Genomic DNA, 230,686 nt, shown 5'->3' on the forward strand with positions numbered 1-230,686 from the left:
AAGCTGCGTGGCGGCCTCAAGATCGCTGCCGTCAAGGCTCCTGGCTTCGGCGACCGCCGCAAGGCCATGCTGGAAGACATCGCCATCCTGACCGGCGGTACCGTCATTTCCGAAGACCTCGGCATCAAGCTCGAAAACGTTACGCTCGACATGCTCGGCAAGTCGAAGAAGGTTTCGATCTCCAAGGAAAACACCACGATCGTTGACGGCGCCGGCCAGAAGTCCGACATCGAAGGTCGTGTTGCCCAGATCAAGGCCCAGATCGAAGAAACCACCTCCGACTACGACCGCGAAAAGCTGCAGGAACGCCTTGCCAAGCTCGCTGGCGGCGTTGCCGTTATCCGCGTTGGCGGTTCGACGGAAGTCGAAGTGAAGGAAAAGAAGGACCGCATCGACGACGCTCTCAACGCGACGCGCGCTGCCGTTCAGGAAGGCATCGTGCCTGGTGGTGGCGTGGCTCTGCTGCGTTCGTCCACGAAGATCGCCGTCAAGGGCGAAAACGACGACCAGGAAGCTGGTATCAACATCATCCGCCGCGCCCTGCAGGCTCTGGTTCGCCAGATTGCAGACAACGCTGGTGACGAAGCTTCCATCGTTGTTGGCAAGATCCTCGAGAAGAACGAAGACAACTACGGCTACAACGCCCAGACCGGCGAATATGGCGACCTGATCCAGCTCGGCATCGTCGACCCGGTCAAGGTTGTCCGCACGGCTCTGCAGAACGCAGCTTCGGTTGCTTCGCTGCTGATCACCACCGAAGCCATGATCGCCGAGCTTCCGAAGAAGGACGCTCCGATGCCGGCAATGCCGGGCGGCGGCATGGGCGGCATGGACTTCTAATCAGTCCTGTCACCGGAATAATGAAAGGGCGGTATTCGGATCGCCCTTTTTCGTTGGCCGCCCATGCCCCTTGAGTGGTCCGGTGTCACCAACGCGCCGGACGGGCGGCATGGACTTCTAACCAGTTCTGTCATCGGAATAATGAATGGGCGGTCTTCGGATCGCCCTTTTTCTTTGGCCGCCCATGCCCCTTGAGTGGTCCAGCGTCGCCAGCGCGCCAGACGGGGCGGCATGGACTTCTAATCAGTCCTGTCATCGGGATAAGGAACGGCACTCGGCGGATCGGCCTTGTTTCCCGGTCGAAGAAAAAGGGGCGCGTCTATGAAGCTCGACGCCAGACTGAGCAGAACGTCGGCACTTCCCAGAGAGATGCCTCGTAAAATCAACCGGTTGCACAATTTCGAAGGCCCACGCGGAAGGGCTCAAATATTGTCCCGTTTTGGAACAGCGCCGCATTTATCCCGCCGTTTTTTTGCGGCTCATGGAATATTGCGGTGGCGCTGCTGCGAATCATCATCACCACGGGACCCGATATCGGCGCCAAGTGACCTGTAAGTACGCTATTTAGTTGTGGCTTTTCACAAGTCTCGCGGTTTTGAAGAAGAAATACATATTATTTTTATATTTCTCACTGACTGGTTGTTGTAGGTAGAAGAAAATAAACTATAAGCAGCCCCCGTAAGGGTGCCGCGACGGGACGCAAGCATTGAAGGGGTTTCGATGCCTGGCAGATACGTCCGACTGCGGATGGCGGTGGAAGTTCGACCCGGCGATAACGCTTCAAAAGCGGCGCCGGCGCGATGTTCATACGGGGGCGCGAATTGTTCGAAATATCAAGACGCAACGATGCTTTGCCCGCAACGGCTCCCACCACACCGGATCCACGGACTTTGGCGCGTTTCTTCATTTCGGAAGAATGGAGCAGTGAGCTTTCGAGCGGTGTCATCCGGCTCGGCGAACACGCATCTTTCATGCATGGCCTGCCGCCGGGTGAATGCGGCCTGCTCAGCCTTGTCCGCTGTTACGACCGCGCTGACCACGCCCGGGTGCTGGAACTATTCGAACAGGCTTCTTCCGCCCCCTCGCGTTTCTGCTTTTCAACCGGCATCTCGATGTTGCCGGCCCTGCGGCAACCGGTCATCTGCATGGGTGAATCCTTCAATTTTGAAGATGGCCAGCCCGGTCGTATCACGGGACTGTTCCTGTTTCCCCGTTTCGAAGACATGCGCTTCGCCGCCTGATATCCTGTTTCCGGTTTCACCATCGTTCACAAAATAAAGACAATTCGTCTTCTGTTGTTCATCTTTATGGGCGAATGATTTTCAGTCATTGATATCTCCAGACATTGCCCCAACCGGCGAAACGCCGATCATTTACCGGAGATTTCCATGTCCAGCAGCCAGAACGTTCTCGTTCTTATTGCCCGCATTCTGCTTTCCTTCATCTTTATCTATGCCGGCTTCGGCAAGCTGACCGATCCGGCCGGTACGGCCGGCATGATCGCCGGTGCCGGCATGCCTGCCGCAACCGCGCTTGCATATCTCGCAGGCCTCTTCGAACTCGTGACCGGCCTTGCCATTCTCGTCGGTTTCCAGACGAAAATCGCCGCCTGGGCGCTTGCCGTCTTCTGCGTCTTCACCGGCCTCGTTTTCCACAGCGGCACCGTTGCCGTTCCCGGCTGGCCTGACCCGGCGCTTGGCTGGATCAATGCGCTGAACGGCATCATGCTGATGAAAAACATCACCCTGGCCGGCGCTTACATCCTGCTCGCCGCCTTCGGTCCCGGCGCTTATTCCGTCGATGCAAAGCGCGGCGTCGCTCTGGCTCACGCTTAATTCAGGCGTCCCGCCAACGAAAAAGCCGCTGGAGCGATCCAGCGGCTTTTGTGTTTTGATGCTCAGACCGCCGCCCTGATGCGCGACGCGATCTCCTCAATCCTTCCATCGCCGTCATGTTCCGGTTTGCGGGCGCGGACAAAGCAGGCTTCCGAACGCACGATGATACCGTCGGAGAGAATTTTCAGATGGTTGGCTTTCAGCGTCGAACCCGTGGAGGTGATATCAACGATGATATCCGCCTGCCCCGCCGCCGGCGCGCCTTCGGTGGCACCGAGGCTTTCGACGATGCGGTAAAGCTGGATGCCGTGCTGGCGTGAAAAGAACTGCTGCGTCAGCCGCCAGTATTTGGTGGCGATGGCGAGCCTTCGACCATGGCGGGCGCGGAACTCCGAAGCGACATCACCCAGATCTGCCATGCTGTCCACATCCAGCCAGATTTCCGGCACGGCGACCACGACGTCGGCATGCCCAAAACCGAGACGGGCGCAGAATTCCACCTGCGCATCGGCATTGGTCAGCCCTTCACGCACAAGGTCCTCCCCGGTCACGCCGAAATCCACCGTGCCGGCGCCGATCTCGCGGGCGATTTCTGACGCCGACAGATAGGCGATCTCGATATCGTCGCGCCCTTCGACGCGGCCGCGATAGGAACGATCATTGCCGACGGCAGCGACTTTCAGCCCGGCGCGTTCCAGAACGGCGGAGGAGTCTTCCTTCATCCGGCCCTTGGAGGGCAATGCGATGGTGATCATGGCTTACTCCCGCGCACCGTTTCGATGCGATCCAGCCAGAGCGAGAAGCCCACGGCCGGTATTTTTTCCTGTGCGCCGAGCAGCGTCAGCAGCCGGTCGAAACGGCCGCCACCGGCGAGAACACTATCTCCACCCGCTTCCACCACCTCGAAAACAAGGCCGGTATAATAGTCGAGCGGACGACCGAACGCCGCGCCATAGGTGACGGTTTCGAGGTCAACGCCCGCGTTAGAAAGAGCTGCGACACGTTTGTCGAAAGCGGAAAGCGCTCCGTCCAGTTTCAGCTTCGCCTTCGCAGCAAAATCGGCCAGAACCTGCGAGGCCTGCGGCAGAGGCGCCTTCAAAGCGAGGAACTGCTTCAGCAGCGCAAAACTGTCATCCGGTAGACGTGTGGCCGCAAGGGCCAGTTTTTCCCTCAGGCGGCGGGCGATTTCCTGTGGTGAACGGCTTGCATTGGTGGAGTAGCCGGTTTCCTGCATCACCGTATCGAGATAATCGACCAGCACCGCCTCATCCCCGGTCGCCAATAGCCCGGCAACGCGGGCGTCCAGCCCGGTCATCGGCTTGGGATGCATGAGGCTTTCCAGCAGCGCGTCAAGCTGCGCCATGTCACCGAAGGCCTGTACCAGCCGCTTCTGCCAGCCGAGCGGCAGACCAAGGGCGGCAACAACCGCCTCGAACACCTGTTGATCGCCCAGGGTGACGGCAAGCGCCCGGCCCGGCAGCAGACGCTGCAGAATCCCGGTGGCATCGATGACGGCACGCGCATCGGCGGCAGCAATATCGGTATCGCCGAGATCCTCGATGCCGGCCTGATAAAATTCGTTCGCACCTTCGCGGCGCTGGCGGAAGACTTCACCGAGATAGGAATAACGTTTGGGTGTGCCGGTCGCCGTCTCGATATGGCGCAGGCAGACGGGAATGGTGAATTCGGGCCGCAGGCACAGGCTCTCACCCGTCTCGCTTTCCGTCATGAAGATACGGCGGCGCAAATCCTCGCCAGCCATATCCAGAAACGGTTCCGCAGGCTGGATGACGGGCGTGTTCACGCGACTCGTGCGGCGCGCGGCGAATTCTTCCAGTAGCTCTCCGGAAAACTCCGGCATGTCGATCAGGGGCATGGAACGGTACTTTTCGTCACGGTTCGAGCGGCTGCATCATTTCGATGCGGTTTCCGAAGGGATCATGGACATAAAACCGGTGATATCCCTCAAGCGGTTCATCCTCAACCACATGGCAGCCCGCTGTTTCAAGTGTTTTTCGCAAGTCTGCCAAGTCATCGACCAGAAACGCCGGATGGGCTTTTTTCGCCGGTCGGAAATCCTGCTCGATGCCCAGGTGCAGTTTTATCGAACCCCGGCTGAACCAACAGCCGCCGCGGGCAACCAGATTGGCCGGTTTTGCATGTTCCGCAAAGCCGAGCAGGCTCCCGTAAAAAGCCCGCGCCTCTTTTTCACGGCCAGCCGGCATCGCCAGTTGAACATGGTCGAGCGCAAAGATCCCCATGGCTTCAGCGCCCTTCGGCGGCGCGGCGAACGTCCTCTGCCTGATGCTCCAGAATCTCGCGGACCTTTGCCACCAGCTCGGCCTCCGGCACGCTGACCTGGGCCACACGCGCCTCGCGCCAGCTGGCATTGTCCTCGATCTCGCCGGAGAGGCGCTTGCCTTCGATCAGATCCTTGATCTGCACCACGCCTTCGGCGCGCTCGTCACCGCCCTGAATGATGGCAATGGGGGAACCGAGGCGGTCGGCGTATTTCAGCTGGTTGCCGAATTTCTTCCAGTTGCCCTGATACATTTCAGCGCGGATGCCTTCGGCCCGCAGCGCCTGGGTGAAGCGCTGATAACGGCTCATACTCTCCACATCACCATCCATGACGGTGATGAGAACAGGCGCGAGCGGCTTCACCTGACCGAGCTTTCCGAGGTTCTTCAGCGCCGTCATCAGACGCGAAACGCCGATGGAGAAGCCCGTGGCGGGAACCGGCTGGCCCATGAAGCGGGAGACGAGGCCGTCATAACGGCCGCCGCCGCCGACGGAGCCGAACACGACCTTTTCGCCCTTTTCGTTGGTGACGTCGAAGGTGAGCTCGGCCTCATAGACCGGGCCTGTATAATATTCGAGGCCGCGAACGACCGAGGGGTCGATCTTGATGCGATCCGCATCGTAACCGGCACTGGAGACCAGAGCGCCGATGATGTTTAGTTCATCAACGCCCTCCTCGCCTTTCGAGGTGCCCGCGACCAGTTTCGCCAGATCATCGGCGCTCGCCGCATAATCCTTGATGCCGACGAAAAACAGGACCTTTTCGATCTGCTCGTCACCGAGACCGGCACCCTTAGTAAAGTCACCGGACTCGTCCTTGCGGCCGGGGCCGAGCAGCAGCTTCACACCCTCAGGGCCGAACTTGTCGAGCTTATCAATAGCGCGCAGCACGTTCAAACGACGACCGGCATTTTCCTCGCCACCGAGACCGATGGCTTCCATGACGCCATCGAGCACCTTGCGGTTGTTGACTCGGATAACGTAATCTCCGCGCTTGATGCCGAGTGCTTCCAGCGTATCCGCCATCATCATGCACATTTCGGCATCCGCCTGCACGCCGGCAGCACCCACCGTATCGGCATCGAACTGCATGAACTGCCGGAAACGGCCGGGGCCGGGCTTTTCATTGCGGAAGACATAACCGGCGCGATAGGTGCGGTATGGCAGCTGGATTTCGTTGAAGTTTTCAGCCACATGGCGTGCGAGCGGCGCCGTCAGATCGTAGCGCAGGCTCATCCACTGGTCGTCGTCATCCTGCAACGAAAACACGCCCTCGTTCGGACGATCGCTGTCCGGCAGGAACTTGCCGAGCGCATCGGTATATTCGAACTGCGGCGTTTCGATCGGGTCGAAACCGTAAAGCTCATAAACCCTGCGGATCTTGTCGATCATCTCGTTGGTGGCATGGATATCGGCAGCCGAGCGGTCCACGAAGCCGCGCGGCAGGCGGGCTTTCAGTTTCTGAGGCTTTTTTGCTTTTTCGCTCATGATGCCGATCCGATATTTTCCTGAAATTATGCCGGTGTTGAAGCGCGCCGCGCTTTAAATTCTGTTTTTACGCATGTCTTTATCCCAAAACCGCTGCGCACTTTTGGGAGACATGCTTTAGAGGATGAAGCCCTGTGCGGCAAGCCGCAAAGGCTCCGGTTTTACTGGCCGCGAAGGACAAGTGATGCTATATGGGATGCATGTATCCCATTTTAGTCGGAAAGGACGCAAGCGATGAGCAAACAGACGGCCATCCGCCTCCCGGATGAGACCTATGAGCGGCTGAAAGCGCTTTCCGAGCGCACCGGACGCACATCTGCCTATTACATTCGCGAGGCGATCGAGAAGCATATCGAAGATATGGAAGATCTTTATCTCGCCGAAGAGGCGACGCGGCGACGGATCGCAAACAATGAGCGCACCTATACTCTGGAAGAAGTGATGCGCAATCTTGACCTGGAAAATTGAGTTTCAGCACCGCGCCGTCAAGCAGCTTGAAAAGCTGGCGAAGCAAGATGCGAACCGCATCGTTTCGTTTCTGGCAGACAGGGTGGTGCAAAATGAAAATCCCCGCCAGACTGGTGCCGCCTTGCAAGGCTCCGAACTCGGCAATTATTGGCGCTACCGGGTGGGCGATTATCGCATCATCTGCGATATACAGGATCACAAGCTAATCGTGCTGGTGGTCGAATCGGCCATCGCCGCGAAATTTACCGTTAGGCATTCATGATCCTCGAAGCCCTGCAATATGCCGCGACACGCGCGGTCACGCCGAAAGAATTCCGGCCGCATATCCGCTATTCCGTCAATCTCTGGGCACGCGCCAATCGTTGCGCCAAAGCCTGGGCGGAGCATGAAAACAACAGCCGGCAATTCGTGCTGCAATCGGCGAGAAAGCTGAAGCAGAGACGGACCGCCGTGGTGCTGGGGTCCGGCCTGTTGCGGGATGTGCCCCATGAGGCGCTGGTGGCGATGTTCGATACCGTCGTTCTGGTCGATCTGGTACATCTCGCCAGCGTGCAGGCGAAGTTGCGGCTCAATGCCAAAAAGAACGTCCGCATCGCCAATCGCGATCTTTCCGGCTTCGATGATCTCATGGCCGGCCGACCGGCGGAACCGCTCGATTTCCTGCGGCGGGTGCCCTATCTCGATTTTGTCGTCTCGGCCAACCTGCTGTCGCAGATCGGTACGGGTGCACAGCATCGGCTGGAACGGCAGAAAATAGCGGCTACGCCTGATGATCTCCTGCCGAAACTCATTCATACGCATCTCGATGCGCTGGCCGGTCTGCCCTGCAAGGTGTGCCTCGTGACGGACACCGCCTTTGACGTCATCGGCAAGGATGGAAGCCTGCACCAGCACGAAGACCTGCTGCACGGCATTGAGCTTCCCGCGCCCGCCGCTGCATGGGAGTGGCCGCTCGCGCCGCTTGGCGAGGAAAGCAGGGATTATCGCATCGTGCACCACGTCATTGCACGCGAACTGACCTGATCGTCATGCTTATTCCATAATTTCAGCGGTAACTTCACATCATGCCCCATGTGGTCCGCACATTGATGTTCCTTGCCTGCCTGCTTTACGGCGCGATGCCGGCGCAGATGGCGATGAGCATGCCGACAGGCATGGTTGTTTCCTCGCAATTGCCGATGAAACATCAAGATACCCAATCACACCCGCAAGATCACGGTTCTCAAACGCCTGCGGAGAATGCCGCTCATGACGCGGGAACGGGCGGTTGCTGCCCCCACGGCAACGATGCTTCACATCCGGATTCCTGCGCCGCCTGCCTGATCGTGGTCCCACGAATGATCTTTGCCGATGCCGGGCGGATGGCATTCGCCTATCCGAAGCCGCAACGCGGCACTGTGTTTGACGGCAAGGCTTTCGCGCCGCCGCTACCGCCTCCCCGCGCCTGACTGCAGATTTTTCAGACCGACTTTCGAAAAATCCGTCAGACACAGGAAGGATAATCCATGTCTATCAAGACCATTACGCTCGCCGCCGCTTTTGCGGCCTCTCTCGCCATGCCCGCTTTTGCACAGGACGCGGGCGGCCATGCCGGACACGACATGTCAAAAGGCAGCATGAGCGACAGCGCTTCCACCCAGGCCTTCATGGAAGCCAGCAAAAAGATGCATGGCAATATGGCCATCGATTATAGTGGTGATGCCGACGTCGATTTCGTGCGCGGCATGATCCCGCATCATCAGGGGGCGATCGATATGGCCAAGGTCCAACTGCAATACGGCAAGGACCCGGAAATCCGCAAGCTGGCCGAAGAAGTGATCAAGGCGCAGGAAGGCGAAATCGCCATGATGAAGGCCTGGCTGAAGTCCAGGGGCAAGTGATTGCTACTGTTGAAGGGGAGCGCCGGCTATGGCGCTCCTCCGGCAACTTTGCGGCATATTTCTTCCCCCGGCGGGGAGAAGAAACTTGCGACAGCTTTCCCATACGACGGCGAACGCGCGAACGCCGCCTGCCACCCCGCGCTTTACTATAACCCCGCAAGACCGGCCTTGTAATCCTCCGATGCCGCGCGGCTGAGGCGTTCCAGCTCCATGGCTGCCCGGCTGGTGTGGCGTTCCTTGTGGCGCAACAAAGCGAAGTTGCGGGCGGGCAGATCAATACCAGCGCGAACGAGCAGGCCTTGCCGCAGGAAGAGGGATGCCACTGAGGCTGAAACCGCCGTCGCAGCCCCGCCGGAGCGTGCCGCCATCACCACCGCCTCGTTGGACGGCAGTTCAAGCATGACCGAGAGTTCACCCGGATCCACGCCCATCTGCCGCACCGCCGCCTCGAAGGCGGAGCGGGTGCCGGAGCCCTGCTCGCGCAGAACCCATGAAGTGCCGTAGAGGATATCCAGCGCGGTGAGATAACGGCCATCGGCAAAGGGATGGGCGGAGCCCGTGACGACCAGAAGCTTGTCAGACACCACCGGCTGCACCATCAGAGCCGGCTCATCGATCCTGCCTTCAATGAAACCCACCTCCGCAAGACCGTCCAGCACCGCCTGCGTCACGGTCTTGGTATTGCCGATATCCAGCCGCACGGTGACACCGGGATAGAGCTTCTTAAACTGCATCAGGATCGGCGGCAGCCAGTAGCTCGCAATGGTCTGGCTGGCGCAGACGGTGATTTCGCCGCGCGTCAGCCCGCCCATTTCGGAGAGAATTAGCTCCGCATTGCGCACACGCGCCAATGTCGCCTTTGCTTCACCCAGAAACACCCGGCCGCTTTCAGTCAACTCAATGTTGCGTCCGACGCGGTGGAACAGTTCGACATTATAAAAGGCTTCGAGATTTTTGATGGCGGAGCTGACGGCGGAGGCGGTCAGACCGATGGCTTCCGCAGCCCTTGTCAGGTGCTCGCGTTCGGCTACGGCTATGAAAATACGGAGCTGCTCAAAGGTCATGGTTTTTCATTCGATTTTATCGAATAATATATGCCATATTATTTGATAGAATAAAACAGGCTGCTGCGGCATGGTCTGGTCATGGCCCAACATCGCACCCTTGCTCATCCCTTCCAGTTTTCGCTCCGCTGGCTCGCCCCGCTTCTTCCGGGCATTCTCCTCTGTGCGGCCGTCAGCTGCGCCGCCATTCTGGCGGAGCGCTTTCAGGTGCGGCTTGCGGGCCATGCCTGGCTTGGCGATCTCGTTCTCGCCATTCTGATCGGGACCATGCTGCGTTCGCTGGTGGCTCTGCCCGCAGCCGCTTCCGCCGGCATAAAGTTCAGCGCCAAGACCCTGCTTGAAATCGCCGTGGCGCTTCTCGGTGCATCACTCAGCCTGTCCATCCTCAAGGGCGCGGGCGGTCTGCTGATAGGCGGCATTGCGCTGATCGTCGCGCTGTCACTGGTCGTCAGCTATGCCGCCGGGCGGATGCTCGGCCTCCCGCCCAAGCTCGCGACGTTGATTGCCTGCGGCAATTCCATCTGCGGCAATTCCGCCATTGCCGCTGCGGCCCCCGCCATCGGCGCCAAGCCGGAAGATGTCGCCGCCTCGATTGCCTTTACCGCGGTTCTCGGTGTCGCCGCCGTGCTTTTGATGCCATTCCTGCCGCAGCTTCTCGGGCTCGACGCCACCCAATACGGCATCTTCGCCGGGCTTACGGTCTATGCCGTGCCGCAGGTTCTGGCCGCCACCGCCCCGTTTGGCGCGATTGCCGTGCAAACCGGCACCATCGTGAAGCTCATCCGCGTGCTGATGCTGGGACCTGTCATCGCCACCCTCTCCGTCGTCCACGGCCGGTCGGACAAGGGACGCCTCAGATTGCAGCAGATGGTTCCGTGGTTCATCATCGGCTTCGTGCTGATGATCATGGCCCGGTCATTCGGTCTCATACCTGAAGTCCTGCTTGCCCCCGTCGCCTCTCTCTCAAACATCCTCACCATCATGTCGATGGCGGCGTTGGGCCTTTCGGTCGATATCCGCAGCCTTCGCCACGCCGGCGGCAAGGTCATCCTCGCTGCCAGCCTGTCTCTCTTGCTGCTGGGTATCCTGAGCTTTGGCCTGATCGTATTGACCCAGACGGCCTGAGCCAGCTTCCGGCTTTATTCGCCGGCGCTGACAGTAAGTGTATAATGCGCACCGAGCCCGCGGCGCGGCGAACCGAGAATGAGCGTCGGGCGAATCAACCACTCGGTATCTGCCTTTGGTGTCAGCGTCGCCACCTTGCCCTGGGAATCGCTGAAGAAAATCGCATCTTCATCCGGGGTCGAAAAATCGAAGATCGCCATCAATACGAATTCGCTCGAGGCGGCAAGCTCGACCTTCACCGTCTGCCCTGCCTTCACCTTCAGACGATAAACATCGCCGCGCCCGCGGCGCGTCCAGCCCTCGAGCTTCAGCGGACCGGCCGGTGGCAACGCCACCTCCTTCAGCCTTTCGCCGTCATCCAGCCAGATACCGTCAACGTTGCGGCCTTCCGCAAAGGAGGGGTGCGGCACGGCGGCCATGGCCATGGCAAGCGCCAGGAGAAGGGGGGTTACCTTCATGGACGTACAAACTCCCGCCGCATGACCTCTATCGGCTGGCGGCAATGACAGCCTTCGATATGATCGTTGACCATACCCATGGCCTGCATGAATGCATAGACGGTCGTCGGGCCGACAAAGGTCCAGCCCCGCTTCTTCAGATCCTTGGAAAGGCGGATGGAGGCGGCGCTGGTCGGGTTGGCCCTTAAAGTCGCATAGTCCAGCCTTTGCGGCCTTTCTGCGGCAGCCGGTTCGAAACCCCAGAAATATCGGGCGAGCGACCCGAACTCGTCCCGCAGAGCCACGGCGCGGCGGGCGTTGTTGATGGTGGAAACAATCTTGCCGCGATGGCGGATAATGCCCTTGTCGGCAAGGCAGCGCTCGATATCGGCCTCGCCGAACTCGGCCACTTTTTCGAACTCGAAATTGGCGAATGCAAGACGGAAAGCCTCGCGCTTGCGCAGCACCGTCAGCCAGGAGAGGCCGGACTGAAAGCCCTCCAGGCAAATTTTCTCAAACAGGCGGCGATCATCGGTGACGGGATAACCCCATTCCTCGTCGTGATATCGGCTGTAATCCGCAAGCCCCTGCTGCCAGAAGCACCGAACAAGGCCATCCGCGCCCGTTTCAAGTCCCGCCTCGATCATTTCCGTGACCACCTTTTCCACTCCGCCTGCGACCACTTAAAGACTGCACTTACCACTCATTCACCACGTTTCAAAACGGGGTGCTAACCCTAAAATCAGCTTTCCTTAATCAAGCGCTTTTTAATGAACAGCCATTTACGATTCGCTGGCGTCAAGGTGCGAACGTGTTCGGCAAAGCGGGAGAATGATCCCGCAAATCCATAGTTGCGACGTCCCGCAGAGAGAGTCCACCCGATGACGATGAAGTCCGTTTTCCTGGCGCTGAGCCTCGTTTCCACCCTCGCCGTCCCTGCCGCCATGGCCAATGAACGTTATCGCGAGCGTCCGCCCGTCGTCGTCAGCCCGGATCTTTCTGCGCCATGGGTAACCCAGCTCGGCGGCCGCGGCAACGTGCGCCCCGTTGTCTATCCGCGCGCACCTGCCGCACGCCAGCCGTTCTTCCAGCAGCGCCAGGCCGCGATGCCGCAGCGCCCCAGCTCCGGCGTCACATCGCAGCGCCCGGCACGGGTGCAGAATGCAGCCGTACGCCCCAATGCGCCGGTGCGTACCCAGATCGCGCCGCAATTCCTGCCGCAGATCGTCACCTATCCGACCAATGAAAAACCCGGCACTATCGTCATCGATACGCCGAACCGTTTCCTCTATCTCGTGCTTGCTGATGGCAAGGCCCGGCGTTATGGCGTCGGCGTCGGCAAGCCCGGTTTCGAATGGGCTGGAACTCACAAGGTAACCCGTAAGGCGGAATGGCCGAGCTGGACCCCGCCGAAGGAAATGATCACCCGAGAGGCGGCAAAAGGACATTACCTGCCGGCCTTCATGGAAGGCGGCCCCGCCAACCCGATGGGCGCGCGCGCCATGTATCTCGGCTCGACGCTTTACCGGATCCACGGCACCAACCAGCCCTGGACGATCGGCAGCAACAATTCCTCCGGCTGCATCCGCATGCGCAACGAGGATGTCACCGATCTCTATGAGCGCGTCAACGTCGGAACCAAGGTCATTGTGATATGACGGCAACGGTTCAGCCTTTCCGGCCGCTTCGGAACGGGCGTATCGGCTTATCCGCTTGAATTACCGCCCTGCGGCGGTACAATCCGGCTCACTTCAGCGGAATGAGACTTGGCGGGGGACGCCAGGCGCCGAACCTCTCTCAGGGGGATGACGGAACGGCCTTAAAGCGGGTGGTCAATCGACCGCCCGTTTTTCGTTTCTGTCATTCAAATGTTATCAAAAAACGGTTTGGTGAATTACTGATATCAATCTGGATTCACTTCATGCCGCGCCATACTTCATTTGTTTGCGCCCTGCTCTTCAGCGGCGTTTCCTTCTCTGCCGCAATCGCGGGCGAATTCGAAATTTCCGGTTACGGCGGCTGGCAAAGCGCACCGCACAGCGATGTGAAAGTTTCCGACGGTCCGGATTTCCGCGCCGGATGGGAAGGCAAGTCCTTTTCCAACCCGCCCTACTGGGGCGTGCGCGGCACCTACTGGTTCGATGAGGGTCAGCTCCGGAATTTCGGTATCTCGCTCGATTTCACCCATGACAAGGTCTATGCCGATGACCAGACGCTTGCCCGCTCAGGCTGGTCGCATTTCGAATTCACCGACGGCCTGAACCTACTGACGCTGAACGCGCTCTACCGCTTTCCGCTGGAATCCCTGCCGATCACCCCTTACGTCGGCGCCGGCGTCGGCATCAACGTGCCGCATGTGGAAGTGTACCGCCCCTCCGGCAAGACTTTCGAATACCAGTTCGGCGGCGCAACGCTGCAGGCGCAGGCCGGCCTCAGCTACCGCATCACCGACAGCTGGTCGACCTTCGTGGAATATAAGGGCACCTATTCCTTCGTCGATGTCGATATTGACAACGGCGGCTCGTTGAAGACCGACATCATCACCAATGCGGTGAATTTCGGTGTGGCGTATAAGTTCTAGTGGTGGCTTGGGAAGCGGGGCGCATCCTCGCAGCCGGTGGGCATCCCCTCACCCTCACTCCCTGTGCTTGTCACAGGAATCTGGACGATGCGCGTCCGCGTGACGGAAAGAATCTTCTCGGCCCAAGGACTGGCTGGATCCCCGTGACAAGCACAGGGATGAGGAAACGAGAGCGACGACGCTCAGGCGAATCTTTTCTCATGCACGACGGGCTTTACTGGTGCGCGGCGTTCTAAACCGAGAGTCTAGCCGGCTTCGGCCCGCCATAAGCCCAGTCCAAAAGCTCGACAGTGTGCAGGATCGGCATGTCCGTGCCGGTTCCGATCTGCGTGATGCAGCCGATATTTCCTGTCGCGATGACATCTGCCCGCGTGGCCTCGATGTTCTTCACCTTGCGCGCCTTGAGCTTGCCGGAAATTTCCGGTTGCAGGATGTTGTAGGTTCCGGCCGAGCCGCAGCAGAGATGCCCTTCCGCCGGATCACGCACGGCAAAACCCGCCGCCTTCAGCAGTTGTTTCGGCGCAAGCGTGATCTTCTGACCGTGCTGCATGGAGCAGGCGGAGTGATAGGCGACCGTCAGCCCCTGGCTTTGCTGTTGCGGCAGATCGAGCGTGGCGAGGTATTCGGTGATGTCCTTTGCCAGAGCCGAGACCCGCGCGGCTTTTTCGGCATAGGCCGGATCAAGCCGAAGCATATGGCCGTAATCCTTGATGGTGGTGCCGCAGCCGGACGCGGTGATGATGATGGCGTCGAGACCGCCATTCTCCATCTCGCGCGTCCAGACATCGACATTCCGCCGAGCAGAAGCCAGCGCCTCTTCCTTCCGCCCCATATGATGCACCAGCGAACCGCAGCAGCCCTCCCCTTTCGGCACAACGACCTCGATACCGAGCCGCGTAAGCAGCCGCAGCGTCGCCTCATTGATACCGGGATCAAGCACCGGCTGGGCGCAGCCGGTGAGAATGGCGACGCGCCCCCGCTTTTCACCTTCGGCCGGTCGCGCGCCCGGGCGGCTTGACGCCGACGCTGGAGGGACCGCGGCCGGTGCGAGAGCAAGCATGGACTGCAGCGGTTTCAGCGCGGGAGCCTTTGCAAAAAGACCGGCGAAAGGCCGTGCCAGACGGGCCAGATGCAGGGCCAGCCGGAAACGGGCAGGATGGGGTAATATGCCGACCAGAAGATTGCGGATCAGCCGATCCATGAAGGGGCGCTTGTACGTCTGCTCGATATGGGCGCGGGCATGATCGACCAGATGCATGTAATCCACGCCGGAGGGACAGGTGGTGGTGCAGGCAAGACAGGAAAGACAGCGGTCGATATGGGTGACCACCTCGCGGTCGGCCGGACGGCTGTTTTCCAGCATGTCCTTGATGAGGTAGATGCGGCCGCGCGGGCTATCCAGCTCGTTGCCAAGCGTGACATAGGTGGGACAGGTGGCGGTGCAGAAGCCGCAATGCACACATTTGCGCAGGATTTTTTCGGATTCCGCCACATGTGGATCGGCCAGCTGCTCAGGCGTGAAGGATGTTTGCATGGTTCAGACGGCCCTTTCCATCGTTACGGCCATCTTGCCGGGATTGAAGATGCCCACGGGATCGAGCTTCTCCCTGATACGCGCGGAAAGCAGTGCTTCCGCCGCCGGGCGCGGTTCGAAGGCCGCGACTTTGGCGCGCACAGCATCGCTCGCCCTTACCAGCGTGGCATGGCCACCGCCGAGCGCACGGATTGCGCCGCGCAGCAGATGGGCTTCGGGGTCCGCCTCCATCTGCATCCAGACCAGGCCGCCCTGCCAGTCATAGAAGGCGTCGATGCCTGCCTCCATGCGCAGCGCCGCAACAAGCTGGTGGCCCATCGAAGGCGCTACCGAGACTTTCCAGAGCGGCTTGGCGGATTGGCCGACATAGGGCGCGACATCCCGGACCTGCCGCCACAAAAGACTGCTTTCCTCGCCCTCCAGCAGCGCCCAGGGTCCGACGCGATCCATGACCGACAGGAGTTTAGCCGTGCGGGCCTCCACCGAGGCCGCAAGGCCTTCCAGACGCAGAATGGTGGCCGGTCCTTCCGGCAAGCCGCCATCGATAAAGCTGGAACGCACGCTTTCAGGCAGATGCGCCGCGCCGGAGACCTCGACGCTCATCGCCATCGCCGCCGCCATGATGCGTGTCGCCGCCTCGTCATCAAGGCCGGACACGACAACGGTTTTTTCGACGGGCGGTTTCGGCAGCACGCGGAATGTGACTTCGGTGAGGAACCCAAGCGTGCCGAAAGAACCAGCGAGAAACTTCGACAGATCGAGACCGGTGACATTCTTCATCACCCGGCCGCCGGCTTTGATGATCTCGCCACTGCCATTAACGAAACGGATGCCCAGCAGGCTGTCGCGCGCCGCACCCGCCACATAGCGGCGCGGACCGGAAACATTGGCGGCAAAGACGCCGCCAATGGTCGGTTCGCCATGGGTGCCCATGATGGGGCGATGGTCCATCGGTTCGAAGGCCATCATCTGGCGATTTTCTGCCAGCGCCGCTTCGACAGTTGCGAGCGGCGTGCCAGCCTTGGCAGTCATGACCATTTCGGCGGGGACGTAGGAAACGATACCGTTCATCGCACGGGAGGTCAGCACGGTCTCCGCCGTCACCGCATTGCCGAAACCGGAGCGAGTGTTGCCGCCGAAGATTTTCAGCGGGGTTTTGCGCGTGGCATGATCGCGGATGATGTCGGCGACCTGGGTTTCCGCGTAGGGCGTCAGCATGCGATTGTTGCCTTCGAGCAAGTGATACCCCCCTCTGCCCTGCCGGGCATCTCCCCCTCAAGGGGGGAGATCGATATACCGCACTCACCCGTTCCATGGGCAGGGTGTTCTCCCCTTGCCGATCTCCCCCCTTGAGGGGGAGATGCCCGGCAGGGCAGAGGGGGGTAAGCCACACCCTGCAACATCATAAATCCAGCGCCCATCAACCCCTCCCCTCCAGCGGAAACACCTTGGAAGGGTTCATCAACCAGCCCTCGTCAAAGGCTGCTCGCACCGCCATCTGCTGGGCGAGATCGGCCTCGCCATATTGGTGGCGCATCAGGTCACGCTTTTCGATGCCCACACCATGTTCACCGGTCAAACAGCCGCCGGCATCTACGCAGAGCTTCAAAATTTCGTTGCCCGCTTCTTCCGCACGGGCCGCATCGTCAGGGTCATTGGCGTTGAACAGGATCAGCGGGTGCATGTTGCCATCACCGGCATGGAAGACATTGGCGACGCGCAGGCCGAGGCGATCGGTGATTTCGCTCGTCTTTTTCAGCACATGGGAAAGCTGGGAGAGCGGCACCGTGCCGTCCATGCAGATATAATCCGCGATACGACCCGTTGCGCCAAAGGCGGATTTGCGGCCTTTCCAGATCGCGGCCGCCTCCATTGCCGACTGACATTCCTTCACCGTCTTCACGCCATGTCGTCGGGCAATGGCCACGATATCGGCCAGCATGGCGTCCATTTCCGCCTCGGAGCCTTCGACCTCCACGATCAGAAGCGCACCGACGTCAAGCGGATATCCCGCTTTGGCGAAGGCCTCGCAGATTTCGATGGCCGGTTTGTCCATGAACTCGATGGCAACAGGGATGATGCCCGCGCCAATGATATCCGCGACGCAGGAGCCCGCTTCTTCGGAGGTTTCGAAACCGAACAGCACCGGGCGCGCGCCCTCCGGCTTGGCGATGAGGCGCACCGTTGCCTCCGTCACGATACCGAGCTGGCCTTCGGAGCCGCAGACAAGCGCGAGCAGGTCGTAACCTGCAGCATCCAGATGCTTGCCGCCCAGCTCGAGCACCGTGCCATCGACCAGCACCATCTTGACGCCAAGCAGATTATTGGTGGTGACGCCATATTTCAGACAGTGCGCGCCGCCGGAATTCATACCGATATTGCCGCCGATGGTGCAGGCAAGCTGCGAGCTGGGGTCGGGTGCATAAAAGAAACCCTCCGCGCCTGCGGCATCGGAGATGGAGAGATTGGTGACGCCCGCCTGTACCCGCGCCGTGCGATTGTAAAAATCAAGCTCAAGGATCGCACTCATCTTCGACAGGCCGATCACCACGGCGTCTTCCTGCGGGATGGCGCCGCCTGAAAGCGAGGTGCCGGCCCCGCGCGGCACGACCGGAATGCCGGAGCGATGGCAATATGTCATGACAGCCGCCACCTCCTCCGTCGTTCTCGGCAAAGCGACGGCGAGCGGCAGACGGCGATAGGAAACGAAAGCATCGGTCTCGAAAGGCACGAGTTCGCGGGGCTCGTGCACAAGACAGTCATCAGGCAGGACGGTCTTGAGGTCGGCGATAATTCGTTCGCGATCCGCCAAGACCTGAGCGCGCGGCTCCAGAAACTTTATAGGCTGCGTCACCGCCGCTCCTCCGTGCCGATAACTGGTATTGTTTCTTTACCACTTTGAAGCTGCGCAATCAAATGTTATGGATTTTTTCTATTCTGGAAACAATCGAGGGCAACTATGACAAATCTGGGTGATCTCGAAGTCTTTGCCAGCGTTGCCGCCTCCGGCAGCATGTCGCTTGCTGCCAAGGAGCTTGGTTATTCGCCCGCCGTCATTTCCAAGCGCATCAAGCGATTGGAAGAAAAGCTCGGTGCCCGGCTGTTCCAGCGCACCACGCGACAAATCTCTTTGACCGAAGCGGGGCAAGGCTTTTACGAACGGGTGCTGGCTGTTCTCGAAGGGCTGGAAGAGGCGGAGGATTTCGTCTCCGGCCGGGCCAATACCGTCAACGGCACGCTGAAGGTTTCCGCACCCACCTCTTTCGGGCGCATGCATATCGCGCCACATCTGAAGACATTCATGGAGCGGCATCCGGACCTGTCGGTCAATCTGGTGCTGAGCGATGAGTTCATCGATATTATCGAGGGCGGTTACGATCTGGCGATCCGTATCGCCGATCTCAACTCCTCCAGCCTCGTGGCCCGCAGGCTGGCACCGGTGCGGCGCGTGCTTTGCGCCTCGGCCGACTACGTAGCCGCGCATGGCATGCCGGATACGATCGAGGATCTGAAGAAACATCGCTGCCTGCCGGCGCACAATAATGACATCTGGCGGCTGGAGGGACCGGGCGGCGCGCTCAGCATTCGGCCTGAAGGCATGCTGGTCACCAATTCGAGCGAGGTGATCCGTGAGGCGGTGATATCAGGGCTTGGTGTTGCGCTGCGTTCGACATGGGATATCGGCCATGAATTGCGAAGCGGGAAGTTGGTGCAGGTGCTGCCCGGTTATGAAGGGTCGCGCAACGTCACACTCTCGGCGGTTTATCCCAGCCGACAGTTCCTGCCCGCCAAAGTGCGCTTGTTCATCGATTATCTCGCCGCGCTTTATGGGCCGTCGCCCTATTGGGAGCAGGGCTGACACTCAGTGCCCGCCCTCCGCATGGGAGCGGCGGATGCGGCGCACTACCCACCAGACGCCAAGCACGGCGAAGGGCACGGAAACGCCGGTGACCACGGCCGGGTCGACCGGCAGCACATCATGGCTGATTGCCTTGGTGAGATAACCGATAAGCCCGACGACATAATAGGAGATGGCGGCGACAGACAGGCCTTCCACCGTCTGCTGCAGGCGAAGCTGCATGGCGGCGCGCTTGTTCATGGTATTGAGTAGCACGGTGTTCTGCCGTTCCAGCTCCACATCAATCCAGCTTCGAACCAGAGCCGTGGCGCGATAGAGCTTGCGCGACAGGTTCGCCTGCCGCTCTTCCACCGACTGGCAGGTGCGCATGGCCGGCGCCATGCGCCGCTCCAGAAAACTGCCCATCGTCTCATGGCCATGAACAGGCGTTTCCGCGAGCGCCCGTATGCGTTCGCGCACGATGCCGTCATAGGCGCGGCTGGCACCGAAACGATAGAGGCTGAGGGCGGCATTGGCTTCGAGTTCCGCAGCAAGCCGGGTCATTTCGGCCAGCAGCGCATCCGCCTCGTCACGCGCGCCGTTTTTCATGCGTTGGGTGATGCCCGTCAAGCCATCCTCGATGCGGCGGATTTCCGGCGAGAGCGTCTGCGCCATCGGCAGGCCGAGCATGGCAAGCGTGCGATAGGTTTCAATATCCAGCAGCCGCTGCACCAGCGCGCCGCGGCTGTAATCGCTGAGGCCCCGGTCGATCACCAATATCTGCGTCAGCCCATCGCGATCCTGCCTGAAATCGGTGAGGATGGCCGCCTGACCGTCGCGCACGTCGCTATGACAGAGGCTGGTCGGCTCGAAGATTGTTTCCGCCTGCGAGGTAAAACCACTCTCCGGCCGAATTTCCAGCCGCACGCCCGAGATCAGCGAGCCGGGCGGCGAAAAGCCGTCACCGAAGGGATCGCCGGCAATCTCCCCGCCAAATTTTTCCGGCGCAGGGCCATCCCAGAACCAGGTCGAAAATTCGGTATGTCGCTCCCAGCGCAAGGTCCCCTGCCCCCACGGCATGGCGTGGTGACGCGCATCGCGTTCCGGCGGCGCAACACCGCGGCTGCGCGACATTTCCGCAATGACGGAATGGTGCACGGCCGAGCCACCATCCATCATGAAGGCAAGCTGGATGATGATGCGCGACGGGGCAAGCAGCACCGTCGGCCGCGCATGCACCTCGCCCAATGCCAGCGACCGTTCCGGCGCGCTTGCGAATGCAAATCTACCCTTTGCCATTGCGATATCGTCCCCGCTTTTATGGCTGATGTCTAAGGCATCGTTTGTGATGACAACACCACGATCGACGCCGATGTCACTGTTTTGATCCACCTGACAGAAAAATCCGCTGTAGTGCCCCTGTCGGGACCGCTTTAACAAAAGCCAATTCAAAAAGGCAGATGCCGTGTTGCCGCAGGCATTGATACAGCGAGCGAGAGAACTGGACAGAATATTTGACCAGTGCGAGACTTGCCTGATACTTTACACGATATCAAACACGGGCGGATTTCGCCGGGGACTTCTGCGATGGACGAAACGCTTTTTGCGCGCATCGAGCACAGCCGCACATCGCAGGAGGTGATCTTACGTTTCGAAGAACTGATCCTCGACGGCATATTGCGCGATGGCGACCGGCTGCCCGGCGAGCGGGAACTGGCGCAGAAACTCGACGTCTCGCGGCCTATCCTGCGCGAAGCGCTGAAGGAACTCGAAACCCGCGGACTTCTCGTGAGCCGGCATGGTGGCGGCACTTATGTCGCCGATATTGTCGGGCCGGTCTTTTCCGATCCCTTAAGCGCGCTGATCACCCGCCACAGCCGGGCGACGCGGGATTTTCTCGAATATCGCCGTTATATTGAAGGCATGACCGCCGAACTTGCCGCGCAGCGGGCGACAGAACCGGACAGGCGCAACCTTGCCGCCATTGTCGAGCGGATGCGCGATGCGCACGAGGCAGGCCGCTTCGAAGAGGAACTGGCGGGGGATGTGGAGTTTCACAACGCCATCGGCGAAGCGGCGCACAACATCGTCCTTATGCACACGCTTCGCTCCTGCTACCGGCTGTTGAGCGACGACATCTTTTATAATCGCCACATCATCTTCAGTATCGCAGGCGCCCATGACGAGGTGCTGAGACAGCATGTCGCCATTTACGACGCCATCGTCGCCGGCGATCCGGCATCGGCACGGGCGGCGGCAGAGGCCCACATCGACTTCATCGTTGAGACGACATCCAGGGCGCATCAGGCGCGGGAATGGGACCGGATTTCCCGTTTGCGGCAGCAGCAGCGGAGTAATTAAAAACGCCCTCAGGCGAAATACGCAATCCATTTTATTCAGGTTTTGATGGAACCTTTTGTGCTCTTTGGTCTTTTTATCGGGTTAATTGGAAAAATTTACCAAGATGGGACCCATGACAACCACGAGCGAAACTGAACGCTATCCGCGGATAGCTCTCATATCGACGCATGGCTATGTCGCCGCGCATCCGCCACTGGGCGCGGCTGATACCGGGGGGCAGGTGGTTTATGTGCTTGAGCTTGCACGCAAACTCGGCCAACTCGGTTATACCGTCGATCTTTATACCCGCCGCTTCGAAGACCAGCCGGAATTCGACGAAGTCGATGAGCGCGTCCGCGTGGTGCGCATTCCCTGCGGCGGGCGTGACTTCATTCCCAAGGAATATCTGCACCGACACCTGATGGAATGGTGCGAAAATGCGCTGCGTTTCATCAAGAAAAACGATCTCAACTACTCCTTCATCAACAGCCACTACTGGGATGCAGGCGTCGCCGGTCAGCGGCTTTCCGAGGCGCTGAAAATCCCACATCTGCATACGCCGCATTCGCTGGGCATCTGGAAAAAACGCCAGATGGAAACCGACTATCCGGAAAAGGCCGATACGTTCGAACTGGAATTCAATTTTAAGGAACGCATTCAGCACGAACTCATCATCTACCGCAGCTGCGACATGGTGATCGCCACCACGCCGGTGCAGCTCGACGTCCTCATTGAAGACTACGGGCAAAAGCGCAAGCACATCCACATGATTCCGCCGGGTTATGACGACAACCGCTTTTTTCCGGTATCGGATGCGACACGGCAGATGATACGCCAGCGTTTCGGATTTGAAGGCAAGGTGGTGCTGGCGCTCGGACGACTTGCTACCAACAAGGGCTATGACCTGCTGATCGACGGCTTTTCGGTTCTTGCCGAGCGCGAGCCGGAGGCGCGCCTGCATCTTGCCGTGGGCGGCGAGAACATGGACGAGCAGGAAACCACCATCCTCAACCAGCTCAAGGAGCGGGTGAAATCGCTCGGGCTGGAGGAGAAGGTGGTATTCTCCGGCTATGTCGCGGATGAAGACCTGCCCGACATCTATCGCGCGGCCGATCTCTTCGTGCTGTCCAGCCGCTACGAGCCCTTCGGCATGACGGCCATCGAGGCGATGGCAAGCGGCACACCGACCGTTGTTACCATTCACGGCGGATTGTTCCGAGCCGTCAGCTATGGTCGCCATGCGTTATTCGCCGATCCCTTCGACAAGGAGGATCTTGGCATCACCATGATGAAGCCGTTCAAGCACGAGCGACTCTATGGGCGCCTCTCCCGCATGGGCGCGCATAAGGCGCGCAGCCTCTTCACATGGACCGGGATTGCTCAGCAGCTTCTGGCCGTGGTGGAAGGCAGGACCATGATGCCGGTCCTCGAGGAAGCCGACTGGGCCGAACCATGGAATGACGGCGATTGAGACCGCTTCGCCTTTTTTCAACGGATCTCGACGGCACCGTCGTGGGCGATAATGACGCCACGCGGCGGTTCCGGGATTTCTGGCAGTCATTGCCGGACGATCGCCGTCCGGTTCTGGTGTTCAACAGCGGCAGGCTGGTGGATGACCAGCTCGCCCTTCTGGAAGAAGTGCCGCTGCCCCGACCTGATTACATCATCGGCGGGGTCGGCACCATGCTGCATGCCAAGGAGCGCAGCGACCTGGAGAGCGCCTACACGCATTCGCTCGGCACCGGATTCGACCCAAAGAAAATTGCCGATGTAATGAGCGCTGTTCCGGGCGTGACGATGCAGGAGGAGCGTTACCAGCATGGCCTCAAGTCCAGCTGGTTCCTGCATGACGCAGATGAAGCGACACTGGCCGATATCGAGGCTGCGCTGATCGGGGCCGATATCGAAGCCCGGATCGTCTATTCCAGCGGGCGCGATCTGGATATATTACCGAAGGCCGCCGACAAGGGCGCGGCGCTCGCATGGTTATGTGGACAATTGCGTATCGGCCTCGACGAATCAGTGGTAGCAGGCGATACTGGCAATGATCGGGCGATGTTCGAGTTGACGGACATTCGTGGCGTCATTGTCGGCAACGCCCTGCCGGAGCTTGTATCGCTGGCTGATCTCGACAGCCGTTATTTCCGCTCGGGCGCGTCCGAAGCGGACGGCGTGGTTGAAGGCCTGCGCCATTGGGGACTGCGCCCCGCCTGAAGCGTTCCGTTATCGATGCTTTGGTTGCGGACGGTGTGAAAAGGACGCATCCGTGAGACCGCAATCGGGCTGTTGGCCGGGGAACCACCCGGTCGAAACTTTGTTCGCAAATCTGCCGCATCATCTTTTCCGCAGGCTTCACAAGCGTGAAGACAGTAGTGGGTTATGGAGGTTGGGGGATTGGCGGAATTTACGGGATATCTATATTAGCAATTATCATAGGCAGGCAAAGAAGGACCTATTCGGATTGAAGATTTTGAATCGATTGGCGACAGATGTTGGCTTGATGTTGCGCAGACCGCCGCGGCAGCAATATGCGGCGCTGTGCTATCGGTTCTCCAAGAAAAATCCGGGGCCTGAAGTGCTGCTGCTGACAAGCAGGGACACGGGACGATGGGTCATTCCCAAAGGCTGGCCCATGGCGCATAAAAAGGCCCATGCGGTAGCCGAGCAGGAAGCCTATGAGGAAGCAGGCGTCAAGGGCACGGTGGAGAAGGCCCCCTTCGGTTACTACGAATACGAGAAAAAACTGAACAGCGGCATCAATGTGCCATGCAGGGTTCAGGTGCATCTGCTCGAAGTTTCCGAAATGCAGGATAGCTTTCCTGAAAAGGAATCCAGGCGACTGGAATGGGTCAGCCCCCAGGAGGCGACCAGACGGGTCAACGAGCCGGAACTGAAAGCGCTGATGCTCGCTTTCGACAAACGGATGACGCATTCAAAATAGTGCGGCCGCCCCAGGTGTGGCAATTTGCAGTTTGTTTTTCCAACACGGCTTTTATCGTCTTTCCTTTTGGAAAGATGTACGAGATGTAACAGTCTTTCTGTAAATTGCCTTCAACCTGCGACACTGCCGGACGAAAGGGAATGCTGGCAAACGAGGTCTGAATGGCATTGAAGCCGCCATCAAACATGAAGCCGACGCTCGACAAGGATCTCGACAAGATTACCCGTGTCGAAGAAGCGACGCTGCATGTCACACAGCAGCTTGCGGGCCTTGGCGCCGGCTTCATGTTCGTCGTTCTGGCGGCGGTCTTCGCCGGCGCTTTTGTCGTAGGCACTTCGGGCGCCGTCATCATCATCGCCGCCGTCGCCATCGGCGCCTATATGGCAATCAATATCGGCGCCAATGACGTGACGAACAATGTCGGCCCCGCGGTCGGCGCCAAGGCGATGCCGCTTGCCGTCGCGCTCATCATCGCCGCGATCTGCGAGATTGCGGGGGCGCTGATCACCGGCGGCAATGTCGTCGAAACCATTTCCAGCGGCATCATCAACATCGAGACCATTCCCGACAGAACCGTTTTCTCCTGGGCAATGCTGTCTGCGCTTCTCGCCGCCGGCCTTCTCGTCAATATCTCGACCTGGACCAGAGCACCGATTTCAACCACTCATACGGTCGTGGGCGGAGTCGCGGGCGCGGGCATGGCCGCCTACGGAGCAAAAGCAGTGGACTGGCTGTCGCTCGGCAGCATCGCCTTCGCATGGGTCCTCGCGCCTTTCATCAGCGCCGCCATAGCCATCATCATCCTTGCTTTCATCAAGGAATTCATCATTTACCATGAGGACAAGATTGGCGCGGCGCAGCGGTGGGTGCCGGTCCTCATCGGTTTGATGGCGGGTGTTTTTACGGCTTATCTCATCTGGGTCGGGTTGCGGCAGCTCATGCATGTGTCGCTTGGCCACGCCAGCCTGATTGGGCTGGTGACCGGGCTTGTCGTCTGGCGGCTTGGCGTGCCGATCATCCGCAAGCAGTCGGAAGGACTGGAAAACCGCAACCAGTCGCTTCGCATCCTGTTCCAGTGGCCGCTCGTTCTCGCCGCCGGCCTGATGTCCTTCGCGCATGGGGCTAATGACGTTTCGAACGCCATTGGCCCAGTCGTGGCCATCGTGCGGGCCCTGCATGACGAGGCGGTGAGCACCTCTGCACGTGCGCCGCTGTGGGTGATGCTGGTCGGCGCCTTCGGGCTCTCCTGCGGTATCCTTCTTTATGGCCCGCGCCTCATCCGCCTCGTCGGTGAGCAGATCACCAAGCTCAACCCGATGCGTGCCTTCTGCGTTTCGGTGGCAACTGCGCTCACCGTTCTCGTCGCCTCGCGTTTTGGTCTGCCGGTCAGCACCACCCATACGGCGATCGGCGCGGTGTTCGGCGTCGGCTTTTTCCGTGAATGGTACACGCAATCGTCCCGCAGGCGGCAGGATCTGGTCCAGGTTGGTGACGGCCAACCCCGCCGGTCTGACAAATATGCCGACAATCCTTCGGAGATACGCCGCCGATATCTTGTCCGCCGCTCCCACTTCATGACGATCATCGCCGCCTGGCTGGTCACCGTTCCCTCCAGTGCAGCGCTCGCGGCGCTGCTCTACTGGTTCATGTCCTTCCTCTTTCTCTAAAGCCGAAAAATCCCATGCGCGCCAATTTCCGGATGCAACGCCTGTATATCGAAGCCAGCCTTGCCGAAGGCGTCGCGCTGGAGGCGACCGCCGAACAGTTCAACTATCTCGCCAATGTGCTGCGCATGACCGATGGTGCGGAAATCCTGCTGTTCAACGGTCGCGACGGCGAGTGGAGAGCGAAACTTGCCTTTCCGAGCCGCAAGAAGATCGTGCTCGTCCCCCTCGAACAGACGCGGCCTCAGCCAAACCCCGCGGACCTGCATTATCTTTTCGCGCCGCTGAAAGTCGGGCGCATGGATTACCTGGTGCAGAAGGCGGTGGAGATGGGGGCCGGCCTGTTACAGCCGGTGATGACACAGCATGTCCAAGGCAAGATTCACAACACCGAAAAATTGCGCGCCAACGCCATCGAAGCCGCCGAGCAGTGCGGCATACTGTCCCTGCCCGAGGTAGCCGAGCCGGTGAAACTGAAGGACATACTGGACACCTGGCCCCACGACCGGCGCATCATCTATTGCGACGAAGGCGATACGGGGCAAAATCCGCTGCCGATCCTGCAGGCAGTGAAGGAACGCAAAATCGCATTGCTGGTCGGTCCGGAAGGTGGATTCTCGGAGGAAGAAAGGGAGCTTCTGCGCAGCCTCGACTTCGTCACCCCCATTCCGCTCGGGCCGCGCATTCTGAGGGCAGATACGGCTGCGGTTGCCGCACTGGCGGTCATTCAGGCCACGGTCGGCGACTGGAACTGAATGCTCCGTTGCTCTTCATGCATCTTTAAAAGAAATTCATTTGCCTCCAGCTACGATACGGCCCTATCTGCCAATCATATGCCTCGCCGCAACAGAGACGTCATAACAAGGTAAGCCATGGCACGCGACACGACCGACCAGACCCCCCTTTCCTCCGTTACGGAGCTTACCGATTATCTGGCGGGCGGTAACAAAGCTGAAGCCGATTTCCGTATCGGCACCGAGCACGAAAAATTCGCCTTTTTCCGCGAGGACAACCGGCCGGTTCCTTATTTCGGCGATGCCAGCATTTCCGCACTTTTGAAGGGCATGCAGGAGAAGCTCGGCTGGGACCCGATAATGGACGGTGAAAACATCATCGGCCTCGGCGAACAACACGGCATGGGTGCCATCTCCATCGAACCGGGCGGGCAGTTCGAACTTTCGGGCGCGCCGCTTGAGAACCTGCACCAGACCTGCAAGGAATCCAACCAGCATCTGGCGACGCTGCGCGAAGTGGCGGAGCCGATGGGCATCCGTTTCCTCGGTATCGGCGGCAGCCCGCTGTGGACCTTTGACGAAACGCCACGCATGCCGAAATCGCGCTACGCGATCATGACGCGCTACATGCCGAAAGTCGGGACCAAGGGTCTCGACATGATGTACCGCACCTGCACCATTCAGGTTAATCTCGACTTTTCATCCGAAGCCGACATGCGTCAGAAGATGCGCGTTTCCATGAAGCTGCAGTCTCTGGCAACGGCGCTTTTCGCCTCGTCGCCCTTTACGGAGGGCAAGCCGAACGGTCTTCTCTCGTGGCGCGGCGATATCTGGCGCGATACTGACAATCGCCGCTCGGGCGTCTTGCCCTTCACCTTCAACGAGGATTTCGGGTTCAAGGACTATGTGGAATGGGCGCTCGACGTGCCGATGTATTTCATCGTGCGCGACGGCAAATACCATGATTGCACTCATGTCACCTTCCGTCAGTTCATGAATGGTGCGCTCAAGCGCGAAATCGCCGCATGGGAACCGACCATGGGCGACTGGACGAACCATCTCTCCACCCTGTTCCCCGATGTGCGCCTGAAGCGTTTTCTGGAAATGCGCGGCGCCGACGGCGGCCCGTGGAGACGCATATGCGCCCTGCCAGCCTTCTGGGTCGGCCTTCTCTACGATCGGCAAGCGCTGGACGCTGCCGACGCACTGACGGCGGCCTGGAGCTTCGACGAGGTCATCGCCCTTCGTGATGCGGTTCCGGCCAAGGGACTGAACGCTGAAATCGCCGGCAAGCCACTTCTCGGTATCGCGCGCGAAGTGCTCGATATTTCCCGCACCGGACTGAAAAACCGCAACCGGCTGAATGGCGAAGGTCAGGACGAGACCGTATTCCTGTCCTCGCTGGACGAGGTTTTGGCGAAGAAAACGACGCTCGCCGAAGACTTGCTGGCGCTTTACAATGGCCGCTGGGGCGGCTCGGTTCTTCCTGTGTTCGAGGAATACCAGTATTAAAACCAGCGGAACCGCTTCGGGTTTTCGCGAGAGCGCCAATCGCAGACATAAAAAAACCCGGTGCGGCCGAGGGGGCCTGACACCGGGCAAAGGCAGGGCTATTGGCAAATCACCCTGCGGGGAAACCTTTCGGCTGGAGGGCCTCTCCGGCAGCTGGAGGCCCGCCGGATGGCACTATTTCAAAGGGTCTTGAACCTTGTTACGGCCCGTCGACGTGCCGCGCGGGTCAGATGAGCGGTGGGATCTTCCAGCAGGCCCGTGTTGAGGGCGTCGCTGACGTCCGATCTTGCCAGGCCGATATCGGCGAGAAGACGATCATCCAGCTCGGTGAGGCCATTCGCCACGATACGATTGTAGATGCGCTGCACGAAGGTCTTGACGCGGAAAGCGACGCGGCGGAACGTATCGTTCGGCCGTGCTGTTGCAAGTTCCAGTTCCATTCTCCGTTCTGCCGTGCGCATGACACTTATCCTTTCGTAACGGCACGATGCGGCACCGCCCCCGGCGCACCACGCGCGAGAAGCTGCCTCGGGTTGGGGGCCTGACGTTTCGCCGGCCCGGGGTTGAGATTGATTTGCTTGGTGTCAAAATGTCGCAAGACTATTGATCAGTCCAACGAATGTTTCTAATGTAAGACATCAATCATTCTGATGGATGACCATCCATGTCCGCACCTCTCGACATAGACCAGCTGCACACCTTCATCGCCATCGTCGATACGGGCAGCTTCACCAAGGCCGCAGACCGCGTTTTCAAGACACAGTCCGCCGTCTCGATGCAGATGCGACGGCTGGAAGAACGCATCGGCAAACAGCTCTTCGCCAAGGACGGGCGTGGCAACCGCCTGACGGCGGAAGGCGAAAAGCTGATGAACTATGCCCGCCGCATCATCCGCCTCAATAACGAGGCGATCGCCGCCTTCGATGACAACCGGCTGGAGGGCACGCTGCGCATCGGCACGCCCGATGACTATGCCGACCGTTACATGCCCGAGATCATCGGGCGCTTCGCGAAGACTCATCCGAATGTCGAGCTTTACATCGTCTGCGAGCCGTCGGTTAGCCTTGCGGAAAAAATGGCGCGCGGCGAACTGGATATCGCTCTCGTCACCCACAATCCGCGGGCCCGCTCGTCGGATGTGGTGCGCACCGAACCGCTGTGCTGGGTCGCTTCCGCCAACCATCCGCTGAAGGACGATGCCCCGGTGCCCCTCGCCGTCGGACGACGTGACTGCCACTGGCGCCAGCTCGCCTGTTCGGCGCTCGATGCCGATGGGCGCGACTACCAGGTGCTATTCACCAGCTGGTCTTCAACCGTCGTTGCCGCCGCCGTGCTGGCGGGCATGGCTGTTTCGGTGCTGCCGGAATCGGCGCTGCGCACCGGCATGAAGGTTCTGACCGCCGCAGACGGCTTCCCGCCGCTGCCGCCGGTGCAGATCGGCCTGATGAAACGACCGGGCCTTTCCCCATCGCTGGTGAATGCCATCACCGACCATATCACCGCCTGCCTCGACAATATCTCACCGATGAGCGTGGTCGACGAGATGGACAGCGATGTGAAGACCTATCCGAAGATGCCGCGCCTGCGCGCCGGACATATGCTGCCGGGCTGGTAATCCGGCGGCGGATCGTCGAGCGCCCCCTGCTGACAAGCCGGTCCGAACGCGCCTATCGCGCGCGCAGCGTCGCTACCGCCAGCAGCGTATCGCCGCTGATTCCCGCAGAGCCGCTGCCATTGAACAGCATCATGATGGGATCTGTGGTGTTCTGCGCGTTGTCATACATGACGGTAAAACGCGCGACGAGCTTCTTTACCTTTTCCGGGTCCTGAAAATCCTTGATGTCGAAATATTTCTTCATCATCGCCACCTGCGTATCGACCGGGGCATTGCCGAGTTCGTCAGGAATGCCGAAGGTGGTGTTGATGAAACTCTGGATCGCGGTATCGGCAAGAATGGAATAATAGGACGTCGTGCCTGCCGCGATGCGCTTGAAATAAAGCGCCAGACGGACGCCGGCATTCTCTTCGCCCGCCTGCGTCTCCAGGGTCTGGGTCAGATAATTGTCCAGTGTCTCGTAGAGACCGCGCCGTGTCTGGATCAGGCTGCGGTCTTCGTGAAGGATATTGCCGTCAGAATCGAAGTTGAAGGCGGTGACGAGACGGCGGAAGACCGGATCCATTTCCTTGTTGAGATAGCTTTCGCCATCATCCAGTTTCGACGAGAACATCTTCTGCAGCTGTTCCTTCGTCACAGTTTTGGGATCGATGCCAAGCGATTCCATCGCGAATTCCGTGAGACGATCATTGCTCAGAAAATCCTTGAGGGTCTTGATCTTCTGCATCTCGCCCGTGAAATATTCCGCCTCCTTCTTGGCGGTTTCCTTGTCTTTCTCAGTGCCGAAAGCCGACTTCTTCTTGATGTAGTCAGCCGACATGGTCTGCATCTCGATTTCCGACTGTGCCAGCACCGGGGAGCCCAGGCTTCCGTCCGGTGCGAAGTTGAAAAGCTCCGCCAGTTTGACATATCGCTCGTCTTTCAGCGTATAGACGTAGCTCTTTTTGTCCTGAAGATCGCTGGTGAGGACCTTGCGGATATCCGCCGCATTCACCTTGGCCGGATCGAGGCCGACGGCCTTCAGCGCATAATTATAGACTGCGCTGCTGTCGAGGAAATCCTTGACGGAGGTGACGCTTCTAATGTCACTCTTGAATAAGGTAAGCGCCTTCTCGTCGGCGGCGTCATCCTTTTCGCCGTAATGGGTCATGTAGCCGCTTGTCGTGGTCGCGGTCTGCAGCGTCGTCTGCGGCGTCGTGCCGTCGGCAAGCGTTCCGTCCGTCTTGAAATTGAACGCGTTCCTCATGGCGAGGTAGCGCTTGTCGTTCTTGCCAAAAGTCGCGATGTAATTGTTCGGGTCGTTCAGGTCGCTGGTCAGGATATTCTCGATCGTCGCCGTCACGATCGTCAGGTCGTTAAGGTCAAAGGCAACCTTGATATAGTTGAGGAGACGCGTATCCGAGAGCAGTTCGTCCACGGTCTTGATCGAACCGATCTTCGATTCGAAATAGTCCCGGTTCAGCGTGGCGACCGTCGGTGTCACGCGCGGTGCGCTGCTGATGTAGGCATCCGTCATCACCTTGATATTGTCAGCTTTCTGCGCTCCGCCGGCGGCAACGGTGCCATCGTTTTTGAATTCGAAGGCGGCGGCGAGCTGTGCCATCTTGTTATATTGGGTAACGGCATTTGAAAGCGTCGTCTGTTCTGCGGTGATCGCGGCAAGCTTCGCTTCCCACTCGCTCTTGGGTGGCAACACGGCTTCGAGCTGCGTCAGCTGGTCCTGCCTGGTAACTTTTTCCGCCTCGAGCGCCGTGCGCTGCTCGTCTGTCAGTTCCGTTCCCGCGAGCGAAGTGTCGATTGCGGCGATCCGCGCCGTGACCTCCGCGTGCAGTTCGATATTACCTTTCATGGTCAGCTTTTCGACCGCATCATTATAGGCAGCGCCAAATTTCTGATTGAGGTAGCTGTCGGGATCGGCGATGTCGCTCGTCATCAATCCCCGGATATGGGAATAGGTATAGGTCTTCTCATCGATGCTGAAGACCTGAAATATATAGGCGCGGGCCCTGTCGTTCTGGAGCAGCTGATCAACGTTGGTGACCGTGCCGATGATCGCCTTGTAATAGCGGGTCTCTTCGGCAAGGCTGTCATCCATGTCGGTGATCGACGTCCCGTAGAGCCCGATCATCTTGTCGAGCTGTGCCTCCGTCTGAACCGTCTTTGTCGACGCCGTGAAATTGAAGGCAGCGGCGAACTCCCGATACCGCTCGTCGGTCAGCTTGTTGGCGAAGCTGTTCTGGTCGTTCAGGTCGCTCTCCAGCACCTTTTTCATGAAAGCTTTGGCATAGGTCATCTCGCCGAGGCCGAAGGCATCCATGGCATAGGAATAGAGCTGATAGTTATCGAGGAATTCATCGACGCTTTTCACATTGCCGATGTTTTCCTTGTAATATTTCGTCTGACGCTCGGTGATTGCCTGCTGCGACACGCGTGAAATGCTTGTCTTCATATCGCGGTTGATGAGGTCGTAGCTGAGATAAGTCGATACCATCCGAATGCCCCCTGGAGCCTCGCTCGTCCCCGTGGGACGTCGAAACTCCGCTTGAATCCGCCCCACCATGCCTCCATCCGGAAGCGCGGCAGGGCCCGACGCGACTATGCAGGACGCGCCTTGCCCGGAGCTTGAAAGAGCACAATTTCGACCGGGATAAAAACCGCATTGTCCCGATCTCCTTTACCCAAGCGAAACCATGCCACAGTGTGTTTTGCTAACCATTTGGGAATGCAAAGTTTTCTTAACCGCGATTTTTAAGCAGTCTCGAACAGGCGGCGGATATTCTCCTGACATCAGAGGACGAAAAGTCCCGATGAGAAGACCGGAAACCGGCTCTCAGGTAAAACAAGGGTAGAATAAACATGACCAAGACCGTTCTGAAGCCCGACTGGGCCGTCGCCACTCTCAGGTTAGACCCGGCACGTTTTCCGCAACAGGTCACCTATGGAAAAGGCAATGGCGCGACCGATGTCGCCGTCACCCTCGATGAACGGGGCGCCGTTCTGAGAAAGGTTCTGTCCTCTTCCGGCCTGCCTCTGTCCTTCGCCCTGCCTGCCCGCGCCTTCAAGGGTGTTGCCGCCCGCGCCATCGACCATGGTGACGGGCAGGTGACGGTGACTCTCGAACTGCATCACGACGATCCGGATCTTTGCGTTCCGCTTCTCGTCGCCCACGATCTGTGCGATATCGCCGCCGACTGGCGCAGCTGGTCCGAGGCCTACCGCATTCCCATGCTGATGGTGGAAGCCGATGGCGTCGCCCGTCCGCTGGAAGAACATCTCGGCAAGGTGCGCACCCAGAATACCCGTCCGCGCCGCCGCCATTCCTATTTCGCGGAGCGCCGCCCGCGCTTCCTCGTTCGTCGTTCCACCGGTTCGCTCGGCATGAGCATGAAGATCGAGGGCAAGGAAATCATCGCCCGCAACTGATCTTCTTCAATCCAGAACACAAAAGCCCGGCGCGGATGACGCGACCGGGCTTTTTCGTATTCGCTATTCCAGCAGCTTACACCAGCAGCAGCGGCAGAGTGAGCCCTGCGAAAATCAGCACGCCGACGCGGTTGTTGGATTTGAACAGCACGAGACACTGGTCAACGTCATCGATATCAAGCACCCATACCTGCCGGAACAGCATGAGAGCCGCGGCGGCAAGTCCGCTATAAGCAATGACGTTAACACCCGCCGTCCAGAACGACAGGAACATCATGGCAAGGGCTGTGCCATAAAGGAAAACCAGCCAGCGATGTGTGTTTTCTCCAAACAGGAGGGCGGTAGAACCGATGCCCACCGCCGTGTCATCTTCCTTGTCCTGATGGGCGTAGATTGTATCATAACCGATCGTCCAGGCGATGGAGCCGACATAAAGCAGGACAGCCGGCCAGGCAATTGATCCGAACTGCCCCGCCCAGCCCATCAGCGCGCCCCAGGAAAAGGCAAGACCGAGGAAAAATTGCGGCCAGTTGGTGAAGCGCTTGGCGAAGGGATAGATCGCCACGAAGAACAGCGAGAACATACCGGTTGCGATTGCGAAACTGTTGAACTGCAGGAGGACGACCAGCCCGGCAAGCGCCTGCAGGACGATGAAGACCTTGGCCTGTCCGCGGCTCACCCGGCCCGACGGCAGCGGTCGCGAGCGGGTGCGCGCCACTGCCATGTCGATCTTGTGGTCGGCCAGATCATTATAGGTGCAGCCCGCGCCGCGCATCGCCACCGATCCGATGAAGAACAGCACTAGGTGCCAGAGCAGCGTGCCCCAGGAAAAGCCGCCGGTCGACACCGCCGCGTTGGCCGCGAGGGCTGCGGACCAGAAGCATGGCCACATCAGCAATTGCCAGCCGATGGGTCGATCCCACCGGGCCAGCTGCGCATAGGGCCAGAGGGGCCTCGGCAAAATCCGATAGACCCAGTTATTGGATGGCGCGTCGGAGACGCGGTCTGACAAATCGCTGTGGTGAACCATGGGATGGTTCTACAGCATCAGCCGCAAAATCGGAATGGATTTCAGCAGCCGACCGTACACGCAGAAAAGCCCCGCAGCTGTTCGCGGCGGGGCTTTTCAGGAGCATATCTCCACTCGTGTCAGGGCAGGGAGAAATTGAATTTGTAGCTCGCCTGAACCCCGATGATGAACTGGTTCTTCGAACCGCGCTCGCGCACGAGCGAACTGTCCGCGGCATCGCCGGTCAGGCGGCGATATTCCGCAAAGGAGCCGACTTCAGCATTTTCGGTGACTTTCCAGGTGATGGCGGCGCCGATACCGGCCGAATGCAGGCCGCCGCCCGGGCTATAGGGCGATGGCGCGCCGGCGGCCGTCTGTGCCGCACTCACACCGTAATAACGTTCATTGTATTTGCTGCTCACCCACGTGGCGCGCGGGCCGGCCGAAATCTGGATGCCGGGGGCGATATCGGTGAAGGCATCGACAGCGACATCTCCGACCACGCCGCTGTGGCTGCGGATGCCCTGACGAACTTCGCCGCGAACGCGCAGCCAGTCGGTCGGATAAGCCTCGGCAAAACCACCAAGCTCGCCGCCGCGCTTGATACGCGTCATGCCCTTCAGATCGGCAGAATCACCCTCATCACGTGGAGAAATCAGGCGGCCGGCAAGACCCATGCTGATCGGGCCGTTATCCAGAAGCGAGATCGAGGCGCTGTCGTTCCGGGAGGTGAAACGGGCGCCCTGCCCCTGACGGCCGAGGGAAATGATGGGCGAAAAGCCGAATTCATTCTTGTTATCGCCCTGATATTTCGGCGCGGTGAAACCCGCGCCGCCGAGTTTCAGATACCAGTCGCCGGAAAACCAGCCATCTGCATGGGCATTGCCCACGACAAAAAGCGATACGACACAGGCGGCAACGGCCGCTGATGGCTTGAACATGAAAGAACCCCAGAAACGCAATACAGACAGGTGTCCGTAGAATTAGAGGGATTGTCTTTCCATTCGATTAACCAGTGCGTTAAGACGCAGACACCACTGCGAGGCTCACGGCACGGCGCCAAACTTCTCGTTCGTCATGCTCGGGCCTGTCCCGAGCATCTGCGACCAAAGGACTTTACGCATCGTGGATAGATCCTCGGAACAAGCCCGAGGATGACACCGAGATTGCGGAGACGCTTGTCAATACTCTCCGCAATTCGGTCACTCGTCGCCCACACCGTCGTCAGAATGTCACTTTCTCCAGCGGCGCCCGGGTCTTCTCAAACTCCAGCAGCTTTGCCTCGTTCTGCGCAATGTAGTCGCGATTATGCGGCACGGCATCGCGGTCCTTGGCGATCTGGATCTGGAAGATGTGGAAGTTTTCATGGGTGAAGGCCATTTCCGACCCCGCCAGATAAAACTCCCACATGCGGAAGAAGCGCTCATCGTAAAGCGCGATCGCTTCTGCCCTGCGTGCCACGAAACGTTCCCGCCAGTGGCGAAGCGTATGGGCATAATGCATGGGCAGAATTTCGATATCCTTTACCAGCAGCCGCGACTTCTCGAGGGCCGGCAACACTTCCGCGAGCGATGGGATATAGCCGCCGGGAAAAATATATTTTTCGATGAAGGGGTTGGTCGCCAGTGCCGGATAGGGCTGACCGATGGAATGCAGCACCATCACGCCCTTGTCATCAAGCACCTCCGCCACCTTCTCGAAATAGTCGCGATAATGGGTCGGCCCGACATGTTCGAACATGCCGACGGAGACGATGCGGTCGTATTTTTTCGAGGCAGGCAGATAACGGTAATCCTGCAACTCGAAGCGGACATTGCCGGCAAGACCGCGTTTTGCGGCTCGGTCACGGGAAACGCGCAGCTGTTCCTCGCTAAGCGTGATGCCGGTGACATCGGCTCCGGCGCTCTCGGCGATATACATGGCCATGCCGCCCCAGCCGGAGCCGATTTCCAGAACACTCTGGCCCGGCTCGGTCATCAGCTTGGCGGCGATGTGCCGCTTTTTCGCGACCTGCGCCTCATGAAGGCTGATGCCGGGCGGATTGAAATAGGCGCAGGAATATTGCCAGTCCTCATCGAGAAAGAGGTCAAACAGCTTTGCGCTCAGATCATAATGGTGGGCGACGTTGCTCTTGTTGTGATTGACCGGCAGATGCATCTTGATGCGGGCGGCGATGATGCGAGCCATGCCACGCCAGATCATGCCGAAGGACAGGGCTTCGCTCAGCGTATTGCTTTTGACCAGCGCCAGAAAATCATAAATGTCGCCTTCCGCGACCTTCACGCGGCCTTCCATGTACATTTCAGCAAGCTTGAGCGCCGGATCGGCGGCAATCTCCTGCATGGCGGCTTCGTCGGTGAAGTTGAGAACCACCTTCTTTCCGGCACCATTGCCGAATGCGCGGCTGCCGCCGGGGCTGTTGACGGTCAGATCACCGTTCTTGATTATCTTTTCGAGAAGAACATGCAGAGACGACGCCATGGCACCCCCAATTGCTAAGTCTCACTTATCAATTTTGCTGACCGTATTCCTTTCGGCATAAGTTGCAAGATAGTCTTATTTCAAAAAAATTGAACGATTTCATCAAGCAAAAAGCCCTGCCGAGGTGTATGGCAGGGCTTTACTCAGAAAAATCATTTCAACCGCAGGTCAGCGCCGCTTCATGGCTTCAGCCAGGGCAGCTGCCAGTGCACCACCGGATTGCGACCCCTCGTTGCGATCTTTGGGCTTGGCTGTCGCGTGGCGCATGGCGTTTGTATTGCCCCTCTCCCGCATCGGCTGCGGCGCAGCCTCACCACCATCCTTACGCATGGTCAGCCCGATGCGCTTGCGCTTCACATCCACTTCAACGACTCGCACCTTGACGACATCACCCGCCTTGACGACCTCATGCGGGTCTTTGACGAAACGGTCGGCGAGCTGCGAGACATGCACCAGCCCGTCCTGATGCACGCCGATATCCACGAAGGCGCCGAAGGCAGCCACATTGGTAACGGTGCCTTCCAGCAACATGCCGGGTTTCAGATCGGTGATCTCGTCCACACCCTCGGCAAAGGTCGCGGTCTTGAAGCTCGGGCGCGGGTCACGGCCGGGCTTTTCCAGTTCGGCGATGATGTCCTTGACGGTCGGCAGGCCGAATTGCTCATCTATGAACTTCTTAGGGTCAAGCGACTTCAAGGTGGCGCTATCGCCCATCAGCGAGCGCAGATCGCGGCCGCAGGCGGCGACGATCTTCTTCGCCACGCCATAGGCTTCCGGGTGAACGGACGAAGCATCCAGCGGCTCCTTGCCGTTTGGAATGCGCAGGAAGCCCGCGCATTGTTCGAAGGTGCGCTGGCCGAGGCGCGGCACTTTGAGCAATTCCTTGCGGCTCGCGAATGGACCGGTCTGATCGCGATGGGCAACGATGGCATCGGCAATCGAGGCACCGAGACCGGAAACGCGCGCCAGAAGCGGCGACGAGGCCGTGTTGAGGTCCACGCCGACGGCATTCACGGCATCTTCCACCACGGCATCGAGCGAGCGGCTGAGGCGGCCCTGATCGACATCGTGCTGGTATTGCCCGACACCGATGGATTTCGGCTCGATCTTCACCAGTTCCGCCAGCGGGTCCTGAAGGCGGCGGGCGATGGAGACTGCTCCACGTAGCGAAACGTCGAGATTGGGGAATTCGGCCGCCGCCCGCTCCGAAGCGGAATAGACGGATGCGCCCGCCTCCGACACGATTACCTTGGTGGGCTTTGTACCTGAAGCGGAAGCCGGCAGCTGGGCCAGAAGATCGGCCACCAGCTTTTCCGTCTCGCGGCTGCCGGTGCCATTGCCGATGGCGATCAGCTCGACACTGTGCTTGCGAATGAGCAAGGCGAGTTCCGCCTGCGCGCCGCGCACGTCGTTCTTCGGCTGGAAGGGGTAAACCGTCGAGGTGTCCAGCAGCTTGCCGGTGCCATCGACCACGGCCACCTTGACGCCGGTGCGGATGCCCGGATCGAGACCCATGGTGGCGCGCGATCCGGCGGGAGCGGCCAGCAGGAGATCCTTGAGGTTCCGTGCGAAGACGTTGATCGCCTCTTCTTCCGCCCGCTCACGCAACTCGCGCATCAGGTCGAGCGACAGCGACATGGAGAGTTTCACGCGCCAGGTCCAGCCGGCGACCTCCATCAGCCATTGATCGGCGGGGCCAGCATTGCGGATATCGAAGGCGGCGGCGATGGTGCGCTGCGCCGGCTTCACCGGTGCGGGATCGTCTGCATCGACATCGATCGTCAATGTCAGAATTTCCTCGTTCCAGCCGCGCAGCATGGCGAGCGCCCGGTGGCCCGGCACCGCCGCCCAGCGTTCGGAATGGTCGAAATAATCGGAAAACTTCTCGCCGGCCGCCTGTTTGCCATCCACCACCTTGGCGCGGAAGGTGGCGTTCTGGCGCATGTAATCGCGCAGGCGGCCAAGCAGATCGGCATTTTCCGTCATGGTTTCAGCCACGATGTCTCGCGCGCCCTCGAGCGCCGCCTTCACATCGGCCACCTCTCCCTGCACATAGGCCTCCGCCAGTTTCGCCGGATCGGCGGCGCGGTTTTCCCATATGGCTTCGGCAAGCGGGCCAAGACCCCTTTCGCGGGCGATTTCGGCGCGGGTACGACGCTTCGGCTTATAGGGCAGGTAGAGGTCTTCCAGCTCAGCCTTGGTGCCCGCCTGCATGATCTTGACCATCAGCTCATCGGTCATCTTTCCCTGCCCGCTGATGGAATCGACGATGGAAGAGCGACGGGCATTGAGTTCGCGCAGATAGACAAGGCGTTCGGAAAGCGTGCGCAGCTGGGTATCGTCAAGCCCTCCCGTCACTTCCTTGCGGTATCTGGCGATGAAGGGAACGGTCGCGCCCTCGTCCAGCAGGGTCACCGCCGCCTTTACCTGATCGGGGCGGGCGTTGATTTCGGAGGCGATGAGCGTGGCGAGGCGGGCGTTGTCTGCGGTCATATGGGTCTCTGCTGTCATATCTGGAGCGGCGACCATAATGTCTGATTGTGGCGTGACAACAAGAGGCGACAACGATTCCACAGGAAAGGCTGACTTCAGGGGAAAGACAGGCAATTCATCGTAGTGACCGCGGCGTCTCGAAAAGCGATTTCTGATGCAGAACGGCACCATCCGCACACCGTCACCCCGGACTTGATCCGGGGTCCAGTGCGATCAAGTCCTTGATCGCTTAAGACTCTTTCACGGCGCAGACGCGCCGTGGCTGGATGCCGGATCAAGTCCGGCATGACGGAGGAGGGATTTGCAGCCTCTGTTCGCAGGCTGAACGCGAGGCAATCGCCACATATTCGTCTTGACCTTTCGCCCCCCTGCCCTTAACGCCCCTGACACAAGGTTACTGGCGAATTTTGCAGGGGTATTGACCATGAAAGTTCTGTTGATCGGTTCCGGCGGACGCGAACATGCGCTGGCGTGGAAAATCGCCCAGTCTCCCCTGCTTGATGCGCTCTACGCCGCCCCCGGCAATCCCGGTATCGCCGACCATGCGACGCTCGTGGAGCTGAACGTGGAAGATCATGCTGCCGTCATCGCCTTTGCGAAAGAAAAGGCAATCGACTTCGTCGTCATCGGCCCGGAAGCACCGCTGGTCGCCGGTCTGGCGGATGACCTGCGTGCCGCCGGCATCGCCACTTTCGGGCCATCGAAAGCGGCAGCGCAGCTGGAGGGTTCCAAGGGTTTCACGAAGGATCTCTGCGCGCGCTACGATATTCCGACCGGCGCTTACCAGCGTTTCAAATCCGCAGAGCCGGCCAAGGACTACGTCCGCGCACAGGGTGCGCCCATCGTCATCAAGGCCGACGGGCTTGCCGCCGGCAAGGGCGTGACCGTGGCCATGACGGAAGCGGAAGCGCTTGCCGCGATTGACGACTGCTTCGACGGCGCTTTCGGCGCGGCCGGCGCCGAAGTGGTGGTGGAGGCCTTCCTCGATGGCGAGGAAGCGAGCTTCTTCTGCCTTTCCGACGGCAAGACCGCGCTGGCGCTCGCAACCGCGCAGGATCACAAGCGCGTCGGTGATGGTGATACCGGTCCGAATACGGGCGGCATGGGTGCCTATTCGCCCGCCCCCGTAATGACCGCGACCATGGTGGAGCGCACCATGAAAGAAATCATCGAGCCGACGATCTCGGGCATGGCGAAAGATGGTAATCCCTTCTCCGGCGTGTTCTTTGCTGGACTGATGATTACCGCCAAGGGCCCGGAACTCATTGAATACAACGTGCGCTTCGGCGATCCAGAATGCCAGGTGCTGATGATGCGCCTGAAAAGTGATCTGCTGCCCATCCTCTACGCCACGGCCACTGGCACACTGGACAGGGTTGACGCGGAATGGCGCGACGAGGCTGCGCTGACCGTCGTCCTGGCTTCCAAGGGTTACCCCGGCGCATACGACAAGAACACGACGATCGCGCATATTCCTGAAGCGAGCGAAGAAGCGAAGGTGTTCCATGCCGGGACTGCGTTGAAGGACGACAGGCTGGTGGCTACGGGTGGCCGCGTGCTGAACGTTACTGCCCTTGGAAAGACCGTGACGGAGGCGCAGGCCCACGCCTATGCGCTGGCGGACAGGGTGGAGTGGGAAAACGGCTTTTGCCGGCGCGATATCGGCTGGCAGGCTGTGGCGCGCGAAAAGGCCTGATTTTTAGATCAAACGGGCCGTCAACGAATATTTCGTTCAATTTTTACCAAGTTTGCTGACCCGATGGAAACGAAACGCCGGTAATACTTGCCCGAACATGGAATGGCGCACTTTGCCCGTATCACGAGGCGGCGCCGTTATTTGGGGGCTTTTTCGATGCGGCGTCTTCTTCTGACAGCGATTGTCGTGCTGACCGGCGGGTCTGCCATGGCGTCTTCCATCGAATATATCAACGGTGTTCATACCACCAATGGCAGCTTCATCCGTCGCGACTGCACGGGTTGCCAGCAGGTCAAGGAGAAAACCGCGGCGCAGGTTTACAGTATTCCCTCCATAAAACCCGGGACCCAGCACACGGAAATGCGGGAAGTGGATGGCAAGCAGACGCTGGTGCGCACGGAAGCATGGCTCGGCGGCGCGCCCGTGACTTTTGTCAGCACCAATCCGGCATGGATGCCGAAGGAAGCGTCTGGCACCGCAATCGCCACCTATGACGACGTGGAGCCAACGGCGCACACGCAGGAAACCGCTGCGACGCCCGCCGGCATAGACATGACGACCACCACTGCGGCTACGAGGGAAATTTCGAGTACCGATGCGGCGGCCTCCTCACGCGCGTCTGCCTTGCCCGCTCCGAGCAACTTCCCGGACTTCCAATTGCGCGGCAACTGACCTGCGGATTGGATGACAAATGTCAAACAATCGCGTCCGCGCTGTATTTTTAAAGGCCGTCAGCAACCATTTGGGGAATTAAAAATCCTCCAGGGGTTATTCCGCCGGCTGGCGTGATAAAGCTTCCACTAATTAAATATATCTTCAAATTTTTGGCTGCTAAGTCATCTCATGGTGCAATGCAGCACAGCATAAGGCCTTGGGCGGATACCGCTCTTCGGGCCTTTCCCGGCGCATCATGCGCTTCTCCCTTTTCCGAAACACCGGCAGCGCGCGGCAAAGCGAGGCGCGCGAGGCCAAACGCTTGTGAGCGCCCATGAAGAACCTTTCCATTTCCCGTCAGTTGATCGTTCTCGTAGTGGCCCTGATGGCCGCCTTCGCCGTGGCAACCTTCTACCAGCTCAAGTCCGCCACCGACGCGATCTATGAGGAACGCTACGGAATGCTGCGGACTCAGGTGCAGTCGGCCATCTCCATCCTGCAATCCTTCCACGACAAGGAAAAGGCCGGCACCCTTTCGCGCGACGAGGCCATGAAGCAGGCTTATGCGACCGTCAGCGCCATACGCTTCACCCCGGATGGCTACCTCTTCGGTTATGATTACGATGTGACGATGAAGTTCCATCCCGATGCCAAGCGCGTCGGCGAGAACTTCAAGGGCAAGCCTGACAGCAAGGGTTTCGCTTATCGTGACGAGCTGGTGCGGCTTGGTCGCAATGGCGGCGGCCAGACGGATTTCTACGGCCCGAAGCCCGGCATGGAAGGCAATGACTACGCCAAGAGCTCCTATGCACTTGCCTTCGAACCCTGGCAGGTGGTGGTCGTGACCGGCGTTTACATCGATGATCTGAACGCACAGGTGCGCGGCGAGGTGATGAAGGCGCTATCCATCGGCGCGTTGATCTTCGTGCTGGCGCTTGCAGCCGCTTTCTATGTCATCCGTGGTATCTCGAAGCCCCTCGGCGATATTCACCGCGCGCTTGGCGAAGTCGCCAATGAAAACGTCTCGCTCGCCATTCCCCATACTGGCCTCACCAACGAAGTGGGCATGATGGCGAAGGCTACTGCCTCGCTTCAGGACAAGGTACGCGAGCGCCATGCCATGCAGCGCCGTGAGGAAGAACAGCAGCAACAGCTCAATGCCGAGCGCCAGAACAACCTCGACATGCAGCGCGACGAAGCAGAATTGCAGGCGCGTGTGGTCGCCACCATCGGCGAGGCGCTGGAAAAGCTGGCCGGCGGCGATCTGACCGTGCGCTGCGGCGACCTCGGCAACCGTTACGCAACGCTGCGCGACAATTTCAACGAGGCCCTGACCCATCTCGATGCCGCCATGGCCAAGGTAAATTCCAAGAGCATCGACATTGGCGGCTCAAAGGAAGAAATCCGCAAGGCCTCCAACGAGCTATCGCAGCGTACCGAACGGCAGGCTGCCAATCTGGAAGAGACCTCCGCAGCACTTGACGAACTGACCGTTGCGGTGCGCCAGACGGCGGAAGGGGCAGCTGACGCCGCCAAGCGTGTCACCACCGTCAGCTCGGAAGCCATGCGCAGCGACCGTGTGGTGGAAGAAGCGATCATGGCGATGAGCGGCATCGAGCAGTCTTCCGACCAGATTTCCAACATCATCGGCGTGATCGACGATATCGCCTTCCAGACCAACCTTCTGGCACTGAATGCCGGCGTCGAAGCTGCTCGCGCGGGTGAGGCTGGCAAGGGCTTTGCCGTGGTAGCGCAGGAAGTGCGCGAACTCGCACAGAAATCCGCGGCTGCCGCCAAAGAGATCAAGGACCAGATCGCCCGCTCTTCCGCCCAGGTGGAAAATGGCGTGCGGCTTGTGGGCGAGGCCGGCGATGCACTGAAGCGTATCTCGGACCAGATCAAATCCGCTAACGAGATCGTCAGCAAGATCGCCCATTCGGCAGCCGAGCAGGATACGACGCTGCGCTCGATCTCCTCATCGCTCAACCAGCTCGACGTCGCCACCCAGCACAATGCGGCCATGGCGGAAGAAACCACGGCTTCGGCGGAAGCGCTTGCCGTGGACACCGAGGAACTGCTGAACCTCATCCGCGGCTTCCGCGTGTCGTCCGGTCACCAGCTTCATGCCATGGCGCATGAGCTGCGCATGGCGGGGTGATACGCCGCAAGACTATCGATGAACAAAGGCGCCGGGGAACTCCGGCGCTTTTCTTTTAACGGGTCAGCACATCCAGCCGGTCGATATCGGCAGGTGAAAAAACGGCAATACCGGCTTTTTCGAGCAGCGCCGCCGTCACCCCATTGCCCGCATGTTTGACGCCAGAAAACGAACCGTCATAGATCGCAACCGATCCACAGGACGGGCTGCCGTCGATCAGAAGCGCGTATGTGCAGGCATTGGCCCTCGCAAAGGCCAGCGCCCTTTCTGCGCCGGCAATGAATTGCGCCGTGACATCGCCGCCGGTCACCTCTAGCACGCGGGCGCGGCCCTCCAGCACATCGAAACCGGAGGCACGATCTTCGATTTCCGCCGGCGGGCGCGGCACGGGCATACCGCCCGCCATCTCCGGACAGATCGCCACCAGCCTGCCTTCGCTGCGCCAGCGGTCGATCGCCGGGTGGAAGAAGGGCTTGCCTCTGCCGTCGTAACGGACAGGTTGGCCGAGGAGGCAGGCGCTGATGAGGATTTTGGAGGTGGGGTGGGTCAATGGGAAGTTATCCTGCGGGAGTTGAGGCTGTGGCTTAACCCCTCTGCCCTGCCGGGCATCTCCCCCTCAAGGGGGGAGATCGGCGAGAGGCATGCTCCCCCTCTTCCCGAAACGTTCAATGTGGTTGAGAGCTCGCCACAGGTCGATCTCCCCCCTTGAGGGGGAGATGTCCGGCAGGACAGAGGGGGGTGAACCGCGCACACTGACATGTACGGCTACCCCAACCCTATCAGCCCGTTATCTTCGAGAAATCCGCAACCGTGCCAGTTGCCTCGCGAATGGCCTTCAGCAACGCCAGACGGTTTGCGCGGATGGCCGCGTCCTCGTCGTTGACGAGCACATCTTCGAAGAATTTATCGACGGGCGCGCGAAGCGTCGAAAGCGCCTGCATGGCAGAGCGGAAATCTTCGCCGGCAACAGCCTTCGCGGCATCGGCAGACGCGGTCTTGATCGCCGCATAAAGCGCCTTTTCGGCATCGAGCTTCAACAACTCTTCCGAAACGCCATCCGCCACCACAGTCCCCTTCTTCTCCTCCGCGGCCAGAAGCTGGGTGGCGCGCTTGGCGCCTGCCAGAAGGTTACGGCCATCCTCACCGGTGATGAAGGCGGTGAGCGCTTCGACACGGCGGGCGATCATCAGCAGGTCGTCGGATTCCGGCGTCAGGACGGCGTCGATCAGATCGTAACGCGCGCCGAGATCGCGGAGATAGACCTTCAGGCGGTCGTGGAAGAAGGAGAGAAGGTCCGGGTCCTTGGCAACACTCAGCAAAGGCAGGCGGACGTTCTTCTCGAGCAGAATACGCACCACACCCAGCGCCGCACGGCGCAGCGCGAAGGGGTCCTTCGAACCGGTCGGCTTTTCATCGATGGCCCAGAAACCGACGAGAGTGTCGAGCTTGTCAGCGAGAGCGACCGTGATCGCCACCTTGTCAGCCGGCAGGCGGTCGGAAGGACCCTGCGGCTTGTAGTGATCTTCGATGGCGGCCGCAACGCTTTCGTTTTCGCCCTGAAGCGCCGCATATTTGCGGCCCATCAGGCCCTGAAGCTCGGGGAATTCGCCGACGGCTTCGGTGCGCAGGTCGGCCTTGGCCAGCACAACGGCGCGGTCCACCAGCGCGGCATCGGCGCCGACGATCGGGGCCAAAGTCTTCGCCAGTTCGCGGATGCGGGATACGCGCTCGCCCTGCGTGCCGAGCTTGGCGTGAAAGGTGACGTTGAGCGCATCGAGCTTCGCCATGCGCTGGTCGAGGGGCTTTTTAAGATCGAGGCTGAATTTTGCAGCCGAGTCCTTCAACGTCTCAAGATCGGGCAGATCACCCTGGTCACGGGTCCAGAAATGGCGGGCATCCGACAGGCGCGCGCGCACGACCTTGCCATTGCCGTGGATGATTTCCTTGCCGCCATCACTCGCTTCGATGTTCGAGACAAGGATGAAGCGGTTGGAAAGGCCCTCTTCCGCACCCTGGTTGCGGGTGACGAAACACTTCTGGTTGGTCTTGATGGTGAGGCGGATGATTTCTGCGGGGATTTGCAGATAGTCCTCTTCGAAAGTGCCCATCAGCACCTGCGGCCATTCGACCAGGCCGGAAACTTCTTCCAGCAGGCCTTCGTCTTCCACAAGGTCGAGGCCGTTGGCGAAAGCGAGGTCCTTGGCGTCGTGCACGATGATGTCCTTGCGGCGCTCGGCATCGAGAATGACCTTCGCCTTTTCGAGGCTTGAGACATAATCCTCGAAACGGCGCACGGTGATCGGACCCGGCGCATGGAAACGATGGCCATAGGTGACGTTGCCGGCAACGATACCATCGATGGCAAACGGGATGACCTGCGTTTCATCGTGTTCGGGGCCGAACAGGCAGACAATGGACTGCAGCGGCCGCACCCAACGCAGGCTTTCCGAACCTTTGCCTTCGATACCGGCATAGCTGGAGCCTTTCGGCATCGAAGCGGGGCCGGAGCGCATGGATTTCGGCCAGGGGAAAGAGCGGATGATGCCGGGCATCACCTCGGCGATGATCTCTTCCGCCGGACGGCCCGGCTTGTTGATGATGGCGATGTAGAAATCACCCTTCTTCGGATCGGAAACAACCTGCGCTTCCGAGATATCGTTGAGGCCTGCGCCACGCAGAAAGCCTTCGATGGCCTTTTCATTGGCATCGGTGCGCGGACCCTTCTTTTCCTCACGCACATCGGCCGAGCGGGCGTTGAGGCCACGAATATCCAGCGTCAGGCGACGCGGTGTCCAATATTCGCGCGCACCTTCATAGGTCAGCCCTCTCTCCACCAACGCATCGGTGACGAGTTTCTTCAGATCGCCCGCCGCCTTGCGCTGCATGCGGGCAGGGATTTCCTCGGAGCGAAGTTCAAGCAGAAGATCGGGCATGGGATAAGGACTTTAATCTGTTGCAAAAGAGTGTCGCGGACTTAGCAAGACCAGCGGCAAAAGTCACCAGCTATCGGTTAAATTACCGCGGCAGGCATCACCAGCCGCCGCCACCGCCACCGCCGCCGCCAGAGCCGGAAAAACCGCCCCCGCCCCCGCCTGAGAAGCTGGAGCCGGAAGAGCTGACAGGCTGCGGAATGGTGGAGGCGATTGTGCTTGCCATAGAGGTTGAGAACCCGCCGATCCTGTCGCCAAAGCTGCCGTAATTGCTGCCCAGGTACCAGCCGGGCGCATAACTTGCCGCGGCGGCACCGGCGGCGGCGGTCGCGAGCCAGGTCTCGAACGTACGGCTCCAGGGCTTTTCGACGCCAAGCGCCACGGCATAGGGCAGCAGCGTTTCGAAATGTTGCGGCGACATGGCCGGCGCGCCCGCCATGTTCATCCGGTCCTTTTCGGCCAGCGTCAGATAGGTCCGCAGGCCTTCGATGCCATCCATCAGCTTGCGACCGAGCGGCGTCGGCGCGCCCATCAGAAACAGGAACAGCGCATTGGTGAGCACGATTCCGCCGATGGCAGCGAGCGCCAGTGACTTGGTGTCATGTGTAACGTCAAGCAGGATTTGCGTGGCGATGCCGCCAATGGCCGAAAAGGCCACGAAACCGGCAAAGGCGAGCATGACGATGCCCCCGATCCGCTTGCGCAGCGGCGCGCCGCGCGAAAACTGCCGGCCGATGCCAATCGAAAGGATGCTGAAAAAGAAAGCAAAAAAGCCAAAGACCAGCACAGCGGCGATGGCGCTCTCATCCAGATCGCCGAAGACCAGCGTCGCAACGATGAGGGCGAGGCTGAGGAAGATACCGAAGACGGTGTAGCCGGCATTGCTGCGGTAATACTTGCCGCGATGTTCTTTCTCTATCGCTGCGCGAAACTGTTTGCCGACCTTCTCGACCTCCGCCCCATGGGCCTTGTCGATGGTTAGCGTCTCCCCCGGCCCACCGATGGAGGAAAGCAGCGTCTTCTGTCCCGTCGGCAGGTTGTCGGCCGTCGCCTTTTGCGTGCGGCGGATGACGATGGCGTTCTTCAGGTCCTCCAGAACCACATAACCTTTTACGGCCAGATCAAGTGCCGAAGCGGAAAGCGCCGTCCATCCTGCGCCGGAAAAACCGCGGTTATCGACGTAATTGACCAGCGCCGGGGAAAGTCCATCCGGCGCGTCCCAGCGCGGCACGACGACGCCTTTTGCCGGATCGCGGCCCACGGCGAACCAGGCTCGCAGATAATAGAGGAGCACGACGAAGAGACCGCCGCCCGAAAGGAGGATGGCGAGATTGTCCCGCAGCCACCACCCCGCCTCCTGCGTGGTGTCAGGAGCCGATATAGCCCCCTTGGGCAGTTTCACCGCAACCGTCATGCCCTCGCCCACCGAAAAGGGGCGAGTGGAGGCGAAGAAAACCTCGTTGCCCTCACTGAGGATGCGGGCGTCCTTGCCTTTTGCGCCAAGCGGACCGGTGAAGACGGCGGTATCCGTCGCCTTGACACCATCAGGCAACGTGATGGTAGCGGAAATCTCGCCCATGGGGAATTGCCAGCCATTGCCGGTGACGTTCCAGGTCAGCTCGTCATAATCGCTGAAATAACGGATCTGCCGGGCGGTGGTGTAGGTGATCTGGAAGATATGTTCGCCGGTCGGCAGAAAACGGTCGGCGCTGCCGGTATAGATGCGGATACCGCCATCGATGGTTTCGGTGCGCCAGTTCTCGGGCGCACCGTCGCGCTCCACCGAAACGACGTTGAAATCCACCTTGGTGCGGCGGTTATTCGCATCCAGCGCGTAAAGCGGGAAATCGCGGAAGATACCGCGCTTGATGTTCTGGCCTTCGGCGCGGGCGGTGATGGTTTCCGTCACCGTCAGCTTTCCCTCTTGCGCAACCTCGATGACGGAATGATACGAACGGATGAACTCTTCCGCGAAAGCCGGGAAGGCCGCGCCCAGGAAGACGAACAGCGCGAGAAGTCTTGCGGCGATGGTCTTCACGGGTGATTTCTCCTTAAGGGAATGGAGCGTTTCCGGTTTCAGAATACAGTCATTGCCGTCATACCGGGCTAGACCCGGTATCCAGCAGCCGCGCGTCTGCGCGGCTTGAAGAGTCTTTCGCGATCAAGGACTTGATCGCACTGGATTCCGGCTCAGGGCCGGAATGACGGAAAACCAATACCGTTCTTCTAATGCTGCGGCTCGGCAGCGGTTTCCTTTTCCGAGTATTCGACTCCCAGCGAGGCGAGCGCCTTCCAGTAACCGGGATAGGTCTTGCCCACGCAGGCCGGATTCTGGATGGCAATGCCGCCGATCTTCAGCGCCGCCAGCGCAAAGCTCATGGCGATACGGTGGTCGGCGAAAGTGTCGATGGAGGCATTCACCGTCTGGCCCGCAAGCGAAGGATCGGAATGCACGATCAAGTCGTCGCCTTCCTCATGCGCCAGACCATCGCGGATTTCGTTGAGGCCGAGTGAGACGGCGCGGATTCGGTCGCACTCCTTGACGCGCAGATTGGCGATGCCGACGAAACGCACCGGCGTTTCGTTAAAGGCGGCGAGAACGGCAATGGTGGGAATGGCATCCTGCATCTGCGAACCGTCGATTTCGGCGGGCAGATGCGGAAATTGCGCCATGACCTCATGGGCCTTGGCATCCGGCTGGGTGAACTTGTCGGCCGGCGTACCGATATCGATGGCGCCGCCGGTCAAAAGCTCAGCGCCCCAGAGATAGGTGGCGGCCGAGGCATCCGGCTCGATATGGAAATCGGTCGCCGTGTAGCCGGTCGGATGCACGCGCCAGATGGCGTTGCTGACCCGCTCCACCTTTGCGCCGAAGGCTTCCATGGCCGATGTGGTGAGATCGATATAGCCCTTCGCGCCGATTTCCTCACCTTTGAGGATGATATCGACAGGCTTGTCGCCGCAGGCGGCGGCCATCAGAAGTGCGGACACATACTGGCTGGAAAGGTTGGCGTCGATCGTGACGCTGCCCTTCGGGAAGCCAGTACCCTTACCGCAGACGGTGACGGGCGGGCAGCCGGTCGGCGCCTCCGCCTCAACGCCGAGGGAGCGCAGGGCTTCCACCAGCGGCATGATCGGGCGTTTGCGCATATGCTCGTCGCCATCGATGATGACGGCGCCATCCACAAGGGCGGCAGCGGCGGTGAGAAAGCGGGTAGCTGTGCCGGCATTGCCGAGGAAAAGCGGCTTTTCCGGCTGATGCAACCCACCTGAACTCTCCACCACGAAGGTGGTCGCGTCAGGCTCGGTTACCTTGACACCCATCTCACGCAGCGCTTCTGCCATGTAAAGCGTATCGTCGCTTTTCAGCGCGCCCGTGAGACGGCTTTTGCCCTTGGCGAGCCCGGCCAGCAGAAGTGCACGGTTGGTAATGGATTTGGAACCGGGCGGCTCCACCTTGCCGGAAAGCGGGTGGCCGGGCGGGGTGATGGTCAGTTCGATCATGATCGTCGTCTTGTCAAAGAATGCGGCGCAAAGCCGGGCTATCGGAATATCGGCGGGAATTTGTGAGCCGGTGCTTAGAACTTCACCGTCGGCACGGCGCGGTCGGCCGGGTTGTCGATCTCGAAATAGGGCGCCTTGGCAAAACCGAACTGCCCCGCCACGAGATTGGACGGGAAGCTCTCCACCTTGACGTTAAGATCGCGGGCAGCGCCATTGTAATAACGGCGCGACATCTGGAGTTCGCTTTCGATGGTTTCGAGCGAGCGCTGCAATTCCAGAAAGTTGGTGTTGGCCTTGAGGTCGGGATAGGCTTCGGCAAGTGCAAAAAGCTTGCCGAGCGCCTGCGACAGCAGCCCTTCCGCCTGGGCGCGGCCTTCAACGTCTCCCGCCGGTACGGCCTGCGCCCGGTTGCGCAGGTTGATCACCTCCTCGAAGGTGCTCTTTTCATGGGCCGCGTAACCCTTCACGGTCTCGATGAGGTTGGGGATGAGATCGGCGCGGCGCTTCAGCTGCACGTCGATGCCCGACCACGCCTCTTCCTTCATCTGCCGCGCCTTGACGAGACCGTTATAGATGAAGACAACATAAAGCGCGATTGCCGCGATGATTGCCAGCGTGATGAACATGAATTGCGATTCCCAGCTTCGTTGCGCGCACGATAACCGCTCATTACCGCAAAGTCATGGGGCTTCGCTCATTCTGTCCGCTTTTGGCGGAACGGACCCGCTGCAGGAAGCAGCGCCCGTTATTTATAAAAGACGGTACAATATAATTTCAGGCCGGATACCTTACGGACAAAAAGAGTATAGGAGGCAAGCCTGTAGCCTCGCTCAGCCCAATATTCCTTGTTTCCCTCCAGATGATTCCAGCCGTCTATGACCCAGTCGAGCATTTTCGTATTGCGCGTGTAGTGCATGCGGACGAGCGCGCTGCCCACATCGAGAGAGCGCTGGCCGCTATCCTTGCACTCCATGCGGGTGACGATCATTCCGAAAGAACGCAGCTTGTCGGCGCGGGCAAAGGCATCGTTGCCGCTCATCCAGTCTGTCGTTTCCGCAGCCGCGCCATTACCGAGAACGCATCCGAGTGTAAGCACATATAGAAAACAGAAATTTCTAATATTATTCACGGTTAAACCCATTGCGCTATTCAGCCATACGAATCCACACAAAATAAAAGGCCGTCAAGAACGGCCTTTCAAATCATCAAAGTTAGACAAGAGCTTACCGCTAAAAATCAAGCGGCCCTATTCCAGTTCAGCCCGCCCGCATCCGTCAGCAGGAAAGCTTCGCCGCAGGCTTTTGCCAGCGTGCGCACGCGCAGGATATAGCTTTGACGTTCCGTCACCGAAATCACGCCGCGCGCATCCAGAAGGTTGAAGACGTGGCTGGCCTTGATGCACTGGTCATAGGCCGGGAACACGCATTTGTGCAGGCGCTGATTATCGTTGTCCCCGGGCGCACCGGCAGCGAGAAGCGCCTGGCACTCCTTTTCGGCGTCGATGAAATGGCGATGCAGCATGGCTGTATCGGCGAATTCGAAGTTGTGGCGGGAATATTCCTGCTCGGCCTGCAGGAAGACGTCGCCATAGGAAATCTTCTCTTCGCCCTCGCGGCCGTTGAAGTTCAGGTCGTAGACATTGTCGACGCCCTGGACATACATGGCGAGGCGTTCCAGACCATAGGTCAGTTCGCCCGCGACCGGCGAGCATTCGATGCCGCAGACCTGCTGGAAGTAGGTGAACTGCGACACTTCCATGCCATCGCACCAGCATTCCCAGCCAAGGCCCCAGGCACCGAGCGTCGGGCTTTCCCAGTCGTCTTCGACGAAGCGCACGTCATGCAGCAGAGGGTCGAGGCCGATTGCCTTCAGCGAACCGAGATAGAGTTCCTGCAGGTTTGAAGGGTTTGGCTTCAGGATGACCTGATACTGGTAATAATGCTGCAGACGGTTGGGGTTTTCCCCGTAACGGCCGTCCGACGGGCGGCGCGAGGGCTGCACATAAGCGGCCTTCCACGGCTTCGGCCCAAGTGCGCGCAGCGTCGTGGCCGGATGGAACGTACCCGCGCCCACTTCCATATCGTAAGGCTGCAGCACCGCGCAGCCCTTGTCGGCCCAGTAATTATGCAGCGTCAGGATCAGCGCCTGAAAGGAACGCTTCGGGTTCATATGGTCGGGAACATCGGTCATTGCAGTCATCGCGGCGTTAGGAGGACAAGTAAGCATTGACTTACTTCGGATGCGGACTGGTGCCACGGCGTGGCCTGAGGGTCAAGGTTTTATGCGAAGCGGCGATCAGCCCACGGCCTCGGCACGTTGACCACCGATGCCACGGTCTGCGAATTTCCTGAGAAGCCTGATCACCGGTTTTTCAAACAGGAGATGTGCTGCAACCGAGACAGCCAATGCCGCAAAAACAACCACGATCCCCGCCGCAGGGCCCGGCGCTATGATCTTGTAGACCACGGAAATAACCAGCCCGTGCAGGAGATAAAGCGCATAGGAGGCGTCCCCGATGATTTCAAAGGGCTTCAGCCACGCGATGGGCCAGCCACCCGCTCTTTCGATCCACACACAGCCCACCACCAGCAGAAAGGCTGGCACGCCCCAGCTCGCGATGCGCAGAAGGCCGGATTGCTCACCGATACCGGCCGCGAAAGCGAAGCCGACAAAAGAAAGCACCAGGGCCGCAGCGCCGCTGCGCACGCCCGCAAAGGCAATCTGCGACAGGACAAGACCGGCGAGGAATTCCAGCAGCAGCGGCGAGGCCCAGATCTGCATGAAGGGAGACTGCCAGTCCGCCAGTTGCCCCAGGCAGACCATGCCCGTCAGGACAATGATCGTCACGGAAATGGGCGCGCGCAGTGCAAGACCCAACGCAAAAACGAGATAAAAGAACATCTCCATATTCAACGTCCAGCCCACCATCACGAGAGGAGTGACCTGGCCCGAAGCATCCGCATAAGGGATGAACAGCAAAGATTTCCAGAGATGGTCCATGGTAAAGGTGAATGTGGAAAACACGCCTGCCAGCGCGCCAAGGCACATGAGCAATGTAACGGCCCAGTAGAGCGGCACGATACGGAAAAGCCGATGACGCAGGAATTTGGTGGGTGTCGCCTTATCGCCGACCATGCCCATCACAAATCCCGATATTACGAAAAACACATCCACCCCGGCGGCGCCTATCGTCAGAGGAGCCCCGACAATGTGAAAAAACATGACGGAAAGCGCGGCAACCGCCCGCAAAAACTGAATGGAATGAACTTTTTGCAAAACTACCCCGTCCGGCTGCGCAATGCGAGACTTCAGCCGGCTTAGGCCGAAGCAAAGCAGATCACCCTAAAATTTGTGGATCACTAATCGCACAATCGGGACGAAAATACTCCGCGAATTTCAGGGCTGTCCCGAAAAGCTGATTTTTGGGTTAACCCCAATCCTTCAGGACTGGCAAACGAGATTGTCCGGGATGACTGCGCCTTATGCCTCATCCTCACGCTTCACGCGGTACTCTCCCGTCTCGGGATCCTTGATCAGCGTGCCGATCGCTCCGGTCTCGCGTTCCTTCTCGCGCTGTTTCGATTTTGCCGAGAGCTTTTCCGCATCGCGAACGAAGCGGCGGTAGAGGATGATGGCCCCCACCACCAGAAGAATGATTGTAATAAGCTGCGCCATAAGGCTTTATTCCCGCGACATCATAGACCGAAACGCGACCACAATGCCTTTTCTTCGGCTACCTCCGCAAGACCCGCGACGGCGCCCGCCGCCAGCTTTGGGGTGTCGAGGCCAAACGCAGCATTCACACCAGGTACTTTTTTACCGAACAAAGTGCGCCCGCCGCTGACGAGCTGGAGCTTGACCTTTTCACCATAACGGCGGTGCAGAACCTCTCGCATGTCACCCAGCCCATCGATCAAGCCAAGGTCGAGGCCACGCATGCCGGTCCAGAACAGACCGGAGAAGATCGCCTCGTCGCCCTTTAGCTTGGAGCCGCGGCGCATCTTGACCATATCAATGAAAACATTGTGGATTTCGACCTGAAGCGACTTCAGGTAATCGATGTCGCCTTCCTTTTCCGGCTGGAAGGGATCGAGAATGACCTTGTTCTCACCGGCTGTATAAACGCGCCGCTCCACACCGATCTTCTTCAACATTTCCGGAAAACCGAAGCCGCCGGAGACGACGCCGATCGAACCGACGATTGAGGTGGGGTCGGCGATGATCTCGTCGCCGGCAAGAGCGATCATATAGCCGCCCGAGGCTGCGACGTCCTCCACGAAGATGAGGACTTTCTTGTCCTTTTCCTCGGCAAGCTGGCGGATACGGTTATAGATCATCCGCGCCTGCACCGGCGAACCACCGGGCGAATTGAGCGAAATGGCGACGGCCGGAGCATCCTTGACGGCGAAGGCCTTTTCGAGAAGCGGCGCATAGGAAGCGAGATTGAGGGCGGGGCGGAACTGGTTGCCGCCGGCCATAATCGCGCCATGCATGCGCACCACGGGAATGACGAGCTCTTTTTTACGAAAGCGTTTCGGCACAAGAAGCTTCAGCAAACCCACCAATCAATCCTCACAGCAATGACTTCATCGACACGGATGTATGTATCGCCGGGCAAAACACAATGGCATGCGGCTAGCGTCACGGTGATTTTATAAGCCGGGTCTGATTGCCCTTACATTACGGGAATAGGCCGCACGACCATTGTTGAGGTCATCAACGAAGGGGGTGAAGGCGTGGCTGCCGGTCTCATGCATGATGAGCGGCGCGCGGAAGGACAGCCGTGCGCGCGATCCCTTGATGGCGGTTACGAGCATACGTACCGCATCCTCGCCGGGACGTGGATGGATGAGGGTGATTTCGATACCGCCGAACCGGCTGCCGCAGGCAGCAATGATCTCCGCCACTGATTGCGGCCTCGAAATCAGGGAAAGCTGCCCGCCCGGGATCATGATCGCACCCGCGGTCCTGATCCAGTCTTCGAACAGGCCGTCCGTCATCGCGTGGGCTTCGGCCTTCAGAGCATCCGGCGTGCGGCGGTCGCCCGCGTCATTATAGGGCGGGTTCATGATGACGTGATGGAAATGATCGTCGGGCAAACCCGCTTCCACACGGGCTTTCGCGCGCAGCGTCACATCCGCTTCGCGCACCTCGACGCGGGCCGAAAAGGCTGCATTGTCAAGCAGTTCCAGACTGCGGCGGGCAAATTGCGCCATTTCCGGCGAGCGCTCATAGAGCGTCACCCTGGCCTTTTCGAGCCGCGCCGCAACCGCCATGCCGGCGGCACCGGCACCGGCACCCAGATCGGCAATCCGGCAGGGGCGGTCATCCGCCACCAGCGAAGCCAGAAGCATGGCGTCCATGCCGGCCCGATGCCCCCTGCCCTTCGGCTGGATGATATGAAACCGGCCCCGATGAAAGGCATCGATCGTTTCGGAAATGCCGTCGTCCACCGTCGTTCAAGCCTCTTCGTTGCGCAACTCGTCGCCGAGCCCGGCATCGATGAGGATACGGCGGGCCTGAGCCGCCCGATCTTCCTCTACCAGAAACCGGCGGGGCAAAAGGCCGAGAGATCCCTCCAGAATGCTCATTGCCTGATCGGCAATGAGGCAATGGATGCCGGCATCCTTCATCAGGCTTTCGGCGAAGGAGAGCAGCACGGCATCGTTGGTACGGATCAGTTCACGCATGGATAGACCTTAAATTCCCATCTTTTTGAATGGCTAGCGGCAATTCGCCCCTTGCCGCGCAAGGCGTCAGTTTTTATTGTCGAATTCAAATTCGAACTGGAGTCCTGTCCCTTGGGCGTCGTCATACCGCTTGAAGAAAGCAAAAACAAACTCGCATCCGTCAAGCCGCTTGTCGACCTGACCCGCCCCGACATGGAACGGGTGAACCAGCTTATCCTTTCCAAGGCCGGTTCCGACGTGCAGATGATACCCGAGGTGGCCAACCACCTCATCTCGTCCGGCGGCAAGCGCCTGCGGCCGATGCTGACGCTCGCCTCGGCCTCGATGTTCGGTTACGAGGGCGACAACCACATCAAGCTCGCCACCAGCGTGGAGTTCATGCACACGGCGACGCTTCTGCATGACGACGTGGTGGATGAAAGCGATCTGCGTCGCGGAAAATCCACCGCACGCACCATCTGGGGCAACCAGGCAAGCGTTCTCGTCGGCGACTTCCTGCTTGGCCAGGCCTTCCGCATGATGGTGGATGTCGGCTCTCTCGATGCGCTCGACGTGCTCTCCACCGCCGCCTCGGTCATCGCCGAGGGTGAGGTACTGCAGCTTTCGGTCGCCAAGAACATGGAAACGACCGAGGACGATTATCTTCAGGTGATTCGCGCCAAGACGGCTGCCCTCTTCGCCGCCGCGGCCGAAGTCGGCCCCATCGTCGCCAAGACCGACAAGGCGACCCGCAGTGCACTGAAATCCTATGGCATGAATCTCGGCCTCGCCTTCCAGCTGGTCGATGACGTCTTGGACTATGGCGGCAAGTCGGCTGATCTCGGCAAGAACACGGGCGACGATTTCCGCGAGGGTAAGATCACCCTGCCGGTCATCCTGTCCTATCGCCGCGGCACGCAGGATGAGCGCGCTTTCTGGCGCAATGCCATTGAAAATGGCGAGAGCAGCGACGAGAACCTCGAAAAGGCGCTCGGCCTGATCACAAAATATAACGGCCTCGGCGATACGATAGGCCGTGCAACGCATTATGGCACCATTGCCCGCGATGCGCTTGCACCGTTGCCGCAGAGCCCCTGGAAAAATGCGCTTCTGGAAGTGATCGACTTCTGCATCGAGCGTCTGAACTGACGCCGCAGGCCAGGCGAAAGGCGGATGGAACACAGCATCCGCCCGAGGTTGCGGGCCTTGCTCTCCGCGAGGCGTGATTGTGGCCGGGGCCATAATTTCTTGCGGGGTTGCTTCAAAAAAGCCATTCTGTAGTGACCAAACAATGGAAACTGATTTTTCCGTGCTTCTGCACAAAGGCAAAGGTTCCCTCATGCGGCGTAAACCAGCACTCCGTCTTCTCTGCAGCGCGGCTCTTGCCGCCGCTCTCGCAATCGGCGCGGGTGCAAGCCCCGGCTTTGCGGAGACGAAGGCGACACCGGAAGACAAGGCCGTTACGTTCGACCCCGGCAAGGTCAACACCTTCTCCGGCGCCTTCCTCGCCGGACGCAATGCCGATGTCGATCAGGATTATCCCACCGCAATTTCGCTCTACAAGAAGGCGCTGGAATTCGACCCTGCCAACTCGGAGATCCGCCAGCGGCTGATGATCGCCGAACTTCTGAGCGGCAACTTCGAAGCCGGCGCCAAGATTGCCGATTCGATGAAGGACGATACCTCGGTGGAACGCGTCACGACCATCGTGCGTGGCCTCGACGCCATCAAGGACAAGGAATTCGCCAAGGCCGAGAAAATCCTGAAATATTCCGGCCCGAACGATCTGGACCGCATGGTCAACACGCTTCTGACCGCCTGGGCGCGCGCGGGTTCCGGCAAGCCGAAGGAGGCTCTGGCGCTCGTCAACAACATGAAGGGCCCGGGCTGGATTTCGATCTTCCAGAAATACAATGCGGCAGCCATCGCGCTTGTTTCCGGCAACACCGAGGCCGCCCGCAAGAGCCTGAACGAAGCGGTAACCGACCGCGAAGGCGGAGCGACCGCCTCCGATACCTATATGCGCGCAGTGATGGCGCTCGCAAGGCTGGAGGCTTCCGCCGGCAACAAGCAGAAAGCGCTGGATGCGATCGCGGTCGGCGACACTTTCGCGCCGAATTACGCACCGCTGAAAGCGCTCCGCCAGTCCATCGAAAAGGGTGAGAAGCCGGAGCAGCAGATCACCAATGCCGTGGAGGGCGCCGCCAGCGTCATGTTCTCCATCGCCGGTGCGTTGAACCGCGAAGGCGCCGAAGAGATCGTCACGCTTTATCTGCAGACGTCGCGCGCGCTCGATCCGAAGAGCCCGGATACGCTCATTCTTCTCGGCGGACTTGCAGAAGCCATGAAGAAGCCGGAACGTGCCATCGCCTTCTATCGTGAAGTGCCGAAGGACTCGCCGATGTATCGCATCTCCGAGCTGCAGCTCGGACTGACGCTGGCGCAGACCGAAAAGGTGGAAGAGGCACGCAAACACCTCAAGTCGCTCCTCGAATCCGACCCCAAGGATATTCGTTCCTACCTCGCCTATGGCAGCGTGCTGTCCGATGCCAAGGACTACAAGGCCATGGCGGAGAATTACGACAAGGCCGTTGAAGTGATCGGCGCCGTGCCGCAGAAATCCGACTGGACGGTGTTTTTCCAGCGCGGCATCGCCTACGAGCGCCTGAAGCAATGGGACAAGGCCGAACCGAATTTCAAGCGGGCGCTGGAGCTCAACCCCGAGCAGCCGCAGGTTCTGAACTATCTGGGTTATTCCTGGGTGGACAAGGGCATCAATCTCGATGAAGGCATGAAGATGATCAGCCGCGCCGTCGAGCTTCGGCCGAATGACGGCTATATCGTGGATTCGCTCGGCTGGGCGCATTATCGCCTCGGCGATTTCGACGATGCCGTGACCGAACTGGAACGGGCAATCGAACTCAAGGCCGGTGATCCCACCATCAACGACCATCTGGGCGATGCCTATTGGCGCGTCGGCCGCAAGATCGAGGCGGTCTATCAGTGGAACCGCGCACTGATCGGCGACAGCGACGACGTGGACAAGGCCAAGGTGAAGGAAAAGATCGCCAACGGCCTGCCGCCAGTCGAGAAGGATGCCGAGAATACGGCCAAGAAGGACGTGGCGCCGCACCCGCCGGCTCCTCCGGCCCCGGCGACCCCTGCTCCGGACAAGAAATCCTGACGCCACATGGCGATGCAGGGCATTTCCGGGGCGGCCGAGACAGTCGAGGCGGCCCCGGCCAAGGTTAATCTGGCACTCCACGTCACCGGGCAGCGGGCGGATGGCTACCATCTGCTTGAATCGCTGGTGGTGTTTACCGAAGCCGGCGACACGATCCATATCCAGGACGCCGATGTCGACAGCTTCTCCATCTCAGGACCGTTTGGCGATCTTCTACGCGCCGGCGATGGCGGCGATAACCTCGTTACCCGGGCCAGAGATTTACTGCGCAACGCGCTCGCATCAATGGGTCAACCAGCGCCCCCGGTCGCCATTCACCTTGAAAAGAATCTGCCCGTTGCATCAGGTATAGGGGGCGGCTCAGCGGATGCAGCGGCAACGCTGCGGGCGCTTCTGCGCCATTGGCGTGCCGGGATGACACCGGATAGGATTTCGTCCATAGCGCTGACGCTCGGTGCGGATGTGCCTATGTGTCTTGAAAGCCGATCGCTGATCGCACGCGGCATCGGCGAGGACATCGAACCGGTCAATGACCTGCCGGAACTGTTTCTGGTGCTGGCCAACCCGCTGAAAGCGGTCTCGACGCCGGAGATTTTCCGGCGATTGCAGAACAAGGCCAACCCACCTCTGCCGACGCCAGCCAAGGTTGGCGAGGTGACAATCGGCTGGATGGATTTTCTCGCGGAAAGTCGCAACGATCTACAACCGCCGGCCCAGGCGCTTCTGCCTGACATCGGCGAGATCATCGGGTTGCTGTCTGAGGAGGGCGCCACCCTCGTGCGCATGTCCGGTTCCGGGGCAACCTGTTTCGGGATTTTTCATTCCTTCGATGCCGCCCAAAACGCGGAAACATCGCTTCGGAAGAAGCGCCCAGGCTGGTATTTTCAGGCAACGCGGACCATTTGAGGGCCGGATATTTCGAGGACAAGGCCATGGCAGGCGATAGACCCTTCATTCCCCTCGGTATTGCGATTCTGACCGTTTCGGACAGCCGCACGCTGGAGAATGACAAATCAGGCGACACGCTCGTCGCAAGGCTGAAGGAGGCAGGCCACAGGCTCGCCGCCCGTGCCATCGTGCCTGACGACAAGGCGGCGATCGCAGACACGGTGCGCGAATGGACGCTCACTGATGGCGTGGATGTGGTCATCACGACAGGCGGCACCGGCTTTACCGGCCGCGATGTGACACCGGAGGCGCTGGAACCGCTGTTCGAAAAGCGCATGGACGGGTTTTCGGCCCTCTTCCATCGCATTTCCTACGACAAGATCGGCACCGCCACCATCCAGTCACGCGCGACCGGTGGTGTGACGAATGCGACCTTCATCTTCGTGCTGCCGGGATCACCGGGGGCTTGCAAGGATGCGTGGGATGGCATCCTCAAGGCGCAACTCGATTATCGTCATCTGCCGTGTAATTTCGTGGAAATCATGCCGCGGCTGGATGAGCATTTGAAGCGTGGGGCTGGTGGGGTTTAGGGCACTTGATCGAGGGTGCGTGGGGCTTTACCCCCCTCTGCCCTGCCGGGCATCTCCCCCTCAAGGGGGGAGATCGACTTGAGGCGAGGTCTCGCCCATCTTAGGGCTTGAGAATAAAGTGGCGGTAGCGCCTCTTGCAGATCTCCCCCCTTGAGGGGGAGATGCCCGGCAGGGCAGAGGGGGGTGAGCCCGACGCGCCTCGGTTCGCTCTCAATGGACAACATCCAAAAGCATTTCCGCCTCCCCCACCGGCGAGAAGAACAGCTGCCCGCTCAAAACCCAATCACCCCAGATATTTCCTGAAAAACTCCACCGTCCGCCCCCAGGCGAGATCAGCAGCCGCCTTGTCATAGCGCGCCGAAGACGTGTCATTGTTAAAGGCATGGTTGACGCCGTCATAGACGAAAATCTCGAAGGTCTTGCCGTTTTCCTCCAGCGCCTTCTTGTAAGCATCGATGCCGGCATTGATGCGCTCGTCGAGACCGGCATAATGCAAAAGCAGCGGTGCCTTTATGGCCGGCACATCGGTCGCCGGGGCCTGCTGACCGTAATAGGCGACGCCGGCATTCAGACCTTCTGACTTGGTGGCGAAACGGTTGACCAGCCCGCCGCCCCAGCAGAAACCGATGGCGCCGACCTTGCCATTCGCCCCTTGCCTTGCCGCAAGCCAAACCCGTCCCGCTTCGGCATTGGCGACAGTTGCATCCATGTCGAGACCACTGAACATCTGCCGCGCCTTCTCCTCATCAGCGGGCGTACCACCCTGCGGCGAGAGGAAATCGACCGCGAGCGCCCGAAATCCGGCGAGCGCCACGCGTCTGGCCACATCACGGATATGGTCGTTGAGGCCGCGGTTCTCGTGAATGACGATGACGGAACCGATGGGGCCGGACGCCGATTTCGGCGTGACGAGATAACCCTTCATCTCGCCCCCGGGCGCCGGATAGGTCACGTCTTCCGCGACAATGCCAGCATCGTCAGGCGCGACGATGGCGGCGCGGGCGCTGTTGGCGGAAAGAAGGGGCGCAATTGCCGCCGCCGCCGCGCCGGAGCCGGCCAGCACGGTGAGCTTTTCCATGAATTTGCGGCGATCAAGGCTGAGATGGGTATACTCATCATAAGCGTCGATCATGGCCTGCGTAATCTTGGACTTGTCCATCGCTCTATCCTCCTTGGACGCACAGATGCGGGAGGATAACGCAGATCTAAGGGCGGGGAATAAGGCAGTCGGAAGGGGCGCCACACATTTGCGTGAGCGCCGCTTCCGGATTTTCACATCAGGCGGCGAGGTCCACGACGATACGGCCGTCGATCTTGCCCTCTTCCATGCGGTGGAAGATATCGTTGATGTTTTCGAGCTTATCCCACGAGAAGTGAGCCGCCACCTTGCCTTCGCCGGCGAAGGTCAGCGCCTCCTCGAGATCCTGTCGTGTGCCGACGATGGAGCCGCGCACCGTGATGCGCTTCAGCACCGTGTCGAATACCGGAATGGAGATGAAGCCTGGCGGCAGGCCGACAAGCGCCATGGTGCCCTTGGAGCGCAGGAAGCCATAGGCCTGTTCCATGGCCTTCGGCGATACCGCGGTCACCAGCGCACCATGGACACCGCCGGTCGCCTTCTGCACCTGCTCCACCGCGTCAGGCGCACGGCCGTTGACGACGACATCGGCGCCGAGTTTTTTGGCAAGCGCCAGCTTGTCATCGAAAATATCGGCGGCAACAACATGCATGCCCATGGCCTTGGCATATTGCACGGCCATATGGCCAAGCCCGCCAATGCCCGAGATGACCACCCATTCACCGGGCCTGACTTCGGTTTCCTTCAGACCCTTGTAGACGGTGACGCCGGCGCAAAGGACAGGTGCGGCCGGGCCGAAATCGAGATTATCCGGCAGGCGGCCGACGAATTTCGGATCGGCGAGACCATATTCGGCGAAGCTGCCGTTGACGGAATAACCGGAATTCTTCTGGCTCGGGCATAGCGTTTCCCAGCCCGTACGGCAGGGGATGCAGCATCCGCAGGCGGTATAAAGCCAGGGCGTACCGGCGCGATCACCTTCCTTGATGCCCGTGACGCCAGCGCCGATCTTTGCGACATAACCGACACCTTCGTGGCCGGGGATGAAAGGCGGATTGGGTTTGACCGGCCAGTCGCCGGTTGCGGCGTGCAGGTCGGTGTGGCAAATGCCCGTCGCCTTGTAGTTGATGAGAATTTCACCGGGGCCGGGATCCGGTATCGCCACTTCCTCGATGGTCAGCGGTTTTCCAAATGCGCGGACGACTGCCGCTTTCATTGTCTTAGCCATGACATACTCCCTAATCTCTGCTCGCCTGAAATCCTCGACGGCGAGGCAGAGATTAACGGGGATGGGGCATCATGGAATTGACCCATCGCAAATCGCACCATTTTGCAGGCCGGGATTGTCTCACTTATGAAGCAACCTCACGGTGCTGATTTACTCCAGCGCCAACCATATGGCGAGCCATCCCCACAGGCAGACGACCAGCGCAAAACCAATACCAAACAATGCGCCGCGCTGACGCAGGCGGTTGCTGGTGACGTGGACATAGGAATGCGCATAACGCGAAAGCACAAAAAGCCATGCCAGGACAACGGTCACGATATTGTCCGCATCCGTGATGTAGAGCAGCAGGCAGGCAATGTGGAACAGGACCGGCACTTCGAACTGGTTGGCGATGTTGCGGTTCACCAGACGGCTTTCGCGTGCCTCCTCGCCGTGATCCCGGAGACGGATCGCCGATTCGCGATCCTTGAATGCATATTTGTTGCGCCGAACGATCAGAAGCGCGTAAAGCCAGAAGACCAGAACGACATGGGCGATCATCGGCCAGAACATTGCGGTCGTGGGTGACATGCTTTTCTCCAATCATGAAAACGCTCCCCGATCCGGCATGAATCGGGGAGCGCCAAATAACTAGCCTATCTTTTTACGGATTCGGCTCGAAAGATCAAACCGCGCCGGGGTAGTTCGGGCTTTCGCGGGTGATTGTCACGTCATGGGCGTGGCTTTCACGCAGGCCAGCGCTGGAAATGCGCACGAAAGTGGCGCGTTCCTGGAATTCTTTGATGTTGCTGCCGCCAACATAACCCATGGCAGCCTTCAGGCCGCCGGCCAGCTGGTGCAGAACGCCGGAGACCGGGCCCTTATAGGGAACCTGGCCTTCAATACCTTCAGGCACGAGCTTCAGTGTGTCGCGCACTTCAGCCTGGAAATAACGGTCGGCAGAACCACGCGCCATGGCGCCAACGGAGCCCATGCCGCGATAGGCCTTGAAGGACCGGCCCTGATACAGGAATACTTCGCCCGGGCTTTCATCCGTGCCGGCAAGCAGCGAGCCGATCATGACGGCCGAGGCGCCGGCGGCGATCGCCTTGGCCAGATCGCCCGAAAACTTGATGCCGCCATCGGCGATGACGGGGATATCAGCCGCGTTGGCGACTTCAACCGACGACATGATCGCCGCAAGCTGCGGCACGCCGACGCCGGCGACGATGCGGGTGGTGCAGATGGAGCCGGGGCCGATACCGACCTTGACGGCGTCCGCGCCGGCATCGATCAGAGCCTTGGTGCCGTCGGCAGTGGCGACATTACCGGCGATGATGCGAACCGAGTTCGACATCTTCTTGACCTGAGAGACGGCATCCAGCACGCGCTGCGAATGGCCGTGCGCGGTATCGACAACCAGAAGGTCGACGCCGGCATCTATGAGGCGCTCGGCGCGCTCGATGGCGTCAGCACCAACGCTGATGGCGGCAGCGGCGCGAAGGCGGCCCTGCGCATCCTTGGTGGCATTGGGGTTCAGCTGCGACTTCTCAATGTCCTTTACGGTGATGAGGCCGACGCAATTACCCTTGGCGTCCACCACGAGCAGCTTTTCAATGCGGTGCTTGTGCAAGAGGCGGCGTGCTTCCTGCTGATCGACGCTGCTTTCCTTGACCGTGACCAGATTTTCGCGGGTCATCAGTTCGTAGATTTTCTGCTGCGGATCGGAGGCGAAGCGGACGTCGCGATTGGTCAGGATGCCAACGAGGCGGCCGTTCTTGTGACCGCCGGCGCCGCCGTTTTCAACCACCGGGATGCCGGAAATGCCGTGCGCCTTCATCAACGCCTGTGCTTCGGCAAGCGTCGCATCCGGGCCGATGGTGACGGGGTTGACGACCATGCCGCTTTCGAACTTCTTCACCTGCCGGACTTCTTCGGCCTGTTCGATGGGGGTCAGGTTGCGGTGGATGACACCGATGCCGCCGGCCTGGGCCATGGCGATCGCGAGGCGACCTTCGGTGACCGTATCCATGGCGGAGGAGAGGATAGGCAGGTTGAGATCGATATCGCGGGCGATGCGGGTGGCGATATTCGTCTGTCCCGGCATGACTTCGGAATGTCCGGGCTGCAGCAACACATCGTCAAATGTGAGAGCGTCCAAACCAGTGGGTGTTTGAATGATGCGTGCCATGACCAAATTCCTTCATACTGAAAATGCGTGGCCGCTCCGGAACGAAAAGTTCACCCCGGCGCCCTGCAAGGATTGCTTGGAAGTTGGCGAGGGCTGGTAACACGTTCATGACAGGAAGGGAATAGAAAAAACCCGGAATCGGCTTCCGGGCTTTTCCTGTTGCTGCATTGCAGCAGATATCAGATATCAAACTGGTAAGATTTCGGCACGAAACGATAACCCGTATCCAGCTTTTCTGCGTAACCGACAGACGGGAAAGGCATATGGTAGCCCAGGAAGGGCAGCCGGTCGGTGGCAATCATGTCGAAGACCTTCTTGCGGGTCGCAGCGGCTGCCGTCTTGTCCATGTCGAACTTAACTTCCCAGTCAGGTCTCTGCAGCGACAGCACGAAATGATTGGCCGTATCCGCCGTCAGGATCAGCTGCTTGCCTTCCGATTCGACACGGAAAATCATGTGCCCCGGCGAATGGCCGAAGGCTGCTATGCCTGTGATGCCAGACACCACATCTTGACCGTCGCCGATGAAGGTCGCCTTTTCGGCCAGCGGCTTCACGTTGGCGAGAACACCCTTGTGACCGCCCTCGGCCGGCGTGCCGACGCGCTTTTCATCCGTCCAGAAATCATATTCCGTCTGACCGAAAACATAACGTGCCTTGGAAAAGGCCGGTGCGCCCTTCTCCATCAGGCCGCCGATATGGTCGCCATGCATGTGGGTCAGCACCACCACTGTCACATCTTCGGGTGCGTAACCGGCGGCTGCCATGCCCTCGATCAGGCGACCATTGCCCGCACCGCGCCCGGCCTCACCGAAACCGGTGTCGAACAGCACGAGGTCGGACCCTGTATTGACGAGGACGGGGGAGAAGGAATTGACGAACTGGTCCGTCGGCAGAAAATTGTCTTCCAGCAATTTACCGACCGTCTCGGCCGACTGGTCTGTGCCGAAGGTCTCGCCGGGATTGGGGGCCGCGCGCGCGCCATCCTTCACCACCAGCACTTCGAAATTACCGAGCTTGAAGCGGTTGGTTTCGGGCGGCATGGCGTGCTCTATCTCCATCGAGGTCTGCGGCTGGTTGGTCTGGGCATTTGCGCTGCGCGCCATCAAAAACGGCGCGCCGAGAACGCTCGCGCCGGCCGCACCGATGAGGCCGCGTCTGCTCATGTTCAAGGATTGGGTCATCATCTTGTCTCCGATATCGCCAACTGGCCGTGATTGCCAACTGAACTCACCCAACGGACAATAGAGCGAGAAAGTTGCAAGGAAACCGGCCTCACGCAGGTTTGATCGGAACATCAGAAATTGGTAATTAACGTGTTGGCAAGCCCGCCTATCAGGCGTAGGACGGACGGCGATATCCCTTGTCGCAGCGGAAAGCCGCAGGCAGCCTCATGAACCGCATCATTCCCCTCATCCTGGCAGTCGCTCTTTTTATGGAGCAGATGGACTCCACCGTCATCGCCACCTCGCTTCCGGCAATTGCCGCAGATCTCCACGTCGGCCCGATTACGCTCAAGCTGGCTTTAACGGCCTACATGGTGGCTCTGGCGATCTTCATTCCGATCAGCGGCTGGATGGCCGACAAATACGGCGCGAAGAAAATCTTCCGTTTTGCCATTGGCGTCTTCGTCGTTGGGTCGATCTGCTGCGCGGTCTCGTCGTCGGTGTTCGAATTCGTACTCTCGCGTTTCCTGCAGGGTATGGGCGGAGCGATGATGACACCCGTGGGCCGCCTTGTGCTTTTGCGCACGACGAAGCGCAGCGAACTCGTCTCCGCCATGGCGCTGCTGACAATACCGGGGCTCGTGGGGCCGCTGACCGGTCCGCCCATCGGCGGTTTCATCACCACCTATTTTTCTTGGCACTGGATCTTCCTGATCAATGTGCCGATCGGCATCATCGGCATCTGGCTTTCGACGATCTTCCTGCCGGAAATCGAAACCACCAACCCGCCGCCAATGGACGGAAAGGGTTTCGTGCTGTCCGGCATCGCCGCCTCCGGCGTGGTGTTCGGCCTCTCCGTCGTCAGCCTGCCTGCGCTCCCGCCAGCCATCGGCATCGCGTCGACCATCATCGGTTTCATCTGCGGTTTTCTTTATATGCGCCACGCTGCGCACCACCCCGCCCCCATTCTGGACTTTCGAATTTTCCAGAACGCGACCTTCCGGGCCGCCTCCGTCGGCGGCACCATCTTCCGCATCTCCACGGGCGCCATTCCCTTCCTGATGCCGCTGATGCTGCAGATCGGTTTCGGATTGAACCCGTTCCAGTCGGGCATGATAACTTTCGCCGGCGCCATCGGGGCGATCACCACCAAGTTCATGGCCAAGCGGGTGTTTGCGGCGACCGGATTTCGCTCGACGCTGATCGGCGCGGGCATCGTCGGCGCGTTCACGACGCTCGCCAACAGTTTCTTCACGCCTGAAACGCCATACCCGTTGATCATGATCTTTCTTGTGACGGCCGGATTTGCCCGGTCCTTCTTCTTTACCGGATCGAACGCGCTCAGCTATTCCGATATCGAGGACAGTCAGGCGAGCCAGGCAACGTCCATGGCCTCCGTGCTGCAACAAATCAGCCTGGCGCTCGGCGTTGCATTCGCTGCCTCTATTCTGGAAGTCAGCAGCATGATGTCGGGCACGCATCTGCAGCTCGCCGATTTCCACATCGCCTTCACCATCGTCGCGCTGGTATCGCTCTTCGCCATCGTGCCGATCATCCGCATGGACGCACAGGCGGGTGCGGCCGTTTCCGGCCACCGCGGCAAGGTCTCGCAACCGGCGGAGTAATCAGTCTTTCGAGGCCTCGTCGGCTTCAGATGCACCCGCCGCCTCGGTCTTGCGGCCCTTGAAGTGTTTGGCAAGCAGGAACATTTCCACCGATTCCGAGCGTGACGACGCCGGCTTGATGTGGAGAACCTGCTTGAAGTTCTTCTTCAGCATATCCAGCAGCTGCTTTTCCGTGCCGCCCTGGAAGGTCTTGGCAAGGAAATGGCCACCTTCCGCAAGCACCTGAACGGCAAAATCGGCCGCGACTTCGCACAGATGCATGGTGCGGATGTGGTCGGTTTTCTGGTGCCCGGTGGTGGGTGCTGCCATGTCCGACAAAACAAGATCGGGCGTGCCACCAACGGCCTCCATCAGCTTTTCGGGCGCGCTCGGGTCGAGGAAGTCGAGCTGCAGAATTTTCACGCCGGGAATGGGATCGATCTCGAGGAAATCGATCGCTGCAACGCGGATATCGTCCTCGGTCGAATCCGTCACCTTGGCGGCGATCTGCGACCAGCTTCCGGGGGCGGCGCCAAGGTCGATGATGCGGGTGGCCCCCTTCAAGATCTGGTGCTTGTCGTTGATTTCCAACAGCTTGAAGGCGGCGCGGGCGCGATAGCCTTCCAGCTTGGCACGCTGCACATAGGGGTCATTGATATGACGTTCGAGCCAGCGGCGCGACGAGGCCTTGAGCTTGGTCTTCTTGACCTTCTGGCCGATCTTGCGGCCGGTGCGATTGGTGCTTGTTGGCGCCTTGCTCATGTCAAACCTTCCGTCCTGTCCTGCCGTACCATCTGCATGCGCCTTATGCGGTTGCGCCGCCATGCGCCGTCATCCGCCATCATATCCGTCAGCAGGCCTTCGCGCAGACCGCGATCCGCCACGCGCATTCGGCGCGCCGGCCAGCGGCGGCGAATGGCCTCGAGAATCGCGCAGCCGGCGAGAACCAGATCGGCCCGGTCAGGCCCGATGCAGGCATTGGCGGCGCGGCCGGCGAAATCCCATGCAAGCAACTTGTCCTGCATCGCCGTCACCTCGGCATCGGAAAGCCAGAGACCATCCACCTTGCGGCGATCATATCGCGGCAGATCGAGATGAACGCCCGCGAGCGTCGTCACCGTGCCTGATGTGCCGATGAGGTGAAAATCCTCGTGATGCGTTTGCGGCGCGAGCGGCGGGCAATGGAAGGCGTCGAGCAGGCCTTCGACTTCCCGCACCATCGCGGCAAAAACGTCGGGCGTCACATCACGACCGCCATGGCGTTCGGAAAGCGTGACGACGCCGACGGGCAGCGAGGTCCAGTGGGTGATGTGGTTGGCAAGCCGGTTCGAGCGATTCTCCCCGACCTTGATGACGGCGATCTCCGACGATCCGCCGCCGATATCGAACAGCACGACGGAACGCGCTTCACGGCCGACGAGGGAGGCGCAGCCCGAAACCGCAAGGCGGGCTTCCGTCTCGCGGCTGATGATTTCGAGTTTAAGCCCCGTTTCCCGCGTAACACGCGCCAGAAACTCCTCGCCATTCGACGCAGCGCGGCAAGCCTCGGTGGCGATGAGCCGCATGCGCCGGATCGGGCGGCCGGAGAGTTTTGCGGCGCAGACCTTGAGTGCTTCAACCGCGCGGTCCATCGCATCATCGGAAAGCCGGCCGCTCGATACCAGCCCTTCACCCAGCCGCACGATGCGCGAAAACGCATCGACCACCCGGAACTGGCCGGGCCGCGTCGGCTGCGCAATCAGCAGGCGGCAATTGTTGGTGCCGAGATCAAGCGCGGCATACATATCCGCCGGCGCGTCCGGGCCATGCTCGTGCTGCCGCCCTGGGTGACGGGCTGATGTTTCCGATTGCTGCCGATGCTGGTCCTGAACGGAGCCGCCGGCGCGACCGTTCTGCTTGCCAACGTGTTTCGGTGCATGGCTGGGGACAAGCGGGCGGCCCTGCGGATCACGTCCGCGCGGATCGCGATGCCCGCGTTTGCGGTTACGCGACTTTCGCCCGCCACCGGGTGGTACGGAGGATGGATTGGCCGGGTCAATTGCAGCTGAAGCCTGCACCTGTACAGGGGAAGCCGCAGATGCAGGCTGAGACGCACCCTTGCCTCGAGAACGCCTGCGACGTTTTCTCTTGCGCGGCTCAGCATCCGGCTCGAGCGCCGATACATAGGAGGAACCGGCCGGAACATCCGCGGCAACATCATGCAACAACGCAGAGGCGTCACGGGGCTTACCGTCACGCTTGTGTTTCTTGCCACGACGGGAACGCTTCGCTTTCCCTTTGTTTGCCACCGACGCCCCTTGTTCCGACGGCTTTGGGCCGTTTCCGGGGTCGATCACTGTATTGTCCATTTCGCCGCGCACAAGCGTAGACGCTATGCTGCAGGCTTTCATAAGGTTTCGTTGGGCAGACAATACCAGCGCAAGAGATTTTAGCCAAATGGTTTTTGCCGGACTGAAACCGCAGGGCCACTGACACGACCGCGCGCCGTGTGACCGCAAAGATTATTTTCCGGGAAAACGGGATATCTGACCAGCGGTGGAAGAGACTTTCCCCTCTCCCGGTAAGTCCTTGTGACATATAAACTTACTGGGAGAGGGGAATGGTACGGTTGAGTGGGGTCGAACCACCGACCTCAGGTGCCACAAACCTGCGCTCTAACCAACTGAGCTACAACCGCACATCAAACGCCAAAGCGGCGCCACGGGGGGTCACATAAAAGGTGTTTTTCCCATTTGCAAGTCCCTATCCGAATTTTGCGAAAAAAGGCAGCGAAAGGCAAGCGCTTTTCCAGCGCGGGCTGACACCGGAAAGCCGGCATTGAGGCTGTTGATGTTAACTCTATTTGGCGATTCATAAGCCGGGCGGTGGACCCGGCGACCCTGTGAAGTTATTTAAAATTCTGTTAACGTGATGCCTCGGCGGGTTTACGTTTCGGTTTCATGAGGAAGCCGGGAGCCCGCAAGGTCCGGTAGTGCCAGAATAGGTTTCGACATGCCCGCCGTCCAGTATCCCTTTATCGATATCGCAGTGCATGAACGGGTGCGTGAAGGTTTCGGGCGCGGTGAAGCGATGGCTTTGTTCTCGCTCGATCTTGGACATGTTCTATGGGCCAATGGACGCGGCGCTGCCCTGTTTGGCACGCCGATGGTTTATGACTTTCTGGAACAGGGGCCGAAGCGGCAGGACGTGACGTTCCGCCAACTGGCGGCCACGGCGGCGCGGCTTTCAAAGACCGGCGACAGCCTGCCCTTCACGATCCGCATCACCTCCGGTTTCCGCAGCATTGCCGCGACTGCGCGCGCGGAGATCATTGAGGCCGAGCCCGGCCAAACCGCGATACTCTTTTCTGCCCGCGCCGATCAGGCCGAGCCCGACGTGGTGGAATGCGCCCGGCGCATGATCGAAGGTTTCGACGACCCCGATATCCATATGGCAGTTACCGATGGCGACAACCGGATCGTTGCCGCCTCGCCCGGCTTCTCTACACTCGGCATCACCCCGCATACGGCCAGAACACTAGTCGGAATGGCGGCGCGCCAATCGGGGCATCTCGTCAAACGCCCGGTACCTACCGGAAAGGGTTATCTGCCCGCAGCCGCCGGCCAAATCACCACTACGCCCGAACTCAACCTGATCTTCGTGGTCGAAACCGCACTGGGCACACTCGACCCCGATGGTTTTGCCGAGGACAAGCCGCAGGACGTCCCGGTCGTCGAGCCTGCGTCGCCGGTTGCAGAGACGGCGCCTGTTGTCGCAACAGCCGCCTCTTTCGACGCCGTTCTCGATGCTGTCGCAGACATCGAAGAGGTGGAAGACCCGCAGGAGCAGCCGTCCGACGCGGAGGAAGAAGCGGTATCCGGACAGGATGAAGACAGGCTTCTGCCCTTTGCGGAAGAGAAGCCGGAGGCCCCCGCAGCGCTTTTCACGCAGGACGCCGATGCGGCTGCGGACGTGGCGATGACTGACGACATTGCCGATCTTTTTGAACTGGATGAGGATGAGGCGGAGGCGCCCTTCACCAAGAAGACGGACGACGAACCCGCCGAAGAGGCTCTCGATGCGGAGAGTTTCGTCGCAAAGGACGAGATAACCGAAAACGCGGCATCCCCGGTTGCGCCACCGGCGGACGAGGATGCTGCAATCGAGACCGAAGCAGTCGAACAGGCCCAGCCTTTTGCCTTCAACGCCGGCGCCCGTGCATCCCGTTTCGTCTGGAAAATCGACGCTGAAGGACGGTTCAGCTCCATCTCTCATGAATTTGCCGAGGCCGTGGGTGCCAGGGCTGCTGCGGTGGAGGGCATGGGCTTTGCCGACGTCGCCGCCCTGTTCAATCTCGATCCCGACGGAAAGATCCGAGAGCTTCTCGGCCGCCGCGACACGTGGTCGGGCAAGACAATCCATTGGCCCGTGGAAGGCACATCGCTGATGGTGCCGATCGATCTCGCCGCCCTGCCTACCTATACCCGCTCACGGGAATTTGACGGTTTTCGCGGTTTCGGCATCGTGCGCCTGGCCGACGCCACAGAGGACCCGCACGCAATCGGCCTTACCTTCTTGAAGGGCGAAGAGTCTGATCCGGCGGAGGCTTCTCCGGAGCCAACCGTCGACAGCACGAGCCATGAATTGCTGGCCTTCATCGATGAGGATGACGATGCGGAGGACACTCCCGGATCGGCTACTGACGATGAAATCCCGGCCGCGGAGGTCGGAGCGGCAGACGATGCAGCGGACGACGTTTCGACCGACGAACAGCATCATGATTATACCCCGCCCGAATTCGAAGCCCCGGCAACTGCACCGGAACCGTCTTCCTCCGACAAGATCGTTCGTCTGGAAGAGCGCCGTTCGCGCTCCCGCGAAGGCCTGACCGCCGGTGAGCAGGCCGCCTTCCGCGAGATCGGCCGTGCCCTGGCGCCAGCGGATACTGCTTTCGAAGACGGCCGGGAAACGGATGCGGAAACCGTTTCCATCGATTCGGACACGCATGATATTAAACAGGACATAGATGCGCATGCGCCTGACAGCGCACCTTCCGAGACTGACCTCAAGGCCACGGCGCCAGCGCAGGACGATGATCTTTTTGCCGACTATGTTCGGGGTGAACAGCCTGCGGCCGTCAGCGAACCCGTAGCGGAAAGCGGTTCGGACGAAATGCAGCAGCAGGCCGTCGCCGAAGAGCGGCCGGTTGCCGAAGTCGCGGCAGCAATGGTCAGTCCTGTACCTCGCCCCGCCGACGCGCTGACGGCCGAGACGCTGGACCAGATGCCCGTTGCCCTTCTCGTGCACGCCGGCGACAGGCTGATCCACGCCAATCCGGATTTCCTGCGGCTGACGGGTTATGACTCTCTGGCCGAACTCGAAGAAGTGGGTGGGCTGGAAGCCCTGCTGCAGAGGCAGGAGCTCGAAGACATGCCTGACAATGAAGGCGGCATGGTCGTTGTCAGCGCCGAAAACGATATCATTCCTGTCAGAGCGCGGCTGCAATCCATCCGCTGGGAAGAGACGAAGGCGCTGATGCTTTCTCTCGTTCCGCTGGAAGAAAAGGCAGCGCCGGTTGCCGCCGCCAACGAAAACACCGCGGCGCAGAGCGCGCAAGCCGGCAGCATTTCCCTGCTTCAGGGCGAAGTCGAGGAACTGCACTCCATTCTTGAAACGGCCACCGACGGCGTGGTGCTTTTGGGCGACGAAGGCGAAATCCGCTCCCTCAACCGCTCGGCCAGCGCGCTGTTCAACTATGACAATGGCGAAATTGCCGGCAAGCCTTTCGTCACGCTCTTTGCCCATGAGAGCCAGCGCGCCGTGCTGGACTATCTCTCCGGCCTCGCCAATAACGGTGTTGCGAGCGTGCTGAACGATGGCCGCGAAGTGATCGGCCGCGAAGCATCCGGCGGTTTCCTGCCGCTGTTCATGACCATCGGGCGGCTCAAATCCTCACATGGCTATTGCGCCGTAATCCGCGACATCACCCAGTGGAAGCGCACCGAAGAAGAACTGCGCAACGCCAAGCGCGCGGCGGAAACCGCCAATGCCCACAAGACCGACTTCCTGGCGCGCGTCAGCCACGAAATCCGCACGCCGCTCAACGCCATCATCGGCTTTGCGGACATGATGGCGACCGAACGTTTCGGGCCGATCGGCCATCCGCGTTATGTGGAATACGCCAATGATATCGGCCGTTCCGGCCGGCATGTGCTCGATATCGTCAATGATCTCCTCGATATATCCAAGATCGAGGCGGGGCAGATGGATGTCGATTTCATCGCCGTCCCGCTCAACGAAACGGTGGCCGAAGCGGTCTCGCTGGTGCAGCCGCAGGCAAACAACCAGCGCGTCATCATCCGCACGGCGCTTGCGCAATCCGTGCCGCAGATCGTCGCCGACCTGCGATCGATCAAGCAGATCGTGCTGAACATCCTGTCGAACGCCATTCGCTTCACCCCGTCAGGCGGGCAGATCGTTGTATCCACCGCCTATGAGGCAAATGGCAGCGTGTCGCTTCGCATCCGCGACACCGGTATCGGCATGACGCGGGCGGAACTGGAACAGGCGATGAAGCCGTTCCGGCAGGTGGCTTCTTCCGGCAAACGTGTACGCGGTGACGGCACCGGGCTCGGCCTGCCGTTGACCAAGGCCATGGTGGACGCCAACCGGGCGAATTTCTCCATCACCTCGACACCCAACGAAGGCACGCTGGTGGAAATCACCTTTCCGTCACAGCGGGTCCTTGCCAACTGAGGTCATGCGGGCGTAGCAATGCGAAAGCCGCCGGCTGGAGAACCAGCCGGTCAAGGCCTATGCAGGACAGCAGGCTCGCATGCCCATGACGGTTCCCCTTCCCGCGACAAAACGCGTTTCTCTATTGCCGATTGCGGCCATCATTGTTTCGGCCATCGCCGCCATGCCCGTTCTGGCGATCTTCTGGCTGGCGCTGACCGGCAGCACGGAGGGGTGGCGACATCTTCTCGTCAACGTCCTGCCGCGAGCCGGATTTCGTACGTTCATGCTGCTCGGAGCAACGGCAGCGACGACCGCTTTCTTCGGCATTGTCTGCGCCTGGCTTGTCACCACGTTCGAGTTTCCGCTGCGGCGGCTGCTGTCGGCGGCGCTCGTCCTGCCGCTCGCCATTCCATCTTATCTCGCCGCTTATGCGTTCGGTGAGTTTCTCGACTTTACCGGGCCCGTGCAGAGCTTATTGCGTGCTGCTTTCGGCTATCACAGCATCCGCGACTACTGGTTTCCCGATATCCGTTCCCTCGGCGGTGCGGTCATCGTCCTGAGCTCGGTGCTCTATCCCTATGTCTATCTCTCGGCCCGTGCCGCCTTTTCCATGCAGGGGCGTTTTGCAGCCGAAGCCGCACGCACGCTCGGCGCAAAGCCTCTCAACGTGTTCTTCTCCGTACAATTGCCGATGGCGCGACCGGCGATTGCCATCGGGCTTTCTCTGGTCTTGATGGAGACCCTCAACGATATCGGCGCGGTCGAATATCTCGGCGTGCAGACGCTGACCTTCACCATTTACGAGACCTGGCTCAACCGCGGCAATCTCGCCAATGCAACGCAGATCGCCGCCGTCATCCTCATCATCGTCGGCGCGCTCATCGTAATCGAACGCAACGCCCGGGAAAAACAGCGCTTCGGCGCACCCAAGGCGACAAACATGACGCAGCGCCATCGGCTGAAGTCGCTGACCGGCTGGCGGCGCGGTGCGGCAACTGTTTTCTGCTTCCTGCCCGTGACGAGTGGCTTTCTCATTCCCGTCATCGTGCTGGGTGGTTACGCGGCCAAACGGTTCGATGCGCTGCTTGCGCCGAAACTTCTTAAGGCACTCGGGCACAGCCTCGAAGTTTCCTTTGCCGCGGCCCTGGTAACGCTGGTTGCGGCTTTCGTCTTTTCATACGCCATCCGCACGGGGCGGTCACGAACCTCGAAGTTTGCCGCCCGCTTCGGCTCCATGGGATATGGGGTGCCGGGAACGGTGCTCGCCATCGGCGTGCTCATTCCACTCGCGGCTCTCGACAACGGGGTGGACGGGTTCTTCCGTACACATTTCAGCTTTTCCACCGGCCTGCTGCTCTCCGGCACGGCCTTTGCCATCATCTATGCGCACGCCGTGCGTTTCATGACCATGGCGGAAGGCACGCTGGATGCCGGTTTCCAGAAGCTTTCGCCGCATATCGACATGGCTTCGCGAACGCTTGGGCGGAACCGGGCGCAGACGCTGTTCAGGGTGCTGTTGCCCAATATGCGGCCCGCGGCGTTGACCGCTTTCCTTTTGGTCCTGATCGAATCCATGAAGGAGTTGCCGGCAACCATCCTGCTGAGACCCTTCGGCTTCAATACGCTTGCCACGCTTGTTTACGAGAATGCCTCACGCTCCAAGGTGCAGGATGCCGCCGTACCGGCGATCATCATCATCATCGCCGGGCTTGTCCCCGTCCTTCTCGTTTCCAGGTCGATGGATCATCCTGAAAACCGATGAGCGTCCCGCCAATGAGACAAAAAAAGAAAGGCGGCCTTGCGGCCGCCTGGATAAGGTGTGCTTTTCAACGAGAGAAAGGGGGACAATCTCGCCAGATGGAAATTATCAATCCCGGCCATCAGTCATATGACGACCCTGCGTTGGGTTTACTTTCCGCCAACTCCCATTAACAAGCAGTTAAAACCAAAATCGATCAATCACCGACGAAAATTCCTATTCTGGAACCGTAAAGCCCCGAAACTAAATTACAGGTTTCTGATTTTATTGGCGTTTCAACAGTAACGCGAAAAAATCGTAGAGTTCTCTCCGGTCAGTTTCGCGCCGCGGCGTGTTCATCGCGCATCCGCTGCAACTCCGTGCGCTTCGAGGCGATTGAGGCGACGATGACGCCGACGGTCACAAGCCCGATCAGGATGGTGCAGATGGCATTGATTTCCGGGGTCACGCCGAGGCGAACCTGCGAATAGATCTTGATCGGCAGCGTCGTCGCACCCGGTCCGGTGGCGAAGCTGGCAATGACGAGATCATCGAGCGACAGGGTGAAGGCCAGCATCCAGCCGGCAATAACGGCGGGAAAGATCAGCGGTAGGGTGATACGGAAGAAGGTCTTGACCGGTGGGCAACCAAGATCAAGCGCGGCTTCCTCGAGACTTCGATCAAAGGTCAAAAGACGCGACTGCACCACAATCGCCACATAACACATGGTAAAGGTGGTGTGCGCAATGACCACCGTCCAGAAACCGCGATCCACTCCGACGGCCACGAAGAGCAGCAGCAGCGACAGGCCGGTAATCACCTCCGGCATGACGAGCGGGGCATAGATCATGCCGGAAAACAGCACCCGGCCCGGAAAACGCGCAAAGCGCGTCAACGACAGCGCCGCGAGTGTCCCGAGGATGGTGCCGATGGTGGCGCTGAGGATACCCACGCGCAGCGTCACCCAGGCGGCATCCATCAACCCTTCATTCGACCACATGGACCTGTACCATTGCAGCGAGAAGCCGCCCCAGACGGTGACAAGCTTGGAAGCATTGAAGGAATAAACGATCAGGATGATGATCGGGATGTAAAGAAAGGCAAAACCGAGTGTGAGGACGGTGATGTCAAATTTTCCGCGCTTCATGGCCTCACCCCACCTTCTTTTGCTGGTTCTGGAAGATGGCGATAGGCACGACCAGCAACAGCAGAAGCAGCACGGCAACGGCTGATGCCAGCGGCCAGTCGCGGTTGCCGAAGAATTCCGTCCAGAGCGTCTTGCCGATCATCAGCGTCTGTGCGCCGCCGAGCAGATCGGGGATGACGAATTCACCTGTTATCGGGATGAAGCAGATCATCGAGCCGGCCACGACACCCGGCAGGGAGAGCGGGAACGTAATCTTCCAGAAGGCTTTCCAAGGCGGGCAACCCAGATCGGCGGCCGCTTCCAGCAGCGTATTGTCGAGCTTTTCCAGCGCGGAATAAAGCGGCAGTACCATGAAGGGCAAGTAGGAATAAACGATACCGATGAAGATCGCGGTTTCGGTGCGGAAGATGTTGACCTGCTGGTCCGGCCCGAGCAATCCGAGCCACTGGAACAGCACCGTCAGCAGGCCTTCCGGCTTCAGAATCCCGATCCAGGCGTAAACGCGGATCAGGAACGAAGTCCAGAACGGCAGGATCACCAGCATAACCAGCGTCGGCCGCACGGAAGACGGCGCGCGGGCCATGGCCAGCGCCATGGGATAACCGATCAGCAAAAGCAGGAAGGTGGAAATGAAGGCGATGCGCAACGACGACAGATAGGCGTCGATGTAGAGCGGGTCTTCCGTCAGGAAGAGGTAATTTTCGAAATCCAGCTGCGAAAAGAAATCACCGAGCCTCGAGAAGCCTTCGAAGACAGGGGTATAGGGCGGCATGGAGATCGCCGTATCCGACAGCGAGATTTTGAAGATGATGAAAAAGGGGGCCGCAAAAAACAGCAGCAGCCAGAAATAGGGAACCGCGACGACCAGCCAGCGCCAGGGGCTTTGCCGGTTTTCGGGAGTGGTGATCGCCATCGAAGCCTCCCTCAGCGCGTCAGGACGAGGCCGGAGTCCGGCTTCCAGTTTAGCCACACCATATCGCCGAAGGTAATCGGGCGATCCACGAGACGCGAGACATTTGCCTGTGCGGCGCGGATGACGCGGCCATCCGCAAGCTTGACGATGAAGACCGAGAAGTCGCCCAGATAGCCGATATCCCATACCTCGCCATAGGCGGAGTTGATGCTGCTATCGGCAGGCTGATCGAGCGAGATGCGCACCTTCTCCGGCCGGATGGCGAAAGCCACCTGGCTACCGGCGGCAGCGGCGCATTCCTGCTCAACCGCCACCTTCAGCCCGTCGCAATCCAGTGTCACGAGGCCGGGCCTGCCGATATCGGAAGCATTGGCGACGACATTGGCGTCGAAAATATTGATGTCACCGATAAAATCGGCCACGTAGCGGCTGTTCGGCGCTTCATATATCTCGGCGGGCGTCGCCACCTGCACGACAATGCCCTTGTCCATGACGGCGATGCGGTCCGACACCGTCATCGCCTCTTCCTGATCGTGGGTGACGATGAGGAAGGTGAGACCGAGATTGGTCTGGATATCCATCAGTTCGAATTGCGTTTCCTCACGCAGCTTCTTGTCGAGCGCGCCGAGCGGCTCATCGAGGAGAAGCACCTTCGGTCGCTTGGCAAGCGATCGGGCAAGCGCCACGCGCTGCCGCTGCCCGCCGGAAAGCTGGCTCGGCTTGCGTTTGGCGAATTCCGTGAGCTTCACGAGGCGCAGCATTTCCTCGACCCGGGCGACGATGTCCGCCTTGGGCAGGCCATCCTGCTCCAGACCGAAAGCGACGTTCTTTTCTACCGACATATGCGGGAAAAGCGCATAGGACTGGAACATCATATTGGTCGGGCGCTTGTAGGGCGGCACGCCGGAAATATCCTTGCCCTGCAGCAGAATGCGGCCCTCGGTCGGCTCCTCGAAACCAGCCAGCATGCGCATCAGCGTGGTCTTGCCGCAACCGGAGGGGCCGAGCAGCGAGAAGAACTCACGCTCGTAAATATCGAGCGTCAGATTGTTGACGGCGACGAAATCGCCAAAACGTTTGGTGACGTTTTCAAAGCGGATGAAGGGCACCGCATCGGCATTGTCCCACGGGCTAAATTTGCGTTTGACCGGCCCTAGAGTTTTCGCCATTCACCCTACCCTCAAATCCCGTTGGTCTGTCGATCGATGCTTCGGGGCGGGCAATACCGGCAGGTAACGGACCTGCCGGCAAAGGATCAGAGGAACAGGCCCGCCGGCCGTTCCTCAACCAGCGGGCGGAGGTTTCAGCTGCCAGTCTTTATCTGCGTCCAGACGCGGTTCAGCACGCGCTGTTCCTTCGGTCCGTAAGGCGAGATCGTGAAGAGCTTCTTCAGCGTCTCGGCATCGGGATAGACTGCCGGGTTCTTGGCAACAGACTCATCCATCAGCGCCTGCGAAGCAAGGTTGCCATTGGCGTACTGAACGTAGTTCGACGCCTTGGCAATGACTTCCGGCCGCATCAGATAGTTGATGAAGGCGTGCGCTTCTTCGACATTCTTAGCATCCGCCGGGATGGCAAGGTTGTCGAACCACATGTAGGTGCCTTCCTTCGGGATGACGTAATTCACCTCGACGCCATTCTTGGCTTCCTCGGCGCGGCTCTTCGCCTGGAGGATGTCGCCCGACCAGCCGATGGTGATGCAGCTGTCGCCATTCGCCAGTTCATCGATATAGGCGGAGGAGTTGAAGGTCTTCACATAGGGGCGGATCTTCATGTAGACATCGCCGCCCGCCTCGAGATCGGCGGTTTCTTTGCTGTCCGGGTTCTTTCCGAGATAATTCATGGCAATGGCGAAGGTCTCGTCCGAGGCATCGAGAATATTGATGCCGCAGGATTTCAGCTTTTCAGCGTTTTCCGGCTTGAACAGAATATCCCAGCTATCGACCGGAACATCGCCCAGTGCAGCCTTCACCTTGGCGACGTTATAACCGATGCCGGTGGTGCCCCACATGTAGTTCACGGCATATTCGTTGCCGGGGTCGTATTTCGCCAGACGCTCGGAAACCTCGGGCCACATGTTTTTCAGATTCGGCAACTTGGACTTGTCAAGTTTCTGGAACACGCCGGCATTGATCTGGCGGGCGAGAAAGGGGCCAGTGGGCACGACGACATCATATCCGGAGCTGCCGGCCAGCAGCTTGGTTTCCACAAGTTCATTGCTGTCGAAAACGTCATAGACGACCTTGATGCCGGTTTCCTTGGTGAAATCGGCGAGGATCGATTCGTCGATATAATCCGACCAGTTATAGACGTGGACGACCTTTTCCTGGGCCATTGCCGAGCCTGCTGTAACGAGCGCGGTGGTGAGAGCCAAGGTCAGGCGGAGAGAACGGTTTTTCATGATGTCTCCTGTTAACGCATCCTCACGACGGGAGCGTGATCCCCTTTTTTCGGAGAGACTAGAAAGGAAAACAGAAGGGAGCAAGGGGGAAATGTGCAGCACAGCATTTTCAACCAAATGTGTTCCGGTCGCAAAAAAGCGAATGAAAACACCTACTGGAAGTCGAAAACACTGAGGCCGGTGACCATTTCATCCAGCCCCAGCGGCCGCGTGAGCGGCGCTTCCGCCCGCGAAAGACAGCCCTGTCTTTCGCACAGCCGGCACGAAGGACCGACGGCGACGGGCGCAGCGCCCGAAGCGGCCGGGCCATAGACGGTCTCTGCCGCCTGAGCGAAATCGCAGCCCAGAAGCACCGCCGTTCGCCGCACCCTCTCGCCGAAACCAGCCTGCGGACCTTCCAGCGTGCGCGACACCGTGAGGAAAGCATCTCCGTCGGGCATCTCGACCGCTTCCACGAGCACTTGTCCCGGCTGGGCGAAAGCCGCATGAATATTGAGACGCGGACAGAGGCCGCCAAAACGCGCCCTTGGAAAACCGCCGGCCCCCGCAAGGCGAAAACGGTTACCGGCATTGTCGATTTCCATCAGGAAAAACGGGATCGCCGCGGCTGTCGGCCGCTGCAGGCTGACGATGCGATTGGCCGCCTGTTCGAACGATACGTTGAAGCGCGACCGCAAGACTTCGAGATCGTACTTCGCCCGCTGGGCGGCGCCGAGGAATGCGCCATAGGGCATCATCAACGCATGAGCGGCGTAACGCGCCAGTTCGAAGCGGGCAATGCGTCTCGCCTCTTCCCCTTTCAGGCCAAGCCCTTCAAGCTCCGTACCGATTTCTTCGCGCAGCGCCAGAAGGCAGGTCTCCATCGCCATTTCCCTCAGCTGATCCGGCTGCGACAGGCGCTCGGATAAAAAGAGCCGCATGGAATGCCGGTCGTAACGTCGCCGGAGGTTTGGCATAGCGTGAACCGGCAGGGTGCGGACCACGATGCCGTGGTTTTTCTGGAGCCATGCGCGAACGCCGGAGGCGAGATCATCGCCCGTCGACAAATGTTTGTGGAGGTCTTCCGCAGCCGCATCGATGGAATGGAAGTAGGCCGGGCGGTTTTCAAAGACGTGTCGCACCTCGTCGATCGGCAGGCGGGTGGAGGAAAGCATCGTTTCATGACCCTCCCGCGCCAGAAGATCGGAGAGATCGGAGAGGCGCTGCGCCTGTTCCCGGTAAGCCCGGTATAGCTTGAGAACACCACTTGCCGCATTGGGCGCGGCATCGGCGACCTCAATCAGTTCCTGCGGCGACGGCACTTCGCCGACCAGCAGCGGATCGGCGAAGACCTCGCGCAGCTGCCCGGCGGAACCGGCGCTTTCGCCCTGCAGGTCATCCAGATCGACCTTGTACACAGAGGCGAGCTTCAAAAGCAGCTGCACCGTCAGCGGCCGCTGGTTGCGCTCGATGAGATTGAGATAGGACGGCGAAATCGCCAGCGCCTCGGCCATGGCCGTCTGCGTCAGCGCGAGACCGTTGCGAATGCGGCGCACGCGCGGGCCCGCAAAAATCTTGTTTTCCGACACAGCCTTTCCCCTCCACCCCCATCAACACATACAATTCCATTACAAAATCGACGGATCATACTCTTTTACAAAATTTACATTTTTACAGCGTCGCTCTGTCATGCACACTACAGGATAACCTCTTTCAAGTCACTGTTTTTATGTTTGTTCTGGCGATCAAATCTCGAGAAATGTAAATGTAGTCACATCAAACGGCGCCATATGATGTTCAAGACGGCCCGCTACGAAAACCGCATTTATCATGGGAGAGAGAAGTATGACGGATTTTTACAAACTTGTTCCGGGCGCACCGCAGGGACGTTTCGACGGCATCGAGCGCACCTATACCGCCGCCGACGTGGAGCGGCTGCGCGGCTCTGTCGAAATCCGCCATTCGCTGGCCGAAATGGGTGCGAACCGGCTGTGGAAGCTGATCAACGAGGAGAATTTCGTCAATGCGCTGGGTGCGCTCTCGGGCAACCAGGCCATGCAGATGGTTCGCGCCGGGCTGAAGGCGATTTATCTTTCGGGATGGCAGGTTGCAGCGGATGCGAACACGGCCTCGGCCATGTATCCGGACCAGTCGCTCTATCCCGCCAATGCAGCGCCGGAGCTGGCCAAGCGCATAAACCGCACCCTGCAACGCGCCGACCAGATCGAGACCGCGGAGGGCAAGGGCCTTTCTGTCGACACCTGGTTCGCGCCGATCGTTGCCGATGCGGAGGCCGGTTTCGGCGGGCCGCTCAACGCCTTCGAGATCATGAAGGCCTTCATCGAGGCAGGTGCAGCAGGTGTTCACTATGAGGATCAGCTGGCATCGGAAAAGAAATGCGGCCATCTCGGCGGCAAGGTTCTGATCCCGACGGCGGCGCACATCCGCAACCTGACGGCAGCACGGCTTGCGGCCGACGTTATGGGTGTACCAACGCTGGTCATCGCCCGCACGGACGCGGAGGCCGCCAAGCTTCTGACCTCCGATATCGACGAGCGCGACCGTCCCTTCGTGGATTACGATGCCGGGCGCACCGTTGAGGGCTTTTATCAGGTCAAGAACGGTCTGGAGCCCTGCATTGCCCGCGCGGTGGCTTATGCGCCCTATTGCGACCTGATCTGGTGCGAAACATCAAAGCCGGATCTGGAACAGGCGCGCAGGTTTGCTGAAGGCGTGCACAAGGTGCATCCGGGCAAGAAGCTCGCCTACAATTGCTCGCCGTCGTTCAACTGGAAAAAGAACCTCGACGACGCGACGATTGCGAAGTTCCAGCGCGAGCTAGGCGCGATGGGCTACAAGTTCCAGTTCATCACGCTCGCTGGCTTCCACCAGCTCAACTACGGCATGTTCGAACTGGCGCGCGGCTACAGGGACCGGCAGATGGCGGCTTATTCCGAGCTTCAGGAGGCGGAATTCGCAGCAGAGGCCAATGGTTACACCGCCACCAAGCACCAGCGCGAAGTCGGTACCGGCTATTTCGACGCCGTGTCTCTGGCGATCTCTGGCGGCACGTCGTCCACCACGGCCATGAAGGAATCCACCGAGCACGACCAGTTCCGCCCGGCGGCCGAATAAATCAAGAAAACCGCCCTTCCCCATCGCGGGAAGGGCTTGCAAAGCAGATCAAAAACCCCTGACAATAACGAGAGGAGAAATGCCATGAACGCCCACAATCCCATCAAGACGCACGTCAAGGAACGCGCCGAGGAGCAATCCTCCGCCATGACGCAGGATCAGCAGGCTGCCATCCGCATGCTGGCCAATGACCTGCACCGCCTCAACCAGGCCGTCATGAAAGCCGTCGAGGCCGGCGTTTCCGTCGAGCTGGTCCGCTCGGCCCGCCACCATGGCGGCGGCGGCAACTGGGGTGATCTGCTTATCCCCGTCATCGTTGCGCAGGGGCGTGACGCCGCGTGAAACGAAAGACCGGAACATCATAATCGATGTTCCGGCCTTCAGTGCAAACGTCAGAAGTGGCCGCCTCAGAAGCTCGCCGACACGGAAACGCCGATGCTTACATTGACGCCCATCGCCTCCACGTTACCCTGGAGTTGGGGCGCATAGGGGGCGAAGCAGGCAAGTTGCGTCAGGGGAATCGGGTTCAGAACGGCCGGCGATTCCCACGCCAGATGCATCGCCACGCCTCCCACGAGCTTTTCCCAGCCTGCGATCTTGGTGCCTGAGGCTGCCGGCGCAATTGCCGTGACGGATTGCGAAAGAGCATCGGCAACAACTGCCGCGAGCCCCTTACTGACTGCTGCATAAAAGAGCTTTGCTGCTTCTTCCGGCGTTCCTGCTGCGGACATCGCATTTACGTATGATGCTGAAACTATCATGGCGGCCTCAACCTGAAAGGGTTAAACTTACAAAAAGCAACCTATGGATATTTTGATGCGCACGCAACTATAAATTATTAAAATTTATTTATACAACTGAACGTGATTTCATCTATGCCGGGCGGCCCTTGCGTCCGGCGTAGAGATCGGAATGGCTCTTGATCAGACGGGTCATCCGATCCGCCACCGTCCTGATATCGGGTCGGTGGCGATCGTCATTATTCATGACGATCCATTGATTGTGGCGCAGCGGTTCGATTTCGCCGCCCTCCCGGACGAGGCGCGCATCCGCATCGCCCACGAAACAGGGAAGCACCGCGATCCCCGCCCCTGACAGGACAAGATCGAGAAGCGCCGTTGGCCGGTTCACCGTTACGACGATCTCGTTGCTCCGGTTTTCATGCGGCCAGCGAAGATAGGTTGAAATGGCGTTTTCCTCGGCTACCGACAGCCAGCGGTCAGCGACAGTGGCGGCGGCATTGCGCAGCCTGTAGGGAGCGTAGGCAACCTCCCCCGTCTTGATGGCGGCGAGATTGCGCTCCTGCGGCTCGAAAGCGCGGATACCGATATCGTTTTCGCGATGCGCCAGAGACGCCCTCTGCTCGGCGATAAAAAGGTCGATGCGGAAATCATCGCGATCCGTGCAGATGGCGGAGAAGTTGCTGGTCAAGAGCCAGGCATTCCAGGTGCCCACGGCAATCCGCACGATGGACGAGGCCGATGACGCCTTCTGCCACCCCTCGATATCCCTGGCCGCATTCTCCATGGCCTGAAGTCTGTCGAACAACGCACGGCCGTCCACTGTGAGGGCGTATCCCGTCTGGCTGCGGTGGAACAGCGCCTTGCCGATCCGCTCCTCCAGCTCGACCATGCGCCGCCCTATGGTCGCGGGGCTTAAGCCCGTCAGCGCGGCGGCACCCGTCAGGCCACCGCTGCGTGACACATCGAGGAAAAGCTGGTAGGAATCCCAGGTGACGTTTTTCATAATTGAAAAACGTAGCGCATTTTCTTGCGCAGATAAATCAAAAAACGGCGTGCATCATGGCCCTCTGCAGTAAGAAGGAGAGCGAACATGCACGCGATTTTTGCAGCACGGGCCATTATCGAAAATCAGCGACCGCGCACACGGCGTGAAGCCATTCTGCAGGAAGAAAAGTTTTACAGGGATATGGCCGAGGCATCACGGATGTCACGGTTTTTCAGCGCGCTTATCAACTTTGTGAAGGCGAGAAGCCGTCGATCAATGGAAGAGGGCGATAAGGGCTGCGAGAGCACCGGCTGCGATGAGGCTCAGCCGAAAGGCCAACTGCCGGCTCTCGTTGTCAGTGCGGGCGATGGCAATGGCGCGAGGGCGGCGATGTGCAGATCTGTTCATGCGCGGGCTCCAGACGAAAAACTCAACCGACCCATGCCCTGTTAAGGGCTTCCAGCGTGACATCATGTGCAGCGGGATCATTGAGCGATCCGGCCTTGCTGGCATTTGGTCAGGATGACTCCTCCCCCGTTAACAGATTATTAAAAACGCGAGGAAGGGCCACAACTTTACCAACTGAAACTGGGTTGGCGAACAGGTCTCATCAGCTCCGTCACCCCGGACTAGTTCCGGGGTCGAGCGCGATCAAGTCCTTGATCGAGAAAGACTCTTTACGGCCCAGAAGCGCCATGGCTGGACGCCGGATCAAGTCCCGCATGACGAAGGAGAGAGGTCCGATCTTTTCCACGGCCAGAGACGATCACGCGAATTCGCCGGCCGCCTGGCCGGACGCCCAGGCCCACTGGAAATTATAACCGCCGAGCCAGCCGGTCACATCGACACATTCGCCGATGAAATAGAGGCCGGGGACGGATTTCGCCGCCATGCTGCGGGAATCGAGGCCGGTGGTGTCCACGCCGCCGAGCGTGACCTCCGCGGTGCGATAACCTTCCGAACCGGCGGGCTTGATCTGCCAGTCCTGCACCTCTGCTGCCAGCTTCGCCAGAGCCTTGTCAGACATATCGGCAAGATGGCCGGTGAGGCCGGATTGTTCGACGACATGCTGGGCGAGCCGCTTCGGAAGGATCTCCGACAGGGCGGTCTGGGCGGACTGACGGCCGTTTTTCTGTTTGGCCTGCTTCAACACCGCGGCCAAATCGCGATGCGGCTCAAGCTTCAGGCGGATGGGATCACCCTCGCGCCAGTATGAGGAGATTTGCAGTATGGAAGGACCGCTCAAACCACGATGGGTGAACAATAGCGCTTCCTCGAACGAGGTTTTGCCATGGGAAACCTCGGCCGGAACAGCGACACCGGCAAGCGGGCTCAGCTTTTCCAGAAGACCGGGATCAAGCGTCAGCGGAACGAGGCCGGGGCGGGTTTCAATGAGCTTGAGGCCGAACTGTTCGGCGATCTGGTAGGCAAAACCGGTCGCGCCCATCTTCGGGATAGACTTGCCGCCTGTCGCGACGACGAGGCTCTCCGCCTCGATGACGCCACCCGAGGTCGACACCCGAAAACGGCCGCCGTCATGGGTCACGGCGGAGACTGACGTTTCGAGCCGAAGCTTCGCATTCACCGCCTGCATTTCAGCCAGCAGCATGCGGATGATATCCTTGGCGCTGTCATCACAGAAAAGCTGGCCGAGCGTCTTTTCGTGCCAGGAGATACGGTGTTTTTCGACAAGGGCGATGAAATCGCGCGGCGTATATCGGGCAAGCGCGGATTTGGCGAAATGCGGGTTGGCAGAGAGATAATTCCTCGGCCCGGCGTGGATATTGGTAAAGTTACAGCGACCGCCGCCGGAGATGCGGATCTTTTCGCCCGGCGCTTTCGCATGGTCGAGAACGACGACGGAGCGGCCGCGCTGGCCGGCGCGGATGGCGCACATCACGCCGGCGGCGCCCGCCCCCAAAATCAGCACGTCACATTTATCTGCCATCATTCCATCCGTTTCGTTTCCTTTCCTCTTTTCCAAGTGCCGCCGCTTGTCAATGGCGCTTTCCCCCTCGCCAATTGCCAAACTACGGTTATGATGGCGACAGTCGAAACACAGACCCGGTGATACATGCCCGCCAAGAAAACCATGCTCCGCCCGAAAAAAAAGGCAACCATGGCAAAGAAGACCCCTCCCCTCGACCTTTCCTCCACCCGTGGCGTTTCCTCCTGGCGCGAAGCCGCGCAATGGCTGAGGGCGCGTGGGATAGAAGACATAGAATGCATCACGCCCGACCTTGCCGGCGTACCGCGCGGGAAAATGATGCCGACGGCGAAATTCACGGGCGATACCTCGCTTGCTCTACCCTCGGCGCTCTATCGCCACACGATATCGGGCGAATATCCCGATGAGACCGCCAATTTCCGCTACGAGCCGCGCGACAGCGATCTGAAGCTGGTGCCTGATCTTTCCACCCTCTCCGTCGTGCCCTGGGAAACCGACCCGACCGCGCAGGTGATCTGTGACGTGGTGGATGCGGAAGGCAATTTCGTGCCCTACACGCCGCGCAACGTTTTGAAGAACGTGCTTTCGCTCTATACCGAAAAGGGCTGGAAGCCGGTGGTGGCACCGGAAATCGAATTCTACCTCGTCGCCATGAATGACGATCCGGACTATCCGCTGCATCCGCCAAAGGGCCGGTCAGGACGCTCCATCGTTGGAGGTCAAAGCTATTCCATCGCCGGCATCAACGAGTTCGACGAGTTGATTGATGACATCTATCATTTCTCCGAAAAACAGGGCCTCGAGATCGATACGCTCATCCATGAGGAAGGGCCGGCACAGCTGGAAATCAACCTGCGCCATGGCGATCCGATCGAGCTTGCCGACCAGGTGTTCCTGTTCAAGCGCACCATTCGCGAAGCCGCGCTGAAGCACGGCATCTATGCCACCTTCATGGCCAAGCCGATGCAGGGCCAGCCGGGTTCGGCCATGCACATCCACCAGTCGGTGGTAGAAATCGATAGCGGCCGCAACATCTTCTCCAATGAAGATGGCAGCCCTTCGAGAGAATTCTTCTCCTTTGTCGGCGGCATGCAGCGTTACGTTCCGAATGCGCTGGTCATGCTGGCGCCCTATGTGAATTCCTACCGCCGCCTGACGCCTGACATGGCCTGCCCGGTGAACAATGCCTGGGGTTACGACAACCGCACGACGGCCTTCCGCGTGCCGATTTCCGGCCCGCAGGCGCGGCGCGTCGAAAACCGCCTGCCGAGCTCGGACGCCAACCCCTATCTGGCGCTCGCGGCCTCGCTCGGCTGCGGCTGGCTCGGCATCGTCAACAGCATCGAGCCGACCGAACCCACCGCCGATACGGCCAATGAGGGCTCTATCGACCTGCCGCGTGGCCTGCTTGAAGCGGTCGCCTTGCTGGAGGGCGAAGCACAGTTCGACCGGATCTTCGGTCACGAATTTGTCGGCCTTTATGCCGGTCTGAAGCGGGGGGAATTCGAGACCTTCATGCAGGTCATCAGCCCCTGGGAGCGCGAGTTCCTGCTTCTCAACGTGTAAGGAATCCCGAGCATGACATGGCAAAGCCCGATTGCGCCGGGACTATCCTGGTATCAGGCAACCATCGGTGAGCGGCCGGACTATCCCGCGCTCGATGGGTCGAAGCAGGTGGATGTCGCGATCATCGGCGGTGGTTACACGGGTCTTCAGGCCGCCTGTAATCTCGCTGAAAACGGCGTCTCGGTCGCCCTCATCGAAGCGCATCGTTTTGGCGATGGCGCTTCCGGCCGAAATGGCGGCCAGTTCGGCACCGGCCAGCGCTCTTTCCCCGATGAGCTTGAGGAAGAGATTGGCTTCGAGCAATCGAAGCTGCTGTTCGATATCGCCGAAAACGCCAAAAATTATGTGCGCGATTTCGCAAGCAGCCGCGGCATCGACATGGATTATCTGCCGGGCCAACTCTATGTGGCGCACAAGGCAGGTTACGAGGACGACTATCGCCGCAGCGTCGATGCGATGAACAACCGCTACGGCTATCCGCATATTTCCTACATGGAGCGTGGCGAAGCGCGCAAACGCGTCGGCTCCACTCATTATTTCGGCGGCACCCGCGACACCGGCACCGGCCATATACACCCGCTTAAGCTGCTGGTCGGGCTTGCGAAAGCCGCGAAAGATGCGGGTGCTCAGATTTACGAGATGACGCCTGCGAAATCCATCCGGCAAGTGGGCGGCAAGACCATCATCGAAACCCCTTTCGGCACCATCACTGCGCCACGGGTGTTGATTGCGACCAATGCCTATATCGGCAATCTGGAACCGATAACGGCAGCCCATATCATGCCGATCCGCTCCTTCATCGGCGCAACCGCACCGCTGGATGCCTTCCCCGGCATCATTCCAGACCGAGAGGCCGTGGCGGATTCACGGTTTGTGGTGCGTTACTTCCGCAAGACGGCCGATAACCGGCTGTTGTTCGGCGGCCGCGAAGCTTACACGGCAGATACGCCGCGGGATATTTCCAGCCACATCCGCCGGCAGATCGCGGAAATCTATCCCGAGCTGAAGGATATCGACATCACCCATTCCTGGGGCGGCTCCGTCGGCATCACTCTACCGCGTAAGGTCTTCGTGCGTGAGGTCATGCCAGGTGTCACCTCCATCGGTGGATATTCAGGCCACGGCGTGATGCTGTCGAATTATTGCGGCAAGCTTTATGCCGATCTGGTGCTCGGCAAAGAGGACATGCTGGCGCCATTCGCGCGGCTTAAAGTGCCGGCCTTTCCGGGCGGAACGTCACTGCGCGCGCCGCTGCTTTTCCTGGCGCTTTCGTGGTTTGCAATGCGAGACAGGTTTTAGTCCAATGTTTACAGTCCATTACCGGCGGCAAGCACACCGGCAAAAGCAAAATTCATAATTTCGCATAACTGAGTCTGGCATTTTTAAATCGATTAGATTATTGATGCCCCAACCCTTGAAGATCGAGAGAATCGATATGAGCAGTCAGATCATTCCTGTTGAACCTTTTGATTGTGTCGTTTTCGGCGGCACGGGCGATCTTGCCGAGCGCAAGCTTCTGCCGGCCCTTTATCACCGGCAGATCGAAGGGCAGTTCACGGAGCCGACCCGCATCATCGGTGCGTCGCGTTCGGTCATGACCCATGAGGAATATCGCAAATTCGCACAGGACGCCCTGAAGGAGCATCTGAAGGCCGGCGAGTATGACGACGCGCAGGTTGCCGTGTTCCTGAACAGGCTTTTCTACGTGCCCGTTGACGCCAAGGGCAACAATGGCTGGGACGTGCTGAAGAAGCTGCTGGACGAAGGTAAAGAGCGCGTGCGCGCTTTCTATCTCGCAGTCGCGCCCGGAATTTTCGGCGATATCGCCGACAAGATCCGCGAACACAAGCTCATCACCCGCTCGACCCGTATCGTCGTTGAAAAGCCGATCGGCCGCGACCTCGCCTCGGCGCAGGAACTCAACGACACCATCGGCCATGTCTTCAAGGAAGAGCAGATCTTCCGCATCGACCACTATCTCGGCAAGGAGACGGTGCAGAACCTGATGGCGCTGCGTTTCGCCAACGCGCTTTACGAGCCGCTGTGGAATTCCGCGCATATCGACCACGTGCAGATCACGGTTGCCGAGGCAGTCGGTCTCGAGGGTCGCGCCGGTTATTACGACAAGGCCGGCGCGTTGCGCGACATGGTGCAGAACCACATTCTCCAGCTGCTCTGCCTCGTCGCTATGGAGCCGCCGGCTTCCATGAACGCCGAAGCCGTGCGCGACGAAAAGTTGAAGGTTCTGCGTTCGCTGAAGCCGATCGACACCAGCAACGTCGAAAAGCTGACGGTTCGGGGCCAGTACCGCGCCGGCGCTTCCGCAGGTGGCCCGGTCAAGGGCTATCTGGAAGAGCTCGAAGGCGGCGTTTCCAACACCGAAACCTTCGTCGCCATCAAGGCTGAAATTGCAAACTGGCGCTGGGCGGGCGTTCCCTTCTACATCCGCACCGGTAAACGCCTCGCGACCCGCGTTTCGGAAATCGTCGTCACCTTCAAGCAGATCCCGCATTCGATCTTCGACGACGCGGCAGGCAAGATCGAGGCCAACAAGCTGGTCATTCGCCTGCAGCCGGATGAAGGCGTCAAGCAGTCGCTCCTCATCAAGGACCCAGGCCCGGGCGGCATGCGCCTGCGCCAGGTGTCGCTGGACATGAGCTTTGCCGAAGCCTTCAACGTGCGCAGCCCCGACGCCTATGAGCGCCTGCTGATGGATACCATCCGGTCCAACCAGACGCTGTTCATGCGCCGCGACGAGGTCGAGGCCGCATGGGACTGGATTGACCCAATTCTCAAGAGCTGGGAAGAGCTTGGTCAGGGCGTGCAGGGTTACACGGCAGGAACCTGGGGGCCGAGCGGCTCGATCGCACTGATCGAGCGTGACGGCCGTACCTGGCACGATGCCGACTGAGGGCGCGCGGATGAGCGAAACAATCCACGCCTTCGATAGCGCCTCCGATCTTGCCAATACGCTTGCGGCTGATGTCGCCCACCGGCTCGACGCGGCAACCAAGGAACGGGGGACCGCAAGCATCGCGGTCTCCGGCGGCTCTACACCGAAGCTGTTCTTTCAGGCGCTTTCCCAGCACGATCTCGATTGGCCAAATATCAGCGTGACGCTGGTGGACGAGCGTTTCGTGCCGCCGGAAAGCGATCGCTCCAATCATCGTCTCGTCGCCGAGAATCTTCTGCAAAACAAGGCGAAGGCGGCTTATTTCGTGCCGCTGTTCCAGCCGGCGGCCTCGCCGGAGGATGCGGCAACGCTTGCGACCGTCAAGACCGAAGCGATCTGCGATCCCTTCGATGTTGTCATTCTCGGTATGGGAACGGATGGCCACACGGCCTCGTTCTTTCCCGGTGGAGACAATCTCTACGAAGCGCTTGATCTCGATGAGCCGCGCGGGGTTTTGACCATGGCGGCCGAGAATGCCGGCGAGGAACGGTTGACCTTCAACTTCTCCAGCCTGCACGATGCCGGTTTCCTGGTGCTGCATATCGAAGGCGCCGCCAAGAAGGCGACGCTGGAGAAGGCGCAGTCGGGCGAGGATGAGGAAGAAATGCCCGTCCGTGCCGTGCTGAACCGGGCAGAAACGCCAGTGGATATTTACTGGGCGCCATAAGCCGACGCGACGGCCGCTCCTGCGGCCCGCGACAAGCGCCCCGAAGACATGAAGACTGAAACACGACAACCGGCATTCGCCTCCCGGAACGCCGGCTGTCGCCCAACGAACAGGATGAACGCCCATGTCCGCCGATTCCCGCATTCAGGCCATCACCGCCCGCATCGTCGAACGTTCCAAGCCCTATCGCGAGACCTATCTCGAGCGGCTGCGGCTGCAGGTCTCAAAAGGCGTTCACCGCTCCGTTCTGTCCTGCGGCAATCTTGCACACGGGTTTGCGGTCTGTTCCCCCGCCGACAAGGACATCCTTGCCGGCGACCGGGTTCCCAATCTCGGCATCATCACCGCCTATAACGACATGCTGTCGGCGCACCAGCCCTATGAGACCTTCCCGGCCATCATCCGCGATGCAGCCAAGGAAGCGGGCGGTATCGCTCAGGTTGCCGGCGCCGTACCTGCGATGTGTGACGGCGTCACCCAGGGGCAGCCCGGCATGGAGCTTTCGCTGTTTTCCCGCGATGCCATCGCCATGGCTGCGGGGATCGGCCTCTCGCACAACATGTTCGATGCCGCCCTCTATCTTGGCGTCTGCGACAAGATCGTGCCCGGCCTCGTCATCGCCGCACTCGCCTTCGGTCACCTGCCCGCGGTCTTCATTCCTGCCGGTCCGATGACATCAGGCCTGCCGAATGACGAGAAGTCACGTATTCGCCAGCTTTACGCCGAAGGCAAGGTCGGTCGCGCGGAGCTGCTGGAAGCGGAATCCAAATCTTACCACGGTCCCGGAACCTGCACCTTCTACGGCACCGCCAATTCCAACCAGATGCTGATGGAAATCATGGGCTTTCATATGCCCGGTTCCTCCTTCATCAATCCCGGCACGCCATTGCGTGACGCGCTGACCCGCGAGGCTACCAAGAGAGCGCTCGCCATCACCGCGCAGGGCAACGAATTCACCCCCGCCGGCGAGATGATCGACGAACGATCCATCGTCAACGGCGTCGTGGGTCTGCATGCGACCGGTGGTTCCACCAATCACACCATGCATCTGATCGCCATGGCGCGCGCCGCAGGCATCATCCTCACATGGCAGGATATTTCTGATCTCTCTGACATCGTGCCGCTGCTGGCCCGCGTTTATCCCAACGGGCTGGCCGATGTGAACCATTTCCACGCTGCAGGCGGCATGGGCTTCCTCATCAAGCAGCTCCTGAAACAAGGCTTCGTGCATGACGATGTGCGCACCGTCTTCGGACAGGGTCTGGCCGCCTACACCGTGGATGCACTACTGGACGAGAAGGGCGCGGTCACCCGCCAGCCCTCCCCTGAACAGAGCCACGATCCGAAGGTGCTTTCCAGCATTGAAACACCGTTCCAGCCCACCGGCGGTCTCAAGATGCTGACCGGTAATCTCGGCAAATCCGTCATCAAGATTTCCGCCGTCAAGCCGGAGCGCCATATCATCGAAGCGCCCGCGATTGTTTTCCACGACCAGCAGGAGCTTCAGGACGCCTTCAAGGAAGGCAAGCTTAACCGCGACTTCATTGCGGTCGTCCGCTTCCAGGGGCCGAAGGCGAATGGCATGCCTGAGCTGCACCGCCTGACGCCGCCGCTCGGCGTGCTGCAGGACCGCGGCTTCAAGGTGGCGCTTGTGACGGACGGGCGCATGTCCGGCGCATCCGGCAAGGTACCGGCCGCGATCCATGTTACGCCTGAGGCTTCCGATTGCGGGCCGATCTCGCTCATCCGCGATGGCGATATCATCCGTCTCGACGCCGTTTCCGGATCGCTCGAAGTGCTGGTGTCCGCCGCCGAACTGTCAAAACGCGAACCGGCGCGCGCTGATCTCTCCGGCAATGAATGGGGCATGGGCCGCGAACTTTTCGCCCCCTTCCGCCGTAATGCCGGTCCTGCCGATCAAGGTGCCAGTGTCCTGTTTCATTGATTTCCAAAAGGCGAAGGCTGGATGCGGCTTTCGCCTTTAAACCCCGCTCTGCGGCATCGTCCCACCGCACTTTCACGCCCGGGACGGGCGGACGCAGAAACAGCTTTATTTCCCATGCCTTAAACGCCAAACTTGTCATGCGGCTGTGATGATCGCCTCTTAAGGCGTTCCCGACCAGCCGTGGGATGACGGCGCAGTTTCGGATAATGGGGCATGACATGACGATTTTTTCAAGCAACCGCCGCGATGTGCTGAAGCTTATGGCGGGCACCGCCATGCTGCCGCTGATGGCAGCGGCCATGCCGGCAACGGCGCAGGATGTAGCCCTGCGTGCCATCGTCATCTCCGATCTGCATTCGGCCTATGAGCGTATCGGCCAGCTTCTCGCGGCCATCGAAACGCGTATCGCGGCCGACAAGGCGCCCCACATCATCCTGCTAAATGGCGACCTTTTCGAACTCGGCAACGCGGTGGCCACACGTTCGGCCGGCGAAATCGAATGGACCTTCCTTGCGGCGCTCGCCAAGCTTGCCCCCACAGTCATCAATATCGGCAATCATGAGCCCGATATCGACAATGACCTCGCCAATTTCGTCAGCCGTGCTCAAGCCCTCGGCATCACCGTGCTTTCCAACATCATCGACAAGCGAAGCGGCAACCCCTATGCGCCGTCCAGTGCCGCGGTGAAGGCCGGCGAACGGGCGGTCATCGTCGCAGGCCTCGCGACCAATGCGATCAATACCTATCCGAAGGCGACGCGCGAGATGCTGGACATTCCGCAGCCGGTGGAATGGGCGAAGGCCAATCTGCCCGAAATCGTCAAAGCGGATGCGATCAATATTGTTCTGAGCCACGCCGGCGTTGTCGCCGACCGCGATATTCTGCCGGTGCTGCCTGACGGCACGCTGCTGGTGGGCGGCCATGATCACCTGAATTTCGTGCACGAAGAGGGTGCGACGCGCTATGTCCACACCGGCTCCTGGTGCACCTCCATGACGGTCGCGACAATTACCGGTCCCGGCAAGGCCGCCGCCATTGAGACGGTCACCATCCATCGTGATGCTCCCGCCTCGCCGGCTCTCAAGACCCTCATCGAGCAGACGCTTGAAAAGCACCTGACCGCAGAAGAACGGGAAGTTGTCGGCAAGGCCGCCAAAGCGATGACCGTCGACGAAGCAGGGCGCCATGTGGCGCATCTGATCGCCGCGAAGACCGGCGCCGATGTCGGTTTCATCGGCCACACCTCTTTCGGCGCAGGCCTGCCTGCAGGCGATATTCGCCGTTATGATTTCAACGCCTCGCTGCGCTTCGACGGCAAGCTGATGGTGACCGAAGTGGACAGCGAGACGCTCGTCCAAATCCTAAAGCGATGCAATCAGGACAGCAACATTCCGCTCGCCGCACGCACGGGCGACTATCTCTACGCCATGCCGGAAAAGCCGGAGAAGAAAGGCCGTTACAAACTGGTCTGCAACGACTGGTCCGCTACCAACCAGAAATCCTATTTCGGCCGCAGCGATCTCGCCTTCATCGAAGTGCCGGATGTGAAGCTGAAGCAGACCGTTCTGGGCGGGCTTTCCTAAAGCCGCAAATCGTCGAGGTCTTAGAACGACCGGATATCCAGCTTGCGGTCCTTGTGGGCCGGGTGTGTGCTGAATACGAAAATTCGATCCAGCTCCTTCTGCGTCAGCATACGCAGGAAGCGGACATGGATGGTGTTGTTGGCGTTGACGCGCAACATCACGCAGCCGATCTTGGTGATGCGGGCATCGGGGATATCGAGATAGAACTGGTTCGGCAGGTTGTATTTGGTCAGTAGCGCCAGCACGGCCTCTGTCTGGGAGATGCGAATGACGTCGCAGCGGCGTGCCGCCATGTGCATCACGGCCTTTTCGGTATATTCGATGCGCGCCGCGTTCATGGTGTCTTCCATGCGGAACCGGCTTTCGCGGTCATACATGAAGGACTCTTCCTTGCTCAGATAATGATTTCTGATGACACCCGCACCGCTCTGCACGCCCGAACTCCCAATGCTTACCAATAGGACGAGACTAGGCCATAGTCTTTAACAATTCATATCAGCGTCAGCTTAAACAGGACGGAAGCGGGACATTTCCGACGTTTTTCCACACGGCCGATAACCAGTAAAAAGCCGCGGAACGGACAGTTCCGGGGCTTGTTTCAGTATCGCCACCGTTTACTTGCGGTAGGCTTTGCCTTCCGCATCGAAAAGATGAAGCTTCTCCTGCAGGGCGGCAAAGCGCAGGGTTTCACCCTTACCCACGGAAACAATGCCCGGCACCTTTACGATGATCGGCTCCTGGCCCTTGGGCGCTTCGAGATAAAGCAGGGTCACCTCACCCAGGGCCTCCACGATCGCGACTTTTCCCTCGAATAGATAGTCGTCGCCCGTCGCGATGCTCAGGTCTTCCGGCCGAACGCCAAAGCTTGCGGCCTTGCCCTGCTCAGATGCGGATGTGGGAACATCGACGACCAATGTCTTGCCGCCGGCAAGTTCGATGGAGGTCCGTTCACCCGTGCCGGTCACTTTCGCACCGATAATATTCATGGCGGGCGAGCCGATGAAACGCGCCACGAAAAGATTGGCCGGCCTCTCATAAAGCTCGAGCGGCGCGCCGACCTGCTCCACCCGCCCCGCGTTCAAAACGACGATGCGGTCAGCGAGCGTCATCGCCTCCACCTGGTCGTGGGTAACGTAGATCATCGTTGTATCGGCCATCTGCTCGTTGAGCTTGGCGATTTCGATGCGCGTGGCAACACGCAGAGCCGCATCGAGGTTCGAGAGCGGCTCATCGAACAGGAAGACCTTGGGGTTGCGGCAGATCGCGCGACCGATGGCGACACGCTGACGCTGGCCGCCGGACAGCGCCTTTGGCAATCGCTCCAGATATTGCGTGAGCTGCAGGATTTCGGCGGCGGCGCGAACGCGGCGGTCGATCTCCTGCTTGCTTTCCCTGGCAATCTTCATGCCGAAGGCCATGTTGTCGTAGACAGTCATGTGCGGATAAAGGGCATAGGACTGGAACACCATGGCGATGCCCCGACGCGAAGGCGGGATTTCGTTGACAAGCTGGCCGTCAATATACATCTCGCCGCCGGTGATTTCCTCCAGCCCGGCGATCATGCGCAGCAGGGTCGATTTTCCGCAGCCGGAGGGGCCAACAAAAACGATGAATTCGCCCTGTTCGATATCGAGATCGATGCCGTGCAGCACCTTCACCTGCCCGTATGATTTACGGATATCCTTGAGAACGAGACTTGTCATGGGTGTTCCTCCCTCATCTGTCAGGCGTAACGGGCGAAGAAAGCGCCCCATGCCGGAAGTTCGACGCTTCTGCCCTTCAGTCCGCTTGCAAAGCCATGGCCTTCAAGAACCTCCCAGTTCCCTTCCGGCAGCGTGGCCTCTGCCGGCGTCGCTGACAAGTTAAAGACGCAAAGAACGGTTTCGTTGCCCAGCTTGCGGGTATAGCTCAACACCTCACCCTGCACGGGCTGAAATTCGATGCCGCCCTTTGCGAAAGCCGGATGCTGCCTGCGGAACGCGAGGAAGCGGCGGTAATGCTCCAGCACCGAAGCCTCATTGCCCTGCTGGGCGCTCACGGCGCGCTGCTTGTGCTCGGTGGGAATCGGCAGCCACGTCTTGTCGGCCGTCGAGAACCCGGCCTGCGCATGGCCGGCGTCCCATACCATCGGCGTACGGCAACCGTCGCGGCCCTTGAATTCAGGCCAGAACTGAATGCCGTAAGGATCCTGCAAATCTTCGAAAGCGATATCGGCTTCGGTGAGGCCGAGTTCTTCACCCTCATAGATGCAGACGGAACCGCGCTGGGTCATGAGAAGTGCCGACAGCACCTTCGCGAAAGCATCCTTGTCCTCGACATGCTCGCCCCAGCGGCTGACATGGCGCACGACATCATGGTTGGAGAAAGCCCAGCAGGCCCAGCCTTCCGGTGCAGCTCTCGCAAAATCCGCCTGTACATCGGCAACACGCTGCGGGGTCAGCGCATCGGGCGCGAGGAATTCAAAGGCGTAGCACATCTGCATCTTGTCATCGCCGGAGGTGTATTCGCCGACGATTTCGAGGCCACGCTGGCTGTCGCCCACTTCGCCGACGGCGGCGATATCAGGGAATTCGTCCAGTACGGCGCGGAAGCGCTTCAGGAAGGCGATGTTTTCCGGGCGGTTCTTGTCGTAGAGATGCTCCTGGAAGTTATAGGGATTGACCGCAGGCGCGGTGGAGGCATTGCGGCGCTCCGGCGCCAGCGCCGGATTATCGCGCAGCTCAAGGTCGTGGAAATAGAAGTTGATGGTGTCGAGGCGGAAACCATCGACGCCGCGCTTCAGCCAGAAGCGTGTGATATTCAGCAGCTCTTCCTGAACTTCCGGATTATGCAGGTTGAGGTCCGGCTGCGAGGTCAGAAAGTTGTGCATGTAATATTGCATGCGGGTCGGATCCCACTGCCAGCCCGAGCCGCCGAAAATCGACAGCCAGTTGTTGGGCGGCGTGCCATCCGGCTTGCTGTCCGACCAGACATACCAATCCGCTTTCGGGTTGTTGCGGCTGGCGCGGCTTTCCACGAACCAGGGATGCTGGTCCGAGGTGTGCGACAGAACGAGATCGATCATGACGCGGATGCCGAGACGGTGGGCTTCGGCGATCAGCCCGTCGAAATCGGCGAGCGTGCCGAACATCGGGTCGACATCCACATAATTCGAGACGTCGTATCCAAAATCCTTCATCGGCGAGGTGAAGAAGGGCGAAATCCAGATCGCATCGGCACCGAGGCCTGCGATGTGATGGAGGCGGTCGGTGATGCCCTTGAGATCGCCGATGCCGTCGCCATTGGAGTCCTGATAGGAGCGCGGATAGATCTGATAGATAACAGCGCCGCGCCACCAGTCCTTGTTGGGCGTCAAAGCGGAAGTCACCGAAGCGGTCATGGAAGTGTCCTGTGTGGTATGGGCGTTCATGGAATGATCAGCCTCCCTTGACGGAGCCTGCCAGCAGGCCACGCACGAGATAACGTTGAAGAGCGAAGAAGACGCCGAGCGGCACGACGATGGTGACGAAGGCCGAGGCAGTGAGAATTTCCCAGTTGCCGCCGCGCGAACCGAGCAGCGCGTTCAAGGCGCCTGTCAGCACAAGCTCATCCTTCTGCGTGCCGAGGAAAACCATGGCGACAAGCAGGTCGTTCCAGGTCCACAGGAACTGGAAGATGGCGAAGGAGGCGAGTGCCGGGAAAGAGAGCGGCAGGATGATCTTGACGAAGATTTCGAAATCGCTTGCGCCATCGACACGGGCGCTTTCGATGATCTCTTTCGGCAGGCCGGAAATATAGTTGCGCAGCAGATAGATGGCGAGCGGCAGGCCGAAGGCGGTGTGCGCCAGCCAGATACCGGCATAGGTCTTGGATGGCACGCCGAAGATGGTGCCAATTTCATTATACAGTCTCAGAAGCGGGATCAGCGACATCTGCAAGGGCACGACGATCAGGCCCACCACCATGGCGATCAGCAGATTGCGGCCGGAAAAGTTCATCCATGACAGGGCATAGGCGGCAAAGGCGGCGATGAGTATAGGGATGACGGTTGCAGGTACGGCGACCGTCAGCGAGTTGACGAAGGACTGGCCGATGCCTTCCGATGTTAGAACCGTACGGTAGTTGTCGAGGGTGAAGACGGGCGGCGTTGCGACAGAGATGTAGACGCGCTTGCCGCGCGAACCCTCGAAGCTTGCGGCTTTGCTATATTCGTAAGTGCCGTCTTCATTGATAAGCAGCGTCTCGCCATCGCCGATGTCAGCGGCTTCACCTGCCTTGAAAGCTGTCGGCTCCTGCACGCGCACGCCGAAGGCCGCAACCTTTCCGCCCTGGCCGTTTTCGAAGACATTGCCTGATATGACGTAGCGGCTGCCATCCTGCTTCTGAGCCGAGGCATCGGCCAGACGAACGGCTTGCGTTTGTTCGGAGCTCGAAAAAGCGGTCCACCAGCCCGACACCGTGATCTGATCCTTGTCGCGCAGCGAACTCACGAGAATGCCGAGCGTTGGCAAGAGCCAGAGCAGCACGACGATCAGAACGCTGGCGTGAACGATGAGCCGCGGCAGGCCGACGCGGCGGAGGCGTTTGACAATATCCATCTCAGCGGCCCTCCATCTCGCGGTTTGCCTGGCGGATGTTCCAGACCATGATCGGGGTGACGGCCGCCATGATGATGAGCGCGATAACAGCACTTCGGCCGCTATCACCGCCGCCGCGGAACATCCAGTCGAACATGAGATTGGCGAGAACCATGGTGTTCCATTGCCCGTTGGTCATGGTCAGCACGATATCGAAGACCTTCAGCACGAGAATGGTGATCGTCGTCCAAACGACGGCGATAGTGCCCCAGATCTGCGGAACCATGATCTTCCAGAAGATCTGCCAGCCATTGGCGCCATCGATGACAGCCGCCTCGATGGTCTCTTCCGGAATACCGCGCAAAGCCGCAGAGAGGATGACCATGGCGAACCCGGTCTGAATCCAGATGAGGATGACCATCAGGAAGAAGTTGTTCCAGAAGGGCATGGAAATCCAGACCTGCGGATTACCACCGAAAAACTCGACGATGGCGTTCAGCAGGCCGATCTGCACCTGACCTTCGGCGCGGTATTCATAGATGAACTTCCAGATGACGGAAGCGCCGACGAAGGAGATCGCCATCGGCATGAAGACGATGGATTTGGCGATGTTGCCCCACCAGATGCGGTCCGTCATGACCGCGATAACAAGGCCAAAGAAGGTGCAGGCGGCCGGCACGACGGCGAGCCAGAGAATGTTGTTGAAGATCGACTGACGGAAACCGGCGTCGAAAAACGCCCAGCGATAATTGGCGAGACCGACGAATTCGCTGCCCGTCCGGTCGTAAAAGGAGAGGATCAGCGTCGCTATGACGGGATAAACCAGATAGACAAGCAAAAGGATCAGCGCAGGGCCGACGAACAGCCACGGCCGGACGGCGGCGCGGCGGTTTAAGTTGCGGGATGCGTGAATGACGTCTCCCGAGCGGACGGGAAAGATTGCCTGCAACGCCTTATCGGATAGCCAGTAATAGGCAGCACAGGCAAAAACGCCCGCTACCATAACGCCGATGGCGGACACCAGTTGTTGAGCCATGTTCCCTCCCTGATCCTCTCCGCGCCGCGTTGATTTATGCAGCTGTCGGGCCGTTCCTGCGGAAGAGGCCCGGCAGCGAGCCGCCAGGCCTCGTCTTAATCCGTGTTACTTCAGGCCGTCCCAGGCCTTCTGGATATCGGCGGCGACCTGATCGGCAGACTTGCCACCGACGAAATCGATCATGCCGGTCCAGAAAGCGCCGGCGCCGATCTTGCCGGGCATCAGGTCGGAACCGTCAAAACCGAAGGTCGTCGCCGTGGTCAGGATTTCACCCTGACGCTTCATCTGCTCATTGGCATAGGTTTCGACGTTCACACCCTTGTACGGCGTCAGGAAGCTGGACTGCGCCATCCACACTTCATGGGCGATCGGCGTCTGCAGGAATTGTACGAATGCCTTGGCAGCGGGCGCTTCCTTAGTGATGGTGACGAGCGTGCCGGCACCGAGAACCGGCTTGCCGAGGTCAGGCTTTGAGGCATAGGTCGGCATGTAGAAGAAATCCGCATCCGTTCCGACCTTGGTGCCCTCGGGGAAGAAGGAGGGAATGAACGATGCCTGATGGTGCAGGTAGCACTTCGGCGGAATGTCGAAGAGGCCCTTGGGGCTGTCGCGGAAGTCGGTGGAGGCTACGGCCGCAACGCCGCCACTCACATATTTTTCGTTCTTGGCGAATTTGCCGAATTCGTTGATCGCGGCAACCACGGCCGGATCGGTGAATTTTACCTCGTTGGTCGTCCACTTCTGGTAGACATCCAGCGGCTGCGTCCGCAGCATCAGGTCTTCCACCCAGTCGGTTGCAGGCCAGCCGGTCGCACCACCGGAGCCAAGACCAATGCACCAGGGCGTGCCGCCATCGGCAACGATCTGGTCGGTGAGCTTGAGCAGGTCTTCCATGCTCTCGGGAACTTTATATCCCGCTTCCTCGAAATTCTCGGGCACATACCAGACGAGCGACTTCACGTCGGCCTTGAAGGGGAAAGCGAAATAGGCCTTGTTGCCGTCCTTGCCCTTATAACTGCCGAGATCGACCCAGGATTTACCCGCGCCGTAATTTTCCTCGACCCATTTGGCCGTGTCGTCGCCGAGCGGCACAAGAAAACCCTTGGCGGCGAGATCGGCGAGAAGGCCAGGCTGCGGCAAAATGGCAATATTGGGCGGCGAGCCGGCCTGTGTGTCGATGACGATCTGCTGCTCGTAGTTTTCCGACGAGGAATAACGGACATTCACGCCCGTCGCGTCAGCAAAATAGGCGAGTACGGACTGGAACAAAGCCTCGTCCTCACCACGCCACGGGCCGAAAATCGTCAGCGTCTGGCCTTTAAGGTCAGCATGGGCCGCTTTGAAATCTTCGTAGCTTTTCCAGTTGAACTTGGCGTCCTGGCCCGGCGCGAATTTCAGATCGGCGGCAATGGCCGAACCCGACAGCAGCACGATTGAAGCAGCCGTCGCCAAAAGGATCTTCCGCATGTGATTTACCTCCCATCACATAAAAGGCTCAAAGCGTCCTCTCCAATCAAAGCGCTTTGGCTGCCTATTCATCTCATTGTCATCAAGATGGAGTCAAGAGGCTCTTTATTCGGAAACGCTGCCTAACCTTCGAAATAGTCATATTGATTTAGGAAGGCGGCTATCATTTTCGATTGAGAAAAGCGGACGGGGCTGTTAAAAATCTAAAGCGCTTTGGGAAAATGAGGAGGGGCTTTTGGCCTTTTCCGGGCGCGCGCATGGAGGAATGACAGACATGAACCTGAAACAGCTGTCGCAACTGCTGGGCATTTCGCAGACGACCATCAGCAGGGCGCTCAACGGCTATCCCGAGGTCAGCGCGGAAACGCGCCGCCGCGTCATGGAAGCCGCGGAGAAGACGGGATATCGCCCCAATGCCGCGGCACAGCGGCTGGCAACCGGCAAGGTCGGCTCCATTGGGCTCGTGATGCCGATTGGCGAACATCACCGTTCGGATGTGCATTTCGGCGAATTCCTGAGCGGTCTTGGCGAGGAAGCCTCGCGCAGCGGCTTTCATCTCGTCATCATGCCCACCGAGCCGGAAAAGGAACGCGAAGCCCTTCGCGGGCTCGCCGCTAGCGGCAGCGTCGACGGCATCTATCTCGCTTATATGAAGAATAACGATCCGCGCATCGCCATGATGCAGTCGCTTTCCCTGCCCTTCCTCGTGCATGGCCGCTCCATCGGCGTGGAGGAGGATTATCCCTACCTCGACGTGGACAATGAAGGTGCCTTCCGTGACGCGACCCAGCTTCTGCTTCAGCTTGGCCATACGCGCATCGGGCTGCTGAACGGTCCCGAAGGCTATGATTTCACCTACCGGCGCTGTCTTGGGGTGGAAAAGGCGCTGGCGGCAAACGGCCTGGCCTTGCATGCAAGCAATAAGAGACACGGCAGCATGACCGACGAGGAAGGTTATCTCGGCATGGAGGCCCTGCTTTCACGCCCCGAGAAACCGACCGCCATTCTCTGCGCCAGTACCGCGCTTGCACTTGGCGCGATCCGCTCGCTCAACCAGCGAGGCCTGAAACCCGGCAAGGATATTTCCCTCATCGCCCATGACGATGTGCTGCCGCTTTTGAAACCCGATAATTTTTCCGTGCCGCTCACCACCACGCGCTCGTCGCTGAGAGCGGCAGGCGTCCGCGTGGGCCAGCGCCTGATCAATCGTATCAAGAACGACCAGACGGAGCCGTATCAGGAACTCTGGAAGGCGGAACTGGTGGTCCGCGCCTCGACGGGGCCGGCTCCGAAAGCGTAGCCGGCCGTTTCAACGCCTAGAACTTCGGCGCCGCCAGGCCTTCGGCGCGATGAGCGGCGATGACGGTGTTGGCCATCAGCATCGCGATCGTCATCGGGCCGACACCACCGGGAACAGGGGTGATGGCCGCGGCAACGGCGCTTGCTTCATCATAGGCGACGTCGCCCACCAGCTTTGTCTTGCCTTCACCCTTTTCGGGTGCGGGAATGCGGTTGATGCCGACGTCGATGACGGTCGCGCCGGATTTCACCCAGTCACCCTTCACCATCGCCGCGCGGCCAACCGCCGCCACCAGAATATCCGCCGTCTTGCAGATGCCGGCCAGATCCTTGGTTCGCGAATGCGCCATCGTCACAGTGGCGTTGGCATTGAGAAGAAGCTGGCCCATGGGCTTGCCGAACAGGTTGGAGCGGCCGATGACAACGGCGTTCAGGCCGGAAAGGTCGTCTCCGTGAATGCCGCGCACCAGAAGCATGGCGCCTGCGGGCGTGCAGGAAATGAGACCGGTGGCAAGATCGCCGGTCGCGAGCTTGCCGGCATTCAGCACGCTCAGGCCATCCACGTCCTTCTCAGGCAGGATCGACTGGATTATCCCGTCTGAATTGAAATGTTTCGGCAGCGGCAGCTGAACCAGAATGCCGTGGATGGAGGCATCGGCGTTCAATTCGCCGACCAGCTTCAGGAGGTCAGCCTGTGTGGTCTCCTCCGGCAGCGTGTGCTGGATGGAATTGAACCCGCATTGCTTGGCCATCTTGCTCTTGGAGTTCACATAAGCGTGGCTGGCCGGATCATTACCGACGATGACGACCGCGAGACCGGGCTTGACGCCCTTTTTCGCCTCAAGCGCTTCTGCCGATGCGCGGACCGCCTCCGTTACCGAGGCCGCCTTCGCCTTCCCGTCAATCACAACTGCCATGCGTCCTGCTCCTCATGGGTTACGTAGGCTCCGTATGGTGCCCCCGTCGCAGGAATGCAAGCTAAAATGCGGCGTTTTCAGGCGGTTTTGCGGTAGTCTTCTTGGTGGTCGGCATAATCGACGAGACGCTCCCTCAGGAGCGCCAATTCCCGTCGCAATTCCATCAGCTCCTCCGCTTCCGCCTGGGCATGATCGGCGTGGCCGGCAAGCGCATCAGCCAGCAGCGGCGGCAGCGCGGACGGTGCCTGACCGGCGATCCCAACCGTGCGGTTGCCCATCAGAACCTGCCTTACACGCTCGTCGAGCGGCATGCGCTCATCGTCGTTAACCGCACCGCCGTAATAATCGGCGAAGCTCTCCTCGTCGTGGCCAGCATCCAAGCCGGCCGTTTCGGCATCAGGAGATTGCAGATCGTCAAACACAGCCGGTTCGATTGGCTCGAATTCCGAAAATTGCGCGGGTTCCTCCTCGGGGAGCCGGATTGCCGCTTCCGGTTCGAAGGCGGAGGCATCCTGCTCTTCCTCGTCATGGCGACGGTACGTCAGAAGATAGAGACTGCCCAGCAATCCGATCAGGCCGCCGCCGCCCGCCATCATGGCGGCCTGGGCAAGATCACGCGATAGTTCTCCCGGACCTGCCTTTTTCGCGAGGCGGGTCTCAAGGGCAGGCGTCGCAGCAGAGGAGAGATCGCGGCGTTCGCTCGCCTCCAGATAGGTGTTTCTCGCCGTTTCGAGCTCCCCCTGCAGTCTGGAGAACTCTCCCGGAGCAACACCGAGACCATTCAGGCGATCAAGGTTCTTTTTCCGCTCGGCTTCAGCATCGGCGATCTCCTCAGCGATGCGCTTCTCGTCCGCTCGCAGTGCATCGAGCAGTTGGCGCAATGCTGGAGCAGCGAGTGCCTGTACGGCATCCACCGCGTTCCTGGCGGCGATGTGTCGGGGATGTTTCGGGCCGTAATCAACCGAGATGCTGGAAAGCGCCATACTGGCGGCGGCATGTTTCTGCCTGATGTCCTCGAGTGCAGAAAAGGCGATGCCGGAGGGAAGCGGTTTGGAGAACAGATCGTTGGGTTTCAGGGCCGAAGCCGCCGCCAGATCCGCCTGCAGCGACTGCTGTTGTCGGGTCGCCGCGGCGATTCTGTCGTTCACGTCACGCAATTGCTGCTCGAGCTGCTGCACCTCGGTAATCACCGCATCGCCATGGCGCATCTGGAAACCGCTTAGCGCCGCCTCGGCCTCGTCCATCCTTGTCCGCGCCCGGTCCATCTCCCGCACAGCGGGCGTCATGGTGCCGGCCTTGCCGTCCGCCATGATACGCATCGAAAGATAGTCGGTAAGCCGCATAGCCGCTTCTGGCGTCGCAGCCCTCGAAGTCACGATCAGCGTCGTCTCGTCGGGCGACAGTTCAAGCCCTATCCCATCTCCGACCGCGCCGTTAAGCGCCTCACGCGGGGAGAGCGGACGCGCATCCGCGCCGGTCAGAAGATCGACAAGCAGGTGAAATTCACCCTGTTTGCGAACGCCGACCAGATCGGCAGGCTTCAGCTTGAGATCGCTGCTGATCCGGTCCAGCCCGCCAGGTGAAAGCAGGGTGCGCCGCGCCATCGCCAGAAAGCGGGTCGCATCTGGTGCATCATAAGCGGTCTGTGATACCTCGATCTGCGCCCGCGAGACATAGCCGCGAAAACCGGAATCAACGAGCAGCAACGGCAGGGCTGCGCCGGTTACCGTGGCGGCCGCGACGCATCCGGCGGTCAAAAGCCGAAGACAATGCCTGCGCCACTGCGACGCGGGCGCGGCAATCTCATCCCCTTCCGGGCGGGTCGCCGTCATATCTGGACTGTGATCAACCATCTGAAGCCGTCTGCCACCTTCGCCGCCGCCCGCGGACGGACAGCTGTCAAAACCTTACGAGAGGTTAAAGGATCGTGGCAAACAAATGGTTAACGGACCTTCGCCGAACTCGCCTCAGCCCTTGCCGAGAGCGATATGCCAGGGTTCGGCGCAAAGGCTGTAAAGCCAGCTCATATGCAGCCTGCGGAAGATTTCAGGCATGCCTGCCACTTCGGACGATAATATCTTGAAAAGCGGCCCGACTGCGATGGCGACTCGCGCGTCCTCGCGGTTGACGGTGCGATGCAGCCACATCTCCTGATTTTGCTTCGTCATTCCCGCCAGCAGCATATCCACTTTCACGCCGGACGTCTCGCCGCTCAGCATGACGAAGTCGTGCCAGGGCGCATGGCTACGCAGCTTGCCAAGAACGACACCGAGCTGGGCTGCATCGTCACCCGCAACGCCGATCCGTTTCGGTACTGCCATATAGGTGAGGAGCGCCATGACAAAGGCAACGCCATCGATCACGACCGGCAGAGGCTCACCATGTGCGCGCCGCGCGGCAGTGTTCAACGCCTTGCCCTGCGGGAAAAGCAGGCAGCTTTCGAGGACCTGCCGATAGCCGATGTCCTTGAGTGAAAGCTTTGCCTTTTCAAGGGTGAGAAATGAGAGCGACGTGTGGCCCTCAGAGGCGGAAGCCCTGTCGCTCACATGTTCCAGCGCTGCGTTCCAGTCGAGGTCGCAGAAGTGCAGCCCGTAAATGTCCCGCTGCTGTCCCGGTCGTGCAAAACCCGTCGTTACGTTCATACCCAGCCCCCGATGCAAGCCCCGCCCGTCACGCGCAGGTTTCTGCGGGTTCGCGGTTCATGGACCGTTTATACATGTGCTGTTTGAATTTACGCTGAAAGCAATCAATAGAATTCCAAGGCCGACGCAAAGGAATGATTAACCACGTGGATCACGCGACCGTCCCTTGCCTCTGGCCATGCCGAAGGCACGAAGCGGGGCGGCGCTATCAGTGGCCTGGCGCGGCGGCCGCTTCCTTGCCGGCGTCGGCTTTTTCACCTTCGACGATCTTGATGGAACGGGGTGTCCCATTCCCGTTCTGCTCACGAATGTCGGCTTTGGACAGATAATCGAGTTGCTCGATCAGCACGTCCTCGACCACCTCGTCATCAAGCCTCTTGTTCAGCCCCTCGCGGATGCGCTGCTTGAAGGCGTCGGGATCGAAGGTAGAGATATTGGCGATGTTGACCATGGAAGAACCCGCCAGGAGCGTGAACAGCTCATCGGTCATCAACTGGGTTGCCGGCAACTCGATTTTCGCCATCTTGTCCTTGTCGACGCGCAGCGAAATACGGCTTAGGAAGTAACCGTTTACCCCGCCATCATTGATGACGGGAATGGTGATGCTTTCGCCCTTGACCAGTTGCAAGCTGGCCTTTTTTGCGCCCGCCTCATCCGGCGCGGGCGCCGTCGCCATCTGGACGGAGAAATACACCGCGCCGAGCGTGACGGCGCAAACCCAGACGCCGGTGAGAAGAAGCTTCAACATCAGGAGGCTGCGCCGTACATGAACTGTTCCTGGGAGTAGGTACCATCCGTGTCGGCTTCCTGGATTGCGTTCTTCAGGAGGTCGGCGACCGCGCGAACTGCATTCAGATGTGCCTCGACGCGGCTGGCATTGGTGGCGAGCTTGGACTTGATGCCCTTGACCTGCTCCATGTAACCGGCAGCGATTTCCTCGCGCGGGGTATCCCGGAACAGCATCGTCAGCTCATAAAGGCACCGGCTCTTATGGGCATTGGAGACCTTGAAGTCGAACCGCGGGTCCTTACCGATATTGTCGTTCTCATGGTCGATGATCATTTCAAGGCGGCCGAGAACGGATTGGATACGGTGGTCGTTCGACATAAGGTCCATGCTTGTCTCCTCGTTAGGGTTTTTCATTCTTAAGCCTCGTCCGTTTTATCATTGGAAACGCCGAGGACCTGCCGCTCGAACTCCGCCACCATCCGAATTGCAGCATTATGGTCTTTTTCATTCATCGATACGTCGGTTATGCCTTTGCTTTCGGCCTTCCGAAGCGCATCCTTGTATGCCTGCTCTGCAATGCCGACACCGCCATTTCTGGAGATCGTGTCGGCAAACTGTTCGGCCATCATGCTCTTCCAGATTTCGCCGGCATTACCTTTGCCGTAAACTTCCTCGCTGTCTTTCGGCAGCATGTTGGCTACGAAGGTCTGGAGGACAGAGGCCTCATATTTGCGATATGTTTCAGGAATTTCGGTGCGAGCCGCGCGAATATTCGTATTGCCAAGGCCCGCCTTCGAGGAGGCGCCATCCAGCATATCCACCGCGGCGCCAAAGCCCTTGCCGGCATCTGCAAGGCTGGTTGCGGCAAAAGCCGCCTTATTGGCCTTGAGTTTCTCCTGGGCAACCTGGACTTCCTGGGGGTCCGCAGCACGCACCACATCCATCACCAGATCACTTATAACCGATATCGCCACGTCCCGATCTCCCGAGCTGACGAACGCGCGGCACGAACCGGCACGTTCACCCAATCAAGAAACATCGCTTTAGGCGTCCTCAAAAAAACGCCCGCGATGCAACAATGGAGCAGACTATGAATCGCCAACCTTGCTGGAGGCTGGTGTCCGGGAAGCATTCGTAATTTCTAACAAATCATAGATTGCATTGTCGTCGGCCTCACGATCCTCGAGATCACGGGCCAGGTGCATCCTGTCCTCCAGCCTGTCGGCCTTGGTTTTTTCTTTGAGCACCCTATTTTCCTGCAATTGCTGCACGCCGGAGAGCTGACGGTCCTTGACGACCAGACGGCCGTAACGATCCGAATAGTGCCTCGAGAATGTCTGATGCACCGGCTCCATCGAACTCATGGCTTCCAGCACGCTGTCCATCGATTGCGCCACTTCGCTTCGCGTGCGGGTGGTGTCGGCCAGTTCGACCTCGGCCATTTTTTCCATGTGGCGCTGGACCGTGACCAGACGCTTGAGTTTCTCCGACCGCTTGTCTGAGGCCACCGCGTTTCTCCCGATCAAAAGCCGATGAAGACCGGGCCGAAGCCATCCACGAACTGGCGGATGAGGGCCGCGACCGACAGATAGAGCATGAAGATGCCACCGGCGAGAACAAAGGGCGTCGATATGAAGTAGACGGGGATTTGCGGTGCAAGCTTGTTGATGAGGCCGACTGCGACGTTGAACATCAGACCGTAGATCACGAAAGGGCTAGCAAGCCGAAGCATGATCGAAAACGACGCCCTCAGCGTGTCAGTCAGTGTAATCAGCATCTTCTGGCCGCTGATGAGCGCGCCGACCGGCGTGGCGGTATAGGAATCCACAAGGGCCTTGAGGACGATGTGGTGAAAATCCAGCATGAACAGTACCAGCAGTCCGCCGAAGGTGATGAAGTTGGATATCTGGTTTTCCTGGGCGTCTTCGATGACATCGGCGCCGCCGGGCGCACTGAGGCCGACCGATGCGCCGATAAGGGCGCCGGTGAACTGAAAACCAAGCGTGTAAAAGCGCGCGATCAGCCCGTACATCGCACCGATCGCGATCTCCGTCGCGATGAGGCCGACGACAGTGCCCTGATTCGCGCCGGAAATTTTCGGATAGATCGTATCCCACAACACCGGCAACAGGGCCATGGACACAGCCACACACAGCAACATGCGAATCTGCGGCGAAATGCGCGAGCTGGAAAAGCCCGGCATGGTCATGAAACAGGCGCCGATACGGCAGATGGCAAGGAACAACGCGATAATGGTTCCCTGCGGGTCGGTTATCATGAAATGGCGCCCAGGATCTTGATCTCCAGCCCCTTGGCAAGTTCCACATGCGAGAGAACCGGCAGGGTTGCGAAGAGTCGCTCGATAATCATGCGCACATAGGACCGCGTTTCCGGTGAGGTTACAAGCACAAAGGGCAGGCCGCGATCCATGAATTCACGGATAACTTTCGACGCCTGTTCGGAAAACTCCTCAAGATGGCGGGGATCGATATCGAATTCGACGATTTCGCCCTTCTGGTCGCGCTTCAGCGCCTGATGGAAGACCATGTCCCACTTGTTACCGAGACGCAGGACGCGAAGCACGCCATTATCGGCCAGATCACCGCAGAGCTGCTGCGACATGCGCACCCGCACATGTTCGACGATCTGTTCCGTCTTGCGCACATGCGGCGCAAGTTCGGCGACGGCTTCGAGAATGAGATGCAGGTTGCGGATCGACACACGTTCGGCAAGCAGCAATTTCAGCACGGCCTGCAGGCCGGAATAGGACATGTGCGACGAACAAATCTCGTCGGCGAGCTTCTTGTATTCGGGATCCAGCCTGTCGATGAGTATCTTGACGTCCTTGTAGGACAGAAGCTGCGGCAGATTGTTGCGAATGACTTCGCTCAGATGCGTCAGTACAACGGAGACGTTATCGATCGGATGGAAGCCTTCGCGCTTGAGATCCTCGGTGAAGGTTTCGAGGATCGATACCGCCGGCATGCCGAAAGCGGGTTCGCGGATTTCGTCGCCCGGGATGCTCGGCTTGCGCCCTGCCCCTGTCACGACGAGAACATCTCCGACGCGCAGATTGCTCGATGCGATGGTCGTGCCGTGAACGCGGATCTGATAGGCCTTCTCCGGGATCATGATGTCGTCGGAAACCTTGATCTCCGGCACGACGAAACCATATTGCGTTGCGAATTTCTTGCGCATCTTGCCGACGCGGAAAGCCAGTTCCTGATGCGCGCCGAGAAGGCGGGTCGAAACCTGTTTGCCGAGCGCCAGTTCGATCTCGGCGGTTTTCAGAACCTGCTTGACCGAGTCTTTTTCCGCCTCTGTCGTCTGGAGAATCTTGCTCTCCTCCTCCTGGCGACGAAGCGCGCTTTCGGCTTCAGCCTGGCGCGGAATATACCAGCTGCCGAACGCCATGATGCCACCGAGGAACATGAAAGGCAGGAAGGGCAGGCCCGGAATAATGGCAAGCAGGCCCATCAACATGGCAGAAACCATCAATGCGCGCGGATAACCGCTGAGCTGATTGACGACCGCCTGATCCGTGGACCCCGCCGTGCCGCCACGCGACACGAGGAGGCCGGCTGCCAGCGATACGATGAGGGCCGGAATCTGCGAGACGATACCGTCACCGACGGAAAGCTTGACGAAAACATCGGCCGCTTCGCCGATCGGCATGCCGTGCCGGAAATAACCGATGATGATGCCGCCGAAAATGTTGATGGCGGTGATGATGAGGCCCGCAATCGCATCGCCGCGGACGAATTTCGAGGCGCCGTCCATCGAGCCGAAGAAAGAGCTTTCCTCTTCCAGCTCGCGGCGGCGGCGCTGCGCCTCCTTCTCATCGATGATGCCGGCGGACAAGTCCGCATCGATCGACATCTGCTTGCCGGGAATGGCGTCGAGGGTAAAGCGTGCGCCGACTTCAGCGATACGCGTCGCACCCTTGGTGATGACAATGAAGTTGACGGTGATCAGGATCAGGAAGACGATCAGACCGATAACGAAATCGCCTGACATGACGAGACTGGAGAAGCCGGCGATTACACCGCCTGCCGCCGTCGGACCCTCATTGCCGTGTGAGAGGATGACGCGCGTCGTCGCAATGTTCAGCGACAGGCGGATCATGGTCGCGATCAGCAGCACCGTCGGGAATGACGAGAAATCCAGCGGCCGTTGTATCCAGAGCGCCACCATGAGAATGAGGACCGAAAGCGCGATGGAAAACGCCAGGCCGATATCCACCAGAACGACCGGAATGGGCAGGAACAGAACGCAGAGGATCGCCACGATGCCCAGTGCGAAGCCGATGTCACGCGTGCTCGGACTGACCTTGGGCAAGGAAATGACTGGTGGTTGCGCCATAAAATTCGTCCTGTCTCTTCATGAGAAGGGCGACGGAAAAGCCGCCGCACGGTTCCGCGGCATCGTTTCGCGAAATCGCTCACGCAATTCGGCCCGATGCTTCAACCTATCCCTAGCCGCCGAAGCTTGCGCGAGGATGGCATCCTGGCCGGATCGATATCAGAAGCCCGATTGCACGCGTGAAAAGACGAGATTGGAAAAAAGCGCTATCTGCGCGCCCACAAAGGGGGCGGCGACGCCGAGGACAATCATGATCGTGACGATCTTGGGAACAAATGTCAGCGTCATTTCCTGAACCTGCGTCAGGGCCTGAATGAAGGCGATGGCGACACCGACGATCATGGCGGCGAGAACCGCAGGACCGGCCGCGACGAGAACCGTCCACACTGCCGCCTGCATGATATCAAGCGCATCGGCCTCGTTCATCGTCGCATCCCTCGTTCCAGAAAGGCGGCATTATACCGCCTTATCAATATCAGGAACCAGCTGGCGTATCCGAATCGGTTCCGCTATCAGATTTATCCGTGATCGGACCGTTGGAGAAGGTCACACCGGCCTGCAGCAGCACCTTGTCACCAGCTTCGGTGATGGCAACGACGCCGTCTGAATAGACTTCGACTTCCTTCACCACGCCCGTGACGGTATCGTCGGCGCTCTTTACCGTCTTGCCGACCAGATCCGACGCACGGGTCAGTGCTTCGGCCTGCAGCATGCTCTTCAGATGGGTGTTCGTCTTGATGGTCTGCTCGACCTGCGAAAAGCTTGCAAGCTGCGACATCTGCTGACCAGCATCCATCGGGCTGGTCGGATCCTGGTTCTTCATCTGGGCGATGAGGAGCTTCAGGAAGCTGTCATAGTTCAGCGAGGCCGCGTTCTTGTCGTTGCTGCTCGCCCCGGCATTCGCCCAGGGGTTTGCCGCCGCCGCATTGACTGCATCTACCGCCATGGTGCGATCTCCTTGCGAATCTGTTCGATCGTTGCAGGGGTCATTTCCTGATTGTTGAGGATTTTCTCCTCGATCGGGTAAAGGCCGCGGATGGCCTTCAGCGCTTCGAAAGCCTTGCCGGAGGCAACCAGCCCGTCGATGCGCTTGAGCTCCGCCAGGACCTCGTCATGCTGGAAGCAATTCAAGAGCATGCTCACGGACTTGCGGAACATGTTGGTGGACTGTTCGCGCCCCTCCGGATTGATGAGAATCATCTGCGCGATGAAATAAAGCTGTCTCAGCGGGGTGGTAGCCTGGTCGGGCTGCAATACGTGGTTCTCGAGCAGGAACGTGACATCGTTCAGGAATTCCAGCGCCACCTTGCGATCCACACGCAGAACTGCGCCGTTGATGAAAATCTTTTCGCCCGACTTCAGCGAAATTCGAAGTGTACTTTTCATTTCAGTCCATCCCTGATGATGGTTGTCACGTCAATTATGCCCTGGAAATTCGTCGACTGACGTTTCCGGATCAGTTCGCACTCTTTCAGTATCCAGATCGCGATCGAAATCAGATTGGCCCTCAGTTCCATGGCCAGTTGATTATCCGGCTGCTTGAGATCCTCAATGAAGCGGATCCAGACCCGTCGAGTGTAAAAAAGCGCTTCGATCGTGTGCCGCTGAGAAGAGGAGTCCTTCGCCTCCGCAAGCAATTCGATCGATTTGGTCAACGCCTGTCGCTCGCGGTCTTTCGCGTTGGCGACACCATCCTCCATGATTTCGGCGTAGGAAAACTGGTACATTCATGTATCCTTTATCTGCCGCCACCCCTGTTCATCAGAGGTAGTTCACCAGACTCATTTTTTGCAGACGCGACGTGAGGCTGTATGCGATCTCAATCTGCTGCTGCAGCAGATCGAGACGGGTCTTCGCCTCGTAGGTATCGATCCCCTCGATATCCAACAGATGTGTTTCGATGATCTTCTTCTGGGCAGCCAGAGAGTCATTCGACTTTTTGACGCGCTCCTGCGAAAGGCCAAGACTGCTTGCCTGCTGGTTCAGCCCACTGATCGCCTTGCCGATAGTCGTCACCGACTGGGTGGCGACCGCCTCGCGGACCGTGCTCGAAACATTGTCCTTGAGGAAGGTCATCGCCGTGATTGCCGTCATCGCGAAGTAACGCATGCCCTGCGAATTACTGTTGGTTGACGTTTCGACCACCTCGTTCTGGCTGATCCGGCTCGTCATGTTGGTATCGCTGGCGTTGGAACCGAACCTCGTCCAGAAATCGACATTCTGTCCCACAGCGAGACTGCTGTGCGGCGGGTTGGTTACAGTCGTCGTACCGTTGAATACGCCTTCCATATGCGTCATGAAGGCGTTGACCTGATCTTTGGACAGGTCCGAGATACTCCCCACGGCCGGCGTCTGTGTCGCCATGAAATGGTTCAGTTCGGCGTCATAGGCGGCTTTCAACGGCGAACCGTCGGCGGAATAGTCCTGGACCGGCTTCACATCCGTATTCGTACCGGAAAACAGATACTCACCATCCACGGCCGTGTTGGCAAAGCTGGTGAAATTGTTGAAGGCGATCGTGATTTTCTGGTTGACGGTGGCAAGCGTGGGCTGCTCGCTGCTCGTATTCGGCACCAGAACATTGAGGATTTCCTGGGCGGCCTTTGCCATGCCGTCCAACGCGGTCTGCGACGATTCAAGACGCTGTGTGGCAAAGGAGTTGACCGTGACGAGCGAGGAAATCCGCTCCACGTCCCTGTTGAGATCGAGGCTGCGGGCCGTATTGGCACCCAGCGTCACACCAATATCCGCGTGCTTGCCCGTGGTCAGCTCGGTATTGAGATTCGTCATCTCAAGCTGAGCCTTGAGGATGGTGCTGCGCATGCTGTTCTGCATCGCCAGCGATGAAATGAATGACGTTTTCATCCTTTACCTCACCATGTCCATCAAGGACTTGAGCATTTCATCAACGGTCGTCACCAGTTTCGTGGCCGCCTTGTAAGACTGCTCGATATCCATGAGCAGCGACAGCTCCTCGTCCAGGCTAACCGCCGTATTGTTCGAATAGGATGTCGCAGAGCGCTCATAAAGCGCGCTTTTCGCTTCGTTTGCCGAAGTCGCACCGGACCGTTCCTGTTCGAGCCAACCCATCGAGTTGGTGCCGTATTTCAGGATGCTGGTATTCGTATCGATACGTGTCGACGCGGCGAAATTCATGGGCGCGTCGAATGCGGTCACATAGCTGTCGATCAGAGCGGAAAACCCGGTTCCGCCCGTAGCTGCGGGATTGACTATATAAGCGGTACCGTTGATGCCGCCGTCGCGCAACAATTCCGGATTGCCACCTTGCGAAATAATTAACGCGGAGTTGACGGTAATGGTCGCAGCGAGCCCCGGGACGACGACGCCGGCGGGAGGAATCTCGCTCGTTGCGGTTGCCGTCGACCAGGTGAAAAGGCCGGGTTTCGCCGTCAGGGGCGTCGCAGGCGGCGCCGGCTGGGTAATCGGCTTTTCCGCAAACATCGTGATCAGGCCGCGCGCGATTTCGTCGAGCTGACTCTGCATGGTCGGCGCAAGTTCATCGCGAACCTGCATCAAACCCTGAAGCGATCCTTCCGCCGTCGTGTTGCTGCCACTGCCGGCCTTGAGCGCCACACCGTCCACATAAATCGCGTTGCCGGTGGTCGTCGCGTCGTAGCCCGGCTGCGCCTTGAAGGTTACCGGACGCGGTACGATCTCGAACAGCGTGGCGCCGTCGGTCGTGTAAAGCGCGACGTCATTATTCGGGCGGTTGACGACATTGATGCCGATGATGGACGAGATGTCCTTCAGCAAGGTCTCGCGCTGATCGAGTGCGTCACTCGGATCGCCGCCGATCGCCGTCTGCGCCTTGACCTCGTTATTGGCTTCCTCGAATTTCGCGAGCAGGCCGTTCAGCTTGTCGACCTGAAGGGAGATTTCTTTGTCGGCACGCAGACGCATCGCCTGCAATTCGGCAGACGCCTTGTTCAATGAGCTGGCGACATCCGCGGCGGAAGTCACGGCCGTTGCGGCAAGAGCAGCATTGCTCGGCTTGGCGGCATAGCCGCTAAGGCTCTTGAGCAGTTCCTTCATGTAGGTGGACGGCGCGCTTTCGTAGTCGTTGCCGCCGAAAATGCTCTTCATCTCCTCGAGACCGGTCAGAACAGTGTTCTGCCCGGTGGCCAGCGAGGCGCTGGAAATCGTCTGCCTGAGAAGACTTTCATTCTGGGCACGGCCATTGGAGACGATACTCGCTCCGGCCATGGTCGTGCCGAGAATGGCGGTTCGCTTGACGTAGTTCGCATTGCCGACATTGGCAATGTTTTTCGAGGTAACGTCCGTCTGCTTACCTGTATTATTGAAAATCGACTGCGCAGTATTCATTGCTGACGTGAGCGACATTCATCTGTCCCCGTAGGAATTACTATCTCTTCAGATTGATCAGGACGTCCATCAAATCCGATCCAGTCTGGAAGACCTTCGAATTCGCGGTATAGATGCGCTGGGATTCAATCATGTCGGTGAGTTCGCTGGCGATATCGACGTTCGAGCCTTCCAGCGCGCCCTTCTGGACGTAACCAAAGCTGCCCGATTGCGGGAAGCCGATGGTAACGACACCGGACTCGTTGCTCGGAAGATAAACGTTGCCGTTCTGCGGGCTCAGGTTGTCGACGCTCGGCACGGTGGCCAGCGCCAGCTGGTAAATGTTGCGGCGGCCGCCATCCTGGTAAACTGCCGTCACTACGCCATCCTTGCCGATTTCGACATCCTTGATCTGGCTCGGACCGTTACCGTTCAGGATCGCCGTGCCGGGCGTGAACTTCGACGAAAACTGGGTCATGTCGGACAGGTCGATGTTGATCGCCTGCGCCACGCCGCTGTTGTTGTCGTCGATGGTGATGGATTTGGGAGACGTAGTCGTCAGCTTGTTGGTCGCAGGATCGAAGGTCAGCGTGACGCTTTCCTGCACAAGGGATGCCGGCGCAGTCGCCGTATAGGGGAAGCCACCATTGGTCGACTGATCCTGACGGTAGACCGCCACTTCCCAGGTGTTGTCACCGGTCTTGGTGTAATAGAAGTCGTAGAGTACCTTCGCGCCGCCGCTATCGAATGCGGTCAGCGAAGTCTTGTTGCCGAACTTCGCCGTTGCGGAGTTGGTGCTGGGGAGCGACGCCGCCGCTACGGCCGTATCGTCACGATTGAGGTTGGCCGGGAAGCTGCCCTGCGTGGAGGGCGATGCCGTCAGGCCGAAATTGTTGACGTTAATGGCTTCAAGACCTGTGAAGCCGTTAACGACGGCAGCCGGCGGGTTGGAACCGTAGGGGTAACCCATCAGCTGGAAGCCAGCGGCGTTTTCCAGATAGCCTTCCGAGTTTTTCACGAAAGAGCCGGCACGGGTGAGATAAGGCGTGCCTGCACCATCCTGGACAACGAAGAAACCGTTGCCCTGAATGGCAAGGTCAGTACCCGAGGTGGTGTAGGAGAGGTTGCCCTGCTCCGAAATGCTGTAGCGAACGTTGGACTGCACACCGCCGGAAGCGTAGCTGCCCGACGAGGAGGGCAGAACGAGCGACGAGAACGACGTCGATGCACGCTTGTAACCGGTGGTGCTTGCGTTGGCGATGTTGTCGCCAACGGTGCCCAGCTTGTTCGCCTGTGCATTCATGCCGGACACGCCGGTTCGCATAGTGCCGAAAATACTCATTCAAAAACCCTCGTGGTCATCTTTCAAGGAGAAGGTAAAGCGTTTGGCTTGCGTGAAGCTGTCTGAAATACCGCGTTTGAAAAAGACCACGCGGGTCAATGAAAATCATTGCCAATCAATGCTGTAGCCGAGGAACCGCTTGGAATCGACCGGGTCGTAGCCAAGTTTCTTGCGCAGCTTCTTGCGCAGCTTGCTGATGTGGCTTTCGACGACGTTTTCTTCGACGTCATCATCGAAGATGCCGTAGATGGCATTGAAAATCTGCGCCTTGGAAACGCGGCGTCCGCGATTGGCGATCAAATATTCAAGAATGCGGCGCTCGCGGCGCGGCAGGGGAAATACCTCGCCGCCCACTTCCGGGTCGCGTCCATCGGAGAAGACCCGGATCGGACCGGCGTCGGTGAAATTCGAAATGACCTGCAGCCGGCGGCGAATAGCCGCCGCACGTGCGAGGATTTCCCGAGGGTGAACGGGCTTGCGCACGACATCATCGACGCCGCTGTCGAACAGCGCGAGTGTCGCTTCCAGCGAGGGCTGGTCGCTCACCGCGATGACAGGCGCCGTCGTGCGATCCCTGATCGCCTTTGGCAAGGAGAAGCTCCGGTCGCCCTGGCCGATCAGGAAGGCTTCCACAGCCGCAAGATCGCTTTCCGCCGCCGTCGAGACCCATTCCCCGAATTCGACCGGATCGAACCCGGTCGAGGGAATGCCCTCACGCCCAAATAGAGATGTATAGCCGTCTTTAACGAGCTCGCGCTCATCAACCACTACGATCATTCGTCCGCCTCCGAATCAGTGTGGTGTTTTCCAATGAGGCATTGGTACGAATCGGGGGATTCAGCGACAACTGTAGGAAATCATCGATAGTTATTAATAATTGATTAACCATTTTGTGCCGATTTGATCTATATATAGTGGGTATTAACCATATAAGGCACAAAATTTTTGTGTAAAAATTTCCGAAATCGCTAAAAAACGCTTGAAACGCCTTTTTTCGGGCTTTGTCTCGCCACATTTCCGATAGCGAGTCCCAACCCCTGATAAAGCAATTTCAGGTTGTTATCCGTCGCAGAAATTTTTCGCGTTGGGCGTCCATTTCCCGTAGCCCGTCGCCACCAGATTGGCGATGACCCGGCAGACATATTTCTTCTGGGCCGGGTCATTATTGGGCCCTGCGTGATAGCGGGCAACCGCCATCGTCCAGGTCTCGTGCCTGTTGTGGAGGTTACGCAGGAACATGGCGGCATATTCGACATTGCGACGCGGATCGAACATTTCGCGCGCAGATGTGAAATTCTCGCCGTGGAAATAATGATTTATCTGCATGCATCCGAGGTCGATCAGCTTGGCGCCATTGCGTTTGGCAGCCTCAAAAGTCATCAAGGCCTCTTCGGTAGAGGCCGCAAATACCGGTTTTCCTTCGATATTCATGGCGTTGGGGTCGAGCCGCCCCTTGCGGCCAGTCTCCGTCAGGCCCACTGAATAGAGAATTCCCTCCGGCACGCCGTACTTGCGTGCCGCAGACTGGATCTCTCTTTCACACACGCCTGACGTTGCCGAGGCCGATGCGTTTTCAGAGATAGACGCCATTGTCAGCAGAAGTGCGGGCAGAGCCAAGAGCGCCGTCCATGCCTTCATTATGCACCCCCAAATTATCGCCATTGCCTTGCCGGCCGTCTCGTGCACCGGACTCGTCACGGTTGCGGCCCGCAGCCGCCTGCTGGCCCTGTTGCTGCGCCTGCTGATTTTGCTGATTGTTGGCTTGTGTGCCCGTTTGGTCACTCTTATCGGAAGAAGCGATGCTGATCGTGATGTTATCGACCGTCAGACCCTGCGCCTTGAGGCCATCAAGGATGCTCTTGCTGTCTTCCTGGAGCTTTTTATAGGCCGCGACGCTCTCCACAGTCATGTGCACGGCGAGTTCGTCACCGGCAAGACGCAGTGACATCGTCACCGATCCAAGCTCGATCGGCGTCATATGCAGCTTCAGCGTATGCACGACCTTGCCGGTGCTGCTCTGGGCGGCTGCGTTGGAAAGCGCCGAACCGGGCTGCATGGCGCTGACCCATTCCGGATCATTGGCGATTAGGCCGGTCAGAGCCGAGGCATTGGAGGAGGGCGCCAGACCGATGAAGCGCCGGGAATCGAGAACCGTTACGGTATCGGCCGCCTTGCCGCTGCTTTCCCGCGTGTCGAACTCCACGCGGCCTTCGCGCTGAACCGTGCTCATATCGAGAGCGCGGGCTGCACCCGAACGCGGAGACGCGAAGCGGAATGACGAGGCATCGCCTTCGTTTTCCGAAGCCGAACCCGCCGCATCATTGGCAGCTGCAACCCCAGTCGGCATGTCCTTGGCCGGATGTTCAGCCTTGCTGCGGACAGGTTCAGCCCTGTCGGACTTGACCGTGTCGGTCTTGCCGGCAATTGCCTGCGCAATTTCTTCCAGCGGCGTCTTGGCCGTGGCCATTGCCCCGGCGCTGGCCGTAACCAGCTGCAGTTCGGCGAGCTTCGGATCGAGAGTATCCGTTATCGCCTCGGCATCCTTATCCGCCTCATCTTTGAGCTTCTTGCCAGGCTTGCCGTCCCCCAATTGTGCCCGCGAGGATTTGACCGCGTTCTGGAACTCAGCAGCTGTGTCGTGAACTCGACCGTCCCCGGCATGCTCGTTGACGATGACATTCAGGAAGGCTGCAGGCCGTTTGACCGGGACATCCATCTTTTCCCCCTCGCCGTCGGCCTGTCCGTGCTGTTGCCCTGCTGAACCAGAATCGTCTGACCGCGAATGCGGCGCCTGCGGCGGTCGCTCGTCACGAACCGTGGAAAGGGCATCGCCAAAGCTGCCGCCTCTCGCCTCGTCACGTGCGGCAGCACTGCCTGCGCGCGGATCGGACGGTGGCGCATTCGTTAGCGCATTGATGGTTGCGTCGATCATGGTGCCCCCTCGCCTTTCTTCAACAGGCTGTCGATTTCATCGAGCTTGCTGCGGCCGCTTGTCACGAGCTGCCGGACATTCTCACCGCCATCGTCGGCCTTGTGGGTTTCAACCCGCCATATGCTTTTTTCCCCGCCAGCCACCGCATCATTTTTGGCTGCGTTCTGTCTGGCGCCCTGCGCCGCCGCGTCGACATCAGCACCTGATAGCGAGGGAGGACGAACCACCTGTTCGGCGATCGCCCTTGCGGCATCTCTGAGGGCCCTGTCCCGGTCCGAAAGCTGCGTTTCGGGAATTTGTCCGATCGTCTCGATCGCGCTCACCACATCGGGTGTTCCAATGTTGGAAAGGCTTTCGTAGAGATTGGCCTGCGCTTCCGGTTGATCCGGCGCGGCGGACGACAGCGTCTTCGCTTTAAGCGCCGCCATGCGGGCCAGCGAATCCTTGCCGCTGATCGCCGCAAGACGCGAAAGACGCAGATAGGCTTCCTTCTGCCTTTCCGCATCCATCATCGCGAAGGTCTCCACTATCGCGTCTTCGCCGAGGGAATCAGAGCGTTTGACCAGCAGCGAGACCAGAAGATCCGCGAACTGGCTTGCATAGGGCGAATGCAGGAACCGCCGCGCGTAACGCTGTGCGTATTCGACGCCGCGTTTTGCATCGCCGTCTTCAACCGCAATGGCGAGCGAGCGGCGCAATGCCGCCTCCTCAACGATTGTCCCGGGCGCTTCAAGCCGGGCAATGTCGTAGAAGCCGAGCGCGGCCAGAGGATCGCGCGGGATCGTGACATTGCCACCGATCAGCGCCAGATAGGCGCCTATCCGGGTGCCGCGATATTCAGGCACCATTGCCGCGATGCTCTGCGCCACCAGCGTCCCCTTGCCTGACAGATACTTGCGCAGGATATCGGCGACGCGGCTGTCGAAATTGCCGTCCACATCGCGCGCGACCAGCAATTCAAGCGTGGCGGGATTGCCGCCGCTCATCGCATAGATCAGCGCCGCATCGACATTGCGTGGGTCTTTGAAGATCGCCGAGGGCGCGCTTTTCAGCCGCTCGTCAATGGTCTGGAGCAGGAACCGCTGCATTTCCGTTGCCGAATGGTCTCCCTTGGCAACCGAATCCTGCACGAATTGCAGGGAGCGCAGCATGGCATAGGGCATGAGATTGTCTTGCGACTGCGAAAACGCCTTGAATGGTCCGGCACCGAGACCACAAAGCGTCGCCGCAAGAAGAAGCCAGCGTTTCGAGGTTTTCGTCACACTCACCCCCGATCAGCCTCAAGCAGGATTTCGATACGGCGGTTGGCATCCGCCAGGGGATCTGCCGGGACCTGTAATCTGCGGTCCGCAAACCCAGAAACCTGCTTTACCCGCTCTTCCGACAGGCCGCCGCGCACCAGCATGTAATAGGCGCTGTGCGCGCGGTCCATGGAGAGGCGCCAATTGTCGTTGGCCTCGCCCTTGAACTGCCGCCCATCCGTATGGCCGCGGATTACCACGCTGCCACCGCGCTCCTGAAGCAGTTTGCCGATCTTTTCCATGGCGAGAACCATTTCGCGCCGGGGAACGGCCGATCCGATATTGAACATCGGTGTTTCCGTCTGGTCGGAAATGGTCAGCAGCAATCCGCCTTCCGCAGGCGTCACGACCAGCCCTTCCGAGAGCCTGCCGGTTATGCCGGATATCTGTTTCTCGATTTCTTCGCGCAGCGTATCGGCCTTTTCCCATTCAGCATCGCTCGCCTTTTGCTGAACATCCTTCGCCTCTTGCTGCTGCTCGGGCCTGGGCCGTACAAGCGCTGCCTGCTCGGCGGCATCCGGCCGTTGCTGCGGCACAACCGCGGCGACGTCCATGGGCTTGCCGTCTTGCGCCTTGTCTTCCGGCGCCTGAGACGATTTTACCGCAACGGCCTGAGCGCTTTCGGCAGCATTCTCCTGCTTGTTTTCGGCGGCCTGCTGCTCAACCGGTTTTTGTTGCTGATCGGCGCGGGTGATTTTCACCTGCTGCGTCCAGAAATCAGGATCGAAGGGATCGCGATAAGCCTCGCCGCCGCTTGCGCCGGTTGCAGGACCGGAATCGGCAGCACCGCCCTCGCCCTTGGCGCTGACATTGGCCTGCTGCCCGACCTGCTGGGCGATTTCCGCCAGCACGGAATAGGGATTTTCGAAAAAGTCCGCTTCGGAGAAATTCGACTGTTCACCTGTCTGGGACGTCAGGTCTTCGCCCGTCGCCGCGGCGGATCCCTTGGTCACTTTCTCTGCCTGAATGTTGGACTGGTCCTTTTTCTGGACGCCCTCTTCCTTGTCCACGGGCTTTTCCAGCCCCTTGGACGAGGGTTTCTCATCTGACAGTTTTATCGGATTGAAATAGCTCGCGACCGAGGCCTTGGTTTCCTCATTGGCGGCATTGACCAGCCACATGACGAGGAAGAACGCCATCATCGCCGTCATGAAGTCGGCATAGGCGATCTTCCACGCACCACCATGCGCACCGTCATGGCCACCTTTATGGCGCTTGACGATGATGATCTCGTTTTTGCCGTGGTGATGGTTTTCGCCTTCACTCATTTCATCACCTTGCGAAGACTGGAGGCCCAGGCGGACATGCGCGTCACGAAGACGCTCTCACCCAGCTCGACTGAAAGATCGATATCGGCGGTCTCGGTAAACTTCATCGTCTCTTCTTCAAAGCCGGGCTGGGTCTTCAACTGCTCGAACAAATCCTTCGGACCTTTCACGACAAGCGTGACGGCGTCACCATCCGGCATGGAAGCGCGCACCACATCCGCCAGCGCCGAGACTGCTTTAAGCGACAGTTCTTTCGTCAAAACCGGAGCAAGGATTGCGGCGGTCTGTTCGCTGAGGGTGGCGGCAATCGCATCGATGCCCTCTCGCAGCCCGCGCGAAAGAAAGACCGCGATTTCCTCGAGATAGGCGGTTCGCAGCGCCTCCAGCTCAGCCGAATGGGCGGCCAGCAGCTCGTCGCGTTCCGCCTGCATCTTTTCGGTGATTTCGCGTGTCGCATCCTCATGGCCACGGGCGTAAGCGGCCTGCCTTTCATTCTCCACGTCGACGGATTCGAATTCATCGAAACCGGATGCAGCGTCGGCAAATGGCGAAACGCTATCGGTATCCGCCAGGGGATCGCCGAAGGCCAGTCCTGCTGGCTGAGCGTCACCGAAGTCCTTCAGATATCTTGCGATGGAGGTGGTCATGCACGCCCCCGGCAAAACAGGGGACGAGACATGTTTCGCTGCCTGCGATCTGGAACGTTCTGTCGCATTTCCGGGCGGAAAACCGGGGTCCGCTTTTCCTGGAAATGCTCTAAGCCGTTTGGCGGCACCACCGTCATCCTTGCTACCCTGCCCGTCTCTTCCATGATTGCCGGAGGACCGCGCCATGCGATCCGCCCCATATTGCCCCGACGTTAGGTGTTCAAACTTGTGCGAGGATGAAGGCGGAACTGTTCAGCACGTCTGCGCCACGTTTCCGTGCATGCCCATGCGAGGAAGCTCCATTACTTGAAGAGCTGGAGAATATTTTCCGCATTGGCGTTGGCGATGGAGAGTGACTGGATACCGAGCTGCTGCTGTGTCTGGAGCGCCTTCAGCTTGGTCGATTCCTCGTTCATGTCAGCATCGACAAGACGACCGATGCCCTTGTCGATCACGTCCATCAGGCTCGACACGAAGTTCTCCTGCATGTCGATGCGGCTCTGCAGCGAGCCCAGGCTGGACGCCGCGCTGGTCATCGCTTCGAGCTGGCCGTCGACAAAGGACATCATCGCATCCAGCACGTCGGCTTCGGTATATTGCTCTCCCGTCATGGTTCCCATTTTCTGGGCGAGATCGGTGAGCTTGTTGATGTCGAGCGTGGAGACGGAGATTCCGAGTTTACGAGTGTCGGGGTCAATTGCCGCAGTGACATCGTAATACCAGTTGGTGCTCGGCGATGTCGTTGTCGCGACGGGGGTCGTGCTGTCGGTCGCCGGAGCGCCTGCCGCTGCCGGATCGGTGGAGGTGAGCTTTACCCACACACCATCACCGATCTTCAAATAACCCTCCGTATTGGCGGCATTGGTATAGATGCCGGTCGCCTTCACGGAAAAACCTGCCAGTGCCGCCACTTCGCTATCCTTCAGCGTCGGAACGACATAATCCTTGTCGGTGACGGTGGGAGCGGCGGGTGCCGCGGGCGTATCGGTCGTGCGCATCGTCACGATCGTCTCGTTCTTGCGCAGGAATCGCGCTTCAGTGTCGAGAATGCCGAACTTGCCGCCGCTCAGATCGAAAAGCACCGTGCTCGAATCGAGTGAATAATCGACCGTCGTCACCCCGACTGCGCCTGCGGCGGTGCGGGTAAATGAAGCGACGATCTTCTTGATGACCGGCTCTTCCGCGGGCGGCGTCTTGCCGTCGCCGATCTTCGCCTGGAGCCAGTTTTCGCCGGAGAAAGACGCCGATTCGGAGATGCTCTTCAGCTGATCCTGAAGCTGCTTGATTTCTTCCTGGATCTTCGTGCGGTTGCTGCCCACGCCATAGGCGGCAACCAGCTTCGCCTTCAGCGATTTGACCGTCTCAATAGCACTTTCCACGGCTTCGAAGGCGGTGTCGACCTTGGCGGCGCCGAGACCAAGTGCGTCCTGAACGGCCGAAAGCGCCGCATTGTCCGAGCGCATGGTCGTGGAGATAGACCAATAGGCCGCGTTATCCGCTGCCGTCTCGACGCGGTAACCGGAGGAGACGCGCGCCTGCGTGGTCTCGAGGTTCTTGTCGATCATGCGCAAGGTTTGCAGCGCGGCCATTGCCGCCGCATTGGTCATAATGCTGGTCATGGGTTCCACCCAATTCAAAATGTAAGAAATAATCCGGCGCTGCGCCGGAAACGAGCAGAGGCATCATGCGCATCGGCGGTGGTTGAAATGATCCACCGCGACCTGCCGTTCGTTAACAAATCGTTAATTCGATAGGTACCAAACAACAACGCTGATTTGCAAGGCGTTCCTCGCTTTCCCATAACGGTTTTGCGCGCGGTGGCAGGCTTCGGGCAAGGTCGGGTGAAAAAGCGATCAGGCAAAACCGTCGCGACCGCCGTTTCGGCAGTCGCAACCGGTCATCGGCTGGATATTCGGCGGATGGTTCAGGCCGCTTCGCCCTGGTGGGTCGAAACGAATCGGGCGGCCATCAGGCTATGGCGGAGGAACTCGGTGTTTTCGTCGGGATTTTCCGAAGGGTTCTGAAACGACACATGATTGATTTCGACCGCCGCATGTTCATTGGCCAAGATCAATTGTGCATAGACCGTGGCGCCGATCGGTTTGATTTCGAGATCGAGAACGATCTCCGGCGCGCCTTCCCATTCGAGTTTATATTCGCCGCCGGCGCCGAAATTGATCGTACCGGGATGATAATAAAGCTCCGCAGCCGATGACACGAGATCGGCAATGCTGCCGTAGCACTCGAATCTGAGCAGCGAAATCAGGTCGGCCGGGTCTAGCAATCGTAGTTCTGTAGCGATCGGGTTGATCGCCTCTGCGACGATCATTTCCCGCTGTTCAGAATAGGCGGATTTTTTCATTGGTCTTATTGAACCCGTATTTTCGATGACTTCATGGCGTAAACCCGATGAACAAGCTCAGCCACAGCCTTATAAAAGGCTGGTGGAATCACACTATCGATCGAGACTTGCGCAAACATGGAGCGCGCAAGCGGTGGGTCCTCAAAAACGGGGATATTATTTTCTTCCGCAATCTCGCGGATTTTCAATGCGATAAGGTCCTGGCCCTTGGCAACGACAACAGGCGCGTCGCTTTCTTCACGCACGTAACGCAGCGCCACCGCAAAGTGTGTCGGGTTGGCGATGACGAGGGTCGCGCGAGGCACGTTGTTGATCATACGGCGGCGGGCACGGTCGCGGGCAATCGATCGCTGACGGGATTTGACGACCGGGTCGCCCTGCGACTGCTTGTATTCTTCCTTCACCTCATGCTTCGTCATTTTCAGCTGGGTGAACCAGTGATGGCGCGTCCATAAAACGTCCACGGCGGCGAGCAATGCGGTCGAAAGCAGGATTACGATCATCATCTTTTTGACGATCTCGACGACCCGGACAAAAATAACCTGCGGATCGGAAAACATCAGATCGATGAGGCTGTAGAACTCGCCGCGCAGAGCGAAGAACATGATGGTCGAGACGATCATGATCTTGAAAACGGACTTTCCGAATTCCACGAAACCCTGCTTGCTATAGATGCGCGTGAAACCCTTGGCGGGCGATACGCGGGACCATTGCGGGCGCACCCGTTCCAGCACCGGCGACGGCAGGTTCTGGAAAAACGAAGAGGCGAGGCCGAAGACGATGAACATGATCATGGCCGGCATGAGCAAATAGGCCATGGACGTGCCGAGGAAGTACAAAAGCGACAGGGCGTCTGGCCTGGTGCTGAGGTCCCATTGTTCGGGCTGGCCGAACAGGTCCTTCAGCGTCTCGCCGATGCGGCTGGCACCGTCGGGCAGAAAGAAAACGAGATAACAGTAAAAGGCCAGTGACGACGCAAAGATCGGCACTTCACGGGAAAAGGGCAGATTGCCCTTTTCCGCCGCATCACGGAGTTTTTTCTCCGTTGGGGCTTCTGTTTTACTGTCCTTGTCCTGATCGTCTGCCAAGGCACGTTCCCGGGATAAAAAAAGGCCCGCCGATCCCGGCAGGCCGTCGTCCCGAAACTAGCGCCGGCGGCTGGCCACCGCAATGACCGCCTGCAGCAGATGGGCCGGTTATCAACCGGCTTCCACTCAGGCCGCAGCCGATTGTTCTTCCGCGGCAGCGTCCTTCAGCTGGATCTGGCCGGAATTGGCCAGCCGGATAGCCTCCTGTGCAACGGCACGGCGGGCAATCGCCACTTCGCGGGTGTTGATCGAGGCCTGCGGCACCGCAAGGTCCGATTCGATCATGCGGCGCTGGCGCGGGCTGATGCTGGAAAGCACACATTCCTTGATTTCCATCGTGGCGCCGCGCAACGCCATCGTCAGAACATCGGCCGACACATCGTTCAGCAGCATGACGCGGCTGCGCTGCGGCATGAACATGAGGTCGTCGAAGAGGAAGATCTTCGGCTTGACCTTGTTTGCGGCTTCCTTGCTGAGCGTCTCGAGCGAGCTGAGCAACGTATCGACCTGCGGCTTGTCCAGTTCGTTCATCAGGTCGGCAACCTTCGTGGAACCGCCGGCATTGCGCTCGGCTTCGATTTCGTTGATGAGGTTGACCACACGCTTCTCGATGATCTGGGCGGCCGTCGGGCTCACCTCCTTCATGTTCACCGTGCGGTTCATGATATCGGCGCGCTGCTCTTCCGGAATGGTCAAAAGAACCTTGGCACCGAAGGACGAGGGCAGCATGGAGAGAATATAGGCGATGGTCTGCGGATGTTCGCGCAGCAGGAACTTGCCGACGAATTCCGGCTCTGCTTCCTGCAGGCGGTCCCAGATCGATGCTTCATAGGCCTGGAACGCTGCGCGGCGGCCGAGAAGGCTGTCCACTTCTTCAGGGGTCAGACCTTCTTCGAGAATGCTCTCGATTGCCTTGGCATTGTCCATCAGACCCGTTCCTTCGGTGAACAGGTCCTCGAACTCGGCCACGATCTGCGCAAGTTCATCGGGAGGAATGACGCGAAGGGTCTGGGCCGAGGAAATGATCATCTGCAATTCGTGCTGCGTGAAAAACTTCAGCAGCTTGCCGGCGACGCCCTTGCCCATGGCAAGAAGCACCGCGGCCGCCTTGTCGGCCTGAGACAACGGCTTGCCCGCAATTGGGTTACCGAAATCTTCAAAGTCCATCATGGTCTTTCCTCTCCGTCCCCACAGGGATCAGGCTTTCTTCGTACTCAGTACTTCAATCAATTTTACGCCGAAGCGCGTATCGTCGTCTTCCAGAACCGTTATTTCACCGCGCGCAATACGGCGGCCATTCACCATGATCTCGACCGGCTCGCCGATCTTGCGGTCGAGTGCGATCGTCGCGCCCTCCTCCAGGCTCATCAGCCCCGAGACGAGCATTCGGCTGGTGCCGAGAACGATCTGGACATCGATCGGGATATCCATGATCAGGTCGATGTTTTCGGACAGGCCGCTGCCCAGCGGTGCCTTTACGCCCACAACCTGCGGGGCGGCGGCAAAATCGTCCATCGCAAAATCGGCCGCTCCGCCACCGAAGGCGGAAAGGTCGGTATCCGTAGAAACCTCGTCCGTATTTCCGAAATCGCCGAAGTCGCCAAAATCGGAGAGCGAGCCTTCCGCATCCGTCTTGAGGACGCCACGCAGATCGCCGATAGCCTGGTCGAGGTCGCCGCCGTCTTCAAACGACGGCAACGCCGCATCATCGGTCACAGGTGTTTTCTTCGTAGCCATGCGCTGATTATTCCCTTTGAAACTTGCGTCAGCCTGCCCAAACCCAAAAAGGTCGGGCAGGATTTTAACCCATCAAATGTCGTAAGATCTCGTCGTCCGTGCTGACATTGTTCTTGACCCGAACCATGTAGCGGTCGCCTGACTTGCCGAATTCGCAATTATAGAGCTTGGAACCGTTAGCACTGACCTCAACGCCGATATCGTCCTGGTTGAGGGCCTGAAACGGAATGACATCGCCGGCCACCAGCTTCGAAATCGTACGGAGTGTCAGCGTTTCGAGCTTGATGCGGGCCTCAAGCGTGACCTGCGATCTCTTCACCTGTTCCGAGATCATCTCCATCCACTCTTCCTGCTTCTTCAGCGCCTGCGCTGAAGCCTTGGGAGCGACGATGGATGTCTTGAGCAACGGACGCTGCGGTATGATCAGCGAGAATTCCGACGACACTTTGCCAATGTCGATTTTCATGCGGATGTTAACGCCGTAGAGGCCCGCAATCATCTCGTCGAAGGCACTTTTGCCATTGGAATTGAACGGCGGCTCGATAGCCGCTTCAAAACCGCCCGGCGCATTGACTCCGGAACGGAGCACGCCGCCGATACGTCCAAGGACCATGGCAGCCAGATCGAGCTCGATATGGGAAAGACTGCGCTCATCGGGTTCGCCGATGCTGTCCGGTGCTGCACCGAGCATGCGCTCCATGAGCGCGATGACGAAGCCATTGCCGACCGTCATCATGAAGTTCGGGCACCAGTTGCGCAGGGAACAATCGGCCACCGCGACATTCTGCCCGACATTGGCGATCAGGTCGGTCATGAGCCCCGATTCGGAGCCGATATATTCGACGTCTATCGCAATGCCGGTCTCGCTGTGAAAAATATCCGGCAGGAATTCGCTGTAGAGGTGGCCGATATCGGAACCGATCTTCGCGATCGTCCTGCGGTCGGAAAGCCCGCCGGTGAGTTTCGCGAGCAAGGCGGTGTCGATGGCGGGAGCTTTTTGCGCTGCAGCTTTTGCCATGGTCATGCCGCCTTGTTTTCGCCGCCGGGATTCATCATCTCCTGCTCGACGGCGTCGATGGACGGCCGCTCGTAGTTGGAGATGGTCTTGCGGCCATATTCAAGCGCGACCTGCGGCACCGAACCGTTCATGTAGGCGATCAGCGTCTGCTTGACGATGATGTAGAGGCGATGCTGCTTGGTGCGGACGATCTTGACCTGCGAGGCGAGCGGATTGCAGATCGAATAGGACAGGATGATACCGAGCATGGTGCCGACCAGCGCGGCGCCGATGAGGCCGCCCAGCACTTCAGGCGATTCATTGATCTTGCCCATCGCCTTGATGACGCCGAGAACCGCTGCGACGATACCGATGGCAGGGAAGGAATCGCCCATGGTGGTGATCGCGTGGTAAGGCTTCAGCTTGTCGTGGAGGATGGTCTCGATTTCTTCATCCATCAGCGCCTCGATTTCGTGGCTGCGGGCATTGCCGATGATGATGAGGCGGACATAGTCACAAATGAACGAGGTCAGTTCCTTGTTCTTCAGAACCGATGGCGCGCTCTGGAAGATCGAGGATTCCTCGGGATTGTCGATATGGGCCTCGATCTCGTTGCGCGATTTCGTGCGCAGGTCTCGCATCAGCGAATAAAGCACGCCGAGCACGTCGAGATAGTTGCGCTCCTTCGGAACCGAGTGCTTGAAGGCCTCGCCGAGCGCCTTGCCAGAATCCTTCACGACCTTCATCGGGTTCGCCATGATGAAGCCGCCGAGACCGGCGCCGCCGATGATCATCAATTCGAACGGCTGAATCAGCACGTCCAGATGACCGCCCATCGCCATGTAGCCGCCGATGATGCAGCCGAAGGTGATTATAAGTCCAATTACAATATTCATTGATCGACCACGCCCGAACAGTGTTCCATGCCGCCATGTCTAAAAAATGTGGCTTGCGTGAACCTGTCCGCAAAGCCTCTCCGCGCTTCAGCCTCCAGCCAGTTTCGCACAAGCAAGCCGCGGCACTATGCCGGCAAAGGCGGACGTGCGCCTTGAGATCGGGATCAAACGAGAGCGGCGGTTCAGTGACTTCCACCTACACCAGCTACAGACTGATCAGTCAGGATATCGGCAAGTCGCTTGAGCGGGTGTCGAAGCAGCCGGACGTGGCGCGTGAGACCGAATATTACCGCGCAAAGATCGGCGACGTGAAATCCATAGACGATTTCATGGCGGATACCCGCCTTTACAATTACGCGCTCAAGGCGCACGGGCTCGAGGACATGGCCTATGCGAAAGCCTTCATCCGCAAGGTCCTGACAGAAGGCGCGACCGACAAGAATGCCTTCGCCAACAAGCTTTCCGACAGCCGTTATGCGGATTTCGCGAAATCGCTGAATTTCGCGGATCTGGGTGCGGCGGCGACTTCGGTCGATGCAGCCCAGTCGGGCGTCATTACCAAATACGCCCGACAGACGCTGGAACAGGAAGCGGGCGACGACAATAACGGTGTTCGTCTCGCCCTTTATTTCGAGCGCAAGGCGCCGACGATCAAATCCGGCCTCGACTTTCTGGCCGACGATGCGCTCGCGCAGGTGTTTCGCACGGCCTATAACCTGCCCGACGAATTCGCCGGGGCAGATGTCGAGAAACAGGCTGCCCTCATCGAAAAAACCATCGATGTCAAGGACCTGCAGGATCCTGAAAAGGTCGGCAAGCTGCTCGAGCGTTTCACCATCATGTGGGAAATGCAAAACCCCTCGACGACCTACGATCCCCTCGCCGTCTTCGGCTCCTCCAGCGGCTACGGTATCTCCGCCGACCTGCTGATATCCATCAACTCCCTGAAACTCGGAGGCAAATGATATGCAATCCGGACTATACGTCGCCTTGTCCTCGCAGATCGCGCTGGAGCGTCGTCTTACCACCATTTCCGACAATATGGCGAATGTGAACACGGTCGGCTTCCGCGGTTCCGAAGTGAAATTCGACGAAATGGTCGCCAAGAACCATAATGACATGAATGCCAAGATCGCCTTCGTGTCCCAGGGCAACGACTATCTCTCCACGCGCCAGGGCGCTTTCGAGCAGACCGGCAATTCCTTCGATTTCGCCATCAAGGGCGATGCCTGGTTCTCGCTGGATACGCCCGACGGTCAGATTCTGACCCGTGACGGCCGCTTCACCATGCGGCCTGACGGCGCGCTCATCTCCTCCAGCGGTTACCCGGTCCTCGACGCCGGCGGCGGCCCGATCCAGCTCAATCCGAATGGCGGCCCGATTACCGTGGGTCTTGACGGAGCCATCAGGCAGAACGAAAACATCGTCGCCACGCTTGGCATCTTCCAGGCGGATTTTTCGCAAGGTTTCCTGCGCCACCCCAATAGCGGCGTGAAGCCCGTGGCTCAGCCGGTCCCCGTCGTCAACAATCACGAGGTCGGCGTCGTTCAGGGTTATCTCGAACAGTCGAACGTAAACGGGATTTCCCAGATGACGCAGCTCATCCAGGTCAACCGTGCCTTCGAAAGCATCTCCTCTCTGATGCGCGATACCGAATCGACCTTCGGTGAGGGCATCAAGACGCTTGGTGGCGCGCGCTGAGGAACTGACCAATGACAATGCCGGTATCCATGCTTTCGGCTGAAGCCATTTCACCGAAGCTCGCCCAACTGGCCGGCCTTGCCGGACATTATGCCGATCCGGAATTTTCGGTGGCGCCGGGCGGCCACGTTCGCACCATCGCAGCCGGGCACTATACCGTGTCCGGCCTGTCCCGGCATGTGCGGCTTGGCGAGTTTGTCGCCCATCGCAGCCCGACCGGCATCCATCTCGGCGAAGTGGTGCGCGTTGAGCCGGATATCTGCTACGTGTGCCCTATCGAGCCGGGCGAACCGATCGGCATTCACGATACCGTCATCCGCAAGGGCGCCTTCCGTGTCGCGCCTGATGATAGCTGGTGCGGGCGCACCATCAATGCGCTTGGCGAACCTATCGACGGCCAGGGACCGCTTGCCGCCGGCCTTGAACGCCGTTCGATTTCCAACAATGCGCCACCCTCAATGACCCGCAAGAGGGTGGAGACCCCGTTCAAGACCGGGGTGCGGGCAATCGATATTTTTTCGCCGCTGTGTCTCGGCCAGCGCCTTGGCATTTTCGCCGGCTCGGGCGTCGGCAAATCCACGCTGCTGTCCATGCTTGCAAAGGCTGACGCCTTCGACAAGGTGGTGATTGCACTGGTCGGCGAGCGCGGACGTGAAGTGCGCGAATTCATCGAAGATACGATGGGCGAGAACATGAGCAAGTCCATCGCCGTTGTCGCGACAAGCGATGAAAGCCCGATGCTGCGCAAGATGGCGCCGCTTTCCGCCGTCACCATTGCAGAGCATTTCCGCGATCAGGGCGACAATGTCCTCCTCATCATTGACAGCGTGACGCGATTTGCCCATGCGATCCGCGAAGTGGCCGTTGCTTCGGGTGAACCGCCGGTGGCGCGCGGTTACCCCGCCTCCGTCTTCACCGAGCTGCCGCGTCTTCTGGAGCGGGCGGGACCGGGCGCCGAAGGCACCGGCACCATCACCGCCATCGTTTCCATTCTGGTGGATGGAGACAATCATAACGATCCGATCGCCGATTCGACCCGCGGTATTCTCGATGGTCACATTGTGCTCGACCGCAGCCTTGCAGAAGAAGGCCGCTACCCGCCGATCAATCCGCTCGCCTCGATCTCGCGTCTCGCCAAGAAAGCATGGACGCCGGATCAGGAAAAGCTGGTGTCACGCCTCAAGGCGCTGGTGCATCGCTTCGAGGAAACGCGGGATCTTCGCCTCATCGGCGGTTACCGGCCGGGCACCGACCCAGACCTCGACATGGCGGTGAAGCAGGTTCCGATCATCTATGAAACGCTGAAACAGCTGCCGAACGAACCGGCGGCACAGGATGCCTATGCTGACCTTGCGACCGCATTGCGCGGCGGCGCGCAGAACGGCCAGCCGCAGGTAACCCCGAGAATGAGAGGCTGACCGTGAAGAAAAAGCGGAATAACGATAGCTACGATGAAGACGTGCTGCCCAAGCCCGTTTTCTTCACACCCGACCGTATTCTGGCATGGACAGGCATCACGCTTGCCGCTGCAGCAGCCTTCTTCCCCTGGTACGTGTTCTTCAACGAGGAAAAATTCGGCATGAAGGTGGCGGGCGGCGACCGCACCCGCGATCTGCCCCATACCGGCCCGCGGGAAGTCTTCAGTGTTTCTCCGATGGCGATGACCAATCGCAACAAGGAAGACACCCCACCGCCGGCCGAACTGCCCGACATGCTGACGACGGCGACCGTGAACGCAGGCGGCAAGGAAAAACAGAACAATCTCGCAGCCGGGGTCGAGGACCAGCCCTTCCCCGGCCAGACCGCCTTCCGTCTGCTGCATGTCTCCAACGGCCGCGCCCTGATCGAAGACGGTTCGGGCATGTATATGGTGAGGGTCGGCTCGACCCTGCCTGATAATGCGCTGCTGACGAAGATCGAGCAACGCAACGGCGAGTGGTTGATAGAGACATCCTCTGGAAAAACCTATCACCCCGAAAAATAAAAGAAATTTCTTCCGATCAAAAGGCGCGCGGCATCTGCTGGCGCGCCTTTTTTCTTTGTGCAGGCCGCGCATCCATGCGCCGTCGCACCCCTTCGTCTTCTCCGCAAGTCTGACGCAAGATTAGCCCCGTAGGTTCGGGGCATACGAGATGGAGAAGTCTATGCAACCGATTCAACTGTTCGAACTGGCATCCCGCCAAGCGGAATGGCTGAGCGTGCGGCAGGAAGTCGTGGCGACCAACATCGCCAACGCCAACACACCCAAGTTCCACGCCAAGGATGTCAGCCCATTCGAAGCGGTCATGCAGGCCACCAGCCAGCAGGTCGGCATGGCGAGGACCAACCCTGCCCACTTCGGCGAGAGCACACTCAGCGACAATATCGCGGTGCGCGACAACCCGGTCAACAACGAGATCGGCATGCAGGAATCGGGCAATTCGGTCGCGCTTGCGGAAGAAATGACCAAGACCGGCGAGATCAAGCGGCAGTACGAGCTGAATGCCAATCTCGTCAAATCCTTCCATCGCATGATGCTGATGACGGTTAAGAGGTAAGCCATGGATCCCTTGAGTGCGGCGAGCAAGATCGCCGGCAGCGGCCTGGAAGTGCAGTCCACCCGACTGCGCATCGTGTCTGAAAACATCGCCAATGCCAGATCGACGGGTGACACACCCGGCGCGGACCCCTATCGCCGCAAGACAGTCACCTTCGGTTCGGAACTCGACCGTGTCAGCGGCGTCGAGCGCGTGACGGTGAAAAAGCTCGGCGTCGATCGCGGCGACTTCATCAACGAATACGACCCCGGCAATCCGGCCGCCGACGCAAACGGCATGGTGAAGATGCCGAACGTCAACATCCTGATCGAAATGGCAGACATGCGCGAAGCAAACCGCAGCTACGACGCCAATCTTCAGGTCATCCGCCAGACACGCGACCTCGTCGCCTCCACCATCGACCTTCTGAAGGCATCGCAATGATCGACGGCATCAAACAACTCGGCTCCCTCTCGCTGACGCGCGGCGCCGGCAGCGTTTCCCCGCTCACCGACAATATTTTCGGCAGCGAGAAGACGACACCAGCGCAGCAGACCGGCCAGAGCTTCGCAAGCGTTCTCGGTAATGTTTCCGTTGACGCGATGAACAACCTCAAGAAGGCCGAAGTCGCTTCTTTTGAAGGCATTCAGGGCAAGGCGAATACGCGTGAAGTCGTCGATGCCATGCTTTCGGCCGAGCAGTCGCTGCAAACCGCCATCGCGCTCCGAGACAAGATCGTGTCGGCCTATCTCGACATTACCAAGATGCAGATCTAGCCCAGCAGGAATATTGACATGAGAGCTCTTGCCATCGCTGCCACCGGTATGGACGCCCAGCAGACCAATCTGGAAGTCATCGCCAACAACATCGCCAACATCAACACCACGGGTTACAAGCGCGCGCGGGCGGAGTTCACCGATCTTCTCTATCAGACCGAGCGCATGCAGGGTGTGCCAAACCGCGCCAACCAGGCGATCGTGCCCGAGGGCGCCAATATTGGCCTCGGCGTGCAGACCTCGGCCGTGCGCAACATCCACACCCAGGGCAATCTGATCGAGACCGGCAACAAGCTCGACGTCGCGATCATCGGTCAGGGCTGGTTCCAGATCGAGGCGGCCGATGGTTCGACGCTCTACAGCCGCGCCGGCGCCTTCAACAAGAATGCCGATGGTAATCTCGTGACGGTGGATGGCTATAACGTCATTCCGAATATCAATATCCCGACCGACGCGCAGGACATCACCGTTACCCGCACGGGTCAGGTGACGGCCCGTATCGGCAACGCCGCCGACTTCACCGAGCTTGGCCAGCTGACCATCGCCAACTTCGCCAACGAAGCCGGCCTGAAGCCGCTCGGCGACAACCTCTTCGCCCAGACACCGGCTTCCGGCGACGCCGTCATCGGCGTGCCCGACGATCCGAGCTATGGCTACATCAAGCAATCCTACCTCGAAGGCTCGAACGTCGACGCCGTCAAGGAAATCACCGACCTCATCACGGCGCAGCGCGCCTACGAGATGAATTCCAAGGTCATCACCACCGCTGACGAAATGGCTTCGATTGTCAGCAAGAACCTGAAGTAAGAACGGAAAGGCAGGCGAACATGAGGTTTGGCCGGAAAAATAACAGCTGCAAAAGGGCGCTCGCCCGTATGTGCCTGGCGTCTGCCTTTTCAATCGGCGCTTTCGCGCCTGCCTTCTCCCAGGCGCCAATGGCGCTGGTTCCCGTGCGCACCATCTATCCGGGCGAGACGATCACGTCCGAACAGGTGAAGCCGGTGGAGGTGACCAATCCCAATATTTCCGCGGGTTACGCGAGCGACATCAGCGAAGTGGAAGGCATGATCTCCAAGCAGACCCTGCTTCCCGGCCGCACGATCCCCGTTGCCGCCCTGCGCGAACCCTCGCTCGTCACGCGCGGCACCAGCGTCAAGCTCGTCTTCACCATCGGCAATATGACGCTGATGGCTTCGGGAACACCGATGACTGATGGCTCGCTCGGCGAAGTCGTACGGGTACGCAACATCGATTCCGGCGTCATCGTCAACGGCACGGTCATGAAGGACGGAACCATTCAGGTGATGGCGAAATGAGAGTGCTTCGTATCCTGGCCGCGGCCATCCTGTTTTCGGCCCAGCCCTTCCTTTCCGTTCCGGCAGCCCAAGCGGATACGTCCCGCATCAAGGATATCGCATCGCTGCAGGCGGGGCGTGACAACCAGCTCATCGGTTACGGTCTCGTGGTCGGCCTGCAGGGCACGGGCGACAGCCTGCGTTCTTCGCCGTTTACCGAGCAATCCATGCGCGCGATGTTGCAGAATCTCGGCATCACCACGCAGGGCGGCCAGTCGAATGCCAAGAACATCGCCGCCGTGATGGTGACGGCCAATCTGCCGCCCTTCGCGAGCCCCGGCAGCCGCGTCGACGTGACGGTGAGCTCGCTCGGCGATGCCTCTTCGCTGCGCGGCGGCAACCTCATCATGACGTCGCTTTCCGGCGCCGACGGGCAGATTTACGCGGTCGCGCAGGGCGCACTGATCGTCAACGGCTTTTCGGCGCAGGGCGATGCGGCAACGCTGACCCAGGGTGTCACCACGTCGGCGCGCGTGCCAAACGGCGCGATCATCGAACGGGAGCTGCCGTCGAAGTTCAAGGATTCGGTCAATCTGGTCCTACAGCTGCGCAACCCCGACTTTTCGACGGCCGTGCGCGTCGCAGACGTCGTCAACGCCTTTGCCCGCGCCCGTTATGGCGATCCGATCGCCGAACCGCGCGATTCGCAGGAAATCGCGGTGCAAAAGCCTCGCGTCGCGGATCTCACCCGGCTGATGGCGGAAATCGAAAACCTGACCGTCGAGACGGATACCCCGGCCAAGGTCGTCATCAACGAACGCACCGGCACGATCGTCATCGGTGCGGATGTGCGGATTTCGCGCGTCGCCGTCAGCTACGGCACGCTGACCGTGCAGGTGACCGAATCACCGCAGGTCATTCAGCCGGCACCCTTCTCGCGCGGCCAAACGGCGGTGCAGCCGCAGACGGATATCATGGCGATGCAGGAAGGCAGCAAGGTCGCCATCGTCGAAGGACCTGACCTTCGCACGCTGGTTGCCGGTCTCAACAGCATCGGGCTCAAGGCGGATGGTATCATCGCCATCCTGCAAGGCATCAAATCCGCCGGCGCCCTTCAGGCGGAGCTTGTGCTGCAATGATGGAACGTCAGACCAAAAATCCGCTTTCGAATGGCCTCGTCCGCTTCGCGGCGGTCGCGTCGCTGCTGTTCCTGCTGCCGGCCGCCGGCGCGGAGAGCCAGCAGAACGTGGTTTCAGAACTCAGCACGCAGGATGAAATCCAGAAATTCTGCACCAACATTGCCGATGCGGCCCGGGATCAGCGTTACCTGATGCAGAAGCAGGAGCTTGAGAAGCTCCAGTCCGACGTGAACGAGCGCATTTCCGTGCTGGAAAACCGCAAGGCTGAATATGAAGACTGGCTGGCGCGCCGCGAACATTTCCTCAACCAGGCCAAAAGCAACCTCGTCGACATCTACAAGACGATGAAGGCGGATGCCGCCGCACCGCAGCTCGAGAAGATGCATGTGGAGATTGCTGCTGCCATCATCATGCAGCTGCCGCCGCGTCAATCCGGCCTCATCCTCAGCGAGATGGACGCGCAGAAAGCTGCCACCGTCGCCGGCATCATGTCGCAGGCAATCGACAAAAACACTTCGAAGGATCCTTCATGAGCACGCGTCGTCTTCCGGCCCTCCTCCTGCCGCTCGCTCTCCTGGCAGGCTGCCAGAACAACCAGACCCTGAAGGAAATCGGTAACGCACCGGCGATGAGCCCGATCGGCAGCGGTCTGCAATTCAGCCAGACACCGCAGATGGGCATGTATCCCAAGCAACCAAAACACATGGCAAGCGGCTATTCACTGTGGAGCGACAGCCAGGGCGCACTTTTCAAAGACCTGCGCGCGCTGAACATCGGCGACATCCTGACCGTCAACATCCAGATCAACGACAAGGCCGATTTCGACAACGAAACCGAGCGTAACCGCACCAATTCCAGCGGCTTGAACTGGAAGGCCAAAGCCCAGATCCTTGGCTGGACGCCGGACGCGGATTCCAACATCAAATACGGCTCCGACACCGATACCCAGGCCAAGGGCAAGACCAAGCGGTCTGAAAAGCTGACGCTGCTCGTGGCCGCCGTCGTGACGGGTATTCTCGAAAACGGCAACCTCATCATCAGCGGCTCGCAGGAAGTGCGCGTGAACCATGAAATCCGCATCCTCAACGTCGGCGGCATCGTCCGGCCGCAGGATGTGGATGCTCAGAACATGATCTCCTACGAGCGCATTGCCGAAGCGCGCATCTCCTACGGCGGTCGCGGCCGTCTGACGGAAGTGCAGCAGCCTCCGGTCGGGCAGCAGGTCGTGGACCTGTTCTCGCCGCTCTGACGCCGCACACGGGGAACGGACTGATCCATGGAAAACGAACAGGCAGAGGGCAAGAAGAAATCCTCCCCTCTGATCATGACCATCGCAGGTGTTGTGATCCTCACCTTGCTCGGCGCGGGCGGAGGCTGGCTCGTCGGCGGCATGATCGCACCGAAGATTGCCGCAACGGAGGCCCATGCCACCGCTGCGGCCGGTGGTCATGGCGAGAAGAAGGAAGAGGGTGTCGAGAAAATCGCGGCCGAACCGAACGGCATCGTCCAGCTCGATCCCATCACCACCAATCTCGCCTACCCCTCGACGAACTGGGTGCGGCTGGAGGTGGCGCTGATGTTCAAGGGGCCGGTGGAAGTCGGACTGGCCGAGGATATCCATCAGGATATCATGGCCTATGTCCGCACCGTTTCCCTTCAGCAGCTGGAAGGGCCGCGCGGCTTTCAATATCTTAAGGATGACATTCAGGAACGAGTTGACCTGCGCTCTCAAGGGCGCGTATCCAAGGTCATGTTCCGGACCTTTGTCATCGAATGATTCGATTTCTTGTAACCATCGCCGTCCTCCTCGCTTTGCCGGGCCTTGCCAATGCCCAGCAATTTCCGTCCGATCTGTTCAACACGCAGATAGACGGGTCTGTCGCGGCATGGATCATCCGCACCTTCGGGCTTTTGACGGTTCTTTCCGTCGCGCCCGGCATCCTGATCATGGTCACGAGCTTTCCGCGCTTCGTGATCGCTTTCTCTATCCTGCGCTCCGGCATGGGGCTCGCTTCTACGCCGTCGAACATGATCCTTCTGTCGATGGCGATGTTCATGACCTTCTACGTCATGTCGCCCACCTTCGACAAAGCCTGGACCGATGGCGTGCAACCGCTGTTGCAGAACCAGATCAACGAGCAGCAGGCCGTGCAGCGCATCGCCGAGCCCTTTCGCACCTTCATGAATGCCAATACGCGTGACAAGGATCTGAAGCTGTTCGTGGATATTGCCCGCGAACGCGGCCAGGAAGTGATGACCGACAACGTCGTCGATTATCGAGTGCTGGTTCCGGCCTTCATGCTGTCGGAAATCCGGCGCGGTTTCGAGATCGGTTTCCTTATCATCCTGCCGTTCCTGGTCATTGATCTGATCGTCGCCACCATCACCATGGCCATGGGCATGATGATGCTGCCGCCGACTTCCATCTCCCTGCCCTTCAAGATCCTGTTTTTCGTGCTGATCGACGGCTGGAACCTGCTTGTCGGCAGCCTCGTCAGATCGTTCAACTGACGGGCATTCGTGCCGAACTGACACCCATTAACCCTGTTTCTTAACCCCGCGTGCCCAAGGCCGCGGGGTTTTGGCGTTTTAAGACTTTGGTTACCAGCTTCGCTAGCGGATGAATAACTATAATTTTAAATTAAAAACTTACCTTTCATAGAAACAAACCAGTAACCATATGTATTTTCTAATATTTCTTCATTCGTAAATTAATAATTATGCAAGTTTTGACTGCGAAATTCGCCTCACACACAGCGGGTTTGGTTTCCAGAAGCAAGTAATTCTGAACCGAGTGGCATGAAGCCGAAACGTTGTGACCGGTAATACACAGTCCGGAATGTCCCCAACTCCAGTATCTCGTAAACACAAGGGACAAATACTATGGCAAGCATTCTCACCAACGCCTCCTCTATGGCTGCACTCCAGACCCTGCGCTCTATCGGCCAGAACATGGAAACGACGCAGGGCCGCATCTCGACCGGCCAGAAGGTAAGCTCCGCCGCCGACAACGCTGCTTACTGGTCCATCGCAACGACCATGCGTTCGGACAATTCCGCCCTTTCCACCGTTTCCGACGCTCTCGGCATTGGCGCCGCCAAGGTCGACACTGCCTATGCGGGCATGGAAGCCACCATCAAGGTCGTTCAGGAAATCAAGGACAAGCTCATCCTTGCCCAGGACCCGACCGCCGACAAGAAAAAGATCCAGAAGGAAATCGGCCAGCTCCAGAAGCAGCTGACCTCCATCGCCGACTCCGCAACCTTCAACGGCGAAAACTGGCTGAAGACCAAGGCGTCCAACGATGGCGTAGCGTTCGCTGCCGGCACCGACGACGCGGCTATCGCAAACCTGAAGAAGCAGGTTGTCGCATCCTTCACCCGTGACTCCGCTGGCGCCGTTAAGGTTCAGCGCGTTGACGTGCAGCTCAGCGGCTCGAACGTTCTGTTCGACACCGGCGCTGTAACGGACGGCAAGGGCACGGGCATCCTCGACAAGGCTGCGGTCGCAGACGGTGTAAAGCAGTCCATTTCGAACCTCGATATTTCGGACCTGTCGATCTACAAGGGCGCTGGCGCCACGATGCTCGGCACCGCCGCTGCCACGGACAACGACATCCTCGACAAGCTCATCAGCCACGTCGACAAGCAGCTTGAAACCCTCAACAGCGCCGCTGCTGATCTGGGTGCAGTCTCCAACCGCATCTCCATGCAGGAAGACTTCGTTACCAAGCTCTCCGACACGATGGAAAAGGGTATCGGCCGCCTGGTCGACGCCGACATGAACGAAGAGTCCACCCGCCTCAAGGCTCTGCAGACACAGCAGCAGCTGGCAATCCAGGCTCTCTCGATCGCCAACAGCGACTCGCAGAACATCCTGTCGCTCTTCCGTTAATCGGATCGTAAATGACGAAATGCAAGCCGCGCCCGAAAGGGCGCGGTTTTGTTTGTTGCATACTGCCAAATCCCCGGCAGAATTTGTTTACCATCCTTATTTTCGAAGGATTTACCACGATCCCAGCAAGGGCTTTGGTACTCGTCTAAATTAGTGATTTGGAAAGCACCGGCTGTCAGATTTTACCCATGGACAGCGGATAGCCGCGACCAGAATGACATGAATGACGCGATTGCAAGCGGGGGCTGACCGTCTCGCGATCGCGTGAATGGGGCGAGTGCAAGGGAGGCTGACCCGAGCACATCACCTGTCGACAAAGCCGCATCCGGCAACGGGTGCGGCTTCATTTTTTTTTAAACATTTCAGAATACGCGCGCGCACGCGTAAGGGTTGCAGAACAAATCTTCGGAATGCATTTTTTAGAAAATCCTTAGGTGTTCATTAACTATATAAAGGTTAGCTAAAGCCATCGAAACGGTGAGCTAACCTTTAAAAATCAGCCGGTTAGCAGGCATGATGCTGTGCGCCGTTCCCGGTGAGTCCGGAATGTCCCTTTTCTAATCAGCCATTCAAGGGGCAAATCTACCATGACGAGCATTCTTACTAACGTCGCAGCTATGTCTGCACTCCAGACCCTGCGTTCTATCGGCCAGAACATGGAAACGACGCAGGACCGCGTTTCCTCCGGCCAGCGCGTCGGCGAAGCTTCCGATAACGCTGCTTACTGGTCGATCGCGACCACGATGCGTTCCGACAACGGCGCCCTTTCTGCCGTGCAGGATGCCCTCGGCCTCGGCGCTGCCAAGGTTGATACCGCCTATTCCGGTATGGAATCGTCCATTGACGTCGTTAAGGAAATCAAGAACAAGCTGGTCGCTGCTCGCGAACCCGGCGTAGACAAGTCGAAGATCCAGGAAGAAATCTCGCAGCTTCAGGATCAGCTGAAGTCGATCTCCAGCTCCTCTTCCTTCTCCGGTGAAAACTGGTTGCAGGCAACCATCAGCGACGGTGCCGGCGAACTGAAGAACGTCACCAAGCAGATCGTTGGTTCCTTCATTCGCGATGCCGCCGGTAACGTCTCCGTAAAGACCGTTAACGTTGACCTGAGCCGCAACACGGTACTGTTCGACACGTCTTCGGGCGCTGCAAAAGACAAGCAGGGCGTTCTCGACTCCTATGCCTACTTTTCTTCCACCGGCAGCTACAAGCTGTTCGAAATCACCAATGACTCGGACGGCGCAGGCGCCGCACAGCCGGTAACCAAGGTTGCCGCAGCCAAGGTTTACACCGAAGCTCAGCTGAAGGGCCTGAAGGAAGCAACTGCCGGTACCGCCGTCACCTTCACCACCGCCGCCGCAACGGGTATCGTCACGATCGCTAACGCCGACACGACAGTCCCCAACGTCAACGGCACCTACTTCAATCTTGGCAACGACCAGTACGTGAAAATCAACACGACTGCGCCGACAGCTCCGGCAACCAAGACCAGCATTGCCGTGGGCCTCGACGGCACCACCAAGATCTACCTGGAAGAAGGCGCTGACGCCCAGCTCGCAACGCAGCTCACCTACTCGCTGACGTCGCTGGACATCACCAAGGACCTGACCGGCACGTTCAAGAACAGTGACGGCTCGGCAGTCTCGGAAAACCAGTATCTCGACGCGATGGTTTCCTTCGTCGACAAGCAGCTCCAGAGCATGACATCCGCCGCCGCCGACCTCGGCTCGGTCAAGATGCGCATTGAACTGCAGGAAAACTTCGTCAACAAGCTGACCGACTCGCTCGACAAGGGCGTTGGCCGTCTGGTGGACGCGGAAATGAACGAAGAATCGACTCGCCTCAAGGCTCTTCAGACCCAGCAGCAGCTCGCTGTTCAGGCCCTGTCGATCGCCAACAACGACTCGCAGAGCATTCTCTCGCTCTTCCGTTAATTCCGACACTCAATCGTCAAATGCGAACCGCGCCCGAAACGGCGCGGTTTTTTTCGTTTTATCGCCCGCGTTTCAAAGCGATAATCGTGAAGACCGCTCAAGGCAGCCCGTCCGACGCGGATGGCAAATATTACGTTTCAGTTTTTTAGATGGTATGCACGTATAAATTTTATCTCAAGTTTTTTACTACTTTAAGTATTTGTTAACCATAAGGCAGTTAGCTAGAGCCATCGAAGCGGTGAGCTAACCTTTTAAAATCAGCCAGTTAGCAGGCATGATGCTGTACGCCGCTCCCGGTGAGCCGGAATGTCCCTTTTCTAATCAGCCATTCAAGGGGCAATTTATTATGACGAGCATTTTGACAAACGTCGCAGCCATGTCTGCACTCCAGACCCTGCGCTCCATCGGCCAGAACATGGAAGCCACACAGGACCGCGTGTCCTCCGGCCAGCGCGTCCGGGAAGCTTCCAACAATGCCGCTTACTGGTCCATCGCGACCACGATGCGTTCGGATAATGGCGCCCTTTCCGCCGTCCAGGACGCCCTCGGCCTCGGCGCCGCCAAGGTCGACACCGCCTATGCCGGCATGGAATCCTCGATCGAGGTCGTCAAGCAGATCAAGAACAAGCTGGTGGCCGCCCGCGAAGCAGGCGTCGACCGGACCAAGATCCAGGAAGAGATCTCCCAGCTGCAGGACCAGCTGAAGTCCATCTCCAGCTCCTCCTCCTTCTCCGGTGAGAACTGGCTGCAGGCCAAGATCAGCGATGGCACGGGCAACCTCTCCGACATCACCAAGGCGGTCGTCGGCTCCTTCATCCGCGATAACAGCGGCAACGTTTCCGTCAAGACCATCAATGTCGCATTGAGCAACGAGACGGTTCTGTTCGACACCTCGTCCGGCGCGGCAAAAGACAAGCAGGGTATTCTCGATGCCTACGCCGTCTATTCCTCGACGGGTTCATACAAGAACTTCGAAATCACGACAGGCGTCGGCGCCGCAAAGGCCACCACGGTTAAGGCAGCGGTGGTCTTCACCGAAGCACAGCTTAAGGGCCTGACCCCTGCCGCGGCTGCAACCCCGGTCACTGCGATTGCGGATGCGACTACCGGCTTGGTTGTTGTCGCCAACGCTTCGGCCGCAGAGAACGGCGCATACCTGAAAATCGGTGACGATCAGTATGTCAAGGTCATGGGCGACGGCACCGCAGCGACTGCCTCGACGGGTACCGCCGCCATCGACACCGCTCAGAAAGCGCTCGGCACCTCCGCAATCGGCACCACGAAAGATGGCCAAAACGTCTACCTTCAAACCGGCGCCAACAATCAGCTCGCAAAGTCACTGTCCTACTCCCTGACCTCGCTGGACATCACCAAGGATCTCGTCGGCCCCGCCACCGTGACCCTGACGCCCGAGCAGGCGCTCGACGCCATGGTTTCCTTCGTCGACAAGCAGCTCCAGAGCATGACATCCGCCGCCGCCGACCTCGGCTCGGTCAAGATGCGCATCGAATTGCAGGAAAACTTCGTCAACAAGCTGACCGACTCGCTCGACAAGGGCATCGGCCGCCTCGTCGACGCGGAAATGAACGAAGAATCCACCAAGCTGAAGGCCCTTCAGACCCAGCAGCAGCTCGCTGTTCAGGCCCTGTCGATCGCCAACAACGACTCCCAGAGCATTCTCTCGCTCTTCCGTTAATTCCGACACTCGATCGTCAAATGCAAACCGCGCCCGAAAGGGCGCGGTTTTTTCGTTATCGTTAATAGAAATTATTATTTCCTAATTTTATTAATACAGGTTTAGGCTTTGTTAACCATTCGCGCCCTAAAAACTGGTCATCGAAACGATTGGTTAACCAAGACGAAAAAGAGGTTAACAGGCATCAAGCCGCTCGATCGTTCCCGGCGGCAATCCGGAATGTCCCTTTTCATTTCAGCCAATCAAGGGGCAAATCATTATGACCAGCATTTTGACCAACGTTGCGGCCATGGCCGCCCTCCAGACTCTTCGCGCCATCGGCAGCAACATGGAAGAAACCCAGTCGCGCGTTTCCTCCGGCATGCGCGTCAAGACCGCATCCGACAATGCCGCCTACTGGTCGATCGCGACCACCATGCGTTCTGATAATGGCGCCCTCTCCGCCGTACAGGACGCTCTCGGCCTCGGCGCCGCAAAGGTTGATACCGCCTATTCCGCCATGGAAACCACCGTCGATGTCGTCAAGGAAATCAGCAAGAAGCTGGTTGCCGCCCGCGAAGCAGGCGTTGACAAGGCCAAGATCCAGGAAGAAATCCGCCAGCTTCAGGACCAGTTGAAGAGCATTGGCGAATCCGCCTCCTTCTCCGGTGAAAACTGGCTGAAGGGCAAGATCAGCGACGCGTCCGGCAATCTGACGCCCATCACCAAGCAGGTCGTCGGCTCCTTCATCCGTGACGGTGCAGGTAATGTCGCCGTCAAGACCATCAACATCCAGGTCGACAACAAGACCGCGCTTTTCGATACGACCACCGGCGCGACGAAAAACGGCATTCTCGACAGCGCCGCCTATTACTCCGATACCGGCGCTCTTCGCGATTTCGAGATCACGACAACGACGCCCGCAGGTGTCCCCACAACAACACCCTATACCGCAAAGGTGTTTACCGAAGCGCAGCTTCTCGGTTTCCCCTCGGGCACGACAACCACGGTTTCCGCCGCAGACCCGGTAACCGGCCTCGTTACAGTCGCTGCCGCCACCACTGCACGAAACAACGGCACCTACTTCAAGATCGGTGAAAACGCCGCCGGCGAAGCGCTTTACGTGAAGGCCAACAACACGGCGCCGACACCTGCCGGTACCACGGTAACCGCGATCGGCACCGGTGGAACGTCCGGCAACAATATCTATCTGGAAACCGCCGCAGCGGATTCGCAGATGGCGCAGAAGCTCGACTACTCGCTGATCGACCTCGACATCACGAAGGACCTGGCCGGCCTGACCAATTCAAAGGGACAGCCGCTGACCGAAAACGAAGGTCTCGATAACATGATCCAGTTCGTCAACACCCAGCTGGAATCGCTCATCAGCGCAAGCGCCGATCTCGGCTCGATCAAGATGCGCCTCGATCTGCAGGAAGACTTCGTCTCCAAGCTGACAGACTCCATCGACAAGGGCATCGGCCGCCTCGTCGATGCGGACATGAACGAGGAATCCACCAAGCTCAAGGCTCTCCAGACGCAGCAACAGCTGGCGATCCAGTCGCTCTCCATCGCCAATACCAGTTCCGAAAATATCCTGTCGCTATTCCGTCAGTAAGCGGCGCCCGTTGGCTACGGGCGGTTTCGTCCCGCTCTGGCAGCAACAGAATATTCGGATGTGGAAACCGCGCTTCGCAAAGGGCGCGGTTTTCCCGTTTGCGAAGCTTTCACGAAGCGACAACACTCCGGAATGCGGTGAGCAACATGCAGGGTGTAGGGCTTGAGTAAGCGCGCAACTTCTTGAATTGTTGAGGTAAAATGGTGCTGCTAGAGAGATTTGAACTCTCGGCCTCTCCCTTACCAAGGGAGTGCTCTACCCCTGAGCTATAGCAGCATCCGGTGCCGAAGCGATCGCTTCAGCATCAAGCGTGGCGGCCTATTGCCACAGGTTTTTGACGAGCGCAAGTCGCAAAACGATATTCTTCATCAAGCGGCGCAAAAAAGCGCCCCCCCTGTTGAAAACAGCATTTTTCAGATATTGCTGAATCTATGACCGAACATCACGACAAACAGGTGAAGACAGCGCTCTGCGGGGACTTTTCCGCGGGCGCATCCGACGCGGCGGCCAGCGGCAAGCCGCAGGCGGGGCCCGGCGAAAAGGCGCGCCAGCGCGAGGCGGAACGGAAGGCGCGTGCCGCGAAGAAACTTCGCGAAAATCTTTTGAAGCGCAAACAACAGGTTCGCGCGCGCCGTGCCGGCGACGCAGACGACACCATTGGCCTGCCTGCCGCAAAAACGGACGAATCATCCTCATAGAGAATTCACAGCATAAAATTGAAACGCCGCGGAAATTCGTCTAAGGACGCGCCTTTCCGCAAGGCACGATAAAGAAAGGCGGGCACAGGCCCGTAGGGACGCATGGATCGCATCAGAATTACGGGTGGCAACAAGCTCAACGGCATCATCCCCATCTCCGGCGCCAAAAACGCCGCCTTGCCGCTGATGATCGCATCGCTGCTGACCAGCGATACACTGACGCTCGAAAACGTTCCGCATCTGGCTGACGTGGAGCAGCTGATCCGTATCCTCGGCAATCATGGCGTGGATATTTCCGTGAATGGCCGCCGCGAAAGCCAGGGCGAAGCTTATTCCCGTACCGTGCATTTCACCTGCCGCACCATTGTCGATACCACCGCTCCGTACGAGCTGGTCTCCAAGATGCGTGCAAGCTTCTGGGTCATCGGCCCGCTTCTGGCGCGTGAGGGCCGCGCCCGCGTCTCCCTGCCTGGCGGCTGCGCCATCGGCACGCGTCCCGTTGACCTGTTCATCGAGGGCCTGCAGGCGCTCGGCGCGACGATGGAGATCGATGGCGGCTACATCAATGCCTCGGCCCCCAAGGGCGGCCTCATCGGCGCGGTCTATACCTTCCCCAAAGTTTCGGTTGGCGCGACGCATGTGATGCTGATGGCTGCAAGCCTTGCCCGCGGCACAACCGTCATCCACAACGCCGCCCGCGAGCCCGAGGTTGTCGATCTGGCGCACTGCCTGATCGCAATGGGCGCGAAGATCGAAGGCGCCGGCACCTCCACCATCACCATCGAAGGCGTTACCTCGCTTTCCGGCGCGCGCCACCGGGTTTTGCCCGATCGTATTGAAACCGGCACCTATGCCATGGCAGTGGCCATGACCGGCGGTGATGTGGTGCTGGAAGGGACGCGCGCATCGCTGCTCGACAATGCACTTGATACGCTCCGGCTCGCAGGCGCCACGATCAGCGAGACGGAAACCGGCCTGCGCGTGGTGCGCAACGGCAACGGCATTCAGCCGGTCGATGTCGTCACTGAACCGTTCCCCGGCTTCCCGACAGACCTGCAGGCGCAGTTCATGGCGCTGATGACCCGTTCCCAAGGCGTTTCCCACATTACCGAAACGATCTTCGAAAACCGCTTCATGCATGTGCAGGAGCTTGCCCGGCTCGGTGCGAAGATTTCGCTTTCCGGTCAGATGGCCCGCATCGAAGGCGTTTCCCGCCTCAAGGGTGCGCCTGTGATGGCGACCGATCTGCGCGCTTCCGTGTCGCTGGTCATTGCCGGCCTCGTGGCCGAGGGCGAGACCATGGTGTCGCGCGTCTATCATCTAGACCGCGGCTTCGAACGCCTCGAGGAAAAGCTCACCCGCTGCGGCGCGTTGGTCGAGCGCGTCAGCGATTGATCCATTCATCGCCGCTCATCCGTTTTCTACCCGTTGCACAGCGGGCCGGGACTGCCTATTTCCATTGTAAGTCATGGAAATAGCGGTCCTCACCGCACAAGAAGGAAGAAAAAGATGAGCGGCCTGAAATTGCTCGCGCTGGATACTGAAGATCTCTCCGTCATCTCGACCCATATGCAGGACAGTGTCTTCAAGCTGAAGGATGTTGCCTTCGAGCCGAAACACGGCCAGTTCACCTTTTCCGCCAACCGTTTCGTCTGGGAAAGCGCCGATAAAAAGCACCTGCCACCGGAACGCTGCCGCACAGTTGTTTTCCTGAAGCGTGTCTCCGCCGTTCGTTCGCAGTCCATCAACCTGGCCGACAGGGAGCAGGTTCTTTCGCTTCTGGCGATACGTTTCACACCGAATGGCGAAGGCCCGGATGGCCTTGTGGAACTGGCCCTTTCCGGCGGCGGCACCATCGCGCTTGATGTCGAATGCATCGAGGCGCAGTTGACTGATGTGAGCGGTGCGTGGGAAACCGCCACCAAACCGCATCATCCCGACAGCGAATAAGCTTTCCGGACTGTCGGGACGGTTGCCTTTCCGTCCCGTTTCGATTTATGCCACATACCAGAGCTGCAATCGTTCTGCGGTAAGTCGTGCACCCCGTGGGGACAATGAAAGGGTAATGGCGTGGCAATCTGGCTGGAGCAGGCATCGGCTGATTTCGAACAGAAATTCGCTGCCTTCCTGACAACCAAGAGAGAAGTTTCCGAAGACGTCAATGCGACCGTTCGCGACATCATCAATGATGTCCGACATCGCGGCGATGCGGCCCTCGCCCATTACTCCCGGAAATTCGACGGCATCGATTTTGCCGCGGTGCCGATGCGGGTAACGACTGATGAAATCGATGCGGCGATTGCCGCCGTCGACACGAGCGTGATCGAAGCGCTTGAACTCGCAGCCCGGCGTATCGAAAAACACCATGCGCGACAGATGCCGAAGGACGATATTTACGAGGACGATATCGGCGTCGGCCTCGGCTCGCGCTGGACCGCAATCGAGGCCGTGGGCCTTTATGTGCCCGGCGGCACGGCCAGCTATCCAAGCTCAGTGCTGATGAATGCCGTGCCCGCCAAGGTTGCCGGTGTGGAGCGCATCGTCATGGTCGTGCCCGCGAATGGCGGCGCGGTCAATCCGGCCGTTCTGGCTGCCGCGCGTATTGCGGGCGTCGAGGAAATCTATCGCATCGGTGGCGCGCAGGCCGTGGCGGCACTGGCTTATGGCACTGAAACCATCGCGCCGGTCGCCAAGATCGTCGGCCCGGGCAATGCTTATGTGGCGGCCGCCAAGCGTCAGGTCTTCGGCACTGTCGGCATCGACATGATCGCCGGCCCTTCCGAAGTGCTTGTTATCGCCGACAGGGATAACGACCCCGACTGGCTTGCTGCCGATCTTCTGGCACAGGCGGAGCATGATCGTGGTGCACAATCCATCCTGATCACCGATGATGCCGAGCTCGGCAAGGCGGTGGAAGCAGCCGTCGAGCGGCAGCTGAAGCGTCTCTCGCGTTCCGAAACAGCAGCGGCGAGCTGGGCGGATTTCGGCGCGATCATTCTGGTCGAAAAGCTCACCGATGCCATTCCGTTGGCCAATCGGATCGCCGCCGAACACCTGGAACTTGCCATCGATGACCCGGATGCGCTAATGGCCCACATCCGCAATGCCGGGGCGATTTTTGTCGGGCGCCATACCCCCGAAGTGATCGGCGATTATGTGGGCGGTTCCAACCATGTTCTGCCGACGGCGCGCTCGGCCCGTTTTTCCTCAGGCCTTTCGGTGCTGGATTTCGTCAAGCGCACGTCCATCCTGCGCCTTGGTCCCGAGCAGCTGCGCCAGCTTGCGCCGGCAGCCATCACCCTTGCCCGTTCCGAGGGGCTGGACGCGCATGCGCGCTCCGTCTCCATCCGCCTCAACCCGGAAAGTTAAACGATGGCGTCAGGCGACTTCCGGCTCTGCGACGTGGTACTGGACGACAGCATCGGCCGGTCCACGCCCGACGTGGAGCATGAACGCGCCGTCGCTATTTTCGACCTGATCGAAGAAAATACCTTTGAGCCTGCCGGACATGACGGCGGGCCGTACCGGCTTTATATATCGCTCGTCGATTCCAAACTGGTTTTCTCCATCAAGACCGAGGACGACAGGGATGTCTCCACCCATATCCTGTCGCTGACGCCGTTCCGCCGCATCATCAAGGATTATTTCCTGATCTGCGAAAGCTATTACGAGGCGATCCGCTCGTCTACGCCGAGCCAGATCGAGGCGATCGACATGGGCAGGCGCGGTATTCACAATGACGGCTCGCAGACACTGATGGACCGGCTCTCCGGCAAGATAAAGGTGGATTTCGACACGGCGCGCCGGCTCTTCACCCTTGTCTGTGTGCTTTATTGGCGGGGTTAGAGATGAGCGATCCTGCCGCAGCGCCAAACGAGGGACGAGCGCCGAAATCGGTCCTGTTCATGTGCGGCATGAATTCCATCCGCTCCCCCATGGCCGAGGTGATCGCCAAACGATTGGTCGCGCCCGGCATCTACATCCAGTCCGCAGGTGTGCGGGCGGGCGAGCGCGACCCCTTCGTGGATGCGGTGCTGGAGGAGCAGGGTTTTTCGCTCGGCAAGCACAAACCGCGTACTTTGGACGAGATCGAGGATGATTTTTTCGATCTGATCATTACATTAACACCAGAAGCTCATCACGCCGCACTGGAACTGACGCGCTCGAACTCTCTCGATGTGGTCTATTGGCCCACCATGGATCCGACGGTGGTCACTGGCACGCGGGAGCAAATACTCGACGCCTATCGTGAGGTGCGGGACCATCTTGCAAAACTGATTACCGAACGCCTGCCGAAGCGGCAACAGCCGGTGGCGGATACGCTTTCAAAAGACTGAAAACTGCCTCGGCCTGTTAAAATCGATCGCGATTTTCAAGCCGATGCTTTAGAGGTTCACAAATGTGCCGGGATTGTGTAGTTTCCGCGCAATTTTCCCGGACAGGACACGGTCCGGCACTATCAACAGGAAGAAAACCCTTACATGACAAAAGAAGAAGTCCTTGAATTCCCGGGCATCGTAACCGAATTGCTGCCGAACGCAACATTCCGCGTGAAGCTTGAGAACGACCATGAAATCATCGCCCATACGGCGGGCCGCATGCGCAAGAACCGCATCCGCGTTCTCGCAGGCGACAAGGTTCTGGTCGAAATGACGCCTTACGACCTGACCAAGGGCCGCATCACCTATCGCTTCAAGTAATCCGTTTCCGCATCCTACGCCCGGCAGCGCAATGACGAATTCAAAACAAAAGCTCGTTCTCGCTTCTGGATCGCCGCGGCGTCTGGAGCTGCTGCATCAGATCGGCATCGAGCCGGCTCGCCTGATGCCGATGGATATTGACGAGACGCCCGTCAAGCTCGAGCATCCGCGAACGCTCTGCCGCCGTCTTTCCTTGCAGAAAGCGGAAGCGGCACAGGCGGCGCTGAAAAACGAGCAGGCCTGGAAGGACGCCTATGTCCTGGGGTCCGACACGGTCGTTGCTGTCGGTCGACGTATCGTGGGCAAGGCGGAATATACGGAAGAGGCTTCAGCGGCGCTGCATCTTCTTTCCGGGCGCAGCCATTGGGTCTATACCGGCATCTGCCTCGTAACCCCGGGCGGCAAGATCCGGCAGAAGGTGGCGGAGACCAAGGTACGCTTCAAACGCCTGTCGACCCGTGAGATCGATGCCTATATCGCTTCCGGGCAATGGCGCGGCAAAGCGGGCGCTTATGGCATTCAGGGCATCGCCGGTGCGTTCGTGCAGAAATTGACGGGCTCTTACACCAATGTCGTCGGTCTGCCGCTCTATGAGACCATGTCGCTTCTTGCCGGTGAAGGGTTCGAGGTGACGTCTGGCTGGCTGGAGGGATAGGCTGTGGCAAAATCCTCCACCGAAGGCGCTGGAAACGTTACGCCGCTCCGCAAATCCCAACCGTGCCCGGAATGCGGCCGACCATCGACACGGGAAGACTACCCGTTCTGCTCGGATCGCTGCCGCTCGCTCGATCTCGCCCGCTGGCTGAACGGTTCCTACGCCATTCCCGTAGCGGATGATGAGAGCAGCGCCGGCGGACGGGATGGTGACAAGAATTCCTCCGACTGAGGACATCCGCCGGACATTCCGGCGGAACCAGATATTTTAGAACTTTTACTCGCAATTGATATTCGCCGGACCGCCAATGGTCCGATAATTCGCTCCAAACCGGCTGATGCCTATAACAGACAGCCAACAAGGTCCCATGATGGACGCAGGCCCGCAAAAGAGAGTCAGTCTCCGCGCGCTGCTTGTTGCGGTGCTCGTCGTCTGTTTCGCCATATCGGCCACGGTTCTGCTCGCCAATGACAAAAAGCACCTGAGAAGCCTGCTCACCTATCTCAATCTGGCGCCCGCTCCTCTTTCCGCCGTACCATCTGCCAGGGCAAAACCCGTCAAACGGCAGAAGCTTGCCGCGAGAACCATTTATCTGCCACCTCACCTGCTGAAATTCGAGCGCAATGGCGCCAGAGCGTCTTTCGCCCGCGATTTCATCATCTCCGGCAAAGACCTTTGCGACCGGTTCACGGCCGAAGGCTTCACCAGCCCGCGAGGCTGGCACCCTAGTCCGGTGAATAACCGCAGCTTCGAATGTATGGCCGATCTGGGCGAGGCAACGACGGCGGACCCGGCTGGCGCGGCATCGCTTTTCCTGGAAATCCGCGGCGAGGTTTCCGGGGAAATCCGGTCCGTCAGGCTGAAGGCAGTTGCACCGCAGACATCGGCCGGACGCGCTGTCAACGCGAAGCTTGCGGCAGCACTTGCCATGATTATCGAGCAGACCCGTTGGAGAGATATTGGCTCGGTGCTTGAACCGGCGCAGAAGATGCAACAGTATCAGGCGCGACACTTCGGCATTTCGGCTTCCGTGAAGCCGGAACCCACCGCGCCGCACCGCGTGAATGTGATTTTGCTCGCGACCGAAACTTCGGCCGGACTGAAGCTGACACGCGGCTTCTTCGATCGTGATCGATGGCTTCGCCCCGCCAGCGCGTCAGACCGCCCGACTGACTATCGTTCCGTCAAGAAAAACAGGGCAAGGTGATGCGCAGCCGGTTCATCCTATCGCCGCCAGTTTACGCCGTATTGGAGGAATCATCTCGTTTTTCTGGGCCTGGCGCTTGGCCTCCCATTGCAACGCGGTGCGGACGATGGTCGAAAGATCGTTGAAGCGCGGACGCCAACCAAATTCTGACTGGATCCGTCCCGAATCCGCCACCATGGTGGCGATGTCGCCGGCCCGGCGCGGACAGTGGATGACCGGAAAATCATGTCCGGATTCCCGCTGCACGGCATGCAGGACGTCAAGCACCGAATAACCGACGCCATAACCGCAATTGAGCGTTCTTGTGCCGCCGCCGGCGCGCAAATGGGCCATGGCCAGCATGTGCGCTTCGATGAGGTCGCTGACATGGATATAGTCGCGAACGCCGGTGCCATCGGCCGTCGGATAATCCGTCCCGTAAACCTCCACGTGATCCCGGCGCCCGGTTGCAGCTTCGCATGCCACCTTTATGAGATTAGCGACGCCTGTTGGCGAAGGTCCGGCGCGACCCTGGGGGTCGGCTCCGGCCACATTGAAGTAACGCAACGCCACGTAGTTGAAGTCATGTGCGCGCACGACATCGCGCAGCATGATTTCAGAAGCGAGTTTCGACAGACCGTAGGGATTTTCGGGGCTGAGGACCGCCGTTTCCGGCACCGGGCCTTCGAAAGGCTGGTTTCCATACACAGCGGCTGTGGAGGAGAAGATGAAATTGCGGATATCATTCCGCACCGCGGCAGCGACAAGCGCGCGGGTGGTGCCGGTGTTGTTTTCGTAATATTCGAGCGGCCGGCTGATGGATTCGGGAACGCTGACGGAGCCGGCGAAATGGAAAATGGTCTCGATCTGATTTTCTTCGAAAATCTGGTCGAGCAACGCGGGATCCGCCGCATCGCCGAGATAAAAACGCGCCGCTGGCGCGACGGCCCAGCGCGATCCGGTCGAAAGCCGATCGACAACGACGACTTCTTCCCCGGCATCGAGCAAAGCCCACACCATGTGGCTTCCTATATAACCGGCCCCACCCGTGACCAGAACAGCCATGACACTACTTCCCTGTTTGCTTTTCTTGAGCTCATCAAAGCCAATAATTCTTCATCATTGATTACTTGCACAGCGAATACCCAACCAATCCTCCGCCTCTGTGAAAAGGTGGCTTACGATTGGTTAGTGCGATGCAAGGCATTTTATTTATTGTATGAAAATGTTCTCATAGACGGAACGAGGGCGCATTAGCACAAAAAAACCCGCACGTCGATGGCTACGCCGTGGGGTTGTAATTTTCGCGCTTCGGCGTGATGCCCAAAGGCGCGCCGGACAGAGTCGTGCCGATGCTATGTAGGCGCCGTGAAAGGGCAGAGATGCCCGCGAGCGAGGCTTACCGACTAAGGATGTAAGAGGCCAGCCTGTCGGCCGCGTCTTCTATCTGCCTGGGGTTGCGCAGGAAGCAGGCGCGGAGGAACAATTCTCCCCCCGGGCCGAAAGCAGTTCCGGGCGCAAGGCCGACGCCGGTCTTATCGACGATATCAATCGCGGTTGCGCGGCTGTCCGTCACTCCATCGATCTTGAGGAAGGCATAAAGAGCGCCATCCGGTTTCAGAGTTTCGACGCGGTTCGTTGCAATCAAGGCGTCACAGAGAATATCGCGTGAGGTCAAAGCGCGCTCGTAATTCTCGCGAATGAAACCATCGCCCTTGTCGAGGGCCGCGACCGCGCCGCGCTGCATGAATTGCGCCACGCCTGACGTGGAATATTGGATAAGGTTTTCGATCACCTGGCCGATGACTGGCGGAGCGACAAGCCAGCCGACCCGCCAGCCGGTCATCGACCAGTTTTTCGAGAAGGAATTGGCGAAGACGATCTTGTCGTCCGGCTCCATCACATCGAGGAAGGACGGCGCGTGGCTGCCGGAATAATGATAAAGCGCATAAATCTCGTCGGCGACGATCCAAAGATCATGTTTGCGGGCAAGCGCCAGAACATCACGGAGATTGTCTGCCGTCGCTGTCCATCCAGTCGGGTTGGAAGGCGTATTGATGAAAAGCGCCTTGGTCTTGCGGGTAATCGCGCTTTCCAGCCTGTCGATATCGAGATCCCAGCGGCCATCACGAAAATCGATGCCGACCGGAACCGCCTTCGCCCCTGCCACACCGATGGCGGCAACGATATTGGGCCATGTGGGTGAAAGATACACCATCTCGTCGCCCGGTGACGTCAATGCCTGAACGGCAAGCACAATCGCCTGCATACCTGAACCGGTCGCATAAAAATGCTCCGGCGGCAGCGATGCCGCGAAATGGCGTTCGTAATAACGGCTCAGCGCCTGGCGCAGTTCTGGAATACCGCGCTGCCAGGTATAGAAGGTCTCGCCATTGTTCAGACCATCGATGGCGGCCTGATTGATGAAGTCGGGGCTTGGCAGATCGCCTTCGCCAACCCACAGCGGCAGGAGGTTGTCCCGCCCCCGGGCGTAATTCACGACTTCGACAATACCGCTCTCGGGAGCCGCCAGAGAGCGTGCACTCAGACTGTTCAAAATGGACATTAAAGACACTCCGTTTGGTGCCTTCTTATCGCATCGCACCCGCCATGTGCATGATAATCCGTGAGGCGGCCATGGATTTTCTTTATGGATCATCCCGGCAGGAGATCGCCGGCCGCATGGGCCGGCGGTTAAACCAGATTTATCTGGCTCAGCGCGTCTTCAGCAGATCGCGAATTTCGGTAAGCAGCCTCACGTCCTCCGGCGGCGGGGCAGCTGCCGGCTTTTCCTCGACCTTCTTGCGTTCGACGGAATCGCGAAGCTTATTGACGCCCTTCACCATCAAGAAAATGATCCAGGCGAGGATGAGGAAGTTGATGAGAACGGTCAGAAAGTTACCGTAAGCGAAAACGGCGCCCTGCTCGCGGGCTGCGGCGAGCGAGGTGGCATTGACGTTAGAGCTCAGTGGCAGGAAGTAGTTCGAGAAGTCGAACCCGCCGAAGATTGCGCCGACGATAGGCATGATAAGATCGTTGACGACGGAGTCGACGATCTTGCTGAAAGCGGCACCGATAATAACACCCACGGCAAGGTCCATGACATTGCCGCGGGCAATGAAGGTTTTAAATTCGTTAAGCATTCAGATTGTCCCTCTCGTGCTTTGCGAGCTGAAGCTATGTGACTGTCCCTACACCTTCAACCATACAGATTCCCTTACACTTTTGGAATTCGTCAAGATTGCATTTATCGGGTTTTTTGCGCGCTGATCTTGAACTTTATGATCAGACCGCGCTCATTCTCAATGGCGCGGATTTCGCCTATGCTTGATATCAGGAAACTCTTGCATGGGAGGATGCGTGCTTCCTGGGTGGATCATATTCGGTTCGGCTTTCGCCTATATCCTGCTGCTGTTTGCTGTTGCGAGCTACGGGGACAGGAAGAGCCGTAAGAGAAACGCGCCGAAAAAGGGGCGTCCGTTCGTCTATGCGCTCAGCCTTGCGATCTATTGCACCTCCTGGACCTATTTTGGTGGTGTTGGGCTTGCAGCCGACAAGGGACTGGAATTTCTTGGCATCTATACCGGGCCTATCCTTGCCTTCACCCTTGGCATGCCAATCATCCGACGCATCGTTGAGCTTGCCAAAACGGAAAAACTGACCTCGGTTGCAGACTTCATTGCCGCCCGTTATGGCAAGAATTCCACCGTGGCGATGATTGTCGCCATCATCGCGCTCGTCGGCGCCATTCCCTATATCGCGCTGCAGCTGAAAGCGGTTTCCAGCTCGGTGGCGACGATGGTCGACCCCGGTGATTACGGCATCGGCAGCGGCAACCTCTACTTCCTCGATCTGCCGCTTGTTGTCACCATTGTCATGGCGGGCTTCGCCGTCATGTTCGGCACCCGCCACACGGATGCAACCGAACATCAGGACGGGCTCATACTGGCGATCTCGATGGAATCGCTGGTCAAGCTCGTCGCCATGTGCACCGTCGGCTTCTATGTGCTCTTCGTGCTCTTCGATGGTCCCGCGCATCTATGGCAGCTCGCCTCCGCCAATGAACAGGCGATGCAGGCCATCTCCTATCACACGCCCGTCAGCCGCTGGATCGTCATGACCCTGCTTTCCGGCTTCGCCATCATCCTGCTGCCGCGTCAGTTCCATGTCACAGTCGTGGAAAACCGGACGCCGGAAGAGTTGCGCATGGCGGGGTTCCTGCTACCGCTCTATCTCATCGCCATCAACATCTTCGTACTGCCGATCGCTCTTGCCGGCATTCTGACGCTCGGCGCCAATGGCGACGCCGATCTCTACGTGCTGCAATTGCCGCTCAACCATCAGATGCCGGTCGTGTCCCTGATCACCTTCATCGGCGGTTTTTCGGCCGCGACCGCGATGGTGATCGTCGCGTCGGTCGCGCTGTCGATCATGATTTCCAATGACATTGTCATGCCGATCTTCCTGCGACAGAAGCTGTTGAATCGCTCACCGCACCGGGACAACTTCGCCAAGACCCTGCTCAACATCCGCAGAACGGCGATCTTTGCCGTTATGCTGCTGGGTTATGGTTATTATCGCGCCGCCGACAGCGCCACGGGTCTTGCCTCCATCGGCCTGCTGGCCTTCGCTGCAATTGCCCAGATGGCCCCTGCCCTTTTCGGCGGCCTCTTCTGGCGGCGGGCCAATGCGCGCGGCGCAATCGCGGGGTTGAGTTCCGGCTTCTTCGTCTGGGCCTATCTGCTTTTCCTGCCGAGCTTCGGCGGGCCTGACAATTCCGAGGTTGCGGCGAATATTCTCGGCTTCCTGTTTTCCGGCAGCACCGTGTTCAACGGGCCTGAAGCCGATCCATTCGTGAATGCAGTCATTCTCAGTCTTCTCGTCAACAGCATGGCGTTTGTACTCGGCTCGCTTTCGCGCAATCCAAGACCGGTAGAACGCATTCAGTCCGGCATCTTCGTCAAGCGTCATTCAAAATCGCAATTCGCCACCCGCGGCTGGAAAACCCGTGTCAGCGTCGGCGATCTGAAAAGCGCGATCGCCCGCTATCTCGGCGAAGAGCGCATGCTCCGTTCATTGGCCACCTATGAAAAAACGGCCGGCAGAAAGCTGAATGACGACCAGCCGGCGGACATGGCGCTGATCCACTTCTCCGAACAGTTACTCGGCAGCGCCATCGGCTCTTCCTCCGCCCGCTTGGTGCTCTCGATCATTCTGCAGAAGGCGGAAGACACCAGCGCAGACACGGCGTGGCTGCTCGACCAGGCAAGCGAAGCGCTGCAGTATAATCAGGACATGTTGCAGACGGCGCTGGCGCAGATGGACCAGGGTATCGCCGTTTTCGATAGCTCCCAGCAACTGACGATCTGGAACCGGCGCTTTCGCACTCTTCTGGACCTGCCCGAGCAGTTCGGCCAGGTGGGCGTACCACTAACCGACATCGTCTCCATGCTGCAGGAACGAGGCGACATGCCGGCCGGTGATACGGAACAGTTGATCACCAGCTTTCTGACCATGGACCTGCCATTCCCTCTGGTGCTGGCGGGCGGCGAACGCATCATCGAGGTGCGCTCCAACACGATGCCGGACAAGGGCATTGTCGCAACCTTCACCGACATTACCCAGAGGGTGGCAAGCGATCAGGCGCTGAAACAGGCGAATGAAACGCTGGAACAGCGTGTAGTGGAGCGGACCGCCGAACTGACCCGCGTCAACCGCGCGCTGGCTGAGGCGAGAGCGGCAGCCGACGAGGCGAACATCGGCAAGACGCGGTTTTTCGCCGCCGCCGGCCACGATATTCTCCAGCCATTGAATGCCGCCCGTCTCTACTCATCCTCGCTGGTCGAACGGCTCGGAGAATCGGGAGAAAGCGAACTCGTGCAGAATATCGACTCAGCGCTGGAATCGGTCGAGACCATCCTTGGCGCGGTGCTCGATATTTCCCGTCTGGACACCGGCTCGATGAAGGCGCGCATGACATCCGTTCCGCTGAACGACTTGCTGAAGCGGATCGAGACCGATTTTGCGCCGATGGCGCAGGAGAAGAACCTCGACCTCGTGGTCATGCCGACTTCGCTGACGGTACGGTCTGATCCCAACCTCCTGCGGCGTCTAATACAGAACCTGGTTTCCAACGCCATCAAATACACGTTGAAGGGCAAAGTGGTTGTCGGCGCGCGCCGCCGGGGCGGCGAAGTGGTCATTCAGGTGACGGACTCCGGCATCGGCATACCCGCCTCCAAGTTCCGCACGGTCTTCAAAGAATTCGCCCGGCTGGACGAAGGTGCAAAAACGGCCTCGGGGCTCGGCCTTGGTCTTTCCATCGTCGACCGGTTGTCGCGCATGCTGCACCATCCGGTTCAATTGATTTCCACGCCGGGCAAGGGCACGACCTTCCGTATTCACCTCACGCGTGAGGAAGATCGTGTCGCACCCGCGAAGTCGGGCGGCCTCATCGCCAATCCTGCTGCCAGCGATCGCCTCCAGGGCGTGCGGGTGCTGTGCATCGACAACGAGCCGAAAATCCTTGAGGGCATGACGCTGTTGCTGACGGGATGGGGCTGCGACGTTTTACCAGCGGGATCCGTGGCGGCGCTGGAAGAACCATTTCTTTCTCTGACCGCAGCACCCGACGTCATCGTCGCTGATTATCATCTTGATGATGGCGATGGCATCAGCGCCATCCGCCTCATCAGGACATTTTATGGCAAAACGATCCCGGCTCTGCTGGTAACGGCAGATCGTAGCCCGGAAGTGCGCAGCGATGCCGAAAAATACGGAATTGCCGTCCAGCACAAGCCGGTGAAACCGGCGGCGCTGCGCGCCTATATCAACCAGATATCCAGTACCGTGCGGGCAGCGGCCGAGTAAAAACTCCCGGACCTTGCGATCCGGGAGCGGTATCTATCTTCAAAAACCGGCGTATCAGGCCGCTTGATTGTACCGGTCTCGGCCTGTCGCCGAGCCCTGCTCCATCTGGAACCGCTGCACGAGTTCGAGGAGCGCCTTGACTTCACCGGACAGTATCATGCTGGCCGCGCTTGACTGTTCGGCAAGCGCTGCGTTCTGCTGGGTCATCTGGTCCATCTGGTTGACGGAACTGTTGACGTTGTGAAGTGCGGAAGACTGATCCTGCGTTGCCGTCGCAATGGTTTCGACATGCTGGCTGACGGTAACGATCTGCTGGCTGATGGCGGAAAGAACCGTGCCCGCCTCCTGCACCAGCTTCGACCCGGAACTGACCTCATGCGTCGATTGATTGATGAGTTGCTTGATCTCGCGGGCTGCGTCGGCGGAGCGCTGGGCAAGCTCGCGCACTTCCTGCGCCACGACGGCGAAGCCCTTGCCGGCCTCACCAGCACGTGCGGCCTCGATACCGGCATTGAGCGCCAGAAGGTTGGTCTGAAAAGCAATGTCGTCGATGACCTCGATGATCTGTTCGATCTTGCGCGAGGCGTCTTCGATGCGGCCCATGGCGTCGACGGCATTGCTGACGACCGAACCGGAGCTGTCGGCGCTCTGCTTGGTAATGCGAACGGCCTCATTGGCCTCGCGCGCCCTTTCAGCCGATGACTTGACGGTAGCGGTGATTTCCTCGACAGCGGCAGCGGTCTCCTCCAGCGAGGCGGCCTGGTTTTCGGTCCGCTTCGACAGATCGACCGAAGATTGCTCGATTTCGATACCGCTGTGCTGAATGACGAGCGTGCGCTCCCGGATCTGACCCAGCGCATCCCGCAGGTTGAGCAGGGAACTGTTGAAGTCCGTGCGCAGCCGGTCGAGGCGACCCGAGAAGGGCGTATCAATCGTACGGCTGAGATCGCCACGCGATAGCCTGCCGAGACCGGACGCAATCTCGTCGACCGCGAATTCGATCTGGCCGTCCAGCTCCCGTTTCTCGGCGTCATTGCGGTAACGTTCGGACTCGGCCGCAGCACGTTCCTCGGCGCTCTTGCCCTCAATCGCCAGTTTCTCAAGTGCATTTTCGCGGAAAATCACCAAAGCGCGTGCAATGTTGCCAAACTCATTGGTGTTGGTGGCATAGGGGATCGGTGTATCGAGATTGCCGTCCGAAAGGGACTTCACTGCATCGGTCAGCTTGCCCAGGGGCTGAAGCGTACGCTTGATGACGAAATAGGCGAGCAAGCCGACGCCAAGCATGGCGAGCCCGCCACAGATCAGCATCATGTCGCGCAGGCTGTATATCTGCGCATCGTAGACATCCATGGGAACACCCACGAACAGAATGCCGACGGTTGCGCCGGTTTTGTTCGTAACGGGCATATAACCCGTCATGTAGCTGGTGCCGAACAGCGTCGCGGTGCCGAAATAGGATTCACCCTTGGAGACTTTTTCGAAAGCGGGATGATCGGTCGCAAGCTTGGTTCCTGCTGCTCTCTCGCCCTTTTCGTTCTTCAGATTGGTGGTCATGCGAATGAATTCGCCGCCTCTGGCTTCAAAAACAGTGGAGATGCCACCGTTTCCGGCTGCGGTGCGGTCGACGAGATCATTATCGCGCATCGTTCCGATGCTGGCGCGGCCCACGCTCTTGAGGTCGCCATCCACCAATTCGAGGGCAACACCGCCAACTTTCAGTTCGTAAAGGATCGCCATGCTGCGCATTGCGCTGTGCGTATCACGCAGCGCGGTGGTGATGATATTGTCCTTCAAGCGAATGTAAGTCGAAAAACCAACCGCCGCCACGCTGAGCGCGATCAGGCCGATCGTCAAAGCCACGACCTTGCCAGCAACGGACTTAAAGAGCCGGTTGTGCATGAAACAGTTCCCCAAAGCCAAACTTATAAAAGTTCTAATGGGCAACTGTTAAAAAAACGCGAAGTGCCGGCGAAGGGGGCGGTAGACCCGCCCGCCGTTAATGGATGTAGCCGAGCCGGATGGCTTTCGCGATCGCCTGGATACGGTTGACGGAATCAAGCTTGATCGTCGCCGAACCGAGATAGGCGTTGACGGTGTGGACCGACAGCCCGAGCTTGACCGCGATTTCTTCGCTGATACGGCCATCGCCCGCCAGTTGCAGGCAGGCGATTTCCCTCTCGCTCAACGCTTCCGAGGGCGCCGCCTTGCGCTCGTCCAGCGCCAGCATATCGACCATGATCTCGCAGCACTTGATGTGCTGCTCGATCACCACTTCATTGTCGAGAACGAGATTGGTGCCGCAAAAGACGATATAGCCGTTACCGATGGTGCCGAGGCGCACCGGTAGCGCCAGACCCGCATAGGGCAACGTATCGTTCTCGATCCGGCGCAGAAGCGCAGGCACGTCGGGGAGATCGGCAAAACCGCCGGCATTCTTGTTGCGCCAGATGACCGGCAGAAGCGACGTCTCGATGTGATCGAGAAGAATATCGCCGACAGCGCGAATGAACTGCGTGCTCTGCTCCGCGGCATTCATGCCCCAGTTTTCCAGCTCGCAGGTCAGCTTCTTCTTGTTGGGGAAACCGGAAGCGGCCGCCTTCGTCACCACGAAATTGCGCGCGCCGACCAGCTTCTGCATGGCGACAAGCTTCGGAAACAGATCCGACCGGCTCGTCACGACAGGGCTGCGGTAAAACATGCCCGTTTGACCAGTACCCTCATTGTCTTTCGTCTGTACCATCCGTCCGACCATCATACGAGGTTGTTGCGCACGGCGTAGGCAATTGCCTCCGAGCGGGTTTTTGTCGCAGTTTTACGCATCACGCTTGTGATGTAATTATTGATCGTATTGCGTGAAATGCCAAGGATCATCGCAATTTCGTCACTCGTCTTGCCTTCCGCGATCCAGAAAAGGCACTCCAGCTCGCGCTCGGTGAGGTCGATATCGCGCACGGCTTTTGCCTCGCTGGCAATGCCGAAACTGACGCAATAGCCCGTCAGAAGCGCGATTTCACGCAGGCGTTCCGGCGACGGAACCGCTTCCTCGGGGAACAGCAGCAGGAGAGAAAGGCGAATGCGCCCCACGCAGAAAGACAGCGCGGAATACTGCCGGTCTATGCCATAGGGAACCGAAACGTCCTCTGGAAGCAAGAGCAGCCGCGGCTGCAGAAGCGAAAGGCATTTTTCCATTTCGCTCGAACGGTTCTGGCTATTGGCAAGCTCGACGCCCAACCGGCGCACCAGATCGAAAGGCCAATCGGATGTGACGATGAATTTAAGCCCGGTTTCTTCGAGAAGGTCATCCCGCGCCAGCAGGTAATGCGAGGCGCCAGCGTAAGTCACGAGCAAATCAAGCGCGCCTGCAACGTTACCGGCAGCAGCCGTGGCTGCGACGTTCTTGGCAAGCTGATCACGCGGCAGGGGCTTACCCATGCCCTCCATAGGCTTGGCAGACAGCCTGCGGATATCAACATCGACTTTCAATCGCCTACGCCCTCTTGCTCCCAGTGGGAGATTATACCTCGGGATGGAATCATTCCATTCGAGAAGCTTACCAAAATGGGACGGCAAGCCCCCGGAGACCGAATCATTTCATTTTATGGAACGGACTGGGATTTGCCATTACCTGACACCAGCCTTTCCACGTATTTCACCGTTCGTCTATTGCTAAAAAAACATACTGAAAAGCTGTTCAATCCATAAACGGCATTCTCAGCCAATTCCCAGCAAACTGTATCGTTGCTGAATTTTTTGTAAACACTGTCCTAAAACGAGATTGCCACGATGCGTCCGCCAAGGATAGCGAAAAGCCCAAAAACGGAAAAAAGGCCGGGTAAAACTCCGGCCTTTTCGATATTACGCTGCTTTTTCCACTGCCCATTTGCGCAGAATCTTGGCGGCTCTTTCCTCGCTGATTTCCACCATGCGGGAGAGCCTGCGTTCGGGCCCTTCGCGTACCCGGCGGTTGAAGGTGCCTTCGCCATCGCCGCCCGCCAGAAGATCGTCGGTGCTGTCGAAGCCGAAATCCGCCCCGAACCCTTCCATGAGACCGCCCGCGCCCGCATCCATGCCTGGAGAGAAGTCCGGCAGTTCGAGACCGGCGGCTTCCTGGCTGAGCTGGCCTGCGGCCGCGCCGTTGCCGGTAACCGTGCGGACCAGCGGGCGTACACCGAGCCAGACGACAAGGAAGGCGACGGCGACAAAGGCGAGGGAATTGATAATGCCAGCGGAATTGCGGCTCAGCACTTCCATGACACCCGGTCCGCTGGCGGCCTCGTCAAGCAATTGGGTTTCGAGGAAATCCATTGCAGTCAGGGTGACCATATCGCCACGGTCGGACGAAATGCCGGCGGCGGAGGTGACGATCTTCTGCATTTCGGCGAGGTAGGCGTCGATCTTGGCCTGATCGGCGGGTTCACCGACCATCTTTGCGATACGCCCCTTGTTGACGACCACCGCGACGGAAATCTTTTCGACCGTATAGCCGTTCTTCACCGTGGCGACCGTCTTGGAGTTGATCTCGTAGTTGGTCTGTTCTTCTTTCTTCGCCGATTCGTCCGACGATTGCGGCGTGCTGCCGCCGCCCTGAGGTGCGGCCTGCGGAACATTCTGCTCCACGGTCGCGGCCGTGTCGGGCTGCGTTTCCTGCGACTTCTGGTCTTCTTTGACGGTCCGCACCGACCGTTCGACACGCGATTCCGGATCGTAGACGGTTTCCTGAATCTGGCGGCTGTCGGTATTGAGCTGCGCCGTCACGCTCGAGCGGAAATTGTCCATGCCGAGGAAGGGCGCCAGCGCCTTGTCGATATTGGTCTCGATTTCCTGCTGAACGTTCTGCGCCAGCGTCAGCGAACGGTTCATGGCGGCATTGGTGACGTCGTCACCGGACGCCAGAAGCTGGCCCGTGGAATCGAGCAGGGTCACATCATCGACTTCAAGGCCGGGAACGGCCGATGCAACGAGGTGACGAATGGAAGCGGAGGCCTTGCGGCCGGCGGAGGCGCTCGCACGGATCATGACAGATGCGGTGGGCTTCTGTTCGCCGCGGCGGAAATTGCCGACGTCGGGCATGACGATATGCACGCGTGCGGCTGCGATGCCATCGATCTGCTGGATGGAGCGGCCGATCTCACCCTCAAGAGCGCGAACGCGCGTCACTTCCTGCATGAAGGAGGTCAGGCCGAGAGAACCGACATTGTCGAAAAGTTCATAACCGGCATTGGCGCTGTCGGGCAGGCCACGTTCAGCCAGAAGCAGCCGGGCCTTGCTGGTAAGCCCGACCGGGACCTGAAGGCTGGAACCATCGGTCCCCACCTGAAAGTCCAGACCCGACTCGGCGAGCGCAATGCTGATCTTGTTGAGGTCGCTCTTTTCAAGCCCCACATAAAGGGTCTCGTAAGCGGGACGGTTCACATAAAGCGCTGCAGCGAGGATAATGGCCATGGACACAACGCCCACGCCGCCCAACATCAGCAGCCGCGTCTGCCCCAGCGCCGCGACATTCTTCAAGACCTGAGGGATTTGATTTAACAGATTCATTCTGTTCCGCACCGTCATTCATAGAGTCCGAGACCTTTTGGCCCCGTGATGACAATAGGGTGCGAAGCTTGCGCGAGCGTTGCCTTTCTCCGCATTCTGCGAAGAGGCAGGCGCCGCTGGAAACAGCGCTAGAAGAGGTCGAAGTCGCCGGAGGCCTTGTCGAGCGGCTGGGAATGGCCGTGGCGGAAGGCCGCGCCGAGCGCCTTCTGCATTTCAGCAAGCTTGACGAGGCTGAGCGCGGTGGAGACATCCACGATCCAGTCGCCCGGGATGGAGCCGGTGATGGTGTCTATGAACTCGGCCAGGCCACGCGTCTTCTGGACCGCAAGGTCGATGCCCTGCAGCAGCTTGACGCCTTCGCTCGACAATTGGCCGCTGGTCACCTCAAGCAATTGCGGCTCGATGCGCTCGATGAGATAGGCGACATCGTGCAGTTCCGATACCACACGCATCAGAACATCCGGCAGGGCTTCTTCGAACGGAGTGGTGGCGGTGTGCTCTGCAAGCTGCATTGGTAACTCCGTACTAGAAAAATTCGATATCGTTGGCGACGGGTTTGGGCGCCGGCACCGGACGCGTTTCCATGGCCACCGTCTTCTGTGTTTCCGCGCCGCTGAGCGGATGCTGGCGGGCGCGGCCCGAGACCGGCCAGAATTCGATCTTGCGGCCATGTTCCCCGCCCGTGGAGGAGCTTATGACTGGAATGCCTTCATCCTTGAGAAACTTCATGGCGAATATGGCATTCTGCTCACCGACATTGGAGAAGCTGGCGATCGTCTTCGCGCCGCCGAAAATCTTGGCCTCCAGCCGGTCACGACGGGCGCCCTGCTTCAGCAGGCCGTTGATCAGAAGTTCCATGAGATGCACGCCATAACGCGTCGCATCTCCGCCGGTCACGCTACCGGTTCCCGGCAGCAGGAAGTGGTTCATTCCTCCAACGCCGGAAACGGGGTCTCTCAGACAGGCAGCCACGCACGAACCGAGTATCGTCGTCAGCACCACATCGGGATCGCTGACGACCTTATACTCGCCCTGAATGATATGTACGCGCTTGGCTGCAGCTTCAATCATTTCAGCGATCCGAAAACCGCTTCGATGGCAGCACGCATCTTGTCGATGGTGAAGGGCTTGGCCAGCACGTTGTTGGCGCCGAGCTGGGCAGCCTTCTGCACCAGCGCGCGGTCGCCCTGCGCGGTGAGAATGATGAAGGCGGCCTTCTTGGTGGTCGGATTGGCCCGCACGGCGTGCAGGAAACCGAGGCCATCCATCTTCGGCATGTTGAAATCGGAGATGACGAGATGATGGGGCTGCTGCTCCATGATCTTCATTCCCTGCTCGCCGTCACCTGCGGCGGTGATCTGCTTGAAGCCGAGCTGTGTCAGCGCATCGCTGAGGAGCAGCCGGCTGGTCACCTGATCGTCAACGATCAGAACTTTGATCTTTTCTGCGAGAGACATTAGTCAGCACCTTCTTTGCGGGCAGTGGTTAGTTTGAGGATTTCTTCGCCGATGGAGCCCAGCGGCAATTGCTGTTCAACCGCGCCTAACTCGTAGGCCACACGGGGCATGCCATAGACGACACAGGTTTTTTCGTTCTGGCCGACGGTACGCGCACCGGCATGGCGCATTTTCAGAAGTCCGGCGGCACCATCGCGCCCCATGCCGGTCAGGATGACGCCGACGGCGTTGCGTCCGGCAAGTTCGGCTACAGAGTCGAACAACACATCGACGGAGGGCCGATGGCCGTTGACGGGATCGCGCTCCACGAGCCGGCAGCAGGGCGCCGAACGATTGGCGATCTGCAGGTGACGCTCGCCGCCCGGCGCGAGGTAGATCTTGCCGGTCTGCAGGCGGGCGCCATCCGTCGCCTCTTCCACCACGGGAGCGCAGATGCGGTTCAGCCGTTCTGCGAAGCTCTTCGTGAAGGTGGGCGGCATATGCTGGGTAATTACGGTCGGCGGGCAATTGGCCGGGAATTTCTGCAGCACCGCGATCAACGCTTCGACACCCCCCGTGGACGAACCGATGGCCACGACCTTGCGCCCCGCACGATATTCGCTGACCGGAACCGGCTGCGGCGCGGCTGCGGCTTCCGGCCGCGCCGCGCGGTAAGCAGCGTGTTGGGAGCGCGCGGCAGCCTTCACCTTGTCAGCCAGATCGCCGAAGGGGCGCGCATCGCCTGGTGCCGGCTTGCCGACACAGTCGAAGGCGCCGATTTCGAGTGCCGCGAGCGATGCGTCCGCCCCGCGATGTGTCAGCGACGAGACCATGATGACCGGCATGGGCCGCAGGCGCATGATCTTTTCGAGAAACTCCAGCCCGTTCATTTCCGGCATCTCGATGTCGAGTGTCACGACATCGGGATTGAGCTGCTTGATGGCGGCACGCGCTTCCATGGCGTTGCCGGCCTGCCCGACGACCTCGACCTCCGGATCGGCCTTGAGAACAGCCGAAATCAGGCCGCGCATGGTCGGACTATCATCGACGACGAGTACCCGTGCGAGTGCGCTCATGCCTTCCTCCCCGAAGCGTGACCGATGTAGCGATAGGTGGTGATACCCGTATTATCGAACAGGTTCTTGGCGTCACCGGAGACACGTTCGGAATGACCGATATAAAGATGACCACCTTCCGGCAGCAGGCCTGCAAAACGCGACCAGATGCGCATCTGCGTCGGCTCGTCGAAATAGATGACGACGTTGCGGCAGAAGATGACGTCGAAATTGCCCTTGAAGGGCCATTGCGTCATCAGGTTCAATTCATTGAAGGTGATGAGGCGCTTGACCTTGTCGTCGATCTGGAACTTGCGGCGGCCGCCAGCATCCACTTCCGTGAACCATTGCTTGCGCATGGCGGGAGACACGGTTTCGAGCGCATTATCGTCATAGACCCCGGCACGGGCCTGCGCCAATATCTTGGGGTCGATATCCGTGGCCAGGATTTTGAAGTCGTAATCGGCTGCATTCGGAAACATGGCGAGCACGGTGAGCGCTATGGAATAGGGCTCCTGTCCGTCGGAGCAAGCGGCGGACCAGATGCGAACACGCCCGCCGCTCTTAGCCCTTGCAATGAGGCCAGGAAGAACCTCGTCACGCAAATGTTCGAAATGATGGTTTTCGCGGAAGAAGCGGGTGAAATTCGTGGTCAGGTGCGACAGCATTTCGCGCCGCGCCTGCGCGCCATCTGGAGATGACACCAGAACACAATATTCACGAAAGCCCGAAAGGCCGAGATTGCGGATGTGTTTCGACAGGCGGGAGTAAACCAGCGACGCCTTGGTGTCGTTGAGATAGATGCCCGCATCGGCATAGATCATCGCCGCGATTTCCGAGAGGTCACGTCTCGTCAGCGGGTATTCACCGCTGGCAAGAACGTCATCCGGAGACTGGCGCTGGTCGTTGAAATTAAGTGCTGCCATGAATGATCCGCTTTCAACCCGCCGCCGCGAGCGACATTTCCTGCTTCAAGGGCTGTCCGCGCGAGGCGCTGACGATGGCATCGACATCCAGAATGAGAGCGACGCGCCCGTCGCCGAGAATCGTTGCGGCGGCAATGCCCGGAACATGGGTATAGTTGGCCTCCAACGACTTGATGACAACCTGGCGCTGACCCTGGATCGCATCGACCATCAGGGCACGCTGGCCGCCGCCTTCCGATTCCACCAAAAGAGCAACGCCTTCGACCGGATCGGCCTGGGTCGGGCGGAAATTCAGCACGCGGCCGACATCCACCAGCGGGCAGAAGGAGTTGCGGATGGAGATCAGCCGCTGGTTCGCACCGAAGGAGTGAATGTTCTTCGCTTCCGGCTGCAGGGTTTCCACGATCGCGGTCAACGGCACCACCAGCGTCTGGCCGGCAACCGTCACCACCATGCCGTCGAGAACGGCAAGCGTCAGCGGCAGGCTCATGGTGAAGGTGGAGCCTTGGCCGGGGCGCGAGGAGATGTTGATGCGACCGCCGAGCGCCTGAATGGAGCGCTTGACCACGTCCATGCCCACACCGCGGCCGGAAATGTCGGAAATCTTGTCGGCGGTCGAGAAGCCGGGGGCGAAGATGAGATTGTCGATCTCTTCATCCGTCAGGTTCGCATCGGCAGCGATGAGATCGTTGTCGATCGCCTTCTGGCGCACGCGCTCGCGATTGATGCCGGCACCGTCGTCCTGAAGCTCGATAAGGATGCGGCCGGAGCGGTGTTTGGCCGAAAGCTTGATAGTGCCTTCCGGGTTCTTTCCAGCGGCTTCGCGCCTTTCGGGCGTTTCGATGCCATGATCAACGGCATTGCGGATCATATGCGTCAGCGGTTCGGCCAGCTTGTCGATGACCGTCTTGTCGACTTCGGTGTTCTCACCTTCGGTGACAAGACGGATCTGCTTGCCGATCATGTCGGCGACTTCGCGAACGATACGCGACATGCGCTGGAACACCGGTTTTACCGGCTGCGCACGGATCGCCATGACGCTGTCCTGGATTTCGCGCGTCAGCTGCTGCAGCTCGTCGAGACCCATATTGACGGCTGACGTACCGCTCGCATCGTTTTCGATGACGCTCTGCGACAGCATCGCCTGATTGATGACGAGCTCGCCGACGAGATTGATCAGGCGATCGACACGGTCGAGATCGACGCGGATGGTCTGGCCGGCACTTGCATTGGCAGCGGCATTGGCGTTTGCCTGCGCTGCGGCAGGTGCTGCCGCAGCTTCACGCTTTTCGATGGCGGCATTGACGCTCTGGGCGATCTGCGTCGTTGCGACGGCCGTTTCGACAGCTGCCGCAACATAAGACGCTTCCGCCGTGGCGACTTCAACAACGGGCTGCTCTTCCGCGCCGCTATCAAGCGCCGAAAGGTCGAACGGCACGGGGATCATCGGGAGTTCTTCCTCGTCGGCAGCGGCCTCCGAAAGAACTGGCGTGATTTCGAGATCGCAATCCCATTCGGCAAATTCGAAGACGCTGCGGATACCTTCTTCACCCTTGTCGGTCGTGATCGAAACCGTCCAGGAGAGATAGGATGCTTCAGGATCGAGTTTGTCGAGCGAAGGCAGCTCGGACATGTCGCAATTGATGCTCATCTCCCCAATGCGGGAAAGATCGCGCAGCAGAAGTGCCGCCTCGTTGCCCTTTGAATAAAGCGATGCATGCGGCTTGAAGGTGATCTGGAAGGATGGCGCTTCCATCAGCGGCGTGGTTTCGTCGGCAAAGTCCGTGAAGGAGAAGGGGATCGGCTCGAAGCCGCTCTCATCCGTCGGTTTGGCCTTCACGGGTTCCGGCGCCTTTACTGCGACGGGAGCGGGCGCGGATGCCGGAACGGCTTCGCCGTTTGCCAGCGCCTCCAGTTCCTTCACGAGGCCACGGGTGCGGCTTTCATCGACGCTGCCACCGTCTCTTGCGGCATTGGTGAGGTCTGCCAGCACGTCGGCAGAGCGCAGCATGACTTTGAGAACATCCTGCGTCGGTTCCAGCTTATTGGAACGCACGCAGTCGAGGGTCGTTTCAAAGACGTGCGCAAAGGCCACGAGATCATCGAGACCGAAGGCACCTGCCCCGCCCTTGATAGAATGAACGGCACGGAAAACGGCGTTGACGGTTTCCGGATCACGGTCGCCGTCATTCAATTTAAGAAGCCCCGATTCCAGTTCGGCGAGCTGCTCCTCGCATTCCTGGAAAAAGATTTCCTTGATTTCGTTCATATCCATCGTGAAATGTCCCGTATCAGGCGGTTACGCGCTCAATGGCATCGATGAGTTTGGCAGGGTCGAACGGCTTGACGATCCAGCCCGTCGCACCGGCCTGGCGGGCGCGGTTCTTCTTCTCTGCATCGCTTTCGGTCGTCAGAACGAGGATAGGGATCGCCCGGTACTTTTCGTTGCGACGAACACCCTCTATGAAACCGAAACCGTCGAGACGGGGCATGTTGATGTCAGTCACGATGACGTCGGGGTTGCTCTGCTCGAGCACTTCGAGGCCCTCGACGCCGTCTTCGGCCTGAATGGTTTCGAAACCGGCATTGTTGAGCGTGACCAGGAGCATGTTCCTGATCGTCCGGGAATCATCCACGGTAAGAACTTTTTTCTTCACTTTTGCATCTCCTTCAGGAGCAAATGATCGATATCGACGCCTATCAGTTTCATGGTCTTGTCGAATGCATCGGACACGCTGGCAAAGCCGAAGCGTTTGCCGTCCTCTTCCCAGGATTTGGCGCCGGCCATGAGGACCTGCGCACAAAGGGCGCCGATACGTTCCACCTCTGACGCATCCACCGACAGCGGTGCTCCCCGCAACGTCATCAGCTTGCCGTGCAGGGCCGATGCTTCGTTGAGGTCCAGCACCGGTGACAGTTTCAGCGTCGCCTCAGCTGCTTTTCTGGCTGCCATTACATGACTCCCTGACGTCTGAATTGTTGGTAATCCTGGCGGTAATCCGTGCGGCTATCCTCACGGGCCATAAATGATGATTGCTGCCGATCCGCACCGGTGGCGGCAGCGAAATGTTCCTGGCGGGCAATACGAAATTCGCGCACGGTGCGGCCGAGTTCCAGAATGACGGTTTGAAGCGTGTCGGCCTCGGAGGCGCTCGCGCTGATATCGACGGCATTGCGGTCCGCCTGCCGTTGCTGCCCGCCAATATCGGCGGCAACAGACTGCAGTTCGCCGGCCTGCTCGGCCGTAAGCCGCGAGACTTCAGCGATCATCTCGTTGATGCCCGAGACCTGCCGGACGACGCCGCCGATCGCGTCCTGTGTGCGGTTGACCATGCGGACGCCGCCCTCGACCTGGGTCTTCGTGGTTCCGACAAGGCTCTTGATCTCCCTTGCGGCATCTGCAGACCGCTGGGCGAGCGCCCGGACTTCCTGCGCGACGACAGCGAACCCACGACCGCTTTCACCCGCACGCGCCGCCTCGATGCCGGCATTGAGCGCGAGAAGGTTGGTCTGAAAAGCGATCTCGTCAATCGTGCCGATGATCCTGCCGATCTGTTCGGCGGATTGTTCGATGTCCGACATGGCGTCGATCGCCTCGCCGATCGCACGGCCGCTTTCGACCGCCGCGTCGCGGGCGCTCGAAACCGCCTTTTCCGTCGCCGCAATGCGAGCGCCGTTTTCGGCAACGTTCCCGATCAGTGCCTGAATCGCATGCGAGGTTTCGGCAAGGGCTTCGGCCTGCTGGCGTGAACGCTCGGCAATGGAACGGCCGATATCGGCAAAACGTCCGCTCAAGGCCTCGGCCTCGCCGACGCTGTTATGGGCCGCCGTCAACGACGCGCCTATGGTTTCAAGGGCCGTGTTGAATGTTGTCGCGACATCCCGATAGGCGTCTGGAACGTCACCGTCTATCCGTGCGTGCAAATCGCCTGCCGCAAAAGCTTTCAACGCGACGCCGAAGAGGTTTGCCGCTTCAGCCCGGTCATTGTCGCGTTGTTCCTGAAGTTCGCGGCCATGACGCAGGCGTAGTTCATTAAAGCGCAGCGAGACCGCTATCTCGGTATCGACCATCACAAGGCGGACGACATTCTTTACCGCTTCGGCGAGCTCACGGCTCTTCTTGCGGCTACCCGGCAGGATGGATCGGGGTGCGTGTTCCGCCACCAGTCCACCAACGAGGTGCTCCAGAACGACAGCGTGGCTGGCGATTTGCCAGCGCGGATCGAGACCCATGCGGCTGGCATTGTCGGAAAGCACCTTCACCCGCTCGGCATAGAGCGCATCGAAACGTGCATCCGTCAAAACGCTCCAGTGCGACGATTGCAGATCGTGCAGGCGTTCGAGCTGGTTTTCGCTGTCGAAGGACGGGGAACAGTCCGGCATGGACTGGAAACGGGTCATCACATCGCGCAGGCCGGCCTTGACGTAAGGCTCCAGCATGCCGCGATAGCTGCGCAGGAAGTCGGATTGCGTCTCATCGAGGCCGGCAAAACGCAACCGCCCCGCCAGGCTTCCGCCTGCCGATCTGCGCGCTTGATCTGATGGCAAGTCCTGCCCCAACCGACGTCCCCAACAACATGACGGCCGGTGAAACCCGGCCAATTTGCCAAGGTTCAGAACGCCAGCACCCTGAGGGGATTTTTGAACGAACACACCCATCGCGGACGATGCGGCATCGACGCTTGCCAGACCTTCTTGAACCAAGAAACGAAATACCGGATCGGCACCGGTACGGCAGTGCGGCGTCATGCCTGGAAGGGGAGAGACCCCATTCCGCCGTGGAAATACCACCAATCTTTATGGTTAATTCCTTGCTTGAAAGTTAAGAAACGCGGCGTTGCGGGTCAAACGGTAAAATTTGTAAAGTCTTTTAACGGCCCCTGCCCCGACTTTGCCGCAAATGAGCAAAAACAAAAAGGAATCGAGCGCTTCGGGCGGTTTTTCCGGCCTGTGTGCTGGACAAGCGCGGGTGGCTTCCCCTAAAACAAATCAACGGGATATTCGCGCAGCGGTGATGCTTTAAAGAGACGTTTTCGATCAAGGAGATGCCAACTTGCAATGGATGGAGAAAGGCCGCAGTTCGAGGCGCCATCCGCAAGTGCTGATCGGTCTCGTGGTCGCCAGCCTTCTTCTCATGATCGGCTTCCAGGCGCCTTCGGGTATCAAGCCGCTTTCCAAGACCAGCCGCCTCGAACGCATGCAGACCGTCGATCTTGGCCGCTCCCTTTCGCTTCGCGACAAGGATTGCGACAACGGCGGTGATTTCGGTTGCCGGTCAGGCAATGCGGCCCCGGGTATTGGTCAGGACGCGTTTTCCTTAACCGCCGTCAGTGTTGACCTTGACGCAAAGACGCGGCTCGTTGCTGTTGCCGTCGCGCCACAAGCGTCCCGAGACTTTGCCAGCGTGGTACCACGCGCGCCTCCGCATCTTATGTACTAGTCATTCCGGCGGTCATCATCATTGGATTCATTGGAATCCTGAGGGATTGGAGTCGTCGGAAATCCGCCGCAAGCTCCCATTCCAGAGAGAAAACCGCCGCCGCATATGACACTTGCAACCATTCTTCCTTTTATTGTCGCATTGCCCTTCGTCGGCGCACTCCTGACGGCGTTCATGCCGCGCGAGGGTGCTGCTGCAGCTCCCGCTTCCGTTGCGGGGGCAGTTGCCCTTTTCGGGCTGGTCAGCAGTATTTTCCTTTATACCAGCGTCAGCGGGGGCGCCGTTCTTAAATACGATGTGGAATGGCTGCCGCAGCTCGGTTTGAACTTCACACTGCGGCTCGACGGATTTGCCTGGATCTTCTCGATGCTGATTACCGGCATCGGCCTGCTGGTGGTGCTTTACGCCCGCTACTACATGTCGACTGAAGACCCCATACCGCGCTTCTTCGCCTTTCTTCTCGCCTTCATGGGTTCGATGCTCGGCGTCGTCCTATCCGGCAACGTCATTCTGCTGTCCATCTTCTGGGAAATGACGAGCATCTTCTCATTCCTTCTGATCGGCTACTGGCACCAGAATGCCGGCGCCCGCGACGGCGCTCGCATGGCGCTGACAGTGACGGGGATTGGTGGCTTCAGCTTGCTGGCGGGTCTGCTGATCCTCGGTCACATGGCCGGCAGCTACGATCTCGACAGGATCATCGAGGCAGGCGCCGCCATTCGCGCGCATCCGCTTTATGTGCCTGCGCTCATTCTTATTCTCGGCGGCGCTCTGACGAAGAGCGCGCAGTTTCCCTTTCACTTCTGGCTGCCCAATGCCATGGCGGCACCAACACCCGTTTCCGCCTATCTCCACTCGGCTACCATGGTGAAAGCGGGTGTTTTCCTGCTTGCAAGGTTCTGGCCGGTGCTTGCGGGCACGCCGGAATGGTTCTGGCTGGTCGGCGCGGCCGGCGTCATAACTCTGCTGCTCGGCGCCTATTTCGCCATGTTCCAGCAGGATCTGAAGGGATTGCTGGCCTATTCCACCATCAGCCATCTCGGGCTCATCACCACGCTGTTAAGCCTTGGCAGCCCGCTCGCTGCGGTGGCGGCCATCTTTCACATGGTCAACCATGCCACCTTCAAGGCCTCGCTCTTCATGGCGGCCGGCATCATCGACCATGAGACCGGAACACGTGACATGCGGCGGCTGAGCGGGCTCTATACCTATATGCCGGCAACGGCGACACTCGCCATGGCGGCAAGTGCGGCCATGGCCGGGGTTCCTCTGTTCAATGGGTTCCTCTCCAAGGAAATGTTCTTTGCCGAGGCCGTCGAAACCCATGCCGACTCGCTTCTCGACCGGGCGCTGCCCTATGTGGCAACATTATCCGGCGCATTTGCCGTCGCCTACTCGCTGCGCTTCATTCACACGGTGTTCTTTGGCCCCAAGCCAGTCGATCTGCCAAACCCCAATCCGCACGAGCCGCCGCGCTGGATGCGGTTTCCGATCGAATTCCTCGTCTTCGCCTGCCTGATCGTCGGCATCGTTCCGAGCCTTTCCATCGGCCCGTTCCTGCATACGGCCGTGCTTTCCGTTCTCGGCGCACAGACACCCGTGTACAGCCTGTCGATCTGGCACGGTTTCAATCTGCCGCTGATCATGAGTATCGCGGCGCTGATCGGCGGGGTAACGATCTACGTCCTGCTCGGCGGTTATTTCTCGCGCTGCGATGACGGTCCGCCGATCTTCCGGCATTTGCGGGGTCAGCGCATCTTCGAGCGCATTCTCGTCACCGTGTCCTGGAAGTGGGCGCGGTGGCTGGAAAGCACGCTCGGCACCCGGCGCCTGCAGCCGCAGCTGAGGCTTCTTATCCTCGTGGCGCTTCTTGCCGGTTTCTCGCCGCTCTTCCTTTCGGAATTCTCCCTGTCGCTGCCGCGGGTAACAACCTTCGATCCGATCTTCGCCATTCTGTGGCTGATCGGTATGATTGCGGCCATGGGTGCTGCCTGGCAGGCGAAATATCATCGCCTCGCAGCCCTTGTCATGCTCGGCGTTTCGGGGCTCGTCACCTGCCTCACCTTCATCTGGCTTTCCGCACCGGATCTGGCGATTACCCAGCTTTTGGTGGAAATCGTCACCACCGTTCTCATCCTGCTCGGCCTCAGGTGGTTGCCGAAACGCTTCGAAAAAGTGGACAGCAGCGACGAGTTGCCGGCGCAGCTTCGCCGTGCCCGCGATTTCCTGCTGGCCGCCGCCAGCGGCATTGGAATGTCCGTCATCGCCTATGCGGTGATGACGCTGCCAGTGCCGAATGCCATTGCGACCTATTTCCTTGAACGCGCTTACAGCGAAGGCGGCGGCACCAATGTGGTCAACGTCATCCTGGTCGATTTCCGTGGCTTCGACACCTTCGGCGAAATCGCGGTTCTGGCCATCGTGGCGCTCACCGTCTTCGCGCTGCTTCGCCGTTTCCGTCCCGCCCATGAAAGCATCGGACTTCCGGAACAGCAGCAGATGCAGAACGCCTTCGATGCGGAGCGCCCGGATCGCAGCAAGGGCGATACCGTTCGCGACTATCTCTACGTGCCATCCATCGTGATGCAGTGGATGTTCCCCGTCATCATCACCTTTTCCATTTTCCTCTTCATGCGCGGCCACGATATGCCGGGCGGCGGTTTTGCGGCCGGTATCACCATGGCGATCGCCTTCCTTCTGCAATATCTCGCCGGCGGGGCGCGCTGGGCCGAGGACCGCATACGCATCCTGCCGCTGCGCTGGATGGGCTTTGGCCTCTTGATGGCGGCGGCGACGGGTATCGGCTCGTGGTACTTCGGCTACCCGTTCCTGACCTCTTATTTCCAGTATACGGAGATACCCTATATCGGCAAAATGCCGACGGCTTCCGCCCTGCTGTTCGATCTCGGCGTCTTTTCGCTGGTCGTCGGCTCCACCGTTCTTATTTTGATAGCACTGGCACACCAATCGTTGCGCAACTACCGCGTTCGCACGCCTGACGCCGCAAAAGCGGAGGACGTGTAATGGAACTCATTCTTTCAATCGGCATCGGCATCATGACTGGCTCCGGCGTATGGCTCATCCTGCGCCCGCGCACCTATCAGGTCATCGTCGGGCTTTCGCTTTTGTCCTATGCCGTGAACCTGTTCATCTTCGGCGTCGGCGGCATCAAGACCAACGCACCCCCGGTGCTGGTGAACGGCGTCGACAGTTCGACGCTTGCCGACCCGGTGCCGCAGGCGCTGGTGCTGACCGCAATCGTGATCGGCTTTGCCACGACAGCGCTTTTCCTCGTCGTGCTGCTCGCAGCGCGCGGCCTCACCGGCACTGACCATGTGGACGGGAGGGAGTCGAAATGATGTCGTTCCCCTTCCACATCGTCATCGCACCCATCCTGCTGCCGCTCATTACCGCCGCGCTGCTGCTGTTCTTTGACGAGCGCCAGCGTGTGGCCAAAGCCGCGATCAGCTTCACCTCCACGGTGCTGCTGCTGGTGGTTGCGATTCTGCTGTTTCGCGAGGTGAACTCAACCGTTAATACCGAGATCGCTGCTGTGGTTTCGAGCGGCGTCTATCTGCTCGGCAACTGGCCGGCACCCTTCGGCATCGTGCTCGTCGCCGACCGCCTGTCGGGCCTGATGGTCCTGTTGACCGCATTGCTCGCCATTCCCTCGCTCATCTATTCGATGGCGAAATGGCACAAGGCGGGCGCCCATTTCCATTCGCTGTTCCAGATGATGCTGATGGGCGTCAACGGCGCGTTCCTGACCGGCGACCTCTTCAACCTCTTCGTATTCTTCGAAGTGATGCTGGCGGCATCTTACGGGCTGCTGCTGCATGGCTCCGGCCAGCAACGCGTCAAGGCGGGGCTGCACTATATCGCCATCAACCTCGTTGCCGCCTTGTTTTTCCTGATTGGCGTCAGTCTGATCTATGGCGTGACGGGCACGCTGAACATGGGTGATCTCGCCCACCGGATCGAGGGGCTGAACCCCGACCAGCGCATGCTGCTGGAAACCGGCTCGGCCATCCTCGGCATCGCGTTTCTGGTCAAGGCCGGCATGTGGCCGCTGAATTTCTGGCTGCCCTCCGCCTATGGTGCGGCATCTGCACCGGTCGGCGGGCTATTCGCGATCATGAGCAAGGTCGGCATTTATGTCATTGCCCGCCTGTCCTTCCTGCTGTTCGGGCAGACGGCCGGGGAATCGGCCGGTTTCGGCCACGATGCGCTGCTGGTCGGCGGCATCGCCACCATCATCTTCGGTGCCATCGGGGTTCTGGCGTCGCAGGCGCTGGGACGGCTTGCCGGCTTTTCGGTTCTGGTCTCATCTGGAACGCTGCTTGCAGCCATGGGTACCGGCAATCCCACGGTGGCGGCCGGCGCACTTTATTACCTTGTCAGCTCCACCCTCACCATCAGTGCCTTCTTCATGCTCATCGAACTTGTCGAGCGCGGGCAGGATGCGGGCGCAAACGTTCTTGCCGTAACCATGGAGGCTTATGGCGAAGGCGAGGAAGAAGACGAGGAAGAGGAAATCGGCGTGACCATGCCTGCCACCATGGCCGTGCTGGGCGCATGCTTTGCCGCCTGCGGCATCCTGCTCGCCGGCCTGCCGCCGCTTTCCGGCTTCATTGCCAAATTCTCGATGCTATCGGCCATTCTCAATCCGTCCGGTCTCGGCGCCAATGACAGCATCTCCACCCTGTCATGGTGGATCGTCTTCCTGATCGTCTTTTCCGGCTTCGCTTCACTGATCTCGATGACCCGTGCCGGCATCCGCACTTTCTGGGCCTCCATCGAAGGTACCGTGCCGCGCGTGCTCGTCATCGAAATCGCACCCATCATGCTGCTTCTCGGCCTGACACTCGCCATGACCGTTCAGGCGGGGCCGGTGATGCGTTACATGCAGGAAACAGCGCGCATCCTCGATCTGCCCGCGAGCTATATCCAGGGCGTCATTTCCGCGCCACGGGCGGGCGGCAATCCGGAGGCAGAGCCATGATGAACCGTGTCCTGCCCTACCCGCTACTGACCGTTTCCCTGATCTTCTTCTGGATGACGATCAACAGTTTCTCGCCGGGGCATCTGCTGCTCGGAACTGCGGTGGCGCTCATCGCTTCCTGGGCGATGGCGTCGCTGAGGCCGGCAAAACCCCGCATTCGCAACTGGCATCGGCTGGTGCAGCTGATCCTTATCGTGCTTTACGATATCGTCAGGTCCAATCTCTCGGTTGCGAAGATCATTCTGTTCAGGCGCGAAAGGGACCGCAAATCGGGTTTTCTGGCCGTGCCTCTCGATATACGCGATCCCATGGCGCTGGCCGTTCTAGCGACAATCCTCACCTCGACGCCGGGAAGCGCCTGGCTTGAATATAATTCCAGTCAGGGCACGCTCCTGCTCCACGTCCTCGACGACGTGGACGAGGCCGCGTGGATAAGCCTCATCAAGAACCGATATGAAAAACTGCTGATGGAGATATTCGAATGAGTTCGATTATCCTTTTCTGGTCCTTTTCGCTGGCGCAGCTGATGCTGGCCATTGCCATGACGATTTCGGTCTATCGCATCGCCATTGGCCCGCGCGCGCAGGACCGGGTGCTCGGCATGGACACGCTCTATGTCAACGCCATGCTGCTGCTGCTGACCTTCGGCCTACGCACCGGCAACGACATCTATTTCGAGGCATCGCTGCTGATCGCCATCCTGGGCTTCGTGTCCACCGTCGCCCTTTCCAAATTCCTGATGCGCGGGGAGGTCATAGAATGAGCAACGCCGCCGAATTTCCGCTCTGGGCCGCCATCGCCGTGGCTTTCTTCGTCCTCCTCGGCGCCTCCCTGACGCTGATCGGCACTATCGGCTTTGCCAAGCTCAACAGCTTTTATGAACGCCTGCATGCGCCCACACTCGGCACCAGCTGGGGGACCGGCGGCATCGTCATGGCCTCCATCATCTATTTCTCCGTCTCCGGCGGCCGCTTCGCTTTCCACGAAATCTTCATCGGCATTTTCATGACGGTGACGACGCCGGTTTCCCTGATGCTTCTCGGCCGCGCTGCACTTTATCGGGACCGGGCGGAGCAGAATTCAGATAACCGGGAGCATTTATAATTGCTTAGGTGCGCGTTGAAGCAGTGACTTTACGAAAAGTCAGGGAAATCCTCCTGCTTCGAACGGTCTTTACCCCGTTCACAATATCCGATTTGCGAGCCGGAATTTCGTGAGTCCAATGATAACGCCCGGAGCCCATGAGCAGGACACCTGAGCGGGGCTGAAGCACAACGCCACATGTGCCGGATCCGCGCAAATCGCGGAAAACCATCTCGCAAGCGGATAGAAGGCTTATCGACACGATTGTATCGTCGAAACAGGGGACACAATCGACATGCGCGCTGATCCCCTGCCCTGGAAAATATTCGTTCGCGATAACCTGATCAGGCAAGCTCTCGCAGTGGCCGTCCCTCACTAATCTTCTGGCGAATACGCCCAGCCATGGCGGCAAAGGCCCGAGATAGGCATCCGGCGCAACTGCGCGGGCTTTATAGTCATACCGATAACCGAAATGCTGCACACGACGCTTCAGTTCCGTGCTCCACCCCCCGGAATCCAATATGGTTGCGGTGGCAGCTTCCTCTTGCGGCGAAAGGAAGTCACCGAAATATATGACCCGGGCGGTAAAGAAGATGGAATTACAGTATGATCCATTTGCGGGCTGTTCTCCCTTTACGATGAAAAACGTGTGTTGCAAACTCGTCATTCTCATCTAGCGCAGAGGTGCCGTCATCTTTCGTTTTATGTGTGCGTATCCCGGATAGTCGGAAAACTGAAACGGGTACGCAACCGGTCTAGCAAAACCACTGCGTTCAGCAGCCCGATCCATATCAAAGGCTCCATCGTAGTGAGAACTGTTTACGACAGTAATTGCAACTTTGCCGGAGCTCAAAAGATGGGCTGCGGCACTCCCAAGAAAACGGCGATCAATTTTGTTGTCACGAGCATCTCACGCCAAACGGTCACCGGAATGGCAAATCGCCAAGCTGGGCAAAAAATCCATTAAGCAAAGGTTAAGAATCTGCCAAACATCTGATATTTCTGGGATAATGTTAGCGGATGAAATACACTCACCCAAAAAACATATTTACGAGGATTTTCGCCTACCCGCCCACGAGGCAAATGTTTATTGCCATTATGGCTATCGTTGAATCTCACAAGATTAGGTCGGATCGGTCCGAACACGCACCTATATAAATTTATCAGTCTGGAGATTTAATGGTGCCCGGAGGCGGATTTGAACCACCGACACGCGGATTTTCAATCCGCTGCTCTACCAACTGAGCTATCCGGGCACTTCAGGTCCTTGAAGAACCTCCGCTTTTCGCGGTCGGGGTCGTTTGCGCCCCGAAAGTGAGCGGGGTTATAACATCTTGTTCGAACATGGCAAGCGCCCTTCCGAAGTTTTTTGACAGTTTTTTCACGGCGCCTGTGGATGGCTGGAAAGAGCGCAGGGCGAAGGCCGGTTCACGCAGGAAAACTCATTGTATGGCCTCCTGATGCCAGAGCGCATTTGCCCGCGTCATGTTTGCGAGGGACCTATCCTGGCCGGTGGCGGGCGCAGCATGGCAGGTGGGGCTATACCCCTTCGCGGCGCCGTGCTGCGAAACCAAGCGCGAAAGGCACCACGGCTACCAGCGCCGCCATGACGGGCGAAGACGCAAAGATGCGGCTTGCAAGTGAGGTGACGGCTACGGAGCGCACGACCGTCATCAGGCGGGAATTCTCGCGGTCGCGCTCATGGTGGGGCTGTGCGGGCCTGTGGCGGGACATCTCGGCCGCCTCAAGCCGCTTGACATCACGCCGGATCTTTTCGACCTGTTGGCGAAGCTCGTCCAGTTCGGCACGCAGCGCCGGGTCGACGGTATTGGCGGCAGGTGTCCTCCTGGCTGCGGTTTTTTCCACCGCCTCTTCGGCGGCCACAGCTTCCGCCTCTTCGTCCAGTTCGGCCAACTCGTCGTCCAGGTCTGATGGCTTATCGAAACCGTGGGATCGCAGTGGTGCTTTCATCGCTGTCTCCTGAGGCGTGCTGAATTGCGGCGGCGGGCGCTTTTGCCCGGTCAGACTTTCCAACGCCTCAGCCCGGCAAAGGATGCATGGAAAGCGGGTAGACAGGCATAATAAAACAGGCCCCGAAGGGCCTGTTCAATCATCTCACTGGAGCCTCAGGCCGCCTTCGCGGCGCTGGCATAGGGATCGAAGCGACCGTAGAAGGTCTCGCCCTTGGCGGCCATCTCCTTCAGCAGCGGCGTTGGCTGGAAGCGCGTTCCGTATGTCTCGCTGAGCTTTTCGGCGAGCGCGACGAAGCTCTTCACGCCCATGCCGTCAATGTAGGACAGCGCGCCTCCGGTATAGGGCGCGAAGCCGAAACCGAGGATGGAACCGACATCCGCCTCACGCGGATCGGTGACGATGCCCTCTTCAACCGTGCGGGCGGCTTCCAGCGCCACGGTGACGAGGAAGCGCTGCTTCAGCACCTCCATATCCACGTCTTCAGGCTTCTGCTGCGGATAGAGGTCCTTCAGGCCAGGCCAGAGGGACTTCTTGGCGGGCTTTGGCGGGTAGTCGTAAAAGCCCTTGGCGTTCTTACGGCCAAAGCGGCCCTCGCCTTCCACCAGCTTCTTCACCAGCTCCATATGGCGCGGATCGACCGCCTTTTCGCCGAGATCGGCGACGGTGGCTTTCAGGATCTTGTAGGAAAGATCGATGGCCACTTCGTCGTTCAACGCCAAGGGGCCGACCGGCAAGCCGGCGAATTTCGCTGCATTTTCGATCATCGCGGGCGGCACGCCTTCGATCAGCATGTCGTAGCTTTCGGCCATGTAACGCAGCACGCAGCGATTGACGAAGAAGCCGCGGGTGTCGTTGACGACGATCGGGGTCTTCTTGATCTTGGCCACATAATCCAGCGCGACGGCGAGCGCCTTGTCGCCGGTTTCCTTGCCGAGGATCACTTCCGTCAGCATCATCTTCTCGACCGGCGAGAAGAAGTGGATGCCGATGAAATCGGTCGGACGCCTGGAGTTCTTTGCCAGCCCCGTGATTGGCAAGGTGGACGTGTTGGAGGCAAAGATTGCGCCTTCGGGCAAAACGGCTTCCACGGCTTCGATGACGGCTTTCTTCACGTCGCGGTCTTCAAAGACGGCTTCGATGACGAGATCCGCATCAGATAATGCAGTGTAATCCGCCGTTGGGGTGACGAGATCGAGCAGGGCCTTGCCTTCATCCTGCGTCAGCCTGCCCTTGCCGATGGCGGCCTTGACGCTTTCCTCGCAATGGCCCTTGCCCTTGTCTGCGGCTTCCTGATCGCGATCCACCAGCGTGACGGGAATACCCGCTGCGGCGGTGACGTAAGCGACGGCCGCCCCCATGAAGCCCGCGCCGACGACGCCGACCTTTTTGAACTCCGTCTTGGGCTGGCCGGCCGGACGGCGCGCGCCCTTGCCCAGCTCCTGCATGGAAATGAACAGCGAGCGGATCATGCCGAAGGCTTCCTTCGAGCGAAGGATTTCGGTGAAATAACGCTGCTCCACCTTCAGCGCCGTATCGAAAGGCAATTGCAGCCCTTCATAAACGCATTTGAGGATGGCGAGTGCGGCCGGATAATTGCCGGCACTTTCGCGGCGGAGGATCGCCGGAGCGGCGGGCCACAGCTGGGCAGCCGCAGGCGTCCAGATGCCGCCGCCGGGGGCCTTGAAGCCCTTCTCATCCCAGGGTGCTACCGGCTTCAGGCCGTCCTTGATCATCTGCTTTGCAGTTGCGACCAGCTGATCCGGCTCGACTACCTGGTGCACCAGCCCCATGGCCTTGGCGCGTGCGCCGGTCAGCGACTGGCCTGTCGTCATCATCTGCAAGGCAGATTGTGCATCGGTCAGGCGCGAGACGCGCTGGGTGCCGCCAGCGCCCGGGAAGATGCCGACCTTGACTTCCGGCAGTGCGATCTTGAGGTTCTTGGCGCTGGAGGCCACGCGGCCGTGGCAGGCGAGTGACAGTTCGAAAGCGCCCCCCATGCAGGTGCCGTTGATGGCGGAGACCCAGGGCTTGCCGTTGGTCTCGATCTTGCGGAACAGGCCGGTCATGCGGCCCACCAGCTCGAACAGCTTTGCTGCCGCCTGATCCGGGTTCTTCGTCTTCTCGTCATTGTAGAAGGAGAACATCGACTTGATCATCGACAGATCGGCGCCGCCGGAAAAGGTGCTTTTGCCCGACGTGAAGACGACGCCCTTGACGGCGCTATCGGCGACGGTGGCGTCGAGAATGGCGTTCAGCTCGTCCATCACCTCTGACGTGAAGACGTTCATGGACTTTTCCGGCATGTCCCAGGTGACGAGGGCAATGCCGTCTGCGTCCGTCTCGATGGTGAAATTGGTGTAAGTGCTCATTTGGGATTCCTCTTCCCTGAATCGTAATGGCCGCTTCGCTTTCCTCGTCATCCTCGGGCTTGACCCGAGGATCCAAGCACCGGGATAGATCCTCGGGTCAAGCCCGAGGATGACGGAAGCGGGCCGTAGCCGCTGCCTTAAACCCGCTCGATGACGGTTGCTGTACCCATGCCTGCACCGATGCAAAGCGTCACGAGCGCGGTGTTCAGATCGCGCCGTTCCAGCTCATCCAGCACCGTCCCGAGGATCATCGCGCCGGTTGCACCCAGCGGATGACCCATGGCGATTGCGCCGCCATTGACGTTCATCCGGTCGTGATCGATGTCGAAAGCCTGCATGTAGCGCAGGACCACAGCGGCGAAGGCTTCGTTGAGTTCGAAGAGATCGATATCGGCAAGCGACATGCCGGTCTTTTTCAGCAGCTTTTCGGTTACGTCAACCGGGCCGGTCAGCATCAGCGCCGGGTCGGAGCCGATATTGGCGAAAGCCTTGATACGGGCACGCGGCTTCACGCCCATTGCCTCGCCGCCCGCTTTCGAACCAACCAGCACGGCGGCGGCACCATCAACGATGCCGGATGAGTTGCCGGCGTGATGGACGTAGTTAATCCGCTCCACTTCCGGATGCGCCATGATGCCGACAGCTTCGAACCCGCCCATTTCGCCGGGCATCTGGAAGGACGGGTTGAGCGAAGCCAGCGCCTGCATATCGGTGCCGGGGCGCATGTGCTCGTCGCGGTCAAGGATCGTCAGGCCGTTCTGGTCCTTCACCGGAATGACCGATTTGTTGAAATAGCCCTTTTCCCAGGCATGCGCGGCGCGCTTCTGGCTTTCGACGGCATAGGCATCGACATCGTCACGGGAAAAACCGTATTTCGTGGCGATCAGATCGGCCGACACGCCCTGCGGCATGAAGAAGGCCGGAAAGTTGACCGAGGGGTCCATGTACCAGGCGCCGCCCGACATGCCCATACCGACGCGCGACATGCTTTCGACACCGCCGGCGATGACGATATCGTCCGAACCGGCCTTGACCTTGCCGGCTGCGAAGTTGATGGCATCGAGACCGGAGGCGCAGAAGCGCGAGATCTGCATACCCGGCGCCTTGTTGGAGTAACCGGCCTCGAAGGCGGCGGCCTTGGGGATGACGGCGCCGGCATCCATGACAGGATCGACACAGCCCATGATGATGTCATCGACAGCGGAAGTGTCGAGCCCGTTGCGGTCGCGGATGGCTTCCAGCGTCTTGGCGGCAAGGCGAACGGACGGCACCTCATGCAGGCTGCCATCCTTCTTGCCGCGTCCGCGCGGGGTGCGGACATGGTCGTAGATAAATACGTCGGTCATAACTCTCTCCCTGTGGCGTCAGAAACGCCAGATGTCTCAGAATGCTTCCGCGGCCAGTTCCATCATGGTGTCCGCACCGGTTTCGATGCGGGCCTTGCGCAGCGCCGTTTCCGGCATGATGCGCTCCATGTAAAACTTCGCCGTGACAAGCTTGGTCTTGAGGTAATCCTCATCCGAGGCGCTGCCTGCCGCAAGCGCTTCGCTGGCGGCTTTCGCCATGCGCGCCTGCATGTAACCCAGCACCACGATGCCGAAGAGATGCATGTAGTCGGTCGAGCCGGCACCGGCATTGTCGGGCTTTGCCATGGCGTTCTGCATGAACCACATGGTTGCGGCCTGAAGGTCGTTCAAGCCCTTCTTCAAACCCTTGGTGTAGAGGCTGAGCTTTTCGTTGCCGCGGTTCTCCTCGCAGAAATCGCCAATTTCCTTGAACAGCGCCATGACGGCGCGGCCGCCATTCATGCCGAGCTTGCGGCCGACCAGATCGAGCGCCTGGATACCGTTCGCACCCTCATAGATCATGGTGATGCGCGCATCGCGGACATATTGGCTCATACCATGTTCTTCGATGTAGCCGTGACCGCCAAAGACCTGCTGCGCCATCACGGCGTGGTCGAAGCCCTTGTCCGTCAAAACGCCCTTGAGGATCGGCGTGACGAGACCGAGCAGGTCGTCTGCCGCCTGCCGCTCCTTCTCATCGGTCGAGCGGTGGGCGATGTCCGATTGCAGCGCTGTCCACAAAAGGAAAGCGCGGCCAGCCTCGTTATAGGCCTTGATGGTCATCAGCGTGCGGCGGATATCCGGGTGCACGATGATCGGATCGGCCTTCTTGTCCGGGAATTTCGCGCCGGAAAGCGAACGGCCCTGAATACGCTCACGGGCATATTCCACCGCATTCTGATAGGCGATTTCGCCCACGGAAAGCCCCTGCAGGCCGACGCCGAGGCGCGCCTCGTTCATCATCACGAACATGGCCGAAAGGCCCTTGTTTTCCGCACCAAGCAGATAACCCGTCGCATCATCGTAATTCATGACGCAGGTGGCGTTGCCGTGAATACCCATCTTGTGCTCGATCGCACCACAGGTGACGCCGTTGCGCTCGCCGGGCGTGCCGTCTTGCCTGACCAGGAATTTCGGCACGATGAAAAGCGAAATACCCTTCGTGCCTTCAGGTGCGCCCTCGATGCGGGCGAGCACCAGATGGACGATATTATCGGTCATGGAATGTTCACCAGCCGAGATGAAGATCTTCTGGCCGGAAATCTTGTAAGTGCCATCTCCCTGCGGCACCGCCTTGGTGCGCAGGAGACCGAGATCGGTGCCGCAATGGGGTTCGGTAAGGTTCATGGTGCCGGACCAGATACCTTGGACCATTTTCGGCAGATAGGTCTGCTTCTGCTCCGGAGTACCGTGAACGAGAACGGCGGCAATCGCGCCCTGCGTCAGGCCGGGATACATCATCAGCGACAGGTTGGCGGAAGACATATATTCGCCGATCGCCGCATGCAGCGTATAGGGCAGGCCCTGCCCGCCAAATTCCTGGGGAACGGCAAGGCCGATCCAGCCGCCTTCGCAATAGGCGTCATAGGCTTCCTTGAAACCATCGGGCACGGAGACAGAACCGTCATCGGCGCGCTCGCAACCCTGCTGGTCACCGGAAAGATTGAGTGGGAAAAGCCGTTCCTCGGCAAGCTTTGCCGCTTCGCCGGTGATTGCCTCGATCATGTCGGGCGTCGCATCCTCGAAGCCGGGCAGGTTGTTATACCGCTCCAGGCCGAGAACGTCATTCAGGATAAAAAGCGTGTCCTTAACTGGGGCCTTGTAAACAGGCATTACCGATGTTCCTCCGCATCGTGGGCGCCGGAGATAATCCGGCAGATATCGAGTGACAATATTTGACGTGCGCGTAAACGTCAAATAAATTCCATGGGGTTATCGCTCTCCCTTTTTGCGCAATTTCCCTCCGCACCGCCCCGGGGCTCGGCCTGCATCGCAAAAGTTAAAAAATTCCGACCTTGGTTAACCACTTCTTTACCACGTTTCGTGAATTCTCCCGATGGAGGTAACTGCTTCGTTCATCGGCGCATTTTCCTCCACGGGGGCAAATACCGGCTCTAGAATTGCTGCATGTTGCGGCGACGGCGTGTCCAAACAGGCAACGTCGCGACAGATAACCGGGCACGGCGGGCGGAAGCGAAGCGAGCGAAAAGATGAACGGATTGCGATCGAAAACCCAACAGCCAAGCGACAGGTCGTCTCTTGATGCTCTCAATCGCACCATTGAAGGCCTTGAAGCCCGCATCGAAGGGTTGATGAGCCAGAAGTTTCCTCGCGACCAGCGGGCCGCTGGCGCCATGCCGGAAACGAAGAGCGAAACCTATGCCGCAGCACGCGAGCCACGCACAAGCGTGACGCCACCGCAACTTGATCCCGTCAACGAAATACGCCAGCGCCAGCGTCTGCTGGAGACCAGCTTCCAGCGCCCGCAGGAACCTGCCGCCCGCCCGGAACGCACGATCACACGGCCGCTCGCGCCGGAATATCGGCAGAGGGAGCCCCAGCCGGCTCCTCAGGCCGCACCACGCGCACGCGCCATCCCGCCCTATCAGGAGCCACGCAATGACGCGGCCCTGCAGGAAATCGCGCAGGCACTCGTCAACCTCCGCCACGAATTGAAGCACGATATTGCCGAGGGCGTTGCGCGGGAAGCGCAGGGACTGCGCGCGGAAATCCGCAATATTCGCGCCGCGGCGGAAGACCAGCAATTCATCGGCGATCTGCGCGATGACATCGCACGGCTTGCCGGAAGCATCGACCAGCTCGGCAATCTGGCATCTCCGGATGTCTATGCGCTGCGCAACGAATTCGAGGACCTACGCCTCACCATTGACCAGCTGGCGCGCGAAGACAGCGTCCATCGGATCGAAAGCCGCTGGAACACTGTGGAAGACACGCTGCGTGGTTTCGATGCCGGCGCCCTTCAGGATGAAATCGTCTCCCTCGCCTATCGTCTCGATGACATCAAGACGCAGCTCGGCGGCATGAGCAACAATCCGGCCGTTCGCGTGCTCGAGGAGAAGCTGATCGCGATCGCCAGCGCGGTCGAGCAGCTCGGCAAGCACATGCAGCCGAATGAAGCGGTCTTCAGCGAACAGTTTTCCGGTCTCGATCAGCGGCTGGACGAAATCAGCCGCGCCATTGCGGCGACCGGCACACGCCCCAATGCGCAGGCAACCGACAATGCGCTCGCCCAGCGACTGGAAAACCGCCTGAACGGCCTCGCCGAACAGCTCGGTGATATCAACCGCCTCGCCGCTGCAAAACCGGAACCCTCCGTTGATCTTACCGCGCGCCTTGAAGCGCTGGCCGGCAAGATCGATGAGCTGAGCACCGCGCGCGATGCAGCGCAACTGCATGAGCGACTGGACCAGCTTTCACTGCTTCTGGAACGGTCGCAGCGCCCTTCGCAACAGGCGGAGCTGACGTCTTTCCTCAGCGACATTTCCCGCAAGATCGATGCGCTCGACCACGGCACCGTCAATGAGGGTCTGGCCGAACGGCTCGACACGCTCTCTCGGCAGATCGAGGAGCTCGATTATGGCTATAGCCAGCCGCAGCTGGCATCGGGCCTCAGTGAAAGCGCCTTTTCGCGCCTGGAAGAGCGGCTTGGCACTATCGCCGCGCGACTGGATGAGACCGCCCATGCCGCCCCCGCTGACAGCCATGCGCTGGCGAGCCTTGAAAACCAGATCGCCCATCTCTCGACGCTGATCAGCCAGCCGGTTCAGATGCAGGCCGCAGGCATGTCGCCTGAACTCGATGCGCGCATGGCGGCGATCGAAGACTATATGGCTTCGAACGACGAATATATCATCGAAGCGGCCCGGCAGGCAGCCGAGGCCGTTCTCGACGCCTATACCCGCAACAACCTCTCGGCCGGCGCGAACATCGCCGACATGTCGATGCTGACCGACCTTGCGGCCGATTTGCGCAACCTTGAAGCGCTGAGCCGCAACACCGAAGAGCGCACGCACCGCACCTTCGAAGCACTGCACGAAACGCTGGTGCAGATTGCCGGCCGCCTGGATAATCTCGACAACGGACCGTCCTACCGCGAAGAGCTCACCCGTCACGTTGCACAGCAGGCTGTTGCCGCAGGCCGCGACGACGTCGCGATGCCGGCCGCCATATTCCCGGAAGAGGGCTATATAGCCGAAGAGCAGGCCATTCTCGAGGATGTCAGCGACAATGACGCGACCGCCATCGTGCCGCCCGCTGCCGCCAAGCCCGCAAAAGCAGAGAAAACGAGCCTGCTCGCCGGGCTGACGAAGCGCTTCAAAACAAGCACGGCGAAGCCCGCAAAGACCAAGGAAGAACCCGTATCGGCCTCTTCCGCCCGCACCCAGGTTGAGCCTGCCCCGTCGCTTGATCCGATCGACGTTCTGCCGGCCGGTCAGGAGAACGAACTCCTGGAGCCCGGTTCGGGCGCGCCTGATATCAAGAAAATCCTGGAACGCGTGCGCGCCAGCCAGGTGGCCGCCACCGGCAAGGCCGTGGACGCGGAAGGACGGACGGACTTTATCGCCGCCGCCCGCCGTGCCGCGCAGGCCGCCGCGATGGAAACAGCGCCGGAAAAGCTTGAAACCGGCAAAAAGAAAAGAAAGACCGAAACTTCGGCTCTTTCGCGTTATCGCCGGCCGCTGCTGCTCGGTATCGGCGCGATCCTTCTGGCGATGATGGCCATGCCCCTCGTCAAGACACTGATCAGCGGCACGGAAGCGCCGGCGCCGGTGATTGAACAGAAGATGGACAATGCACCGGTTTCCGCCCTTCCCGAAACCGGCGACAAGGCCGTCACCATACCGTCTGACCTCGCGATCGAATCCGAGCAGGCAGCCCCGGCCGATAGCATCGAGAACTCCGCTCCGGCACAGAATACCATTGACCACCGGACCATTGGCGGTGCGCCGCTACCCGCGGAGCCGCCGGTCGCCGATGTTCCCGCCGTGGATCCCGCAAAATCCGGCACCGTCGCGCAGGCGGAACCGCCGAAACCGGCTGAGGCCGTCGTCACGGCCGCTCCCGCCGACGGCGCCATCGTCGTTCCCGCCGGGATAGAGCCCGCATCGCTTGCTGAAGCCGCCGCCAAGGGCGACACGCAGGCGCTTTTCGAAATCGCAGCCCGCTACACCGACGGTCGCGGCGTTGCCGCCGACCGTGCCGAAGCCGCGAAGTGGTACAAGCTGGCTGCCGATCGCGGTCTTGCGCCCGCGCAATATCGTCTCGCCAATCTCTACGAGAAGGCGAACGGCGTCGAACGCAACCTTCCGGAAGCCAAGCGCTATTACACGCTGGCCGCCGAACAGGGCAATGCGGGGGCCATGCACAATCTCGCCGTCCTGCTCGCTTCCGACGCGGCTGGCCAGCCGGATTTTGCTGCCGCCGCGCAGTGGTTCATCAAGGCCTCCGAACTCGGCGTCCGCGACAGCCAGTTCAACCTCGCCATTCTTTATGCCCGCGGCAGCGGCGTGAAACAGGATATCGAGGAATCCTACAAGTGGTTCGCCATTGCCGCCAAGGATGGCGATGCCGATGCCGCCCAAAAGCGCGACGAAGTGGCGGGGGCCTTGAACCCGCAGCAGCTCCAGAGCGCCAAGGCCAAGGTGGAGGCGTGGAAGGTCAAGCCGCTTTCGGAAGATGCCAACAGCGTCAACCCGCCGGAAGAGTGGGCTGGCAAGGAAGGCGTGAAAACCGCCTCCGTGGACATGGAAAAGGCGATCCGCAACATTCAGGCGATCCTCAACAAGAACGGCTTCGATGCCGGGCAGCCGGACGGCAAGCTCGGCAAGAACACCGTGACGGCCATCAAGGACTTTCAGAAATCCGTGGGCCAGACCCCGGACGGGCGCATTACCAACGAACTGGTGACAGCGCTTCTCGCCCGCAATAAATAATGGTTCTGAAACCCAAAAAGCGGCCCCCGGCCGCTTTTTTGCAACGCCTGACAGGAATGTGGGCGGCTGCCTTCGCCAGACCTCTATCTTTCCAAATTATCAACGTATTTACCGTTGAATGTTGACAGGTTAGGCCCTCGCGGGCATGACGGATGAAGGCTGGGCATGCCCGGTCTTTTCAGACAGAAAGTGTAAATCGCGGCAAGGCCCCCTCACCGGACAAGCCATGCCGCCCGGAACCATTTGCCCGAGGTCCGAGCCGTGACTGTCTATCTGCCGATCGCAGAACTGTCGGTGAATATTTTCATCATTCTCGGCATGGGCGCGGCCGTCGGTTTTTTGTCCGGCATGTTCGGTGTGGGCGGTGGCTTTCTGATCACCCCGCTGCTGATTTTCTACAATATTCCCCCAGTCGTGGCCGTGGCGACGGGCGCCAACCAGGTGGTGGCCTCCTCCGTTTCAGGCTCGATCACCCATTTCCGGCGTGGAACCCTCGACGTCAAGCTCGGCAGCGTTCTGCTCGTCGGCGGCCTCCTGGGGGCGACGGTCGGCGTGTGGATATTCTCCTTCCTGCGCAGCATCGGCCAGCTCGATCTCATCATTTCGCTGCTCTACGTCATCCTGCTCGGCACCGTAGGCGGGTTGATGCTGAAGGAAAGCATTTCGGCACTTCGCCGCGCCGCCCGCAACGAAACGGTGACGCTGCGCCGGCCGGGACACCACAACTGGGTACACCGCCTGCCGCTGAAAATGCGGTTCAAGAAATCGAAGATCTATCTCAGCATCATTCCAGTCGTCACGCTCGGTTTCGGCATCGGCATACTCACCTCCATCATGGGTGTGGGCGGCGGTTTCATCATGGTGCCGGCGATGATCTATCTGTTACGCATTCCCACCAGTGTGGTTGTCGGCACCTCACTGTTCCAGATCATTTTCGTCACCGCATACACGACCGTCGTACAGGCAGCGACCAACTACTCCGTCGATGTGGTGCTGGCCTTCATCCTGATGGTGGCTGGCGTCATCGGCGCGCAATATGGTGTACGCGTCGGCCAGAAACTGCGCGGCGAACAGCTGCGTGCGCTGCTGGCGCTTCTTGTCCTCGCCGTCGCCCTTCGCCTTGCGGTATCGCTGGTGGTGCGGCCGGAAGACCTGTTTTCGGTCGCCGTTGGGGGGTTAGGTTATTGACCCGCCATTTGTTGCTTGCCGCCCTTGCCCTGCTCTCCTGTCTTGCCTTCGGGCAAACTGCTTCCGCCCAGACGCCGCCGCTTGCGCTGCCGCCGGGTCCGCAGCAGCGCCCCCTGCAGGAAAACATCGAAATCGGCGCTTCGACGACGGAAATTCCGATAGCCTCGGATTTTCGCGGGGCGGATTTCACCCTCTTCGGCGCACTCAACAATACCGACCAGCTGCTACTGGCCATCGGGCAATATGATATCGTGGTGACTCTGGAAGGGCCGAGCGACTACATGACCGTGCGCAAGAAGGAGCGTGTGGCAGGCATCTGGATCAATACCAGCGCCATCACCTTTACGCCGCTGCCGGAATCCTACTCCATGGCCAGCACCCGCAATATCAGCGATGTCGCCTCCCCCGGAACGCTGCGCGCCATGGGGCTCGGCGTCGACCATCTGTCGCTCAAAAGCGCTGTCTTTTCGGGCGTGCCCGACAATGTCTTCGATTTTCAGGAGGCCTATCGTCGGCTCAAGCTTTCGAGCGGCATCTACCGCAATGATACGACCGGGGTGCGGCTGGAACGCACGGGCCTGTTTTGGGCGACCTTGCGCCTGCCCGCCAACGTGCCGAACGGGGTGCACACGGCGCGCGCCTATCTCTTCAAGAGCGGCAAATTCATCGCCCAGCGCGAATTAAAACTGCGCGTCGTCAAGACCGGCATGGAACAGGCGATCACCGATGCCGCGCACCAGACGCCGCTTGCTTACGGCGCGCTTTGCGTTCTGCTCGCCGTCGTCACCGGCTGGGGCGCCAGCATCATCTTCCGCAAGGACTGAGCGTTTTCAATCGCGCAAAAGAGAGCGTCTGCCACCCGCACGGGCAAAGATAGCATTCGCTTCCTTCCGGGGTTTGCTGTAAAATTCAAGGCGTTACAAACGCACGCAGCTGATGGCGGCAAGTGCGGTTGTAACGGGGATGAAAAGGAGAAATGTCATGTTCAAGCACATTCTCATTCCCACCGATGGCTCGCCGCTGGCGCAGATCGCAATCGACCAAGGGTTCGCTCTCGCCAAGGAGGCAGGCGCAAAGGTGACCGTGGTGACGGTATCGGAACCCTTTCATGTGATTGCCAGCGATGTCGAGGACATTGCCGCCATTGCCGAAGAGGAATTCCACCGTTGCGAAGAGGCGGAGCATCTGCTTCGCGATACGCAGGCGCATGCCACCGCCATGGGGCTGGATTGCGAGGCCCTGCTGGCGCGGGCGGGGCGGCCGGACGAGGCGATCATTGAAATAGCCGACAAGACCGGCTGCGACCTCATCGCCATGGCCTCGCACCGGCGCAGGAGTTTCGTCGAGATGCTGCTCGGCAGTGTCACCGCCAAGGTGCTGAAGAATTCGAAGATACCGGTATTGGTCTACCGCCAATAGGCTGCGCTAAAATCTCAGCCGAGCAGACTGGAAAACCGCACCGAGTAGATGCGATCTCTCCCCATCAGATGCGCGACGAGAGCGGCATGATCGAACAGGCCGCGCATTGCCTTGTGGCGCAAATCCAGCCCGCCGCTCAACACCCCGAATGCCGGCATCAACAGACGCGAACCATCGGTGGCGAAACAAGGCCGCCGCACCGTCTTCTCGCGGCGTCGCACAGTGGCGGAGGGGTGCAGGTGACCGGCGATTTCACCGGCCGCATCGCCCGGCTTAGGCTCGTGGCGGAAAACGAGATTGCCGTAAAACATCTCATCCACCGAAGAACCCGGCAGATCGACCGTGCCATCGGGGTCGTGGTTGCCGTTGATCCATATCCATTCGCGACCGCGGGCCATCTCGCGGATCAGTTCGCGCAACGGCAGCGGCAGGTGCTGGGAGCCGACGCGATCATGAAAATTGTCGCCGAGGCTGACGACGATCTTCGGATCGTAGCGGCTGACGAGGGAAGACAGTATCTTGAGGGTGGCGATGGTGTCATAGGGCGGCAGCATGCGTCCACGCCTTGCAAAAGCCGCACCCTTTTCCAGATGCAGGTCGGAAACGACGAGCAGCGACAGGTCGGGCAGGTAGAGCCCACCCAAAGGGTCGCACCAGGCGGAAACGCCGTTGATGGCGGTCTCGCTGCCCAGGCATTCGAAGCCGTTGGAAAACCTGTCGCTCAATGTCAGCCGGCTCAGCACTTTTATCGTTGTTCCTTCAATGCATACTTCAGCACATGGGCATATCTCAGGACATGGCCTCGGCGATCAGCTCATCAGCGGCTTCCGCCAGCACATCGTCCATCGCTTCGCCCGCCACCGTCTCCCGGCCGATTTCCAGCATGACCGGAACGGCGAGGGGTGAAACGTGCTCCAGCGCGCGATGCGTGGTGTGTCCCTTGATTCGCTTCAGCATATCGCCAAGACGGCCAATATCCAAAAGTCCTGCTGCGGCATCGCGTCGCGTCGCTTCCAGCAGGATATGATCCGGCTCATGGCTGCGAAGAACGTCATAAATAAGATCGGCGGAGACCGTGACCTGCCGTCCGGTCTTTTCCTTGCCCGGATGGCGGCGCTCAATGAGGCCGGAAATGATGGCGCAGTTGCGGAAGGTACGTTTCAGCATGAAGGATTCGTCCAGCCATGCTTCCAGATCGTCGCCAAGCATGTCCTCATCGAGAAGGTCGGCCAGCGACAGGCGGCGGGATTTCAGCCGCATGCCGATATCCTCCATGGCCCAGATGGCCAGCGAATAATCGGTGGCGACAAAACCCATCGGTTTTGCTCCGGCCCGTTCCAGCCGTCTCGTCAGAAGCATACCGAGTGTCTGATGCGCCAGCCGTCCCTCGAAGGGATACATGACCATGAAGAAGCGCTTACGGAAGGGGAAGGTCTCCACCAGTAGCTCGTCGCGCTTGGGAATGACCGACTTCTCCTTCTGGATTGCCAGCCAGTCGCGAACCTGATCCGGCAGGGCATGCCACCGTGTCGGGTCTGCCAGCATGGAGCGCACTTGATCTGCCAGGTAGGTGGAAAGCGGAAATTTGCCACCGGCATAGGAGGGTATCTTCGGATCCATGGAAAAGGCCTGTGAGACCAGGCATTCATTCTCCCTGATGCCCTCGAACCGCAGCACCTTGCCGGCAAAGAGAAAAGTATCGCCCTGCACCAGCTGCTCTAGGAAATATTCCTCGACCTTGCCGAGCGACATGCCACCGCGACCGACCGTGCCCTTGGCATTGCGCTTGACCATGCGGACATTGAGTTCCGCCGCCTCGACGATGGTGCCGAGGTTGAGGCGATATTGCTGCGCTACCGCCGGATTGGACACGCGCCAGCGACCGTCCTTCATCTGGCGGATGCGGGCATAACGTTCATAGGTGCGCAGCGCGTAGCCGCCGGTGGCAGTAAAACCCACCACCCGATCGAAGGTGGCACGCGGCAGGTCGGCATAGGGCGAGGCGCTGGTGACTTCGCGATAAAGTTCATCCGCATCGAAAGGCTCGGCACAGGCCATGCCGAGTACGTGCTGGGCGAGAACATCAAGCGCGCCTTCGGCGATCGGCGGCGTATCCTGCGCGCCGATATAGTTGGCATCCAGCGCTGCCCGGCATTCCATCACCTCGAAGCGGTTGGCGGGAACGAGGATCGCCTTTGATGGCTCATCCATGCGGTGGTTGGCACGGCCGATACGCTGAGCGAGGCGGCTAGCGCCCTTCGGCGCGCCGACATGCACGACAAGGTCAACGTCACCCCAGTCTATGCCGAGATCGAGGGTGGAGGTGGCAACAACGGCACGTAACCTGTTTTCCGCCATGGCCGCTTCCACCCTGCGGCGCTGCCCGGCATCCAGCGAGCCGTGATGCAGTGCGATCGGCAAATTGTCGTCATTGATCGTCCAGAGCTCCTGAAAGACCCTTTCCGCCTGCGAGCGTGTGTTGACAAACACCAGCGTCGTCTGATGTTGCTTCAACGCTTCGTATAAGTCCTTTCCGGCATAACGCGCTGAATGGCCGGACCATGGGATGCGTTCTTCCGTGTGCAAGATGGAAATATCCGGCTTTGCACCGCCTTCGACGGTTATCAAGCCGGCGGGCGGCTTCCCCTGCCCCTGCGGTGCAAGATAACGGCGCAAATCCATCGGCTCCGCCACCGTGGCCGAAAGGCCGATGAAACGGACATCGGGCGCATGCCGGCGCACGCGGGCGAGCGCCAGCGACAGCAGATGGCCGCGTTTGGAGGTGACGAGCGAATGCAGCTCATCCAGCACCACATATTTCAGGTCGCGGAAAAAGCGCTCGGCCTCCTTGTTGGCGAGCAGCAGCGAGACCTGTTCCGGTGTGGTCAGCAGGATATCCGGCGGGCGCACCTTCTGGCGCTGGCGTTTCGCCTGGGGTGTATCGCCGGTGCGGGTTTCGATGACAATCGGCAGACCCATTTCGGAAACGGGCTTGGTGAGATTACGCTCGATATCGACTGCAAGCGCCTTCAGCGGTGAGATGTAGAGGGTGTGCACGCCGACAAAGCCGGAGCCAGGCGGTATCTTGCCCCGCTCTGTCAGATCGGTGAGCGAGGCCATGAAGCCGCCCAACGTCTTGCCAGCACCGGTGGGCGCGATCAGCAACATGTTCTCGCCGCCCCGTGCCCGCGCCATAAGCTCCAGCTGATGGGCGCGCGGAGACCACCCTTTTTCGACAAACCATTTCTGGAATGAAAGGGGCAAGGTGCCGACATCTATGCCGGAAATGGGGGACTCGGTGTGTTTCACGCCTTTAACGTAGTGAAAAACCTGAGAAAAAGAAGGGCGGAACAGGGCCGCTTGACAGGAAAACATAATCATGGATAAATAATGTCCATGATAGCGCAGCAACAGGACATGGAAAAGACCGATGAAACTCGGGGACGGCGTTGAACAGGCCATTCACAGCGTGGGAATGCTGGCGGGACTTTCCGAAGGCGGCGTGTTGTCCGCGGCCGCGCTCGCGGAATTCCACGGCGTTTCCACCAGCTATCTTCTGAAGCACCTGCAATCATTGTCCAGCGCGGGAATAGTTGCCACGGTGCCGGGGCCGAAGGGCGGCTATCGTCTGGCGCGACCGACTGACAAGATCACCCTGCTGGACATCGTTCTGGCCGTTGAAGGGCCGCAGCCGGCTTTCCGTTGCGCGGAAATCCGGCAACGCGGACCAAACCCATTGCCGGGCCGGTATTTCACCAAGCCCTGTGGTATCAATGCAGCGATGTTGAAGGCAGAGAAGGTCTATAGGGCCGAACTCGCCAAAACCACCATTGCCGATATTCTGGGCGATCTTGCCGCCACTGACGATGGTGGAATTGCTGCGCGTGGCTGTGCCTTCCTGGAGTTGAACGAGCGCAAGACAGCAGCGCGCTGAGACTGGAAAACAGGCTCCGAAGAAAAACCGATCTACGCTGGAGGGCTTCGTCGCTTTCCGGACTGATGACGCATGACTTCAAACTGACCCAACCAACGGAGAGACCCATGAAAACCCGTATCAACTACGCCAAAGCATCCCCCGAAGCCTTCAGGGCCGTCATGGCGCTTGAAAATTACGTTCAGGGCAGCGGACTTGAACGCCGTTTCGTTCACCTCATCAAGCTGCGTGCCTCGATCATCAATGGCTGCGCCTTCTGCGTGGATATGCATGTAAAGGAAAGCCGCCATGACGGGCTTTCCGAACAATGGATCAACCTGATGAGCGTGTGGCGGGAATCTCCCGTTTATACACAGCAGGAACGCGCATTGCTCGGCTGGGTGGATGCGGTGACGAAGATTGCTGAGACCGGGGCTCCGGACGATGCCTTCGAAGCGCTGAAAGCACATTTCTCCGATGAGGAAATCGCGAAGATTACGGTGGCCATCGGCGCCATCAACACCTGGAACCGTATTGCCGTCGGTTTCCGCTCGCAGCATCCGGTTGATGCGGCTGCGAAGGCGGCCTGACCTCGCAAACCCGCGACCGGCGGCCGCTACATGGCAATGTAGCGGTCGTTCCTGTGATTGATAGCAAGCGTGAGGTTCATAACCAGTGCTCCGAGAACGGAGCAGATAATGACAAAAGGTGTGGCAACGAAGAATGAGCAGGCCAGCACCATGCCGTCAAAGGCGAGCTGCACGAGGCCGGCGCGCCAGCCGAAACGATCCTGCAGATAAAGCGCCAGAATGCCGAAACCGCCGAGGCTGGTGCGATGACGAAACAGCGCCAGCATGCCCGCCGCAACCGTCAATCCGCCGAAAAGTGCTGCGGCAACCGGATTGATGCTCTGAAAGGCGAAAAAGCCGGGCATATATTCCGACAGCAGCGCTGTCAGAGCGATGGCGCAGAAGGTCTTGACCGTGAAGGCGAGGCCGAGGCGGCGGAAGGCGAGATAATAAAACGGCAGATTGACGAGGAAGAAGACCGTACCGAAGCTGAGGTCGGTGCCGTAATGCACGAGGAACGCCAGACCAACCGTGCCACCCGTCAAAAGACCCGCTGCGGAAAACAGCGTGACGCCGAGCGATACCAGCATGCTGCCCGCAAGAACGCCCTGCGCGTCTTCCAGCAGCGAATGACGATCCGGCGCGGAGGCCCAAAGATTAAGACGCCTTCGCGCGCTCGTATCGTCCATGCCTTGTCCCCTGAATACCAAGCCCTGCCGAGCTATTGCGCTGAAGTGCGGGAGATTTCAACCACCGTCGCTCAGCGCACGACGATATATCTGTCCGAACGGTGATTGATGGCCAGAAACATGTTGAGGACAAAGGCGCCGACGATCGAATAGACAACCGTGACCGGATCGATGACGAGGAAAGCACAGAGCATGACGAAGGCATCGAAGGCGAGCTGGATCAGGCCGGCGCGGATGCCAAAGCGATCCTGAATATAGATGGCCAGAATGCCGATGCCGCCAAGGCTGGCGCGGTGGCGATAAAGCGCCAGCAATCCGTAACCCAGCAGCAGACCACCGAGCAGCGCCGCCCACAGCGGATTGATGCTGTCGATCACCATCCAGCGCGCTTCCACTTCCGTCAGCACCGAAACAAGGCCGATGGCGATGAATGTCTTGAAGGAAAAGGCAAGGCCGAGCCGACGGAAGGATAGGTAATAGAATGGCAGATTGACGAGGAAGAACAGCAGCCCGAAGCTGATGCCGAAGGCATAATGCAGGAGAAAGGCGACACCGGCGGTCCCGCCCGTCAAAAGGCCGACCTTGTTCAGCAGATAAAAGCCGAGCGCCGAGACAATGGCGCCGGTGACGATGCCCTGCACGTCTTCCACCGGCGCGTGTCTGGCCGGATCGGAACTCCACATGCCGTAAACGCTTCTCGTTCTCAAGCTTTGCCCTCGGTTTCTTCATATTTTGCACTGCAAAACGAACCCGATCAAGATGGATACGTAAGGAAGGCTGACCTATCGAGAAAATGGAAAGAAATGAGATGTTCAGACCTTGGCGCGGGCAAGAAAAAGAATGCCGGAAAGAGGTTTTCCGGCATCCTTGCGAATGGTGGTCTTGCGAATTTCCATGAGATCAAAACCCGCCCGTTCCAGAAGACCGCTGACATAGGCTTTCGAATGGGCGTAACGAAGGGATTCCCGCAGAACGAAACCATCCTCCCCTGCCGCATCCTCCACCGAAAAGGCAAAGAAGCCGGAGGGCGCCAACAGGGCGGAAACGAGGTGCATGACGGCTTCGAGACTGCCGAGATACATCATCACATCGGCGGCGGCGACGAGATTGGCGCGCTTCGGCGCCAGGGTCGTGGTGAAGAGCCCCGAAGTTTCAGCTTCGAGGGAAAGATCGGCCTGGCCGAGGTGATCGTAGAGATCTTTTTCCTCCGCCTTGGCAAGCATGTTCTGTGAAATATCGAAACCTTCCAGCCGCTTTGCGAAGGCTCTGATTTCAACGCCGAGGAGTCCCGTGCCGCAGCCGATGTCGACGACAGTGTCGAACACCCCGCCATCCGCCGCCTTCTCGATCAGTTCCGCCAGTTTCTGCGGCACGCTGTAATCGAGCTTTTCGACCAGCGAAGTTTCGAAACGGTCGGCATAATCGTCGAACAGCCCTTCCACATAACGGCTCGGCGGCTGTTCCGGTGTTTCTGCGGCGCCGAGAACCGCAAGCTTCAGTTCGGCTGCAAACAGCCCTTCCTCATCCATCTCGGCGACCTTTTCGTAAGCCGCCACGGCCTTTTCCGTTTCCCCCGCCTTTTCGTGATATTCCCCGAAGCGAAACCAGCCCGCCGTCCACCGTGGCGCTAGTTCCAGCGCCTGTTCCATGAGTTCGGCGGCGGCGGGATAATCACCGCCCTCCGCCAACATGCGGGCATAGTCCGCCCGGCGGTCGGCAATGACGTCACCGGAAGAAAACTGGTTTGGGGCCATTCAAGATTCCTGAGAAGATGCGCGCTGTCATTTATCAAGCCATAAAAAAACTCAAGTCCTATTTCATGGCGCACTCGTGGAATTGGCTGATATGCGCGATATAGTGCGCAAAAACTTGCATCGATGTGGTCCGTTTCATATGTCAGGACAAAACAGGAGACTTGCTGATGGCCGGTGAGGTCAACAAATTGCTGGGCGACACAGTGGCCCGAACAGTGGTGAAGCTGCTCGTGGTTTCACTGCTCGTCGGCTTTCTGATGGCGATCTTCGGCTTGACGCCGTGGAACATCATTTACGGCGCGCGCGACTTCGTCGTCGACCTGTGGCGCAGCGGTTTCCATGCGCTGGGGGCGATCGGCGACTATCTGATCCTGGGCGCCACGATCGTCATTCCCGTCTTCATCATCCTGCGCCTTCTGAGCTATCGCCGCTGACATGACCGACACTTCTCTCCAGACGCTTACACGGCGCGGTTTCGTGCTGCTTTCCGCCGGTTCGGTTCTTTCCGCCTGCGTTTCCGTTCCAACCAACAAGGGCGTACCTTCAGGCACCCGTGATGAGACCGCAGCGGCGCTTCCAATGGTCAACGACCTGCGACGCTCGAAAGGACTTTCGCCGCTTTCCATCAATGGTGCAGCCAGCAGCGCCGCCGCCTATCAGGCCGGACGCATGGTCAAGGCGCAGAAGATGGCGCATCTGATTGGACTGACCGACAGTTTCCTGATCCGAATGAAGGAGGGGAATGTGCCGCTTCCTGCGGCGGAGAATGTGGCCGCCGGTCAGGATAGCGTGGAGCGGGTGGTGAAGGCCTGGATCGGCTCCAAACACCACCTCGAAAACATGCTTGGGCCTTATAACGGCCTCGGCGTGGCGGTCGCCTACGATGCCACCAGCCGCAACCGGCCCTATTGGGCGATGGTGCTCTGCGCCTGAGGTAAAGGGCGGGAAACCACCCTCGTCCCTCGTTCCTGTGCTTGTTACAGGAATCCAGCCGACGCGCGCCTGCGCGGCGGCGAGAGTGTTTTCAGCCCAAGTTCTTGGGCTGGCTGGATCCCTGTGACAAGCACAGGGATGAGGAGGGAGAGCCCCTGAGGAAGCGCTGCCTCGACCTTTCAGGCTCGCTGTCAGCCCAGCTTACGATCCGCCCAGCGGTCAACCGCGCTGTCGCGCAGATCACGGATCGATTCCACGCCCTCACGGGCAACCAGCTTCGACAGGCCCTTAACGATGGCAGATGGCAGACCGGGGCCTTCATAGACCATGCAGGAGTACAGCTGTACCAGATCCGCACCTGCCCTTACCTTTTCCAAAGCCGTTTCCGGGGACGAAACGCCGCCGACACCGATGATCGGCAAATTGACGCCGACGCGACGGCGCACCTTGGCCAGAACCGTGGTGGAGAGCTCGAAGAGAGGCTTGCCGGAAAGGCCACCCGCCTCACCCTTGTGCGGGCTGGCTCGCAGGCCGTCGCGTGAGAGGGTGGTATTGGAAACGATCAGGCCGTCCAGATCATGGGCAAGCGCTTCTTCAGCAACGTCGTCCAGTCCCTCTTCGGTCAGATCGGGCGCGATCTTGAGGAAGACGGGGATGCGTCTGCCGAAACGTTCAGCTTCCGCCCTGCGGCGTTCCAGCACAGCCGAGAGAAGGGCGGCAAGGCTTTCGCGCGCCTGCAGGTCGCGGAGACCGGGTGTGTTGGGGGACGAAATATTGACGGTGAAATAGGATGCGACCGAATAAAACGCCTCGATGCCCTGCACATAATCGGCGATACGGTCTTCACTGTCCTTGTTGGCGCCGATATTGACGCCGACAATGCCACGCAGATGCGCCTGCTTCAGACGCTCCAGCGCAGCGGCATGGCCTTCATTGTTGAAACCGAGGCGATTGATGACGCCCTCATCTTCCACAAGGCGAAAGATACGCGGCTTCGGGTTGCCAGCCTGCGCCCGCGGCGTGACGGTGCCGATTTCAGTGAAGCCGAAACCGAGCTTCAGAAGCGGTCCCGGTACTTCCGCATTCTTGTCGTAACCCGCCGCCATGCCGAGCGGATTGGGGAAGACGAGGCCCGCCACGGTCTGCTGCAGTCGCGGATCGTGCGGCACCATGCAGGTGGGCAGGAAGCCGCTTTTCAGGGCCGCAATGGACAGCCCATGGGCCTTTTCCGGATCGACCAGGAACAGGCCCTTGCGGCCGATCGAGGAAAATAATCCGCTCATCACAAAATCTCCGGAAACTGGTGCTGGCCGTCGTGATCGAGTGCAAGCGGCGTCTCCCAGAGCACGGCGGTCAAGGGAAGAGGCCCATAAAGGTGAGGGAAAAGATCGCCGCCTCTTGAGGGTTCATAGACCAGCTTGTCGCCGAGGGCCGCGCCGTCGACTGCAATCAGCAGCAGATCGGCCTGGCCGGAAAAATGCCGCGCGGCTGTTTCCGCCACCTGCCTGGCCGTGGAAAAATGGATGAAGCCATCGGTCAGGTCGATGGCGGCGCCGTCGAAGACACCCTTTGCCCTGGCCTCGTTCCACAACGTCTCCGGCACGATTTTATAGATGATCGCGGGCGTTTCCTGCATGCGCTCTCCATGGCTTTCCAACCATCGCGGTTTGCCGTAAAGCTAGGGGATTGTCCACAGTTTCCACGGTATTTTTATTGCTGAAAGCCTGAAAGACCGCCTGTCCACAAGCTTTTCCTTGTAAAGAGGAACCGATTGGCGCAACCTTTGGCGGAGGAGCCGGGCGTGTTTCGACCACCGGCAAAGGGAGTGAGTCAATAACTGGAAAAGAACCGCATAATGCCCTTGGGAGGGGGCCAGAATGTCGGAACTTGTCATTATCATTGCAGATGATCATCCACTTTTTCGCGGTGCCCTGAAACAGGCCGTATCCGGCCTCGACGGACACCAGACCATCATTGAAGCCGGTGATTTCGAGGCTGCCAGACGCGCAGCCGCAGCCCGTAACGATGCGGATCTGATGCTGCTTGACCTTGCCATGCCAGGGGTCAGCGGGTTTTCGGGCCTCATGGCGCTGCGCGCAGAGTTTTCCAGCCTGCCGATCGTCATCGTATCGGCGACGGATGACGCGACGACCGTCCGCCGCTCAATCGAACTCGGCGCTTCCGGTTTCATTTCAAAATCCTCCGGCATCGATGACATCCGTGATGGCATCCGCGCGGTTCTGGAAGGCGACCTGTGGGTACCGGCCGGCCATCACGGCGAAAAGGAGCACGATCCGGATGTCGCCGATCTCATCGGCAGGCTGCGAACGCTGACGCCGCAGCAGAGCCGTGTTCTCGGCATGCTGGCAGAAGGCCTGCTGAACAAGCAGATCGCCTATGAGCTCAATGTCTCGGAGGCGACGATCAAGGCACATGTCTCCGCGATCCTGTTGAAGCTCAAGGTGGACAGCCGCACGCAGGCGGTCATCCAGCTCGCCAAGATCAACACATCGGCTCTTGTGGCGTAAGCAAGGATTTTATTCCTTTCCTTACTTTACTCCGGACCGGATATGGTCTAGATTTCGAGGTGTTAACGACAGGAGCTTTTCCGCTATCGGCTCCGTTTGCGGGCTTTCTACCATGCTTTCACATGAGACGATCTGGAGCGCCATCGATACGCTTGCCGAACGCCATCAGCTGACGCCTTCGGCATTGGCGAAGCGTGCCGGTCTCGACCCTACTTCATTCAATAAGTCGAAGCGTTTCGGGCCGGACGGCCGCAAACGCTGGCCCTCGACGGAGTCCGTTTCCAAGGTGCTCGAAGCGACGGGAGCGAGCGTGGATCAGTTTTTCGGTTATGCTTTCGGAAAGGCGCAGACGCGACCTGCCGGTGCGGAAAGTGCCATCCCCCTGCTCGGTTTCGCTCAGGCCGGTTCCGGCGGTTTTTTTGACGACGGCGGCTTTCCGGCAGGTCAGGGCTGGGACGTGGTTGAGTTTCCCTCGTCTCCCGAACGCAAACAGGGAGTCTACGCGCTGGAAGTGCAGGGAGAGAGCATGATGCCGCTTTACCGCGACGGCGACATCCTCATCGTGGAGCCTGGCGCGCAGGTACGGCGCGGCGACCGCGTGGTGTTGAAGAGCCGTGACGGTGAAGTGATGGCCAAGGTGCTGGCGCGGCAAAGCCCCAAGAGCATCGAACTTCTTTCGCTCAATCCTGAGCATCCCAATCGGAGCTTCGAGATGGCCGATGTGGAATGGATCGCCCGCATCATATGGGCCAGCCAGTAGGCCGATAGCCTACACGTCATAATCGCTTTCACCGCGACGGCTAAAAGCGCGCAGCACTGTGCCGTGCCTTAGAGGCCGAGTGCCGTCACCGCCGCGTCAACCGTCATGACTTTTGCGCCACCGGATGCCGCCTTACGCACGAAACCCTGAAACCTGTCTTCCGGGCAACCGTAAAAGCTTGGCGCAGACGACACATCATGGGTAAAAATGACGAGCCAGCCGCCGTTTTGCAGGACGTCGTCAAGCCAGCGATCAGCGGCATCGAGATAGTTCGGATCGGGCCGCAATTCGACGGCAGCAAGATTATGCGGATCGATGCTGCCGCGGTTGATGCCGGGCATGATCCCGCGGGCAGTCCTGAACCTGCGCCGCAGCATGGGCTGCATGAGTGGCGAAGCCATGCCGAAGGGGGTGGAGAAATTCCGCCTGTGGCCGTTCTCGTCGAACGAGGCCAGCACCTTTTCATTACGATCGAGATCCTCTTCCAGCCCTCGCCGTGAAAAGCTTGAGAGTTTGCGATGGGAATAGGTATGGCAGGCGAGCTCATGACCGGCCGTAGCCAGTTCCGAACAGCCCCTAGCGGAAATCATGTCCTGCGGTTCGTCATGCCTGTCGATGAAGACCCCGGAAATATAAAAGGTCCCGCGAACATTCTCGTTTTCCAGAATGCGGGCACCGCTGGTCCAGGCGCTCGCCGGAACATCGTCGAATGTGAAGGAGACAATCGGTTCGGATGTCTCGATCCGCGCCGTCGGTCCAGGGAAATACCGCACCAGCCGGTTATTAACCCGGTCTGCGATCGTTCCGATTTTCTGCGTCATACTAGCCCCCCGGCCCGCCGTGCAAATTACTGTCCCTGTTCCAGTATGTCGTAAGCCTGATGTCTCAAACAATAGATCGCAATAAGAAGAGAAGACCAGATAGGCCCGGTTCCGGTAAAGAAATTACTCTCAAGACAGGAAGAAAGCAGCGCATATACCCAAATTCGCCCAAAAAGCCGCGTCAGGCCGGGATCCGTGCCTCTGTCCACCGCTGTTCGGAAATCATTTGCGGGGATGATCACGAGCCATATGAGAGTGAGGACGAAGGCGGGCAGTCCGCCATTCAAAAGGCTCTCGACATAGCCATTATGCGCGTGAAAGGCCGTGACCGCCCAAGTCTCGGAGATATCGGCCTGTGACAGAAGCCGGTCGCTTGTCCAGAAGGCCTGGAATCCCTGTCCGAAGATCGGCGATTGCGCAAAGGTGTCGAAAGACAGGCGCCATATATCCGTCCGTCCGGTGAACGTGGAATCGATGCCCAGGCTTTCGACGAGGCTCTGTATGCTCGGGAAATAGGTGGAGCCGATTGCAACGATATTGAGAAACGCCAGAAGGCCACCGATCATCAGCAATGTCCGCCCGGCATGCCGCTCCATGACCCAGACCAGGGCGATGGTGACGGGCAAAAGCATCGCTGCAGTTTTCCCGTTGGTCTTCCAGAGAAAAAAGCCGGCCAGCAGCGTGATCGCTATTCCGCCCAGCGTGGACCAGGCATTGCGCAGATAAAGGCCCACCATGAAAAGAATGATCATTGCCGGCGCGGCGGCGTTCTTATGATTGAATATTCCGCGCCAATCGCCTGCAAGCGCCTTCTCATCGAGATCGTAAGGCTGATGGATTGCGCGCGAGCTCAGGAAGATAACCCCGAGATAACAAAGCGCCAGCAGGAGAATGGCGAAAACGGCCATCATCCGGTCGAATTGCCGCCTGTCGCGCGGCATGACGACCAGCACGCTGGTGATAAAACACAGGAGCGCCGTGAAAATCAGGCGCTGCAACGACGTGCCGGGCTCCGCACCAAGGACCGAACAAAGCGCGAGCCAGGAAAAGAGCAGCAGGATTGGCAAGCGGGGCCTCAGCAAAAGCCCCGTCAGACGATGGCGCAGTGCGAAGACACCGAGGATCAGCGCGATCACCAGACCGGTCAGCTGATTGGCGGCGGCGCGCGGCACGGGCGGCGCCGCAAGATTTTCAAAGGGCGCGACCGAAATCCAGATGTAAAGCATCGTGGCGACAAAAAAAATCGCGTCGCGACGGCCGCCCGACAGGGACATGGCACTGCTGTTTTCCGCAGAAATGGACCGCGTATCAGCAAAACGCGGCATGGTAGCCTGCTTCGGGAACGGAAAATCGGATCATGGACCTGCCCTGCAACGAACAACGAAACCCTTCTGAACCGGGCGATGTCCTAATAACCATAAACAGTCATTATCATCATTATTGTGTAATTGCTTTAACCCTCTCTTACCTCAACAGGGCTAAGACAGGAGAAACTGTCATTCATTCAGGTCGTCGGTGTCGAATACCGCCCGGTTGCCGCCCTTTCAGTTCGTAAGACTTTAAAAGGGACAGTCCTTTTGAATTCGCCCGGCAATGCCGGAAAAAACGGAGAATGAGGTGTCGTTGAACACGCCGCGGCTCGGCCATCTTGTCAGACTTGGATTGGCCTATATGGCATCCGGAGGCGCGCTGCTGATGTCCAGCGCCGCCCAGCTCTTGACCTTCGCGCTGCTAGCCCGCCATCTGGGTGTCGAACAATTCGCGCTTTACGCTTCGATCACGGCCGTGACCAATCTGGGCGTTCAGATTTGCGGTATCGGCTCACAGGAATCGCTCATTCGTCGCGTGGCGCAGGATCGCGGCATGTTCCCCGTCATGCTTGGCCACAGTTATCTCCTCAGCGCGGCGACGGGTGTGGTCCTGACGCTCATCGGCATGGTGACGATCCCGGTGTTTTTCCCGACGTCGGAAACGTTGCTGCACACGCTGATCACCACTTTCCTGATCCTGTTCACCAACCTCGTTCTCCTGAAGGTTATTTCGCTTTCCACGCAAAGCTTCATCGCCCATTCCGACTTTGCCTCGGCCAACAAGCTGGAGGTGATGTTTGCCGTCGCCCGCACCATTGCCGCCGTGGTTGCCTGCCTCGTCTTCAAGGTGGAAACGGTCGAGGCCTGGGCACTCTGGAACCTCGCCGCCCACACGATTGCAGCCGTGATTTCCGTCAAGGCAATAGGCAGGCTCGGCCGACCGGTCTTTCGGATCGTTCGGGAGGAAATTCGCATCGGCATCCTGTTTTCCACCCAGTTCCTGTTCAAGGCGGTACGCGGCAATGCCGATATTCTCGTCCTTGGAGCCATCGCCAGTGCGGAGGTACTGGGCAGCTATTCCATCGCCCGGCGGATTCTCGACAGCTCCTATCTTTCCGTCGAGGCTCTGAACCGGCTCATCTATCCCGGATCGGCCTCTGCAGCGCTGCAGGGTATCAGCAAAACCATCGAACGCGCCTATAATGTGCTGAAAGCGGCGCTGTTTATCGCGACCGGCAGTGCGCTGGCAATCTTCATCATCGCGCCCTTCCTGCCGCTTTTATTTGGCGACGAATATGTTTCGCTTCCCACCATCACCCGTGTGCTTTGCTGGGTCGTACTGCCGATGGCGGTGGCCGCTACCGCGCTGGAAGCGTTGGGGGCCTCCGGGCGCCAGGATATCCGCGCCAAGATATGGAACAGCGGCAATCTCATAGGCTCCGTCGTCGTTGCCTTCTTCACCTGGTCTTTCAGCATTTCGGGAACGATCGGCAGCTATTTCATCGTCGAAACCGCCATAGCGGCAGCTGTGTGGGTGGCGCTTCTACGGCTGCGGCGGAGCGAAGAGGCTTTCGCTGCGGTCAAATAGAGCCCGCCTCATTCAGTTGAATCGAGTCGGTCCGGGTCTCTCCTAATAGAGCCCGTAGGGAAAATAACGACGATAGATCTCTTCGAGCCGGCCGTTGCGGGAAAGAGCGGCAAGCGCCTGATCGAAGGCCGGCACCAGCACATTATCCGGATCGACCGTCATGATGGAAAGGCCCTCGCCGAGGAACCTGTCCGACATATAAGGCCCCCCAAAAAGAGCGCAGCAGTCTTCGGATGCGCTTCCTGAAACCCAGAACGGCAAGCGCAGGGCATCGGCAAAGATGGCGTCGACCTTACCGGCCTTCAGAGCACCGTACATGGGTTCGTAGCCGTCAAAACCCTCAACCGCCGCCTTGGGAAAAAATGCCTTGAGCATCTGTTCGTGCCGGGAACCGGTCACCACGCCCACTTTCTTGCCGGACAGTGCGTCGGCGCCGGAGCCGGCAAATTTCGTCGCCTTGTTGACAGCCAGCCGGGCCGGCAACAGAAGATAGGGGCGCGAAAAGGTGAAGCTCTTGCGCAGCTCGGCCGTGACGGCGAGACCGGAAATCACCGCTTCGCCCTCTCCCATCTCCAGAGCCGCCTCCAGCTCGTCAAAGGGTAAGGCCTGTACCTGACATTTGCTCTCCACCTTGAGCTGCGCGCACACCTCGCGAACGAGATCGACATGGAAACCCGCAAGCCGGCCTTCCTGATCGGTAAAATTGAAGGGCGGAAAATCCACCGACATCAAAAACCTGATGCGGGGGACGGAGGAAAGGTCGCCACCGGGAAACCGCTCCTGAGCGTCGAAAAGCACTGGCATGCGGTTCCCGTCCGACAGGCCCTCCGCATGAAGCTTTTCGAAAATACCGACAACTTGCAAAGCGAACACTAAAGTAAAAACAAGAATTATATTTCGCGTTACAATCGTCATTCTCATCTATACTATCCGCAGCAGGAAGTGGGGCGTTACCATGACGGTGGCGGCAGTGCATGGATTATTTGCGACACTATACACGAGAATCGTTTCGCACGACGCCTGCCGGGCGAAAAATTGCATTTTCCCGCATAGGCGACAATCCACCCCAGACGGTTCCTGATCGGGGTGAAGCCGGACACATGCGCTTCCTTCGGGCGCTGGGATTTGGCAAGCCGTATATCAGCGCGTGCGAACGGCTGGCGCTGGAAAACGGCTCGACGCTGGAAGCGGAACTGCTGGCCGGCGGCCTTGTCGCGACGGATGCCTATTTTGGCGCTTTCGCGAGGTTTTTGCGGTTACCCTTTGTCGCGGAGATCGATCCGGACCGGGTCGCAGATGTCCATCGTCTCGATACACAGCTAGCCGAGCCGCGCTTGCTACGGCTGACGCCTGCGAACGGTAAACCAGCACTTCTGATCGTGCCCGAGCTGGCGCGGATGAAATTACTGAAAAGCCTGCTGGATCGACATCCGCATCTTCTGGACGAGCTCGTGGTGACGACGCCGCATGCCATGCGCGATGCGATCTGGAAGGCGGGTGAAACACGCCGCTGTCGTGAGGCTCGCCAGCAACTCTTCAACACCGCGCCGCAGTACTCTGCAAGGATCACGCTTCAAGGTCATCAGGGCTTTTATAGCGGTATCGTCGTCACCCTGCTTACGCTCTCGCTGCTGTTTCACACACAGACGGCCATGGCCGTCATCCACGTCGCCCTGACGATGCTTTATTTCTTCACACTGCTGTTCAGGCTGTTTGTGCTGATGCAGACTTCAGGAGAGAAAGACACGACGACCGCAGCTGCGCTCGAACCCGACGGAAATCTGCCGGTCTATACCATTCTGGTGGCGCTCTATCGTGAGGACGCCATCGTCAGCCAGCTCATCGGCGCGCTGGAGCGGCTCGACTGGCCGAAATCCCGACTGGATATCAAGCTCGTCTGCGAGGCAGATGACGGGGCCACAATCGACGCCATCCTTAGATTAAATCCCGGACAGCATATTGAGATCGTGAGAGTGCCGCCTTCCCTGCCGAGGACCAAGCCCAAGGCGCTTACCTATGCGCTCTCCGGCGCGCGTGGGGCGTTCGTTGCCATCTATGACGCGGAAGATCGGCCACATCCGCTGCAATTGCGTGAAGCCTATGCGACCTTCCGCCATCAGCCGGAGAACGTGGCCTGCCTGCAGGCGCCGCTTATCATCAGCAATGCGCGCTCTTCCTGGATCAGTGCCTGTTTCGCCCTGGAATATGCCGGTCTGTTCCGTTCAATGTTGCCCGTGCTTGCGGCGCACCGGCTACCGCTGCCGCTTGGCGGCACGTCCAATCATTTCCGCACCGCCGTATTGCGTCGCGTCGGCGCCTGGGATCCTTACAATGTGACTGAGGATGCCGATATTGGCCTCAGGCTGCACCAACTCGGCTATCGATGCGGCGTCATATACCGTCAGACGCTGGAGGACGCGCCCACCGCGCTTCCCGTGTGGCTCAACCAGCGGGCGCGCTGGTACAAGGGTTGGCTGCAGAGCTGGCTGGTGATGACCCGCGCGCCTGTTGCGACGGCGCGCCGCATGGGATGGCTCTCCTATATCGTCTTCCAACTGTTGATCGGCGGCATGCTGGTGTCGTCGATGGCTCATCCCCTGCTCTTCATTTCCGTGGCGTGGATGGCCACGGCTATCGGGGACAGCGGTGCAGACATGCTGTTTTCGTGGCAGGGCGTTCTGTTTCTTACCGATACGCTGAACATCGCCGGCAGTTACGCCATATTCGTGCTGATGGGCAGGAACAGGATGATCGATTACGAGAGGAGGCAGGTGGGAAAACGCTGGCTGGCAATTCCGCTTTATTGGCTGATATTGTCTCTGGCGGCCTGGCGTGCCGTGCTTGAGTTAAAAACCAAGCCTTTCGTCTGGAACAAGACGCCTCACGTACCAAGCGTTAGCAACACTACCTGAAACGGTTGCCGCTTCGATCCTTTACCTGGTCGCAGAAGGCGGCTTCCATTTTCTGCCGGTATCGTCGCGATTTGCAAAACCGAAGCCGGCCTTACGCAACTCGCCCACCAATGCGCATATAATCGACGTCTGCCGGAGCGCTTCGTCCGGCAGACGTCCCGTTTCATTTCAAGCGTGGTCGATTATCGTGCAACAAGCTTGTTCTTGATCAGGCCGACGATGACCTGGACGATCAAACCGCCGACACCGCCGCCAACGAGCTGGCCAGCAAGGACGCCGATATCCACACCGCCAGCCGCCGCGTCTCCCGCCGCCCCAAGCAGCGATCCGAGCACGGTTCCACCGCCAATACCGCCAATGGCGCCGGCAATCAGGTTGCCGAGCGCGCCAAGGTCAGAGTCCTTCAGTATCTTTCCACCGGCTGTCCCACCAGCCGCACCGCCGATGATCTGGGCCAATATCGAAGCAAGATCCATGTCATCCTCCTCACTTGTTTTCCCGACCATTCGGAAAAACAAAGCCTCCTAATCACGTCTGTGCGGGCTGGATGGAGCCGGCATGGCCGACCTTCTCTTCCTCACCGAAAATTTTCCAGATTACAGCGCCAATCGCCCCACCGACGATCGGGGCAAGCCAGAACAGCCACAGCTGCTGCAGAGCCCATCCACCGACAAACAGGGCCTGCCCCGTGGAGCGGGCCGGGTTGACCGACGTGTTGGTGACCGGAATGGAGATCAGATGAATGAGAGTAAGCGCAAGACCGATGGCGATCGGCGCGAAACCGACCGGCACCCTGCCATGCGTCGACCCCAGAATGATGATCAGGAAAAACGCCGTCAGAATAACCTCGATCAGCAACGCCGACAGGAGCGAATGTCCCCCCGGCGAATGCTCCCCATAGCCATTGGCAGCAAAACCACCAATGTCAGCCCCCGCCTTGCCGGTGACGATCACGTAAAGAGCCGCCGCGGCAACGACCGCCCCCAAGACCTGCGCAACGATATAGGGCACTAGGTTTGCTGCCGGAAATTTACCGGCAACGGACAGGCCGACCGAAACAGCTGGATTGAAATGCCCGCCGGAAATACCGCCAACCGCGTAGGCCATGGTCAGAACCGTCAGACCGAAGGCGAACGCGACACCCAGGAAGCCAATGCCGAGTTCAGGAAAAGCAGCAGCAAAAACCGCGCTGCCACAGCCACCAAAGACCAGCCAGAAGGTTCCCAAAAATTCAGAGAGAAGTTTGCGACTCATAACATTTCCCCATCATGTTACGACTGGATCAACTATTACGTGCAATTTAATCGTAGTCAAGCAAAATCACATAGTCCCGCTGCCACCGACGTGGCAGCAGACAGGGGCCAATATTTTTGGCGAGGGGATCAAGGAGACTGGAGCGGGTGAAGGGAATCGAACCCTCGTATTCAGCTTGGGAAGCTCAGTCTAACGTAACGATTTCAATACATTGCGGGTAAAACTCTTCCTTTGGCGTCGAAATTCTCTCAATGTTTTCAAGAGCGCTGTAAAACTATGCGCGCCCGAAAACATGCGGAAAGACTTGGATATTTCGGGTACGGGGGCCGTACTACTTCTTAATAATGGTACCACAAGCCGGGCCGCTGATTTTATGGAAAATCAGCGGTTTGCGGCATTGTTGGACACTTTGGTTTTCCATACACTTACTAGGCTTTTTCAAAAAGTGTCCAATGCCATTCTCAGATTCTCTGGCTTCCGATTCCAAAGGTCGCAGGTTCGAATACTGCCGGGTGCGCCATATTTCTCAAGGCCTTCAAACTTCATCCCCTTCGCATTTTTTTCACAGGAAGCATATAGGAAGCGCCCACAGGACTTCTGCGCTTCGGACACATACTGGACTAGCACCGGCCAAAAGCTGTAGCCTCGCGTCGGGCGAAGGGGATAAGCGGGTGAAAGAGTATCTGCACGATTTTTATGTGTTCGCTGTTGGAATGCTAGCGACTGTCATTCTTTTGGCACTCGCAGTTGCAGTTACCGATTTCGATATTTTCAGTTGGATGGCGTCACTTAGTAAAGCGGACTTTGCCACCCTTCTGTCGGGCTTCGGTGGGGCGGCCCTTGGTGGAATGGTATCATGGTTCTTGGCGAAGGAAGCCGGTAGGGAAACTCTAGCCCGAGACGAAGCGCAACGCCGAGCGAACGAAAGAGCGATGGCGCTCGCGATCATCCTTAAAACACAACAAATCGCCAACGGCCTCTTCACGCTAAAGAAATACTTCTACAAATCTCGCCAGAGAGCGAATGAAGCCCGGCGACTATTGCGCCCCATGTGGGAAACCACGAAGCCAGTTATATCCCCAACTCCTTCGAGATTAAGATACGATCCAGCCGAATTTGCACCGTTGATCGCAGCAAAGCGAGCAGACCTAGTTGATCGGTGTAATATTCTGGCCCTACGTTACGAGGTCAATGAGACTATCGTAAATGACTATAGCGCCCGAAGGTCCGCTTTCCATGACTTGATGGGGCCATATTCTGAATTGTCGGGGCCAGACGGCCTCGTTACAACGTCAGTCCCCCACGAGATGAAAAACCAATTCTTAATGAAGGGGCAGGAGTTGGAGGACATTATCCGCCAGCTTTACGAAAACGTGGTGGAGGATTCAGTAGAAGCTCGGGCACTGTGCGATGAGTTAACGAGCGTCTTTCGGAAACACTTCGGGGAGGACGTTTACGCCCTCATTTCAGGTGAAGAAATTTACTGACCGCGCGGAGGCTTGTGGTGAAGGTCATCAACTTGAATGATGAACTTAAGTTTGCAGAAGTCCGCGATCTAATCACCGTCGCGATGTTGCTGAAAATTACTGTTCACCATTTCACAATGGGTACATGCAGAGGATGGCTTTACGTATATGCCGACGACAGCGAGGTTGAGCAGTTCAAGGCGATCGCAGACCGATTCAACTTCCTACAATACGATCCTACACAGCAGGGCGATACCGACGAGGACTTTTAATCAGAATGATTGACTTTCTCCAAGCCCTGGGGGCGTTCGCGGGTTTTGCAAGTTTCGTATTTATTGTTTGGGAAAAATGGTTTCGTCAGCATCCCACCGCAATCTTTGTTTCGCAGCCGCTGATTATTGGCGGAGCGAACAAGTTCCTTTCGCTGCGAATTACTAACAATGCGACTAGACCTCTCATAGTCACATTCGAAAATGGCCTGCAAAGTACAAATCTTTCCGTCTCCACAGACAACACTCTAAGTGCGATTATTCAATCGATCTCGCAAGAATCTATTTCCATCGCGCTGGACGCAGGAGAAACGAGCCTTCTGCCGGTTTATTATCCGGAAAATTTCGATGAGCTTGAACCCGACTCTGTCATGGAGTTGCCGTTTCGTTGGCAACTCGCCCAGCCGATAGTATGGCAAAGGGAAAGACGTATAATTACTCGGATTACAAAAAGAGCCAGCCAGATCATGACCGATGATTGGACAGACTTATAGGAAGGTTTTTTTAGCTGGAGAATCGTCCGCTTGATTGCACACCACATTGAAAGGAAACGCTGATGATCAGCGATGAGGGCGGCAAGCTATTAGACGCGCGTGTTGCAACGGTCACCGCAGGAATTGTTAGTCTAAAAATCCGAAATACCTGCGCCGTGTGCGGAAAAAGTCTGGGAACTATGGTCAGTCAGCACGCAATTCAAAAACGTCGACACCGAGATCGAAGATCATCCCTCACTTCTAGTGAAACGGTCAAATACGTCCTCAACATGAGTTGCGCTGTGGGTGTTATGGCGCCGATCCGACCATCGAGCATATGGATTTCCCGTGCCAGCTAGTTTTTTATATAATTCAACGACGATTATTAACGAGAGCCGCTCGCGCGAAACAATCTGGAGGCGTTTAAGTCAGTTCCAAGATATAGAGCGCTCGACTGACCGCCTGATGAGCCGACGGCCTGAAATACCTTCAACCCAGCGCGGGAATGTGAAGAAACAAATCCAAGAAATAGCGTTCTCAATCACACAAGCAAAAGAGTTTTTTAGATCGGCGGAGATCTGTGGCCCAAGTACGCGGGCTTTGCAGGCTTACTACGGTCTTACGGCTTTGGCCAATGTCTTAATTCTGTGGGATGGGACTGGAAATGATAGTTTTGCGAGGCGCGACGGTCGTTTCAACTCGCACGGACTTGAATTGAAAATCGGGGAGGACGTCTTGGAATTTGGCGCAGAAGCCAAGCGCCACAGGGACGGCTCTTTGAATGGACTGTTTGGATTATGGCACGGTTACGCAACCCATATCCCACATTACGCGGAGCGCCATTTTCAATTTGGGTCTGAAAGCGGAACGTCTCGCCACGAGCCTGTTTCTTCCGTGACCGCCCTCTCAGAACTGCCTTTCCCATCGACACCTTTAACGCTGCTGGAAGCGATGCTCCATCTTCCCGACCTCCAACAGAGTCTCCAATCATTCGGAAAAAATCCGAAACTTGTGCGTGGGCGGATGGAGAGTCTTACCACCTTCGACGACACGAACGCTAATACGGACGCACATCTGATTTACACGCTGCATCCATCCCCCACCGCCATCAGAATGGCAGTGATGGACAAGTTTCTGTTCAAGCCCCTGATGTACGAAGACATCACCATACAAGCGCCGCCTAACGGAGCTCTAATAACAATCAATACGATGCGAGAAATGCAAGGCTGGCATTCTCCAGAATCATTCAGTGGAAGCATCAAACAAATGTATTTCGTTGGGGATGGTGATTACCTGAATGAGTTCGGATTCTATTATGTCTGCCTTTACATTGCGGGCATGGTTGCAAGATATCACCCGAACAAATGGATCAAGGAAATCAATTCAAATACAATTTCCGCGTCATTAATTGATGAACTGGTGGATTCCAGTATCAAACGCGTACCACTTCTATTGTTGAGCGCACTCGAGAGATCAGTATTCATATATGATTAGGGGGAAATATATTTGAAATAATTCATGAATATCATCAAGTCAAAATATATTGATAGCCAAGCCACAAAATGTGAGAAGCCGCCCAGCGAGCTGGGCGGCTTCTCACATCAGTGGGTTATCTGCCGGTCAAACCACTTATGGAAGAGGGCTTCGACACCGCGCGGCCCAAGATAGGCCAGAAGCGCAATCAGCCCGGTTGATGCAGGTTGCCCGAGATCGGCGTAAGCGGCTGCGCTTTCGCCGATGACCGCCATGCCGAGCGCGACAGGCAGTTCCCAAAAAAGTTCGATGCCGAAGAACTTGCGGCGACCTTTCCGCGCCTCATTCCCGTGCCACATGAAGCGACCAAGCAAGGAGGCGATGATAGTGGTGAATGCACCACCAACCCACGCATTCATCAGTTCGATGAAAGAGGTGTACTTTTCCGGCATTTCAGCGACCTTTTCCATGACGGGCGCATTCGTCCCGGTTCCAAACGTCGCCACCACAAAGGCCCGCAACCGTCCGGTCAATTTTCCGTTGATCTTCCGACGTTGCGCCCCGCGCGCCGATCAGGTCAGTTCCGACGACCCGGCGTAGGCCGGATACATCGACCGGCCCTGAAATCCCACACCCCGCCAGCGCAATCGTCGAAACGATGACGAGCGCTGTCCGCCCTATCCCCAGCCGCATTATTCTGCCTTTCAGTTTTGATTACCGCGCGATCCGTCGCGTTGCGGTCAATGATGAGAATGCCAGTGGCGATGAGAGACACCGCCACAAGCCCAAGCAAAACGTAAACTCCGGTTTTTGCCATCACACCGCGACCTCGCGACCAAGCAGACTGTTAATCCGGCGGGAGAGAACGTCGCGCTTCCGATAGGCGATGATGCCAAGAACGACCGCCCCGACAAGAAGCGCGATCCACCCCCAGGGCAAACCAAGCGACCATGCGGCAAAGCCGGAACCAAAGAGCGAGCCAGCGCCGCCCTGCACCGCCTCTTTCGTGGCGGCTGCGTCACGACGCAGCTGCGACAAGGTGGCGGGACCGATGATGCCATCGGCAACAAGATGCGGGTGCGCAGATTGATATGCCTTGACTGCGGCAGCAGTCTTTTCGCCCATCCAGCCGTCGATTGCGCCGGGATTAAAGCCCTTCGCAGAGAGGATCGATTGCGCTTCCTTTACTACCGGATCGGGCTGCGCGGGCTTTGTCTCTTGCGCCGAACGCGGAACCCCTTCACCAACACCCGTGTAGATTCCCTTTTCGAACAAAAGGGCTTCTTCCTTGCGCCTGCGAACGAGGCCGGGCAGCTTCTTGCCCCCCGCAGTGTTGTAGTGGCTGGCAAGATAATCCGCCGCTTGCTTTTGCTTTCCTGCCCGCCAGAATTTCGCCCACTGCCAATCCATGGCACCCGTGCCAAGATTGAATATCGCCGACACCGCCGCATCCATTTCATGCTGTTTGCGAGTGTTCGGTGACTTGGCAACCACCGCAGGCTCGAATTCGTCCCGAAGCACTGCCGCGAAGATGGCATCCGACTGGGCTGACGTGAGTTTCGTTTTACCCGGCACTAATTTTGTAATGCCGATCTTTTCCAGTTCGCGGCGAACATACCGGCTGCGCATCGTGAAACCGCGCCCGATGGTCGGAACACGGACAGGGTCAAGGTAGCAAGTAAGCGGGTTTCCTTCATGAGCGCTCATAAAGCCGCGCCCACGCGGTGACGTGGTCACAACGGACATGGTTATCTCCTTAAGATTTTATGGAAGAATGGAAGGGCCGCGCCCTAGTTTTCGTCCGTCCGACCGAAGCGGCGCGGGGTCAGGAATGCGGATGGCGTGGCGGGCGTACCGGGCGCGCTGTTTGGGGCAACCTTGCCGGTTGTTTTCGAGGCGTCCGGCGTAGCGCTGGAACCACCGCTTTCCGTACCGGCCGATTTTTCAGTTGCGGATTTGCCATCGTAGAGCCTGCCCGAAACCGCCACTTCAAGACCGCCGGTCTTCGTGTAGGCCGTTTTCGCCGTCTTGATGATGTATGGCACACCGTCCACGCCGGGCCGGACATCGGCGAACAGTAACGGCAAGCCTGCATCAATACCGGCATCGCCAATCACGGTGACGGAAACCGAGCCTTCACCGCGCCGCAATTCCTTGGCTTTCGCCTGCGCGGCCTTGTCGGCTTCGGCGGGCGATGCATACGGTTCCGGCAGACGATAAACGCTATCGCCGTCGGCATCTGCATCCGCGTCGATTTCCACGCGCTCCGCCTTATCGGAATCCTGATAGTACGCCACGACCTTGCTGTATTTCGTGCGGTCGTTGATTTCGACTTTCAGGCTTCCGACCTTGATTTTCTCAGGCGTCAGGATGATGGAGCCGAGCGGCGCGCCGGATGCAGACAAGCCGGAACCAAGCCGGGTGAAGATCAGCCGCCTTTGTTTGACCGCGAACAGGCCGTTATGCCGCTCAGCCAGCCGCCGCAGGAAATTGATGTTGCTTTCGTCCTGTTGCGCCAGCCAGTCATATTCAAAGTCGGCAAGGTCATCATCAACAGCAGGGGCTAACCCGCTTTCGCTGGCGATCTGCGACAGGATATCGCCGAGCTTCGATTTATCCCATGACCTTTCCTGCCGCTCTTTCAGCTTTCCGCTGCGAAGGTCCGCAGCCTTGCCGGAAATAGACATTTTGTAAGGCAGGCAATCGACATTGACTTTATCCGCGGTGAAGATGCCTTTCGGCACGAGATCGTCACCGAAACCCATCTTGACCGAAATGATGGCCCCCTTACGCGGGATTGCCAGAAAGTTCGGCGGACCGTCATTCAGTTCGATATCCACCGTGTCGGATTTCATGCCCTCTTCGTCAGTGACGGTGAGGGAAAGCAAACGCTCATAGAAATGGCCTGCCACCGGCACGCCGTCGATACTAACTTCCACGCGCGGTTTCATGGTCAGTCCCAAAGGCTGGTCAACGGCTTGGCCGTGCTGGTGGCGGGTATGTCCGGCATGGTGATTTTCGTGCCGAGAGGAAGAACAGGCCCGAGCGAGGCAAGACCCGGATTGGCATCTATGACGGCTTCGACCACTTTGGCCGTGCGCCCATAGAAAGCGAGACAGGCGAGATCAACCGTCTCCCCCTGCCGTGTGGTGTAAATCGTCGCCATGGCGTCACCTGAAAAGCTCTGACAGGAAGGATGCAGCCCGATCCACAAGACCGCCCGCACTTGGCAACGTGCCAGAACCGGAGCGTTTGAGCGTGATAGAATAGGCGTTTCGCCCTGCCTCGCCCCGGCGGTTAATGTAGCTGCGATCCTCTTCGACGCTTTGGACCGTAAACATTCCTTGTATGACGCCCTGCGCGGCATCGCCGGTCACAAGCATCATTTCGGTTCCAGACATCGACGCAGCAATAATACCGTCAAGCTGCGATTGCCCGCCGAACTCTTCGGGGAAAATCACCCCCGAGATTGTCACTTCGTCGGACGTGGGGCCGGTCCATTGCTGCTGGTTGAGGGTTTGCCCAACAGGCATATCCACCCAAGGCGTATTTACCTTGCGTTTGACACCCTGATAGCCAAAGCCCAAACCCTCGAAGGCGAAGCCCCCGAGCATCATTGACGTTACGCCGGTCATGATCTACCTAAATTTAACGTTGGGGGACGCGGAATGACTGAGAGCCAGACGGAAACACCAGCAGCAAACGAGTGGCCGAAGCGCATCATATGGGCAGCGATTATCGCAGGAGCGATATATGCCTACAGCAACTGGGATTCAGTTTCCGTCCAGCTTTTTGGCGCAACGGCTTACACCTGCAAAAGCCTAGTGCCCGACGTTGTGAAAATCTCTGCCGAGAACACGAACGCTTTTCAGGTCAAGGTTGTCGGCGTCATCGATTCCAAACAGGTTTCAAAAACTGATACCCGCCTGGAATGCGAAGGCATAGCCATGCTTGCCAACGGTCAGAAAGCCCCGATCAGTTACCGCGCATACGAAGAGGGCGAACAGTGGTGGGTGGTTTACGAAGCTAAACCTTAATCACTGAATGAACCTTCGAGGTTCGGAGCTAGTGCATTCGAAATCTCGCTGATTGCCGCAGACGCAGCGGCACGCGGATCGACCACCCCTGTTATCGTAATCGGCGCATGGATCGTGATATCCGGGCGCTGTGGGTTAACTACCCGCACGTCTTGCGTGCCGGAGGGCCGCTCCATTTGGGCGAGAGATGACGAGTCAATCCGAACCGTTCGGATTCCTAGATCATCCATAGTTTTTCCCGGTAGGTTGTCGGTAGACCCACCAAAGCCCGCAGCCCGAGCCGAACGCGCTGCATCCAACGACAACTGCGCCGACGCAGAAGCTGGAAGAGCGGTCGAAGGCGGGGATGACGCGAAATAGCTTCCGACCGCGTGCAGCAAGTCCTCCGGGCCGGGAAGCCACGCTTTTCCCTGCTTGTAAAAGGTGTCGCCAGTATAGCTGGCCTTACCCATTTCCCAAAGGCCAGCGCCAGCGGTTCCATAGATGCCTATACGGGCTAGGCCGGTAGCGATCGAACCCCATCGCCCGAGCAAACCAGCCGTCGCCGCTCCGCCTGCCGCCGCACCCGCCGAACCAGTTCCAGCCCCCGCAGCGGCACCACCCGCCACAGCACCGCCGCCAACAATGGCCGCGATTGAGCCGACAGTTTTCAAAGCCCCGAGCAACGTGCTTGCGCCGGACAACACAAAGAGCGCCGCCGCGAGTTTGCGAATGGTGCCAGCCAACATAGAGATACCCATGCCCCACGCAAAAAGCTGGAAGCCGTAGCCGGACATTTCCGCAAAAAACTTGGCGATAGGGTTATCCTTAATCGCATCGTTCAATTCGCGGATGGAAGCGCCCCATTCCTTCGCCCGCATGAAAATTGCTCCAATGCGGTCGGCGGCGTTCGGATCAACAGGCCCAAGCAACAGGTCACCGAGATCGTTCATGAATTCCTTCATGCCACCGGTATAACCGAAGCCCTGCGCAAACCCCTTCGTGAAATTGGTGATCTGATCGAAGATCGTCACGCGGTTGCCGAGCGTGTCCAGCACCTCGCCGATGCCCTGCGCGCCCTCGCGGATGGTCGGCAACATGCTGTCACCGATTTCCGCGAACACGTTTGAAATCTTGTTTCCGAGCAGGTCCAGAACATTTTGCGTGGTGCTGGCGCGCTGGATGTACTCATTGAATGCCGAGCCTGCATATTTCGTGCGGTCGGCCACGCTGTCTAATGCTTGATCAAGCAGCTTGATGTTGCCGACCAGCGGCATGAAGGCGCGGGCTTCATCGCCGAAGAATTCGGACAGCAAGGAAACCTGCTTATCCTTAGGCGCTTTCGCAATCGCCGTCAGCACCTTGCGCATGGTGCCTTTCGCGTCTTTTTGCATATCCTTGGCGATGGACGGCAGATGCAGCCCGAGCGCCTTGGCGGCGTCCCGCTGCGACTTCTTGGCAAACTCGCCTTTCGTCAATGCGCGGATGACGTTCAACATGGCGGTGCCCGCCGTGCTGGCATCCGAACCGGCGGAGATCATGGCGCTACCCATGGCCGCAAGTTCTTCTTTCGCGAAGCCGCCCATTTCACCGAAGGAGCCGACCCGCAACATAAATTCGGTCACGTCCTTGGCCTTGGACGCCATGTTGTTCGACAAGTGGTTGATGGCATCGGCCATATCGCCGGTTTCGGCGACTGTCAAACCAAGCTGCGTTTTCAGCTTTGCAAGACTTTCGCCCGCCTCGCCTGCCCCGAGATCGAAGGCGATGCCGACGCGCGCGGCCATTTCCGCAAAGCTCTGTAAATCTTCGGTCGCAATGCCGCTTTCACCTGCGGCGGCGAACAGCGCGGCAATGTCGTTTGCGGCCAGCGGGATTTCGCCCGACATGCGCCGGATGCTACGGCGCATGTTTTCAAACTGGTCCTCATTGGCTTCGACTACCTTTTTCACGTCTGCAAATGCAGACTCGAAACTGATGGCCGCGCCCGCCGTCGCTTCCAGACCGCGCGTGACACCAAAGTAACCAGCGCCGAGCGCAACCGCCTGCCCGATCAAACCCCGCATAGGCGCGAAGGCGGAAGCGGATTGCGCCCGCAGGCCGTCCAGCGCGCGTCCGATATGTCGCGCGGTGGCGCTCGCATCATCAATAAGCGAGATACGGAGGCTGCTTTGCTGGACACCCATGGTCATTCTCTCATGATTTTTCTTAACTCGGTGGCCTTGTGGAAATATGCCAGGAGTTTTCGGGCGGGCCACCGCTCAATCACGTTGAGCGGTGTGTGTGTGGTACTTGCGACGTAGACGGCTACTAGCCGCCAGTCGTGGTTTTCTGTTCGTTTCCCAACAGCGGTTTCGTCTTGGCGATGATCGCCTTGAAATCGCTGCCCTTGATCTTCTTGAACGCAGGTAACGGCACATCGGAAATGAGGGCGAGCAGCGTGACCATCCGCGCGAGGTCGGAGGTGGTCTCGTCCGCCACAAGCAAATCGCCGACATCCGGTTCGCGGAAGGTCAGGTCAGTATAGGTCTTGCCGTCATACTCGACCGGCTTGGCGAGCGTTGCAGAGATTGCGTCCATGGTTTCACCTGAAAAAATGGCCCGCAGAACGCGGGCCGGATTGGAAGGATTTGGAGAGAAAAGAAGCGGCAGCCGTTACAGCAGCAAAGCGTTTCGGATATCGCCAAACTGCGAGACGCCACCGACCTTGAAATCAAAATCGTCCATCTCGTAGATTTGCTCGCCGTCGATTTCGAGCTTGTAATAGTTCACGTCGACTCCGTAGTCGTTTTCGGAAAGCTCGCCTGCCTTCCACGTCCCGGCATCCGGCTTGTACACCCTGCCGCGAATGGTCATCACGGCGCTATGCGTGGTGCCATCTTCGTCCACCAGCGCCCCGGTGATCATGAAGGGCGTTTCCTCGCCGATCTTGATGCCGTGCAGCTTCAAAATCTGCGGGTCCACCCCCGGCATCTTGAAGCTGAATTCCAGCGCGTTGTAACCGAGATGCACCTTGCGGGCCTTGATCATCCCGGCATTACGGACATCCTCGCGGACGGCTTCGGGAACCGGCGGCGTGATATCGCCGATCTGCCCGAGCTTGCTTTGACGGTCCGCCCACAGCATGCAGTTCCGCAGGATGTAGGCGGGGAGAGTTTTTTGCGCCATGTGAAAAGCTCCTTACGCGGCGACCGAGAGCGCGCCGATTTCGATTGCCCCGTTCACCTCGTCAATCAGCAACTGATAGCGGACGATGTTGCGGTGGGTGGTGATGTGGATTTGCTCCATGAGGCCAACCGGCTCGAATTCGACCCCGAGCAGGGTCTTGCCGTTGACCATCAAGGTCGGGTCGTTCTGGTCGGACAGCCAGACGCTACCGCCGAGAATGTCTTCGTTCTTCGCGAAGACACGCATTGCGGCGTTGCCGTCTTCGATGAGCATCTTGAAATTGCCCTTCGTGGTCTTGCGATCCACGTAGAGGAAATAGAGGTCTTCAAGAGACTCATTGATCATGTCGGCGGTGGCGCGCACGCTGTCGAACTGCCACAGCGGATCATCAATCGCGAGACGGCTACCCCACGTTCTGAAGCCGCCGCGCTCGTTGATGATCGTGGCGACCTGATTTTCGTTCAGGTAGTTGCTGTCATCGGGATAGGAGATCGTGCGCGCGACACCGTCGATGGTGCGAATGATCTTGTTCGACACCGACCCGGAGAAGCCTTCCGCCGATGCCACGACACGGGCGCGGACGCCAGCGAAGACAGCGGCAACAGGCTTCGTCACCGGCACGCCGTTGACGTTCTTTATCACCTTCGGATCAATGATGAGGATGCGACCGCCGTTAACCGTCTGGCGGAAGCGCACGGCTTCGGCGTCGGTCGTGTTCGGACCCGAGATATAGGCACGGGCGCGGATTTTCGGGGTGATGGCATTGAGCGCCGAAACATAGGGGTTAGCCACGTCGCCGACATTTGCGGTCGCGGTCGGCAGCACCTTGCCAGCATCTGCCCCGCCGCCCGTGAAGGTCAGGACGGGCGCTTGCGACATTTTCTTGCCGGGCGCAACGACCTTGACGGAAACAACCTTGTCGGCGTCGGCCCCGGTTCCCATCACGGCCTCCAGCGTCGGCAATACCTTGCCGGGATCATTGCCGCCGCCCGTTGCGGTCACGACTGGCGCTTCGGTCAGGTTATCGCCCTGCGAGGTCAGCGACACCGAAACCACGCCGTCCTCAATCCATGCGCCGGTATCTCCGGCAGTGATGATGACACGCGGCTGATAGCCGGTCAGGGCTTTGGCGCGGAGTGCCGCATAAAGGCCCGTCCGGGCCACGGGATCGCCGATGAGGTTGTTTTGAAGTGTGGCAGGGTCGGGGCTTTCGGGAACACGGTTGACGATGCACCAAGAGCCGCCTTCATCGAACACAGTCTTGATATCTTCCAGAAGCGTACCCGCCGCGCCGAGCGCGGTTGCCGCTGTCAGCGACCGAACGATGGTCGGATAGTTGAGAGGGAAAGCGGCAGGGTCCGCGTCAGGCGCAATGCCGTTGACATAAGTAATGCCGCTGCGGGTCACACGCAGGATTGCCGGGGAGTCGGCGCTTTCGACAAGCTTGACGCCATGATGATAGGACAGGTCAACCATTCGGCTGGTCTCCGTTGAAGGTTCCAAATTTTTGAAGGAAGGTTCCGGCTCAAACCCGGAAATGAGGAAGCGCCCCGCCAGATCGGGCGGGGTGATTTGTCAACTGGCGTCCGGTGTTCCAATAGGCCAATAGGTATCGTTCGAAGCGAAGTCCGCCGGTATCGGGTCCATGTCTTTCAGCGCGCGCGCCGCGAAAATATGAGCCTGCTTATGGGCCATCGCAGCCTGCCCCATGGCAAATGTCGTTTGCGCGTCGAGCGGATGCGTCGAGTTGTCAGCCGCGATCCATTCGAAATCACTGTCGCCGCCGTGCCATCGGAAATCGCCCGGCTGTGCGCCGTTGACCATGGCCGCGAGCGCAGCCGTAGACGCGCCTGCGATGTTCTCGCGATCCTGCCGACGCGACTGATAAACGACCCCGTTGAATGTGAAGCCTGCCGCAATGCGCCGATCACGCTCGCGATCAACTTCCATTTCAGTTGGTGCGGTCACTGCAAACGGTTCTGGAGTGTTGCCCGCCGCTAGCCACTCATCTCGCAAGTGCCGCAGGTAATTGTCCGCCGCAAGTGAAAGGTCGTCCGACCATTCCTCGCCACTGGACATAACTAACTTCACCGCCGTAGACGGCGTCGGGGCGGTGAAAATGATATTCGATACGGTCATTTTCAAAGCCTCGAATTTGCGATTAGGATTAGCTCCGCCCCGCTATCTGCTGGGGCTTGGCCATTCGGCGCGACATATGCTCTCTTCTGAGAGTTGCCCGTGTTGAGCCCAGTTTGCGCGCCACCGGGAAAGCCACCGAAGTTGTTTTGTGAAAAGGCTTGCACAACCGGGCTGCCTCTCATTTCGGTTAGATCAAAATTCGCAATCGCCCCGCCATATGAGCCGTGCCCGGTTGAGAACACGTTCGCACCACAGACGCGGAAAAGGCGGCGGCAAGCCTTTAAGACCTTGTCGTAATCAGGCTTCTGCCATTCCGGCAACTTTGTGCCAAAATACAGACCAATATCCGCGATTTCGAGCGTGTTTCCGACCGTTGCCAGAGCGTTGGTTTGGGCGGCTGTGCCCAAAAAGTTCCCGGCCACCCAAGCGCCTTCGGTAGCCGTCATAAAGCTGCTGCCAAAGGCGAATGTCACACGCGCCCTAATGCCCGTGCCCGATGTGTCCTTGAGCCAAGTTCCTGCCGTATCACCCGGAACAGCAAACGAAATAAGTTTGTCTTTGTTTGCTTCCCCAGCCGTGACAGTAAACATCGCGACATAGGTTCGCGTGTTATCGAAGTTCGTGAAGGATAGGCCGTAGGTTCCTTGCGGCAGGCAAACGACACCGCGCCATGTGAAAGGCTTGGCTCCAGCGGTCCCAAATTGAAGGTCGGAAACATTCACGCCTTCAATCGGAAATTCAGCTGCATAAAAGTCGGTTGCCGCAAGAGCCGCATCGGCTGTTTGAACGACCAATCGCGGCCGGGTGACAGAGCCATCGGAACT

217 protein-coding genes, 3 tRNA genes and 2 pseudogenes (1 of these 222 cut by a window edge) are annotated in these 230,686 nt (G+C 59.2%); 94 read left to right on the forward strand and 128 right to left on the reverse strand.

All coding sequences use genetic code 11. The features are described from left to right. The 3 genes from groEL to FHW77_RS08545 all read left to right on the forward strand — a co-directional run. On the forward strand, positions 1–840 hold an 840-nt coding region (gene groEL, locus FHW77_RS08535; RefSeq protein WP_182590443.1), incomplete at its 5' end, for a chaperonin GroEL. 800 nt (positions 841–1,640) lie between these two features. Beyond that, the gene (locus FHW77_RS08540) at positions 1,641–2,081 is read left to right on the forward strand and encodes a hypothetical protein (RefSeq protein WP_004440192.1); all 441 of its coding nucleotides are present in this window, start codon (positions 1,641–1,643) and stop codon (positions 2,079–2,081) included. Between the two features lie 147 nt (positions 2,082–2,228). Next, the gene (locus tag FHW77_RS08545; RefSeq protein WP_004440191.1) at positions 2,229–2,675 is read left to right on the forward strand and encodes a DoxX family protein; all 447 of its coding nucleotides are present in this window, start codon (positions 2,229–2,231) and stop codon (positions 2,673–2,675) included. A gap of 62 nt (positions 2,676–2,737) precedes the next feature. On the opposite strand, the gene hisG is transcribed toward FHW77_RS08545, so the two are convergent. The 4 genes from hisG to hisS are packed head-to-tail and all read right to left on the reverse strand — an operon-like array spanning position 2,738 to position 6,464. Continuing rightward, entirely contained in the window at positions 2,738–3,430 is a 693-nt protein-coding gene (gene hisG, locus FHW77_RS08550; RefSeq protein WP_004440190.1) for an ATP phosphoribosyltransferase, read from the reverse strand. Beyond that, the gene (locus FHW77_RS08555) at positions 3,427–4,551 is read right to left on the reverse strand and encodes an ATP phosphoribosyltransferase regulatory subunit (RefSeq protein ID WP_004440189.1); all 1,125 of its coding nucleotides are present in this window, start codon (positions 4,549–4,551) and stop codon (positions 3,427–3,429) included. The genes hisG and FHW77_RS08555 overlap by 4 nt, the downstream gene beginning before the upstream one ends. 16 nt (positions 4,552–4,567) lie before the next feature. Continuing rightward, the gene (locus FHW77_RS08560) at positions 4,568–4,936 is read right to left on the reverse strand and encodes a VOC family protein (protein ID WP_004440188.1); all 369 of its coding nucleotides are present in this window, start codon (positions 4,934–4,936) and stop codon (positions 4,568–4,570) included. A 4-nt stretch (positions 4,937–4,940) separates the two neighbouring features. Beyond that, a complete protein-coding gene (gene hisS, locus FHW77_RS08565) occupies positions 4,941–6,464 on the reverse strand; it encodes a histidine--tRNA ligase (RefSeq protein ID WP_004440187.1) in 1,524 nt (507 codons plus the stop codon). Positions 6,465–6,698: 234 nt separating this feature from the next. Here hisS and relB point away from each other — a divergent pair, with 234 nt between their 5' ends. From relB to copM, 5 genes and pseudogenes are all read left to right on the forward strand, one after another. Next, positions 6,699–6,932 carry a type II toxin-antitoxin system RelB family antitoxin gene (gene relB / locus FHW77_RS08570; protein ID WP_004440186.1) on the forward strand — a complete coding sequence of 78 codons (234 nt, stop codon included), beginning with the start codon at positions 6,699–6,701 and terminating at the stop codon, positions 6,930–6,932. Further along, positions 6,916–7,184: pseudogene (locus FHW77_RS08575) on the forward strand (type II toxin-antitoxin system RelE family toxin). The gene relB and the pseudogene FHW77_RS08575 overlap by 17 nt, the downstream one beginning before the upstream one ends. Positions 7,185–7,190: 6 nt before the next feature. Continuing rightward, positions 7,191–7,955, forward strand: a complete 765-nt coding sequence (locus FHW77_RS08580) for a hypothetical protein (RefSeq protein WP_004440184.1) — start codon at positions 7,191–7,193, stop codon at positions 7,953–7,955. 41 nt (positions 7,956–7,996) lie between these two features. Next, positions 7,997–8,380 (forward strand): hypothetical protein, encoded by a 384-nt coding sequence (locus FHW77_RS08585; protein WP_234899157.1) that lies wholly within the window; start codon positions 7,997–7,999, stop codon positions 8,378–8,380. Positions 8,381–8,437: 57 nt separating this feature from the next. After that, on the forward strand, positions 8,438–8,812 hold the full coding sequence (gene copM / locus FHW77_RS08590; protein ID WP_004440183.1) for a CopM family metallochaperone: 375 nt from the start codon (positions 8,438–8,440) through the stop codon (positions 8,810–8,812). A gap of 146 nt (positions 8,813–8,958) precedes the next feature. Here copM and FHW77_RS08595 read toward each other — a convergent pair whose 3' ends face one another. After that, complete coding sequence (locus FHW77_RS08595) at positions 8,959–9,876, reverse strand: LysR substrate-binding domain-containing protein (RefSeq protein WP_004440182.1); 918 nt, start codon at positions 9,874–9,876, stop codon at positions 8,959–8,961. 81 nt (positions 9,877–9,957) lie between these two features. On the opposite strand from FHW77_RS08595, the gene FHW77_RS08600 reads away from it, so the two are divergent. Beyond that, positions 9,958–11,001, forward strand: coding sequence for a YeiH family protein (locus tag FHW77_RS08600; protein ID WP_182590444.1), 1,044 nt, complete (start codon positions 9,958–9,960; stop codon positions 10,999–11,001). A 14-nt stretch (positions 11,002–11,015) separates the two neighbouring features. Here FHW77_RS08600 and FHW77_RS08605 read toward each other — a convergent pair whose 3' ends face one another. Together FHW77_RS08605 and FHW77_RS08610 are read right to left on the reverse strand one after the other, a co-directional pair. Beyond that, a complete protein-coding gene (locus FHW77_RS08605) occupies positions 11,016–11,459 on the reverse strand; it encodes a hypothetical protein (RefSeq protein WP_004440178.1) in 444 nt (147 codons plus the stop codon). Next, on the reverse strand, positions 11,456–12,085 hold the full coding sequence (locus tag FHW77_RS08610) for a DNA-3-methyladenine glycosylase I (RefSeq protein WP_004440176.1): 630 nt from the start codon (positions 12,083–12,085) through the stop codon (positions 11,456–11,458). The genes FHW77_RS08605 and FHW77_RS08610 overlap by 4 nt, the downstream gene beginning before the upstream one ends. A 234-nt stretch (positions 12,086–12,319) precedes the next feature. Here FHW77_RS08610 and FHW77_RS08615 point away from each other — a divergent pair, with 234 nt between their 5' ends. Together FHW77_RS08615 and FHW77_RS08620 are read left to right on the forward strand one after the other, a co-directional pair. Further along, entirely contained in the window at positions 12,320–13,096 is a 777-nt protein-coding gene (locus FHW77_RS08615; RefSeq protein ID WP_004440174.1) for a L,D-transpeptidase, read from the forward strand. A 263-nt stretch (positions 13,097–13,359) separates the two neighbouring features. Further along, positions 13,360–14,019 carry an outer membrane beta-barrel protein gene (locus FHW77_RS08620; RefSeq protein ID WP_004440172.1) on the forward strand — a complete coding sequence of 220 codons (660 nt, stop codon included), beginning with the start codon at positions 13,360–13,362 and terminating at the stop codon, positions 14,017–14,019. A gap of 232 nt (positions 14,020–14,251) precedes the next feature. Here the strand turns inward: FHW77_RS08620 and glcF are convergent, their stop codons facing one another. The 3 genes from glcF to FHW77_RS08635 form a co-directional block, all read right to left on the reverse strand. Next, positions 14,252–15,553, reverse strand: a complete 1,302-nt coding sequence (glcF, locus tag FHW77_RS08625) for a glycolate oxidase subunit GlcF (RefSeq protein ID WP_004440171.1) — start codon at positions 15,551–15,553, stop codon at positions 14,252–14,254. 3 nt (positions 15,554–15,556) lie between these two features. Continuing rightward, positions 15,557–16,771, reverse strand: a complete 1,215-nt coding sequence (glcE, locus tag FHW77_RS08630) for a glycolate oxidase subunit GlcE (RefSeq protein ID WP_034496299.1) — start codon at positions 16,769–16,771, stop codon at positions 15,557–15,559. 202 nt (positions 16,772–16,973) lie between these two features. Next, entirely contained in the window at positions 16,974–18,407 is a 1,434-nt protein-coding gene (locus FHW77_RS08635; protein ID WP_004440167.1) for an FAD-linked oxidase C-terminal domain-containing protein, read from the reverse strand. A 105-nt stretch (positions 18,408–18,512) separates the two neighbouring features. On the opposite strand from FHW77_RS08635, the gene FHW77_RS08640 reads away from it, so the two are divergent. After that, entirely contained in the window at positions 18,513–19,412 is a 900-nt protein-coding gene (locus FHW77_RS08640) for a LysR family transcriptional regulator (protein WP_004440165.1), read from the forward strand. Positions 19,413–19,415: 3 nt separating this feature from the next. Here FHW77_RS08640 and FHW77_RS08645 read toward each other — a convergent pair whose 3' ends face one another. Then, complete coding sequence (locus FHW77_RS08645; protein WP_004440163.1) at positions 19,416–20,690, reverse strand: DUF3422 family protein; 1,275 nt, start codon at positions 20,688–20,690, stop codon at positions 19,416–19,418. A 288-nt stretch (positions 20,691–20,978) separates the two neighbouring features. On the opposite strand from FHW77_RS08645, the gene FHW77_RS08650 reads away from it, so the two are divergent. The 7 genes from FHW77_RS08650 (at position 20,979) to FHW77_RS08680 (ending at position 28,582) form a co-directional block, all read left to right on the forward strand. Continuing rightward, positions 20,979–21,752 (forward strand): FadR/GntR family transcriptional regulator, encoded by a 774-nt coding sequence (locus FHW77_RS08650; protein WP_004440160.1) that lies wholly within the window; start codon positions 20,979–20,981, stop codon positions 21,750–21,752. Between the two features lie 103 nt (positions 21,753–21,855). Continuing rightward, positions 21,856–23,202: a glycosyltransferase family 4 protein gene (locus FHW77_RS08655; protein ID WP_004440158.1), complete on the forward strand. Its 1,347-nt coding sequence runs from the start codon at positions 21,856–21,858 to the stop codon at positions 23,200–23,202. Then, positions 23,199–23,945, forward strand: a complete 747-nt coding sequence (locus FHW77_RS08660) for an HAD-IIB family hydrolase (protein ID WP_004440156.1) — start codon at positions 23,199–23,201, stop codon at positions 23,943–23,945. The genes FHW77_RS08655 and FHW77_RS08660 overlap by 4 nt, the downstream gene beginning before the upstream one ends. A gap of 286 nt (positions 23,946–24,231) precedes the next feature. Beyond that, a complete protein-coding gene (locus tag FHW77_RS08665; protein ID WP_034495984.1) occupies positions 24,232–24,672 on the forward strand; it encodes an NUDIX hydrolase in 441 nt (146 codons plus the stop codon). A gap of 161 nt (positions 24,673–24,833) precedes the next feature. Then, positions 24,834–26,339, forward strand: a complete 1,506-nt coding sequence (locus FHW77_RS08670; protein ID WP_004440151.1) for an inorganic phosphate transporter — start codon at positions 24,834–24,836, stop codon at positions 26,337–26,339. A gap of 14 nt (positions 26,340–26,353) precedes the next feature. After that, positions 26,354–27,091, forward strand: a complete 738-nt coding sequence (locus FHW77_RS08675; protein WP_004440149.1) for a 16S rRNA (uracil(1498)-N(3))-methyltransferase — start codon at positions 26,354–26,356, stop codon at positions 27,089–27,091. Between the two features lie 117 nt (positions 27,092–27,208). After that, entirely contained in the window at positions 27,209–28,582 is a 1,374-nt protein-coding gene (locus FHW77_RS08680; protein ID WP_004440148.1) for a glutamate--cysteine ligase, read from the forward strand. 179 nt (positions 28,583–28,761) lie between these two features. Here FHW77_RS08680 and FHW77_RS08685 read toward each other — a convergent pair whose 3' ends face one another. Next, positions 28,762–29,043 (reverse strand): YjiS-like domain-containing protein, encoded by a 282-nt coding sequence (locus FHW77_RS08685; RefSeq protein WP_004440146.1) that lies wholly within the window; start codon positions 29,041–29,043, stop codon positions 28,762–28,764. A gap of 203 nt (positions 29,044–29,246) precedes the next feature. On the opposite strand from FHW77_RS08685, the gene FHW77_RS08690 reads away from it, so the two are divergent. Beyond that, positions 29,247–30,197, forward strand: a complete 951-nt coding sequence (locus FHW77_RS08690) for a LysR substrate-binding domain-containing protein (RefSeq protein WP_004440144.1) — start codon at positions 29,247–29,249, stop codon at positions 30,195–30,197. Between the two features lie 52 nt (positions 30,198–30,249). Here the strand turns inward: FHW77_RS08690 and FHW77_RS08695 are convergent, their stop codons facing one another. After that, entirely contained in the window at positions 30,250–32,688 is a 2,439-nt protein-coding gene (locus tag FHW77_RS08695; protein ID WP_022555670.1) for a DUF1217 domain-containing protein, read from the reverse strand. Between the two features lie 365 nt (positions 32,689–33,053). Here FHW77_RS08695 and FHW77_RS08700 point away from each other — a divergent pair, with 365 nt between their 5' ends. Beyond that, positions 33,054–33,620 carry a DUF6101 family protein gene (locus tag FHW77_RS08700; RefSeq protein ID WP_004440141.1) on the forward strand — a complete coding sequence of 189 codons (567 nt, stop codon included), beginning with the start codon at positions 33,054–33,056 and terminating at the stop codon, positions 33,618–33,620. A 76-nt stretch (positions 33,621–33,696) separates the two neighbouring features. Here FHW77_RS08700 and ubiA read toward each other — a convergent pair whose 3' ends face one another. The 4 genes from ubiA to FHW77_RS08720 form a co-directional block, all read right to left on the reverse strand. Then, positions 33,697–34,650, reverse strand: coding sequence for a 4-hydroxybenzoate octaprenyltransferase (gene ubiA, locus FHW77_RS08705; protein WP_004440139.1), 954 nt, complete (start codon positions 34,648–34,650; stop codon positions 33,697–33,699). A gap of 119 nt (positions 34,651–34,769) precedes the next feature. Then, positions 34,770–35,570: a MipA/OmpV family protein gene (locus FHW77_RS08710; protein ID WP_034496302.1), complete on the reverse strand. Its 801-nt coding sequence runs from the start codon at positions 35,568–35,570 to the stop codon at positions 34,770–34,772. A gap of 283 nt (positions 35,571–35,853) precedes the next feature. After that, a complete protein-coding gene (locus FHW77_RS08715) occupies positions 35,854–37,110 on the reverse strand; it encodes a cyclopropane fatty acid synthase (protein WP_004440136.1) in 1,257 nt (418 codons plus the stop codon). A 168-nt stretch (positions 37,111–37,278) separates the two neighbouring features. Next, positions 37,279–39,603, reverse strand: coding sequence for a Tex family protein (locus FHW77_RS08720; protein WP_182590445.1), 2,325 nt, complete (start codon positions 39,601–39,603; stop codon positions 37,279–37,281). A gap of 424 nt (positions 39,604–40,027) precedes the next feature. Here FHW77_RS08720 and purD point away from each other — a divergent pair, with 424 nt between their 5' ends. The 3 genes from purD to FHW77_RS08735 all read left to right on the forward strand — a co-directional run bounded on the left by purD (position 40,028) and on the right by FHW77_RS08735 (position 44,111). Continuing rightward, positions 40,028–41,299, forward strand: coding sequence for a phosphoribosylamine--glycine ligase (gene purD / locus FHW77_RS08725; protein WP_004440132.1), 1,272 nt, complete (start codon positions 40,028–40,030; stop codon positions 41,297–41,299). Between the two features lie 156 nt (positions 41,300–41,455). After that, a complete protein-coding gene (locus FHW77_RS08730) occupies positions 41,456–41,971 on the forward strand; it encodes a plant virulence effector HPE1-like domain-containing protein (RefSeq protein ID WP_004440131.1) in 516 nt (171 codons plus the stop codon). A 316-nt stretch (positions 41,972–42,287) separates the two neighbouring features. Next, entirely contained in the window at positions 42,288–44,111 is a 1,824-nt protein-coding gene (locus FHW77_RS08735; RefSeq protein WP_004440129.1) for a methyl-accepting chemotaxis protein, read from the forward strand. Positions 44,112–44,166: 55 nt separating this feature from the next. Here FHW77_RS08735 and FHW77_RS08740 read toward each other — a convergent pair whose 3' ends face one another. The 12 genes from FHW77_RS08740 to FHW77_RS08795 form a co-directional block, all read right to left on the reverse strand. Next, positions 44,167–44,661: a 2-thiouracil desulfurase family protein gene (locus tag FHW77_RS08740; RefSeq protein WP_004440127.1), complete on the reverse strand. Its 495-nt coding sequence runs from the start codon at positions 44,659–44,661 to the stop codon at positions 44,167–44,169. 229 nt (positions 44,662–44,890) lie between these two features. Continuing rightward, complete coding sequence (gene glyS, locus FHW77_RS08745) at positions 44,891–47,044, reverse strand: glycine--tRNA ligase subunit beta (protein ID WP_182590446.1); 2,154 nt, start codon at positions 47,042–47,044, stop codon at positions 44,891–44,893. A gap of 97 nt (positions 47,045–47,141) precedes the next feature. Continuing rightward, positions 47,142–49,079 (reverse strand): DUF2207 domain-containing protein, encoded by a 1,938-nt coding sequence (locus tag FHW77_RS08750; RefSeq protein ID WP_004440123.1) that lies wholly within the window; start codon positions 49,077–49,079, stop codon positions 47,142–47,144. Positions 49,080–49,267: 188 nt separating this feature from the next. Beyond that, complete coding sequence (gene aroA, locus FHW77_RS08755; RefSeq protein ID WP_004440121.1) at positions 49,268–50,545, reverse strand: 3-phosphoshikimate 1-carboxyvinyltransferase; 1,278 nt, start codon at positions 50,543–50,545, stop codon at positions 49,268–49,270. A gap of 74 nt (positions 50,546–50,619) precedes the next feature. After that, positions 50,620–51,171: a LemA family protein gene (locus FHW77_RS08760; protein ID WP_004440119.1), complete on the reverse strand. Its 552-nt coding sequence runs from the start codon at positions 51,169–51,171 to the stop codon at positions 50,620–50,622. 119 nt (positions 51,172–51,290) lie between these two features. After that, the gene (locus FHW77_RS08765; RefSeq protein ID WP_223215408.1) at positions 51,291–51,674 is read right to left on the reverse strand and encodes a hypothetical protein; all 384 of its coding nucleotides are present in this window, start codon (positions 51,672–51,674) and stop codon (positions 51,291–51,293) included. Positions 51,675–51,781: 107 nt separating this feature from the next. Beyond that, the gene (locus tag FHW77_RS08770) at positions 51,782–52,744 is read right to left on the reverse strand and encodes a glycine--tRNA ligase subunit alpha (RefSeq protein ID WP_020813609.1); all 963 of its coding nucleotides are present in this window, start codon (positions 52,742–52,744) and stop codon (positions 51,782–51,784) included. A 96-nt stretch (positions 52,745–52,840) separates the two neighbouring features. After that, a complete protein-coding gene (locus tag FHW77_RS08775; protein WP_004440116.1) occupies positions 52,841–53,821 on the reverse strand; it encodes an acyltransferase family protein in 981 nt (326 codons plus the stop codon). Between the two features lie 204 nt (positions 53,822–54,025). Next, the gene (locus FHW77_RS08780) at positions 54,026–54,220 is read right to left on the reverse strand and encodes an NfeD family protein (protein ID WP_004440115.1); all 195 of its coding nucleotides are present in this window, start codon (positions 54,218–54,220) and stop codon (positions 54,026–54,028) included. A 20-nt stretch (positions 54,221–54,240) separates the two neighbouring features. After that, positions 54,241–55,107, reverse strand: a complete 867-nt coding sequence (locus tag FHW77_RS08785; RefSeq protein ID WP_004440114.1) for a S49 family peptidase — start codon at positions 55,105–55,107, stop codon at positions 54,241–54,243. Between the two features lie 90 nt (positions 55,108–55,197). Next, on the reverse strand, positions 55,198–55,998 hold the full coding sequence (locus tag FHW77_RS08790; protein WP_004440112.1) for a tRNA1(Val) (adenine(37)-N6)-methyltransferase: 801 nt from the start codon (positions 55,996–55,998) through the stop codon (positions 55,198–55,200). 6 nt (positions 55,999–56,004) lie between these two features. Next, positions 56,005–56,235, reverse strand: coding sequence for a putative signal transducing protein (locus FHW77_RS08795; RefSeq protein ID WP_004440111.1), 231 nt, complete (start codon positions 56,233–56,235; stop codon positions 56,005–56,007). 111 nt (positions 56,236–56,346) lie between these two features. Here FHW77_RS08795 and FHW77_RS08800 point away from each other — a divergent pair, with 111 nt between their 5' ends. The 4 genes from FHW77_RS08800 to moaB all read left to right on the forward strand — a co-directional run bounded on the left by FHW77_RS08800 (position 56,347) and on the right by moaB (position 60,876). Then, positions 56,347–57,363: a polyprenyl synthetase family protein gene (locus FHW77_RS08800; protein WP_004440110.1), complete on the forward strand. Its 1,017-nt coding sequence runs from the start codon at positions 56,347–56,349 to the stop codon at positions 57,361–57,363. A gap of 142 nt (positions 57,364–57,505) precedes the next feature. Then, entirely contained in the window at positions 57,506–59,398 is a 1,893-nt protein-coding gene (locus tag FHW77_RS08805; protein ID WP_022555656.1) for a tetratricopeptide repeat protein, read from the forward strand. Positions 59,399–59,404: 6 nt separating this feature from the next. Continuing rightward, complete coding sequence (locus FHW77_RS08810) at positions 59,405–60,304, forward strand: 4-(cytidine 5'-diphospho)-2-C-methyl-D-erythritol kinase (protein WP_004440106.1); 900 nt, start codon at positions 59,405–59,407, stop codon at positions 60,302–60,304. A gap of 26 nt (positions 60,305–60,330) precedes the next feature. Further along, positions 60,331–60,876, forward strand: a complete 546-nt coding sequence (gene moaB / locus FHW77_RS08815; protein ID WP_034496305.1) for a molybdenum cofactor biosynthesis protein B — start codon at positions 60,331–60,333, stop codon at positions 60,874–60,876. 283 nt (positions 60,877–61,159) lie between these two features. Here moaB and FHW77_RS08820 read toward each other — a convergent pair whose 3' ends face one another. From FHW77_RS08820 to FHW77_RS08840, 5 genes are all read right to left on the reverse strand, one after another. Further along, positions 61,160–62,035, reverse strand: coding sequence for a dienelactone hydrolase family protein (locus tag FHW77_RS08820; RefSeq protein ID WP_044459709.1), 876 nt, complete (start codon positions 62,033–62,035; stop codon positions 61,160–61,162). Positions 62,036–62,153: 118 nt separating this feature from the next. After that, positions 62,154–63,182, reverse strand: coding sequence for an alcohol dehydrogenase AdhP (gene adhP, locus FHW77_RS08825; RefSeq protein ID WP_004440101.1), 1,029 nt, complete (start codon positions 63,180–63,182; stop codon positions 62,154–62,156). Positions 63,183–63,332: 150 nt separating this feature from the next. Beyond that, complete coding sequence (locus tag FHW77_RS08830; RefSeq protein ID WP_034496309.1) at positions 63,333–63,734, reverse strand: MAPEG family protein; 402 nt, start codon at positions 63,732–63,734, stop codon at positions 63,333–63,335. A gap of 112 nt (positions 63,735–63,846) precedes the next feature. Next, on the reverse strand, positions 63,847–65,352 hold the full coding sequence (gene guaB / locus FHW77_RS08835; RefSeq protein WP_004440097.1) for an IMP dehydrogenase: 1,506 nt from the start codon (positions 65,350–65,352) through the stop codon (positions 63,847–63,849). Positions 65,353–65,531: 179 nt separating this feature from the next. Next, a complete protein-coding gene (locus tag FHW77_RS08840; RefSeq protein WP_004440094.1) occupies positions 65,532–66,533 on the reverse strand; it encodes an MBL fold metallo-hydrolase in 1,002 nt (333 codons plus the stop codon). Positions 66,534–66,742: 209 nt separating this feature from the next. Between FHW77_RS08840 and FHW77_RS08845 the strand changes: the two genes are divergently transcribed. Beyond that, positions 66,743–68,140, forward strand: a complete 1,398-nt coding sequence (locus FHW77_RS08845; protein ID WP_004440092.1) for an MDR family MFS transporter — start codon at positions 66,743–66,745, stop codon at positions 68,138–68,140. On the opposite strand, the gene FHW77_RS08850 is transcribed toward FHW77_RS08845, so the two are convergent. The 3 genes from FHW77_RS08850 to FHW77_RS08860 form a co-directional block, all read right to left on the reverse strand. Next, positions 68,141–68,881: an RlmE family RNA methyltransferase gene (locus FHW77_RS08850; protein ID WP_004440090.1), complete on the reverse strand. Its 741-nt coding sequence runs from the start codon at positions 68,879–68,881 to the stop codon at positions 68,141–68,143. Beyond that, positions 68,878–70,509, reverse strand: a complete 1,632-nt coding sequence (locus tag FHW77_RS08855; protein WP_004440089.1) for a Ppx/GppA phosphatase family protein — start codon at positions 70,507–70,509, stop codon at positions 68,878–68,880. The genes FHW77_RS08850 and FHW77_RS08855 overlap by 4 nt, the downstream gene beginning before the upstream one ends. Before the next feature lie 210 nt (positions 70,510–70,719). After that, a tRNA-His gene (locus FHW77_RS08860) sits at positions 70,720–70,796 on the reverse strand. Between the two features lie 314 nt (positions 70,797–71,110). Here FHW77_RS08860 and FHW77_RS08865 point away from each other — a divergent pair. Next, entirely contained in the window at positions 71,111–74,854 is a 3,744-nt protein-coding gene (locus FHW77_RS08865) for an ATP-binding protein (protein ID WP_004440087.1), read from the forward strand. Between the two features lie 79 nt (positions 74,855–74,933). After that, positions 74,934–76,598: an ABC transporter permease gene (locus tag FHW77_RS08870; RefSeq protein WP_004440084.1), complete on the forward strand. Its 1,665-nt coding sequence runs from the start codon at positions 74,934–74,936 to the stop codon at positions 76,596–76,598. Between the two features lie 310 nt (positions 76,599–76,908). On the opposite strand, the gene FHW77_RS08875 is transcribed toward FHW77_RS08870, so the two are convergent. The 5 genes from FHW77_RS08875 to FHW77_RS08895 all read right to left on the reverse strand — a co-directional run bounded on the left by FHW77_RS08875 (position 76,909) and on the right by FHW77_RS08895 (position 82,603). Next, complete coding sequence (locus tag FHW77_RS08875) at positions 76,909–77,721, reverse strand: ABC transporter permease (protein ID WP_004440083.1); 813 nt, start codon at positions 77,719–77,721, stop codon at positions 76,909–76,911. Between the two features lie 4 nt (positions 77,722–77,725). Beyond that, entirely contained in the window at positions 77,726–78,634 is a 909-nt protein-coding gene (locus FHW77_RS08880; protein WP_004440081.1) for an ABC transporter permease subunit, read from the reverse strand. An 11-nt stretch (positions 78,635–78,645) separates the two neighbouring features. After that, positions 78,646–79,803: an ABC transporter ATP-binding protein gene (locus tag FHW77_RS08885; protein WP_004440079.1), complete on the reverse strand. Its 1,158-nt coding sequence runs from the start codon at positions 79,801–79,803 to the stop codon at positions 78,646–78,648. A gap of 134 nt (positions 79,804–79,937) precedes the next feature. Continuing rightward, positions 79,938–81,035 carry a polyamine ABC transporter substrate-binding protein gene (locus FHW77_RS08890; RefSeq protein ID WP_004440078.1) on the reverse strand — a complete coding sequence of 366 codons (1,098 nt, stop codon included), beginning with the start codon at positions 81,033–81,035 and terminating at the stop codon, positions 79,938–79,940. 152 nt (positions 81,036–81,187) lie between these two features. Then, entirely contained in the window at positions 81,188–82,603 is a 1,416-nt protein-coding gene (locus FHW77_RS08895) for a helix-turn-helix domain-containing protein (protein WP_004440076.1), read from the reverse strand. Between the two features lie 256 nt (positions 82,604–82,859). On the opposite strand from FHW77_RS08895, the gene aceA reads away from it, so the two are divergent. Together aceA and FHW77_RS08905 are read left to right on the forward strand one after the other, a co-directional pair. Continuing rightward, entirely contained in the window at positions 82,860–84,149 is a 1,290-nt protein-coding gene (gene aceA, locus FHW77_RS08900) for an isocitrate lyase (RefSeq protein ID WP_004440074.1), read from the forward strand. A gap of 84 nt (positions 84,150–84,233) precedes the next feature. Continuing rightward, a complete protein-coding gene (locus FHW77_RS08905; protein ID WP_004432604.1) occupies positions 84,234–84,491 on the forward strand; it encodes an SMc00767 family acetate metabolism repressor in 258 nt (85 codons plus the stop codon). Positions 84,492–84,556: 65 nt separating this feature from the next. Here the strand turns inward: FHW77_RS08905 and FHW77_RS08910 are convergent, their stop codons facing one another. From FHW77_RS08910 to FHW77_RS08920, 4 genes are all read right to left on the reverse strand, one after another. Then, positions 84,557–84,880, reverse strand: coding sequence for a hypothetical protein (locus tag FHW77_RS08910; protein ID WP_006698168.1), 324 nt, complete (start codon positions 84,878–84,880; stop codon positions 84,557–84,559). Positions 84,881–85,022: 142 nt separating this feature from the next. Continuing rightward, positions 85,023–85,895, reverse strand: a complete 873-nt coding sequence (locus FHW77_RS08915) for a LysR family transcriptional regulator (RefSeq protein WP_004440070.1) — start codon at positions 85,893–85,895, stop codon at positions 85,023–85,025. A gap of 255 nt (positions 85,896–86,150) precedes the next feature. Next, a complete protein-coding gene (locus FHW77_RS26690; protein WP_262621252.1) occupies positions 86,151–86,285 on the reverse strand; it encodes a hypothetical protein in 135 nt (44 codons plus the stop codon). A gap of 358 nt (positions 86,286–86,643) precedes the next feature. Beyond that, on the reverse strand, positions 86,644–87,828 hold the full coding sequence (locus FHW77_RS08920; protein WP_034496010.1) for a BaiN/RdsA family NAD(P)/FAD-dependent oxidoreductase: 1,185 nt from the start codon (positions 87,826–87,828) through the stop codon (positions 86,644–86,646). Between the two features lie 123 nt (positions 87,829–87,951). Between FHW77_RS08920 and FHW77_RS08925 the strand changes: the two genes are divergently transcribed. The 6 genes from FHW77_RS08925 (at position 87,952) to FHW77_RS08950 (ending at position 96,539) form a co-directional block, all read left to right on the forward strand. Continuing rightward, a complete protein-coding gene (locus FHW77_RS08925; RefSeq protein ID WP_004440065.1) occupies positions 87,952–89,391 on the forward strand; it encodes a glutamine synthetase family protein in 1,440 nt (479 codons plus the stop codon). Positions 89,392–89,403: 12 nt separating this feature from the next. Then, positions 89,404–90,690, forward strand: a complete 1,287-nt coding sequence (locus FHW77_RS08930; RefSeq protein WP_004440063.1) for an NAD(P)/FAD-dependent oxidoreductase — start codon at positions 89,404–89,406, stop codon at positions 90,688–90,690. A 136-nt stretch (positions 90,691–90,826) separates the two neighbouring features. Next, positions 90,827–92,302: a glucose-6-phosphate dehydrogenase gene (gene zwf / locus FHW77_RS08935; RefSeq protein WP_004440062.1), complete on the forward strand. Its 1,476-nt coding sequence runs from the start codon at positions 90,827–90,829 to the stop codon at positions 92,300–92,302. 10 nt (positions 92,303–92,312) lie between these two features. Further along, a complete protein-coding gene (gene pgl / locus FHW77_RS08940) occupies positions 92,313–93,011 on the forward strand; it encodes a 6-phosphogluconolactonase (RefSeq protein WP_004440060.1) in 699 nt (232 codons plus the stop codon). Positions 93,012–93,135: 124 nt separating this feature from the next. Beyond that, entirely contained in the window at positions 93,136–94,956 is a 1,821-nt protein-coding gene (gene edd, locus FHW77_RS08945) for a phosphogluconate dehydratase (protein WP_004440058.1), read from the forward strand. Positions 94,957–95,174: 218 nt separating this feature from the next. After that, positions 95,175–96,539 carry a metallophosphoesterase gene (locus FHW77_RS08950; RefSeq protein ID WP_004440056.1) on the forward strand — a complete coding sequence of 455 codons (1,365 nt, stop codon included), beginning with the start codon at positions 95,175–95,177 and terminating at the stop codon, positions 96,537–96,539. 20 nt (positions 96,540–96,559) lie between these two features. Here FHW77_RS08950 and FHW77_RS08955 read toward each other — a convergent pair whose 3' ends face one another. The 6 genes from FHW77_RS08955 to FHW77_RS08980 form a co-directional block, all read right to left on the reverse strand. Then, positions 96,560–96,916: a hypothetical protein gene (locus FHW77_RS08955; RefSeq protein ID WP_034496014.1), complete on the reverse strand. Its 357-nt coding sequence runs from the start codon at positions 96,914–96,916 to the stop codon at positions 96,560–96,562. Positions 96,917–97,153: 237 nt separating this feature from the next. Then, positions 97,154–98,242 carry an ABC transporter ATP-binding protein gene (locus tag FHW77_RS08960; RefSeq protein WP_004440053.1) on the reverse strand — a complete coding sequence of 363 codons (1,089 nt, stop codon included), beginning with the start codon at positions 98,240–98,242 and terminating at the stop codon, positions 97,154–97,156. Positions 98,243–98,262: 20 nt separating this feature from the next. After that, positions 98,263–99,918, reverse strand: a complete 1,656-nt coding sequence (gene bglA, locus FHW77_RS08965; RefSeq protein WP_004440050.1) for a beta-galactosidase BglA — start codon at positions 99,916–99,918, stop codon at positions 98,263–98,265. Positions 99,919–99,955: 37 nt separating this feature from the next. Next, positions 99,956–101,116 carry a carbohydrate ABC transporter permease gene (locus tag FHW77_RS08970; RefSeq protein ID WP_022555635.1) on the reverse strand — a complete coding sequence of 387 codons (1,161 nt, stop codon included), beginning with the start codon at positions 101,114–101,116 and terminating at the stop codon, positions 99,956–99,958. Between the two features lies 1 nt (position 101,117). Beyond that, complete coding sequence (locus FHW77_RS08975; RefSeq protein WP_004440046.1) at positions 101,118–102,131, reverse strand: carbohydrate ABC transporter permease; 1,014 nt, start codon at positions 102,129–102,131, stop codon at positions 101,118–101,120. Between the two features lie 105 nt (positions 102,132–102,236). Beyond that, entirely contained in the window at positions 102,237–103,598 is a 1,362-nt protein-coding gene (locus FHW77_RS08980) for an ABC transporter substrate-binding protein (protein ID WP_004440044.1), read from the reverse strand. 274 nt (positions 103,599–103,872) lie between these two features. On the opposite strand from FHW77_RS08980, the gene FHW77_RS08985 reads away from it, so the two are divergent. Continuing rightward, complete coding sequence (locus tag FHW77_RS08985) at positions 103,873–104,898, forward strand: LacI family DNA-binding transcriptional regulator (protein ID WP_004440041.1); 1,026 nt, start codon at positions 103,873–103,875, stop codon at positions 104,896–104,898. A 16-nt stretch (positions 104,899–104,914) separates the two neighbouring features. Here FHW77_RS08985 and FHW77_RS08990 read toward each other — a convergent pair whose 3' ends face one another. From FHW77_RS08990 to motA, 29 genes are all read right to left on the reverse strand, one after another. Beyond that, complete coding sequence (locus FHW77_RS08990; RefSeq protein ID WP_004440039.1) at positions 104,915–105,814, reverse strand: bifunctional methylenetetrahydrofolate dehydrogenase/methenyltetrahydrofolate cyclohydrolase; 900 nt, start codon at positions 105,812–105,814, stop codon at positions 104,915–104,917. Between the two features lie 77 nt (positions 105,815–105,891). After that, on the reverse strand, positions 105,892–107,667 hold the full coding sequence (locus tag FHW77_RS08995; protein WP_034496018.1) for a GumC domain-containing protein: 1,776 nt from the start codon (positions 107,665–107,667) through the stop codon (positions 105,892–105,894). A gap of 114 nt (positions 107,668–107,781) precedes the next feature. Beyond that, complete coding sequence (locus FHW77_RS09000; protein WP_004440036.1) at positions 107,782–108,456, reverse strand: WecB/TagA/CpsF family glycosyltransferase; 675 nt, start codon at positions 108,454–108,456, stop codon at positions 107,782–107,784. Positions 108,457–108,664: 208 nt separating this feature from the next. Continuing rightward, positions 108,665–109,204, reverse strand: a complete 540-nt coding sequence (locus FHW77_RS09005) for a flagellar basal body-associated FliL family protein (protein ID WP_004440034.1) — start codon at positions 109,202–109,204, stop codon at positions 108,665–108,667. Next, entirely contained in the window at positions 109,204–109,572 is a 369-nt protein-coding gene (locus FHW77_RS09010) for a hypothetical protein (RefSeq protein WP_006698182.1), read from the reverse strand. The genes FHW77_RS09005 and FHW77_RS09010 overlap by 1 nt, the downstream gene beginning before the upstream one ends. A 29-nt stretch (positions 109,573–109,601) precedes the next feature. Then, the gene (locus tag FHW77_RS09015; protein WP_004440031.1) at positions 109,602–110,159 is read right to left on the reverse strand and encodes a rod-binding protein; all 558 of its coding nucleotides are present in this window, start codon (positions 110,157–110,159) and stop codon (positions 109,602–109,604) included. Positions 110,160–110,273: 114 nt separating this feature from the next. After that, positions 110,274–110,693, reverse strand: coding sequence for a hypothetical protein (locus tag FHW77_RS09020; RefSeq protein WP_004440029.1), 420 nt, complete (start codon positions 110,691–110,693; stop codon positions 110,274–110,276). 14 nt (positions 110,694–110,707) lie between these two features. Further along, complete coding sequence (gene fliR, locus FHW77_RS09025) at positions 110,708–111,463, reverse strand: flagellar biosynthetic protein FliR (RefSeq protein ID WP_004440028.1); 756 nt, start codon at positions 111,461–111,463, stop codon at positions 110,708–110,710. Then, complete coding sequence (gene flhA, locus FHW77_RS09030; protein ID WP_004440025.1) at positions 111,460–113,547, reverse strand: flagellar biosynthesis protein FlhA; 2,088 nt, start codon at positions 113,545–113,547, stop codon at positions 111,460–111,462. The genes fliR and flhA overlap by 4 nt, the downstream gene beginning before the upstream one ends. Positions 113,548–113,706: 159 nt before the next feature. Beyond that, positions 113,707–113,973, reverse strand: coding sequence for a flagellar biosynthetic protein FliQ (locus FHW77_RS09035; protein WP_003515115.1), 267 nt, complete (start codon positions 113,971–113,973; stop codon positions 113,707–113,709). A 49-nt stretch (positions 113,974–114,022) separates the two neighbouring features. Beyond that, positions 114,023–114,493, reverse strand: a complete 471-nt coding sequence (flgD, locus tag FHW77_RS09040; protein ID WP_004440022.1) for a flagellar hook assembly protein FlgD — start codon at positions 114,491–114,493, stop codon at positions 114,023–114,025. Further along, entirely contained in the window at positions 114,484–114,933 is a 450-nt protein-coding gene (gene flbT, locus FHW77_RS09045; RefSeq protein ID WP_004432543.1) for a flagellar biosynthesis repressor FlbT, read from the reverse strand. Before flbT ends, flgD begins: the two co-directional genes overlap by 10 nt. Next, positions 114,930–115,274 (reverse strand): flagellar biosynthesis regulator FlaF, encoded by a 345-nt coding sequence (flaF, locus tag FHW77_RS09050; protein WP_004440020.1) that lies wholly within the window; start codon positions 115,272–115,274, stop codon positions 114,930–114,932. The genes flbT and flaF overlap by 4 nt, the downstream gene beginning before the upstream one ends. Positions 115,275–115,308: 34 nt before the next feature. Continuing rightward, entirely contained in the window at positions 115,309–116,412 is a 1,104-nt protein-coding gene (locus FHW77_RS09055; RefSeq protein WP_004440018.1) for a flagellar hook-associated family protein, read from the reverse strand. A gap of 3 nt (positions 116,413–116,415) precedes the next feature. Continuing rightward, the gene (gene flgK / locus FHW77_RS09060; RefSeq protein ID WP_004440016.1) at positions 116,416–117,909 is read right to left on the reverse strand and encodes a flagellar hook-associated protein FlgK; all 1,494 of its coding nucleotides are present in this window, start codon (positions 117,907–117,909) and stop codon (positions 116,416–116,418) included. Positions 117,910–117,931: 22 nt separating this feature from the next. Further along, complete coding sequence (locus tag FHW77_RS09065) at positions 117,932–119,212, reverse strand: flagellar hook protein FlgE (RefSeq protein WP_004440014.1); 1,281 nt, start codon at positions 119,210–119,212, stop codon at positions 117,932–117,934. A 105-nt stretch (positions 119,213–119,317) separates the two neighbouring features. Continuing rightward, positions 119,318–119,989, reverse strand: coding sequence for a response regulator transcription factor (locus tag FHW77_RS09070; RefSeq protein WP_006698188.1), 672 nt, complete (start codon positions 119,987–119,989; stop codon positions 119,318–119,320). A gap of 282 nt (positions 119,990–120,271) precedes the next feature. Further along, positions 120,272–120,802: a lytic transglycosylase domain-containing protein gene (locus FHW77_RS09075; protein ID WP_244405497.1), complete on the reverse strand. Its 531-nt coding sequence runs from the start codon at positions 120,800–120,802 to the stop codon at positions 120,272–120,274. Further along, positions 120,786–122,144, reverse strand: a complete 1,359-nt coding sequence (gene fliK / locus FHW77_RS09080; RefSeq protein ID WP_004440010.1) for a flagellar hook-length control protein FliK — start codon at positions 122,142–122,144, stop codon at positions 120,786–120,788. The genes FHW77_RS09075 and fliK overlap by 17 nt, the downstream gene beginning before the upstream one ends. Next, positions 122,141–123,412 carry a chemotaxis protein MotC gene (gene motC / locus FHW77_RS09085; protein WP_004440008.1) on the reverse strand — a complete coding sequence of 424 codons (1,272 nt, stop codon included), beginning with the start codon at positions 123,410–123,412 and terminating at the stop codon, positions 122,141–122,143. Before motC ends, fliK begins: the two co-directional genes overlap by 4 nt. Beyond that, complete coding sequence (locus tag FHW77_RS09090; RefSeq protein WP_004440005.1) at positions 123,409–124,713, reverse strand: MotB family protein; 1,305 nt, start codon at positions 124,711–124,713, stop codon at positions 123,409–123,411. Before FHW77_RS09090 ends, motC begins: the two co-directional genes overlap by 4 nt. Continuing rightward, positions 124,710–125,360 carry a hypothetical protein gene (locus FHW77_RS09095; RefSeq protein WP_004440002.1) on the reverse strand — a complete coding sequence of 217 codons (651 nt, stop codon included), beginning with the start codon at positions 125,358–125,360 and terminating at the stop codon, positions 124,710–124,712. Before FHW77_RS09095 ends, FHW77_RS09090 begins: the two co-directional genes overlap by 4 nt. A 302-nt stretch (positions 125,361–125,662) precedes the next feature. Further along, positions 125,663–126,979, reverse strand: coding sequence for a flagellin N-terminal helical domain-containing protein (locus FHW77_RS09100; protein WP_004440000.1), 1,317 nt, complete (start codon positions 126,977–126,979; stop codon positions 125,663–125,665). A 305-nt stretch (positions 126,980–127,284) separates the two neighbouring features. Next, positions 127,285–127,722, reverse strand: coding sequence for a BspJ family T4SS effector nucleomodulin (locus FHW77_RS09105; RefSeq protein WP_004439999.1), 438 nt, complete (start codon positions 127,720–127,722; stop codon positions 127,285–127,287). A 5-nt stretch (positions 127,723–127,727) separates the two neighbouring features. Then, complete coding sequence (gene flhB, locus FHW77_RS09110; protein WP_004439997.1) at positions 127,728–128,810, reverse strand: flagellar biosynthesis protein FlhB; 1,083 nt, start codon at positions 128,808–128,810, stop codon at positions 127,728–127,730. Between the two features lie 126 nt (positions 128,811–128,936). After that, entirely contained in the window at positions 128,937–129,980 is a 1,044-nt protein-coding gene (fliG, locus tag FHW77_RS09115; RefSeq protein ID WP_004439994.1) for a flagellar motor switch protein FliG, read from the reverse strand. Between the two features lie 27 nt (positions 129,981–130,007). Next, a complete protein-coding gene (gene fliN, locus FHW77_RS09120; protein ID WP_004439989.1) occupies positions 130,008–130,547 on the reverse strand; it encodes a flagellar motor switch protein FliN in 540 nt (179 codons plus the stop codon). 64 nt (positions 130,548–130,611) lie between these two features. Continuing rightward, on the reverse strand, positions 130,612–131,571 hold the full coding sequence (locus FHW77_RS09125) for a FliM/FliN family flagellar motor switch protein (protein WP_022555618.1): 960 nt from the start codon (positions 131,569–131,571) through the stop codon (positions 130,612–130,614). After that, positions 131,568–132,440, reverse strand: a complete 873-nt coding sequence (gene motA / locus FHW77_RS09130; RefSeq protein WP_004439982.1) for a flagellar motor stator protein MotA — start codon at positions 132,438–132,440, stop codon at positions 131,568–131,570. The genes FHW77_RS09125 and motA overlap by 4 nt, the downstream gene beginning before the upstream one ends. A 185-nt stretch (positions 132,441–132,625) precedes the next feature. On the opposite strand from motA, the gene FHW77_RS09135 reads away from it, so the two are divergent. From FHW77_RS09135 to FHW77_RS09220, 18 genes and pseudogenes are all read left to right on the forward strand, one after another. Then, positions 132,626–133,405, forward strand: a complete 780-nt coding sequence (locus tag FHW77_RS09135; RefSeq protein ID WP_004439979.1) for a DUF1217 domain-containing protein — start codon at positions 132,626–132,628, stop codon at positions 133,403–133,405. Position 133,406: 1 nt separating this feature from the next. Next, positions 133,407–134,141 (forward strand): flagellar basal-body rod protein FlgF, encoded by a 735-nt coding sequence (flgF, locus tag FHW77_RS09140; RefSeq protein ID WP_004439975.1) that lies wholly within the window; start codon positions 133,407–133,409, stop codon positions 134,139–134,141. An 11-nt stretch (positions 134,142–134,152) separates the two neighbouring features. Continuing rightward, positions 134,153–135,559 (forward strand): flagellar protein export ATPase FliI, encoded by a 1,407-nt coding sequence (gene fliI, locus FHW77_RS09145; protein WP_004439972.1) that lies wholly within the window; start codon positions 134,153–134,155, stop codon positions 135,557–135,559. Positions 135,560–135,600: 41 nt separating this feature from the next. Further along, a complete protein-coding gene (locus tag FHW77_RS09150; RefSeq protein WP_373969202.1) occupies positions 135,601–136,125 on the forward strand; it encodes a hypothetical protein in 525 nt (174 codons plus the stop codon). 160 nt (positions 136,126–136,285) lie between these two features. Then, a complete protein-coding gene (flgB, locus tag FHW77_RS09155; RefSeq protein ID WP_004439967.1) occupies positions 136,286–136,678 on the forward strand; it encodes a flagellar basal body rod protein FlgB in 393 nt (130 codons plus the stop codon). A gap of 3 nt (positions 136,679–136,681) precedes the next feature. Beyond that, positions 136,682–137,101, forward strand: coding sequence for a flagellar basal body rod protein FlgC (flgC, locus tag FHW77_RS09160; RefSeq protein ID WP_004439964.1), 420 nt, complete (start codon positions 136,682–136,684; stop codon positions 137,099–137,101). Next, entirely contained in the window at positions 137,098–137,433 is a 336-nt protein-coding gene (gene fliE, locus FHW77_RS09165) for a flagellar hook-basal body complex protein FliE (RefSeq protein ID WP_004439961.1), read from the forward strand. The genes flgC and fliE overlap by 4 nt, the downstream gene beginning before the upstream one ends. 18 nt (positions 137,434–137,451) lie before the next feature. Further along, positions 137,452–138,240, forward strand: a complete 789-nt coding sequence (gene flgG, locus FHW77_RS09170; protein ID WP_003503427.1) for a flagellar basal-body rod protein FlgG — start codon at positions 137,452–137,454, stop codon at positions 138,238–138,240. A gap of 20 nt (positions 138,241–138,260) precedes the next feature. Beyond that, entirely contained in the window at positions 138,261–138,749 is a 489-nt protein-coding gene (gene flgA / locus FHW77_RS09175; RefSeq protein ID WP_004439958.1) for a flagellar basal body P-ring formation chaperone FlgA, read from the forward strand. 62 nt (positions 138,750–138,811) lie between these two features. Continuing rightward, positions 138,812–139,867 (forward strand): annotated as a pseudogene (locus FHW77_RS09180) (flagellar basal body P-ring protein FlgI); the annotation flags it as partial. Continuing rightward, positions 139,864–140,400, forward strand: a complete 537-nt coding sequence (locus FHW77_RS09185; RefSeq protein ID WP_004439951.1) for a MotE family protein — start codon at positions 139,864–139,866, stop codon at positions 140,398–140,400. The pseudogene FHW77_RS09180 and the gene FHW77_RS09185, both read left to right, overlap by 4 nt. Further along, the gene (flgH, locus tag FHW77_RS09190) at positions 140,397–141,116 is read left to right on the forward strand and encodes a flagellar basal body L-ring protein FlgH (protein ID WP_004439948.1); all 720 of its coding nucleotides are present in this window, start codon (positions 140,397–140,399) and stop codon (positions 141,114–141,116) included. The genes FHW77_RS09185 and flgH overlap by 4 nt, the downstream gene beginning before the upstream one ends. 27 nt (positions 141,117–141,143) lie before the next feature. Next, the gene (locus FHW77_RS09195) at positions 141,144–141,644 is read left to right on the forward strand and encodes a flagellar basal body-associated FliL family protein (RefSeq protein WP_004439944.1); all 501 of its coding nucleotides are present in this window, start codon (positions 141,144–141,146) and stop codon (positions 141,642–141,644) included. After that, positions 141,641–142,378, forward strand: a complete 738-nt coding sequence (gene fliP, locus FHW77_RS09200) for a flagellar type III secretion system pore protein FliP (protein WP_004439940.1) — start codon at positions 141,641–141,643, stop codon at positions 142,376–142,378. The genes FHW77_RS09195 and fliP overlap by 4 nt, the downstream gene beginning before the upstream one ends. A gap of 372 nt (positions 142,379–142,750) precedes the next feature. After that, positions 142,751–143,761 (forward strand): flagellin N-terminal helical domain-containing protein, encoded by a 1,011-nt coding sequence (locus tag FHW77_RS09205; protein ID WP_006698203.1) that lies wholly within the window; start codon positions 142,751–142,753, stop codon positions 143,759–143,761. A 587-nt stretch (positions 143,762–144,348) separates the two neighbouring features. Then, positions 144,349–145,692, forward strand: a complete 1,344-nt coding sequence (locus FHW77_RS09210; RefSeq protein WP_044459707.1) for a flagellin N-terminal helical domain-containing protein — start codon at positions 144,349–144,351, stop codon at positions 145,690–145,692. A gap of 346 nt (positions 145,693–146,038) precedes the next feature. Further along, entirely contained in the window at positions 146,039–147,388 is a 1,350-nt protein-coding gene (locus FHW77_RS09215) for a flagellin N-terminal helical domain-containing protein (RefSeq protein ID WP_064263213.1), read from the forward strand. 259 nt (positions 147,389–147,647) lie between these two features. Then, on the forward strand, positions 147,648–148,985 hold the full coding sequence (locus FHW77_RS09220) for a flagellin N-terminal helical domain-containing protein (protein WP_004439930.1): 1,338 nt from the start codon (positions 147,648–147,650) through the stop codon (positions 148,983–148,985). A gap of 201 nt (positions 148,986–149,186) precedes the next feature. On the opposite strand, the gene FHW77_RS09225 is transcribed toward FHW77_RS09220, so the two are convergent. Beyond that, positions 149,187–149,261, reverse strand: a tRNA-Thr gene (locus tag FHW77_RS09225). A gap of 155 nt (positions 149,262–149,416) precedes the next feature. Between FHW77_RS09225 and FHW77_RS09230 the strand changes: the two genes are divergently transcribed. The 10 genes from FHW77_RS09230 (at position 149,417) to FHW77_RS09275 (ending at position 156,245) form a co-directional block, all read left to right on the forward strand. Beyond that, a complete protein-coding gene (locus FHW77_RS09230; protein WP_004439927.1) occupies positions 149,417–149,683 on the forward strand; it encodes a hypothetical protein in 267 nt (88 codons plus the stop codon). Positions 149,684–149,785: 102 nt separating this feature from the next. Beyond that, positions 149,786–151,078: a UDP-N-acetylglucosamine 1-carboxyvinyltransferase gene (gene murA, locus FHW77_RS09235; protein ID WP_004439925.1), complete on the forward strand. Its 1,293-nt coding sequence runs from the start codon at positions 149,786–149,788 to the stop codon at positions 151,076–151,078. A 114-nt stretch (positions 151,079–151,192) separates the two neighbouring features. Continuing rightward, on the forward strand, positions 151,193–151,633 hold the full coding sequence (locus FHW77_RS09240; protein ID WP_004439923.1) for a DUF2948 family protein: 441 nt from the start codon (positions 151,193–151,195) through the stop codon (positions 151,631–151,633). A gap of 120 nt (positions 151,634–151,753) precedes the next feature. Further along, entirely contained in the window at positions 151,754–153,052 is a 1,299-nt protein-coding gene (hisD, locus tag FHW77_RS09245) for a histidinol dehydrogenase (protein ID WP_004439919.1), read from the forward strand. A 3-nt stretch (positions 153,053–153,055) separates the two neighbouring features. Further along, positions 153,056–153,529 (forward strand): UPF0262 family protein, encoded by a 474-nt coding sequence (locus FHW77_RS09250; RefSeq protein ID WP_004439916.1) that lies wholly within the window; start codon positions 153,056–153,058, stop codon positions 153,527–153,529. A 2-nt stretch (positions 153,530–153,531) separates the two neighbouring features. Further along, complete coding sequence (locus tag FHW77_RS09255) at positions 153,532–154,020, forward strand: arsenate-mycothiol transferase ArsC (protein ID WP_044459974.1); 489 nt, start codon at positions 153,532–153,534, stop codon at positions 154,018–154,020. A gap of 144 nt (positions 154,021–154,164) precedes the next feature. Further along, positions 154,165–154,383: a translation initiation factor IF-1 gene (gene infA, locus FHW77_RS09260; protein ID WP_003503453.1), complete on the forward strand. Its 219-nt coding sequence runs from the start codon at positions 154,165–154,167 to the stop codon at positions 154,381–154,383. A gap of 31 nt (positions 154,384–154,414) precedes the next feature. Further along, positions 154,415–155,038, forward strand: coding sequence for a Maf-like protein (locus FHW77_RS09265; protein WP_004439909.1), 624 nt, complete (start codon positions 154,415–154,417; stop codon positions 155,036–155,038). 3 nt (positions 155,039–155,041) lie between these two features. Beyond that, a complete protein-coding gene (gene yacG / locus FHW77_RS09270) occupies positions 155,042–155,269 on the forward strand; it encodes a DNA gyrase inhibitor YacG (protein ID WP_004439907.1) in 228 nt (75 codons plus the stop codon). Between the two features lie 139 nt (positions 155,270–155,408). Further along, complete coding sequence (locus FHW77_RS09275; protein ID WP_004439904.1) at positions 155,409–156,245, forward strand: DUF6030 family protein; 837 nt, start codon at positions 155,409–155,411, stop codon at positions 156,243–156,245. 12 nt (positions 156,246–156,257) lie between these two features. On the opposite strand, the gene galE is transcribed toward FHW77_RS09275, so the two are convergent. The 3 genes from galE to mscL form a co-directional block, all read right to left on the reverse strand. Further along, on the reverse strand, positions 156,258–157,289 hold the full coding sequence (gene galE, locus FHW77_RS09280) for a UDP-glucose 4-epimerase GalE (protein WP_004439901.1): 1,032 nt from the start codon (positions 157,287–157,289) through the stop codon (positions 156,258–156,260). 334 nt (positions 157,290–157,623) lie between these two features. Beyond that, positions 157,624–158,790, reverse strand: a complete 1,167-nt coding sequence (locus tag FHW77_RS09285; protein WP_004439899.1) for a pyridoxal phosphate-dependent aminotransferase — start codon at positions 158,788–158,790, stop codon at positions 157,624–157,626. Positions 158,791–158,938: 148 nt separating this feature from the next. Next, a complete protein-coding gene (gene mscL, locus FHW77_RS09290; protein WP_004439896.1) occupies positions 158,939–159,367 on the reverse strand; it encodes a large conductance mechanosensitive channel protein MscL in 429 nt (142 codons plus the stop codon). A gap of 217 nt (positions 159,368–159,584) precedes the next feature. Between mscL and FHW77_RS09295 the strand changes: the two genes are divergently transcribed. Further along, positions 159,585–163,094, forward strand: coding sequence for a PAS domain-containing hybrid sensor histidine kinase/response regulator (locus tag FHW77_RS09295; RefSeq protein ID WP_034496313.1), 3,510 nt, complete (start codon positions 159,585–159,587; stop codon positions 163,092–163,094). A 54-nt stretch (positions 163,095–163,148) separates the two neighbouring features. On the opposite strand, the gene FHW77_RS09300 is transcribed toward FHW77_RS09295, so the two are convergent. The 13 genes from FHW77_RS09300 to FHW77_RS09360 form a co-directional block, all read right to left on the reverse strand. Continuing rightward, the gene (locus FHW77_RS09300; protein WP_004439890.1) at positions 163,149–164,996 is read right to left on the reverse strand and encodes a methyl-accepting chemotaxis protein; all 1,848 of its coding nucleotides are present in this window, start codon (positions 164,994–164,996) and stop codon (positions 163,149–163,151) included. Positions 164,997–165,093: 97 nt separating this feature from the next. Beyond that, on the reverse strand, positions 165,094–165,795 hold the full coding sequence (gene visR, locus FHW77_RS09305) for a transcriptional regulator VisR (RefSeq protein WP_034496317.1): 702 nt from the start codon (positions 165,793–165,795) through the stop codon (positions 165,094–165,096). A 53-nt stretch (positions 165,796–165,848) separates the two neighbouring features. Further along, complete coding sequence (gene visN, locus FHW77_RS09310; RefSeq protein ID WP_004439885.1) at positions 165,849–166,580, reverse strand: transcriptional regulator VisN; 732 nt, start codon at positions 166,578–166,580, stop codon at positions 165,849–165,851. Positions 166,581–166,952: 372 nt separating this feature from the next. Next, the gene (gene fliF / locus FHW77_RS09315; protein WP_004439882.1) at positions 166,953–168,635 is read right to left on the reverse strand and encodes a flagellar basal-body MS-ring/collar protein FliF; all 1,683 of its coding nucleotides are present in this window, start codon (positions 168,633–168,635) and stop codon (positions 166,953–166,955) included. Positions 168,636–168,763: 128 nt separating this feature from the next. Then, positions 168,764–169,147, reverse strand: coding sequence for a chemotaxis protein CheT (cheT, locus tag FHW77_RS09320; RefSeq protein WP_004439880.1), 384 nt, complete (start codon positions 169,145–169,147; stop codon positions 168,764–168,766). A 13-nt stretch (positions 169,148–169,160) separates the two neighbouring features. Beyond that, positions 169,161–169,706 (reverse strand): chemoreceptor glutamine deamidase CheD, encoded by a 546-nt coding sequence (gene cheD / locus FHW77_RS09325; protein WP_004439878.1) that lies wholly within the window; start codon positions 169,704–169,706, stop codon positions 169,161–169,163. Next, a complete protein-coding gene (gene cheY2, locus FHW77_RS09330) occupies positions 169,703–170,092 on the reverse strand; it encodes a chemotaxis response regulator CheY2 (RefSeq protein WP_003503467.1) in 390 nt (129 codons plus the stop codon). Before cheY2 ends, cheD begins: the two co-directional genes overlap by 4 nt. Continuing rightward, a complete protein-coding gene (gene cheB / locus FHW77_RS09335) occupies positions 170,092–171,147 on the reverse strand; it encodes a protein-glutamate O-methylesterase CheB (protein ID WP_004439876.1) in 1,056 nt (351 codons plus the stop codon). The genes cheY2 and cheB overlap by 1 nt, the downstream gene beginning before the upstream one ends. Beyond that, positions 171,144–172,052 (reverse strand): protein-glutamate O-methyltransferase CheR, encoded by a 909-nt coding sequence (cheR, locus tag FHW77_RS09340; protein WP_004439874.1) that lies wholly within the window; start codon positions 172,050–172,052, stop codon positions 171,144–171,146. Before cheR ends, cheB begins: the two co-directional genes overlap by 4 nt. A 13-nt stretch (positions 172,053–172,065) precedes the next feature. After that, positions 172,066–174,327 carry a chemotaxis protein CheA gene (locus FHW77_RS09345; protein WP_004439872.1) on the reverse strand — a complete coding sequence of 754 codons (2,262 nt, stop codon included), beginning with the start codon at positions 174,325–174,327 and terminating at the stop codon, positions 172,066–172,068. Between the two features lie 16 nt (positions 174,328–174,343). Continuing rightward, entirely contained in the window at positions 174,344–174,709 is a 366-nt protein-coding gene (gene cheY1 / locus FHW77_RS09350) for a chemotaxis response regulator CheY1 (protein WP_004439870.1), read from the reverse strand. Then, positions 174,706–175,005 (reverse strand): STAS domain-containing protein, encoded by a 300-nt coding sequence (locus FHW77_RS09355; RefSeq protein ID WP_004439868.1) that lies wholly within the window; start codon positions 175,003–175,005, stop codon positions 174,706–174,708. Before FHW77_RS09355 ends, cheY1 begins: the two co-directional genes overlap by 4 nt. Further along, entirely contained in the window at positions 175,005–176,600 is a 1,596-nt protein-coding gene (locus tag FHW77_RS09360; RefSeq protein ID WP_234942492.1) for a globin-coupled sensor protein, read from the reverse strand. The genes FHW77_RS09355 and FHW77_RS09360 overlap by 1 nt, the downstream gene beginning before the upstream one ends. Before the next feature lie 39 nt (positions 176,601–176,639). Here FHW77_RS09360 and FHW77_RS09365 point away from each other — a divergent pair, with 39 nt between their 5' ends. The 8 genes from FHW77_RS09365 to mnhG all read left to right on the forward strand — a co-directional run bounded on the left by FHW77_RS09365 (position 176,640) and on the right by mnhG (position 183,598). Continuing rightward, positions 176,640–177,035 (forward strand): hypothetical protein, encoded by a 396-nt coding sequence (locus tag FHW77_RS09365; protein ID WP_161794457.1) that lies wholly within the window; start codon positions 176,640–176,642, stop codon positions 177,033–177,035. A gap of 79 nt (positions 177,036–177,114) precedes the next feature. Then, entirely contained in the window at positions 177,115–177,492 is a 378-nt protein-coding gene (locus FHW77_RS09370; protein WP_034496075.1) for a hypothetical protein, read from the forward strand. A 105-nt stretch (positions 177,493–177,597) separates the two neighbouring features. Next, positions 177,598–180,516 carry a monovalent cation/H+ antiporter subunit A gene (locus FHW77_RS09375; RefSeq protein WP_004439862.1) on the forward strand — a complete coding sequence of 973 codons (2,919 nt, stop codon included), beginning with the start codon at positions 177,598–177,600 and terminating at the stop codon, positions 180,514–180,516. Beyond that, on the forward strand, positions 180,516–180,851 hold the full coding sequence (locus FHW77_RS09380) for a Na+/H+ antiporter subunit C (protein WP_003514993.1): 336 nt from the start codon (positions 180,516–180,518) through the stop codon (positions 180,849–180,851). The genes FHW77_RS09375 and FHW77_RS09380 overlap by 1 nt, the downstream gene beginning before the upstream one ends. Beyond that, the gene (locus FHW77_RS09385) at positions 180,848–182,494 is read left to right on the forward strand and encodes a monovalent cation/H+ antiporter subunit D (protein WP_004439856.1); all 1,647 of its coding nucleotides are present in this window, start codon (positions 180,848–180,850) and stop codon (positions 182,492–182,494) included. The genes FHW77_RS09380 and FHW77_RS09385 overlap by 4 nt, the downstream gene beginning before the upstream one ends. Continuing rightward, on the forward strand, positions 182,491–182,979 hold the full coding sequence (locus FHW77_RS09390; protein ID WP_004439853.1) for a Na+/H+ antiporter subunit E: 489 nt from the start codon (positions 182,491–182,493) through the stop codon (positions 182,977–182,979). Before FHW77_RS09385 ends, FHW77_RS09390 begins: the two co-directional genes overlap by 4 nt. Continuing rightward, a complete protein-coding gene (locus FHW77_RS09395) occupies positions 182,976–183,257 on the forward strand; it encodes a K+/H+ antiporter subunit F (protein WP_004439850.1) in 282 nt (93 codons plus the stop codon). Before FHW77_RS09390 ends, FHW77_RS09395 begins: the two co-directional genes overlap by 4 nt. After that, complete coding sequence (mnhG, locus tag FHW77_RS09400) at positions 183,254–183,598, forward strand: monovalent cation/H(+) antiporter subunit G (protein WP_004439848.1); 345 nt, start codon at positions 183,254–183,256, stop codon at positions 183,596–183,598. Before FHW77_RS09395 ends, mnhG begins: the two co-directional genes overlap by 4 nt. A 4-nt stretch (positions 183,599–183,602) precedes the next feature. Here mnhG and FHW77_RS09405 read toward each other — a convergent pair whose 3' ends face one another. The 6 genes from FHW77_RS09405 to FHW77_RS09430 form a co-directional block, all read right to left on the reverse strand. Next, complete coding sequence (locus FHW77_RS09405; RefSeq protein WP_004439847.1) at positions 183,603–184,250, reverse strand: alpha-ketoglutarate-dependent dioxygenase AlkB; 648 nt, start codon at positions 184,248–184,250, stop codon at positions 183,603–183,605. Between the two features lie 507 nt (positions 184,251–184,757). After that, positions 184,758–184,833, reverse strand: a tRNA-Phe gene (locus FHW77_RS09410). Between the two features lie 283 nt (positions 184,834–185,116). Then, positions 185,117–185,548, reverse strand: a complete 432-nt coding sequence (locus FHW77_RS09415; RefSeq protein ID WP_004439845.1) for a hypothetical protein — start codon at positions 185,546–185,548, stop codon at positions 185,117–185,119. Between the two features lie 155 nt (positions 185,549–185,703). Beyond that, entirely contained in the window at positions 185,704–187,920 is a 2,217-nt protein-coding gene (locus FHW77_RS09420) for a 3-hydroxyacyl-CoA dehydrogenase NAD-binding domain-containing protein (protein ID WP_004439841.1), read from the reverse strand. A 137-nt stretch (positions 187,921–188,057) separates the two neighbouring features. After that, on the reverse strand, positions 188,058–189,266 hold the full coding sequence (locus FHW77_RS09425; RefSeq protein WP_004439838.1) for an acetyl-CoA C-acetyltransferase: 1,209 nt from the start codon (positions 189,264–189,266) through the stop codon (positions 188,058–188,060). A gap of 36 nt (positions 189,267–189,302) precedes the next feature. Continuing rightward, positions 189,303–191,099, reverse strand: a complete 1,797-nt coding sequence (locus tag FHW77_RS09430) for an acyl-CoA dehydrogenase C-terminal domain-containing protein (RefSeq protein WP_004439835.1) — start codon at positions 191,097–191,099, stop codon at positions 189,303–189,305. Between the two features lie 377 nt (positions 191,100–191,476). On the opposite strand from FHW77_RS09430, the gene podJ reads away from it, so the two are divergent. The 4 genes from podJ to FHW77_RS09450 all read left to right on the forward strand — a co-directional run bounded on the left by podJ (position 191,477) and on the right by FHW77_RS09450 (position 197,827). Then, positions 191,477–195,220 (forward strand): cell division protein PodJ, encoded by a 3,744-nt coding sequence (gene podJ, locus FHW77_RS09435; RefSeq protein ID WP_004439834.1) that lies wholly within the window; start codon positions 191,477–191,479, stop codon positions 195,218–195,220. A 261-nt stretch (positions 195,221–195,481) separates the two neighbouring features. Continuing rightward, positions 195,482–196,408, forward strand: a complete 927-nt coding sequence (locus tag FHW77_RS09440) for a sulfite exporter TauE/SafE family protein (RefSeq protein ID WP_044459984.1) — start codon at positions 195,482–195,484, stop codon at positions 196,406–196,408. Continuing rightward, positions 196,405–197,232 (forward strand): TIGR02186 family protein, encoded by an 828-nt coding sequence (locus FHW77_RS09445; protein ID WP_004439826.1) that lies wholly within the window; start codon positions 196,405–196,407, stop codon positions 197,230–197,232. Before FHW77_RS09440 ends, FHW77_RS09445 begins: the two co-directional genes overlap by 4 nt. A 157-nt stretch (positions 197,233–197,389) precedes the next feature. Then, a complete protein-coding gene (locus FHW77_RS09450) occupies positions 197,390–197,827 on the forward strand; it encodes a universal stress protein (protein ID WP_006697645.1) in 438 nt (145 codons plus the stop codon). 14 nt (positions 197,828–197,841) lie between these two features. Here FHW77_RS09450 and pdeM read toward each other — a convergent pair whose 3' ends face one another. Both pdeM and FHW77_RS09460 read right to left on the reverse strand, forming a co-directional pair. Further along, the gene (gene pdeM, locus FHW77_RS09455; protein ID WP_004439820.1) at positions 197,842–198,570 is read right to left on the reverse strand and encodes a ligase-associated DNA damage response endonuclease PdeM; all 729 of its coding nucleotides are present in this window, start codon (positions 198,568–198,570) and stop codon (positions 197,842–197,844) included. A 46-nt stretch (positions 198,571–198,616) separates the two neighbouring features. Then, on the reverse strand, positions 198,617–201,208 hold the full coding sequence (locus FHW77_RS09460; protein ID WP_004439816.1) for a ligase-associated DNA damage response DEXH box helicase: 2,592 nt from the start codon (positions 201,206–201,208) through the stop codon (positions 198,617–198,619). A 49-nt stretch (positions 201,209–201,257) separates the two neighbouring features. Between FHW77_RS09460 and FHW77_RS09465 the strand changes: the two genes are divergently transcribed. Beyond that, the gene (locus FHW77_RS09465; protein WP_004439813.1) at positions 201,258–201,761 is read left to right on the forward strand and encodes an RrF2 family transcriptional regulator; all 504 of its coding nucleotides are present in this window, start codon (positions 201,258–201,260) and stop codon (positions 201,759–201,761) included. Positions 201,762–201,868: 107 nt separating this feature from the next. Further along, positions 201,869–202,330, forward strand: coding sequence for a carboxymuconolactone decarboxylase family protein (locus FHW77_RS09470; protein ID WP_004439812.1), 462 nt, complete (start codon positions 201,869–201,871; stop codon positions 202,328–202,330). Between the two features lie 26 nt (positions 202,331–202,356). On the opposite strand, the gene FHW77_RS09475 is transcribed toward FHW77_RS09470, so the two are convergent. The 3 genes from FHW77_RS09475 to FHW77_RS09485 form a co-directional block, all read right to left on the reverse strand. Next, positions 202,357–202,998, reverse strand: coding sequence for a YitT family protein (locus FHW77_RS09475; protein ID WP_004439810.1), 642 nt, complete (start codon positions 202,996–202,998; stop codon positions 202,357–202,359). A gap of 71 nt (positions 202,999–203,069) precedes the next feature. Then, a complete protein-coding gene (locus tag FHW77_RS09480; protein ID WP_006698960.1) occupies positions 203,070–203,681 on the reverse strand; it encodes a YitT family protein in 612 nt (203 codons plus the stop codon). A 129-nt stretch (positions 203,682–203,810) separates the two neighbouring features. Next, the gene (locus FHW77_RS09485) at positions 203,811–204,752 is read right to left on the reverse strand and encodes a class I SAM-dependent methyltransferase (protein ID WP_004439808.1); all 942 of its coding nucleotides are present in this window, start codon (positions 204,750–204,752) and stop codon (positions 203,811–203,813) included. Positions 204,753–204,919: 167 nt separating this feature from the next. Here FHW77_RS09485 and FHW77_RS09490 point away from each other — a divergent pair, with 167 nt between their 5' ends. Together FHW77_RS09490 and FHW77_RS09495 are read left to right on the forward strand one after the other, a co-directional pair. Then, on the forward strand, positions 204,920–205,186 hold the full coding sequence (locus FHW77_RS09490; protein WP_004439806.1) for a DUF6460 domain-containing protein: 267 nt from the start codon (positions 204,920–204,922) through the stop codon (positions 205,184–205,186). A gap of 1 nt (position 205,187) precedes the next feature. Then, a complete protein-coding gene (locus FHW77_RS09495) occupies positions 205,188–205,685 on the forward strand; it encodes a CAP domain-containing protein (RefSeq protein ID WP_004439804.1) in 498 nt (165 codons plus the stop codon). A gap of 191 nt (positions 205,686–205,876) precedes the next feature. Here FHW77_RS09495 and FHW77_RS09500 read toward each other — a convergent pair whose 3' ends face one another. Both FHW77_RS09500 and FHW77_RS09505 read right to left on the reverse strand, forming a co-directional pair. Beyond that, a complete protein-coding gene (locus FHW77_RS09500; protein ID WP_004439802.1) occupies positions 205,877–206,968 on the reverse strand; it encodes a quinone-dependent dihydroorotate dehydrogenase in 1,092 nt (363 codons plus the stop codon). After that, positions 206,968–207,321, reverse strand: coding sequence for a DUF952 domain-containing protein (locus FHW77_RS09505; protein ID WP_004439797.1), 354 nt, complete (start codon positions 207,319–207,321; stop codon positions 206,968–206,970). The genes FHW77_RS09500 and FHW77_RS09505 overlap by 1 nt, the downstream gene beginning before the upstream one ends. A gap of 241 nt (positions 207,322–207,562) precedes the next feature. On the opposite strand from FHW77_RS09505, the gene FHW77_RS09510 reads away from it, so the two are divergent. Both FHW77_RS09510 and FHW77_RS09515 read left to right on the forward strand, forming a co-directional pair. Continuing rightward, a complete protein-coding gene (locus FHW77_RS09510; protein WP_004439795.1) occupies positions 207,563–208,213 on the forward strand; it encodes a response regulator in 651 nt (216 codons plus the stop codon). Between the two features lie 112 nt (positions 208,214–208,325). After that, entirely contained in the window at positions 208,326–208,973 is a 648-nt protein-coding gene (locus FHW77_RS09515; protein WP_004439793.1) for a S24 family peptidase, read from the forward strand. A gap of 68 nt (positions 208,974–209,041) precedes the next feature. Here the strand turns inward: FHW77_RS09515 and FHW77_RS09520 are convergent, their stop codons facing one another. Beyond that, positions 209,042–209,794 carry a polysaccharide deacetylase family protein gene (locus tag FHW77_RS09520; RefSeq protein ID WP_004439791.1) on the reverse strand — a complete coding sequence of 251 codons (753 nt, stop codon included), beginning with the start codon at positions 209,792–209,794 and terminating at the stop codon, positions 209,042–209,044. 26 nt (positions 209,795–209,820) lie between these two features. After that, complete coding sequence (gene uppY, locus FHW77_RS09525; protein ID WP_004439789.1) at positions 209,821–211,119, reverse strand: Wzy-type polysaccharide biosynthesis protein UppY; 1,299 nt, start codon at positions 211,117–211,119, stop codon at positions 209,821–209,823. Positions 211,120–211,387: 268 nt separating this feature from the next. Here uppY and uppX point away from each other — a divergent pair, with 268 nt between their 5' ends. After that, positions 211,388–212,692, forward strand: coding sequence for a Wzx-type polysaccharide biosynthesis protein UppX (gene uppX, locus FHW77_RS09530; protein ID WP_004439788.1), 1,305 nt, complete (start codon positions 211,388–211,390; stop codon positions 212,690–212,692). Positions 212,693–212,734: 42 nt separating this feature from the next. Here the strand turns inward: uppX and FHW77_RS09535 are convergent, their stop codons facing one another. Then, positions 212,735–213,496, reverse strand: coding sequence for a transporter substrate-binding domain-containing protein (locus tag FHW77_RS09535; RefSeq protein WP_034496325.1), 762 nt, complete (start codon positions 213,494–213,496; stop codon positions 212,735–212,737). A gap of 170 nt (positions 213,497–213,666) precedes the next feature. On the opposite strand from FHW77_RS09535, the gene FHW77_RS09540 reads away from it, so the two are divergent. Then, a complete protein-coding gene (locus FHW77_RS09540; protein ID WP_004439783.1) occupies positions 213,667–215,604 on the forward strand; it encodes a glycosyltransferase family 2 protein in 1,938 nt (645 codons plus the stop codon). Between the two features lie 182 nt (positions 215,605–215,786). Here FHW77_RS09540 and FHW77_RS09545 read toward each other — a convergent pair whose 3' ends face one another. Together FHW77_RS09545 and aqpZ are read right to left on the reverse strand one after the other, a co-directional pair. Next, the gene (locus FHW77_RS09545) at positions 215,787–216,080 is read right to left on the reverse strand and encodes a hypothetical protein (RefSeq protein WP_004439782.1); all 294 of its coding nucleotides are present in this window, start codon (positions 216,078–216,080) and stop codon (positions 215,787–215,789) included. Positions 216,081–216,132: 52 nt separating this feature from the next. Further along, positions 216,133–216,858 (reverse strand): aquaporin Z, encoded by a 726-nt coding sequence (aqpZ, locus tag FHW77_RS09550; protein WP_004439781.1) that lies wholly within the window; start codon positions 216,856–216,858, stop codon positions 216,133–216,135. Between the two features lie 671 nt (positions 216,859–217,529). On the opposite strand from aqpZ, the gene FHW77_RS09555 reads away from it, so the two are divergent. From FHW77_RS09555 to FHW77_RS09570, 4 genes are all read left to right on the forward strand, one after another. Then, positions 217,530–218,345: a hypothetical protein gene (locus tag FHW77_RS09555; protein WP_182590447.1), complete on the forward strand. Its 816-nt coding sequence runs from the start codon at positions 217,530–217,532 to the stop codon at positions 218,343–218,345. Positions 218,346–218,362: 17 nt separating this feature from the next. Beyond that, positions 218,363–218,596 (forward strand): hypothetical protein, encoded by a 234-nt coding sequence (locus FHW77_RS09560; protein ID WP_182590448.1) that lies wholly within the window; start codon positions 218,363–218,365, stop codon positions 218,594–218,596. A 5-nt stretch (positions 218,597–218,601) separates the two neighbouring features. Continuing rightward, positions 218,602–219,087: a hypothetical protein gene (locus tag FHW77_RS09565; RefSeq protein ID WP_182590449.1), complete on the forward strand. Its 486-nt coding sequence runs from the start codon at positions 218,602–218,604 to the stop codon at positions 219,085–219,087. Positions 219,088–219,414: 327 nt separating this feature from the next. Next, positions 219,415–220,560: a YaaC family protein gene (locus tag FHW77_RS09570; RefSeq protein WP_182590450.1), complete on the forward strand. Its 1,146-nt coding sequence runs from the start codon at positions 219,415–219,417 to the stop codon at positions 220,558–220,560. A 107-nt stretch (positions 220,561–220,667) separates the two neighbouring features. Here FHW77_RS09570 and FHW77_RS09575 read toward each other — a convergent pair whose 3' ends face one another. The 6 genes from FHW77_RS09575 to FHW77_RS09595 all read right to left on the reverse strand — a co-directional run bounded on the left by FHW77_RS09575 (position 220,668) and on the right by FHW77_RS09595 (position 224,174). Continuing rightward, the gene (locus FHW77_RS09575; RefSeq protein ID WP_182590486.1) at positions 220,668–220,991 is read right to left on the reverse strand and encodes a phage holin family protein; all 324 of its coding nucleotides are present in this window, start codon (positions 220,989–220,991) and stop codon (positions 220,668–220,670) included. A 1-nt stretch (position 220,992) separates the two neighbouring features. After that, on the reverse strand, positions 220,993–221,232 hold the full coding sequence (locus tag FHW77_RS26695) for a hypothetical protein (protein WP_286086103.1): 240 nt from the start codon (positions 221,230–221,232) through the stop codon (positions 220,993–220,995). 123 nt (positions 221,233–221,355) lie between these two features. Next, entirely contained in the window at positions 221,356–222,285 is a 930-nt protein-coding gene (locus FHW77_RS09580; RefSeq protein WP_182590451.1) for a glycoside hydrolase family protein, read from the reverse strand. 44 nt (positions 222,286–222,329) lie between these two features. Continuing rightward, a complete protein-coding gene (locus FHW77_RS09585) occupies positions 222,330–223,490 on the reverse strand; it encodes a phage late control D family protein (RefSeq protein WP_182590452.1) in 1,161 nt (386 codons plus the stop codon). A 2-nt stretch (positions 223,491–223,492) separates the two neighbouring features. After that, complete coding sequence (locus tag FHW77_RS09590) at positions 223,493–223,705, reverse strand: tail protein X (RefSeq protein ID WP_142841030.1); 213 nt, start codon at positions 223,703–223,705, stop codon at positions 223,493–223,495. Positions 223,706–223,709: 4 nt separating this feature from the next. Then, the gene (locus tag FHW77_RS09595) at positions 223,710–224,174 is read right to left on the reverse strand and encodes a phage tail protein (protein WP_182590453.1); all 465 of its coding nucleotides are present in this window, start codon (positions 224,172–224,174) and stop codon (positions 223,710–223,712) included. A gap of 33 nt (positions 224,175–224,207) precedes the next feature. On the opposite strand from FHW77_RS09595, the gene FHW77_RS09600 reads away from it, so the two are divergent. Further along, complete coding sequence (locus FHW77_RS09600) at positions 224,208–224,576, forward strand: hypothetical protein (RefSeq protein ID WP_182590454.1); 369 nt, start codon at positions 224,208–224,210, stop codon at positions 224,574–224,576. Here FHW77_RS09600 and FHW77_RS09605 read toward each other — a convergent pair. The 6 genes from FHW77_RS09605 to FHW77_RS09630 all read right to left on the reverse strand — a co-directional run. After that, the gene (locus FHW77_RS09605) at positions 224,573–226,813 is read right to left on the reverse strand and encodes a phage tail tape measure protein (protein ID WP_353618971.1); all 2,241 of its coding nucleotides are present in this window, start codon (positions 226,811–226,813) and stop codon (positions 224,573–224,575) included. The genes FHW77_RS09600 and FHW77_RS09605 overlap by 4 nt on opposite strands. A gap of 52 nt (positions 226,814–226,865) precedes the next feature. Next, entirely contained in the window at positions 226,866–227,135 is a 270-nt protein-coding gene (locus FHW77_RS09610) for a phage tail assembly protein (protein WP_182590455.1), read from the reverse strand. A 75-nt stretch (positions 227,136–227,210) separates the two neighbouring features. After that, the gene (locus FHW77_RS09615) at positions 227,211–227,723 is read right to left on the reverse strand and encodes a phage major tail tube protein (RefSeq protein WP_080816010.1); all 513 of its coding nucleotides are present in this window, start codon (positions 227,721–227,723) and stop codon (positions 227,211–227,213) included. A 12-nt stretch (positions 227,724–227,735) separates the two neighbouring features. Then, positions 227,736–229,199, reverse strand: coding sequence for a phage tail sheath subtilisin-like domain-containing protein (locus FHW77_RS09620; RefSeq protein ID WP_182590456.1), 1,464 nt, complete (start codon positions 229,197–229,199; stop codon positions 227,736–227,738). A 99-nt stretch (positions 229,200–229,298) separates the two neighbouring features. Next, complete coding sequence (locus FHW77_RS09625; RefSeq protein WP_182590457.1) at positions 229,299–229,862, reverse strand: DUF4376 domain-containing protein; 564 nt, start codon at positions 229,860–229,862, stop codon at positions 229,299–229,301. Positions 229,863–229,864: 2 nt separating this feature from the next. Next, positions 229,865–230,686, reverse strand: the 3' portion of a protein-coding gene (locus FHW77_RS09630; protein ID WP_182590458.1) for a hypothetical protein. The gene runs 618 nt beyond the window's last position; the window shows 822 of its 1,440 coding nt (coding positions 619–1,440); the start codon falls outside the window, past its right edge; the stop codon is at positions 229,865–229,867.

Source organism: Agrobacterium sp. RC10-4-1, assembly GCF_014138475.1.
Lineage (GTDB): Bacteria > Pseudomonadota > Alphaproteobacteria > Rhizobiales > Rhizobiaceae > Agrobacterium > Agrobacterium pusense.

Excerpts from the sequence above, each read along its gene's own strand:
- FHW77_RS08540 (WP_004440192.1), top strand. The coding sequence starts at position 1,641 with ATGTTCATACGGGGGCGCGAATTGTTCGAAATATCAAGACGCAACGAT.
- FHW77_RS08545 (WP_004440191.1), top strand. The coding sequence starts at position 2,229 with ATGTCCAGCAGCCAGAACGTTCTCGTTCTTATTGCCCGCATTCTGCTT.
- hisG (WP_004440190.1), bottom strand. The coding sequence starts at position 3,430 with ATGATCACCATCGCATTGCCCTCCAAGGGCCGGATGAAGGAAGACTCC.
- FHW77_RS08555 (WP_004440189.1), bottom strand. The coding sequence starts at position 4,551 with ATGCCCCTGATCGACATGCCGGAGTTTTCCGGAGAGCTACTGGAAGAA.
- FHW77_RS08560 (WP_004440188.1), bottom strand. The coding sequence starts at position 4,936 with ATGGGGATCTTTGCGCTCGACCATGTTCAACTGGCGATGCCGGCTGGC.
- hisS (WP_004440187.1), bottom strand. The coding sequence starts at position 6,464 with ATGAGCGAAAAAGCAAAAAAGCCTCAGAAACTGAAAGCCCGCCTGCCG.
- relB (WP_004440186.1), top strand. The coding sequence starts at position 6,699 with ATGAGCAAACAGACGGCCATCCGCCTCCCGGATGAGACCTATGAGCGG.
- FHW77_RS08580 (WP_004440184.1), top strand. The coding sequence starts at position 7,191 with ATGATCCTCGAAGCCCTGCAATATGCCGCGACACGCGCGGTCACGCCG.
- FHW77_RS08585 (WP_234899157.1), top strand. The coding sequence starts at position 7,997 with ATGCCCCATGTGGTCCGCACATTGATGTTCCTTGCCTGCCTGCTTTAC.
- copM (WP_004440183.1), top strand. The coding sequence starts at position 8,438 with ATGTCTATCAAGACCATTACGCTCGCCGCCGCTTTTGCGGCCTCTCTC.
- FHW77_RS08595 (WP_004440182.1), bottom strand. The coding sequence starts at position 9,876 with ATGACCTTTGAGCAGCTCCGTATTTTCATAGCCGTAGCCGAACGCGAG.
- FHW77_RS08600 (WP_182590444.1), top strand. The coding sequence starts at position 9,958 with ATGGCCCAACATCGCACCCTTGCTCATCCCTTCCAGTTTTCGCTCCGC.
- FHW77_RS08605 (WP_004440178.1), bottom strand. The coding sequence starts at position 11,459 with ATGAAGGTAACCCCCCTTCTCCTGGCGCTTGCCATGGCCATGGCCGCC.
- FHW77_RS08610 (WP_004440176.1), bottom strand. The coding sequence starts at position 12,085 with ATGATCGAGGCGGGACTTGAAACGGGCGCGGATGGCCTTGTTCGGTGC.
- FHW77_RS08615 (WP_004440174.1), top strand. The coding sequence starts at position 12,320 with ATGACGATGAAGTCCGTTTTCCTGGCGCTGAGCCTCGTTTCCACCCTC.
- FHW77_RS08620 (WP_004440172.1), top strand. The coding sequence starts at position 13,360 with ATGCCGCGCCATACTTCATTTGTTTGCGCCCTGCTCTTCAGCGGCGTT.
- glcF (WP_004440171.1), bottom strand. The coding sequence starts at position 15,553 with ATGCAAACATCCTTCACGCCTGAGCAGCTGGCCGATCCACATGTGGCG.
- glcE (WP_034496299.1), bottom strand. The coding sequence starts at position 16,771 with ATGCTGACGCCCTACGCGGAAACCCAGGTCGCCGACATCATCCGCGAT.
- FHW77_RS08640 (WP_004440165.1), top strand. The coding sequence starts at position 18,513 with ATGACAAATCTGGGTGATCTCGAAGTCTTTGCCAGCGTTGCCGCCTCC.
- FHW77_RS08645 (WP_004440163.1), bottom strand. The coding sequence starts at position 20,690 with ATGGCAAAGGGTAGATTTGCATTCGCAAGCGCGCCGGAACGGTCGCTG.
- FHW77_RS08650 (WP_004440160.1), top strand. The coding sequence starts at position 20,979 with ATGGACGAAACGCTTTTTGCGCGCATCGAGCACAGCCGCACATCGCAG.
- FHW77_RS08655 (WP_004440158.1), top strand. The coding sequence starts at position 21,856 with ATGGGACCCATGACAACCACGAGCGAAACTGAACGCTATCCGCGGATA.
- FHW77_RS08665 (WP_034495984.1), top strand. The coding sequence starts at position 24,232 with ATGTTGCGCAGACCGCCGCGGCAGCAATATGCGGCGCTGTGCTATCGG.
- FHW77_RS08670 (WP_004440151.1), top strand. The coding sequence starts at position 24,834 with ATGGCATTGAAGCCGCCATCAAACATGAAGCCGACGCTCGACAAGGAT.
- FHW77_RS08675 (WP_004440149.1), top strand. The coding sequence starts at position 26,354 with ATGCGCGCCAATTTCCGGATGCAACGCCTGTATATCGAAGCCAGCCTT.
- FHW77_RS08680 (WP_004440148.1), top strand. The coding sequence starts at position 27,209 with ATGGCACGCGACACGACCGACCAGACCCCCCTTTCCTCCGTTACGGAG.
- FHW77_RS08685 (WP_004440146.1), bottom strand. The coding sequence starts at position 29,043 with ATGCGCACGGCAGAACGGAGAATGGAACTGGAACTTGCAACAGCACGG.
- FHW77_RS08690 (WP_004440144.1), top strand. The coding sequence starts at position 29,247 with ATGTCCGCACCTCTCGACATAGACCAGCTGCACACCTTCATCGCCATC.
- FHW77_RS08695 (WP_022555670.1), bottom strand. The coding sequence starts at position 32,688 with ATGGTATCGACTTATCTCAGCTACGACCTCATCAACCGCGATATGAAG.
- FHW77_RS08700 (WP_004440141.1), top strand. The coding sequence starts at position 33,054 with ATGACCAAGACCGTTCTGAAGCCCGACTGGGCCGTCGCCACTCTCAGG.
- ubiA (WP_004440139.1), bottom strand. The coding sequence starts at position 34,650 with ATGGTTCACCACAGCGATTTGTCAGACCGCGTCTCCGACGCGCCATCC.
- FHW77_RS08710 (WP_034496302.1), bottom strand. The coding sequence starts at position 35,570 with ATGTTCAAGCCATCAGCGGCCGTTGCCGCCTGTGTCGTATCGCTTTTT.
- FHW77_RS08715 (WP_004440136.1), bottom strand. The coding sequence starts at position 37,110 with ATGGCGTCGTCTCTGCATGTTCTTCTCGAAAAGATAATCAAGAACGGT.
- FHW77_RS08720 (WP_182590445.1), bottom strand. The coding sequence starts at position 39,603 with ATGACCGCAGACAACGCCCGCCTCGCCACGCTCATCGCCTCCGAAATC.
- purD (WP_004440132.1), top strand. The coding sequence starts at position 40,028 with ATGAAAGTTCTGTTGATCGGTTCCGGCGGACGCGAACATGCGCTGGCG.
- FHW77_RS08730 (WP_004440131.1), top strand. The coding sequence starts at position 41,456 with ATGCGGCGTCTTCTTCTGACAGCGATTGTCGTGCTGACCGGCGGGTCT.
- FHW77_RS08735 (WP_004440129.1), top strand. The coding sequence starts at position 42,288 with ATGAAGAACCTTTCCATTTCCCGTCAGTTGATCGTTCTCGTAGTGGCC.
- glyS (WP_182590446.1), bottom strand. The coding sequence starts at position 47,044 with ATGCCCGATCTTCTGCTTGAACTTCGCTCCGAGGAAATCCCTGCCCGC.
- aroA (WP_004440121.1), bottom strand. The coding sequence starts at position 50,545 with ATGATCGAACTGACCATCACCCCGCCCGGCCACCCGCTTTCCGGCAAG.
- FHW77_RS08760 (WP_004440119.1), bottom strand. The coding sequence starts at position 51,171 with ATGTTCATCACGCTGGCAATCATCGCGGCAATCGCGCTTTATGTTGTC.
- FHW77_RS08770 (WP_020813609.1), bottom strand. The coding sequence starts at position 52,744 with ATGACTGCAATGACCGATGTTCCCGACCATATGAACCCGAAGCGTTCC.
- FHW77_RS08780 (WP_004440115.1), bottom strand. The coding sequence starts at position 54,220 with ATGGCGCAGCTTATTACAATCATTCTTCTGGTGGTGGGGGCCATCATC.
- FHW77_RS08795 (WP_004440111.1), bottom strand. The coding sequence starts at position 56,235 with ATGCGTGAACTGATCCGTACCAACGATGCCGTGCTGCTCTCCTTCGCC.
- FHW77_RS08805 (WP_022555656.1), top strand. The coding sequence starts at position 57,506 with ATGGAAACTGATTTTTCCGTGCTTCTGCACAAAGGCAAAGGTTCCCTC.
- FHW77_RS08810 (WP_004440106.1), top strand. The coding sequence starts at position 59,405 with ATGGCGATGCAGGGCATTTCCGGGGCGGCCGAGACAGTCGAGGCGGCC.
- moaB (WP_034496305.1), top strand. The coding sequence starts at position 60,331 with ATGGCAGGCGATAGACCCTTCATTCCCCTCGGTATTGCGATTCTGACC.
- FHW77_RS08820 (WP_044459709.1), bottom strand. The coding sequence starts at position 62,035 with ATGGACAAGTCCAAGATTACGCAGGCCATGATCGACGCTTATGATGAG.
- adhP (WP_004440101.1), bottom strand. The coding sequence starts at position 63,182 with ATGGCTAAGACAATGAAAGCGGCAGTCGTCCGCGCATTTGGAAAACCG.
- FHW77_RS08830 (WP_034496309.1), bottom strand. The coding sequence starts at position 63,734 with ATGTTCTGGCCGATGATCGCCCATGTCGTTCTGGTCTTCTGGCTTTAC.
- guaB (WP_004440097.1), bottom strand. The coding sequence starts at position 65,352 with ATGGCACGCATCATTCAAACACCCACTGGTTTGGACGCTCTCACATTT.
- FHW77_RS08840 (WP_004440094.1), bottom strand. The coding sequence starts at position 66,533 with ATGACCCAATCCTTGAACATGAGCAGACGCGGCCTCATCGGTGCGGCC.
- FHW77_RS08845 (WP_004440092.1), top strand. The coding sequence starts at position 66,743 with ATGAACCGCATCATTCCCCTCATCCTGGCAGTCGCTCTTTTTATGGAG.
- FHW77_RS08850 (WP_004440090.1), bottom strand. The coding sequence starts at position 68,881 with ATGAGCAAGGCGCCAACAAGCACCAATCGCACCGGCCGCAAGATCGGC.
- FHW77_RS08855 (WP_004440089.1), bottom strand. The coding sequence starts at position 70,509 with ATGAAAGCCTGCAGCATAGCGTCTACGCTTGTGCGCGGCGAAATGGAC.
- FHW77_RS08865 (WP_004440087.1), top strand. The coding sequence starts at position 71,111 with ATGCCCGCCGTCCAGTATCCCTTTATCGATATCGCAGTGCATGAACGG.
- FHW77_RS08870 (WP_004440084.1), top strand. The coding sequence starts at position 74,934 with ATGCCCATGACGGTTCCCCTTCCCGCGACAAAACGCGTTTCTCTATTG.
- FHW77_RS08875 (WP_004440083.1), bottom strand. The coding sequence starts at position 77,721 with ATGAAGCGCGGAAAATTTGACATCACCGTCCTCACACTCGGTTTTGCC.
- FHW77_RS08880 (WP_004440081.1), bottom strand. The coding sequence starts at position 78,634 with ATGGCGATCACCACTCCCGAAAACCGGCAAAGCCCCTGGCGCTGGCTG.
- FHW77_RS08885 (WP_004440079.1), bottom strand. The coding sequence starts at position 79,803 with ATGGCGAAAACTCTAGGGCCGGTCAAACGCAAATTTAGCCCGTGGGAC.
- FHW77_RS08890 (WP_004440078.1), bottom strand. The coding sequence starts at position 81,035 with ATGAAAAACCGTTCTCTCCGCCTGACCTTGGCTCTCACCACCGCGCTC.
- aceA (WP_004440074.1), top strand. The coding sequence starts at position 82,860 with ATGACGGATTTTTACAAACTTGTTCCGGGCGCACCGCAGGGACGTTTC.
- FHW77_RS08905 (WP_004432604.1), top strand. The coding sequence starts at position 84,234 with ATGAACGCCCACAATCCCATCAAGACGCACGTCAAGGAACGCGCCGAG.
- FHW77_RS08910 (WP_006698168.1), bottom strand. The coding sequence starts at position 84,880 with ATGTCCGCAGCAGGAACGCCGGAAGAAGCAGCAAAGCTCTTTTATGCA.
- FHW77_RS08915 (WP_004440070.1), bottom strand. The coding sequence starts at position 85,895 with ATGAAAAACGTCACCTGGGATTCCTACCAGCTTTTCCTCGATGTGTCA.
- FHW77_RS26690 (WP_262621252.1), bottom strand. The coding sequence starts at position 86,285 with ATGAACAGATCTGCACATCGCCGCCCTCGCGCCATTGCCATCGCCCGC.
- FHW77_RS08920 (WP_034496010.1), bottom strand. The coding sequence starts at position 87,828 with ATGATGGCAGATAAATGTGACGTGCTGATTTTGGGGGCGGGCGCCGCC.
- FHW77_RS08925 (WP_004440065.1), top strand. The coding sequence starts at position 87,952 with ATGCCCGCCAAGAAAACCATGCTCCGCCCGAAAAAAAAGGCAACCATG.
- FHW77_RS08930 (WP_004440063.1), top strand. The coding sequence starts at position 89,404 with ATGACATGGCAAAGCCCGATTGCGCCGGGACTATCCTGGTATCAGGCA.
- zwf (WP_004440062.1), top strand. The coding sequence starts at position 90,827 with ATGAGCAGTCAGATCATTCCTGTTGAACCTTTTGATTGTGTCGTTTTC.
- pgl (WP_004440060.1), top strand. The coding sequence starts at position 92,313 with ATGAGCGAAACAATCCACGCCTTCGATAGCGCCTCCGATCTTGCCAAT.
- edd (WP_004440058.1), top strand. The coding sequence starts at position 93,136 with ATGTCCGCCGATTCCCGCATTCAGGCCATCACCGCCCGCATCGTCGAA.
- FHW77_RS08950 (WP_004440056.1), top strand. The coding sequence starts at position 95,175 with ATGACGATTTTTTCAAGCAACCGCCGCGATGTGCTGAAGCTTATGGCG.
- FHW77_RS08955 (WP_034496014.1), bottom strand. The coding sequence starts at position 96,916 with ATGTATGACCGCGAAAGCCGGTTCCGCATGGAAGACACCATGAACGCG.
- FHW77_RS08960 (WP_004440053.1), bottom strand. The coding sequence starts at position 98,242 with ATGACAAGTCTCGTTCTCAAGGATATCCGTAAATCATACGGGCAGGTG.
- bglA (WP_004440050.1), bottom strand. The coding sequence starts at position 99,918 with ATGACCGCTTCGGTGACTTCCGCTTTGACGCCCAACAAGGACTGGTGG.
- FHW77_RS08970 (WP_022555635.1), bottom strand. The coding sequence starts at position 101,116 with ATGGATATTGTCAAACGCCTCCGCCGCGTCGGCCTGCCGCGGCTCATC.
- FHW77_RS08975 (WP_004440046.1), bottom strand. The coding sequence starts at position 102,131 with ATGGCTCAACAACTGGTGTCCGCCATCGGCGTTATGGTAGCGGGCGTT.
- FHW77_RS08980 (WP_004440044.1), bottom strand. The coding sequence starts at position 103,598 with ATGCGGAAGATCCTTTTGGCGACGGCTGCTTCAATCGTGCTGCTGTCG.
- FHW77_RS08985 (WP_004440041.1), top strand. The coding sequence starts at position 103,873 with ATGAACCTGAAACAGCTGTCGCAACTGCTGGGCATTTCGCAGACGACC.
- FHW77_RS08990 (WP_004440039.1), bottom strand. The coding sequence starts at position 105,814 with ATGGCAGTTGTGATTGACGGGAAGGCGAAGGCGGCCTCGGTAACGGAG.
- FHW77_RS08995 (WP_034496018.1), bottom strand. The coding sequence starts at position 107,667 with ATGGTTGATCACAGTCCAGATATGACGGCGACCCGCCCGGAAGGGGAT.
- FHW77_RS09000 (WP_004440036.1), bottom strand. The coding sequence starts at position 108,456 with ATGAACGTAACGACGGGTTTTGCACGACCGGGACAGCAGCGGGACATT.
- FHW77_RS09005 (WP_004440034.1), bottom strand. The coding sequence starts at position 109,204 with ATGTTGAAGCTTCTTCTCACCGGCGTCTGGGTTTGCGCCGTCACGCTC.
- FHW77_RS09010 (WP_006698182.1), bottom strand. The coding sequence starts at position 109,572 with ATGGACCTTATGTCGAACGACCACCGTATCCAATCCGTTCTCGGCCGC.
- fliR (WP_004440028.1), bottom strand. The coding sequence starts at position 111,463 with ATGATAACCGACCCGCAGGGAACCATTATCGCGTTGTTCCTTGCCATC.
- flhA (WP_004440025.1), bottom strand. The coding sequence starts at position 113,547 with ATGGCGCAACCACCAGTCATTTCCTTGCCCAAGGTCAGTCCGAGCACG.
- FHW77_RS09035 (WP_003515115.1), bottom strand. The coding sequence starts at position 113,973 with ATGAACGAGGCCGATGCGCTTGATATCATGCAGGCGGCAGTGTGGACG.
- flgD (WP_004440022.1), bottom strand. The coding sequence starts at position 114,493 with ATGGCGGTAGATGCAGTCAATGCGGCGGCGGCAAACCCCTGGGCGAAT.
- flbT (WP_004432543.1), bottom strand. The coding sequence starts at position 114,933 with ATGAAAAGTACACTTCGAATTTCGCTGAAGTCGGGCGAAAAGATTTTC.
- flaF (WP_004440020.1), bottom strand. The coding sequence starts at position 115,274 with ATGTACCAGTTTTCCTACGCCGAAATCATGGAGGATGGTGTCGCCAAC.
- FHW77_RS09055 (WP_004440018.1), bottom strand. The coding sequence starts at position 116,412 with ATGAAAACGTCATTCATTTCATCGCTGGCGATGCAGAACAGCATGCGC.
- flgK (WP_004440016.1), bottom strand. The coding sequence starts at position 117,909 with ATGTCGCTCACGTCAGCAATGAATACTGCGCAGTCGATTTTCAATAAT.
- FHW77_RS09065 (WP_004440014.1), bottom strand. The coding sequence starts at position 119,212 with ATGAGTATTTTCGGCACTATGCGAACCGGCGTGTCCGGCATGAATGCA.
- FHW77_RS09070 (WP_006698188.1), bottom strand. The coding sequence starts at position 119,989 with ATGATCGTAGTGGTTGATGAGCGCGAGCTCGTTAAAGACGGCTATACA.
- FHW77_RS09075 (WP_244405497.1), bottom strand. The coding sequence starts at position 120,802 with ATGGCGTCTATCTCTGAAAACGCATCGGCCTCGGCAACGTCAGGCGTG.
- fliK (WP_004440010.1), bottom strand. The coding sequence starts at position 122,144 with ATGATCGACGCAACCATCAATGCGCTAACGAATGCGCCACCGTCCGAT.
- FHW77_RS09090 (WP_004440005.1), bottom strand. The coding sequence starts at position 124,713 with ATGAGTGAAGGCGAAAACCATCACCACGGCAAAAACGAGATCATCATC.
- FHW77_RS09095 (WP_004440002.1), bottom strand. The coding sequence starts at position 125,360 with ATGACCACCTCCATCGCAAGATATCTGAAGGACTTCGGTGACGCTCAG.
- FHW77_RS09100 (WP_004440000.1), bottom strand. The coding sequence starts at position 126,979 with ATGACCAGCATTATGACCAATGCGGCGGCAATGGCCGCGCTGCAAACC.
- FHW77_RS09105 (WP_004439999.1), bottom strand. The coding sequence starts at position 127,722 with ATGAAAAAATCCGCCTATTCTGAACAGCGGGAAATGATCGTCGCAGAG.
- fliG (WP_004439994.1), bottom strand. The coding sequence starts at position 129,980 with ATGATGGACTTTGAAGATTTCGGTAACCCAATTGCGGGCAAGCCGTTG.
- fliN (WP_004439989.1), bottom strand. The coding sequence starts at position 130,547 with ATGGCTACGAAGAAAACACCTGTGACCGATGATGCGGCGTTGCCGTCG.
- FHW77_RS09125 (WP_022555618.1), bottom strand. The coding sequence starts at position 131,571 with ATGACCATGGCAAAAGCTGCAGCGCAAAAAGCTCCCGCCATCGACACC.
- motA (WP_004439982.1), bottom strand. The coding sequence starts at position 132,440 with ATGAATATTGTAATTGGACTTATAATCACCTTCGGCTGCATCATCGGC.
- flgF (WP_004439975.1), top strand. The coding sequence starts at position 133,407 with ATGCAATCCGGACTATACGTCGCCTTGTCCTCGCAGATCGCGCTGGAG.
- fliI (WP_004439972.1), top strand. The coding sequence starts at position 134,153 with ATGACAATGCCGGTATCCATGCTTTCGGCTGAAGCCATTTCACCGAAG.
- flgB (WP_004439967.1), top strand. The coding sequence starts at position 136,286 with ATGCAACCGATTCAACTGTTCGAACTGGCATCCCGCCAAGCGGAATGG.
- flgC (WP_004439964.1), top strand. The coding sequence starts at position 136,682 with ATGGATCCCTTGAGTGCGGCGAGCAAGATCGCCGGCAGCGGCCTGGAA.
- fliE (WP_004439961.1), top strand. The coding sequence starts at position 137,098 with ATGATCGACGGCATCAAACAACTCGGCTCCCTCTCGCTGACGCGCGGC.
- flgG (WP_003503427.1), top strand. The coding sequence starts at position 137,452 with ATGAGAGCTCTTGCCATCGCTGCCACCGGTATGGACGCCCAGCAGACC.
- flgA (WP_004439958.1), top strand. The coding sequence starts at position 138,261 with ATGAGGTTTGGCCGGAAAAATAACAGCTGCAAAAGGGCGCTCGCCCGT.
- FHW77_RS09185 (WP_004439951.1), top strand. The coding sequence starts at position 139,864 with ATGATGGAACGTCAGACCAAAAATCCGCTTTCGAATGGCCTCGTCCGC.
- flgH (WP_004439948.1), top strand. The coding sequence starts at position 140,397 with ATGAGCACGCGTCGTCTTCCGGCCCTCCTCCTGCCGCTCGCTCTCCTG.
- FHW77_RS09195 (WP_004439944.1), top strand. The coding sequence starts at position 141,144 with ATGGAAAACGAACAGGCAGAGGGCAAGAAGAAATCCTCCCCTCTGATC.
- fliP (WP_004439940.1), top strand. The coding sequence starts at position 141,641 with ATGATTCGATTTCTTGTAACCATCGCCGTCCTCCTCGCTTTGCCGGGC.
- FHW77_RS09205 (WP_006698203.1), top strand. The coding sequence starts at position 142,751 with ATGGCAAGCATTCTCACCAACGCCTCCTCTATGGCTGCACTCCAGACC.
- FHW77_RS09210 (WP_044459707.1), top strand. The coding sequence starts at position 144,349 with ATGACGAGCATTCTTACTAACGTCGCAGCTATGTCTGCACTCCAGACC.
- FHW77_RS09215 (WP_064263213.1), top strand. The coding sequence starts at position 146,039 with ATGACGAGCATTTTGACAAACGTCGCAGCCATGTCTGCACTCCAGACC.
- FHW77_RS09220 (WP_004439930.1), top strand. The coding sequence starts at position 147,648 with ATGACCAGCATTTTGACCAACGTTGCGGCCATGGCCGCCCTCCAGACT.
- FHW77_RS09230 (WP_004439927.1), top strand. The coding sequence starts at position 149,417 with ATGACCGAACATCACGACAAACAGGTGAAGACAGCGCTCTGCGGGGAC.
- murA (WP_004439925.1), top strand. The coding sequence starts at position 149,786 with ATGGATCGCATCAGAATTACGGGTGGCAACAAGCTCAACGGCATCATC.
- FHW77_RS09240 (WP_004439923.1), top strand. The coding sequence starts at position 151,193 with ATGAGCGGCCTGAAATTGCTCGCGCTGGATACTGAAGATCTCTCCGTC.
- FHW77_RS09250 (WP_004439916.1), top strand. The coding sequence starts at position 153,056 with ATGGCGTCAGGCGACTTCCGGCTCTGCGACGTGGTACTGGACGACAGC.
- FHW77_RS09255 (WP_044459974.1), top strand. The coding sequence starts at position 153,532 with ATGAGCGATCCTGCCGCAGCGCCAAACGAGGGACGAGCGCCGAAATCG.
- infA (WP_003503453.1), top strand. The coding sequence starts at position 154,165 with ATGACAAAAGAAGAAGTCCTTGAATTCCCGGGCATCGTAACCGAATTG.
- FHW77_RS09265 (WP_004439909.1), top strand. The coding sequence starts at position 154,415 with ATGACGAATTCAAAACAAAAGCTCGTTCTCGCTTCTGGATCGCCGCGG.
- FHW77_RS09275 (WP_004439904.1), top strand. The coding sequence starts at position 155,409 with ATGGACGCAGGCCCGCAAAAGAGAGTCAGTCTCCGCGCGCTGCTTGTT.
- galE (WP_004439901.1), bottom strand. The coding sequence starts at position 157,289 with ATGGCTGTTCTGGTCACGGGTGGGGCCGGTTATATAGGAAGCCACATG.
- FHW77_RS09285 (WP_004439899.1), bottom strand. The coding sequence starts at position 158,790 with ATGTCCATTTTGAACAGTCTGAGTGCACGCTCTCTGGCGGCTCCCGAG.
- mscL (WP_004439896.1), bottom strand. The coding sequence starts at position 159,367 with ATGCTTAACGAATTTAAAACCTTCATTGCCCGCGGCAATGTCATGGAC.
- FHW77_RS09300 (WP_004439890.1), bottom strand. The coding sequence starts at position 164,996 with ATGCACAACCGGCTCTTTAAGTCCGTTGCTGGCAAGGTCGTGGCTTTG.
- visR (WP_034496317.1), bottom strand. The coding sequence starts at position 165,795 with ATGTTTTACCGCAGCCCTGTCGTGACGAGCCGGTCGGATCTGTTTCCG.
- fliF (WP_004439882.1), bottom strand. The coding sequence starts at position 168,635 with ATGAATCTGTTAAATCAAATCCCTCAGGTCTTGAAGAATGTCGCGGCG.
- cheT (WP_004439880.1), bottom strand. The coding sequence starts at position 169,147 with ATGCAGCTTGCAGAGCACACCGCCACCACTCCGTTCGAAGAAGCCCTG.
- cheD (WP_004439878.1), bottom strand. The coding sequence starts at position 169,706 with ATGATTGAAGCTGCAGCCAAGCGCGTACATATCATTCAGGGCGAGTAT.
- cheY2 (WP_003503467.1), bottom strand. The coding sequence starts at position 170,092 with ATGTCTCTCGCAGAAAAGATCAAAGTTCTGATCGTTGACGATCAGGTG.
- cheB (WP_004439876.1), bottom strand. The coding sequence starts at position 171,147 with ATGAGCGCACTCGCACGGGTACTCGTCGTCGATGATAGTCCGACCATG.
- cheR (WP_004439874.1), bottom strand. The coding sequence starts at position 172,052 with ATGGCAGCACTTAATTTCAACGACCAGCGCCAGTCTCCGGATGACGTT.
- FHW77_RS09345 (WP_004439872.1), bottom strand. The coding sequence starts at position 174,327 with ATGGATATGAACGAAATCAAGGAAATCTTTTTCCAGGAATGCGAGGAG.
- FHW77_RS09355 (WP_004439868.1), bottom strand. The coding sequence starts at position 175,005 with ATGGCAGCCAGAAAAGCAGCTGAGGCGACGCTGAAACTGTCACCGGTG.
- FHW77_RS09370 (WP_034496075.1), top strand. The coding sequence starts at position 177,115 with ATGGAGAAAGGCCGCAGTTCGAGGCGCCATCCGCAAGTGCTGATCGGT.
- FHW77_RS09375 (WP_004439862.1), top strand. The coding sequence starts at position 177,598 with ATGACACTTGCAACCATTCTTCCTTTTATTGTCGCATTGCCCTTCGTC.
- FHW77_RS09380 (WP_003514993.1), top strand. The coding sequence starts at position 180,516 with ATGGAACTCATTCTTTCAATCGGCATCGGCATCATGACTGGCTCCGGC.
- FHW77_RS09385 (WP_004439856.1), top strand. The coding sequence starts at position 180,848 with ATGATGTCGTTCCCCTTCCACATCGTCATCGCACCCATCCTGCTGCCG.
- FHW77_RS09390 (WP_004439853.1), top strand. The coding sequence starts at position 182,491 with ATGATGAACCGTGTCCTGCCCTACCCGCTACTGACCGTTTCCCTGATC.
- FHW77_RS09395 (WP_004439850.1), top strand. The coding sequence starts at position 182,976 with ATGAGTTCGATTATCCTTTTCTGGTCCTTTTCGCTGGCGCAGCTGATG.
- mnhG (WP_004439848.1), top strand. The coding sequence starts at position 183,254 with ATGAGCAACGCCGCCGAATTTCCGCTCTGGGCCGCCATCGCCGTGGCT.
- FHW77_RS09405 (WP_004439847.1), bottom strand. The coding sequence starts at position 184,250 with ATGAGAATGACGAGTTTGCAACACACGTTTTTCATCGTAAAGGGAGAA.
- FHW77_RS09415 (WP_004439845.1), bottom strand. The coding sequence starts at position 185,548 with ATGAAAGCACCACTGCGATCCCACGGTTTCGATAAGCCATCAGACCTG.
- FHW77_RS09420 (WP_004439841.1), bottom strand. The coding sequence starts at position 187,920 with ATGAGCACTTACACCAATTTCACCATCGAGACGGACGCAGACGGCATT.
- FHW77_RS09425 (WP_004439838.1), bottom strand. The coding sequence starts at position 189,266 with ATGACCGACGTATTTATCTACGACCATGTCCGCACCCCGCGCGGACGC.
- FHW77_RS09430 (WP_004439835.1), bottom strand. The coding sequence starts at position 191,099 with ATGCCTGTTTACAAGGCCCCAGTTAAGGACACGCTTTTTATCCTGAAT.
- podJ (WP_004439834.1), top strand. The coding sequence starts at position 191,477 with ATGAACGGATTGCGATCGAAAACCCAACAGCCAAGCGACAGGTCGTCT.
- FHW77_RS09450 (WP_006697645.1), top strand. The coding sequence starts at position 197,390 with ATGTTCAAGCACATTCTCATTCCCACCGATGGCTCGCCGCTGGCGCAG.
- FHW77_RS09460 (WP_004439816.1), bottom strand. The coding sequence starts at position 201,208 with ATGATTATGTTTTCCTGTCAAGCGGCCCTGTTCCGCCCTTCTTTTTCT.
- FHW77_RS09465 (WP_004439813.1), top strand. The coding sequence starts at position 201,258 with ATGAAACTCGGGGACGGCGTTGAACAGGCCATTCACAGCGTGGGAATG.
- FHW77_RS09470 (WP_004439812.1), top strand. The coding sequence starts at position 201,869 with ATGAAAACCCGTATCAACTACGCCAAAGCATCCCCCGAAGCCTTCAGG.
- FHW77_RS09475 (WP_004439810.1), bottom strand. The coding sequence starts at position 202,998 with ATGGACGATACGAGCGCGCGAAGGCGTCTTAATCTTTGGGCCTCCGCG.
- FHW77_RS09480 (WP_006698960.1), bottom strand. The coding sequence starts at position 203,681 with ATGTGGAGTTCCGATCCGGCCAGACACGCGCCGGTGGAAGACGTGCAG.
- FHW77_RS09485 (WP_004439808.1), bottom strand. The coding sequence starts at position 204,752 with ATGGCCCCAAACCAGTTTTCTTCCGGTGACGTCATTGCCGACCGCCGG.
- FHW77_RS09490 (WP_004439806.1), top strand. The coding sequence starts at position 204,920 with ATGGCCGGTGAGGTCAACAAATTGCTGGGCGACACAGTGGCCCGAACA.
- FHW77_RS09495 (WP_004439804.1), top strand. The coding sequence starts at position 205,188 with ATGACCGACACTTCTCTCCAGACGCTTACACGGCGCGGTTTCGTGCTG.
- FHW77_RS09500 (WP_004439802.1), bottom strand. The coding sequence starts at position 206,968 with ATGAGCGGATTATTTTCCTCGATCGGCCGCAAGGGCCTGTTCCTGGTC.
- FHW77_RS09505 (WP_004439797.1), bottom strand. The coding sequence starts at position 207,321 with ATGCAGGAAACGCCCGCGATCATCTATAAAATCGTGCCGGAGACGTTG.
- FHW77_RS09510 (WP_004439795.1), top strand. The coding sequence starts at position 207,563 with ATGTCGGAACTTGTCATTATCATTGCAGATGATCATCCACTTTTTCGC.
- FHW77_RS09515 (WP_004439793.1), top strand. The coding sequence starts at position 208,326 with ATGCTTTCACATGAGACGATCTGGAGCGCCATCGATACGCTTGCCGAA.
- FHW77_RS09520 (WP_004439791.1), bottom strand. The coding sequence starts at position 209,794 with ATGACGCAGAAAATCGGAACGATCGCAGACCGGGTTAATAACCGGCTG.
- uppY (WP_004439789.1), bottom strand. The coding sequence starts at position 211,119 with ATGCCGCGTTTTGCTGATACGCGGTCCATTTCTGCGGAAAACAGCAGT.
- uppX (WP_004439788.1), top strand. The coding sequence starts at position 211,388 with ATGCCGGAAAAAACGGAGAATGAGGTGTCGTTGAACACGCCGCGGCTC.
- FHW77_RS09535 (WP_034496325.1), bottom strand. The coding sequence starts at position 213,496 with ATGCCAGTGCTTTTCGACGCTCAGGAGCGGTTTCCCGGTGGCGACCTT.
- FHW77_RS09540 (WP_004439783.1), top strand. The coding sequence starts at position 213,667 with ATGGATTATTTGCGACACTATACACGAGAATCGTTTCGCACGACGCCT.
- FHW77_RS09545 (WP_004439782.1), bottom strand. The coding sequence starts at position 216,080 with ATGGATCTTGCTTCGATATTGGCCCAGATCATCGGCGGTGCGGCTGGT.
- aqpZ (WP_004439781.1), bottom strand. The coding sequence starts at position 216,858 with ATGAGTCGCAAACTTCTCTCTGAATTTTTGGGAACCTTCTGGCTGGTC.
- FHW77_RS09565 (WP_182590449.1), top strand. The coding sequence starts at position 218,602 with ATGATTGACTTTCTCCAAGCCCTGGGGGCGTTCGCGGGTTTTGCAAGT.
- FHW77_RS09575 (WP_182590486.1), bottom strand. The coding sequence starts at position 220,991 with ATGCCGGAAAAGTACACCTCTTTCATCGAACTGATGAATGCGTGGGTT.
- FHW77_RS26695 (WP_286086103.1), bottom strand. The coding sequence starts at position 221,232 with ATGCGGCTGGGGATAGGGCGGACAGCGCTCGTCATCGTTTCGACGATT.
- FHW77_RS09580 (WP_182590451.1), bottom strand. The coding sequence starts at position 222,285 with ATGTCCGTTGTGACCACGTCACCGCGTGGGCGCGGCTTTATGAGCGCT.
- FHW77_RS09585 (WP_182590452.1), bottom strand. The coding sequence starts at position 223,490 with ATGAAACCGCGCGTGGAAGTTAGTATCGACGGCGTGCCGGTGGCAGGC.
- FHW77_RS09590 (WP_142841030.1), bottom strand. The coding sequence starts at position 223,705 with ATGGCGACGATTTACACCACACGGCAGGGGGAGACGGTTGATCTCGCC.
- FHW77_RS09595 (WP_182590453.1), bottom strand. The coding sequence starts at position 224,174 with ATGACCGGCGTAACGTCAATGATGCTCGGGGGCTTCGCCTTCGAGGGT.
- FHW77_RS09600 (WP_182590454.1), top strand. The coding sequence starts at position 224,208 with ATGACTGAGAGCCAGACGGAAACACCAGCAGCAAACGAGTGGCCGAAG.
- FHW77_RS09610 (WP_182590455.1), bottom strand. The coding sequence starts at position 227,135 with ATGGACGCAATCTCTGCAACGCTCGCCAAGCCGGTCGAGTATGACGGC.
- FHW77_RS09615 (WP_080816010.1), bottom strand. The coding sequence starts at position 227,723 with ATGGCGCAAAAAACTCTCCCCGCCTACATCCTGCGGAACTGCATGCTG.
- FHW77_RS09620 (WP_182590456.1), bottom strand. The coding sequence starts at position 229,199 with ATGGTTGACCTGTCCTATCATCATGGCGTCAAGCTTGTCGAAAGCGCC.
- FHW77_RS09625 (WP_182590457.1), bottom strand. The coding sequence starts at position 229,862 with ATGACCGTATCGAATATCATTTTCACCGCCCCGACGCCGTCTACGGCG.